This window comes from Actinomycetospora sp. TBRC 11914 (assembly GCF_012933465.1).
Classification (GTDB): domain Bacteria; phylum Actinomycetota; class Actinomycetes; order Mycobacteriales; family Pseudonocardiaceae; genus Actinomycetospora.
Map to the genome: position 1 here is coordinate 971,970 of NZ_JABBND010000001.1, position 227,463 is coordinate 1,199,432.

220 protein-coding genes, 1 tRNA gene and 1 pseudogene (3 of these 222 only partly in view) are annotated in these 227,463 nt (G+C 75.1%); 79 read left to right on the top strand and 143 right to left on the bottom strand.

All coding sequences use genetic code 11. The annotated features are described in order from the left end of the window. Positions 1–303 carry the final stretch of a glycosyltransferase family 4 protein gene (locus tag HH311_RS04605; protein WP_169182319.1) on the top strand. The gene continues 945 nt to the left of window position 1, outside the view, so only the last 303 of its 1,248 coding nucleotides appear in the window; its start codon lies beyond the left edge, outside the window; its stop codon occupies positions 301–303. On the opposite strand, the gene HH311_RS04610 is transcribed toward HH311_RS04605, so the two are convergent. The 6 genes from HH311_RS04610 to HH311_RS04635 form a co-directional block, all read right to left on the bottom strand. Beyond that, positions 248–799: a DUF4334 domain-containing protein gene (locus tag HH311_RS04610; protein WP_169182320.1), complete on the bottom strand. Its 552-nt coding sequence runs from the start codon at positions 797–799 to the stop codon at positions 248–250. The genes HH311_RS04605 and HH311_RS04610 overlap by 56 nt on opposite strands. 89 nt (positions 800–888) lie before the next feature. Further along, entirely contained in the window at positions 889–1,158 is a 270-nt protein-coding gene (locus tag HH311_RS04615; protein ID WP_169182321.1) for a hypothetical protein, read from the bottom strand. An 86-nt stretch (positions 1,159–1,244) separates the two neighbouring features. Beyond that, positions 1,245–1,973, bottom strand: coding sequence for an alpha/beta fold hydrolase (locus HH311_RS04620; RefSeq protein WP_169182322.1), 729 nt, complete (start codon positions 1,971–1,973; stop codon positions 1,245–1,247). A gap of 29 nt (positions 1,974–2,002) precedes the next feature. Next, the gene (locus HH311_RS04625; protein WP_169182323.1) at positions 2,003–2,539 is read right to left on the bottom strand and encodes a hypothetical protein; all 537 of its coding nucleotides are present in this window, start codon (positions 2,537–2,539) and stop codon (positions 2,003–2,005) included. A gap of 66 nt (positions 2,540–2,605) precedes the next feature. Further along, the gene (locus HH311_RS04630) at positions 2,606–2,905 is read right to left on the bottom strand and encodes a hypothetical protein (RefSeq protein ID WP_169182324.1); all 300 of its coding nucleotides are present in this window, start codon (positions 2,903–2,905) and stop codon (positions 2,606–2,608) included. Between the two features lie 102 nt (positions 2,906–3,007). Further along, the gene (locus HH311_RS04635) at positions 3,008–3,253 is read right to left on the bottom strand and encodes a hypothetical protein (protein ID WP_169182325.1); all 246 of its coding nucleotides are present in this window, start codon (positions 3,251–3,253) and stop codon (positions 3,008–3,010) included. 102 nt (positions 3,254–3,355) lie between these two features. Here HH311_RS04635 and HH311_RS04640 point away from each other — a divergent pair, with 102 nt between their 5' ends. Further along, complete coding sequence (locus HH311_RS04640; RefSeq protein WP_312029944.1) at positions 3,356–5,440, top strand: fatty acid desaturase; 2,085 nt, start codon at positions 3,356–3,358, stop codon at positions 5,438–5,440. Positions 5,441–5,543: 103 nt separating this feature from the next. Here HH311_RS04640 and HH311_RS04645 read toward each other — a convergent pair whose 3' ends face one another. Beyond that, the gene (locus HH311_RS04645; protein WP_169182326.1) at positions 5,544–5,888 is read right to left on the bottom strand and encodes an antibiotic biosynthesis monooxygenase; all 345 of its coding nucleotides are present in this window, start codon (positions 5,886–5,888) and stop codon (positions 5,544–5,546) included. 203 nt (positions 5,889–6,091) lie between these two features. Here HH311_RS04645 and HH311_RS04650 point away from each other — a divergent pair, with 203 nt between their 5' ends. Further along, the gene (locus tag HH311_RS04650) at positions 6,092–7,219 is read left to right on the top strand and encodes an AI-2E family transporter (RefSeq protein WP_169182327.1); all 1,128 of its coding nucleotides are present in this window, start codon (positions 6,092–6,094) and stop codon (positions 7,217–7,219) included. A gap of 97 nt (positions 7,220–7,316) precedes the next feature. Here HH311_RS04650 and HH311_RS04655 read toward each other — a convergent pair. After that, positions 7,317–7,389: transfer RNA gene (locus HH311_RS04655), tRNA-Thr, on the bottom strand. Positions 7,390–7,713: 324 nt separating this feature from the next. On the opposite strand from HH311_RS04655, the gene HH311_RS04660 reads away from it, so the two are divergent. Further along, positions 7,714–9,066: a threonine/serine exporter ThrE family protein gene (locus HH311_RS04660; protein ID WP_169182328.1), complete on the top strand. Its 1,353-nt coding sequence runs from the start codon at positions 7,714–7,716 to the stop codon at positions 9,064–9,066. A gap of 70 nt (positions 9,067–9,136) precedes the next feature. Here HH311_RS04660 and HH311_RS04665 read toward each other — a convergent pair whose 3' ends face one another. Continuing rightward, positions 9,137–10,225 (bottom strand): LacI family DNA-binding transcriptional regulator, encoded by a 1,089-nt coding sequence (locus HH311_RS04665; RefSeq protein ID WP_169182329.1) that lies wholly within the window; start codon positions 10,223–10,225, stop codon positions 9,137–9,139. 206 nt (positions 10,226–10,431) lie between these two features. Between HH311_RS04665 and HH311_RS04670 the strand changes: the two genes are divergently transcribed. Genes HH311_RS04670 through HH311_RS31385 form a run of 3 tightly spaced genes read left to right on the top strand, consistent with a single transcriptional unit; the run spans position 10,432 to position 13,069 of the window. After that, entirely contained in the window at positions 10,432–11,352 is a 921-nt protein-coding gene (locus HH311_RS04670) for a metal ABC transporter solute-binding protein, Zn/Mn family (protein ID WP_169182330.1), read from the top strand. Positions 11,353–11,363: 11 nt separating this feature from the next. Then, entirely contained in the window at positions 11,364–12,161 is a 798-nt protein-coding gene (locus HH311_RS04675) for an ATP-binding cassette domain-containing protein (protein WP_312029945.1), read from the top strand. Next, the gene (locus tag HH311_RS31385; protein ID WP_312029946.1) at positions 12,158–13,069 is read left to right on the top strand and encodes a metal ABC transporter permease; all 912 of its coding nucleotides are present in this window, start codon (positions 12,158–12,160) and stop codon (positions 13,067–13,069) included. Before HH311_RS04675 ends, HH311_RS31385 begins: the two co-directional genes overlap by 4 nt. Here HH311_RS31385 and HH311_RS04680 read toward each other — a convergent pair. Further along, positions 13,039–13,929, bottom strand: a pseudogene (locus HH311_RS04680) (ATP-binding protein); the annotation flags it as partial. The gene HH311_RS31385 and the pseudogene HH311_RS04680 overlap by 31 nt on opposite strands. A gap of 77 nt (positions 13,930–14,006) precedes the next feature. On the opposite strand from HH311_RS04680, the gene HH311_RS04685 reads away from it, so the two are divergent. Then, positions 14,007–15,647, top strand: coding sequence for an adenylate/guanylate cyclase domain-containing protein (locus HH311_RS04685; protein ID WP_169182333.1), 1,641 nt, complete (start codon positions 14,007–14,009; stop codon positions 15,645–15,647). Positions 15,648–15,788: 141 nt separating this feature from the next. Then, positions 15,789–16,673 (top strand): alpha/beta hydrolase, encoded by an 885-nt coding sequence (locus HH311_RS04690; protein WP_312029947.1) that lies wholly within the window; start codon positions 15,789–15,791, stop codon positions 16,671–16,673. Between the two features lie 154 nt (positions 16,674–16,827). Here the strand turns inward: HH311_RS04690 and rlmB are convergent, their stop codons facing one another. Further along, positions 16,828–17,883, bottom strand: coding sequence for a 23S rRNA (guanosine(2251)-2'-O)-methyltransferase RlmB (rlmB, locus tag HH311_RS04695; RefSeq protein ID WP_169182334.1), 1,056 nt, complete (start codon positions 17,881–17,883; stop codon positions 16,828–16,830). Continuing rightward, the gene (gene cysS / locus HH311_RS04700) at positions 17,883–19,307 is read right to left on the bottom strand and encodes a cysteine--tRNA ligase (RefSeq protein ID WP_169182335.1); all 1,425 of its coding nucleotides are present in this window, start codon (positions 19,305–19,307) and stop codon (positions 17,883–17,885) included. Before cysS ends, rlmB begins: the two co-directional genes overlap by 1 nt. 141 nt (positions 19,308–19,448) lie before the next feature. Here cysS and HH311_RS04705 point away from each other — a divergent pair, with 141 nt between their 5' ends. The 4 genes from HH311_RS04705 (at position 19,449) to HH311_RS04720 (ending at position 23,517) form a co-directional block, all read left to right on the top strand. Further along, positions 19,449–20,573, top strand: coding sequence for an NDMA-dependent alcohol dehydrogenase (locus HH311_RS04705; protein WP_211189499.1), 1,125 nt, complete (start codon positions 19,449–19,451; stop codon positions 20,571–20,573). 50 nt (positions 20,574–20,623) lie between these two features. Then, entirely contained in the window at positions 20,624–21,565 is a 942-nt protein-coding gene (locus HH311_RS04710) for a MoxR family ATPase (RefSeq protein ID WP_312029948.1), read from the top strand. Between the two features lie 32 nt (positions 21,566–21,597). Next, positions 21,598–22,524: a vWA domain-containing protein gene (locus tag HH311_RS33105; protein WP_211189500.1), complete on the top strand. Its 927-nt coding sequence runs from the start codon at positions 21,598–21,600 to the stop codon at positions 22,522–22,524. A gap of 84 nt (positions 22,525–22,608) precedes the next feature. Then, entirely contained in the window at positions 22,609–23,517 is a 909-nt protein-coding gene (locus HH311_RS04720) for a TIGR03619 family F420-dependent LLM class oxidoreductase (RefSeq protein ID WP_169182336.1), read from the top strand. Between the two features lie 2 nt (positions 23,518–23,519). Here HH311_RS04720 and HH311_RS04725 read toward each other — a convergent pair whose 3' ends face one another. The 5 genes from HH311_RS04725 to HH311_RS04745 form a co-directional block, all read right to left on the bottom strand. Next, entirely contained in the window at positions 23,520–24,302 is a 783-nt protein-coding gene (locus HH311_RS04725; RefSeq protein ID WP_169182337.1) for an ESX secretion-associated protein EspG, read from the bottom strand. After that, entirely contained in the window at positions 24,299–25,798 is a 1,500-nt protein-coding gene (locus HH311_RS04730; protein WP_169182338.1) for a PPE domain-containing protein, read from the bottom strand. The genes HH311_RS04725 and HH311_RS04730 overlap by 4 nt, the downstream gene beginning before the upstream one ends. Before the next feature lie 66 nt (positions 25,799–25,864). Further along, complete coding sequence (ispF, locus tag HH311_RS04735) at positions 25,865–26,329, bottom strand: 2-C-methyl-D-erythritol 2,4-cyclodiphosphate synthase (RefSeq protein WP_169182339.1); 465 nt, start codon at positions 26,327–26,329, stop codon at positions 25,865–25,867. A 175-nt stretch (positions 26,330–26,504) separates the two neighbouring features. Continuing rightward, complete coding sequence (ispD, locus tag HH311_RS04740) at positions 26,505–27,197, bottom strand: 2-C-methyl-D-erythritol 4-phosphate cytidylyltransferase (RefSeq protein WP_169182340.1); 693 nt, start codon at positions 27,195–27,197, stop codon at positions 26,505–26,507. 14 nt (positions 27,198–27,211) lie between these two features. Next, the gene (locus tag HH311_RS04745; protein WP_116707106.1) at positions 27,212–27,694 is read right to left on the bottom strand and encodes a CarD family transcriptional regulator; all 483 of its coding nucleotides are present in this window, start codon (positions 27,692–27,694) and stop codon (positions 27,212–27,214) included. 331 nt (positions 27,695–28,025) lie between these two features. Here HH311_RS04745 and HH311_RS04750 point away from each other — a divergent pair, with 331 nt between their 5' ends. Together HH311_RS04750 and radA are read left to right on the top strand one after the other, a co-directional pair. Continuing rightward, positions 28,026–28,592, top strand: coding sequence for a copper chaperone PCu(A)C (locus HH311_RS04750; RefSeq protein ID WP_169182341.1), 567 nt, complete (start codon positions 28,026–28,028; stop codon positions 28,590–28,592). A 49-nt stretch (positions 28,593–28,641) separates the two neighbouring features. Further along, positions 28,642–30,057, top strand: a complete 1,416-nt coding sequence (radA, locus tag HH311_RS04755) for a DNA repair protein RadA (protein ID WP_169182342.1) — start codon at positions 28,642–28,644, stop codon at positions 30,055–30,057. On the opposite strand, the gene HH311_RS04760 is transcribed toward radA, so the two are convergent. Next, positions 30,054–30,965 carry a hypothetical protein gene (locus HH311_RS04760; RefSeq protein WP_169182343.1) on the bottom strand — a complete coding sequence of 304 codons (912 nt, stop codon included), beginning with the start codon at positions 30,963–30,965 and terminating at the stop codon, positions 30,054–30,056. The two genes, radA and HH311_RS04760, sit on opposite strands and share 4 nt — an antisense overlap. 112 nt (positions 30,966–31,077) lie before the next feature. Between HH311_RS04760 and HH311_RS04765 the strand changes: the two genes are divergently transcribed. The 3 genes from HH311_RS04765 to HH311_RS04775 all read left to right on the top strand — a co-directional run bounded on the left by HH311_RS04765 (position 31,078) and on the right by HH311_RS04775 (position 33,192). Next, positions 31,078–32,019 carry an A/G-specific adenine glycosylase gene (locus tag HH311_RS04765; RefSeq protein WP_169182344.1) on the top strand — a complete coding sequence of 314 codons (942 nt, stop codon included), beginning with the start codon at positions 31,078–31,080 and terminating at the stop codon, positions 32,017–32,019. A 10-nt stretch (positions 32,020–32,029) separates the two neighbouring features. After that, on the top strand, positions 32,030–32,350 hold the full coding sequence (locus tag HH311_RS04770; RefSeq protein ID WP_169182345.1) for an antibiotic biosynthesis monooxygenase: 321 nt from the start codon (positions 32,030–32,032) through the stop codon (positions 32,348–32,350). Between the two features lie 83 nt (positions 32,351–32,433). Continuing rightward, positions 32,434–33,192, top strand: coding sequence for a Sir2 family NAD-dependent protein deacetylase (locus HH311_RS04775; RefSeq protein ID WP_169182346.1), 759 nt, complete (start codon positions 32,434–32,436; stop codon positions 33,190–33,192). A 33-nt stretch (positions 33,193–33,225) separates the two neighbouring features. Here HH311_RS04775 and HH311_RS04780 read toward each other — a convergent pair whose 3' ends face one another. Then, a complete protein-coding gene (locus HH311_RS04780; RefSeq protein ID WP_169182347.1) occupies positions 33,226–33,687 on the bottom strand; it encodes a hypothetical protein in 462 nt (153 codons plus the stop codon). 61 nt (positions 33,688–33,748) lie between these two features. On the opposite strand from HH311_RS04780, the gene HH311_RS04785 reads away from it, so the two are divergent. The 4 genes from HH311_RS04785 to HH311_RS04800 all read left to right on the top strand — a co-directional run bounded on the left by HH311_RS04785 (position 33,749) and on the right by HH311_RS04800 (position 37,843). Then, positions 33,749–34,786, top strand: a complete 1,038-nt coding sequence (locus HH311_RS04785) for a YihY/virulence factor BrkB family protein (protein WP_169182348.1) — start codon at positions 33,749–33,751, stop codon at positions 34,784–34,786. A 36-nt stretch (positions 34,787–34,822) separates the two neighbouring features. Then, positions 34,823–35,803, top strand: a complete 981-nt coding sequence (locus HH311_RS04790) for a YafY family protein (RefSeq protein ID WP_169182349.1) — start codon at positions 34,823–34,825, stop codon at positions 35,801–35,803. Positions 35,804–35,971: 168 nt separating this feature from the next. Further along, a complete protein-coding gene (locus tag HH311_RS04795) occupies positions 35,972–36,943 on the top strand; it encodes an endonuclease domain-containing protein (RefSeq protein WP_248292007.1) in 972 nt (323 codons plus the stop codon). 99 nt (positions 36,944–37,042) lie between these two features. Beyond that, complete coding sequence (locus HH311_RS04800) at positions 37,043–37,843, top strand: DedA family protein (RefSeq protein ID WP_211189501.1); 801 nt, start codon at positions 37,043–37,045, stop codon at positions 37,841–37,843. A gap of 141 nt (positions 37,844–37,984) precedes the next feature. Here HH311_RS04800 and HH311_RS04805 read toward each other — a convergent pair whose 3' ends face one another. Both HH311_RS04805 and HH311_RS04810 read right to left on the bottom strand, forming a co-directional pair. Continuing rightward, on the bottom strand, positions 37,985–40,543 hold the full coding sequence (locus HH311_RS04805; RefSeq protein WP_169182350.1) for an ATP-dependent Clp protease ATP-binding subunit: 2,559 nt from the start codon (positions 40,541–40,543) through the stop codon (positions 37,985–37,987). A gap of 451 nt (positions 40,544–40,994) precedes the next feature. Next, on the bottom strand, positions 40,995–41,696 hold the full coding sequence (locus tag HH311_RS04810; RefSeq protein WP_169182351.1) for a DUF4386 domain-containing protein: 702 nt from the start codon (positions 41,694–41,696) through the stop codon (positions 40,995–40,997). Between the two features lie 83 nt (positions 41,697–41,779). Between HH311_RS04810 and HH311_RS04815 the strand changes: the two genes are divergently transcribed. Together HH311_RS04815 and HH311_RS04820 are read left to right on the top strand one after the other, a co-directional pair. Then, the gene (locus tag HH311_RS04815) at positions 41,780–42,280 is read left to right on the top strand and encodes a MarR family transcriptional regulator (protein WP_169182352.1); all 501 of its coding nucleotides are present in this window, start codon (positions 41,780–41,782) and stop codon (positions 42,278–42,280) included. Next, complete coding sequence (locus tag HH311_RS04820) at positions 42,277–43,245, top strand: ribose-phosphate pyrophosphokinase (protein WP_211189706.1); 969 nt, start codon at positions 42,277–42,279, stop codon at positions 43,243–43,245. The genes HH311_RS04815 and HH311_RS04820 overlap by 4 nt, the downstream gene beginning before the upstream one ends. Positions 43,246–43,299: 54 nt before the next feature. Here the strand turns inward: HH311_RS04820 and HH311_RS04825 are convergent, their stop codons facing one another. From HH311_RS04825 to HH311_RS04845, 5 genes are all read right to left on the bottom strand, one after another. Next, positions 43,300–43,905 carry a TetR family transcriptional regulator gene (locus HH311_RS04825; RefSeq protein ID WP_169182354.1) on the bottom strand — a complete coding sequence of 202 codons (606 nt, stop codon included), beginning with the start codon at positions 43,903–43,905 and terminating at the stop codon, positions 43,300–43,302. Positions 43,906–43,994: 89 nt separating this feature from the next. After that, on the bottom strand, positions 43,995–44,363 hold the full coding sequence (locus HH311_RS04830) for an Lsr2 family protein (protein ID WP_169182355.1): 369 nt from the start codon (positions 44,361–44,363) through the stop codon (positions 43,995–43,997). Between the two features lie 174 nt (positions 44,364–44,537). Next, a complete protein-coding gene (locus HH311_RS04835) occupies positions 44,538–45,137 on the bottom strand; it encodes a cysteine hydrolase family protein (protein ID WP_169182356.1) in 600 nt (199 codons plus the stop codon). Between the two features lie 109 nt (positions 45,138–45,246). Beyond that, the gene (locus HH311_RS04840; RefSeq protein WP_248292008.1) at positions 45,247–45,705 is read right to left on the bottom strand and encodes a DUF779 domain-containing protein; all 459 of its coding nucleotides are present in this window, start codon (positions 45,703–45,705) and stop codon (positions 45,247–45,249) included. A 40-nt stretch (positions 45,706–45,745) separates the two neighbouring features. Beyond that, a complete protein-coding gene (locus tag HH311_RS04845) occupies positions 45,746–47,269 on the bottom strand; it encodes an aldehyde dehydrogenase family protein (RefSeq protein WP_169182357.1) in 1,524 nt (507 codons plus the stop codon). A gap of 246 nt (positions 47,270–47,515) precedes the next feature. On the opposite strand from HH311_RS04845, the gene HH311_RS04850 reads away from it, so the two are divergent. Next, positions 47,516–49,015, top strand: a complete 1,500-nt coding sequence (locus HH311_RS04850; protein ID WP_169182358.1) for a helix-turn-helix domain-containing protein — start codon at positions 47,516–47,518, stop codon at positions 49,013–49,015. Positions 49,016–49,046: 31 nt separating this feature from the next. Here HH311_RS04850 and HH311_RS04855 read toward each other — a convergent pair whose 3' ends face one another. From HH311_RS04855 to dacB, 21 genes are all read right to left on the bottom strand, one after another. After that, the gene (locus HH311_RS04855; RefSeq protein ID WP_169182359.1) at positions 49,047–49,898 is read right to left on the bottom strand and encodes a type III pantothenate kinase; all 852 of its coding nucleotides are present in this window, start codon (positions 49,896–49,898) and stop codon (positions 49,047–49,049) included. A 12-nt stretch (positions 49,899–49,910) separates the two neighbouring features. After that, positions 49,911–50,348 carry an aspartate 1-decarboxylase gene (gene panD, locus HH311_RS04860; RefSeq protein ID WP_169182360.1) on the bottom strand — a complete coding sequence of 146 codons (438 nt, stop codon included), beginning with the start codon at positions 50,346–50,348 and terminating at the stop codon, positions 49,911–49,913. Further along, a complete protein-coding gene (gene panC / locus HH311_RS04865) occupies positions 50,348–51,262 on the bottom strand; it encodes a pantoate--beta-alanine ligase (RefSeq protein ID WP_312029949.1) in 915 nt (304 codons plus the stop codon). The genes panD and panC overlap by 1 nt, the downstream gene beginning before the upstream one ends. Continuing rightward, positions 51,259–52,200 (bottom strand): Rossmann-like and DUF2520 domain-containing protein, encoded by a 942-nt coding sequence (locus HH311_RS04870; protein ID WP_396027417.1) that lies wholly within the window; start codon positions 52,198–52,200, stop codon positions 51,259–51,261. The genes panC and HH311_RS04870 overlap by 4 nt, the downstream gene beginning before the upstream one ends. A gap of 215 nt (positions 52,201–52,415) precedes the next feature. Further along, positions 52,416–53,807 (bottom strand): PrsW family intramembrane metalloprotease, encoded by a 1,392-nt coding sequence (locus tag HH311_RS04875; RefSeq protein WP_169182362.1) that lies wholly within the window; start codon positions 53,805–53,807, stop codon positions 52,416–52,418. A 48-nt stretch (positions 53,808–53,855) separates the two neighbouring features. Continuing rightward, positions 53,856–54,446, bottom strand: coding sequence for a DUF6779 domain-containing protein (locus HH311_RS04880; protein WP_169182363.1), 591 nt, complete (start codon positions 54,444–54,446; stop codon positions 53,856–53,858). Positions 54,447–54,495: 49 nt separating this feature from the next. Continuing rightward, positions 54,496–54,963: a DUF3180 domain-containing protein gene (locus HH311_RS04885; protein ID WP_169182364.1), complete on the bottom strand. Its 468-nt coding sequence runs from the start codon at positions 54,961–54,963 to the stop codon at positions 54,496–54,498. Next, positions 54,960–55,469 (bottom strand): 2-amino-4-hydroxy-6-hydroxymethyldihydropteridine diphosphokinase, encoded by a 510-nt coding sequence (gene folK, locus HH311_RS04890; protein ID WP_169182365.1) that lies wholly within the window; start codon positions 55,467–55,469, stop codon positions 54,960–54,962. The genes HH311_RS04885 and folK overlap by 4 nt, the downstream gene beginning before the upstream one ends. Then, the gene (gene folB / locus HH311_RS04895; protein ID WP_169182366.1) at positions 55,466–55,855 is read right to left on the bottom strand and encodes a dihydroneopterin aldolase; all 390 of its coding nucleotides are present in this window, start codon (positions 55,853–55,855) and stop codon (positions 55,466–55,468) included. Before folB ends, folK begins: the two co-directional genes overlap by 4 nt. After that, positions 55,852–56,670 (bottom strand): dihydropteroate synthase, encoded by an 819-nt coding sequence (gene folP / locus HH311_RS04900; RefSeq protein ID WP_169182689.1) that lies wholly within the window; start codon positions 56,668–56,670, stop codon positions 55,852–55,854. Before folP ends, folB begins: the two co-directional genes overlap by 4 nt. Positions 56,671–56,765: 95 nt before the next feature. After that, entirely contained in the window at positions 56,766–57,389 is a 624-nt protein-coding gene (folE, locus tag HH311_RS04905) for a GTP cyclohydrolase I FolE (protein ID WP_169182690.1), read from the bottom strand. 103 nt (positions 57,390–57,492) lie between these two features. Next, entirely contained in the window at positions 57,493–60,078 is a 2,586-nt protein-coding gene (ftsH, locus tag HH311_RS04910; protein WP_169182367.1) for an ATP-dependent zinc metalloprotease FtsH, read from the bottom strand. A 274-nt stretch (positions 60,079–60,352) separates the two neighbouring features. Further along, entirely contained in the window at positions 60,353–61,918 is a 1,566-nt protein-coding gene (locus tag HH311_RS04915; RefSeq protein ID WP_169182368.1) for a helicase HerA-like domain-containing protein, read from the bottom strand. A gap of 365 nt (positions 61,919–62,283) precedes the next feature. Continuing rightward, positions 62,284–62,931: a hypothetical protein gene (locus HH311_RS04920; RefSeq protein ID WP_169182369.1), complete on the bottom strand. Its 648-nt coding sequence runs from the start codon at positions 62,929–62,931 to the stop codon at positions 62,284–62,286. 30 nt (positions 62,932–62,961) lie between these two features. After that, the gene (locus HH311_RS04925) at positions 62,962–64,185 is read right to left on the bottom strand and encodes an ABC transporter permease (protein ID WP_169182370.1); all 1,224 of its coding nucleotides are present in this window, start codon (positions 64,183–64,185) and stop codon (positions 62,962–62,964) included. Next, positions 64,182–64,907 carry an ABC transporter ATP-binding protein gene (locus HH311_RS04930; protein WP_169182371.1) on the bottom strand — a complete coding sequence of 242 codons (726 nt, stop codon included), beginning with the start codon at positions 64,905–64,907 and terminating at the stop codon, positions 64,182–64,184. The genes HH311_RS04925 and HH311_RS04930 overlap by 4 nt, the downstream gene beginning before the upstream one ends. A gap of 16 nt (positions 64,908–64,923) precedes the next feature. Continuing rightward, a complete protein-coding gene (locus HH311_RS04935; RefSeq protein ID WP_169182372.1) occupies positions 64,924–66,618 on the bottom strand; it encodes an efflux RND transporter periplasmic adaptor subunit in 1,695 nt (564 codons plus the stop codon). A gap of 92 nt (positions 66,619–66,710) precedes the next feature. Then, a complete protein-coding gene (hpt, locus tag HH311_RS04940; RefSeq protein WP_169182373.1) occupies positions 66,711–67,265 on the bottom strand; it encodes a hypoxanthine phosphoribosyltransferase in 555 nt (184 codons plus the stop codon). A gap of 30 nt (positions 67,266–67,295) precedes the next feature. Continuing rightward, complete coding sequence (gene tilS, locus HH311_RS04945; protein WP_169182374.1) at positions 67,296–68,273, bottom strand: tRNA lysidine(34) synthetase TilS; 978 nt, start codon at positions 68,271–68,273, stop codon at positions 67,296–67,298. Then, the gene (locus tag HH311_RS04950; RefSeq protein WP_169182691.1) at positions 68,273–69,310 is read right to left on the bottom strand and encodes a zinc-dependent metalloprotease; all 1,038 of its coding nucleotides are present in this window, start codon (positions 69,308–69,310) and stop codon (positions 68,273–68,275) included. The genes tilS and HH311_RS04950 overlap by 1 nt, the downstream gene beginning before the upstream one ends. Positions 69,311–69,391: 81 nt before the next feature. Beyond that, positions 69,392–70,909 carry a D-alanyl-D-alanine carboxypeptidase/D-alanyl-D-alanine-endopeptidase gene (gene dacB / locus HH311_RS04955; protein WP_169182375.1) on the bottom strand — a complete coding sequence of 506 codons (1,518 nt, stop codon included), beginning with the start codon at positions 70,907–70,909 and terminating at the stop codon, positions 69,392–69,394. Between the two features lie 228 nt (positions 70,910–71,137). Between dacB and HH311_RS04960 the strand changes: the two genes are divergently transcribed. Then, the gene (locus HH311_RS04960) at positions 71,138–71,620 is read left to right on the top strand and encodes an inorganic diphosphatase (protein WP_169182376.1); all 483 of its coding nucleotides are present in this window, start codon (positions 71,138–71,140) and stop codon (positions 71,618–71,620) included. Between the two features lie 82 nt (positions 71,621–71,702). Here HH311_RS04960 and HH311_RS04965 read toward each other — a convergent pair whose 3' ends face one another. Both HH311_RS04965 and HH311_RS04970 read right to left on the bottom strand, forming a co-directional pair. Further along, positions 71,703–74,498, bottom strand: a complete 2,796-nt coding sequence (locus tag HH311_RS04965; protein WP_169182377.1) for an MFS transporter — start codon at positions 74,496–74,498, stop codon at positions 71,703–71,705. Further along, the gene (locus tag HH311_RS04970) at positions 74,495–75,040 is read right to left on the bottom strand and encodes a MarR family winged helix-turn-helix transcriptional regulator (protein WP_169182378.1); all 546 of its coding nucleotides are present in this window, start codon (positions 75,038–75,040) and stop codon (positions 74,495–74,497) included. The genes HH311_RS04965 and HH311_RS04970 overlap by 4 nt, the downstream gene beginning before the upstream one ends. Before the next feature lie 205 nt (positions 75,041–75,245). Between HH311_RS04970 and HH311_RS04975 the strand changes: the two genes are divergently transcribed. After that, the gene (locus HH311_RS04975) at positions 75,246–76,055 is read left to right on the top strand and encodes an enoyl-CoA hydratase/isomerase family protein (protein WP_169182379.1); all 810 of its coding nucleotides are present in this window, start codon (positions 75,246–75,248) and stop codon (positions 76,053–76,055) included. 121 nt (positions 76,056–76,176) lie between these two features. Here the strand turns inward: HH311_RS04975 and HH311_RS04980 are convergent, their stop codons facing one another. Genes HH311_RS04980 through HH311_RS04990 form a run of 3 tightly spaced genes read right to left on the bottom strand, consistent with a single transcriptional unit; the run spans position 76,177 to position 78,966 of the window. Continuing rightward, positions 76,177–77,388 carry an acetyl-CoA C-acetyltransferase gene (locus HH311_RS04980; RefSeq protein WP_169182380.1) on the bottom strand — a complete coding sequence of 404 codons (1,212 nt, stop codon included), beginning with the start codon at positions 77,386–77,388 and terminating at the stop codon, positions 76,177–76,179. Between the two features lie 15 nt (positions 77,389–77,403). After that, the gene (locus HH311_RS04985) at positions 77,404–77,856 is read right to left on the bottom strand and encodes a MaoC family dehydratase (protein ID WP_169182381.1); all 453 of its coding nucleotides are present in this window, start codon (positions 77,854–77,856) and stop codon (positions 77,404–77,406) included. Positions 77,857–77,910: 54 nt separating this feature from the next. Next, positions 77,911–78,966 (bottom strand): LLM class F420-dependent oxidoreductase, encoded by a 1,056-nt coding sequence (locus tag HH311_RS04990; RefSeq protein WP_169182692.1) that lies wholly within the window; start codon positions 78,964–78,966, stop codon positions 77,911–77,913. 29 nt (positions 78,967–78,995) lie between these two features. On the opposite strand from HH311_RS04990, the gene HH311_RS04995 reads away from it, so the two are divergent. Beyond that, complete coding sequence (locus HH311_RS04995) at positions 78,996–79,460, top strand: thioesterase family protein (RefSeq protein WP_169182382.1); 465 nt, start codon at positions 78,996–78,998, stop codon at positions 79,458–79,460. Here HH311_RS04995 and HH311_RS05000 read toward each other — a convergent pair. From HH311_RS05000 to HH311_RS05010, 3 genes are all read right to left on the bottom strand, one after another. Further along, positions 79,439–80,062, bottom strand: a complete 624-nt coding sequence (locus HH311_RS05000) for a flavin reductase family protein (protein WP_169182383.1) — start codon at positions 80,060–80,062, stop codon at positions 79,439–79,441. The genes HH311_RS04995 and HH311_RS05000 overlap by 22 nt on opposite strands. 25 nt (positions 80,063–80,087) lie before the next feature. Beyond that, the gene (locus HH311_RS05005; protein ID WP_169182384.1) at positions 80,088–80,837 is read right to left on the bottom strand and encodes a hypothetical protein; all 750 of its coding nucleotides are present in this window, start codon (positions 80,835–80,837) and stop codon (positions 80,088–80,090) included. A gap of 723 nt (positions 80,838–81,560) precedes the next feature. After that, the gene (locus HH311_RS05010; protein ID WP_169182385.1) at positions 81,561–82,460 is read right to left on the bottom strand and encodes a DMT family transporter; all 900 of its coding nucleotides are present in this window, start codon (positions 82,458–82,460) and stop codon (positions 81,561–81,563) included. Between HH311_RS05010 and HH311_RS32520 the strand changes: the two genes are divergently transcribed. The 3 genes from HH311_RS32520 to HH311_RS05020 all read left to right on the top strand — a co-directional run bounded on the left by HH311_RS32520 (position 82,461) and on the right by HH311_RS05020 (position 83,366). Beyond that, complete coding sequence (locus HH311_RS32520; RefSeq protein WP_282439455.1) at positions 82,461–82,595, top strand: hypothetical protein; 135 nt, start codon at positions 82,461–82,463, stop codon at positions 82,593–82,595. 61 nt (positions 82,596–82,656) lie between these two features. Further along, positions 82,657–83,046, top strand: coding sequence for a YidH family protein (locus tag HH311_RS05015; RefSeq protein ID WP_169182386.1), 390 nt, complete (start codon positions 82,657–82,659; stop codon positions 83,044–83,046). Further along, positions 83,043–83,366 carry a DUF202 domain-containing protein gene (locus HH311_RS05020; RefSeq protein ID WP_169182387.1) on the top strand — a complete coding sequence of 108 codons (324 nt, stop codon included), beginning with the start codon at positions 83,043–83,045 and terminating at the stop codon, positions 83,364–83,366. The genes HH311_RS05015 and HH311_RS05020 overlap by 4 nt, the downstream gene beginning before the upstream one ends. A 36-nt stretch (positions 83,367–83,402) precedes the next feature. Here HH311_RS05020 and HH311_RS05025 read toward each other — a convergent pair whose 3' ends face one another. Continuing rightward, positions 83,403–84,803 (bottom strand): FAD-dependent oxidoreductase, encoded by a 1,401-nt coding sequence (locus HH311_RS05025; protein WP_169182388.1) that lies wholly within the window; start codon positions 84,801–84,803, stop codon positions 83,403–83,405. A gap of 27 nt (positions 84,804–84,830) precedes the next feature. After that, positions 84,831–86,162 (bottom strand): acyl-CoA dehydrogenase family protein, encoded by a 1,332-nt coding sequence (locus tag HH311_RS05030; RefSeq protein WP_169182389.1) that lies wholly within the window; start codon positions 86,160–86,162, stop codon positions 84,831–84,833. A 383-nt stretch (positions 86,163–86,545) separates the two neighbouring features. On the opposite strand from HH311_RS05030, the gene HH311_RS05035 reads away from it, so the two are divergent. Together HH311_RS05035 and HH311_RS05040 are read left to right on the top strand one after the other, a co-directional pair. Next, positions 86,546–87,535 (top strand): collagen binding domain-containing protein, encoded by a 990-nt coding sequence (locus HH311_RS05035; protein WP_169182390.1) that lies wholly within the window; start codon positions 86,546–86,548, stop codon positions 87,533–87,535. Further along, positions 87,532–88,353: a YceI family protein gene (locus HH311_RS05040; protein ID WP_169182391.1), complete on the top strand. Its 822-nt coding sequence runs from the start codon at positions 87,532–87,534 to the stop codon at positions 88,351–88,353. The genes HH311_RS05035 and HH311_RS05040 overlap by 4 nt, the downstream gene beginning before the upstream one ends. Before the next feature lie 556 nt (positions 88,354–88,909). On the opposite strand, the gene HH311_RS05045 is transcribed toward HH311_RS05040, so the two are convergent. The 7 genes from HH311_RS05045 to HH311_RS05075 all read right to left on the bottom strand — a co-directional run bounded on the left by HH311_RS05045 (position 88,910) and on the right by HH311_RS05075 (position 95,893). Then, positions 88,910–90,919 carry an MFS transporter gene (locus tag HH311_RS05045; protein WP_396027424.1) on the bottom strand — a complete coding sequence of 670 codons (2,010 nt, stop codon included), beginning with the start codon at positions 90,917–90,919 and terminating at the stop codon, positions 88,910–88,912. 219 nt (positions 90,920–91,138) lie between these two features. Further along, positions 91,139–91,798, bottom strand: coding sequence for a hypothetical protein (locus HH311_RS05050; RefSeq protein WP_169182393.1), 660 nt, complete (start codon positions 91,796–91,798; stop codon positions 91,139–91,141). Positions 91,799–91,889: 91 nt separating this feature from the next. Further along, the gene (gene pcaC / locus HH311_RS05055; protein ID WP_169182394.1) at positions 91,890–92,276 is read right to left on the bottom strand and encodes a 4-carboxymuconolactone decarboxylase; all 387 of its coding nucleotides are present in this window, start codon (positions 92,274–92,276) and stop codon (positions 91,890–91,892) included. Between the two features lie 11 nt (positions 92,277–92,287). Next, positions 92,288–93,652, bottom strand: coding sequence for a lyase family protein (locus tag HH311_RS05060; RefSeq protein WP_169182395.1), 1,365 nt, complete (start codon positions 93,650–93,652; stop codon positions 92,288–92,290). Between the two features lie 49 nt (positions 93,653–93,701). After that, on the bottom strand, positions 93,702–94,241 hold the full coding sequence (locus HH311_RS05065) for a type 1 glutamine amidotransferase domain-containing protein (RefSeq protein ID WP_169182396.1): 540 nt from the start codon (positions 94,239–94,241) through the stop codon (positions 93,702–93,704). 139 nt (positions 94,242–94,380) lie between these two features. Continuing rightward, positions 94,381–94,893, bottom strand: coding sequence for a DUF309 domain-containing protein (locus HH311_RS05070; protein WP_169182397.1), 513 nt, complete (start codon positions 94,891–94,893; stop codon positions 94,381–94,383). Continuing rightward, positions 94,859–95,893: a TerC/Alx family metal homeostasis membrane protein gene (locus tag HH311_RS05075; protein ID WP_169182398.1), complete on the bottom strand. Its 1,035-nt coding sequence runs from the start codon at positions 95,891–95,893 to the stop codon at positions 94,859–94,861. Before HH311_RS05075 ends, HH311_RS05070 begins: the two co-directional genes overlap by 35 nt. Before the next feature lie 184 nt (positions 95,894–96,077). Between HH311_RS05075 and HH311_RS33110 the strand changes: the two genes are divergently transcribed. Beyond that, positions 96,078–97,307: a phosphodiester glycosidase family protein gene (locus HH311_RS33110; RefSeq protein ID WP_169182399.1), complete on the top strand. Its 1,230-nt coding sequence runs from the start codon at positions 96,078–96,080 to the stop codon at positions 97,305–97,307. 254 nt (positions 97,308–97,561) lie between these two features. On the opposite strand, the gene HH311_RS05085 is transcribed toward HH311_RS33110, so the two are convergent. From HH311_RS05085 to HH311_RS05095, 3 genes are all read right to left on the bottom strand, one after another. Beyond that, on the bottom strand, positions 97,562–98,056 hold the full coding sequence (locus HH311_RS05085) for a hypothetical protein (protein ID WP_169182400.1): 495 nt from the start codon (positions 98,054–98,056) through the stop codon (positions 97,562–97,564). Between the two features lie 98 nt (positions 98,057–98,154). Next, positions 98,155–100,191 carry an acyl-CoA dehydrogenase gene (locus HH311_RS05090; protein ID WP_169182401.1) on the bottom strand — a complete coding sequence of 679 codons (2,037 nt, stop codon included), beginning with the start codon at positions 100,189–100,191 and terminating at the stop codon, positions 98,155–98,157. Positions 100,192–100,323: 132 nt separating this feature from the next. Further along, a complete protein-coding gene (locus tag HH311_RS05095; RefSeq protein ID WP_169182402.1) occupies positions 100,324–101,121 on the bottom strand; it encodes a TetR/AcrR family transcriptional regulator in 798 nt (265 codons plus the stop codon). A 74-nt stretch (positions 101,122–101,195) separates the two neighbouring features. Between HH311_RS05095 and HH311_RS05100 the strand changes: the two genes are divergently transcribed. From HH311_RS05100 to HH311_RS05125, 6 genes are all read left to right on the top strand, one after another. Then, positions 101,196–102,485: an acetyl-CoA C-acetyltransferase gene (locus tag HH311_RS05100; RefSeq protein ID WP_169182403.1), complete on the top strand. Its 1,290-nt coding sequence runs from the start codon at positions 101,196–101,198 to the stop codon at positions 102,483–102,485. A 14-nt stretch (positions 102,486–102,499) separates the two neighbouring features. Then, on the top strand, positions 102,500–103,882 hold the full coding sequence (locus HH311_RS05105) for a 3-oxoacyl-ACP reductase (protein ID WP_169182404.1): 1,383 nt from the start codon (positions 102,500–102,502) through the stop codon (positions 103,880–103,882). A 3-nt stretch (positions 103,883–103,885) separates the two neighbouring features. Next, complete coding sequence (locus HH311_RS05110; RefSeq protein ID WP_169182405.1) at positions 103,886–104,743, top strand: MaoC/PaaZ C-terminal domain-containing protein; 858 nt, start codon at positions 103,886–103,888, stop codon at positions 104,741–104,743. A gap of 291 nt (positions 104,744–105,034) precedes the next feature. Beyond that, positions 105,035–106,681 (top strand): hypothetical protein, encoded by a 1,647-nt coding sequence (locus HH311_RS05115; RefSeq protein ID WP_169182406.1) that lies wholly within the window; start codon positions 105,035–105,037, stop codon positions 106,679–106,681. Positions 106,682–106,745: 64 nt separating this feature from the next. Further along, the gene (locus HH311_RS05120; protein ID WP_169182407.1) at positions 106,746–107,435 is read left to right on the top strand and encodes a FadR/GntR family transcriptional regulator; all 690 of its coding nucleotides are present in this window, start codon (positions 106,746–106,748) and stop codon (positions 107,433–107,435) included. Next, the gene (locus HH311_RS05125; RefSeq protein WP_169182408.1) at positions 107,432–109,054 is read left to right on the top strand and encodes an MFS transporter; all 1,623 of its coding nucleotides are present in this window, start codon (positions 107,432–107,434) and stop codon (positions 109,052–109,054) included. The genes HH311_RS05120 and HH311_RS05125 overlap by 4 nt, the downstream gene beginning before the upstream one ends. 2 nt (positions 109,055–109,056) lie before the next feature. Here HH311_RS05125 and HH311_RS05130 read toward each other — a convergent pair whose 3' ends face one another. Beyond that, positions 109,057–110,073, bottom strand: coding sequence for an NADP-dependent oxidoreductase (locus tag HH311_RS05130; protein WP_169182409.1), 1,017 nt, complete (start codon positions 110,071–110,073; stop codon positions 109,057–109,059). A gap of 200 nt (positions 110,074–110,273) precedes the next feature. Between HH311_RS05130 and HH311_RS05135 the strand changes: the two genes are divergently transcribed. Next, positions 110,274–112,823 (top strand): ATP-dependent Clp protease ATP-binding subunit, encoded by a 2,550-nt coding sequence (locus HH311_RS05135; protein WP_169182410.1) that lies wholly within the window; start codon positions 110,274–110,276, stop codon positions 112,821–112,823. A gap of 154 nt (positions 112,824–112,977) precedes the next feature. Beyond that, positions 112,978–113,313 (top strand): DUF1918 domain-containing protein, encoded by a 336-nt coding sequence (locus HH311_RS05140; protein ID WP_169182411.1) that lies wholly within the window; start codon positions 112,978–112,980, stop codon positions 113,311–113,313. Between the two features lie 5 nt (positions 113,314–113,318). Here the strand turns inward: HH311_RS05140 and HH311_RS05145 are convergent, their stop codons facing one another. From HH311_RS05145 to HH311_RS05155, 3 genes are all read right to left on the bottom strand, one after another. Beyond that, on the bottom strand, positions 113,319–114,842 hold the full coding sequence (locus HH311_RS05145) for a cell wall metabolism sensor histidine kinase WalK (RefSeq protein WP_211189504.1): 1,524 nt from the start codon (positions 114,840–114,842) through the stop codon (positions 113,319–113,321). A gap of 19 nt (positions 114,843–114,861) precedes the next feature. Next, positions 114,862–115,590, bottom strand: coding sequence for a response regulator transcription factor (locus tag HH311_RS05150; RefSeq protein WP_169182413.1), 729 nt, complete (start codon positions 115,588–115,590; stop codon positions 114,862–114,864). A gap of 78 nt (positions 115,591–115,668) precedes the next feature. Then, complete coding sequence (locus HH311_RS05155) at positions 115,669–117,045, bottom strand: cytochrome P450 (RefSeq protein WP_169182414.1); 1,377 nt, start codon at positions 117,043–117,045, stop codon at positions 115,669–115,671. A 75-nt stretch (positions 117,046–117,120) separates the two neighbouring features. On the opposite strand from HH311_RS05155, the gene HH311_RS05160 reads away from it, so the two are divergent. Beyond that, positions 117,121–117,735 (top strand): TetR/AcrR family transcriptional regulator, encoded by a 615-nt coding sequence (locus HH311_RS05160; RefSeq protein WP_211189505.1) that lies wholly within the window; start codon positions 117,121–117,123, stop codon positions 117,733–117,735. 25 nt (positions 117,736–117,760) lie between these two features. Here HH311_RS05160 and HH311_RS05165 read toward each other — a convergent pair whose 3' ends face one another. Beyond that, positions 117,761–117,982: a hypothetical protein gene (locus tag HH311_RS05165; protein ID WP_169182416.1), complete on the bottom strand. Its 222-nt coding sequence runs from the start codon at positions 117,980–117,982 to the stop codon at positions 117,761–117,763. Positions 117,983–118,054: 72 nt separating this feature from the next. Here HH311_RS05165 and HH311_RS05170 point away from each other — a divergent pair, with 72 nt between their 5' ends. Beyond that, a complete protein-coding gene (locus HH311_RS05170) occupies positions 118,055–118,960 on the top strand; it encodes a LysR family transcriptional regulator (protein ID WP_169182417.1) in 906 nt (301 codons plus the stop codon). Positions 118,961–118,970: 10 nt separating this feature from the next. On the opposite strand, the gene meaB is transcribed toward HH311_RS05170, so the two are convergent. The 3 genes from meaB to HH311_RS05185 are packed head-to-tail and all read right to left on the bottom strand — an operon-like array spanning position 118,971 to position 120,614. Further along, positions 118,971–119,942 (bottom strand): methylmalonyl Co-A mutase-associated GTPase MeaB, encoded by a 972-nt coding sequence (meaB, locus tag HH311_RS05175; RefSeq protein ID WP_169182418.1) that lies wholly within the window; start codon positions 119,940–119,942, stop codon positions 118,971–118,973. A 10-nt stretch (positions 119,943–119,952) separates the two neighbouring features. Then, a complete protein-coding gene (locus HH311_RS05180; protein ID WP_169182419.1) occupies positions 119,953–120,357 on the bottom strand; it encodes a type II toxin-antitoxin system VapC family toxin in 405 nt (134 codons plus the stop codon). Then, positions 120,354–120,614: a type II toxin-antitoxin system Phd/YefM family antitoxin gene (locus tag HH311_RS05185; RefSeq protein WP_169182420.1), complete on the bottom strand. Its 261-nt coding sequence runs from the start codon at positions 120,612–120,614 to the stop codon at positions 120,354–120,356. The genes HH311_RS05180 and HH311_RS05185 overlap by 4 nt, the downstream gene beginning before the upstream one ends. A 125-nt stretch (positions 120,615–120,739) precedes the next feature. Between HH311_RS05185 and HH311_RS05190 the strand changes: the two genes are divergently transcribed. Continuing rightward, on the top strand, positions 120,740–124,015 hold the full coding sequence (locus HH311_RS05190; protein ID WP_211189506.1) for a DEAD/DEAH box helicase: 3,276 nt from the start codon (positions 120,740–120,742) through the stop codon (positions 124,013–124,015). A gap of 23 nt (positions 124,016–124,038) precedes the next feature. Here the strand turns inward: HH311_RS05190 and scpA are convergent, their stop codons facing one another. The 3 genes from scpA to HH311_RS05205 all read right to left on the bottom strand — a co-directional run bounded on the left by scpA (position 124,039) and on the right by HH311_RS05205 (position 129,567). Then, a complete protein-coding gene (gene scpA, locus HH311_RS05195; protein WP_169182421.1) occupies positions 124,039–126,246 on the bottom strand; it encodes a methylmalonyl-CoA mutase in 2,208 nt (735 codons plus the stop codon). Next, positions 126,246–128,180 carry a methylmalonyl-CoA mutase family protein gene (locus tag HH311_RS05200; protein WP_169182422.1) on the bottom strand — a complete coding sequence of 645 codons (1,935 nt, stop codon included), beginning with the start codon at positions 128,178–128,180 and terminating at the stop codon, positions 126,246–126,248. The genes scpA and HH311_RS05200 overlap by 1 nt, the downstream gene beginning before the upstream one ends. Positions 128,181–128,478: 298 nt before the next feature. Beyond that, positions 128,479–129,567, bottom strand: coding sequence for a 3-deoxy-7-phosphoheptulonate synthase (locus tag HH311_RS05205; RefSeq protein ID WP_169182423.1), 1,089 nt, complete (start codon positions 129,565–129,567; stop codon positions 128,479–128,481). A gap of 372 nt (positions 129,568–129,939) precedes the next feature. Here HH311_RS05205 and HH311_RS05210 point away from each other — a divergent pair, with 372 nt between their 5' ends. Further along, a complete protein-coding gene (locus tag HH311_RS05210; RefSeq protein ID WP_169182694.1) occupies positions 129,940–130,887 on the top strand; it encodes an acyl-CoA desaturase in 948 nt (315 codons plus the stop codon). 10 nt (positions 130,888–130,897) lie between these two features. Here the strand turns inward: HH311_RS05210 and HH311_RS05215 are convergent, their stop codons facing one another. Then, the gene (locus tag HH311_RS05215) at positions 130,898–132,352 is read right to left on the bottom strand and encodes an acyl-CoA synthetase (protein ID WP_312029951.1); all 1,455 of its coding nucleotides are present in this window, start codon (positions 132,350–132,352) and stop codon (positions 130,898–130,900) included. A 139-nt stretch (positions 132,353–132,491) separates the two neighbouring features. Here HH311_RS05215 and HH311_RS05220 point away from each other — a divergent pair, with 139 nt between their 5' ends. Then, positions 132,492–132,944 (top strand): MarR family transcriptional regulator, encoded by a 453-nt coding sequence (locus HH311_RS05220; protein ID WP_312029952.1) that lies wholly within the window; start codon positions 132,492–132,494, stop codon positions 132,942–132,944. Here the strand turns inward: HH311_RS05220 and HH311_RS05225 are convergent. From HH311_RS05225 to HH311_RS05235, 3 genes are all read right to left on the bottom strand, one after another. Then, positions 132,913–134,418, bottom strand: a complete 1,506-nt coding sequence (locus tag HH311_RS05225) for a long-chain fatty acid--CoA ligase (protein ID WP_169182425.1) — start codon at positions 134,416–134,418, stop codon at positions 132,913–132,915. The genes HH311_RS05220 and HH311_RS05225 overlap by 32 nt on opposite strands. Before the next feature lie 3 nt (positions 134,419–134,421). Further along, on the bottom strand, positions 134,422–135,291 hold the full coding sequence (locus HH311_RS05230; RefSeq protein ID WP_169182426.1) for a p-hydroxycinnamoyl CoA hydratase/lyase: 870 nt from the start codon (positions 135,289–135,291) through the stop codon (positions 134,422–134,424). A 161-nt stretch (positions 135,292–135,452) separates the two neighbouring features. Then, entirely contained in the window at positions 135,453–136,394 is a 942-nt protein-coding gene (locus HH311_RS05235) for a DMT family transporter (protein ID WP_169182427.1), read from the bottom strand. A gap of 80 nt (positions 136,395–136,474) precedes the next feature. Here HH311_RS05235 and HH311_RS05240 point away from each other — a divergent pair, with 80 nt between their 5' ends. Further along, positions 136,475–136,957 carry an Lrp/AsnC family transcriptional regulator gene (locus HH311_RS05240; RefSeq protein ID WP_169182428.1) on the top strand — a complete coding sequence of 161 codons (483 nt, stop codon included), beginning with the start codon at positions 136,475–136,477 and terminating at the stop codon, positions 136,955–136,957. Here HH311_RS05240 and HH311_RS05245 read toward each other — a convergent pair whose 3' ends face one another. From HH311_RS05245 to pcaH, 3 genes are read right to left on the bottom strand one after another with little or no spacing between them, the layout of a single operon-like run. Next, the gene (locus HH311_RS05245; RefSeq protein WP_169182429.1) at positions 136,958–138,148 is read right to left on the bottom strand and encodes a 4-hydroxybenzoate 3-monooxygenase; all 1,191 of its coding nucleotides are present in this window, start codon (positions 138,146–138,148) and stop codon (positions 136,958–136,960) included. After that, on the bottom strand, positions 138,145–138,765 hold the full coding sequence (gene pcaG, locus HH311_RS05250) for a protocatechuate 3,4-dioxygenase subunit alpha (protein ID WP_169182430.1): 621 nt from the start codon (positions 138,763–138,765) through the stop codon (positions 138,145–138,147). The genes HH311_RS05245 and pcaG overlap by 4 nt, the downstream gene beginning before the upstream one ends. Positions 138,766–138,769: 4 nt before the next feature. Next, the gene (gene pcaH, locus HH311_RS05255) at positions 138,770–139,480 is read right to left on the bottom strand and encodes a protocatechuate 3,4-dioxygenase subunit beta (protein ID WP_396027425.1); all 711 of its coding nucleotides are present in this window, start codon (positions 139,478–139,480) and stop codon (positions 138,770–138,772) included. Between the two features lie 154 nt (positions 139,481–139,634). Here pcaH and HH311_RS05260 point away from each other — a divergent pair, with 154 nt between their 5' ends. Together HH311_RS05260 and HH311_RS05265 are read left to right on the top strand one after the other, a co-directional pair. Beyond that, complete coding sequence (locus HH311_RS05260) at positions 139,635–140,552, top strand: IclR family transcriptional regulator (protein ID WP_396027418.1); 918 nt, start codon at positions 139,635–139,637, stop codon at positions 140,550–140,552. Positions 140,553–140,669: 117 nt separating this feature from the next. Then, the gene (locus HH311_RS05265) at positions 140,670–141,707 is read left to right on the top strand and encodes a lipase (protein WP_312029953.1); all 1,038 of its coding nucleotides are present in this window, start codon (positions 140,670–140,672) and stop codon (positions 141,705–141,707) included. Between the two features lie 73 nt (positions 141,708–141,780). On the opposite strand, the gene HH311_RS05270 is transcribed toward HH311_RS05265, so the two are convergent. The 7 genes from HH311_RS05270 to HH311_RS05300 all read right to left on the bottom strand — a co-directional run bounded on the left by HH311_RS05270 (position 141,781) and on the right by HH311_RS05300 (position 150,590). Further along, a complete protein-coding gene (locus tag HH311_RS05270) occupies positions 141,781–142,749 on the bottom strand; it encodes a hypothetical protein (RefSeq protein ID WP_169182433.1) in 969 nt (322 codons plus the stop codon). 27 nt (positions 142,750–142,776) lie between these two features. Next, a complete protein-coding gene (locus HH311_RS05275) occupies positions 142,777–143,898 on the bottom strand; it encodes an FUSC family protein (RefSeq protein WP_169182434.1) in 1,122 nt (373 codons plus the stop codon). Positions 143,899–143,939: 41 nt separating this feature from the next. Then, the gene (locus tag HH311_RS05280) at positions 143,940–145,589 is read right to left on the bottom strand and encodes an APC family permease (protein ID WP_248292009.1); all 1,650 of its coding nucleotides are present in this window, start codon (positions 145,587–145,589) and stop codon (positions 143,940–143,942) included. A gap of 271 nt (positions 145,590–145,860) precedes the next feature. After that, positions 145,861–146,790, bottom strand: a complete 930-nt coding sequence (locus tag HH311_RS05285) for a SigB/SigF/SigG family RNA polymerase sigma factor (RefSeq protein WP_169182435.1) — start codon at positions 146,788–146,790, stop codon at positions 145,861–145,863. 138 nt (positions 146,791–146,928) lie between these two features. Continuing rightward, a complete protein-coding gene (locus HH311_RS05290; RefSeq protein WP_169182436.1) occupies positions 146,929–147,873 on the bottom strand; it encodes an alpha/beta fold hydrolase in 945 nt (314 codons plus the stop codon). Positions 147,874–148,196: 323 nt separating this feature from the next. Continuing rightward, positions 148,197–149,849 carry a CocE/NonD family hydrolase gene (locus tag HH311_RS05295; protein WP_169182437.1) on the bottom strand — a complete coding sequence of 551 codons (1,653 nt, stop codon included), beginning with the start codon at positions 149,847–149,849 and terminating at the stop codon, positions 148,197–148,199. Between the two features lie 594 nt (positions 149,850–150,443). Next, positions 150,444–150,590 (bottom strand): hypothetical protein, encoded by a 147-nt coding sequence (locus tag HH311_RS05300; protein WP_169182438.1) that lies wholly within the window; start codon positions 150,588–150,590, stop codon positions 150,444–150,446. 536 nt (positions 150,591–151,126) lie between these two features. On the opposite strand from HH311_RS05300, the gene HH311_RS05305 reads away from it, so the two are divergent. Next, a complete protein-coding gene (locus tag HH311_RS05305; protein ID WP_169182439.1) occupies positions 151,127–151,666 on the top strand; it encodes a hypothetical protein in 540 nt (179 codons plus the stop codon). A gap of 458 nt (positions 151,667–152,124) precedes the next feature. Then, positions 152,125–153,093: a patatin-like phospholipase family protein gene (locus HH311_RS05310; RefSeq protein ID WP_211189507.1), complete on the top strand. Its 969-nt coding sequence runs from the start codon at positions 152,125–152,127 to the stop codon at positions 153,091–153,093. A gap of 43 nt (positions 153,094–153,136) precedes the next feature. Here the strand turns inward: HH311_RS05310 and HH311_RS05315 are convergent, their stop codons facing one another. From HH311_RS05315 to HH311_RS05350, 8 genes are all read right to left on the bottom strand, one after another. Continuing rightward, a complete protein-coding gene (locus tag HH311_RS05315) occupies positions 153,137–153,547 on the bottom strand; it encodes a glycerol dehydratase reactivase beta/small subunit family protein (RefSeq protein ID WP_169182440.1) in 411 nt (136 codons plus the stop codon). Continuing rightward, the gene (locus tag HH311_RS05320) at positions 153,544–155,403 is read right to left on the bottom strand and encodes a diol dehydratase reactivase subunit alpha (protein WP_169182441.1); all 1,860 of its coding nucleotides are present in this window, start codon (positions 155,401–155,403) and stop codon (positions 153,544–153,546) included. Before HH311_RS05320 ends, HH311_RS05315 begins: the two co-directional genes overlap by 4 nt. A gap of 93 nt (positions 155,404–155,496) precedes the next feature. Then, a complete protein-coding gene (locus HH311_RS05325; protein ID WP_169182442.1) occupies positions 155,497–156,078 on the bottom strand; it encodes a propanediol/glycerol family dehydratase medium subunit in 582 nt (193 codons plus the stop codon). Continuing rightward, the gene (locus HH311_RS05330) at positions 156,075–157,787 is read right to left on the bottom strand and encodes a propanediol/glycerol family dehydratase large subunit (RefSeq protein ID WP_169182443.1); all 1,713 of its coding nucleotides are present in this window, start codon (positions 157,785–157,787) and stop codon (positions 156,075–156,077) included. The genes HH311_RS05325 and HH311_RS05330 overlap by 4 nt, the downstream gene beginning before the upstream one ends. After that, the gene (locus HH311_RS05335; RefSeq protein ID WP_169182444.1) at positions 157,784–158,218 is read right to left on the bottom strand and encodes a diol dehydratase small subunit; all 435 of its coding nucleotides are present in this window, start codon (positions 158,216–158,218) and stop codon (positions 157,784–157,786) included. Before HH311_RS05335 ends, HH311_RS05330 begins: the two co-directional genes overlap by 4 nt. Then, entirely contained in the window at positions 158,215–159,096 is an 882-nt protein-coding gene (locus HH311_RS05340; RefSeq protein ID WP_169182445.1) for an MIP/aquaporin family protein, read from the bottom strand. Before HH311_RS05340 ends, HH311_RS05335 begins: the two co-directional genes overlap by 4 nt. A gap of 32 nt (positions 159,097–159,128) precedes the next feature. Continuing rightward, positions 159,129–159,545 (bottom strand): heme-binding protein, encoded by a 417-nt coding sequence (locus tag HH311_RS05345; RefSeq protein WP_169182446.1) that lies wholly within the window; start codon positions 159,543–159,545, stop codon positions 159,129–159,131. Between the two features lie 205 nt (positions 159,546–159,750). Beyond that, the gene (locus HH311_RS05350; RefSeq protein ID WP_169182447.1) at positions 159,751–160,401 is read right to left on the bottom strand and encodes a GntR family transcriptional regulator; all 651 of its coding nucleotides are present in this window, start codon (positions 160,399–160,401) and stop codon (positions 159,751–159,753) included. 97 nt (positions 160,402–160,498) lie between these two features. Here HH311_RS05350 and HH311_RS05355 point away from each other — a divergent pair, with 97 nt between their 5' ends. Further along, positions 160,499–162,013 carry a response regulator transcription factor family protein gene (locus HH311_RS05355; RefSeq protein ID WP_169182448.1) on the top strand — a complete coding sequence of 505 codons (1,515 nt, stop codon included), beginning with the start codon at positions 160,499–160,501 and terminating at the stop codon, positions 162,011–162,013. A gap of 54 nt (positions 162,014–162,067) precedes the next feature. Here the strand turns inward: HH311_RS05355 and HH311_RS05360 are convergent, their stop codons facing one another. The 3 genes from HH311_RS05360 to HH311_RS05370 are packed head-to-tail and all read right to left on the bottom strand — an operon-like array spanning position 162,068 to position 165,195. Further along, a complete protein-coding gene (locus HH311_RS05360) occupies positions 162,068–163,057 on the bottom strand; it encodes an aldo/keto reductase (protein ID WP_169182449.1) in 990 nt (329 codons plus the stop codon). 9 nt (positions 163,058–163,066) lie between these two features. After that, positions 163,067–164,047, bottom strand: coding sequence for a glycosyltransferase family 9 protein (locus HH311_RS05365; RefSeq protein WP_211189508.1), 981 nt, complete (start codon positions 164,045–164,047; stop codon positions 163,067–163,069). Next, positions 164,044–165,195 carry a glycosyltransferase gene (locus HH311_RS05370; protein ID WP_169182450.1) on the bottom strand — a complete coding sequence of 384 codons (1,152 nt, stop codon included), beginning with the start codon at positions 165,193–165,195 and terminating at the stop codon, positions 164,044–164,046. Before HH311_RS05370 ends, HH311_RS05365 begins: the two co-directional genes overlap by 4 nt. 317 nt (positions 165,196–165,512) lie before the next feature. On the opposite strand from HH311_RS05370, the gene HH311_RS05375 reads away from it, so the two are divergent. The 3 genes from HH311_RS05375 to HH311_RS05385 are packed head-to-tail and all read left to right on the top strand — an operon-like array spanning position 165,513 to position 167,428. Beyond that, positions 165,513–166,619 carry a glycosyltransferase family 9 protein gene (locus HH311_RS05375; protein ID WP_211189509.1) on the top strand — a complete coding sequence of 369 codons (1,107 nt, stop codon included), beginning with the start codon at positions 165,513–165,515 and terminating at the stop codon, positions 166,617–166,619. Between the two features lie 20 nt (positions 166,620–166,639). After that, on the top strand, positions 166,640–166,945 hold the full coding sequence (locus HH311_RS05380; RefSeq protein WP_312029954.1) for a hypothetical protein: 306 nt from the start codon (positions 166,640–166,642) through the stop codon (positions 166,943–166,945). Between the two features lie 42 nt (positions 166,946–166,987). Continuing rightward, positions 166,988–167,428 carry a DUF2267 domain-containing protein gene (locus HH311_RS05385; RefSeq protein WP_169182451.1) on the top strand — a complete coding sequence of 147 codons (441 nt, stop codon included), beginning with the start codon at positions 166,988–166,990 and terminating at the stop codon, positions 167,426–167,428. A gap of 60 nt (positions 167,429–167,488) precedes the next feature. Here HH311_RS05385 and HH311_RS05390 read toward each other — a convergent pair whose 3' ends face one another. From HH311_RS05390 to HH311_RS05415, 6 genes are all read right to left on the bottom strand, one after another. Beyond that, positions 167,489–168,088: a hypothetical protein gene (locus HH311_RS05390; RefSeq protein ID WP_169182452.1), complete on the bottom strand. Its 600-nt coding sequence runs from the start codon at positions 168,086–168,088 to the stop codon at positions 167,489–167,491. A 131-nt stretch (positions 168,089–168,219) separates the two neighbouring features. Then, on the bottom strand, positions 168,220–169,614 hold the full coding sequence (locus HH311_RS05395; RefSeq protein ID WP_169182453.1) for an aldehyde dehydrogenase: 1,395 nt from the start codon (positions 169,612–169,614) through the stop codon (positions 168,220–168,222). A 98-nt stretch (positions 169,615–169,712) separates the two neighbouring features. Further along, a complete protein-coding gene (locus HH311_RS33115) occupies positions 169,713–170,432 on the bottom strand; it encodes a CPBP family intramembrane glutamic endopeptidase (protein WP_169182454.1) in 720 nt (239 codons plus the stop codon). Between the two features lie 74 nt (positions 170,433–170,506). After that, complete coding sequence (locus HH311_RS05405; protein WP_169182455.1) at positions 170,507–170,914, bottom strand: ChaB family protein; 408 nt, start codon at positions 170,912–170,914, stop codon at positions 170,507–170,509. Positions 170,915–170,931: 17 nt separating this feature from the next. After that, entirely contained in the window at positions 170,932–171,726 is a 795-nt protein-coding gene (locus HH311_RS05410) for an HAD-IIA family hydrolase (RefSeq protein ID WP_169182456.1), read from the bottom strand. Next, positions 171,723–172,430: a dienelactone hydrolase family protein gene (locus HH311_RS05415; protein ID WP_169182457.1), complete on the bottom strand. Its 708-nt coding sequence runs from the start codon at positions 172,428–172,430 to the stop codon at positions 171,723–171,725. Before HH311_RS05415 ends, HH311_RS05410 begins: the two co-directional genes overlap by 4 nt. Before the next feature lie 101 nt (positions 172,431–172,531). Between HH311_RS05415 and HH311_RS05420 the strand changes: the two genes are divergently transcribed. Beyond that, positions 172,532–173,332: an enoyl-CoA hydratase/isomerase family protein gene (locus HH311_RS05420; protein WP_169182458.1), complete on the top strand. Its 801-nt coding sequence runs from the start codon at positions 172,532–172,534 to the stop codon at positions 173,330–173,332. A 52-nt stretch (positions 173,333–173,384) separates the two neighbouring features. Next, positions 173,385–174,422, top strand: a complete 1,038-nt coding sequence (locus HH311_RS05425; RefSeq protein ID WP_169182459.1) for an alpha/beta hydrolase — start codon at positions 173,385–173,387, stop codon at positions 174,420–174,422. On the opposite strand, the gene HH311_RS05430 is transcribed toward HH311_RS05425, so the two are convergent. After that, a complete protein-coding gene (locus HH311_RS05430) occupies positions 174,388–174,846 on the bottom strand; it encodes a L,D-transpeptidase (protein ID WP_312029955.1) in 459 nt (152 codons plus the stop codon). The two genes, HH311_RS05425 and HH311_RS05430, sit on opposite strands and share 35 nt — an antisense overlap. A gap of 299 nt (positions 174,847–175,145) precedes the next feature. Beyond that, positions 175,146–175,667, bottom strand: a complete 522-nt coding sequence (locus tag HH311_RS05435; RefSeq protein ID WP_169182461.1) for an O-acetyl-ADP-ribose deacetylase — start codon at positions 175,665–175,667, stop codon at positions 175,146–175,148. Between the two features lie 66 nt (positions 175,668–175,733). Between HH311_RS05435 and HH311_RS05440 the strand changes: the two genes are divergently transcribed. Continuing rightward, positions 175,734–176,198 (top strand): SRPBCC family protein, encoded by a 465-nt coding sequence (locus HH311_RS05440; protein WP_169182462.1) that lies wholly within the window; start codon positions 175,734–175,736, stop codon positions 176,196–176,198. Positions 176,199–176,230: 32 nt separating this feature from the next. Here the strand turns inward: HH311_RS05440 and HH311_RS05445 are convergent, their stop codons facing one another. Both HH311_RS05445 and HH311_RS05450 read right to left on the bottom strand, forming a co-directional pair. After that, positions 176,231–176,971: an RluA family pseudouridine synthase gene (locus tag HH311_RS05445; RefSeq protein ID WP_312029956.1), complete on the bottom strand. Its 741-nt coding sequence runs from the start codon at positions 176,969–176,971 to the stop codon at positions 176,231–176,233. A 19-nt stretch (positions 176,972–176,990) separates the two neighbouring features. Beyond that, positions 176,991–178,169, bottom strand: coding sequence for an isochorismate synthase (locus HH311_RS05450; RefSeq protein ID WP_312029957.1), 1,179 nt, complete (start codon positions 178,167–178,169; stop codon positions 176,991–176,993). Between the two features lie 119 nt (positions 178,170–178,288). Here HH311_RS05450 and HH311_RS05455 point away from each other — a divergent pair, with 119 nt between their 5' ends. Continuing rightward, positions 178,289–179,569: a cytochrome P450 gene (locus HH311_RS05455; RefSeq protein ID WP_169182464.1), complete on the top strand. Its 1,281-nt coding sequence runs from the start codon at positions 178,289–178,291 to the stop codon at positions 179,567–179,569. Between the two features lie 131 nt (positions 179,570–179,700). Continuing rightward, positions 179,701–180,096, top strand: a complete 396-nt coding sequence (locus tag HH311_RS05460) for a VOC family protein (RefSeq protein WP_169182465.1) — start codon at positions 179,701–179,703, stop codon at positions 180,094–180,096. Here the strand turns inward: HH311_RS05460 and HH311_RS05465 are convergent. Continuing rightward, on the bottom strand, positions 180,080–181,426 hold the full coding sequence (locus HH311_RS05465; RefSeq protein WP_169182466.1) for an FAD-dependent oxidoreductase: 1,347 nt from the start codon (positions 181,424–181,426) through the stop codon (positions 180,080–180,082). The genes HH311_RS05460 and HH311_RS05465 overlap by 17 nt on opposite strands. Before the next feature lie 99 nt (positions 181,427–181,525). Here HH311_RS05465 and HH311_RS05470 point away from each other — a divergent pair, with 99 nt between their 5' ends. The 3 genes from HH311_RS05470 (at position 181,526) to HH311_RS05480 (ending at position 183,334) form a co-directional block, all read left to right on the top strand. Next, positions 181,526–182,164 (top strand): TetR/AcrR family transcriptional regulator, encoded by a 639-nt coding sequence (locus HH311_RS05470; protein WP_169182467.1) that lies wholly within the window; start codon positions 181,526–181,528, stop codon positions 182,162–182,164. A gap of 28 nt (positions 182,165–182,192) precedes the next feature. Beyond that, positions 182,193–182,987, top strand: coding sequence for a tyrosine-protein phosphatase (locus HH311_RS05475; RefSeq protein WP_169182468.1), 795 nt, complete (start codon positions 182,193–182,195; stop codon positions 182,985–182,987). A 149-nt stretch (positions 182,988–183,136) separates the two neighbouring features. Beyond that, positions 183,137–183,334, top strand: coding sequence for a hypothetical protein (locus HH311_RS05480; RefSeq protein WP_169182469.1), 198 nt, complete (start codon positions 183,137–183,139; stop codon positions 183,332–183,334). 3 nt (positions 183,335–183,337) lie between these two features. Here the strand turns inward: HH311_RS05480 and HH311_RS05485 are convergent, their stop codons facing one another. Beyond that, a complete protein-coding gene (locus HH311_RS05485; protein ID WP_169182470.1) occupies positions 183,338–185,272 on the bottom strand; it encodes a homocysteine S-methyltransferase family protein in 1,935 nt (644 codons plus the stop codon). Next, the gene (locus HH311_RS33120; RefSeq protein WP_169182471.1) at positions 185,260–186,639 is read right to left on the bottom strand and encodes a helix-turn-helix domain-containing protein; all 1,380 of its coding nucleotides are present in this window, start codon (positions 186,637–186,639) and stop codon (positions 185,260–185,262) included. Before HH311_RS33120 ends, HH311_RS05485 begins: the two co-directional genes overlap by 13 nt. 101 nt (positions 186,640–186,740) lie before the next feature. Here HH311_RS33120 and wrbA point away from each other — a divergent pair, with 101 nt between their 5' ends. Continuing rightward, entirely contained in the window at positions 186,741–187,337 is a 597-nt protein-coding gene (gene wrbA, locus HH311_RS05495; protein WP_169182472.1) for an NAD(P)H:quinone oxidoreductase, read from the top strand. Between the two features lie 24 nt (positions 187,338–187,361). Here wrbA and HH311_RS05500 read toward each other — a convergent pair whose 3' ends face one another. The 6 genes from HH311_RS05500 to HH311_RS05525 all read right to left on the bottom strand — a co-directional run bounded on the left by HH311_RS05500 (position 187,362) and on the right by HH311_RS05525 (position 192,846). Further along, on the bottom strand, positions 187,362–188,168 hold the full coding sequence (locus HH311_RS05500) for an ABC transporter permease (protein ID WP_169182473.1): 807 nt from the start codon (positions 188,166–188,168) through the stop codon (positions 187,362–187,364). Beyond that, on the bottom strand, positions 188,165–189,172 hold the full coding sequence (locus HH311_RS05505) for an ABC transporter ATP-binding protein (RefSeq protein WP_312029972.1): 1,008 nt from the start codon (positions 189,170–189,172) through the stop codon (positions 188,165–188,167). Before HH311_RS05505 ends, HH311_RS05500 begins: the two co-directional genes overlap by 4 nt. Before the next feature lie 248 nt (positions 189,173–189,420). Next, positions 189,421–189,819 carry an SCO5389 family protein gene (locus HH311_RS05510; RefSeq protein WP_169182475.1) on the bottom strand — a complete coding sequence of 133 codons (399 nt, stop codon included), beginning with the start codon at positions 189,817–189,819 and terminating at the stop codon, positions 189,421–189,423. Positions 189,820–189,834: 15 nt separating this feature from the next. Further along, entirely contained in the window at positions 189,835–190,779 is a 945-nt protein-coding gene (locus HH311_RS05515; RefSeq protein ID WP_169182476.1) for an ATP-binding protein, read from the bottom strand. Between the two features lie 116 nt (positions 190,780–190,895). Next, positions 190,896–192,533, bottom strand: a complete 1,638-nt coding sequence (gene mdlC / locus HH311_RS05520; RefSeq protein ID WP_312029958.1) for a benzoylformate decarboxylase — start codon at positions 192,531–192,533, stop codon at positions 190,896–190,898. Between the two features lie 40 nt (positions 192,534–192,573). Continuing rightward, positions 192,574–192,846 (bottom strand): hypothetical protein, encoded by a 273-nt coding sequence (locus HH311_RS05525; protein ID WP_169182477.1) that lies wholly within the window; start codon positions 192,844–192,846, stop codon positions 192,574–192,576. A 142-nt stretch (positions 192,847–192,988) separates the two neighbouring features. Here HH311_RS05525 and HH311_RS05530 point away from each other — a divergent pair, with 142 nt between their 5' ends. Then, positions 192,989–194,176: an epoxide hydrolase family protein gene (locus tag HH311_RS05530; RefSeq protein ID WP_169182478.1), complete on the top strand. Its 1,188-nt coding sequence runs from the start codon at positions 192,989–192,991 to the stop codon at positions 194,174–194,176. Positions 194,177–194,227: 51 nt separating this feature from the next. Here HH311_RS05530 and HH311_RS05535 read toward each other — a convergent pair whose 3' ends face one another. Genes HH311_RS05535 through HH311_RS05545 form a run of 3 tightly spaced genes read right to left on the bottom strand, consistent with a single transcriptional unit; the run spans position 194,228 to position 197,132 of the window. Beyond that, on the bottom strand, positions 194,228–195,274 hold the full coding sequence (locus tag HH311_RS05535) for a nitronate monooxygenase family protein (RefSeq protein WP_169182479.1): 1,047 nt from the start codon (positions 195,272–195,274) through the stop codon (positions 194,228–194,230). A 26-nt stretch (positions 195,275–195,300) separates the two neighbouring features. Then, on the bottom strand, positions 195,301–196,677 hold the full coding sequence (locus HH311_RS05540) for a DNA polymerase IV (RefSeq protein ID WP_312029959.1): 1,377 nt from the start codon (positions 196,675–196,677) through the stop codon (positions 195,301–195,303). Beyond that, positions 196,674–197,132: an HAD family hydrolase gene (locus HH311_RS05545; protein WP_169182480.1), complete on the bottom strand. Its 459-nt coding sequence runs from the start codon at positions 197,130–197,132 to the stop codon at positions 196,674–196,676. Before HH311_RS05545 ends, HH311_RS05540 begins: the two co-directional genes overlap by 4 nt. Before the next feature lie 69 nt (positions 197,133–197,201). Here HH311_RS05545 and HH311_RS05550 point away from each other — a divergent pair, with 69 nt between their 5' ends. Next, positions 197,202–197,408, top strand: coding sequence for a DUF2795 domain-containing protein (locus HH311_RS05550; protein WP_169182481.1), 207 nt, complete (start codon positions 197,202–197,204; stop codon positions 197,406–197,408). A 50-nt stretch (positions 197,409–197,458) separates the two neighbouring features. Here the strand turns inward: HH311_RS05550 and HH311_RS05555 are convergent, their stop codons facing one another. Continuing rightward, on the bottom strand, positions 197,459–197,725 hold the full coding sequence (locus HH311_RS05555) for a hypothetical protein (RefSeq protein WP_169182482.1): 267 nt from the start codon (positions 197,723–197,725) through the stop codon (positions 197,459–197,461). A 112-nt stretch (positions 197,726–197,837) separates the two neighbouring features. After that, a complete protein-coding gene (locus HH311_RS05560; protein WP_169182483.1) occupies positions 197,838–198,137 on the bottom strand; it encodes a hypothetical protein in 300 nt (99 codons plus the stop codon). A 265-nt stretch (positions 198,138–198,402) separates the two neighbouring features. Between HH311_RS05560 and HH311_RS05565 the strand changes: the two genes are divergently transcribed. Continuing rightward, a complete protein-coding gene (locus HH311_RS05565) occupies positions 198,403–199,125 on the top strand; it encodes a hypothetical protein (protein ID WP_169182484.1) in 723 nt (240 codons plus the stop codon). Positions 199,126–199,143: 18 nt separating this feature from the next. Here HH311_RS05565 and HH311_RS05570 read toward each other — a convergent pair whose 3' ends face one another. Then, positions 199,144–199,449 carry a hypothetical protein gene (locus HH311_RS05570; RefSeq protein WP_169182485.1) on the bottom strand — a complete coding sequence of 102 codons (306 nt, stop codon included), beginning with the start codon at positions 199,447–199,449 and terminating at the stop codon, positions 199,144–199,146. 177 nt (positions 199,450–199,626) lie between these two features. Here HH311_RS05570 and HH311_RS05575 point away from each other — a divergent pair, with 177 nt between their 5' ends. Further along, positions 199,627–200,985, top strand: a complete 1,359-nt coding sequence (locus HH311_RS05575; protein ID WP_169182486.1) for an FAD-dependent oxidoreductase — start codon at positions 199,627–199,629, stop codon at positions 200,983–200,985. Positions 200,986–201,017: 32 nt separating this feature from the next. On the opposite strand, the gene HH311_RS05580 is transcribed toward HH311_RS05575, so the two are convergent. The 3 genes from HH311_RS05580 to HH311_RS05590 are packed head-to-tail and all read right to left on the bottom strand — an operon-like array spanning position 201,018 to position 202,698. Beyond that, complete coding sequence (locus HH311_RS05580; RefSeq protein ID WP_169182487.1) at positions 201,018–201,542, bottom strand: hypothetical protein; 525 nt, start codon at positions 201,540–201,542, stop codon at positions 201,018–201,020. After that, the gene (locus HH311_RS05585; protein WP_169182488.1) at positions 201,539–201,916 is read right to left on the bottom strand and encodes a DUF4873 domain-containing protein; all 378 of its coding nucleotides are present in this window, start codon (positions 201,914–201,916) and stop codon (positions 201,539–201,541) included. Before HH311_RS05585 ends, HH311_RS05580 begins: the two co-directional genes overlap by 4 nt. Continuing rightward, the gene (locus HH311_RS05590) at positions 201,913–202,698 is read right to left on the bottom strand and encodes a TetR/AcrR family transcriptional regulator (RefSeq protein ID WP_169182489.1); all 786 of its coding nucleotides are present in this window, start codon (positions 202,696–202,698) and stop codon (positions 201,913–201,915) included. Before HH311_RS05590 ends, HH311_RS05585 begins: the two co-directional genes overlap by 4 nt. A 123-nt stretch (positions 202,699–202,821) precedes the next feature. Here HH311_RS05590 and HH311_RS05595 point away from each other — a divergent pair, with 123 nt between their 5' ends. The 3 genes from HH311_RS05595 to HH311_RS05605 are packed head-to-tail and all read left to right on the top strand — an operon-like array spanning position 202,822 to position 206,280. After that, complete coding sequence (locus HH311_RS05595; RefSeq protein WP_169182490.1) at positions 202,822–203,739, top strand: diiron oxygenase; 918 nt, start codon at positions 202,822–202,824, stop codon at positions 203,737–203,739. Further along, complete coding sequence (locus HH311_RS05600; RefSeq protein ID WP_169182491.1) at positions 203,739–204,710, top strand: alpha/beta fold hydrolase; 972 nt, start codon at positions 203,739–203,741, stop codon at positions 204,708–204,710. The genes HH311_RS05595 and HH311_RS05600 overlap by 1 nt, the downstream gene beginning before the upstream one ends. Next, positions 204,703–206,280, top strand: coding sequence for an NAD(P)/FAD-dependent oxidoreductase (locus tag HH311_RS05605; protein WP_169182492.1), 1,578 nt, complete (start codon positions 204,703–204,705; stop codon positions 206,278–206,280). The genes HH311_RS05600 and HH311_RS05605 overlap by 8 nt, the downstream gene beginning before the upstream one ends. Positions 206,281–206,304: 24 nt before the next feature. Here the strand turns inward: HH311_RS05605 and HH311_RS05610 are convergent, their stop codons facing one another. Beyond that, the gene (locus HH311_RS05610; protein ID WP_169182493.1) at positions 206,305–207,303 is read right to left on the bottom strand and encodes an aldo/keto reductase; all 999 of its coding nucleotides are present in this window, start codon (positions 207,301–207,303) and stop codon (positions 206,305–206,307) included. 62 nt (positions 207,304–207,365) lie between these two features. On the opposite strand from HH311_RS05610, the gene HH311_RS05615 reads away from it, so the two are divergent. Continuing rightward, positions 207,366–208,244, top strand: a complete 879-nt coding sequence (locus HH311_RS05615; protein WP_169182494.1) for a LysR family transcriptional regulator — start codon at positions 207,366–207,368, stop codon at positions 208,242–208,244. Between the two features lie 64 nt (positions 208,245–208,308). Here the strand turns inward: HH311_RS05615 and HH311_RS05620 are convergent, their stop codons facing one another. Beyond that, a complete protein-coding gene (locus HH311_RS05620; RefSeq protein ID WP_169182495.1) occupies positions 208,309–209,193 on the bottom strand; it encodes an acyl-CoA thioesterase II in 885 nt (294 codons plus the stop codon). A gap of 62 nt (positions 209,194–209,255) precedes the next feature. Next, complete coding sequence (locus tag HH311_RS05625; protein ID WP_169182496.1) at positions 209,256–209,888, bottom strand: hypothetical protein; 633 nt, start codon at positions 209,886–209,888, stop codon at positions 209,256–209,258. A gap of 298 nt (positions 209,889–210,186) precedes the next feature. Between HH311_RS05625 and HH311_RS05630 the strand changes: the two genes are divergently transcribed. Both HH311_RS05630 and HH311_RS31410 read left to right on the top strand, forming a co-directional pair. Beyond that, positions 210,187–211,671, top strand: coding sequence for a wax ester/triacylglycerol synthase family O-acyltransferase (locus tag HH311_RS05630; RefSeq protein ID WP_169182497.1), 1,485 nt, complete (start codon positions 210,187–210,189; stop codon positions 211,669–211,671). Then, entirely contained in the window at positions 211,668–212,411 is a 744-nt protein-coding gene (locus HH311_RS31410; RefSeq protein ID WP_169182498.1) for a methyltransferase domain-containing protein, read from the top strand. Before HH311_RS05630 ends, HH311_RS31410 begins: the two co-directional genes overlap by 4 nt. A 63-nt stretch (positions 212,412–212,474) precedes the next feature. Here the strand turns inward: HH311_RS31410 and HH311_RS05640 are convergent, their stop codons facing one another. The 6 genes from HH311_RS05640 to HH311_RS05665 form a co-directional block, all read right to left on the bottom strand. Beyond that, complete coding sequence (locus HH311_RS05640; protein WP_169182499.1) at positions 212,475–213,158, bottom strand: phosphatase PAP2 family protein; 684 nt, start codon at positions 213,156–213,158, stop codon at positions 212,475–212,477. Between the two features lie 60 nt (positions 213,159–213,218). Then, on the bottom strand, positions 213,219–213,887 hold the full coding sequence (locus HH311_RS05645; protein WP_169182500.1) for a class F sortase: 669 nt from the start codon (positions 213,885–213,887) through the stop codon (positions 213,219–213,221). A gap of 2 nt (positions 213,888–213,889) precedes the next feature. Beyond that, a complete protein-coding gene (locus tag HH311_RS30875; RefSeq protein ID WP_248292013.1) occupies positions 213,890–215,086 on the bottom strand; it encodes an excalibur calcium-binding domain-containing protein in 1,197 nt (398 codons plus the stop codon). Positions 215,087–215,189: 103 nt separating this feature from the next. After that, entirely contained in the window at positions 215,190–215,762 is a 573-nt protein-coding gene (locus HH311_RS05655; protein ID WP_169182501.1) for a hypothetical protein, read from the bottom strand. A 127-nt stretch (positions 215,763–215,889) separates the two neighbouring features. Beyond that, positions 215,890–218,064: a glycosyltransferase family 39 protein gene (locus HH311_RS05660; protein WP_169182502.1), complete on the bottom strand. Its 2,175-nt coding sequence runs from the start codon at positions 218,062–218,064 to the stop codon at positions 215,890–215,892. Positions 218,065–218,156: 92 nt separating this feature from the next. Further along, positions 218,157–219,455 (bottom strand): bifunctional glycosyltransferase family 2/GtrA family protein, encoded by a 1,299-nt coding sequence (locus HH311_RS05665; protein ID WP_169182503.1) that lies wholly within the window; start codon positions 219,453–219,455, stop codon positions 218,157–218,159. A 313-nt stretch (positions 219,456–219,768) separates the two neighbouring features. On the opposite strand from HH311_RS05665, the gene HH311_RS05670 reads away from it, so the two are divergent. Next, positions 219,769–221,316: a S1C family serine protease gene (locus HH311_RS05670; protein WP_169182504.1), complete on the top strand. Its 1,548-nt coding sequence runs from the start codon at positions 219,769–219,771 to the stop codon at positions 221,314–221,316. Positions 221,317–221,386: 70 nt separating this feature from the next. Here HH311_RS05670 and HH311_RS05675 read toward each other — a convergent pair whose 3' ends face one another. Beyond that, positions 221,387–222,136: an SDR family oxidoreductase gene (locus tag HH311_RS05675; RefSeq protein WP_169182505.1), complete on the bottom strand. Its 750-nt coding sequence runs from the start codon at positions 222,134–222,136 to the stop codon at positions 221,387–221,389. Between the two features lie 56 nt (positions 222,137–222,192). Here HH311_RS05675 and HH311_RS05680 point away from each other — a divergent pair, with 56 nt between their 5' ends. Continuing rightward, entirely contained in the window at positions 222,193–222,540 is a 348-nt protein-coding gene (locus HH311_RS05680) for a helix-turn-helix domain-containing protein (protein ID WP_169182506.1), read from the top strand. Positions 222,541–222,603: 63 nt separating this feature from the next. Here the strand turns inward: HH311_RS05680 and HH311_RS05685 are convergent, their stop codons facing one another. Beyond that, positions 222,604–223,845 (bottom strand): LCP family protein, encoded by a 1,242-nt coding sequence (locus HH311_RS05685; RefSeq protein WP_312029960.1) that lies wholly within the window; start codon positions 223,843–223,845, stop codon positions 222,604–222,606. A 282-nt stretch (positions 223,846–224,127) separates the two neighbouring features. Here HH311_RS05685 and HH311_RS05690 point away from each other — a divergent pair, with 282 nt between their 5' ends. Next, entirely contained in the window at positions 224,128–226,176 is a 2,049-nt protein-coding gene (locus HH311_RS05690; RefSeq protein WP_169182508.1) for a glycosyltransferase family 39 protein, read from the top strand. Here HH311_RS05690 and HH311_RS05695 read toward each other — a convergent pair. Further along, positions 226,149–227,463, bottom strand: partial view of an MFS transporter gene (locus HH311_RS05695; RefSeq protein ID WP_312029961.1) — the 3' portion only. The gene runs 32 nt beyond the window's last position; 1,315 of the gene's 1,347 nt are visible here — the last part of the coding sequence; the start codon falls outside the window, past its right edge; the stop codon is at positions 226,149–226,151. The two genes, HH311_RS05690 and HH311_RS05695, sit on opposite strands and share 28 nt — an antisense overlap. After that, positions 227,430–227,463 carry the start of a methyltransferase domain-containing protein gene (locus tag HH311_RS33125; protein WP_312029962.1) on the top strand. Its footprint extends 956 nt past the window's final position, so the window shows 34 of its 990 coding nt (coding positions 1–34); the start codon lies at positions 227,430–227,432; its stop codon lies beyond the right edge, outside the window. The two genes, HH311_RS05695 and HH311_RS33125, sit on opposite strands and share 66 nt — an antisense overlap.

Consider the following 227,463-nt stretch of genomic DNA (forward strand, 5'->3'; position numbering starts at 1 on the left):
CAGGACGGCGTCAACGGCGCGGTGGTCCCGGTCGGCGACCCGGCGGCGCTCGCGCGGACCCTCGAGGACCTCGTCGCCGACGACGAGGCCCGCCGCACCCTGGCACGCCGCGCCCGGGCCGACGCGCAGGCCTACTCGGCCCCGCGCTGGGCCGCCCGGCTCGCGGCCGTCTGGGCCGACGCCGTCCGGATCGACGCCGACCGGATCGACGCCGACCGCCGCCCGCCGGGTCGGGGACGGCCCGCCGTCAGGCGCGGTGGAGCACGAAGAAGTACGGCGCCGCGTCGCCGCGGTGGTCCATGAGCCCGAGCAGCGTGGTGTCCGAGACCCGGCGGAAGACGTCGTTGATGGGCCGCGCGTCGTAGATCATCGTGGCGGTGGAGACGTCGCGGTACTCGGTGGCGCGCAGCCGCGCCGTGTACCGCGACGTCGCGAGCAGGGGCCGGGTGCCGGTGATGACGCGGTGCAGCCAGGGGCGGCGCACCGCCCGCGGGAGCGGGAGCCCCATCGGCACGCGGATCGGGTCGACGGCGAAGGTGCCGGTCCGGTCGGCGTTCCAGAACAGCAGCGGGTGGACGCGGTCGGCGTCGTCGAACCGCTTGCCCGCCCACCCGGTCGCCGCGAGCAGGCCGTCCATCGGGTGGCCGGTCGGGAACTCCTCCCCGCGCCACTCGCCGAGCATCTCCTCGGGGCGGACCGCCGGCAGCGTGTCGAACAGCGCCAGCGCCTCCCCGGTGTCGACGTCACCGCGGTTCGCGCGGGAGAGAAGGACGTCGAAGGACGGGTCCACGGTCGTCATGGCGGGCAGTGTGCCCCAGGTGCGCTGCGCGCCTGTGAGCACAAAGTGTCGGTATACCGACACTTTCTGCTCACGAGCGCGGAGCGCACCTAGTGGCGGGCGATGAGGTCGTCCAGCGTCAGGACCAGCCGCTGCGCCGTCCGGCCCGTCGTCACCGCCAGGACGTCGCGCAGCCCGCACAGGTGGGCCAGCGGGTCGCGCTGTCCCCGCGCGAACGGCGCGGCGGCGAGCGCCTCGGCGTGGCCGATGAGGGCGTCGACGCCCGGACCGAAGAGGCCGTCGTCGACGAGCGCGTCCAGCTCGACGATCGCGGTGCGCGCGACCATCCGGATCCGCGTCGCGTCCGACATGACACTCACGTCGAGTGACTCTAGGGACACCCAGCGTGGATGAAGCCCGCGTTCACCGAGGACGGTGACGGCCGTCCGGTGAGCGGACGCCGCGATCAGCCCAGCGGCGTGTGCACCGAGAGGAAGCTCGCGATGCTCTCGCGGGCCGCGTCGTGGTACTCCTCGGCCTTCCACCGCTCCACCAGGGTGGCCTGCGGCGCCACGTCGGCGAGCATCGCGGACGCCGACGCCGGATGCGGCTCGTCGCCGCCGGCGAAGACCAGCAGCGGTGCACCGAACCCGGCGACGGCGGTGTCGGGCACGCTCCAGAGGGTGTGGTCGGAGCCGTAGAGGTTCTGCCGGAACCCCTGCCAGTCGGCCTCCGAGGCCTCCGGGTGGTTCGGCGCCTCCTCGGCGGCGAACTCGTCGAACCGGCCGAGGAAGGCGTCGCGGTTGCCGTCGAGCCCGATCGGCTGCAGGCACACCGCCGAGGCGACGCGGTCGGGCGCCGTCGCGAGCAGGTTCGCGATGAACGAGCCGCCGATGCACATGCCGAGCAGGTGGCAGCGCTCGATCCCGAGGTGGTCGAGCAGGGCGAGGTGGTCGGCGGTGTAGGAGTCCCAGCCGTCCGCGGCACGGACCGGTGCGGAGGACTGCCCCGCGTGGCGCTGGTCCATGAGGACGACGCGGTGGTCCACCGAGACCGCCCCGGGCACGTCCCAGGGCGCGTACGACCACGCCTCGATCGTCGAGCGCAGCCCGCCGGGCGCGAACGCGAGGACCGGGAAGCCCTCGCCGATCTCCTCGAAGTGGATGCGGACGTCGCCGTGCTCCATGACCGACATGGCGCGTGGCTTCCCCTGCCTTCCCCGCCCTACGCGGTGAGCCCGGCCGCCGCGAGCGCCGCCGCGATCCGGCCCGCGTCGGCGCCGGCCAGGGCCGCGCAGACCAGGCGCGGGTCGCCGGTGATCTCCCGGGTGACCGCGTCGGGCGGCGGCGTGAATGCGTCCCGCGCCGCCTCGTCGTCGAACTCGACCTCGCCGATGACGAGGCCGCGCAGCGGCCCGGCGAACAGGTCGACGCCGAACGGCGGCACGCTCAGCCGGACCTTGCGCAGGACGTCGGCCGGGAGCTCCGCCAGCGCGGCGTACTCGGCCTCGTCGAGGTACATCGTCGTGATCAGTCCCGGGCGGCCGTCGGGCCGCGGGACCTTCTGGCTGAGCTTGAGGAACACCGACCCGTCGTCCCCCTGTTGACGGCGCAGCCGCAGCCGGGTCCCGCGGATGTAGCGGTCGAGCAGCCCGACGCGGCCGACGCTCTCCCCCGGCACGCGGGACATCAGGAAGCGCCGCTCGAGCTCGACCTTCGCGTACTGCCGCTCCTTGTGCGCGGGGGCGGACGGGTTGAGCACGGGGGGAGACTCGCAGGCGACGCGGGCGCCCGCCAGCACCCGCCCCCCCGACGTCAGGACCGGTCGTCAGCCCGGCGGCTCGAGCTGCCAGGTCTCGCGCAGTCGCCGGCTCTCGCGTCGCTCCTCCTCGGCGAAGGCCCGGGCGCGCCGGGCGGTGCGCCGGAGCTCGTCGCCGTCGGTGCGCCGGGGATCCCGGGCGAGCTTGTCGCGGGTGGCCGCCACGTGGTCGAGGGTCGTGACGAGCTCGTCGATCACCCCGGCCAGGTGCTCGGCGATCGCCCGACCGGACCGCCGGGCGTCGGTGAACCGCGCCAGCGCGAGGGCGTGGGCCTCCGACACGGGGTCCGCCACCGCCTCGTCGGCCATCGGCGCACCTCGGCGTCCGGGTCGCGCGCCCGCCGCACACGGCCACGCGGGCACCGTGGCCGGACGGCTGCCGGGGACTCTCCGCCGGCGTCGCGGCGTCCACTACCCCAGATCGGGTGCCGGTGCGCAAGAGCCGGAGGTCTCCGTCCCCGCGACCGTGCCCGGCGCGGGGCCCCGGCGCCGCCGCGCCCGGGCCGCCTGCCGCTCGGTCACCGCCAGCCCGCGCGCGGCCGCCGCCGCGCGACGGCGGGCGCGGGCCTCCTCGATGACCCGCTCGAACTCGTTCCGCGCGTCGGCCACCCGCTCGAAGGCCGCCGCGGGGGAGGTGACGGGGGCGTTCTCGGCCACGACCGTGCAGTCCGTTTCCTGAGACAAAAATTCACTCTTGTTTCCGACGACCGGGTCTCCCTACTGTCGGGTCATCCGTCGACGACGACCACGGGAGGACCCGTGACCGCCACCGAGCCGTCCGCCGCCCCGCCACGCCGGGTCCTGTCCGAGGACGAGGCCGCGGCGGTGCGCCGTGGAGTGCCCGATCCGGGCATCCCGCTACCCGCCGTCGCCTGGCCGACGGTCGCGCTGTGGGCCGGGTCTTTCGCGGCCTGGGTGGGCGCGACGCTGCTCGCGCTGGCCGCGCTCGACGGGTCCGTCAGCCGCTGGTGGCTCCTCGCGACGGTACCGGTGCACGCGCTGGTCACCTTCACGATGTTCACGGTGCTGCACGAGGCCACCCACCACGCCGCCGGTCGGCTGCGCTGGGTCAACGAGGTGCTCGGGCGCGTGTCGATGCCGTTCGTCGTGGCGTGGGCGACCTTCCCGCTCGTGCGGTTCATCCACATCGAGCACCACCGGCACACCAACGAGGACGTCCTGCTCGATCCCGACGCCTGGGTCGAGGGCGGCCCGACCTGGCAGCGCCCGCTGCGCTGGCTGGCGATCGACCTCTGGTACTTCCGCTTCTACGCGCCGCGGATGCGGCAGCGCCCGCGGGGCGAGGTGGCGGGCGAACTGCTCACCCTCGCCGTCGTGGTCGGGCTGGCCGCGGCCCTCGTCGTCACCGGCCACGGCCTCGCACTGGTGATGGTCTACCTGCTGCCGCAGCGGCTCGGGGTCGGCGTGCTCGCGTGGTGGTTCGACTGGCTGCCCCACCACGACCTCGGCGTCACCGCCCGGACGGACCGCTTCCGCGCGACCCGCGTCCGTGTGGGCCGGGAGTGGCTGATGACGCCGGTCATGCTCTACCAGAACTACCACCTGGTCCATCACATCCACCCGACGATCCCCTTCTACCGCTACGTCCGGGCCTGGGAGAACACGCGCGACGACTATCTCTCCCGCGACATCCCGATCGCCACCGCCTGGGGCACCGAGCTCACGCCCGCCGAGTACCGGGCCTGGCGCGGTATCACCGACGGCATGGAGCTGCCCGCGGGTGAGGTCCGCCCCGGCTTCCACCGGTTGCGGGTCGCCGACGTCCGCCGGCTGACCCCGGAGGCCGTGGCGGTGACCTTCGACGTCCCCGACGAGCTCGCGGCCACGTTCGCGCACCGTCCCGGGCAGCACGTGACGGTCCGGGCGTGGCTGGACCGGCCCGACGGGTCGGGCCGCGCGGAGGTGCGGCGGAGCTACTCGGTCTGCTCGACGGCCGGGTCGGGGGTGCTGCGGATCGGGGTGCGGACCGTCGACGGCGGGCGCTTCTCGGGGTGGGCGGCCCGGTCGCTGGCGGCCGGGGACTCGCTCGAGGTGGCGGCGCCGGCGGGCCGGTTCACCCCGTCGCCCGACGCCGGCTCGTCCTCGGGCCGGCGTCTCGTCGCGGTGGCCGCGGGCAGCGGGATCACGCCGGTGCTCTCGATCGTCGCGAGCGTGCTCGAGGCCGAGCCGTCGACGCGGGTGACGCTGCTGCTGGGTAACCGGGACGCGGCCTCGACGATGTTCGCCGACGAGCTGTCGATGATGGTGTCGCGGTTCGAGGGGCGGTTGCGGTTGGTGCACCTGCACTCGCGGTCGGCCGGACCCGGCGGGGGTCCGGAGGACGCCGCGCGGTGGGAGACCGTCGAGGCCGGTCGGCTCTCCGTCGAGCGGGTGCTGGCGCACGTGCCGCGTCCCGACGACGTCGAGGGCTGGTTCCTCTGCGGACCGTCGCCCCTGACCGACGCGCTGGTCGCCGGGCTGACGGCCCAGGGGGTGCCGGAGGACCGGGTGCACCGCGAGGTGTTCACGTCGGCGGCACCGGACGCGCCGGTCGAGGGGACGACGGCGGCCGCCGTCACGGTGACGTTGGAGGGCGGGTCGGCGGAGATCGACTGCGGGCCGGACGAGGCGGTGCTCGACGCGGCCCTCCGGGCCGGGCTCGACGCCCCGTACTCCTGCGCCGGCGGGGCATGCGGCACGTGCGCGGCGACGCTGCGCTCGGGCACCGTCCACATGGTCGTCTGCCACGCCCTGACCGAGGCCGAGGTCGCCGACGGCCGCATCCTGACCTGCCAGGCCCGGCCCACCAGCGGGTCGCTGGCCGTCGACTACGACGACGACTGACCGCAGTTCGCGAAACTCCACCGGGTGACCGCGGCGCCCGTCACGAGCGGGACGTGGCGGTCGCCGGTGGCCGTCGTCGGCCGCGAAGAGGCCCCGGTGATCATCAGGAGGTGGGCCCCACCCTCGCCGCGACCCGGTAGAAGCCCGGGTTGGGGGTGGCCCGTTGGCGCTGGTCCCCGCGGGCCTCGGCCACGGAGGCCCGCAGCTGCGGGGTGCGCGTGGCCGCCTCCTGCGCCTCGCGGCTGTCCCACTGCGTGACGTTGACCAGCTGGAACCGCTCGTCGTCGGAGACCGCCTCGAGCAGCTGGGCGCCGCGGAAGCCCGGTGCGTCCTCGACGAGCCGGATGCGTTCCCTCCACCCCGCCCGGAACGTGGCGACGTCCTCGCGCGGGATCTCGAAGATGTTGAGGAAGGTGACCGGTCCGCCGACCGGGTCGGGTGTCGTCATGCACGAAGCGTCCGACCTCGACAGCGCTCGAGGTCAAGGAGGCTCTCACGGACGGGTCGATCGGGGACGATGCTGGTTTCGCCCGGAGAGCGCGGGGGTCATCCCGAGCGATGACTCGGCTCGGGACTGCGGGTGCCCCGCGCGGCGCCACCTCGGACGACGGCGCCTCGGTGACGGGCGCCGAGCGTGGGCACCACTCCTCGGTGGCCCAGCCACACCTCGACGCGGAGGGGCCGATCGCCGAGGCCGAGGCGCACGCCGCGCACTCGAGCACGACGCAGCAGCCCCTCGGCCCGCTCGGTTCGCCCCTGGACCGACGCTCGCCGTTCCTGATCGGGCTCAGCGCGGCGCTCGGCGTGGCGGTCGTCGTCGCCCTGGTGGGCCTGGCCGCCGTCGCGGCCCACGTCCTGATCCTGATCGGGGTCGCACTGTTCGTCGCGCTCGGGCTCGAACCGGCCGTCTCCTGGCTGGCCCGCCGCGGGCTGCGGCGCGGGCTCGCGGTCACCCTCGTGTGCATCGGGTTCGTGGCGATCGTGGGCGGCTTCCTGGCCCTGGCCGTCCCCCCGCTGGTCGAACAGGCGGTCGGTCTGCTCGAGCAGTCTCCGCGCTACCTGCAGATGCTGCAGGACCGCAGCTCGACGATCGGGCAGCTCGACGCCCGGTTCGGACTGCAGCAGCACCTCCAGCAGACACTCGCCGGCAACGGCTCGACGCTGATCGACGGCGTGCTCGGAGCGGGGTTGGCGGTCCTGAACGGGCTGAGCGACACCCTGGTGGTCGTCGTGCTCACGGTGTACTTCCTGGCCACGCTGCCCGCGATGCGCCGCGCCGCCTACCGGTTGGCGCCGGCCTCGCGGCGGCCCCGCGCCGTCCTGATCGGCGACGCCATCTGCGTCCGCTTCGGGGGCTACGTGCTGGGCAACGTGGTGATGTCGGTGATCGCCGGGGCGGCCACGTTCGTCTGGTTGCTGATCTTCGGGGTGCCCTTCGCGCTGCCGTTAGCGGTGCTGGTCGCCCTCCTGGACCTGGTCCCCGTCGTCGGGGCCGTGATCGGCGGCGTCCTGACCACCCTGGTGGCGCTGACCGTGTCCTGGCCGGTCGCGCTGGCCACGGCCGGGTTCTTCGTGGCCTACAAGCTCGTCGAGGACTACGTGCTGATGCCGAAGATCATGGGGCGGACGGTCGAGATCCCGGCCGTGCTGACCGTGGTCGCGGTGCTGATCGGCGGTGCGCTGCTGGGGGTCATCGGGGCCGTCGTGGCGATCCCGGTCGCCGCGGCCGTGCAGCTGGTCGTCCAGGAGATCGTCTTCCCGCGGCTCGACCGCACCTGAGCCGGCGGGCCCGGCCGACGGACGCCGAGGCCGTCGTTCGTGCCGTGACCGTGCCCCGTCAGCTGCGCCGAGGGACATCGCCGCAGGTGGGAGGCCGAGCCGGCGCGGGGAATCGAACCCCGGACCTTTCGCTTACAAGGCGAGTGCTCTGCCGATTGAGCTACGCCGGCACTGGGGCACCATCGTAGGGGTCCGCGCCCGGGCCTCGACCGCCGCCGTCGGGTGTGCGTCACACCCCCGTCGCCCGGATGCCCGACAACTCCCCACGCCGCGGGGCGTCCCCCAGGATGTTGCCCATGAGGATTCCCGGGCTGCGGCGGTTCGTACGCGACCGCCCGACCACGGAGCCCGAAGAACCCCGAGAGGAGGCGCCGCCCGTGGGGGTGGCCCAGCGAGCCCGATCCTTCCGCCGACACGTCCCGCTCCCGTCCGCCGAGGACCTCCGGCGCGCGGCGATCGACGCCCCGACCGTCCGCGAGAACTTGCTCCCCGCAATGCCGGGGCCGCAGGTCGCCGACGAGACCCTGGTCCTGCGGGTGCTCGACCTCGCGCTGCGCATCGGCGAGGTCCAGCTCGCGACGGGCGCCGGGGCGGCCGTCGCCCACGACACCATGCTCGCCGTCGCGGGCGCCTACGGCCTGCCGACGTGCGACGTCGACATCGCGTTCTCGACGATCACGATGTGCTGCCACCGCGGCGTCGAGGCCGGCCCGGTCACGACGATGCGCAACGTCCGGTACCGCACCCAGGACTACACCCGGCTCGCGACGGTCGACGCGCTGATCAAGGACATCGTCGACCAGGACACCCCGCTCACGTCCTCCGAGGCCTTCGAGCGGCTCGCCGCGGCCGTCGACGCCAACCACCCGTACCCCCGCTACGTCGCGGGGCTCGCGCGGTCGGCCTTCGCCTCGGCCGTCGCCGTGCTCATCGGGGGCGGCCTCGGCGTCGGGCTGGTGACGTTCGTGCTGACCGCGGTCATCTGGGGCATCGCCCGGTGGCTCGGCCGCCGCAACGTGCCGCTGTTCTTCCAGCAGGTGTTCGGCGCGATGGTCGTCACGACGACGGCGATTGCGCTCGCCTTCTCGGGGGCCCTGCTCGACTCCCCGGCCTTCGTCATCGCCGCCGGGATCATCGTGCTGCTGACCGGGCTCTCGCTCGTCGGCCTCGTCCAGGACGCCATCACCGGCTTTCCCCTGACGGCGGCCGGGCGCGCGGTGGAGGTCGTGCTCTCGACGGCGGGTCTGCTGGTCGGCGTCGTCGTCTCCATCAAGGTGACGGCCGCCGTGGGCGGGCCGTCGGCGTTGTCGTACGCGCTCGTCGTCCCGAACGACCTGACGCCGCAGCCGGACCTCAAGTCGCTGATCGCGGCCGCGGCCGCCGGGCTCTTCTTCGCCCTGTCCGCCTACGCGCCGTGGGCCTCGCTCCCGGTCGCCGGGATCGGGGGCGCGGCCGCGTGGGCGATCTACGCGATCGGGTTCGACAACGGCCTGGGGCAGGTCGTGGCGTCCGCCCTCGCCGCCGGCGTCCTCGGTCTCATCGCGATGGTGCTACCGCAGCGGCTCGGGCTGCCGCCGCTGGTGCTCGTCGTCGCCGGCATCTCGCCGCTCCTGCCGGGCCTGCTGCTCTACACGGGCTTCTCGCAGCTCGCGACGGACGGGACCGGTGCCACCGGGACCGGCAACGCCGTCGGGACGGGCAGCGTGACGATCCTGCTCGCCCTCACGGTCAGCCTCGGGCTCGCCGCGGGGGTGTCCTTCGGCGAGCAGGTCGGGTGGCCGCTGGCGAAGGCGCAGCGCCGCCGGCTCCCTCCGGCCGCCCGGTCGCGGCGGCCGCGGATCTTCTAGGTGGGCAGAGCCCTTGTGAGCACTAAGTGTCGCTATACCCACACTTAGTGCTCACGAGCGCGAAGCGCACCTACCCTGGTGGACCGCTCGTCGCCCGCACCATCAGCTCGGTCGGCAGCAGCAGCGTCCGGGAGCGCTGCCGGTCGCCGCGGTCGAGCAGCAGCTCCCCCGCGGCGCGGCCCTTGTCCAGCGAGGGCTGGCGGACCGTCGTGAGCCCGGCCCGCTCGGCGGCGGGGACGCCGTCGAAGCCGGTCACCGTGACCTCGCCGGGCACCTCGCGCCCGGCGGCCCGCACCCCGCGCAACGCGCCCAGCGCCAGGATGTCCGAGGTGCAGACGACCGCGGTGATCTCGGAGTTGCGCTCCAGGAGCTGCTCGACGGCGGTGGCCCCGGCGGCCTCGGTGTGGTCGAAGCGCTCGACCACGGGCACCGTCGACCAGTCCACGCCGAACTCGGTGAACCCGTCGCGCAGCCCGGCGAGGCGCCGGCGCTGGACCTCGTAGCGGGCGGAGTCCTGGCGCTCGACCGAGGCGAAGCCGTCGTTGCGGTCGGTGGACAGCCGCATGCACAGCACGCCGACCCGACGGTGCCCGAGCTGGCCGAGGTGCCGGGCGAGCTCGACCATCGCGGCCTGGTCGTCGATGCCGACGCGGTCGACGTCGGGCACGTCGGTCGGCTGGTCACAGACCACCACTGGGACCGGACGCTCGAGGACCGCGGCGAAGTGCTCGTCGTCGTCGGGCATGGAGTAGACGACGAAGCCGTCGACCCCGGCGCGGGCGACTGCGCCGACGTCCTCGGCCTCCGGGCTCACCGGGACGAGCAGCAGCCCGGAGCCGTTGTCCTCGCACGCGAGGGCGAGGCCCTCGAGGAACTGGATGGCCACCGGGTCGCGGAAGGCGTAGGAGAGCGCCTCGGTGAGCAGCAGTCCGACGGCGCCCGCCTTGCGGGTGCGCAGGGACCGCGCCACGGGGTCGGGCCCCGGGTAGCCGAGCCGTCGCGCCGTGTCGAGCACGCGGCGGCGCAGGGCCGGGGAGAGCTGATCGGGCCGGTTGTAGGCGTTCGAGACCGTCGTCCGGGACACCCCGAGCTCAGCGGCCAGTGAGGCCAGCGTCGCCGTACGGCGCGTGGACCTCCGCCCCTCGAGTGCCTCTGCCACCTGCGCAACGTAGCGACTGTTTCGATCTAGGGCCACCGGTCGTCGCCGTTCTGCGCCCCCCTCGTGTCACGGAAGCCACTCTCGCGAGCGATAACGACAACGGTTATCGTTTGCTCTCGCCGCATCGGCGTCCCCCGACGGTGTGGCTTTCCTGACGTCGAGCGTCTGCGGTGCCACACCGCTGACATCCCCTCCGGAGCCGCCCCGTGACCGCCCCCCACCGCGTCGTCCTCACCGCCGCCGGCGCGCTCGCCGCCCTGGCCCTCGTCGCGGGCTGCGGGAGCTCCACGACCGCCGCCCCCGCGCCCACCGCCGACGGGACGCTGACGGTCGTCGCCACCACGAACGTCTGGGGCTCCGTCGCGAGCGCCGTCGCCGGCCCGGACGCCCACGTCACGTCGATCATCAACGACCCGGCCGCCGACCCCCACTCCTACGAGAGCACCCCCGCCGACGCCGCCGCGATCAGCCGCGCGGACCTCGTCGTCGCGAACGGCGGTGGGTACGACACCTTCGTCGACAAGGTCACCGGCGCCGACCCGGCCGCGAAGGCGAAGACGATCGAGGCGTTCGACCTGCGGCCCGACCAGGCCGACGACAACGAGCACGCCTGGTTCGACCCGACGACGGTGAAGGCGGTCGCCGCGCAGGTCGCGCAGCGGCTCTCCCGGGCCGAGCCCGCCGAGGCCGCGGGCCTCCAGCAGCGCGCCCAGGCCTTCACGGCGCGCGTCGACCGGATCGCCCAGCAGACCGCGGCGATCGGCGCCGCCCGCCCCGGCACGAAGGTCATCTCCACCGAGCCGATCGCGCACTACCTGCTGCGGACCGCGAACATCCAGGACGTCACGCCCCAGGACTTCGTCGACGCCGTCGAGAACGACAGCGACCCCTCCGCCGCCTCGCTGCAGGAGGTCCGCACCGCGCTGACCGCCCGCCAGGTCACCGCACTGGTGTTCAACCCGCAGACCGAGACCCCCGTCGTCGAGGGCCTGCGCGGCACCGCCACCGCCGCCGGCGTCCCGGTCGTCGAGGTCACCGAGACGCTGCCGGCCGGCGTCCCCGACTACCTGACCTGGGTGGACGGGACCCGTCAGGCGCTCGCGAAGGCCGTCGGGGCGCCGGCGTGACGGGCCCGGCGGTGTCCCTGACCGGTGCCGAGCTCCGGCGCGGCCCCCGCACGCTCTGGTCGGGCCTCGAGCTCGACGTGGCCCCGGGCGAGTTCGTCGCCGTCCTCGGCCCCAACGGCTCGGGCAAGACGACGCTGCTGCAGGTCCTGCTCGGGCTGCTGCCGCTGTCGAGTGGCCAGGTCCGCGTCCACGGCGCCCCGCCCGCCCGGGGCAGCGCCGCGGTCGGCTACGTCCCCCAGCAGCGCGCCCTCGACCCGCTCACCCCGCTGCGCGGACGCGACCTCGTCGGCCTCGGGCTCGACGGCCACCGCTTCGGCCCCGGCCTGCGCGGCCGCGCCCGGCGCCGGGAGCAGGTCCACCGGGCCCTCGCGCAGGTCGACGCCCTCGACTACGCCGACGCCCCGGTCGGGTCGCTCTCCGGCGGGGAGCAGCAGCGCCTGCGGGTCGCCCAGGCCCTCGTCGGGGACCCGTCACTGCTGCTCGCCGACGAGCCGCTGCTCTCCCTCGACCTCGCCCGCCAGCGAGAGGTCGTCGAGCTGGTCGACCGCCGGCGCCGGGAGCACGACACCGCCGTCGTCTTCGTCACCCACGAGCTCAACCCGGTGCTGCCCGTCGTCGACCGCGTCCTCTACCTCGTCGACGGCCGGTTCCGGATCGGGACGCCCGAGGAGGTCATGACCTCGGCGAACCTGTCCCAGCTCTACCGCACCGACGTCGAGGTGGTCCGGGTGCGCGGCCGGATCCTCGTGGTCGGCGCCGAGGACGCCCCGGTGCACCACGACGTGCCCGAGGAGGTCGGCGTCCGGTGAGCACCCTCGACCTGCTCCAGCTCGGGTTCGTCCGCCAGGCCCTCCTCGCCGGCGCCGTCCTCGCCCTGCTCGCCGGCCTGCTCGGGCCCCTCGTCGTCGGGCGCGGCATGGCGTTCGCGGTCCACGGGACCTCGGAGCTCTCCTTCGCCGGGGGCGCGGGCGCCCTGCTGCTGTTCGGGGCGGGCGCGGTCGGGTGGGGGGCGCTGGTCGGCGCGGTCGTCGTCGCGCTGGTCTTCGGCGCCCTCGGGCTCGCCGCGCACGAGCGCGACTCCGTGATCGGTGTGCTGCTCTCGTTCGGGCTCGGGCTCGGCGTCCTCTTCCAGTCCCTCTACACCGGCCGGTCGGCGAACAAGTTCGGGCTGCTGGTCGGCCAGATCGTCGGGGTCGACACCGGCGACCTGGTCTCGCTCGCGGTGACCGGCGTCGTCGTCGTGGGGGTGCTCGGCCTCGCCTACCGGCCGCTGCTGTTCGCGAGCCTCGACCCGACGATGGCCGCCGCCCGCGGCGTCCCGGTGCGGGCGCTCTCGGTGGCGTTCGCGGTGCTGCTGGGGGCGACGACGGCGCTCGGCGTCCAGATCGTCGGGGCGCTGCTCGTGCTCTCCCTGCTCATCACCCCGGCCGCCGCGGCGGCCCGGCTCACCGCGAGCCCGCTGCGGGCGACGGTGCTCGCGGTGGTGTTCGCCGAGGTCGCGGTGCTGGGCGGGATCGTGCTGTCCCTGGCGCCCGGGCTGCCCATCAGCCCGTTCGTGGCCGGGATCGCGTTCGCGACCTACGTGATCTGCCGCGTCGCGGGCTCGCTGCGCACGAGGCGGCGCGCGAGCCGCACCCGCGTCCCGGCGTCGTCGACCGCCACGTCCACGTCGTCGCAGAGCGCCCTGGCGAGCCAGAGCCCGCGGCCGCGGTCCTGATCGAGCGGCGGCGGCACCACGCCCGGGAAGGCCTCGTGGATGCGGCCGGCGTCGGCGACGAGGCAGACCGCCTCGCCGTCGGCGACCCACGCCCACAGCAGCCCGTGCCCGCCGCCGTGCTCCACCGCGTTCGTCGCGACCTCGCTGGCCGCGTACACGAGGTCCTCCCCCGCCTCGGCCTCCAGGCCGGTCGCGGCGACGGCGACGGTGAGCTCGTGTCGCAGCGCTCCGAGGTCCTCGGCCGCGAACGCCCAGCGGCGCGCGCCCGGCGGGGCCGGGGGGACGGTCGCCGACGGCAGCCCGCGCACGACGTCGACCGGGTCGCGGTGCGCGGGGTTCGGCGACGGCCGCTCCAGCTCGGGGACCACCGCCAGCTCGGGGTGGGTGGCGAGCAGCGCCGGCGGGACCTCCGGGACGGGCCCGTCGCCGTTCGTCACCGCCGCGCGCAGCACCGCCCGGTAGGCGCACAGCAGCGTCACCGGCAGGCCGCGCAGCGCCTCGTCGAGCGCGGCCTCCAGCCGCAACCAGTAGGCGTCGGGCAGCCCGAGCTGCGGCTGGTACTGGGTCACGATGAACGAACGGGTCCCGACGCGGGCCGCGGCGGCCGCCGCGGTCGCCCGGCGGGCGGCGAGCTGGAAGGCGTCGGAGCGGGCCGGCCGGGCGTGGTCGAGGAACTCCGTCCCCGCGAGGGCCTCCTCTCCGAGACCGTCCCGCACGACGGCGGCGGTGCGCGGGTCGAGCGCCACGGTCACGGCGTCCCCGGAGCGCGCGGCCCTGGTCAGTTCCGGCACCAGAGCCGCGCCGAGCACCTCGGGGTCGTCGTACGAGACCCCGCGATGCACCAGACCGGGCGCCGCCATGCTCGCATGGTAGCGATCACGCCCCCGGACCCGGTGACGCTCGGTCCCCGCAGCTCGCCCGCCGTTAGGGTCCGCCCATGACGGGCCGCGGGCAGGACGCCTCGCAGGTGCCGCGTCGGGACCGGGACGTCGCCGGGCTCGGCGTGGTCACGAAGCTGTTCCTGGTGCTCGTGGTCGTGCTGCCCAACCTGATCGGGGCCGGCGTCGTCCTGGTCCTCGCCGCGTTCGTGCTGCCCACCGAGACCCTCGACGCCGACCCCGGGGCGCTGAACCGCAACCTGATGGTCTTCGGCCCCTACCTGGCGATCGCGGTGGTCGTCGGCGCGTGGTGGGGGCACCGTCGGATGCGCGTGCCGGCACTGCCGGCGGGCGCCGACGACGCGACCCGCGAGAAGGTCTTCCGGCGGCTGCGCCGCGTGGTGCTGCGCGGCCCGCTGCGGCTCGCGCTGGTGCAGACCGTGCTGTGGGCGATCGCCGCCGCACTGTTCGTGCTGCTCAACGTGTTCGCATCCGGCCGGCTGGGCTTCCAGGTCGGGGCGACGGTGGTGCTGGGCGGCGTCGTCACCGTCTCGATCACCTACCGCCTGGTCGAGGTCGTGCTCCGCCCGGCGGTGCGCCGGGTGCTCGCCGTGCGGCCGCCGTCGGGCAACGTCCTGCCCGGCGTGCTCATGCGCACCGTCGGCGGCTGGTTGCTCGGCACCGCGGCGCCCCTGGCCGGCGTGCTCCTGGCGGCGGGCGCGGCGCTCGCGTTCGGCGGCTACACCGTCGAGCGGCTGGCGGTCGTGGTGCTCGTGCTCGGCGCGGTGGCGCTGGTCTTCGGCGGTGCCGTGATCACGCTCACCGCGATGTCGACGGCCGCCCCGGTCCTCGCGGTGCGCCGGGCGCTGCGGCGGGTGGAGTCGGGCGACTACGACGTCGACGTCCCCGTCTTCGACACCACCGAGCTCGGCCTCCTGCAGGCCGGCTTCAACACGATGGTCGAGGGGCTGCGCGAGCGGGAGCGGGTGCGTGACCTGTTCGGCCGCCAGGTGGGCGAGGACGTCGCCCGCAACGCCCTGGAGAACGAGCTCGAGCTCGGCGGCGAGGTCCGCGAGGTCGCGGTGCTCTTCGTCGACCTGGTGGGCTCGACGAGACTCGCCGCGACCCGCCCCCCGACCGAGGTCGTCGAGCTGCTCAACGAGTTCTTCGCGGTGGTGATCGACGTCGTGGAGAACCACGGCGGCTGGATCAACAAGTTCGAGGGGGACGCGGCGCTGGCGGTGTTCGGGGTCCCGACGGCGCTGTCCGACCCGGCGGGCTCGGCGCTGGCGGCCGGGCGGGTGCTGGCCGGGCGGCTCACCGCGGAGGTGTTCGACGTGTCCGGGCTCCAGGTGCGGGCCGGCATCGGGATCTCGGCGGGCGAGGCGGTCGCGGGCAACATCGGCGACGCCCGCCGCTACGAGTACACCGTGATCGGCGACCCGGTGAACGAGGCCGCCCGGCTCTGCGACGTCGCCAAGGAGACCGAGGGCGGGGTGGCCGCGTCGGGGGCGGCGCTGTCGCGAGCCTCGCCGGATGAAGCGGCGCGGTGGACGACGACGGGCTCGCGTCAGCTGCGGGGGCGCACGGCGGAGACGGACGTGGCGGTGCCCCGGGAGACGTCGGACGCGGCACCGCGCGACTCGGCCGAGCCCAGCGGTGCGGCCGATGCGAGCGAAGGCGCCCTCCAGTCGAACTAGCCGGCGGTGGGTGCCCCTCGCCGGAACACTCCGGCACGGCCGTGGATCGAGCGAAGGTGCCCCTCGCTCAATAGATTCGGCGGCGGGCGCCCATCGCCGGACCGGGGCCCGCGCCGACGCCGCCGCACGCCAGGGAGCACCGTGATCCAGCTGCCCGAGCCCTTCGAGTACCGGCGCATCGACGCGGACGGCACGACGATCCACACCGCCGTCGGCGGCTCCGGTGACCCGGTGCTCCTCCTGCACGGCTACCCGCAGACCCACCTCATGTGGCGCCACGTCGCGCCGGCCCTCGCGCGCGACCACACCGTCGTCGTCCCGGACCTGCGCGGCTACGGCGCGAGCGACAAGCCCACACCGGACCCGGAGGACCGGGCGTACGCCAAGCGCGCGATGGCCGCCGACCAGCTCGCCGTCATGCGCTCCCTCGGGTTCGACCGGTTCGCTCTCGTCGGCCACGACCGTGGGGCCCGCGTCTCCCACCGGCTGACCCTCGACCACCCCGACGCCGTCTCCCGGCTCGCCGTCCTCGACATCGTCCCGACGCGGCACGTGCTCACCCACGTCGACCTGCAGCTCGCCCGCGGCTACTTCCACTGGTTCCTGCTCTCCACCGGCGGGGACGTCCCGGAGACGCTGCTCGCGGGCGCGCCGGAGTTCTGGATCCGGACGATGGTCGAGCGCCTCCTCGCGCCCGGGTCGACGATCGAGCCCGAGGTGATGGACCACTACGTCGCGGCGTTCTCCGATCCGGCGGCGATCGCGGGCACCACCGCCGACTACCGCGCCGGCGCCACGACCGACCTCGCCGACGACGAGGCCTCCTACGACGCCGGCGCGCGCGTGGACTGCCCGGTGCTGGTGCTGTGGGGCGAGCGCTCGTTCGTCGGGAAGGCCTACGAGCCCCTCGAGGTGTGGCGGGAGTACGCGGCCGACGTCCGCGGCACGGGCCTGCCGGTCGGCCACTTCCTGCCCGAGGAGGCCCCGGACCAGGTGCTCGCGGAGCTGCGGTCGTTCCTGGGCTGACCCGAGCCGGCGAGGGGCACACCACGCAGCCCGGACCGCCCGCGAACCTGCGCCACGTGCCCGTGATCGTCGGCCCAGCACCCCGATCCGCGAGGGGAACATCCGGCCGCTCTATCCGCCCGAGGGTTCCCCTCGCGCGGCGGAGAGGACGGGATCAGCCCGACCGGCGACGACGCGCGACCTCGGCCAGCGCGACCCCGGCGGCCACCGACGCGTTGAGCGACTCCACGTCGCCGGCCATCGGGATCGCCACCGTCGCGGTGCACGTCTCGCGGACCAGCCGGGAGAGCCCCTTGCCCTCGGACCCGACGACGAGCACCAACGGCCCGGTCGCGGCCTCCGGCCCGGCCACGGCGTCGAGGTCGTCGATCGTCGTCGGCACCTCGCCGTCGAGGCCGACCGTCACGAACCCGTCGTCGTTCCAGGCGCCGAGCGTGCGCGAGAGGTTGGTCGCCCGCCCGATCGGCATCCGCGCCGCCGCGCCCGCCGAGGTCCGCCACGCCACCGGCGTCATCCCCACCGAGCGGCGCAGCGGCAGCAGCACGCCGTGCGCCCCGAACGCCGCCGCGGAGCGCACCACGGCGCCGAGGTTGCGGGGGTCGGTCACGCCGTCGAGCGCGACCAGCAGCGGCTCCACCTTCGCCAGGTGGGCCGCCTGCCGGGCCTCCTCGAGCAGGTCGTCCGGGTGCCGGTACTCGAACGCGGGCACGGAGAGCGCGAGGCCCTGGTGCACCGCGCCGTCGGCGAGCCGGTCGACGTCGGCCCGGGGCACCTCGAGCACGCTGATCCGCTGGTCGCCGGCCGCCCGCAGCGCCTCGCGGACGCGGTCGTCGACGTCGATGCCCTGCGCGACGTGCAGCGCCGTCGCCGGGATGTGCGAGCGCAGGCTCTCCACGACGGGGTTGCGCCCGACGACGACCTGGGGCCCGTCGGGTGCTTCGCGCCCGGAGGTGCGGGCGCGGGAGCGCCCACCGCCCCGGTCGGCGCGCTGCCCCCCGCCGTCGGGAGCCGGCTTCCGGGGCGCCCCGTGGCCGCTCTTCCCGGTCGAGCCGCCCCCGCGGTAGGCCTTGTGGTTGGGCCGATTCTCGGCGGGCGGGGTCGGGCCCTTGCCCTCGAGGCCCTTGGCGCGGTTGCCGCCCGAGCCCTTGGTGGGCCCCTTCTTGGTGCCGGGCTTGCGTCGTGCTCCGGGGCGGCGGGAATTGCCGGCCATCAGCTCTCGTCGTCCTTCAGGGTCCAGATCGGGCCGTCGGGGGTGTCCTCGATGCCGACGCCGGCCGCGGTCAGCTGGTCACGGATGGCGTCGGCCCGGGCGAAGTCCTTCTCGCGGCGGGCGGCGGTGCGCTGGCCGAGCAGGTCCCCGACGAGGGCGCCGAGCGCGGAGCGCGCGTGGTCGCCGCCCGCGGAGCCGTCGGCCCCCGCCGCCCAGTGCGGGTCGAGCGGGTCGAGGCCGAGCACGCCCGTCATCTCCCGCACCGCGCCGGCCGCGGCGAGCGCGCCCTCGCGGTCGCCGTCGTCGAGGGCGGTGTTGCCCGCGCGCACCTGCTCGTGCACGACGGCGAGGGCGGCCGGGGTGCCGAGGTCGTCGTCCATCGCGGCCGCGAAGGCGCCCATCGCCTCGGAGCCCGCGATCGGCTCGACCTTCCCGACCCGCTCGGCCACGCGGCGCACGAACGTCTCGATCCGCCGGTAGGCCGCCGACGCCTCCGCGAGCGCGCCCTCGGAGTACTCGACGGTGGAGCGGTAGTGCGGCGCGACGAGGTAGTAGCGCAGCTCCACCGCGCGGACCCGCTCGAGCACCGCGGGGATCGTCAGGGTGTTGCCCAGCGACTTCGACATCTTCGCCCCGGACATCGTCACCCAGGCGTTGTGCATCCAGTACCGGGCGAAGCCGTCGCCCGCGGCGTGCGACTGGGCCTGCTCGTTCTCGTGGTGCGGGAACACCAGGTCCAGCCCGCCGCCGTGGATGTCGAAGGTCGGCCCCAGGTAGTGCGTGGCCATCGCCGAGCACTCCAGGTGCCAGCCCGGGCGGCCGCGGCCCCACGGCGTCGGCCAGCTCGGCTCGCCGGGCTTGGCGGCCTTCCACAGCGTGAAGTCGCGGGGGTCGTGCTTGCCGCGCGACGGGGCCTCGCCCTGCTCCACCTCGTCGGGCCGCTGCCCGGAGAGCGAGCCGTAGTCCGGCCAGGTCCCGACGGCGAAGTAGACGTCGCCGGAGCCGTTGTCGCACGGGTAGGCGTGCCCGGCGTCGATCAGCCGCGAGATCAGCTCGACCATCTCGGTGATGTGGCCGGTCGCCCGCGGCTCCACCGAGGGCGGGAGGCAGCCGAGCGCGTCGAAGGCGGCGGTGAAGGCCCGCTCGTGGGTGGCGGCCCACTCCCACCACGGCCGGCCGGCCTCGGCGGCCTTCGAGAGGATCTTGTCGTCGATGTCGGTGACGTTGCGGACGAGGGTGACGTCGAGACCGCCGTGGGCCAGCCAGCGGCGGAGCACGTCGAAGTCGACGCTCGAGCGGACGTGGCCCACGTGCGGCACGCCCTGCACCGTGGCCCCACACACGTACAGCGACGCCCGGCCCTCGTGCTGCGGGTGGAATTCCCGCAGCGCGCGTGCAGCGGTGTCGTACAGGTGCAGGCTCACCACGCGGATCCTACGGACGGGCGCCGACACCCACCGAAACCGGCCCTGTCCCCCGGTCACCCCTGGCCCACACGTGATCGACACCATAGGGTGCTGGACCAAGAACGTTCTACAGCGCCGTTGCGTGAGGAGTGGTCCGCGTTGTCAATCACCTGCCGTACGTCCCTGGTCCGTTCGGCTCCGGGCACGTACGAGACGGCGACCGTCCAGGTCGACGACCCGCAGCAGGACGAGATCCGCGTCAAGATGGTGGCGTCGGGCCTCTGCCACTCCGACGACCACATCGCCACCGGTGACATCCCGGTCGGCGTCTACCCCTTCGCCGGCGGCCACGAGGGCGGCGGCATCGTCGAGTCGGTCGGCCCGAACACCAAGGGCTTCGAGGTCGGCGACAAGGTCGTGTTCTCCTTCCTCCCCGCCTGCGGCAAGTGCAAGTGGTGCTCGACCGGCCACTCGAACCTGTGCGACCTCGGCGCGGGCCTGCTCGCCGGCACCCGCTGGGACGACCCGTCGACCCGCCTCCAGCTCGAGGACGGCTCGCCGGTCGGCCAGATGTGCGGCATCTCGACCTTCACCGAGTACACGACGGTGGCCGTCGACTCCGCGATCAAGGTCGCCCAGGAGACCAACCTCGAGGTCGCCTGCCTGCTCGGCTGCTCGGTCGGCACCGGCTGGGGCTCGGCGGTGAACACCGGCGACGTCCAGCCCGGCGACACCGTGATCATCCAGGGCATCGGCGGCATCGGCGCCAACGCCGTCCAGGGCGCGGCGCACGCCGGCGCGGCCAACATCATCGCCGTCGACCCGGTCGCGTTCAAGCGCGAGAAGGCCCAGGAGCTCGGCGCCACCCACGCCGTCGAGTCGATCGAGGAGGCCACCGAGATCGCCAAGGGCTTCACCAACGGCCAGGGCGCCGACGTCTCCATCGTCACCATCGGCATCACCAAGCCCGAGCACGTCGGCAACGCCTTCGCCTCGATCCGCAAGCAGGGCACCGTCATCGTCACCGGCCTCGGCGACATCACCGAGGTCGGCGTGCCGATCCCGATCGGCGAGCTCACCCTGTTCGAGAAGAAGCTCAAGGGGTCGCTGTTCGGCTCGTCGAACCCGCGCGCCGACATCCCCAAGATGCTCGACCTCTACAACAACGGGAAGCTCAAGCTCGACGAGCTCGTCACCAAGCAGTACAAGCTCGACGAGGTCGCGCAGGGCTACGAGGACATGCACGCCGGCAAGAACATCCGCGGCGTCCTCATCTTCGACTGAGTCCTCGACCGATCCTCCGGAGAACCACGATCAGCACCACCACGAACGGCGTGCTGCCCCGGGCCGGCGTCCTGCCGGCCCGGGGCATGCTCGACTCGGCCCGCGCGGCCGTCGTCGGGCGCCACACCGAGTCCGAGGTCCTCGCCGCCGCGCTCGCCTCCGGGCGCAGCATCCTGCTCGAGGGACCGCCGGGCACCGGCAAGACGACCCTGCTGCGCGCGCTCGCGGAGGGCGCGGGCGTGGGCTTCGAACTGGTGGAGGGGAACGCCGAGCTCTCCCCCACCCGCCTCGTCGGCCACCACGATCCCTCGCGGGTGCTCACCGAGGACTACCGCCCCGAGAACTTCGTCCCGGGACCCCTGGTGCGCGCCCTGCAGAGCGGGTCGCTGCTCTACGTCGAGGAGCTCAACCGGGTCCCCGAGGAGACGCTCAACGTCCTGCTCGGGGTGCTCTCGGAGCGGCGGCTGCACGTGCCGCGGCTGGGCGTCGTCGACGCGGTGTCGACGTTCCGGCTCGTCGCGGCCATGAACCCCTCCGACGGCGTCGGCACCGGGCGCATCACGCCCGCGCTCTACGACCGCTCCTGCCGGGTCGCCTTCGACCACCAGAGCGCGGACGAGGAGCTCGCGATCGTCGAGCGGGGCTCCGCCGACGAGCACGCCGAGGCCTTCGCGCGGCGGGCCGTCGAGGCGGTGCGGGCGACCCGCTCGCACCCCGACCTGCGGCTCGGGTCGTCGGTGCGCGGCGCGCTCGACCTGGTCGCGCTGGCCTCCTCGCTGGCCGCGCTGCGGGGCGAGGCGCAGCCGTCGGAGGACACCGGCGCGGACGCGGCCCGCGCGGCGCTCACCGGCCGGGTCGTGCTGGTGGAGGGCTCGCCGCGCACCGTCGAGGAGGTCGTCACCGCGATCTGGGCGGCGACGGCGCCCCGTCCCGACGACGCCGGGTCCGGCTCGTCCGGCGCGCCCGAGGGGGACGGCGCGGGAAAAGCCTGACCCCGGGCCGTTCGCCCGGGGCGCCACCCCGGGTGGTCTCGGACCCGCGCGAGGTCGAGGAGCTGCTGCGCGATCACTCGCGGCGCACCACGACCCGAGCGGAGCTCGAGCGCAAGCACGGCGACGGCCTCGGCGAGGTCAGCCCGACCGTCGGGGTCCTCGACGAGGCGGCGGTGGCCTCGCAGGCCGCCACCGACCCCGACGCGGCCGTCGACCTGCTCGCCGACCTCGCCCGCGCCACCGACCCCGGCCTGCGCGCCGCGGCCCGCCGGCTGGCGGCCCGGCTCGTGGTGCGCCCGCCGCGGGTCGGCCGCGAGGAGCGCCGGGGCACCACGCGCCTCGCGACGGTCGACCGGGAGGGCCCGGACCTCGACCTCGACGCGACCCTCGAGCAGTCCCCCCGCCCGTCGGAGGGCGACCTGCGCTGGCGCGGGTGGCGTTCCTCGGCCCGGGCGACGGTGCTGCTGGTCGACGCGTCCGGGTCGGTGGCGGGCGCACCGCTGACGACGGCGGTGACGACGGCGGGCGCACTCGCGGCCGGGCTGCGGCCCGACGACGAGCTCGGCGTCGTCGCGTTCTGGTCGCGGGCGGTCGTGCTGCGCGACCGGGCCTCGGTGCGGCCGGCGTCGTCGGTGCTGGACGCGCTGTTCGACCTGCGCGGCGGGTCCACCACCGACCTCGGCCTGGGCCTGCGCACCGCCCTGGCCCAGCTGCGCGACGCCCGCGCCGCGCACCGCGAGGTCGTCGTGCTCACCGACGGCGCGTGGAACGAGGGCGAGGACCCGGTCCCGGTCGCGGCGCGGAGCGGGGCGACGGTGTCGGTGCTGCGCACGGTCGACTCGGCCGAGGCGGTCGCGGCGTGCTCCCGGCTGGCCGGTGCCGGGGGCGGGCGGCACGCGCCGCTGCTGCGGGCCTCGGACGCCCCGGCCGCGGTGGCGTCGGTGCTGCGGCTCCGCTGAGCTCCTGGACGGGACGAACGACGCGTTCGTGCACATAGACGCCACGAACGAGTCGTTCGTCCCCGCTGGTGGGAGGGTCCTGGGGTGCCCGTCGAGCTCGGTCTGAGCCTGCCCCAGTTCGGTCCCTTCGCGGGCGACGCCGCGCGGATCGGGCGGTTCGCCGCCGACGCCGAGGCGGCCGGCGCGGCCTCGCTGTGGGTCGGCGACCGGCTGCTGGCCGCGCGGCGACCCACGGTCGGCTACCTGGGCCGCGACACGATCCCCGAGACGTTCCGCCGGGCCCTCGACCCGTTCGCCGTCCTCGCGGCCGCGGCCGTCACGACGACGACCGCCACGCTCGGCACGAGTGTGCTCGTCGCGCCGCTCTACGCGCCCGCGGTGCTGGCGCGGTCGCTGGCGACGATCGCCGGCCTGGCCGACGGCCGGCTGGTCGCCGGGCTCGGCATCGGCTGGTCGCCCGAGGAGTACGCGGCCGCCGGCGTCGGGTTCGACCACCGCGGCGCCCGGCTCGACGAGCTCCTCGACCACCTCGAGGTGCTGTGGTCCGGCCGCGACGAGACCCCCGAGGGCCGGTTCTGGGCGACGCCCGCCGCGTACGTCGAGACGCCCTCGCCGCGGGTGCCGCTCTGGGCGTCGGCGTTCTCCGACGCGGCGCTGCGCCGGGTCGGGCGGCGCTGCGACGGCTGGTTGCCGTCCGCGTGGATCCGCGACCCGGCCGTCGAGACCGCCCGCGCCGTCGCCGAGCGGCTCGCGGGGCTGCGCCCGGTGATCGACGCCGCTGCGCTCGAGGCCGGCCGCGACCCCGCCGCGATCCCGACGGTGCTCCGCGTCAACTTCGCGGCCGGGGTCGGGCGCGACGAGCTCGCCGAGGCGGTCACGCTGCTCGTCGAGCAGACCGGCTTCCGGCGGGTGTTCCTCGACCCGGTGTACCGCGACGCGACCCTCGAGGACTGGCTGGGGAGCTTCACGCACCTCCGCGACGCCCTGGCCTGAGATCAGCCCGCGCGGCGCGCGAGCTCGCGGGCCAGCCCGGCCCGGTCGGTGGGCACCACCCGCGCCCGGGGGCCCGTGACCTCCACCACCATCCGCCCGGCCGCGGCGTCGACGACCGTCAGCGGGCCCACCCGCCGGCGGCCCGTCGCGTCCTGGACCGCGGCCCCGAGCTGGACCTGACGGCGCGGCGGCTCGGCCCGCAGCGCGGCGAGCCGGTGGGCGATCGCGGGCGGGAGGTCGTGCAGCGGGCGGTCGCCGAACAGTGCCGCGGCGGGCACCGTCATCGGGATCCCGGGAAGCGGGGGCTCGTCGGGGAGCCCGGCGAGGGCCGCGGTGGCCAGGAACCCGACGAGCGCCGCGACCGGGCCGGCGCCGCGCGACGCCAGGTCGAGCACGACGCCGCGCCGGTCCGGGTCCGGCTCGGCGACCACGGCGAGCTGCCCGGACACCGCGGCGTGGCGGTGCCGCGCCACGGCGGAGGGGCCCTCCCAGCACCGGAGGTCGACCTCGACCTCCGGGCGGGCGAGGACCGCGAGCGCGTCCGCGAGGTCGCCGACCGGGACCGGCGGGGTGCCGGGCGGCCCGGTGCGCGCGAGGCCCCGGGTGTGCAGCGCCGCCAGCGCGGCCCGGTCGGCGGCGTCGCGGGCGGAGAGGGTGGCGCCGTGGTCGGGCATCTCCAGCAGCGGCAGGCGGTCGCCCAGGCGCAGGTGGCGCCACGCGGCGAGGAAGGCGTCCCCGTCGAGGCGCAGCCGCCGGGCGGGCGCCTCGGGCACGGAGGCGGTCATTCGCCGATGACGGGCGGGGCGACGCGGGGGAGCTCGCCCGCGATGGCGTCGGGATCGTCCTCGTGCAGGTAGGCGGCCCGGGGAAGGCGCTGGTCGCCCGCCCCGGCGCCCCCGTAGCCGCCGAGCGGCGCGAACGGGAGCGCGCCCTCGGTGGCGGGTGCGGGGCCGGCGCGCCCGCCGAGCGCGGACTCGAGGATCGGGCGGCCCGTGCCCGTGCGGGCACCGGGTTCGAGGACGGGACGGCCGCCGGCACCGTCAGGTGCGGGGGAACCGGGTCGCGGCGACTCGGTCCCGGCGGGACTGCCCGGGCTCCCGACGACGGGTCCGGCCCGTCCGGCACCGACCGGGGCACCAGGACCGCCGCCGCCCCCACCGGTTCGGCCAGCGCCGGTGTCGCCCACCCCACCGGGACCGCCGCCTCGACCCCCCGGGCCCACGCCGCCCACCAGGCCGCCCTCGGCACCCGCGCCACCGGCACCCGTGCCCGCGGCGCCGGCTCCCGTGCCGCCCGGACCTGTCCCGCCCGCCCCGGCGGCGCCGGCTCCCGTGCCGCCTGCCCGGCCGGCTCCCGGGAGCACCGCCCCGCCCCCGACCCCACCGCCACCGACCCCACCGCCTCCGGTCCCGGCGCCTCCGGTCCCGCCGCTCCCGGGGGCTCCGCCAACCCCGGCCCCCGGGACTCCCGCAGCCCCGCCGGCCCCCGCCCCGCCGGCTCCCGGGAGCTCCCCGCCCGCACCCGGCGTCCCGGGAGCCCCGGCCCCCGCCGCGCCACCGCCCGGGACCGCACCGCCCTGGCCGGCGGTCGGGGCGCCACCCGTTCCGGGCGCGCCGGGAAGGCCGGGCGCCCCGGCACCCCCCGCTCCCCCGCCCGGCGCGCCCGTCCGCGGCACGCCGTTGGAGCCCACCGCTGCGCCGCCCGCACCCGTCGTCGTCGGGACGGATCCCGAAACCGGCGGGACGACGCTGATCTTCGGAGCGCCGCCCGGCGGCGCGTCGAACCGGGGCAGCGCCGACGAGCGCAGGGCGCTGTCGTCCTGGTAGCGCACCATCGCCGAGCGGGCCTGGCGCTCGGCGTCGAGCGAGGCCCGCTCCGCGAGGTCGGCGTCGACCGCGGCGAGCCCGCCGGCCTGCTCCCACGTCATCCGGGTGACCGGGGCCCGCGCGGACGCCGGGGCCGGCGGCGGCACCGCGGCGCGGGTGCTGGTCAGCGCCCGGGACTGCTCGTGCGAGACCGACCCGACCGCGTCGCTGAACGCCCGCGCCTGGTCGGCCCACGTGCCCATCGGGCCGACCGCGCCCCGTGCCGCGTCGGCCGCCGCCCCGGTCCGGGTGGCCGTGATGCCCTGCGTGGCCTGCTCCACCGAGCCCGCGACCTGCCGCAGCCGGGACGCGAGCTGGTTCCACGCGCCGCCGGCCTCGGAGAACCCGGAACCGCCGCCCTGCAACTGCGCATAGATCTCGGCGTGCGACCGCGCCTCCCAGTTCACGTCGAACACGCCGACCTCCCCTTCCCCGGGCAGGCAAGCACACCGCCCCGGCGCGCGGGGGCGGTTCGGGAGAACTCAGGCGGGCAGGAGCAGCGCCGTCGCGACGGCGGCCAGGCCCTCGCCGCGGCCGGTGAGCCCGAGGCCGTCGGACGTCGTCCCGGACACCGCGACCGGTCCGCCGAGCGCGTCGGACAGGACCTGCTGGGCCTCGCCGCGCCGGGTGCCGATCTTCGGCCGGTTCCCGATCACCTGGACGGCGGCGTTGCCGAGGACCCACCCGTCGTCGGCGACCAGCCGGCGCACCTCGCCGAGCAGCCGCACCCCGGACGCGCCGGCCCACTCCGGTCGTCCGGTGCCGAACACCGCCCCGACGTCGCCGAGCCCGGCCGCGGAGAGGACGGCGTCGCAGAGCGCGTGCGCGGCGACGTCGCCGTCGGAGTGCCCGGCGCAGCCCGGCACGCCCTCCCAGAGCAGCCCGGCGACCCAGCAGGGGACGCCGTCGGTCAGCGGGTGCACGTCGGTGCCGATGCCGACCCTCATCGGCGGACCCGGCTCGCGGCGTCGAGGGGCACGGCAGGCAGCCTCGAGGTCCCGACGACGGGCGTGGTGTGCCCCTCACGACGACGCCACCGGTCACCCGTCCCTCGAGGGGCACAGCAGGCAGGACGGTGCAACCCGCCGCGTGCGTGTGGTGCCCCTCGCGGCCGCCGTGAGATCACCGGCGGACCTCCGCCCCGACGAGCGCCTCGGCCATCGCGAGGTCGAGCGGCGTCGTGATCTTGAACGCACGCGGATCCCCCGGAACGGTGACGACCTCGCCACCGACCGCCTCGACGAGCCCGGCGTCGTCCGTGGCGCGGGACGCCGTCGGGGAGGTGGCCGCGGCCTCGTGGGCGCGGCGCAGGACGTCGGGCGCGAAGCCCTGGGGGGTCTGGACGGCGAGCAGCCCGGTCCGGTCGACGGGGCCGACGACGCGGCCCGCGGTGTCGACCCGCCGGACGGTGTCGGCCACCGGGAGGGCCGGGATCACGGCCCCGTGCCCGGCCCGCACCGCGTCGACGACCGCCGCCGTCACCGCCGCGGGGCACAGGCACCGGGCGGCGTCGTGGACGAGCACCACCCCGGCGTCGCCGACCGCGTCGAGCCCGAGCGCGACCGAAGCGACCCGGTCCGCGCCCCCGGGGACGACGTCGACGCCCGCCGGGAGCACCGCCCGCATCTCGGCGAGGTTCGCAGCGGGCGCGACGACGACGACCGCGTCGACCGACCCGGAGGCGAGCAGACCGTCGACCGCCCGCGCGACCATGGCCTCACCCGCGACGGGGACCAGGGCCTTGGGGCGGCCGGCACCGAGCCGTTCTCCGGACCCGGCCGCGGGCACGACCGCGACGACGGGCCGCGAGGACACCGGGTGCGGTGGGGTCAGGAGGCGAGGACCTGGTCGAGGAGCGACTCGGCCGCCACCTCGTCGGTGCCCTCGGCGAGGGCCAGCTCGCTCACGAGGATCTGCCGGGCCTTGGCGAGCATGCGCTTCTCACCCGCCGACAGGCCGCGGTCCTTCTCCCGGCGCCAGAGGTCGCGGACGACCTCGGCCACCTTGTTCACGTCACCCGACGCCAGCTTCTCGAGGTTCGCCTTGTACCGGCGCGACCAGTTGGTCGGCTCCTCGGTGTGCGGGGCGCGAAGCACCTCGAACACCCGGTCCAGGCCCTCCTGGCCGACCACGTCGCGAACACCGACGATCTCCGCGTTGTCCGCGGGGACCCGGACCGTCAGGTCGCCCTGGGCAACCTTGAGGACGAGGTACTTCTTCTCCTCGCCCTTGATCGTCCGGGTCTCGATCGCCTCGATGAGAGCGGCACCGTGGTGCGGGTAGACGACGGTCTCGCCGACCTTGAAAACCATGTGTCCCCTAGCCCCTTTCGCTGCTTCCAGGTTAACACGTCCGCGACACGACCACGGAGGGGGATCGGACCGTCTTCGCAGGTCAGGGGGTTGACAATCGGGCGATCGCCGTGCTCCCCGAGGTCGGGAGGGCCGTGGGCGACCGCGGGCGCCCGCCGCGGCGCACTCCGCTGCGCCACCCGGACGGGCGCGCGGCACCGGCAGCGGACACGCCCGTCGGGCGCCCGGGGGCTAGGGTGTCGCCGATCCGACGGGACGGGCCACCGCGAGCGCGCCGACCCCGCCCCACCACCGGAGAGACCGCGCCGCCGCCCCAGGAGGACACCGCGCCATGACCCGCCGATCGACGGGACGCCAGGCACCGACGTCGCGGGGCCGCACGGCGCTGCTCGTCGCGACCCTCCTCGGCGCAGCCGCCCTCGTCCTCTCCGGCTGCAGCGCCGGGGCGGTGACCCAGACCGACACCACCGTCTCGTCGGTGCCCGGGTCCGAGGGCCAGGTCGGCCAGGTCCTGCTCCGCGACATCACGCTGGACCCGGGCACGGCCGTCGTCGTGCCGGCCGGCTCCACGATCACCCTGGCGGGGACCTTCGTGAACCAGGGCCTCGGCGACGACCAGCTGGTCTCGGTGACGAGCCCCTACGCCTCGCAGGTCCGCAGCGAGGGCGTCACGACGATCCCCGGCAACTCGGCGCTGTCGATGGTCGGCTCGCGGCCCGGCCCGGTCGGCCCGCCGTCGCCGACGCAGCCCAACGGCACCGTGCGCATCACGCTCGCGGGCGTCACCCAGGTCCTCCACGCGGGCCCGACGTACCCGGTGACCTTCACCTTCGCCAAGGCCGGCTCGATCACGCTGCCAGTGTCGGTCCAGCCGACGGGCGAGGTCCCGGCCTCCTGACGCGGTGCGCTCCGCGTGACTGTCGGGGGGACGACCTAACCTCCGGCGCGTGACCACCAAGGGGAGCGCGAAGGCCCGGGGCGGCCGGACCTTCGAGTGCACGGCGTGCGGGCAGCCCGCCGCGAAGTGGGTCGGGCGCTGCCCGGGCTGCGGCGGCTGGGGCACCGTCGAGGAGGGCCTGCCGCCGGCGGCCGCGGTCGGCGCACCGGGCGGGGCGCCCCGGGCCACGCCGCGGCCCGCGAGCCCGGTCCGGCCGATCGGCGAGGTCGGGCTGGAAACGGTGGTCTCGCGGCCGACCGGGGTCGGGGAGCTCGACCGGGTGCTCGGCGGGGGGCTCGTCCCGGGCGTCGTGGTGCTCCTCGCGGGGGAGCCCGGGGTGGGCAAGTCGACGCTGCTGCTCGAGGTCGCCGCGCAGCGCGCCCGGGGCGGCGGCACCGTCCTCTACGTCACCGGCGAGGAGTCGGCCGGCCAGGTGCGGTTGCGGGCCGAGCGCACCGGCGCCGTCACGCCGCACCTGTTCCTCTCGGCCACGGCCGACCTCGAGGAGGTCGCCGCGCACGTCGAGGCGGTCGACCCGGGGCTGCTGGTGGTCGACTCGGTGCAGACCGTCGGGTCGGCCGACGTCGAGGGCACCCCCGGCGGCGTCTCCCAGGTCCGGGCGGTGACGAGCGCGCTGGTGGCGCTGGCCAAGCAGCGTGGCCTGCCGGTGGTGCTCATCGGGCACGTCACCAAGGACGGCGCGGTCGCCGGTCCGCGCACGCTCGAGCACCTCGTCGACGTGGTGCTCTCCTTCGAGGGCGACCGCCACTCCACGCTGCGGATGGTGCGCGGGCTGAAGAACCGCTTCGGCCCGTCCGACGAGGTCGGCTGCTTCGAGATGTTCGACGGCGGCATCCAGGAGGTCACCGACCCGTCCGGGCTGTTCGTCGGGACGATGACAGGGACGGTGCCCGGCCAGGCCGTCACCGTCGCGATGGAGGGCAAGCGGCCGCTCATGGCCGAGGTGCAGGGGCTGGTGACGAAGGTCGGGGCCGACGCCCCGGCGCGCCGCACGGTCTCCGACCTCGACACCAACCGCGTCCTGAAGATCCTCGCGGTGCTGCAGCAGCGCTGCGGCGGGTTCTCGTTCGCGCAGCAGGACGTGTTCGCGGCGACCGTGGGCGGCATGAAGCTGCGCGAGCCCGCGGCCGACCTCGCGGTCGCGCTGGCGATCGCGTCGTCCTACCGCGACGCCCCGCTGCCCTACGGGCTGGTCGTGCTCGGCGAGGTCGGCCTCACCGGGGAGCTGCGCCGGGTCCCGGCGACGGACCGGCGGCTCGCCGAGGCCGCCCGGCTCGGCGTCCCGAAGGCGATCGTCCCGTTCGGACCCGGCACCACGGCCCCGAAGGGGCTCGAGCTCGTCCAGGTCGACCGCCTCGACGGGGCCCTGGAGGCCGCGGGGCTGGGAGGTCGGGCGAAGCGCTAGGAGAGCGTGAACCGGGCCGGGTCGCTGATGGTGCCGTCGAGGCGGGTGAGCAGCTCGTAGGTGCCGGGCCCGACGACGCTGCGGTCGCCCGTGCACCCGGGCATGGAGGTGCGGCCGGCCCACCGGACGCTGAACACCGCCTCCTGCTGCGGGGCGAGCGTGCGGACGTCGTCCGTGTGGGCCGGGGAGCAGTCGTTGCTGCCCCAGAGCCCGTCGCCGGGCCTGCGCACGACGGCCATCGCCTGACGGGCCGCGTCGAGGTCGCGGCTGCACGGCGCGGAGCCGGTGTTGGTGACGACGAGGCTGAACAGCGGGTGCTCGCCCGGGCCGTACTCGGGCTTGTCGGTGCGGGCGGTGATGCGCAGGTCGCCGTCGGCGCAGCGGGGCGGGGCGGCGGGTGCGGCTGCCGGGGGTGCGGCTGCCGGCGTGGGGCCGGCCGGGGAGGGGGCCGGGGCCGGCGTCGACGAGGCCGGCGGGCTCGGGGTCATGCTCCCGGGGGCCGGCACGCCGCCGGGCTGGGAGTCGGCGCCGGGCAGCGCACCGCCACCGGGCAGCGCGCCGCCGCTCGGCGGGGCACCGGTCTGCGGCCGGGTCCCCGGCAGCCCGGGGGCGCCGAGCAGGCCGCCCGCGGCCGGCGAGCGCAGCGTCGAGGCGAGTGCGGCCACGGCCGGGCCGCGTCCGTCGGGGTCGTCGGGCAGCGCGCCCCGCGAGGCCACCGGCGACGCGGGCGCCGCGGAGGAGTTCGCCGATGCCGGGGCGGCCGCGGGCGCGGCGGGGCCGCCGTCGGCGGAGGCGGCGGCCGCGATCGCCCAGACGAGCAGCGCGAGGACGAGGACGGCGACCGCCGCGGCGACGCCCCGGCGCCGCCAGTACACCGACGGCGGGAGCGGTCCCACCGGCTGGAGCATGTCGCGCACCGTAGGAGCGCCGTCGCGCACCGCGACCCACCCGCGCCGGGGCGTCGGCGTAACTCACCCGTGCGTGGAACCGCGGCCGGCCCCGGGGGAGGATCGCTCCACGATGACGTCCACGCCCACCCGCACGCCCACCACGCCGCCCACCACCGTGCCCACCACCGCGCTCGCCGACCGGCTGGTGCCCTGGTTCGCCGCGCACGCCCGCGACCTGCCGTGGCGCGACCCCGAGGTCACCGGGTGGGGCGTACTGGTCAGCGAGATCATGCTCCAGCAGACGCCGGTCGCCCGGGTGGAACCGATCTGGCACGACTGGATGGCCCGCTGGCCGCGTCCCTCCGACCTCGCCGCGGCGCCGACCGCGGAGGTCCTGCGGGCCTGGGGCAAGCTCGGCTACCCGCGCCGAGCCCTGCGGCTGCAGGCCGCCGCCGCCGTCGTCGCGGCCGAGCACGACGACGTCGTCCCGGCCGACGTCGAGACGCTGCTCGCCCTGCCGGGGATCGGCGCCTACACCGCGCGGGCGGTCGCCGCGTTCGCCTACGGGCGGCGCTGCCCCGTCGTCGACACCAACGTGCGGCGGGTGGTGGCGCGGGCGGTGCACGGCCGCGCCGAGGCCGGGGACGCCGCCGCCCGCGACCTCCCCGACACCGAGGCGCTGCTGCCCCTCCACGAGGCCACCGCCGCCCGCACCTCGGCCGCGCTCATGGAGCTCGGCGCGACGGTCTGCGTGGCGCGGGGCCCGCGGTGCGCCGACTGCCCGGTGCTCGACCTGTGCGCCTGGCAGCACGCCGGCCGGCCCGCCCACGACGGCCCGGTCCGCCGCGCGCAGCGCTGGGCCGGGACCGACCGCCAGGTCCGGGGCCGGCTCCTCGACGTGCTCCGCGGCGCCCCGGGGCCCGTCCCGGCGGCCGCCCTCGACGCGGCGTGGCTCACCGACCCCGCCCAGCGCGCCCGGTGCCTGGACTCGCTGCTCGTCGACGGGCTCGTCGAGCAGCTGGCCGACGGCCGCTTCGCGCTGCCGGGTGAGACCCACGACCCGTCGTCGTAGGGTCGGTGGCATGGCCGTCGTGAAGATCAATGCCATCAAGGTCCCCGAGGGCAACGGGGAGGAGCTCGAGCGCCGCTTCGCCGCTCGCGGCGAGTCGATCAAGGAGACGCCGGGCTTCCTCGGCTACGAGCTGCTGCGGCCCACCGCCGGGGACGACCGCTACTTCGTCTACACCCGCTGGGAGTCCGAGGAGGCCTTCGCCGCCTGGCGTGACGGCGGCGCGGCGGCCGCGGCACACGCGGGCGAGCGCAAGCAGCCGGTCTCGTCGGGGGCGGACCTGTTCGAGTTCGAGGTGGTGCTCTCGGTCGGGAAGGGGGGCGGGGAGTCCTGAGCGACCCCGATCCGGACGACGTCGCGCGGGCGGCCGAGCTGCTCGTCGGCGCGACGTCGCTGGTCGTCGCGGCCGGGGCCGGGATGGGGGTGGACTCCGGGCTGCCCGACTTCCGCGGCCCCGAGGGGTTCTGGCGCGCCTACCCGCCCTACCGCCGGCTCGGGCTGCGCTTCGAGGAGCTGGCCGACCCGGAGCACTTCGACGACGACCCCGAGCTCGCCTGGGGCTTCTACGGCCACCGCCTGGCGCTCTACCGCGCGACGGTGCCGCACGCCGGCTTCGCGGTGCTGCGCCGGTGGGCGGAGCGGCTGCCGACGCGGGTCTTCACCTCGAACGTGGACGGCGCGTTCCAGAAGGCCGGGTTCGACGACGACGTCGTGACCGAGTGCCACGGCGCCATCGGCACCCTGCAGTGCTCCCGGCCCTGCCACGACGGCACGTGGCCCGCGGACGACGTCGTCGTGGAGGTCGACGAGACGACGATGCGCGGGGTGCCGCCGCTGCCGACGTGCCCGCGGTGCGGCGCCGTGGCGCGGCCGAACATCCTGATGTTCGGCGACGGGTCGTGGGTGCCGGGCGCCCACTCGCAGCGGCTGGCCGAGCACCGTGCCTGGCTGCGGTCCCGGGACGCCGCCGGGGTCGCCGTGGTGGAGCTGGGCGCTGGGACCGCGGTGCCGACGGTGCGCCGCCACGCCGAGCTGGCCTCGGCGTCGTCGGGCCGGCTCGTGCGGATCAACGTGCGCGAGCCGGAGGTGCGCCACGGGCACGGCGTCGGGCTCGCGGCCGGAGCGCGGGCGACGTTGGAGGCGCTGGACGAGCGGCTGGGCGCGTCAGCGGTGTGACACCGCAGACACTCAACGTCCGGGAAGCCACACTCACGCCACCGCGACCCCGGCCAGCCGCAGCCCGCGGGCGGCCGCCACCCGCCGGGCCTCGTCGTCGAGATCCGGCCACGCCCCGCCGTCGAAACGCCTCCACCGCGAGCGTGAGCTCGCCGCCAGCGGCGCGATGTCGATCCGGTCGACGTCGGGACCCGACCACCCCAGCCGTGCCGCCGCGTCGTCGTCGCCCAGCGGGCGCAGCGCCGCGGCCCACCCGGGCCGGGACCCGGGCAGGTGCCAGTGGGGGGCGCCGCGGTGGGTCCAGGCGAGCTCGAGGCCGCGGTCGTCCGGTCCCACCGGCTCCCCCGGCACGCGGGCCGCGAGCGCGCCCGCGGCGGTCGGCCCGAGGTGCTGGAGGCCGAGCGCGAGCACCGCCGCGGCCCCGTCGTCGTCGGCCCGTCCCAGCCCCTGCGCGGCGATCCGGAACGCGACCGCCTGCTCCCTGGTGACCTCCACTCCGCCGAGCCTGCCGTGCCGCTCCTGACACCTGCTGTCAGGTCGGGCGATGATGGCCCGTGTGAGCTCCGTGCGCGCCGTGCCCGAGACCACGGACATGCACGGCGAGGACCTCTCCGCCGACGACGCCTGGCACACCGCCCGCCGCGCCGGGCTCCGGGAGCTGGGGCGGACGGCGTTCCTGCGGTTCCGCTACGGCGACGGCTTCAGCCACGCCCGGGCGTTCGCGTTCCAGCTCGCGCTCGCGACGGTGCCGTTGATCATCGCCGGGAGCGGGCTCGCGTCCGCGGTGGGGGCGGAGTCGGTCGCGCAGGTCGTGGCGCGCACCGTCGTCGCCGTCTCCCCCGGCACCGGCGACCAGCTGCTCGCCGCGGTGGTGGACCGGGGCTCGGCGCCCGCCCCGGCGCCCGGCGAGGACCCCGAGCGGCCCGGCGAGGACCTCGGGGAGCTCGCGGTCGTCCTGGGCCTCGTCACGGCCTTCGTCGCGATGACGAGCGCGTTCGCCCAGCTGGAGCGCGGCGCGAACCGCGTCTACGGCGTGGAGCGCGACCGGCCGGCGCTGCGCAAGTACGGGCGGGCGGCGGTGCTGACGGCGACGGCGGGCACCGCGCTCGGCGTCGGGCTCGTCCTCATCGTGGCCGGCGGCGCGTTCGGGGACGCGCTCGAGGAGGTGTACCGGTGGGGCGACGCCGCGGAGACGGTGTGGGACGTCGTGCGCTGGCCGGTGGGCCTGGCGGCCCTCGTGGTCGCCGTCACGACGCTGTTCCGCTTCGCGCCGCGGCGGCGCCAGCCGGGCCTGTCCTGGCTGGGGCTCGGCGCCGCGCTGACGGTGGCGGCGTGGCTGGCGGCGTCCGGGGCGATCGCGGCGTACGTGTCGGTCTCCGGGGAGTTCTCGGCGATCTACGGGCCGCTCGCCGGGATCATGGTGCTGCTGCTGTGGGCGCTCGCGACGGGCGTGGCGCTCGTGGCGGGGTTCGCGGTGTCGGCGCAGCTCGAGGCGGTGCGCGCTGGAGTGGTCGAACCGCTGCTCACCGACCGTGACGACGACGGGGTACCGGACCACCTCCAGCCCACCGAGCAGCACTCCGCGGGAGGGTGACAACCCGTGTCAGGTGATGCGGTAGGACTGTGACCCGTGCGCGCGAGCCGGCTGCTCTCCCTGCTGCTGATGCTGCAGTCGCGCGGGCGCATGACCGCGCGGGAGCTGGCCGACGAGCTCGAGGTCTCGATCCGCACGATCTACCGCGACATGGATGCACTCTCCGCGTCCGGTGTCCCGGTGTACGCCGACCGCGGGCCCGACGGCGGGTACTCGCTCCTCGAGGGCTACCGCACCCAGCTGACCGGGATGTCCGCCGAGGAGGCCGACTCGCTGGCGCTGGCCGGGATGCCGGGTCCGGCGGCCGAGCTCGGGCTCGGGCGGGTGCTCGCGGCCGCCCAGCTGAAGGTGCAGGCCGCGCTGCCAACCGAGCTCGCGGAGCGCTCGCGCCGCATCGCCGAGCGCTTCCACCTCGACGCGCCCGGGTGGTTCCGGGAGGCCGACCACGTCCCGACGCTGACCGGGATCGCCGACGCGGTGTGGAACCAGCGGGTGGTGCGGATCCGGTACCGGCGCTGGGGCGACGAGGAGGTCGAGCGGGAGCTGGAGCCGCTCGGCGTCGTGCTCAAGGGCGGGGTCTGGTACCTGGTCGCGGCGCCCGGGGGTGGCGGGTCGGCGCGGACGTACCGGGTGGCGCGGGTCCTGTCGCTGGAGACGCTGGACGCGCGGTTCGACCGGCCCGAGGGCTTCGACCTCTGGCGGTACTGGAACGAGCGCTCCTCGGAGCTCACCGCCGCCCTGTACCAGGCCGAGGCGGCGGTCCGACTCTCGCCGTCCGGGATGGAGCTCGCCCCGGTGGCGCTGCGCCCGCACACGGCGCGGGCGCTCGCGGAGCGGGAGTGGCCGGTCGACGACGACGGGTGGACGTGCGCGGTGATCCCGATCGAGTCGATCGCGGGGGCCCGCTCGGAGCTGCTGGCGCTGGGCGGCGAGGTGGAGGTGGTGTCGCCGGCGGCGTTGCGGGAGCAGATGCGGGAGGCGGCGTCGGCGTTGGGGGCGTTGTACGGGCCGGGGTGAGGGTGGGGTGGCCGTCAGCGGTGTCGCATCGCAGACACTGAACGTCCGGAAATCCACACTGTCGTTCGGGTGATCGGGCTGTCCACAGCGGCACCGCGCACCTGGGCTGTCCACAGCCTGGTCGCCGGTCCTCCCGGTCCCCGCGACGACGACCGCACCCTCTCGTGCATGCGACGCGGACATTGGGCCGACGACCTGCAGCGGCTGGTCGAGGCGAGCTGGGATCGTGTGATCAGCGTGCACGAGCTCGTCAGGCTCGACGTCCCGGAGAGGACCGCCTACCGGAGAACGGCGGAGGACGGGCCCTGGCAGCTCCTGCTCCCCGCGACGATCCTCCTGAGCAACGGGGAGCCGACGTTCCGCCAGTGGCAGATCGCGGCCCTGCTCCACGCCGGCCCGGACGCGGTGCTCACCGGATTGGGCGGCGCGCAGTTGCACGGGCTCCGGCGCGGCGGTGAGCCGGAGAAGCACCACGTCCTCATCCCCGCGACGCGGAACGTGAAGAGCTGCGGGCCCGTCATCGTCGAGAGGACCAGGCGGCCCGTGAAGCGCCTGGAACGGGACGGTCTCCCGGTGGCCCCGATCTCGCGGTGCCTGCTCGACCACGTCCGCCGCACGAAGGACGAGGAGCAGATCGCCGCGCTGCTCACCGAGCCCGTACAGCGCCGGATGGTCCCCAAGGAGATGCTGGTCGCCGAGCTGGAGACGGGGACACGCAAGGGTTCGGCAGCCCCTCGACGAGTCCTGCGCGCCGTGTCCGCGGGGGTGGAGTCCCCGACGGAGTTCCAGTACTACCGGTTCTGGAACTCCCTCTCCGGCCTGCCCACCATCCGCTGCAACGTCCCGGTCTACGACCTCGACGGGACCCGGTTGGGGATCGTCGACTTCCTCGCCGACGAGCTCGGCTTCGCGTGGGAGTCCGATTCGGTGGAGGAGCACTTCGCGACGCCGGAGCAGGTCCAGCGAACGGCCGAGCGCGCCCGCCGCCTTCGCGGGGCGGGCCTCTACGTCCTGAGCACCCGGCCCCACCAACTGCGCGACGACCCGCGAGGTGTCGAGACCGACATCCGCCAGGGGCTCGAGATCGCCGCGGCGATGCCGCCGCCGCGGGTGACCTACGGCCCGCCCCATGCGGCCTGACGCGGACCGCAGGGCGCCGGAGCCGTCGTCGAGGAACCGCCTCCGCTAGCGTCGGTCGGGGACGGCGGGCGGGCCGCCGGAGCACCCCGGGGGCGCGGCGTGGCGGAGTCGGGCGGGACGTCGGGTGAGGCCGACCTCGAGGGCGCGGCCACGACGGACCCCACCGACCCCGGGACGTCCCGACGGCGACCGTGGTCCCGTCGGCCCCGGAGCCCCGAGGAGATCGAGGCCGCGAAGCAGCAGTGGCGCGACATGCGGCCCTGGGACAGCCCGATGGCCGGGGCCGACAAGGCCCTGATCGGCTCCCTCGTCGCGGTCGTCGCGCTGATGCTGCTGACCCTGCCCGTCCGGCCGTTCCTCATCGCCACGCACCCGGTAGCGCTGAGCGCGGTCACGGGAAGCCTCTCGGCGGTCGGGTCGGCGGCCGCGTTCGCACGGGTCGGCGGCACCGACCTCTGGGTGGTGGTGGCCACGGGCGTGCTCGGCATGATCAAGTTCGACTGGCTGTTCTGGTGGGCCGGACGACGGTGGGGCGCGAAGGGCGTGCGCTTCTTCACCCCGCCGGGTCGTGCCGGACGGTTCGTCGCCCGCGTCCGATCGTGGCCGCCGTGGACGACGGCGCTGCTCGTGGTCGCGGCGGCGTTCCCCGGGATCCCGTCGGCGCCGCTGTTCCTGCTCGCCGGGCTGGCCGGGATGCCCCTCGTGGCCTTCCTGGTGCTCGACGCGATCGGGTCGGGCCTCGTCGTGGGCCTCGTGGCCGGGTTGGGTTACGGGCTGGGTCAGACGGCCGTCGACGTCGTGCTGACGATCAACCAGTACGCCCTCTGGGTCAGCATCGCGCTCATCGTCGTCGTCTCCGTCCAGGCAGGGCGCCGTGGTCCGCCCGGCTCCGCTCCCTGATCCGTCCAAGATCAGTGTGCATTTTCGGACACTCAACGTCTGCGATGCGACACCGCTGACAACACACCCGGCCCCACACACGACGGCGCCCCGGCCACCACGAGGGTGACCGGGGCGCCGGGTCGTGCGGGCGTCAGGCGCTCAGCCGTCGGCCTGGTCGGTCGTACCGGCGGTCGCGACCTCCGGGGTGTCCGGCACCGGGGTCGGCTTGGCCTCCCCGCGGAACGTGAACGTCGCCGACTCGGGAGCCGGCCGCGTCACGCCCTTGTCGTCGACCTCGGGGGTCCAGCCCTCGACGTCGACCAGCACGATCTGCCCGGGCTCGATCTCCCCGAACAGGATCTTCTCGGACAGCTGGTCCTCGATCTCGCGCTGGATCGTGCGACGCAGCGGCCGGGCGCCGAGCACCGGGTCGAAGCCGCGCTGGGCGAGCAGCTTCTTCGCGGCGTCGGTGAGCTCGATCGACATGTCCTTGTTCTGCAGCTGCTTCTCGGTGCGCCCGATCAGCAGGTCGACCATCTGCACGATCTCGTCCTCGCGCAGCTGGTGGAACACGACGATGTCGTCGATGCGGTTGAGGAACTCGGGACGGAAGTGCTTCTTGAGCTCATCCGTGACCTTGTTCTTCATCCGCTCGTAGTTCGAGCCGGTGTCCTGGCCCGACTGGAAGCCGAGCCCGACCGCCTTCGAGATGTCCTGCGTGCCGAGGTTCGACGTGAACACGATGACCGTGTTCTTGAAGTCCACGACACGACCCTGGCCATCCGTCAGCCGGCCGTCCTCGAGCACCTGCAGCAGGGTGTTGTAGACCTCGGAGTGGGCCTTCTCGATCTCGTCGAAGAGGACCACCGAGAACGGCTTGCGCCGCACCTTCTCGGTGAGCTGGCCGCCCTCCTCGTAGCCGACGTACCCGGGAGGGGCACCGAAGAGCCGCGAGGCGGTGTAGCGGTCGTGGAACTCGCCCATGTCGATCTGGACGAGCGCGTCGTCGTCACCGAACAGGAACTCGGCGAGCGCCTTGGTCAGCTCGGTCTTCCCGACGCCCGAGGGCCCCGCGAAGATGAACGACCCCGACGGGCGCTTCGGGTCCTTGAGGCCGGCCCGCGTGCGGCGCATCGACTGCGAGACGGCCTTGACGGCCTCCTCCTGGCCGATGATCCGCTTGTGGAGCTCGTCCTCCATGCGGAGCAGACGGGTCGTCTCCTCCTCGGTGAGCTTGAAGACGGGGATGCCGGTCCAGTTGGCCAGCACCTCGGCGATCAGCTCGTCGTCCACCTCGGCGACGACGTCGAGGTCGCCGGACTTCCACTGCTTCTCACGCTCGGACTTCTGGCCGAGGAGCTGCTTCTCCTCGTCCCGCAGGCGCGCGGCCTTCTCGAAGTCCTGCGCGTCGATCGCCGACTCCTTCTCACGACGCACGTCGGAGATCTTCTCGTCGAACTCGCGCAGGTCCGGCGGCGCGGTCATGCGACGGATGCGCATGCGGGCGCCGGCCTCGTCGATCAGGTCGATCGCCTTGTCCGGCAGGAACCGGTCGTTGATGTACCGGTCGGCCAGGGTGGCCGCTGCGACCAGCGCCGGATCGGTGATCGAGACGCGGTGGTGCGCCTCGTACCGGTCGCGCAGCCCCTTGAGGATCTCGATGGAGTGCGCCACCGAGGGCTCCCCCACCTGGATCGGCTGGAAGCGGCGCTCGAGCGCGGCGTCCTTCTCGACGTGCTTGCGGTACTCGTCGAGGGTCGTCGCACCGATGGTCTGCAGCTCGCCGCGGGCCAGCATCGGCTTGAGGATCGACGCGGCGTCGATCGCGCCCTCGGCGGCACCCGCGCCGACGAGCGTGTGCAGCTCGTCGATGAACAGGATGATGTCGCCGCGGGTGCGGATCTCCTTGAGGACCTTCTTGAGGCGCTCCTCGAAGTCACCGCGGTAGCGCGAGCCCGCCACCAGCGACCCGAGGTCGAGGGTGTAGAGCTGCTTGTCCTTCAGCGTCTCGGGGACCTCGCCCTTGACGATGGCCTGGCCGAGGCCCTCGACGACGGCGGTCTTGCCGACGCCGGGCTCGCCGATGAGGACCGGGTTGTTCTTGGTCCTCCGGGAGAGGACCTGCATGACCCGCTCGATCTCCTTCTCCCGGCCGATGACCGGGTCCAGCTTGCCCTCGCGGGCGGACTGGGTGAGGTTGCGACCGAACTGGTCGAGCACGAGGGACGACGACGGCGTGCCCTCGCCGCGCTGGCCGCCGGACTCCGCGGGCTCCTTGCCCTGGTAGCCCGAGAGCAGCTGCAGCACCTGCTGGCGCACGCGGTTGAGGTCCGCGCCGAGCTTGACGAGGACCTGGGCGGCGACGCCCTCGCCCTCACGGATCAGCCCGAGCAGGATGTGCTCGGTGCCGATGTAGTTGTGGCCGAGCTGCAGCGCCTCGCGCAGCGACAGCTCCAGCACCTTCTTGGCACGCGGGGTGAACGGGATGTGCCCGCTGGGGGCCTGCTGACCCTGGCCGATGATCTCCTCGACCTGCTGGCGCACGCCCTCGAGGGCGATGCCCAGCGACTCGAGGGCCTTGGCGGCGACGCCTTCGCCCTCGTGGATCAGCCCGAGCAGGATGTGCTCGGTCCCGATGTAGTTGTGGTTGAGCATCCTGGCCTCTTCCTGGGCCAGGACGACCACCCGCCTCGCGCGGTCGGTGAACCTCTCGAACATGCGTCACTCCTGACTGCTGCGCCGGCGGACTCCCGCGCATCTCCCCCACCGGTGACCCGGCGTGGTCCTCCGCGGACCCTGGCTGGTGCCCACACGCCCCGGGGGACGAGATGACTCCCCGTTCACCGGGTCGTCATGGAGAGCACCGTACGACCATCGTAGTCGTCGCGGGCACCGTGACCGGCCCTCGCCGGTTGCGGCGCCGTGACGACGACCACGGCGATCACCGATGACCGCTCACCTCGGAATGCGCCGCTGCGCACCCCGCACGGCCACCGTCCGGTCACCGTGCTGTCGCCAACGATGCCGGGTTTTCCGGTGTTCCGTGAAGGTGTTCGCCGACGGAGAACTCCCGGATCGGGCGACACGCCGGAGTTCCCGGGCGTGGCGGGCAGATGCTGCACGCCGGGCGAGCACGGTCACGCTCCGGACGCCGGCGGCCACGAGGGCGTCACCGGACCGGCTCGGCCTCCCGGGTGGTCTCCACCCGGCGCCGGCTCGTCGGCAGCACCGCGCTCACCCACACCAGCCAGACCAGCCCGCCGAAGCGCACCACCGGGAGCAGGTACTGCAGGGGTGCCAGTACCAGTGAGAGGACCGCCAGCGCCGCGATCCCGGCGAGCGCGAGCCCGACGACGGCGAGGGGGCGCGGCAGGAGCCGCCCGAGCAGCGTCGGGACGGCGACGCCCGCGATCAGCAGGCCGAACGCCACGACGAACCCGGGGCCGCCGGCGGCGAACGAGAGCTCCTCGAGCGCGACCACCGCCCCGGTCGCCTCGGCGCCGGGGACGAGCGCGGCGGTCGCGGCCGCGGCCCACCCCGCGACCCCGGAGAGCGCGAGCAGCGCGGCGGCGAGCAGGCCGCCCGCCCGGCCGAGGGTCGGTCCGGCCACGCGCAGCCCGAGCCGGTGCAGCCGGTGGTGGACGGTCGCGACCCAGACCGCGAACGGCACCGCCGAGGCGAGCAGGAGGCTGGCTGCGAGCTCGGCCGTGGCGGCGTGGTCGCGGACGAGCGCGAGCGTGGTCGCCGGGCCGGCTCCGGGGCGGCCCCCGGTCCAGAGCACCGGAGTGGCGAGGGTCAGGGCGGCCCAGGCGAGCCCGGGCGCGAGGAGGGGCGGCCCGCCGCGGCGGGCGTGGGTGCCGGGATCGGCCATCGGAGGTCCTTCGTCGCGAGAATCATTACAAGCGAGAATGATTGACGCACGAGCATTGTCCGTCAAGGAGTACCGTCCTCGTCGTGGACGATCGACCGACCGGGGCCGCCTTCCTGCTCACCCAGCTCGGCACCCACGCCGCCCGCCGCTTCGGCGAGCGGGTGGCCGCCGTGGACCTCACGCCGCCGCAGGCCGGTCTGGTCCGCGCGGTCGCCCGGGAGCCGGGGCGCAGCCAGCAGGCCCTCGCGGAGCGGCTGGGCACCCCGGCGACCCGGCTGGTCGCCCTGGTGGACGCGCTGGAGGAGCGCGGTGTGCTGGAGCGGCGCCGCAACCCCGACGACCGCCGGCTCTACGCGGTGCACCTGACGCCCGACGGCGAGGCGCTGCGCGACGACCTCGGGCGCCTCGCCGCGGCCCACGAGGACGCGCTGCTCGCGGCGCTCGACCCCGCGGAGCGGCGCACGCTCGCCGACCTGCTGGGCCGCGTCGCCGCCGCCGAGGGCCTCACCCCCGGCGTGCACCCGGGCTACCGTGACCTCCCGGCCGACCGTGGATCCCAGGGAGCTCCGCCGTGCGGGACATGACGATCTTCTCCGGCTCGGCCCACCCGGAGCTCGCGGCCGCGATCTGCCGACAGCTCGAGGTGCCGTTGTCGCCCTCGCGGCTGACCCGCTTCACCAACGACTGCCTCGAGGTGCAGCTGCAGGCGAACTGCCGCGAGCGGGACGTGTTCCTCGTCCAGCCCCTGGTACCGCCCGTGCAGGAGCACCTCGTCGAGCTGCTCCTCATGGTCGATGCAGCGCGAGGCGCCTCGGCGGCGCGGATCACCGTCGTCATGCCGCACTACGCCTACGCGCGCTCCGACAAGAAGGACGCCCCGAGGATCTCGATCGGCGGCCGGCTGGTCGCGGACCAGATCGTCGCAGCCGGGGCGGACCGCGTCCTGGCGATGACGCTGCACTCCCCGCAGGTCCACGGCTTCTTCTCGGTGCCGGCCGACCACCTGCACGCCCTCTACGAGCTCGCGGGCCACCTGCGCGCGATCGACCTCTCCAACGCGGTGGTCATGTCGCCCGACCTCGGCAACGCCAAGGAGGCGAGCTCGTTCGCCCGCATCCTCGGGCGCCCCGGGCGGCCGCTGCCGGTGGCGGCGGCGGCCAAGCAGCGGATGCCCGACGACAAGGTGGAGATCTCCTCGATCATCGGCGACGTCGAGGGCAAGGACGTGATCGTGCTCGACGACGAGATCGCCCGCGGGTCGACGATCATCGAGCTGCTCGACCGGCTGCGCGACCGCGACGTCGCCTCGGTGCGGGTCGCCTGCACCCACGGACTGTTCACCGAGGGTGCCCTCGACCGGATCGCCGAGCGCGACGACGTCACCGCGATCTTCTGCACCGACACGGTGCCGCTGCCCAGCGCGTACACCACCGACAAGCTGACGATCGTGTCGGTCGCGCCCGCGCTGGCCGAGGCGATGCGGCGGATCCACAACGGCGAGTCGGTGAGCGTCCTGTTCGACCCCATAGGTGCGCCGGCCAGCTCGTGAGCACAAAGTGTCGCTATAGCGACCTTCAGTGCTCACGAGGCCGGAGGCCACCTGTCAGGCGAGCAGCGCCCGCGTCCCGACGCGCGTGACCTCCTCGACCAGCTCCCGCCGCCCGAGGGGCACGCCGCCCGCGAGCCAGCGGGTCACCAGGTGGGTCGTGCCGGCCACCACGAGGACCGCGGCGGTGCGCAGCCGCTCGCGGTCGCGCGGGTCCACCCGCAGCACCTCGTCGAGCACCAGGTCGGCGAAGACGTCGACCGCGGCGTCGCGCCGGGCGGCCAGCCGCCGGTTGCCCGGCGACTCGGCGTAGAGGCGGGCGATCCGCGGGTCGGCGTCGAGGGTCGCGACGAAGACCTCGACCGCCGTGGCCGCGCGCGTCCGCTCGTCACCGCCGTGGCCGCGCAGCGCGGCCACCATCGCGGCGTGCAGCCGGCCGTAGACGGCGTCGGCGACGGCGTCGAGGGCCGCGTCGCGGTCGGCGAACGTCTCGTAGAAGTACCGCTTGGTCAGCCCGGCCCGCGCGCACACCGCGTCGACGGTGACGCCCACGACGCCGACCTCACCGACCACGTCGAGCCCGGCCTCGAGCAGCCGGGCGCGGCGGACCGCACGGCGCTCCTCGGCGCTCGCCCCGCGGTAGGTCCGGACGGCGGGTGGCACCTCTCCATGGTGGCACGGATCTCGGGCGCCACCAGCGGATCACCGCCGCGCCCCCGGGTGTGCCCCGCGAGCGCGTTTCGCGGAGAGGATCAGGAATGCGCCTTGTGATAGGCCTCGCTGACCTCGGAGGGGATGCGGCCGCGCTCCGAGACCGTCATCCCCTGCTTGCGTGCCCATTCCCGGATCGCCTGGTTCTGCTCGCGGTCGACCGACGCCCGCCCGCCGCCGCGGCGGGGCGTGGGCCCGGGCGCGGCGGCCGCGCGCGACGACGAGCGCCGCCGGCCGGAGAGCCGGCGGGCGTTCGCGATGTAGTCGGCGAGGGAGTCACGCAGCTTTCCGGCGTTCGCGTCCGAGAGGTCGATCTCGTAGGTCGCTCCGTCGATGCCGAACTCGACCGTCTCGTCGGCCTCGGACTCGTCCAGGTCGTCCACGAGGGACACGACGACTTTCTGCGCCACGCAGCGATTCCTTCCACGACCCCCGTGTGCTCCGGGATCACGACCGCACCCGTCGTCGTCCCCGGAAATGGTTCGCGGCGGAGCGTAATTGCGCGTCCCGCGCCGTGTCGACCCGGGTGGGGTCACCCGCCGGAATCGTGCGTCACACCCGACCCCGACGGGTCCCGCGTGCCGTCAGTCCGGTACCGACGAGGCGTCCGGCACGACGACGGCGAACATGTCCTGCAGGGCCGCGAGGCTCGCGGACTGCAGGGACGCCGCCGGCACGGGCCCGTCCGGGCTCGGCAGCGAACGGGTGGCGGTGGCGCCCGCGACGACCGTGGGCGCGAAACCCAGGTTGAAGGCGCTGCGGGCCGTGGAGTTCACGCACATGTGCGTCATGAATCCCGCGAGGACGAGATTCGTGACCCCGGCCGCGCGCAGCTGGTCCTCGAGGTCGGTCTGCACGAACGAGCTGGGGAAGTTCTTGACGATCCGGAGCTCGCCCGGCTTCGGGGCGACCGCGTCGACGATCTCGCCGATCTCGGCGTGCGTGTCGTAGGGCGTCCCCGGCCCGGCCTCGTGCTGGACGTGCACGATCGTGCTGCCGGCGGCACGGGCGCGCTCGAGCAGCTGGGCGGCCTGCTCGATCGCGGGCTCGACGTTCTCCAGCGCCATGACGCCCTGGGTGTAGGTGTTCTGCAGGTCGATCATCACCAGCGCGGAACCGGTCAGGGGAGCGGGCTCGCCGGGCATGCCGGTCAGTTCGCGCAGGGTCGGGCTCGGGGTGGTCATGCGTTCTCCTCGTCGAGATCGGTGGACGTCGGACCGTGACACACCGAAGGGCACCCCCGGACCGTCGAGACGGTCGGGGATGCCCTTCGGTGCGGGAGCTGCCGGAGGCTCACCGCTCCTCGAGGGCCCGCCATTCGTCGTCGGTGAACAGCCGCGAGCGGATGATGAACCGGACGCCCTCGGGCGCCTCGACCGAGAACCCGCTGCCGCGTCCCTTGACGACGTCGACGGTGAGGTGGGTGTGCTTCCAGTACTCGAACTGCGAGGCCGACATGTAGAAGCCGATCGGCTTCTCCAGCCCCTCGACCCTCAGGTCACCGAGGTGCACGTCCTGCCCGCCGATCTTGAAGTCCCCGTCCGGGTAGCACATCGGGGCGCTGCCGTCGCAGCACCCACCGGACTGGTGGAACATCAGCGGGCCGTGGACGTCGGTGAGCGAGACCAGGAGCTCGGCGGCCTGCGGGGACAGGGCGACCCGTTCGGTCGTGCCGGAGCCCGGCACCTCGGGCACTTCGTCGGTGACAGCCGTCGAGGTGGATATCGGAGTACTGGTGCTGATCTCGGTCATCCTGTCCCCTCCTGCCGAGCCTCTCTTCCGACCGCGTCGATCAGAAGAAGCCGAGCGCGTTCTGCGAGTAGCTGACCAGCAGGTTCTTGGTCTGCTGGTAGTGGTCGAGCATCATCTTGTGGTTCTCGCGACCGATGCCCGACTGCTTGTACCCGCCGAACGCGGCGTGCGCCGGGTACGCGTGGTAGTTGTTGACCCACACGCGACCGGCCTGGATGTCGCGGCCGGCGCGGTAGGCGGTGTTCGTGTCGCGCGACCACACGCCGGCACCCAGCCCGTAGAGGGTGTCGTTCGCGATGCCGATGGCGTCGTCGTAGTCGTCGAACCTCGTCACCGACACGACCGGGCCGAAGATCTCCTCCTGGAAGATCCGCATCTTGTTGTTGCCCTCGAACACGGTCGGCCGGACGTAGTAGCCGCCCGAGAGGTCGCCGCCGAGGTCGGCCTTCTCGCCACCGGTGAGGATCTTCGCGCCCTCCTGGCGACCGATGTCGATGTAGGACAGGATCTTCTCGAACTGGTCGTTCGAGGCCTGCGCGCCGACCTGGGTGTCGGTGTCCAGCGGGTTGCCCTGCTTGATCTGGTCGACCCGCTTGACGCCCTGCTCGAGGAAGTCCTGGTAGATGCCGCCCTGGATGAGCGCCCGCGACGGGCAGGTGCAGACCTCGCCCTGGTTGAGCGCGAACATCGCGAAGCCCTCGAGGGCCTTGTCGTAGAACGCGTCCTGCTGCGCCGAGACGTCGTCGAAGAAGACGTTCGGGCTCTTGCCGCCCAGCTCGAGGGTGACCGGGATGAGGTTCTCCGAGGCGTACTGGGAGATCAGGCGCCCGGTCGTGGTCTCACCGGTGAAGGCGATCTTGCGGATGCGCGGCGAGGACGCGAGCGGCTTGCCCGCCTCGACACCGAAGCCGTTGACCACGTTGAGCACGCCGGCCGGGATCAGGTCCGCGACCAGGTCGAGCAGCACGTGGATCGAGGCCGGGGTCTGCTCGGCCGGCTTGAGGACCACCGCGTTGCCCGCGGCGAGCGCCGGGGCCAGCTTCCAGATCGCCATGAGGATCGGGAAGTTCCACGGGATGATCTGGCCGACCACGCCCAGCGGCTCGTGGAAGTGGTACGCGACCGTGTCCTCGTCGATCTGCGAGAGCGCGCCCTCCTGGGCGCGGATGCCGCTCGCGAAGTAGCGCAGGTGGTCCACGGCCAAGGGGATGTCGGCGGCCAGCGTCTCGCGGACGGCCTTGCCGTTCTCCCAGCTCTCCGCCACCGCGATCTGCTCGAGGTTCGCCTCGATGCGGTCGGCCATCTTGTTCAGCATCCCGGCGCGCTCGGCGACGGAGGTCTTGCCCCACGCCTTGGCGGCACCCTCGGCCGCGTCGAGCGCCCGCTCGACGTCGTCGGCGGTGCCCCGGGCGACCTCGGTGAAGGTCTGGCCGGTGATCGGCGTCGGGTTCTCGAAGTACTGCCCCTTGGCCGGGGCGACGTACTCGCCGCCGATGAAGTGGTCGTACCGGCTCTTGAAGCTGACGACGGAGCCATCGGTCCCCGGGGGCGCGTAGACGGCCATCCTCGGTCCTCCCCACTCGTGAGGGCGACGCGGGGATCCGCGCCGCCGATGTGACGCACGCCGTGCGCCCACCTGTGACGCAGGACGCTACGAATGCGGGGGTTGCACCGACGTTGCAACGCGTGCGCGGAGCCGGAGCCGGGTCCACTGCCGTAGATGCGGGCCGGGGACCGACCGACTGGAGGGTTGCCCACCGTCGAAGAAGCGGGTCACGATGGGGTTCGGCACGACTCCACGGGGTGGTGGATGACGAGAAGTCCCGCCGGTACCGGAGCCGACGCGCTGATCTGGGGAGATCCGCTCGAGCGCGCGGCCGTGCTCGCGCGTGTGCGCGACGCGGTGCTCGCCGGCGGACACGGCGAGGTCGAGCTGCGCGAGGTGGTGTCCGATTCGTGGCGGCGCTCGCTCGCCGCGCACGTCGACCCCGACCACGGCGCCCCCGCCCACGTCTTCGACGACCGCGAGCTCGACGAGCTGCGCGAGTCCCACCCGCTGGCACCCGTGCTGCCGATGCTGCGCACCACGCTGCTCGAGATCGCCGACGAGGCGATGCACGTCATGATCGTCACCGACGCGTCGGGGCACATCCTCTGGCGGGAGGGCGCCGCGGGGATGCTGCACATCGCCGACGACCTCGAGCTCGCCGAGGGCTACCGCTGGAGCGAGGACTCCGCGGGCACCAACGCCATGGGCACCACCCTCGCGTCGGGCTCCCCCGTGCAGATCCACTCGTCGGAGCACCTCGTCGCGCAGTACCACCGCTTCACCTGCGCGGCGGCCCCGATCCGCGACCCCGACTCCGGCGAGGCGGTCGGCGCCGTCGACCTCACCGGCCCCGTCCGGACCTTCCACCCGAGCACCCTCGCGCTGGTGTCGGCGGCCGCGAAGCTGGCCGAGAACCACCTCGCCACCCGCCAGGCGATCCGCGACGAGCGGCTCCGGACGAAGAACCTGCCGCACCTGACCGGGCTCGGCGAGGCGCCCGGGGCGCTGCTCAGCCCGGCCGGCCGGGTGCTCGCCGCGACCCCCCACGGCTGGATCGACGACCGGGTGGAGCTGCCCGGCGCCGGCGACCGGATCGTGCTCGGCGAGCACGGCGAGGGCGTCCTCGAGCCGCTGGCCGAGGGCTGGCTGCTGCGGCTCGAGCGGACCTCGTCGGTGCGCCACCGCGCGACGCTGGCGCTGCCCTTCCTCGGCGCCCCCCGGCCCGTCGCCCGCCTCGACGGGCGCCCGCTGCGGCTCGGCGCGCGCCACGCCGAGCTGCTGGCACTGCTCGCGATGCACCCGGAGGGGCTGACCGCCGACGCGCTCGCCCAGGAGCTCTACGGCGACCGCGGCAACCCCGTCACCGTCCGCGCCGAGATGCACCGGCTGCGCGGGCTGCTCGAGAGCGCGCCGAACGGCGCCGGGGTCGTGCGCACCGGCCCCTACCGGCTCGGGGCGCGGGTGGACGCGGACTTCCTCGCGCTGCGCGACGCGGTGCGCGCCGGCCGGATGCCCGACACCGAGCTGATCGGCCGCGGCGCGCTGCTGCCCACCTCGGACGCCCCGGGGATCCGCGCCCTGCGCGACGAGCTCGACGTCGGCGTCCGGTCCGCGGTGCTGCGTCGCGGCGACACCGCCGCGCTGTGGGCGCTCGCGCGGACGCCGTCGGGACGCCAGGACGCCGAGGTGGTCGAGCGGCTGCGCCACGTCCTGCCGGTCAGCGACCCGCGGCACGCGGAGTTGGGTGCCGATGGCTCGTGAGCACGAAGTGTCGCATACCGGCACTTTCTGCTCACGAGCGCTTGCGCACCTGGCGGCGATCCTCCCGCGCCCGCGCCGCCGCCCGGACCCGCAGGAACACCGTGCGCAGGCCCTGGAGCGCGAGGTCGGGGACCTGGTGCGTCACCGTCGCGCACTCCGGCGCCACGACCGGCGCGAGGCCCCCGGACGCCACGACGGCGACCGGCGCCCGGCCGCCCGCGTCCTTCGCGGCGATCTCCGCGGACAGCCGGGTGACGAGGCCGTCGACCATCGCCGCCGCGCCGAGCACCAGCCCCGCCTGCATGCTCTCCACCGTCGAGCGGCCCAGCGCCGACCGCGGCGCCACGAGCTCGACCGGCCGCAGCCCGGCGGCCCGCAGCGCGAGCGCCTCGGCCGAGACCGCCACGCCCGCGGCGATCGCGCCGCCGAGGAACTCCCCGGACGCCGAGACCGCGTCCACCGTCGTCGAGGTCCCGAACACCACGACGACGCACGGCCCGCCGACCTGCTCGTGGGCCGCGAGGGCCTGCACGACGCGGTCGGCGCCGACCTCCTTGGGGTTGTCCACCAGCAGCGGCACCCCGGTGCGCACCCCCGGTTCGACGAGCACGTGCTCCACGCCCGCGAAGTGCTTGTCGAGCATCCCCCGCAGCTCCCGCAGCAGCGCGGGCACCGTCGAGAGCGCCGCCACCCCGTCGACCTCGGCGAGCAGCGGGCCGAGCATGCCCCGCACCGTCAGGGCGAGCTCGTCGGCGGTGGCGCGCCGCTCGGTGCGCACGCGGGCGGTCCAGCGCGCCTGCGGCCGGTCGGCCGCCTCGCCGTCGGGGTTCGGGTAGAGCGCGAGCGCGGTCTGGGTGTTGCCGACGTCGATGCAGAGCAGCACCCGGCCCGGTCCCTAGTTCAGCGCGGCCCGCGCCCGGGTCCCGGGCACCAGCAGCGAGGACGCCGGCGCGTCGTCGGGGACGCGGGCGGGGTCGGCGGACTCGTCGAGCACCTGGTTGCGCTCGTCGACGAACACGACCCGCGGCCGGTACTCGCGCGCCTCGGCGTCCTCCATCTGCCCGTAGGCGATGAGGATGACGAGGTCGCCGGGGTGCACCAGGTGCGCGGCCGCACCGTTGATGCCGATGACACCCGACCCGGCGTCGCCCTCGATCACGTAGGTCTCGAGGCGGGCGCCGTTGGTGACGTCGACGATCGTCACCTGCTCGCCGGGCAGCAGGTCGGCCGCGGCCATGAGGTCCGTGTCCACCGTGACCGAGCCGACGTAGTGCAGGTCGGCGTCCGTCACCGTCGCCCGGTGGATCTTCGACTTCAGCATCGTGCGCAGCATCAGGAGCTCCTCACCACGGTGACGTCGGCGTTGTCGATCAGGTGGGTCGAGCCGGCCCGGGCAGCGATCAGCAGCCGCGCGGGGCCGGCGTCGGGCGCGGGACCGAGGTCACGGTCGCGCAGCTCGACGTAGTCGACGTCGAGGGCGGGCTCGGCGTCGAGGACCGCGCGGGCGGCCGGCACGACGGCGGCCGCGCCCTGCTCGCCCGCGTACCGGCCCGCCGCGAGGGCGGCGGAGATCGCGACGGCGGCGCGGCGGGCGTCGGCGTCGAGGTAGGCGTTGCGGGAGGAGAGGGCGAGGCCGTCCTGCTCGCGGACGGTGGGGACGCCGACCACGTGCACGTCGATGTCGAGGTCGCGCACCATCCGGCGGATCAGCGTGAGCTGCTGGTAGTCCTTCTCGCCGAAGAACGCGACGTCGGGGGCGACGATCGCGAACAGCTTGTTGACCACCGTGAGCATCCCGGCGAAGTGCCCGGGCCGGACCGCGCCCTCGAGCTCGGCGCCCAGCGGGCCGGGGTCGATCGTGGTGCTGAAGCCCGGCGGGTACATGGCCTCGACGTCGGGGGCGAACACCAGCTCGACGCCCTCCTCGCGGCACATCTCGAGGTCGGCCTCGAAGGCGCGCGGGTAGCGGTCGAAGTCCTCGTGCGGACCGAACTGGCGCGGGTTCACGAAGATCGACACGACGGTCGTCGACCCCGGGATCGCGCGGGCGCGGCGCATCAGCTCGCGGTGCCCGTCGTGCAGGGCGCCCATGGTCGGCACGAGCGTGACCCGGCGGCCGCCGCCCCGGAGCGCCTTGGTCACCCGGCGCAGCGAGTTCGGGTCGGAGTGGACGGTCAGGTCGTCGCGGGTGAAGCGGGGCCTGCGCCCCAGCACGTCGTGGGTGCGCAGGCTGGACGGGCGGGTCACGGGGTGTGCCTCTCGAGGGCGTGGGCGATGTTCTGCGAGTCCTCGGGCCCGATGAGCCCGCCGTCGAGGGCGCGCTCGGCGGTGCGGCGGGCGAGGGCCCGGTAGAGCTCGGCCGACGCGGGAGCACGCCGGTCGAGGTGCCGCAGATGGGTCTCGACGGTGCCCGCGTCGCCCCGCACGACCGGTCCGGTCAGGGCGCGGTCGCCGTGGCGCAGGGCGTTGTCGAGGGCCGCGGACAGCAGTGGGGCGAGCACCCGCTCGGCCGGCTCGATGCCCGCGCCGGTGAGGAGGTCCGCGGCCTCGCGGACCAGCGTGACCAGGTGGTTCGCGCCGTGGGCGAGCGCCGCGTGGTAGAGCGGGCGCAGCTCCTCGGGGATGCGCACCGGCTCCGCGCCGATCTCGACGACGAGCGCCTCGCCCACCAGCCACGCCGCCTCGGCGTCCTCGGTGCCGGCCTCCCCGGCCGTCACCCCCACGCACGCGCCGGCGAGCCGGGTGACGTCCTCGGCGCGGCCGGTGACGGTCATGGCGGGGTGCAGGGCGATCGGGAGGACGTCGTGCTCCGCGGCGGGGGCGAGCACGCCGACGCCGTGGGCGCCGCAGGTGTGGACGAGGATCTGGCCCGGCCGCAGGCAGCCCGACGCCGCCAGCCCACGGACCAGCCCGGGCAGGACGTCGTCGGGCACGGCGAGCAGCGCGAGGTCGGCGCGGCGCACCACCTCGTCGGGCGGGAGGATCTCCGCGCCCGGCAGGAGCGACTCGGCGCGCTGCCGGGAGGCGCGGGAGACGGCGGAGGCGGCGACGACCGTGTGCCCGGCGCCGGCGAGCGCGGCACCCATGACGGCGCCGACCCGACCTGCCGAGACCACCCCGACGTCGAGGCGGGCGGGCCGGGGCGCGGCCGGTACCGGCCCGGCGTCCTTGCCGGAGGCGCTCACGCGGACACCCCTCATCACGGTCGTCGTTCCCGTCCCGCGGTCGCGCGGGTACCGGACGATGCGACCGCGAGGGTAGACGCGCGGTGACCCGGACACGGCGTCCGGGTGATCGGCTTCACGCGGCGCGCCCAAGGCGCGCCCGGCGAGGGGTACGGCACGCATCCCGGGCGGGCGTCCGCCCTGCCCAGCGTGCCCGTGATCACGGGCGGGCGGCCCTACCGGCCGTCGGGCCGGCCGTGGCGCGGGCCGCCGGGGGGCTGCTGTCCCGGGTAGGGCTGCGGTGGGGCACCGAACGGGGGTCCCGACGGCGGGTGGGGCCCACCGGGCACCGGCCCCGACGGCGGCCCCGGGGCGTAGCCGGGCCGGGGCGGCACGGGTCCGGAGGGCATGGGGCCGGAAGGCATGGGGCCGGAGGGCATGGGACCGGCATGCATGGGTCCCGACGGCGGGCCCGGCGGCGGGCCTCCGTGCTGGGGCACCCCGGGCGCGGTGACCGCGGCGAGCCGGGTCCGGCGGACGTTGTCGAGCAGCTCGTCGTGCCACTCGGGCTTCGGGGGGATCGCCCCGCGGTCGGCGCGGGCCCGCAGGAAGGCGAGCTCGGACACGGCGTGCTGGTAGTGCACGACGGCCTCGGCGGCCGGCTTGCCCGCGGTGCGTCGGACGGCGGTGCGCCAGCGTCGTCGGCCGGCCATGCTCCCGAGCAGCGGCACCTCGCTCTCGGCGATCCAGCCGGCCGCGGCGAAGCCCGGCATCTGGGCGGCGAGGACGTCGCGCTCCCGGCGTCGCTGCCAGAGCACCAGCCCGAGGATCGCGACGAACAACGGCAGCATGATCAGGATGTAGACGCCGAAGAACCCGGGGCCGAGCTGGGTCGCCGAGTTCCACAGCGCGTGCAGGATCACCGCGAGGACATAGCCGAGGAGGATCGCCACGGCGCCGACCGCGCGGGAGCGCACGGTGGCCGCGATCCCGACCCCGATCCCCGTCATCGACGTGAACAGCGGGTGCGCGAACGGCGAGAGCAGGCCGCGCAGGATGAAGGTGGCGACGATCCCCGCCGTCGGGGTCGCGCCCGCCTCGGTGAAGGCCCGCCCGAAGTAGATGATGTTCTCGGTGAAGGCGAACCCGGCGCCGACGAAGCCCGCGTAGACGATGCCGTCGACGATCCCGTCGAACTCGCGGCGCCGCAGGAGCAGCAGGCCCACGAGGAACGCGCCCTTGACGAACTCCTCGACCAGCGGCGCGGAGACGACGGCGCCGACCAGGTCACCCTGCCCCTGACCGAGCAGCAGCTCGGCCGCGATCACCGCGCTCGAGTTGATCACGAGCGCGACGAGGGCCGCCAGGCCCGCGCCCCAGAGGAACGCGGTGAGCAGCAGCCGCGGCGGCTCCGGCTCCCACCGGTCGATCCAGGCGAAGGCGAGGAGCACCGGACCGACGGGCAGCATCGCGCAGAGCGCCCCGACGATCACGCCGCCCGCGCCGATCTCGGTGCTCGCGAGCCCGATCGCCGCGAGCGCGCACACCCCCAGGACGATGAGCCCGAGGACGGGCCAGACGAGCGTGCGCCGCTGGTGGGGCGCCAGCCGTACCGGGGTGGCGATCACCCTGCCGCAGGGTAGTGCCGGACACCTCGCACGGCCGGACGGGGGACGTCAGCGGGGCCGGGGCCGCTCCCCGGTGACGTGTCCCGGGCCGTGTCGATGCCACGACGGCGGAGGGGTCGGCGGCGCCACCGGCGCCCACCGCTCGGACCCGGCGACCGCCCGCAGCCGCGGCGGTGCGGACGCGGCCTCGGCCCGCTCGAGGTGAGACCGGAGCCGTTCCAGCTCGCCGCGCAGTCCGGCGATCTCCTCCGCCGTCTCCGCGGCGACCTCGCGGCGCACCGCCCGCTCGACGGTGAGCTCGTGCTCGCGCCGCGCGTCCACCTCGGCGGCGAGCTCGAGCTCGTAGGTGCGCCGCAGCGCCTCCTCGCGCTCGGCCGAGCCACCCGCACGGGCACCGCGCCGCACGAGCGCGGCCACCGCCAGCAACGCCGCCCACAGGGCCGCGACGACGCCCAGGCGCAGCAGCCGGCCGTCCTCGCCCACCACGACGACGACCGCCGCGATCACCCCGAGCAGGCCGGTGAGCGTCAGGAGCAGCCGGACGACCGGGTCGACGCGGCGCGCCACCTGCGACGACGGGCGGGGCCCTCGGCGTCCGGACCGTCCGTCCGGAGCGGCGACCCCGTCGGCGGCTGCCATGCACGCAGCGTACCGACGGCGATCATCCGGTCACCGCCCGGTGGTCTCCTCAGCGGTCCGGGTCGGGCGTGGTGTCCTGGTCGTCGGGGGTGCGGCAGCACCACTCGAGGGCCAGCGCGGCCCCGACGAGCACCGCCGACCCGAGGATCCCGACGACCGACGCCACCGTGTCGGACGCCGCCGCGGCCACCTGAGCGCGCCGCGGCAGCACGTAGGCGAGCACTCCGCACCACGCCCCGCCGACCAGCGCCCCGGCCAGGGCCGAGGCCTTCGCGAGCGCGACGGCCCGCGCGGTGGCCAGGGCGTCGACCGGGCGCGCCCCGGGACGGCGGCGGATGCGGCGGTACAGGACCACCGCGATCCCCGCCTCCACGACCCCGAGGACCAGGAAGGTGACCCCGGCGGGGGTGGGCAGCGGCGGGAGCGCGCCGTAGAAGGCGCCGAGCAGGAGGTTGACGACGAGGCCCGCCGCGACCGCGAGCACGAGCAGCACCGACGGGCTGGTCCGCGTCGTCACGTCGCGGGCCCCGTCGCCACCACGCCGTCCCGCTCCGCCGCCGGCAGCGCGGCGAGCAGCTCGGCGACCGTCCCGCGGCCCGGGACCTCGGTGTCCGGCTCGATCTCCGCCCACGGCACGAGGACGAAGGCGCGCTCCGCCAGCCGGGGGTGCGGCAGCAGCAGGTCGGGATCGTCGCTGGTCAGCGGCGTGCCGGCGTCCTCGACGGTGAGCACGTCGACGTCGAGGGTGCGCGGCCCCCAGCGCACCGCCGCGCCCGAGCGGTCCCGCCCCCGGGCCTGCTCGGCCTGCTGCGCCCGGTCGAGCCAGTCACGGGGGCCGGCCGCCGGGTCGTCGACGGCGACGACGAGGTTGAGGAACTCGTCCTGCGCGACCCCGCCCCACGGCGCGGTGGCGTAGGTCCCGGACACGGTCGTGGTCCAGGGGGCGAGGACGTCGAGCGCGTGGCGCAGGTGGGCCTCGCGGTCCCCGACGTTGGAGCCCAGCGAGAGCACGGCCCGGGTCACGCGCGGGTCCGCGTGAGGTGCACCGCCACGTCGTCGAACGGCCGGGCGATCGGGGCCTGCGGCTTGTGCAGGACCACCTCGACGCCGGCCACCCGCGGGTCGTCGAGCACGACCGCGGCGACGTCGGCGGCCACGGCCTCGATGAGCGAGCGCGGCGGCCCGGCGACGACGGCGGCCGCGGCCTCGGCGAGCGCGCCGTAGTCGACGGTGTCGGCGAGGTCGTCGCTGACGCCCGCCGCGGCGAGGTCGGTCCAGACGACGAGGTCGAGCACGAAGTCCTGGCCGTCGCGACGCTCGTGCTCGAACACCCCGTGGTGCCCGCGCACCCGCAGGCCCCGCAGCTCGATGCGGTCGCCCGGGTCCGCGGGGAGGTCCGGACCACTCACGGGTCGGTCCTCGCCCGGGAGGTCCCCCAGTGCCAGGCGGCGGCGACGGCGACGGCGTCGAGCGACGCCGCGACCTCGTGCACCCGGACGCCCCAGGCCCCGGAGTTCGCCGCGAGCGCCGTGACCGCCGCGGTGGCGTGCTCACGGCCGTCGGGACGGCGCGGCGTCCCCTCGTCGTCGGCGAGCAGCGCCCCCAGGAACCGCTTGCGGGACGCGCCGATGAGCACCGGGAAGCCGAGCGAGGCGAAGACGTCGATCTTGCGGAGCAGCTGCCAGTTGTGGGCGGCGGTCTTGGCGAACCCCAGCCCCGGGTCGAGCACGAGCAGCCCCGGGTCGACCCCGGCGAGCACCGCCCGGTCGACCTGCTCGACGAGCTCGGCCCGCACCTCCCCGACGACGTCCTCGTAGCTCGCCAGCTGCGCCATGTGCCGGGACGGACCCCGCCAGTGCATCAGCACCCAGCCGACCCCGGCCTCCGCGACCACCCGCGCCATGAGCGGGTCGGCGAGGCCGCCGGACACGTCGTTGACCAGCTCCGCGCCCGCCTCGATCGCGGACGCCGCGACCTCCGCGCGGGTGGTGTCGACGCTGACCCGGACCCCGGCGGAGACCAGGTCGGACACCACCGGGACCACCCGCGCCGCCTCGGTCGCGGCGTCGACCCGCCCGGCTCCGGGACGGGTGGACTCGCCGCCGACGTCGACGTAGGTGGCTCCGCGCACCGACATCGCCACGCCGTGGGCGACGGCGTCGTCGCGGTCGAGCCAGCGGCCGCCGTCGGAGAACGAGTCCGGGGTGACGTTGAGGACGCCCATCACCAGGCAGTGGTCGGGGCGCGGCAGCCGCCGGCGGGCGGCCGGTCCCGGCCCGGGGGACCCGGAGGCGGGCGGCTCGGGGGCGGACACCACGCTCAGCCGCCCCGGATGAGCCCGAGGGCCTCGGCGCGGGTGCTCGCCGACGACTTGAGGATGCCGCGCACCGCCGACGTCGTCGTCCGCGAGCCGGGCTTGCGCACGCCGCGGGCCGACATGCACTGGTGCTCGGCGTCGATCACGACGATCACGCCGCGGGCGTCGAGCGCCCGGTCGAGCGCGTCGGCGACCTGGGTGGTCAGACGCTCCTGCACCTGCGGGCGCCGGGCGTACAGGTCGACGAGCCGGGCGAGCTTCGACAGCCCCGTCACCCGACCGTCCGGCCCGGGGAGGTACGCCACGTGCGCCACCCCGTGGAAGGGCAGCAGGTGGTGCTCGCACATCGAGAACATCGGGATGTCCCGGACGAGCACGAGCTCGTCGTGATTCTCCGAGAACGTGCGCTGGAGCACCTCGTCCGGGTCGGCGCCCAGGCCCGCGAACAGCTCGCGGTAGGCCCGGGCGACGCGGGCCGGCGTGTCGTGCAACCCCTCGCGGTCCGGGTCCTCCCCGATGCCGATGAGAATCTCGCGCACGGCGGCCTCGATGCGCGGGGCATCGAAGTTCGGCACGGTGCCCGCATCGGGTTCGTGCCCGTTGTGCCGGTCCGCGGGCACGACCATGTCCTCGCTGGTCGTCACGTCTGGATCACCCCGGTGCTCTGCTGCGGGAACGGGGCTGGACCGCCGGCGGCCACGGGCCTCCGGGGAGGGTGGCCGCCGTTGGTCAGCTCTCCGATCGGCCGTCGGGGCGACGACCGTCCGGGTCACCGTACGGGTTCGGCGCGCCGTCGCCAGGTGACGTGAACGACCCACCGCTGGGCTGCTCGCCGTCGGGAGCGCTGCGCCGTCCGGAGGGCTGGCCGTCCTCCGGAGCCGCGTGCTGCCCGCCCGAGGAGCCCCAGGGAGCCGGCCCGGAGCCGTACTGCCCGGACTGACCCGACCCGCCCGAGCCGTACTGCCCCGACTGGCCCGAGCCGTGCTGGCCGTAGGGCCGCGAGCCCGACTCCCACGAGGTGCCCCGCGGCGTCGTCGCCGGGGTCCACCCGGGGGGCGCGCCGTAGTTCGGCGGGACCGACGACGGCGGCTGCGAGGAGTTCCCCGTCCGGTACACGTCGGGGATGCCCCAGCCGCCCGCGCCGCGGCCCGACTGGTCGCCGCCCTGGCGTGACTGGTCCGACCCCCCGGCGGCGGGCGTCCCGACCGGGGGCGTGTTCGGCGCACCCCAGCCCGACGGAGCGCCGTTCTGCGTCGAGCCGTTCTGCGCCGGGCCGGCCTGCGTGCTGCCGTTCTGTCCGGCGTGCCCATTGCTGGCACCGACGCGGGCCGGCTGGCGCTCGTCCTCCGGCGGCCACGGCTCGCCGCGCTCCGTCGCGATCTCCCGGCGCGTCTTGATCGGCGGCCGGTCGGACGGCGTGCGCTCCCCGAAGTCGTTGAACGCGGTGATGCGCGGGCGCTTGGTGACCGACGCGAACAGCCGCTCGAGGTCCTTGCGCTGCAGCGTCTCGTGCTCGATGAGCTCCGCGGTCAGCGAGTCGAGCGCGTCGCGGTGGGTGTTGAGGATCTCCCACGCCTCGGTGTGCGCCGCCTCGATGAGCTTGCGCACCTCCTCGTCGATCTCGTGGGCGACCTCGAGCGAGTAGTCCGACTGCTTGCCCGCGGTGCGGCCGAGGAAGGGCTCGCCCTGCTCCTGGCCGTACTTCACCGCGCCGAGCTTCGCGCTCATCCCGTACTCGGTGACCATCGCCCGGGCGATCTTGGTGGCCTGCTCGATGTCGGAGGAGGCACCCGTGGTCGGCTCGTGGAACACCAGCTCCTCGGCCGAGCGCCCACCCATCGCGAACACCAGGCGCGCGATCATCTCGGAGCGGGTCATCAGCTCCTTGTCGTCCTCGGGGACGACGAGGGCGTGCCCGCCGGTGCGACCGCGCGGCAGGATCGTCACCTTGTAGACCGGCTCGATGTCGGGCATCGCCCAGGCGGCCAGCGCGTGGCCGGCCTCGTGGTAGGCGGCGACCTTCTTCTCCTGCTCGGAGATGATCCGGCTCTTGCGCGCCGGACCGCCGATCACGCGGTCGACCGACTCCTCGAGCGCGGCCCCGGTGATCTGCTGCTGGTTGAGCCGCGCGGTGAGCAGCGCGGCCTCGTTGATGACGTTCGCGAGGTCGGCGCCGGAGAAGCCGACGGTGCGCTTGGCCAGGCCGTCGAGGTCGACGTCGGGCGCGAACGGCTTGCCCTTGGCGTGCACCTCGAGGATGGCGCGCCGGCCGGCGAGGTCGGGCGCCGCGACCGGGATCTGCCGGTCGAAGCGGCCGGGCCGCAGCAGCGCCGGGTCGAGGATGTCGGGGCGGTTCGTCGCGGCGATGAGGATGATCCCGCCGCGGGCGTCGAACCCGTCCATCTCGACGAGCAGCTGGTTCAGCGTCTGCTCGCGCTCGTCGTGCCCGCCGCCCATGCCGGCGCCGCGGTGGCGACCGACGGCGTCGATCTCGTCGACGAACACGATGCAGGGCGAGTTCTGCTTTGCCTGCTCGAACAGGTCACGGACGCGGGAGGCGCCGACGCCGACGAACATCTCGACGAAGTCCGACCCGGAGATCGTGTAGAAGGGCACCCCGGCCTCTCCGGCGACGGCGCGGGCCAGCAGCGTCTTGCCGGTGCCGGGCGGGCCGTAGAGCAGCACGCCCTTGGGGATCTTCGCGCCGAGCGCCTGGTAGCGCGTCGGGTTCTGGAGGAAGTCCTTGATCTCGTAGAGCTCCTCGACGGCCTCGTTCGCGCCCGCGACGTCGGCGAAGGTCGTCTTCGGCATGTCCTTGTTGAGCTGCTTGGCCTTGGACTTGCCGAACGAGAGCACGCGGTTGCCGCCGCCCTGGGCGTTCATCAGCCAGAACAGCATCACCAGCACGAGGGCCAGCGGGATCAGGTAGATCAGCATCTGGCCGAGCAGGGACTCCTGGGTCACCTGCGTGTCGAACCCGTCGCGCGCGGGGTTCTGCCTGAGCTCGGAGAAGATCTGGCCGCCGGCCGCGGCCGGGTACTGCGCATAGATCTGGTTGGTGCGGACGGGCGCACCACTGGTGCCGTCCGCGGGCGGCACGTCCACGGGGTTGACCAGCGTCATCCGCAGACGCTGCTCCTTGTCCTCCACCGTGACGTCGGCGACGTTGCGCGCGTCGACCTGTTGGAGGGCCAGGGACGTGGACGCCTGCGTGTAACCGCGCGTGTCGCTGAACAGCGACGACACGGCCAGGTAGACGACGAAGAGCACCACGATCCAGATCAGCGGATTGCGGAGCAGGCGCTTGCGGTCCATGCGGTGGCGGCCGGTCCGGCCTCGACCCTCCCCGGGTTTGCTGCTGCCGTCTCAACTCCCGGACCGGGGCCCGCCACGCCGGCGCCGTCGACGACGACGTCCGCGCGGTGCCTGCCCGCCCGGGCTGCTTTCCAGGGAAGCCCTGATCTGCTCAATGTACCCCGCAGGTCCGACACCCGGCCGCCCGCGGCGGGCGCGCCGGGCCCGCCGCGCCGTCCGCCCGCGGCGAACGGGCGCGGGCCGGCGCGGACCGGCACCACCGTTCGCCGACGGCTCAGCGGCGACGGCGGGCGGTGCCGAACATCCCGCGGGTGATCTCCTGCGTCGCCTCGCGGGCCACCGTCCGGACGATCTGCTTGAACAGCGAGCTCTGCATCGCCTTCTCGAACATGCCCGGGCCCTCGTCCTGCTCCGGCGGCGGGGCCTGGGGCGGGGCGGGCTGGGGCGGCTGGTCGGCGGGCACCGGCTCGGCGGGGGTCTCCGGCGCCTGGTTCGCGCCGGTGCGCGCAGCGAGCCGTTCGTAGGCCGACTCGCGGTCGATCGTCTCGCCGTACCGGGCCCACAGCGGCGAGGCCTTCGCCGACTCCGTCACCGCCTGCTCGCCGATCGCGCCCATGAGCGAGCGGGGCGCCCGCAGCCGGGTCCAGGCGACCGGGGTCGGCGCGCCGCGCTCGGAGAGCACGGTGACGATCGCCTCGCCGATGCCGAGCGACGTCAGCGCCGTCTCGATGTCGTAGACCTTCGACTTCGGGTAGGTCCGCGCGGTCCGCGTCAGGGCCTTCTGGTCGTCGGGGGTGAAGGCGCGCAGCGCGTGCTGCACCCGGGCGCCGAGCTGGGAGAGCACGTCGTTGGGGATGTCGGTCGGCAGCTGCGTGCAGAAGAAGACGCCGACGCCCTTGGAGCGGATGAGCTTCACCGTCTGCTCGATGCGCTCCAGGAACGCCTTGGACGCGTCGGCGAAGAGCAGGTGCGCCTCGTCGAAGAAGAAGACGAGCTTGGGCTTGTCGATGTCGCCGGCCTCGGGGAGGTCCTCGAAGAGCTCGGCGAGCAGCCACATGAGGAACGTCGAGAACAGCGTCGGGTCGGCCTGCTGGTCGGCGAGCTCCAGGAGCGTGACGACGCCCTTGCCCTCCTCGACGGTGAGCAGGTCGGCCGGGTCGAACTCCGGCTCGCCGAAGAACTCGTCGCCGCCGCGCGCCTCGAGGTTCACCAGTGCGCGCAGGATGACGCCCGCCGTCGCCGTCGAGACCCCGCCGATCCCCTTGAGCTCCGCCTTGCCCTCGTCGGAGAGCAGGTGCTGGATCACCGAGCGGAGGTCCTTGGTGTCCAGGAGGGCGAGGCCCTGCTGGTCGGCCCAGTGGAAGATCAGTCCGAGGGTGGACTCCTGGGTGGCGTTGAGGCCCAGGACCTTCGACAGCAGGATCGGACCGAACGCGGTGATCGTCGCCCGCACCGGGACGCCGATCCCCTTCGCCCCGAGGGAGAGGAAGCGGACCGGGAACGCCGTCGGCGCCCAGTCGTCACCGGTCTCCTGGGCGCGCTTCGTGGTCCGGTCGCTCGTCTCCCCGGGCCGGGCGAGCCCGGACAGGTCGCCCTTGACGTCGGCCAGCAGCACCGGGACGCCCGCCGCCGAGCACTGCTCGGCCAGGTTCTGCAGCGTCTTGGTCTTGCCGGTGCCGGTGGCGCCCGCGACGAGGCCGTGGCGGTTCAGGGTCGCGAAGGGGATCCGGACGCGGGCCGACGCGTCGGCCGCGTCGTCGACGACGACCGCGCCGAGCTCGAGCGCGGCCCCCTCGGTGGCGTACCCGGCGGCGATCTCGGCGGCAGCGTTCTCGCTCACGGGGCGGGAGACTAGCGGGTCGGGCGCGACCGGTCTGCGGTGTCGCGGGGCCGGGGTGTCGGCGCCCTCCGGCGTCGTCGACGAGGGGGACACGGCGCATCCCGGACCGGCCCCGCGGCTGCCCCCCGTGCCCCTCGCCCGGGCGGCCCTCCCGACGCCCGAGCCGTCCGCGGGATCAGGAGCACACCACGCATCCCGGGCCGCCCCCGCGGCTGCCCCACCTGCCCCTCGACGGGGCGCCCACAAGATCAGGGAGTCACGGCACGGCGGACGGAGATCCGTTCGGCGCGCACCGGCTCCCTCGCCGTCGTCGACCCGGCCCCGGATGTCAGCGGTGGCCCACCGCTGACATTCCGCGCCCGGACCTACCGCGCCGGCAGGTCCACCCGCGTCGCGAGCGTCTCGCCGCGCTGGTCCCGCTCGCCGGTGATGGTCACCTGGGTCCCGACGACGAGTGCCGCGTTCCCGTTCGCGGCCGGCGTGGCCACCACCGTGCCCGGGGTCGTCTGCAGAGCGGTCTGCGTGCCGTCCGCTGCCCGCACGGTGACCACGGGCGAGCCGCCGGGCGGGGTGTCGACGGACTGGATGACGCCGATGGTGGGCGGCACGGAGCCGGGACCGGTCGCCGGGGCGGTCGCACGCCCGATCAGCAGACCGGCACCCAGGAACACGATCGCGCCGAGCACGAACAGCAGGATCCGGGTGGACCGGGCCATGCCGGGCCGGTTCAGGCGCTCGCGGACGTCCGTGTCGTCCATGGGGCGGTCGAGCACCTCGGCGGAGGTGGGCGGCGGGCCCGACGCCCGAGTGGGGTCCTCGTCCCACCCCCGGGCGGGGCCGCCGCCGCTGCCGACGGTGTCAGGGCCGAACGCGGGCTGCGGGCTGGGCCGCCGGATCGGGCCGGTGTCGGAGGAGTCCTCCCGCCCGGAGCCCGCGTGCCCGTCCGACCACGACGTCCGTGTGGTCTCGGCGGTGGACGTCGATTCGGTCCGGGCCTCGTCCTCGTCCGCCATCACGATTCCTCCTGGTGTGGGGCTGCGGGGCTATTCACGGCGCAGTGCCTCGATGGGGCGGAGCCGCGACGCGCGGCGCGCGGGATATCCGCCGAAGAACACGCCGATGCCGATCGAGACGACGACGGCGATGACGACGGCCGTGGGCACGATGATCGCGCGGAAACCGCCGGGCAACGGAATCCACGTGAGCGCGATCCCGATGCCGACCCCGATCAGCCCGGCGAGCGCGGACAGGATGACCGACTCGATCAGGAACTGCGCCAGGATCGCCGACGGGGGCGCGCCGAGGGCCTTGCGGATCCCGATCTCGCGGGTCCGCTCGGTGACCGAGACCAGCATGATGTTGGTGATCCCGATGCCGCCGACCAGCAGCGAGATCCCGGCGATCCCGGCCAGCAGGAGCGACAGCGTCGACAGGGTCGAGTTCAGGACCTGGGCGATCTGCGCCGAGCTGATCAGCTGGTAGTCGCGGTCGTTGGGGTCGGTGATGTTGTGGCGCCGGTCGAGGATCGAGTAGATCTCGGATTCGGCAGCGGTCTGCACCGCCGAGGAGCGGGCGCCCACGTCGATCTGGTTGAGGTTGCCGTAGCCGGTCAATGTGCTCTGCACCGTCGAGATCGGGGCGAGCACGTTGGAATCGGCGTTGGAGAACCCGCCGCCCTGCCCCTTGCTCTGGAGCACCCCGACGACCTGGAACGGGGAGTCGTTGATCAGCACCGTCCGCCCGACCGGATCGACCCCCGCGCCGAAGACGTCACTGGCGACGGTGCTGCCCAGCACCGCCACCGGACGCCCGTCGTCGACCTCGGCCTGGGTGTATGCCCGGCCGGACGCCACCGTGCTGTTGGAGCTGGGGAAGTACTCCGGGGTGCTGCCGATGACGGTGTCGGTCTCGGAGTTCGCCCCCGAGGTCACCGTCGCCGACGACTGCACCACGGGGGCGACGTAGGCCACGTCCGGCGCGCCCTGCGGGTCGGCCAGCGCCGTCGCGTCCGCGGAGGTCAGCGGCCGCGACGAGGCGCCCGCAGCGGCTCCCGCCGTCCCCGAGGGGGCGCGGGCGGCCACGGTCACGCTGCTCGCGCCGAGGCCGGTGATCTGGTTGGAGATGTACTGCGAGGCACCGTTGCCCAGGGCGGTCAGGATGATCACCGCGGTGATGCCGATGATGATCCCCAGCATCGTCAGCAACGAGCGCAGCCGGTTGGCCAGCAGCGCGCGCACCGCGAAGCGCAGGATCTCCAGGCTGCTCACGAACGCACCCCATTGCGTTCCGAGAGCCGGCCGTCGGAGACGACGACCACGCGGTCGGCGCGCTCGGCGACCTCGTCGTCGTGCGTGATGAGCACGATCGTGCGGCCGGTGGAGTGCAGCCCGTCGAACAGGTTCAGCACGTCCGCGGTGGACTCGGTGTCGAGGTTGCCGGTCGGCTCGTCGGCCAGCAGCAGCGCCGGGCTCGTCACCAGGGCCCGGGCCACCGCGACGCGCTGCTGTTGACCACCGGAGAGCTGGTTGGGTCGGTGATCGGACCGCCCCGCCAGCCCGACGAGATCCAGCGCGGCCTCGGTGCGCTGGCGACGGTCGCGACGGGAGACGCCCGCGTAGACCATCGGCAGCTCGACGTTCGCGAACGCCGTCGTCCGCGGGATCAGGTTGAAGGACTGGAAGATGAAGCCGATCTGCCGGTTGCGCAGCACTGACTGCTGCTGTTCGTCGAGGTCGGCGACGTCGAGCCCGTCGAGCAGGTAGCGGCCCGAGGTCGGCGCGTCGAGGCAGCCCAGGATGTTGAGCAGCGTCGACTTCCCCGACCCCGACTGCCCGACGACCGCGACGTACTCGCCACGCCGCACGACCAGGTTGACCTCGCGCAGCGCGTGCACCGCGGTGTCGCCCTCGCCGTAGACCTTCGACATCGCGCGGACGTCGAGGACCGGGACGTCGGCCTCGTCGGGCCGTCTCGGGATGGTGCGGGTCATCGCCGGATGCTCGTCGTCACCGGGCGCCGCCGCCGGGACCACCGCCGCCGCCGGGAGCACCGCCGCCGGGACCACCGCGGGGCGTGCTGGTCGCGGCCGCCTCGGGCAGCGCCACGAGGTCACCGACCTGGAGCCCGGAGGTCACCTGGGTGACGGTGTCCGACGCCAGCCCGGTCCCGATCGTGCGCTGCACCGTGGATCCGTCGGGCTGCAGCACCTGCACCGTGGCCTGCCCCGAGTCCGCCCCGCCGATCGGCGTCACCGCCGCCGAGGGCAGGAACGTCACATTGGTGGCCTGCCGGGTGGTGATCGAGACGCTCGCCGACATCCCCGGCCGCATCCCCGCCGGCGGCGTCGGCATCAGCACCGTCGTCCCGTACTGCACCGTCGACTGCGAGCCGGGCAGCAGGTTGATCGCGGTCACCGAGCCGGGGATCTTCTGGCCGGCGAGCGCGTTGACCGAGACCGCCACCGGCTGCCCGTTCGCGACCTTCCCGACGTCGAGCTCGGGGACCTGGGCGAGCACCTGCATCGCCTGCAGGTTCGCGATCGTCATGACGGCCGGCGCCGTCTGCTGGGTCGTGCTGCTGGAGCTGCTCGTGGTGCTCGAGGACGAGCTGCTCGACCCGCTGCTCGACGACGTCGAGCTGCCCGTCGTGGTCGACTGACCGGAACTGGCCCCGCTCGAGATCGAGGAGCCGTCGGGCAGGCGCCCGCCGGCCGGGTTCCCGGTCGCCGTCGAGCTCACGACGACGCCGTTCGAGCTGACGAGCTGCCCGACCACGCCGTCCAGGCTCACCACCGTGCCGTCCTCGGGCGCGACGAGGTCGAGGTTCTGCAGGTTCTGCTCGGCGTTGATCACGTTCGCCTTGGCCGTGTCCAGGTTCGCCAGCGCGGTCCGGATGTTCGCCTCACCCGGGTCCGACGACGTCTGCTGTGTCGTGCTCGACGTCGACGTCCCGGACGTACCCGTGGTGCTCGTGGCGGTGGACGTGCCCGTGCTCGTGGTGCTGGAGGTGCCTCCGCTGGTCTGCTCGGAGTCCGGCCGGACATCCTCCACGCCCGAGCCCGGCCTCGTGAAGTAGCCGCCGAGAACCAGACCGTGCCCAGGCGGCTGTACCCCCGCGTTGGTGCTCGTACCCGAGGTCGACGTGCCGGTCGTGCTCGTACCGGTCGTGCTCGTACCGGTCGTGCTCGTACCGGTCGTGCTCGTACCGGCTGTCGCCGCGGTGCTCATACCGGCCGTAGCGGCGGTGCTCATACCTGCCGTAGCAGCCGTACTCGTACCGGCCGTCGTCGTACCGCTGGTCGTCGACTGCGGGTGGTCCCGCTGGTAGTACGCGTCCTTCAGGGCCTGCTCATCGGCCCGGACCTGGGACCGGAGGGCCTTGAGGTTCGCCTGGGCGTAGGCCCCGTCGAGCGTGGCCACCGTCTGGCCCTGGGTGACGTGGTCGCCCAGCTTCACCCGGACCTCGGCGATGCGCCCGGTCGTGGAGAAGTTCAGCGTGGCGCTGGTCCCGGTGGTCACCGTGCCGGCCGCGGTCACCGTCTCCGCGACAGTTCCCCGACCGACGGTCGTGGTCCGCAGGGACGAGTTCGCGTTCGACGCGTGGCGCGTCAGGGCGTACGTCGTTCCGCCGGCCACGAGCAGCAGGACGAGGACGATCGCACCGTTCACGAAGAGGAGTCGTCTCGACCCACCAGCCGGCATGCGCGGAGAATATTGCTTCTTATGTCTGTGAATGAGGCGGGGTGCTCTTCAAGCGGTAGCCGACTCCCGCGTCTGTTTCGCCCAGATGACGGTCAGGCGTACACCGATGGGTCCAGCGTCCCGATGTAGGGCAGATCCCGGTAGCGCTCGGCGTAGTCGAGCCCGAACCCGACGACGAACTCGTTCGGGATGTCGAATCCCACGTACGCGACGTCGACGTCGAGCTTGGCCGCCTCGGGCTTGCGCAGCAGCGTGACCACCTGCAGCGACGCCGGCCCGCGCGACTCCAGGTTCTTCCGCAGCCAGGACAGCGTCAGCCCGGAGTCGATGATGTCCTCGACGATCAGGACGTGCCGGTTCGAGATGTCCCGGTCGAGGTCCTTGAGGATCCGCACGACCCCCGAGGAGGACGTGGCCGACCCGTACGAGCTGATCGCCATGAACTCGAGCTGCGTCGGCAGCGGCAGCCGGCGCGCGAGGTCGGTCATGAACATGACCGCGCCCTTGAGCACGCCGACCAGGAGCAGGTCCGGCTCGCCCGGCCCCGGCTCGCCGTAGTCGGCGGCGATGCCGTCCGCCAGCTCCGCGATCTTGTCCTGGATCTCGTCGGAGGTGATCAGCACGGACGCGATGTCGCCGTCGTACACCTTGCGCGGACTCCTTCGTCGGCTCGGCGGTCAGCCGCCCGGGCCGTGGGGAGCCCGGCGCACGTTCAGCCTCCCACGCACGCGGATGACCTCCAAGCCGCCCGGGAGTGACGGTGGCCCCTGTCCGCGCCACCGGCCCACGAGCGCGTCGACGGCGCGCAGCTGGGCGTCGTCGAACCCGTGCACCCCGCACCCGGCGAGCCACGCCCGCAGCACCCGCCGTCGCACCGCCGCGGGCAGCGGCGCCAGGTGGGCCGCGTCGAGGGCGCCGTCGGTGTCCCGGGCCCCGGGGAGGACCTCGGCGGCCGCGGCGTCGAGCGCGGCGTCGTCGTCAGCGAGCTGGGCGGCGGTGCGGGCCAGCGCCTCCGCGACGCCCCCGGCCAGGACGTCCTCGAGCAGCGGCAGCACCTCGTGGCGCAGGCGCACCCGGGTGTAGCGGGGGTCGTCGTTGTGCGGGTCCTCCCACGGCTCGAGCCCGGCCTCGGCGCAGGCCGCGCGCGTCGTCGCCCGCCGCACGCCGAGCAGGGGCCGGCACCAGGGCGGGTCCCAGATCCGCATGCCCGCCAGCGAGCGCGCCCCCGACCCGCGCCCGAGCCCGAGCAGCACCGTCTCGGCCTGGTCGTCGAGGGTGTGCCCCAGCAGCACCGGCGCGTGCCCGCGGGCGGCCGACTCGCCCACGAGCGCCGCGTACCGCGCCCGGCGCGCGGCCCCCTCCGGACCGTCGCCCGCCGTCGCGACCTCGACGGTCGCGACCCGGGCGTCCACCCCCAGGTCCCGCAGCACCCCGCACGCCGTGCGCGCGACCTCGTCCGACCCCGGCTGCAGGCCGTGGTCGACGACGACCCCGTGGACGGGTACCGCCGCCACGTGCGCCGTCGCGGCGGCGAGGGCCAGCGAGTCGGCGCCGCCGGAGCAGGCGACGACGACGGCGGGCGCGGCCGGCAGGGAGCCCAGCGCGGTCCGGACCGCGCGGCGCACCTCCGCCGTCGCGGGCCCGACGCGGGTCATCAGCCGTGGACGCGCCGGACCCAGGCCGCCGGGTCGGTGATCTCGGCGCGGCGCGGCAGCGTCTCGGGCGAGGTCCACACGGCGTTGAACCCCTCCATGCCGACGGTGCCGACGACCTGGTCGACGAAGACCCGGCCCTGCTCGTACTGCTGGATCTTCGCCTGCACGCCCAGGAGCACCCGCAGCAGCCGGTCGACCGGGCCACCCCCGCGCCGCCGTGCCGAGAACCGGCGGCGGATCACCTCGACGGTCGGGACCACCGCCGGCCCGACCTCGTCCATGACGTGCTCGGCGTGCCCCTCGAGCAGCGTGGTCAGCGCGAGCAGCCGGTCGAGGATCGCGCCCTGCTCCGGGCCCTGGATCAGCTCGAGCAGCGAGACGTCGGCGCGGGAGCGGAGGGCCTTCACGACGTCGGGCAGCCGCTCCATGGCCGCGCTGACCCCGCTCTCCATCCCGGAGGCGAACGTCGTGACCTCGTCGCGGAAGTGGTCGCGCAGCCAGGGCACCGCGGTGAACTGCAGCCGGTGGGTGGCCTCGTGGACGCAGACCCACAGCGCGAAGTCCTCGGCGTCGACGTCGAGCGCCTCGCGGGCCGCGGTGACGTTGGGGGCGACGAGCAGGAGCTGCCCGGCGCGGGCCGGTCCGGCGAACGGGTCGTACTGGCCGAGCACCTTGGTCGAGAGGAAGGCGAGCAGGCCGCCCATCTGTGCGGCGGCGACCGAGGAGGTCACCTCCCCGGCGACCCGCCCGAGCGTCGACGGCTTGCCGCCGCGCGCGGTCGGCAGCACGACGCCGGACGTGAGCTCGGCGATGCCCTCGGTGGCCGACGTGATCCAGCCGGGGCGGTCGACGACGGCGGCGGCGGGCACCGGCAGGCCGACGCCGAGCCCGGTCAGGTCCCGGACGTGGCCCTCGCCCCGGCGGGCGCCCTCGGCGAGCCGGGCGACCTCGGCCGCCGCCTCGTCGGCGGAGACGGCGGGCCCGGGCGGCACCAGGGCCGTGCCGGTGGAGGCGGCGAGCCCCCAGCGCACGGGCAGGCCGGTGGGTCGGCCCGCGGCCCGGTCGGTCGGGGCGGGGGTGTCCTGGACGGTCACTCCTCCACCGTACGGCGGCCGCGCTCAGCGGCAGCCGCACCCGCGCAGCGCCGCGGCCAGCGCGTCCAGTCGCGGGCGGGCCCCGACCGGGTCGGGGCCGTTGGACATGAACGCGAAGACGAGCAGGCGCCCGTCGTCGTCGGGGACCACCCCGGCGAGCGCGTTGGTGCCGGTGAGGGTCCCGGTCTTGGCCCGGACGTACCCGCGGGCGTCGCCGTTGGGCGTGTCCGGGGTGAAGCGGTCGACGAGCGTGCCGGTGCCGGCCGCGATCGGGAGCCCGTCGAGGACCGGGCGCAGGGCCGGGGTCCGCGGGTCGGCGCCGAGGGGCGCCGCGGCCGGGGTGAGCACCGACGCGAGGACCGAGGCCGGGATGCGGTCGTTCGTCGAGAGCCCCGAGGTGTCCGAGAGGGTCACCGACGACACGTCGACCCCGTGCGCGGCGAGGGTCTTCGTCACCGACGACGCGGCGCCGTCGAACGAGGCCGGGGCGCCGGCCTTCCGGGCGACCTCCCGACCGATCGCCTCGGCGAGGACGTTGTCGGAGTTGGTCAGCGCGGTGTGGATCAGCTCGGTCAGCGGCGGCGACTGGACGGTGCCGAGCACCCGCGCGTTCGCGGGCCCGGACCCCTGCTCGACCTGCACGGCGGCGCCGAGCCGCTGACCCAGCGCGTGCCCGACGTCCTCGGTGGGGGTGGCAGTGCGGGCGCCGTCGAGGGCGGTCGGGTCGAGCCGGCCGCCGTCGAGCATCGCCGGGACCATCGGGGTGAGGTTGCCGCCAGCGATGTCGGCCGGATCCCAGCCGGCGGCGAGCAGGGGGCCGCTGTAGCGGGAGTCGTCGACGTAGACGGTGGACAACGGCGCGGTCCCGCGGGCGGCCCGGACCTGGGCGACGAGGTCGTCGAGGTGGGCGGCGCCCGGGTAGACCGAGTCGCGGCCGTCGGGCAGCGAGGACAGCGTGGGGTCGCCGCCGCCGACGAGCACCACCGAGTCGGGGGTCGGGCCGGCGACGACGGTCGTCGTGAACCGGGTCTCGGGGTCGAGCGAGAGCAGCGCGGCCGACGTCGTCAGGAGCTTCGTCGACGACGCGGGCACCTGCGGCTCGGCCGGGTTGCGCTGCCACAGCGGCTGCTGGGGGTGCGCGGGGTCGACGACGACGCCCGTCAGGTCACCCAGGCCGGCGACGCGGCCGTCGAGCACGCCCGCCACCCCGGCCGCCGTCGGCGTGGGCGCCCCGGCGGGGAGCGGGCCGAGCTGCGGGACGAAGGCCACGGGCGCCGGCGGGTCCACCGCCGCGGACACGGGGAGGCCGAGCCGGCGGGCCAGGCCCGGCGCGGTCAGGACGGCCGCGGTCCCTGCCCCGACCACCAGCAGGAGCACGACCAGCCCGACGAGCAGCCGTTGGGCGATCCGCCGCGAGCGGGGGACCTCGGCGCGGTGACCGCCGCCGCGACGCCTCGTCGGGGGTTCGTCGGGTGTGCCTGGCGTGCCGTCGTCACCCGCCGGGGTGGACCCCGCACGGTGACCGACACCACTCGCCGTCACACAGCTCCTTCCCGTCGCTGCGCTCGACCCCGGGCCACCTCACCCTTGCGACCAGACCCACTCCCCGCCGTCACCGCGGAGCCGTCGCGATGCGACACACTAGACGCGACCGACGACGGTTCCCGGGTCCGGTCGGGTGACGAGGCCCGGACACGGACGGGAACGATCCCCGAGCGGGGACACAGCAGCCGCGGCCCGGGCCGCGGCGTGGAGCAGTGAGGACGCGCCGTGGAGTTCGACGTTCTGATCGAGATCCCCAAGGGTCAGCGGAACAAGTACGAGATGGACCACGAGTCCAACCGCCTGCGTCTGGACCGCACCCTCTTCACCGCCACGCAGTACCCGGCCGACTACGGCTACATCGAGAACACCCTCGGCCTCGACGGCGACCCGCTGGACGCGCTGGTGCTCGTCCAGGAGCCGACCTTCCCCGGCTGCCTGATCCTCTCCCGCGCCATCGGCATGTTCCGCATGACCGACGAGAAGGGCGGCGACGACAAGGTGCTCTGCGTCCCCTCGGGCGACCCGCGCCAGGAGCACCTGCGCGACATCCACCACCTCTCGGAGTACGACCGCCTCGAGATCCAGCACTTCTTCGAGGTCTACAAGGACCTCGAGCCCGGCAAGAGCGTCGAGGGCGCGTCCTGGGTCGGGCGTTCGGACGCCGAGCAGGAGATCCGCGAGTCGCTCAAGCGCGCCGAGAACCACTGAGGCGCCGACGTACGAACGGCCGGTTCGTGACCTTCTTCGGTCACGAACCGGCCGTTCGTGCTGACGCGGGTGGGCCCCGCGGCTACCGCGTGACCGGCAGCGGCGTCGTGCCGGCGTCGAGGTCGGTCTCGGTCGGGCCGTCGAGCGCCGACGGGGTGGCCGGACGCGGGGGCTCGACGACCAGCTCGACGGGCTCCCCGCCGTCGCGCTCCACGGTCACCTGGGCCGTCACGGGGGCATAGCCGCTCGCGGTGAGCAGGTAGCGGCCCTCGGTCAGGTCCTCGATCGCGAAGCGCCCGGTGCCGTCGGTGACGGTCGAGGCGACGACGCGGCCGTCGGCGCCCATGAGCACCACGAGCGACTCGGGCACCGACCGGCCCGAGCTCGACGTGACCCGGCCGCGCACCGCGTGGCGCACGACCGGCACCCGCACGTCGTGCCGCGTGCCCCGCCGGCCCGCGGGCGACGGCGCGGCCACGACGAGCCGGTCGGCCACCGGCTCCCGCCCGGGCGCCAGCACCGCGACGGTGTAGGTGCCGGGCTCGAGCTCCGGGCACTCCCACGTGCCGTCCGTGCCGGTCCGCCGGACCGCGCGCACCCCGCCGGAGGCGTCGGTGACGGTCACGGTCGCGCCGACCACCGGGAGGTCGGCGACGTCACGCACCGAGCCGCTGACCGGGGTGGCCCGGCGCAGCACGAACCGGCGGTGCACCGGCGCCCCCTCGAGGGCGACCAGCTCGGCGTGCGGGCGGAAGACCTGCGGGTTGGCGACGACGACGTAGCTGCCGGCGCCCGGCGCGTGCAGGCGGAACGAGCCGTCGGCCGCGGAGAACGTGCGGTCGACGACGGTGCCGTCCAGGGCGTGCAGGGCCATCGGGACCCCGACGAGGCCGTCGTCGACGCCGTGGCCGAAGCGGTCCGCGTCGGAGCGCTCCGCGGTGTCGGCGAGGGTGCCGAGGACGACGGAGTCACCGTGGTGGGCCGGGGCGACCTCGGGGGCCTCGTGCCGGCCGTGCGTCGAGCGCGGCACCGGCGAGGGCCGGGCACCGTCGACGAGCCGGGCCGTGCGGTCGCTGCCCGCGGCCCCCGCCGCGCCCACCGGGGGTGAGGACACCGGGACGTCGAGACCGCCGCGCGCCGGGCCGGTGACCTCGGCCGCGGAGTCGACCGAGCCCGGCCCGCGACCCGGACCGGCCTCCTCGGCCTGCCGGGCCTGGATGCCCGACGTCGTGCGCAGCGGGACCTCCTTGAGGAACCAGATCAGCACGAACCCGACGGCGATGACGATGGCCGCGACCAGGAAGACGAGGTCCATGGACTGGGCGAAGCCGGCGAAGTAGGGCTCGGCGATCCGCGGGTCCATCCGCTGCAGGATCGAGGAGTCCTGCACGACCTGTGCCACGCCGACGGCCGGGTTCGCGCCCGCCGCGTTGGCCGGGTTCGCCGCGACGGACGGGTCGGCCAGGGCGGCCTGGAAGGACGGCGAGGCGGCGGCGCCCCGGAAGGCCGAGACGATGTTGCCGCCGACCGTCGAGAACAGGATCGACAGGAACACCGAGACGCCGAGCGTCCCGCCCATCTGGCGGAAGAACGTGGCCGACGCGGTAGCGACACCCATGTCCGAGGCCGGCACCGCGTTCTGCACCGCGAGCACCAGGGTCTGCATGCAGTTCCCGAGCCCCAGGCCGAACACGACCATGAGGACCGCGATCTCCCAGTACGGCGTGTCGGCGTGCAGCAGGAAGTGGAAGAGGAGCATCCCCACGGTCATCAGGCCGAGGCCGATCACCGGGAACACCTTGTAGCGCCCGGTGCGGCTGGTGAGCTGACCGGAGACGATCGACGCGAGCATCAGCCCGCCGACCAGCGGGATCATCTGCAGGCCCGCCTGCGTCGGGGTCGACCCGTTCACGATCTGGAGGTACTGCGGGACGATCGCGATGCCGCCGAACATGCCGATGCCGGTGATGATCGCGATGACCGTGGTGAGCGAGAAGACGCCGTTGCGGAACAGCCGTAGCGGCAGCAGGGCGTCGTCGCCGTAGGCCCGCTCCGCGACCACGAACGCGATCAGCCCGACGACACCGATGCCGTAGCAGAGCAGCGCGCTGCCCGAGCCCCAGCCCCAGCTCTGGCCCTGCTCGGCGACGATCAGCAGCGGGACGAGCGCCACGGCCAGCGAGACCGCGCCCGGCCAGTCGATGCGCCGCTCGCGCCGGGTGTGCGGGAGGTTCAGCACCCGCCACACGACGGCGAACGCGGCGATCCCGATCGGGACGTTGACGAGGAAGACCCACCGCCAGCCGTCGATGCCGATGATGGAGTCGGTCCCGGCGAAGAACCCGCCGACGACCGGCCCGATGACGCTGGACGTCCCGAACACCGCGAGGAAGTAGCCCTGGTACCGGGCGCGCTCCCGCGGCGGCACGATGTCGCCGATGATCGTGAGCGCGAGGCTCATGAGCCCGCCGGCGCCGATGCCCTGGAGGGCGCGGAACCCCGCGAGCTCGTACATCGACGTCGAGATCGTGCAGAGGACCGAGCCGATGACGAAGACGCCGATCGCGAACAGGAAGAACGGCTTGCGGCCGTAGAGGTCGGAGAGCTTGCCGTACAGCGGCGTCGAGATCGTGGCGGTGATCAGGTAGGCCGTCGTCGCCCAGGCCTGCAGGTTCAGACCGTTCAGGTCGTCGGCGATGGTGCGGATCGACGTGGAGACGATGTTCTGGTCGAGCGCGGCCAGGAACATGCCGAGCAGGAGCCCGGACAGGATCGTCAGCACCTGGCGGTGGGTGAAGCCGCCCGTCGCGTTGCCCGCCGGCGCGGGTCTCGCGCCGGTGGTGCCGACCGCCGGGGACGACGCGGTCGTGGTGGTCATCGGTCCTCCTCCGCGCCCTGGGGGGCGGGGACGTCGTGGGCTTCGGGGTGGTGCGCCTCGAGCGCGGTGGTGAAGCGGTCCATGAGCTCGACGAGCCGCTCGCGGTCGGTCTCGTCCCAGTCGCTCGTGATGCGGCTGATCTCGCGGTTGCGGAGGTCGCGGTTGGCCTCGAACACCCGGTGGCCCTCGTCGGTGGCGGCCAGCAGGCACGCGCGGCCGTCCGCGGGGTCGGGACGTCGCTCGACGTACCCGATCCGTACGAGCGCGGCGATCTGCCTGCTGACGGTCGAGGGGTCGGAGTGCACGGCCTCGGCGAGCGCGTTCGACCGGTGCGGCCCGTCGATGACGAGCCGGGCCAGCAGGACGTACGCGGCGCGCTCGACGCCGTCGTCACCCACCCGCCCCTTGGACACCCGCTTGCGCTCCATGAGCCGGATGAGCCGGATGAGCTGGAGGCCGATCCGGTCCGAGGTGGCCCAGCGCTCGTCGGCCCCCTCGGGGATCGGGGGCGGTCCGGGCGGGGCGCCGATCGCTGCGTTCATTGCGTGCTCCGTACAATCGCTTGGTCTCTACAACTATGCACCTCGACCGGGGCCCGGGCCACTCGGGTACCCGGTCGGGGCGGTGTGATCCGCGAGTCAGCCGGGCGGGTGGGCTGTCAGCGGTGTCGCATCGCAGACGTTGAGCGTCCGGAAAGCCACACTCACGACGACCGGTGCTCCCGCCGGATCGCTAGCGTGCCCGCCCATGAGCGACGAGGCCCCCGACGTGTCCGAACGCTTCGCCGACCGCGTCCGCTACGAGCGCACCGGCCACGTCGCCACCCTCACCTACGACCGGCCGGACAAGCTCAACGCGATCGACGGCGCGATGCGCGACGGCCTCAACGCGGCGTTCGCCCGCTTCACCGCCGACGACGAGGCCTGGGTCGGCATCGTCACCGGCGCCGGCCGGGCGTTCTGCGCCGGCGCCGACTTCGGCTCGGAGCGCAACCCGGCCGGCGAGTTCCCCGGGTCGTTCTGGGAGCGCCCGACGGTGAACTCGTTCGAGTCGGGCTGGGAGCTCCACAAGCCGGTGATCGCCGCGGTGAACGGGCTCTGCCTCGGCTACGGGCTGACGCTCGTGACGTGGTGCGACTTCGTCGTCGCCTCCGAGCGCGCCACGTTCGGCTACCCGGAGGTGAAGCTCGGGGTCCCGACGATCGTGGGGGCCCTGCGGTTGCCGCAGCGCCTCGGCTGGCAGCCCGCGATGGAGCTCCTGCTGACCGGGGAGACGATCTCGGCGGCGCGCGCGAAGGAGATCGGGCTCGCGCTGCAGGTGGTGGAGCACGACGACGTCCTCCCCGCGGCCGGGCGCCTCGCCGACCGGCTGCTCGCCGGGGCGCCCCTGGCCCAGCGCGCGATCAAGGAGGTCGCGCGCCGGGGCCCGGAGATGTCGCAGACGGACGCGATCCGGTTCGGCGAGACGATGCGCCGGGTCGCGGGGGCGACGGAGGACGCGAAGGAGGGCGGCGCGGCGGCCCGGGAGAAGCGCCCGCCGCGGTGGCAGGGACGCTGATCGTCCGGCCGTCCGGCGACGGGCACACCAGACCTGTGCCGGGGCCGCCGCGCCTGCTCCACGTGCTCCTGATCGAGCACGGGAGCCCGGCGACGGCCGATACGGGACCACCGCTGGCGCGTCAGGCGACCCGCTCGAACACCGCGGCGAGGCCCTGACCGCCGCCGATGCACATCGTCTCCAGCCCGTAGCGGGCCTGCCGGCGGTCCATCTCGCGCAGCATCGTCGCCAGGATCCGCACCCCGGTCGCCCCGACCGGGTGCCCCAGCGAGATCCCCGAACCGTTCGGGTTGACCCGCTCGTCGGAGACCAGGTCGATCCCCCACTCCCGGCCCACCCCCAACGCCTGCGCCGCGAACGCCTCGTTCAGCTCGATCACGTCCATGTCCGCCAACGACAGCCCCGCCTGGCCCAGCGCCTTCTCCGTCGCCGGCACCGGCCCGATCCCCATCACCTCCGGACCGACCCCGGCCACCCCCCACGACACCAACCGCGCCAACGGCCGCAGCCCCAGCGCCGCCGCCTTCTCCGGCGTCGTCACCAGACACACCGCCGCGCCGTCGTTCTGCCCCGAGGCGTTGCCCGCGGTCACCGTCGCCTCCGGGTCCTGCCGACCCATGATCGGGCGCAACTTCGCCAACGACTCCAACGAGGCGTCCGGGCGGATGTGCTCGTCCTGATCGACCACGGTGTCGCCCTTGCGGCCGTGGATCGTCACCGGCACCAGCTCGTCGGCGTAGCGGCCCTCCTTGACCGCCGCGGTCGCCTTCTCGTGGCTGCGCACCGCCAACCGGTCCTGCTCCTCGCGCGGAATCGAGTACCGCTTCCGTACGTTCTCCGCGGTCTCGATCATGCCGCCGGGCACCGGGTGGTTCACCCCGCCGGCCCACACCCGCCCCTGGGCCAGCGAGTCCTTCATCTCGAACCCGCCCGCCTTGGTGCCCCACCGCACCGCGTCGGTGAAGTACGACGCCCCCGACATCGACTCCGCCCCACCGGCGAGCACCACCTCGGCGCCCCCCGAGGCCACCGACATCGCCGCGTAGAGCACCGCCTGCAGCCCCGACCCGCAGCGCCGGTCGATCTGCAGGCCTGGCACCGACACCTCCAGCCCCGCGTCCAGCGCCGCCACCCGCCCGATTGCCGGGGCGTCCATCGTCGGATAGCAGTGCCCGAACACCACGTCGTCGATCACCTCGGCGGTGACCCCGGTGCGGCGCACCAGCTCCCGGATCACCGTCGCACCCAGCTCCTGCACCGCCACGTCACGCAACGACCCCCCGAACCCCCCGACAGGGGTCCGGATCGGCTCACAGACGACGGCTTCGCTCACGGCTCTCTCCTGCGGTCAGAGGATGTAGCGCAGGATGACCTCGGCGACGCACGCCGGCTTCGGCCATCCCTCGATCTCGACGGTCCCCCCGATGGTGGCCTGCACACCGTTCGCCACGTCGGTGACTTCCACCAGACGGCAGTGACCCCGTACACGGCTGCCCACCGGCACGGGCGCCGGGAACCGCACCTTGTTCAGCCCGTAGTTCACGGTCATCGAGACGCCGCTGACCTCGAAGGTGTCCCAGCCGAACTTCGGCATGAGGGCCACGGTCAGGAAGCCGTGCGCCACGGTCTTCCCGAAGGGGCCCTGCGCAGCCCGCTCGGGGTCGACGTGGATCCACTGGTGGTCGTCGGTGGCGTCGGCGAAGACGTCGATGCGCTGCTGGTCGACCGTGACCCACTCGCTGGTGCCGAGGTCCTCCCCCACGGCGGCGCGCAGTTCCTCGACGTCGGCGAACTTCCGCATGCCTGCTCCTCCTCGATCGAACCGGACCGGCACCGGCACCGGCCCGGAGCCGGACTAGAGCTCGGCCGCGATCTCCTTCGCCGCCCCGGTCAGGGCCACCCGCTCGGCGGGGGTGCCGCCCAACGGCGTGAGGTTGAGCGTGGTCACGCCGGCCTCGGCGAAGGCGGCCATCCGCTCGGCGACATAGGAGCGCGGGCCGATCAGCGAGATGGCGCGCAGCAGCTCCTCGGGGACGGCCGCCGCCGCCTCCTCCTTCTTGCCGTCGAGGTAGAGGTCCTGGATGGTCTCGGCCTCGTCCTCGTAGCCGTAGCGGCGGGCCACGTCGTTGTAGAAGTTCTTCCCCTTGGCGCCCATGCCGCCGACGTAGAGCGCGACGAAGCCGCGCATCCCGTCGAGCATCTGCGTCGCGACGGCCTCGTCCTCGGTGATGCAGAACGAGCACTGCAGGTAGACCTCGAGCGGCCCGAGATCGGCCTCGCGCTTCGCGGTGCCCGCGGCGAGGGAGTCGCCCCACACCTCCTGCGCCTTCTCCGGGACGAAGAAGATCGGCTGCCAGCCCTCCGCCTTCTCGGCCACCAGCTCGACGTTCTTCGGGCCCAGCGCCGCGACGAGGATCGGGATGCGCTCACGCACCGGGTGGTTGATCAGCTTGAGCGGCTTGCCCAGACCGGTGCCCTGCTCGGGCGGCAGCGGGATCGTGTAGTGCTTGCCGGAGTACTGCACCTTCTCGCGCCGCCACACCTGGCGGCAGATGTCGATGATCTCGCGGGTCCGGCCGATCGGGGCGTCGTAGCGCACCCCGTGGAAGCCCTCGATCACCTGCGGGCCCGAGGCGCCGAGCCCGAGGGTGAACCGGCCGCCGGAGACGTAGTCCAGCCCGGCCGCGGTCATCGCGGTCAGCGACGGCGTCCGCGTGTAGATCTGCAGGATGCCCGAGGCGATGCCCACGCGTTCGGTCCGCGCGGCGATGAAGCCCAGCTGGCTGACCGCGTCGTAGCTGTACGCCTCGGGGACGAAGACGATGTCGAGGCCGGCCTTCTCGTGCTCGGCCAGCTCGGCCACGCTCTCCTCGAACCCGCCGCTGTAGTTCAGACCCATCCCGATGCGCACGACCCGCACCCTGCCACGATCCTGCGTCCGTGAGCACCACGACCGCCGAGCACTCCGTCACGGTCGTCGTCCGCGGCTACGAGACCGACGCGAACGGCCACCTCAACCACGCCGTCTACCACCAGTACGGCGAGCACGGCCGGACCGAGACGCTCCGGGCGGCCGGGGTCGGGATCGCCCCGCTCGCCGCCGCGGGCCTGGGCCCGGTGATCCTCGAGACCACCGTCCGCTTCCTCGCCGAGCTGCGGGTCGGCGAGGAGGTCGAGGTGGTGACGGAGGTGCGGTTCGGCGCCGGGAAGTCGTTCCGGATGAACGCCGAGATCCGGCGTGGCGACACGGTGGCCGCGACGCTCACCGGGGTCATGGGGATGCTCGACCACGCGACCCGCCGGCTCGTCGCCGACCCGCGGGGCCGCCTGCGCGAGCACTCCGCCGACCCCGCGGCCTTCGACCGGATCTGCGGGGCCCCCCTTCAGGAGCCCGCCGGCTCGTAGCCCTCCGGCCAGTCGGAGAACCGGATGCGGGACTTGTCGAGGACCTGCCCGATGGTCGACCACTCGTTGCGCCCCAGGCGCGCGAGCGGCTTGAGGCGGTCGATCGCGGGGTGACCGTCGACGAGGACGTCGTCGGACACCGCCGCGTGGACCACCCGCCCGAAGACCACGGTCGAGTCGCCGAGCCGGACCGTCGAGTGCAGCGTGCACTCGAGCGCGACCGGCGACTGGGCGACGCGCGGCGGCCGCACCCGCGCCGAGGGCTCCTTGGCCAGCCCGACCTCGGCGAACTCGCCGCGCTCGCGGGGGAAGTCCGTCGCGGTCGCGTTGGCCTCCTCGAAGAGCCACTCCGGGACCAGCGACACCGTGAGCTCGCCCGTGTCCTCGGCGTTGGTCAGCGAGTCCTTCCGCCCGACCGAGGTGAACTGCACGACCGGCGGGTCGACGCAGGCGACAGTGAAGAACGAGTGGGGGGCGAGGTTGTCGACGCCGTCCGCCGACGTCGTCGACACCCACGCGATGGGCCGCGGCACGACGACGGCGTTGAGGAGCTTGTAGAAGGCGCGGGCGCCGAGCTCGGTGGGGTCGAAGTCGGTGCGCACGGCGGGCGGGCCTCCAGGGGTGGTTCTACGGGGTGGGGGTCTCCAGCGTGGTCTCCGCGGCGCCGCCCCGCGACCGGGTGGTCGTCACGGTGGTAGGCGTCGCGGTGGTAGCGCGGGTGGACGTGGCCTCCCCGGACTCGGTGGCGCGGGCCGACGTCGTCTCGTCGTCGTCGCCGGATCCGCTGGTCGTCGTGGTGGACGGCGCGGTGCCGAACACCTCGCCGATGCTCGTGCCCTGGCCGCCGGAGAGCGGCGAGCCCTTCACGCGCTCGATGCCGGTGACGACGACCATGGCGATGAGGAAGATCAGGATGCCGGTGGCGGCGAGCACCGCGACGCGCTTGCCGTTGCCCGAGCGCGCGGGCCGCGCGGTGAGCGCGACCGTCGGGTTCTCGTCGGGCGCCGGCTCGTCGGGCTCCCCGGCCGGCAGGACGCGGGTCCCGACGGGGGCCGGGGCCACCCGGGTGGCGTCGGCGGCGCCGCTGCCCATGACCGCGGTGGCCCCGTCGGCGGGACGGCCGGCGCGCGTGCGGTGGGCATCGATGCGGTTGCGGACGCGGTCGCGGGTGCGTTCGAGGGAGCGCTGGTAGATCGCCTCGCCGACGGTCGTCACGACCGAGGCGACGGCGGCCCCGGCGACGGTGCCGCCCGCGCCGCCGAGGAAGCCCCCCGCGGCGGCGGTGGTGACGGCCGCGAGGGCCTGGCCGGTGACGCGGACGCCGGAGAGACCGCCACCCCCGCCGGCGGGTGGGGTGGTGCCGTCGGCCGGAGGCACGGCCTGCGTCGGTTCCTCCGAAGGGGCCGGCGGCGGGCGACGCGGGGGTCCACCGGGCACGGGCCGACCGCCCTCGGGCGGGCGGGTCGCTCCGGGCGCCGGCGGACCTGCCCGGCCGGGAGGAGGAGCTGGGCGCCCGGGGTCGGGCCGTCCCGCACCCGGCCGTCCTGCACCGGGCGGTCCTGCACCGGGCGGTCCTGCCCCCGAGGGGCCGGTGCCGGGTGGACCGGCAGCGGGCGGACCCGGGCGGGCCGCCGGACGGTGCGCGCCCGAGCCGGAGGGGTCCGGCCGGGCTCCGCCCTCAGTCCCCCGAGCGTCGATGACGCCCACCCGAGCCGCGGAGCATGATCGGCCGGGACGCCCGCTCGGACGCCGCGGCGTCGTCGCCGCGGAAGGAACGCCGCTCGAGGCTCCGGTCGGCGCGACCGAAGCTACGCCGGACTTCGTCGTAAATCGGCGTCTGGGTCATGGCCCGACCCTACGACGGTCACCCATCGCGACCCGGCCCGCCCTGACCACTCCGACGGGGGGTTTGGCGAGGCCGTGACCAGGGACAACGACCCCGTCCGAGGGCGGAGGACCCACGCCGCGGCGCCGGAGTGGAACAGGAGGAACATCCGTTCCACGCCATCGGACGAACGATGTGACCCAACCGACACTCTGCGTCACACTCGGTCGCGTTCTCCGGTCGGCAGATGGGCACGGCGGTTCCCGGGGTGACGCTCAGACACCCGGGTGCGCAGGAGTGGGCCCGGCGCGGATGAGCGCGACGAGCCCGATGACGGTGACCGCCGCGCACAGCACCGCGAAGCCGGCCCCGGTCGCGCCGCCCTCGAAGCGCTCGTCGAGCACCACGATGCCGATGGTCCCGGCGACCACCGGGTCGATGGTCGTCTGGGTCGCGAGTGCCGCGTCGAGGCCGCCGTCGCGGTAGGCGGTCTGGAGCAGCAGCACGCCGATCACGGGCAGGACGACCACGGCGATCCCGGCGACGACGACGCCGGCCTCGAGCGGGCCGCGGTGCAACCCGTGCAGCACGGGACGCACCAGCCCGGAGGTCACCCCGGCGCACAGTCCGGCGCCCGCCGCGCGGGACACCGCCCGCCCGCGCCAGCCCAGCCGGTTGCCGACCAGGGCGATGAGCGCGAGCGCCACCGCCGCCACGACCGCCGTCACGACGAGCCCGCCCGACCCGGCCGGGCGGGTCTCGGCGTGGTGCGGGGCCAGGGTGAGCAGCCCGGCGAGCCCGGCCACCAGCACCGCGGCCGAGGCCCACTCCGCGCGGCGCACGGTGCGGTGCTCGAGCCGGGCGTCCAACGGCAGCGCGAGCACGAGCGCCAGCACCCCCACCGGCTGCACGAGGGTCACCGACCCCAGCCCGAGGGCCACGACGTGCACCGCGGCGCCGCACGCCATCGACCCGATCCCGGCCCACCACAGGGGCATCCGGACGAGGGCGGCGAAGAACTCCCGGCCGTCGCGGGGGTGGGTGCCCTCGTGGGCGGCCCGCGCGGCGGCCAGGCGCTGCAGCGCGGCGGCCAGCGCGTAGAGGAACGCCGAGCACAGTGCCAGCAGGACCGCGGCGACGGGGTGGGCCTCCAGCGGGGGCGCGGGGGGTCTCACGTGCCCGACCGCCCCACCGTGCCGCCTCCCGCGAACCGCGCCGACCGACCCGTCGTCGTCACCGACGACCGTACGGCGGGCGCGGCCGACGGGCGCATCCCCCCGCCCCCGCGCGCGGCCGACCCCGGCGGGTGACGTGGACGACACCGGCCGGCGTAGTCTAATGTACGGACATTCAACGAGCGGGAGGCGGGGGATGAGCGAGGGCGTGGACGCCCGCGAGGAGCAGCGCACGGCCGGGCCCGACGACGAGCACGAGCCCGACTACCGGTTCACGCTGGCCAACGAGCGGACCTTCCTCGCCTGGCTGCGCACCTCGCTCTCGCTGCTCGCGGCGGGGGTGGCCGTCGTCCAGCTGGTCCCCGCGTTCCCGCTGCCGGGCGCCCGGGCCCTCGCCGGGGCCCTGCTGGCCGTCCTCGCCGTGGTGGCGGCGGCCGCCGGGGTGCTGCGCTGGCGCTCGGTGGAGACCGCGATCCGCCGGGACCGCCCGCTGCCGCGCCAGCGCGTCCCGTGGGCCCTCGGGTCCGGCCTCGTCGTGCTCGCCCTCTTCGGGCTCGCGCTGATCGCGCTGCGGGGCGGGACGTGACCAGCCCGTCCGACGCGGGCCTGCAGGCCGAGCGCAGCGGGCTGGCGTGGAGCCGGACCTCGCTCGCCGTCGCCGCGAACGCGGTCCTGCTCGCCGCCCGCCAGCTCACCCACGCGCAGGTCTCGGTGGCCCTGGTCCCCGCGTCGATGGCGCTCCTGGTGGCGCTGGCCACCGCGGCGTACGGGGCGCACCGCACGCGGGTCCTGCGCCACGCCCCCCTGCCGCGTCCACTGGCGGCGCGGGGCGCTGTCCTGGCGCTGGGCTGGTCGGTGGTGGTCCTCGCGGTGGTGTCCGGCGTCGTCCTGGCCGTGGAGAGGTGAGCGAGGGCCCGCGCACCAGCCCGACCTCGGGTCAGGTCACCGCGCCCGCCCCGCCGGGCCCGGCGTCGGGACCCCGGCCGTCGCCCCGGGCACCGGGTCGCCGCCCTGTTCCACCGCCCGGCGGGCCTGCTCCGGGGTCAGGTAGTCGTCGGTGTGCTCGAACTCGGCCAGCCGCCCCGACGAGCGCGTGAGGAAGCCCAGCCGCACCGACGAGTTCCCCGTCGCGGCGTGCAGCGCCCAGTTGCCGGCCACCCGGGCCATCGCGACCGGCGCGCCCATCGCGGCGAGGTGGTAGCCGCGGGTCACGACCTGGGCGGGCCGCCCCGAGAGGTCCACGTGCAGTGGCTTGGCCACCGCGTCGGGACCGCCGAGGTCCACGACGAGGCCGAGGTCGCGGTGCCGGTAGCGGCGCAGCGGCCGGCCCCGCAGGCTCGCCACGACGTTGTCCGCCGCGACCGGGGCCTGCCGGGTCGCGTGCTGCGCGGTGGGTGGGCAGACCGCCCCGTCCCCGGCGGCGAGGTCGGGGACCGCGGCGCAGTCGCCGAGCGCGAACACCTCCGGGTGGCCGGGCACGGCGAGGTCGGCACCGACCACCAGCCGGCCCTTCTCGGTGTCCGCGCCGAGCCGGGAGACGAGCGGGTTCGGCGCCACCCCGGCCGTCCAGACGAGCGTGTTCGTCTCCAGGCGCCGGCCGTCGGAGAGCGTGACCGAGCAGTCGTCGGCGGAGGTCAGGCTGGTGCGCAGGTCGACGTGGACGCCGCGGTGGCGCAGCACCCGCAGCGTGTCCTCGCCCAGCCGCGGCCCGAGCTCGGGCATCAGCTGGGCGCCGTGCTGCACGAGGTGCCACTGCACCTGCGCGGGGTCGAGCCGGCGGAAGTGCCGCGTGAGGCCCGACGTCATCAGCTGCAGGTTGGCGGTGGTCTCGACCCCGGCGTAGCCCCCGCCGACGACGACGAACCGCAGCCGCCGCGCGCGCTCCTCGGGGTCGTCGCTCACGTTGGCCACCTCGAGCTCGCCCAGGACGTGGTCGCGCAGGAACTGGGCCTCGGCCAGCGTCTTCATCCCGCGCCCGTAGTCACGCAGGCCGGGGATGTCCATCGTCCTCGTGATGCTGCCGGGGGCGAGCACGAGGCGGTCGTAGCCGAGGATCTCGCGGCGGCCGGTGATGCTGGTCGACACGACGCAACGCCGGTCGAGGTCCACGCCGACGACGCGGCCGGGCACGAACGTGGTGCGGCGCAGGCGCCGGGCCAGCGACGCGGTCACCGCGGCCGGCGGGAGCACCCCGGCGGCGACCTGCGGGAGCAGCGGCAGGTAGAGCATGTAGTCCTCGGGGCAGACGAGGCGCACGTCGGCGTCCGGCATCCGGCGCTCGAGCCGGCGCGCCACGCCCAGCCCCGCGAACCCGCCCCCGACGACGACCACCCGGTCCGGCACGGCGTCCTCCTCCTCGGTGCTCCGGGGTCAGCGGACGAACGCGCTGTGCCCCGTCACGGCCTTCCCCACGATGAGAGTGTTCATCTCGCGGGTCCCCTCGTAGGAGTACAGCGCCTCGGCGTCGGCGAAGTACCGCGCGATGCCGTTGCCAACGATGATGCCGTTGCCGCCGACCACCTGGCGGCCGAGCGCGACCGTCTCGCGCATCCGGTCGGCGCAGAACTGCTTGGCCAGCGCCGAGTGCGCGTCCGACCCGCCGCCACCGTCGATCAGCTGCGCGTTGCGGGCCGCCATGCCCAGCGACGCGGTGGTGTTGCCGAGCATCTGGACCAGCGCGTCCTGGATCATCTGGAACCCCGCGATCGGGCGCCCGAACTGCTCGCGCTCCTGCGCGTAGGACAGCGCCAGCTCGTAGGCGGCCATCTGTACCCCGGTGCAGGCCCAGGAGGCGTTGCCGCGGGTGCGACGCAGCACCGCCCCGGCGTCGGCGAACGTGCCCTTGCCGCCGGAGAGCCGGTTCTCCTCGGGGACCCGGACGCCGTCGAGGGTGATGTCGGCGTTCTGGGTGATGCGCAGCGAGGTCTTGCCCTCGATCTTGGTGGTGGTCAGGCCCGCGGTCTCGCGGGGGACGACGAAGCCGCGCACGGCCCGGCCCTCCTCGCCGTCGGACACGTCACGCGCCCAGATCACGATGACGTCGGCGAAGGTGCCGTTGCCGATCCAGCGCTTGTGCCCGTCGATGACCCACGCGTCTCCCTCGCGCCGGGCCGTCGTCTCCATGCCGCCCGCGACGTCGGACCCGCCGTGCGGCTCGGTCAGCCCGAACGCGCCGAGCGTCTCCATCCGCGCCATCGGCGGCAGCCAGCGCTGCTTCTGCTCGGGGGTGCCGCAGGCGTCGATCGAGCCCATCGCGAGCCCGCAGTGCACCCCGAAGAAGCTGTTGGTCGAGGCGTCCACCCGCGCGATCTCGGCGTGCACGAACCCCATGAACACCCGCCGCGCCGGCTCGTCGGACCAGCCGGAGAGCCCGTAGGGCAGCCCGGCGAGGTCGAGGCCCGCGAAGCCGTCGACCAGCTGGTCCGGGAACGAGTCGCTGGCCCAGGCCTCGTCGACCACCGGCGCGACGTCGCTCGCCAGGTAGGCGCGCAGCCGGCGCAGGTGCTCGCGCTCGGCGTCGGTGAGCAGGTCCGCGTAGGCGTAGAAGTCCGCGAGGTGCGGCCCGTCGGGCTCGAGCGCCAGGTGCGGGCGCGGCAGCTCGTCGAACGGGTTCCGGACGGCCCCGGACTCCCCCGCCTCCTCGGGCGCGGGGGCGGAACGGTCGTCCTCGCTCGGGGGGCGGGAGTCGGTCGGCGCGGCCATGACCCGAGCCTCCCCCCGCCGTCGGGAGCCCGCCACGCGACCGCGGCGGTGATCGTGGTCCGAACCACCCGTGCGGGCGGCCCGGAGGAATTGCTTGTACTATTCAAGTGAAATCAGGGTGGTCCGGCGCGTACCGGGTGGCTGCCGTCCGTGCGGGCGAGCACAGTGGGCCCGGGCGGGATGCGAGCAGCCGGGAGACGTGTTGTCCCGACCGGGGCATCATCGGTGCGACCGGGTCATCAGCGGGGCGCGCGCCCGTCGTAGGCGATGGAGCGGCGGCTCGCGGGTGCACGGGCGACGGGACCGCCGCGCGCGCACCGGGTCAGGTCGGCGGCGCCGGACACGGAGCCGGCGGCCCCGAGGCACAGCGGAGGAGTGCGACGGTGGACGGACAGCAGCCGATCATGATCTTCGGTCGGGTGACGAGGGGGGACGGTGCGCCCCTCCCCGGGGCTGCGCTGACCCTCTGCGACCTCGCCGGTGACCAGCTCGACCGCACGGTGGCCGACGACGGCGGGCACTACCAGCTCGCGCCGTCCACCGGCGGCACCTTCCTGGTGATCTGCTCCTCGTCGACGCACCAGCCGAAGGCCTCCCTCGTCGCGGTGTCCGACCGCCCGCTGCGCCACGACGTGGCGCTCTCCGGCGGCGGCGCGGTCCTCGAGGGCACCGTCGGGACCGGGCGCGAGCAGGGTGTCGTCGGGACGGCGGGCGTGGTCCTCACGCTCACCGACGTCCGCGGCACCGTCGTCGCCGTCGCCCGCTCGAACGCCGACGGCACGTACCGCTTCGCCGACGTCGACGAGGGCTCTTACACGCTCACCGCCGCCGCGCCGGACACCACGCCGGTCGCCGAGACGGTGCAGATCCCGGCCGAGGGCCGTGTCACCCGCGACATCGCCCTCGCCACGCAGCTGCGCCTGACCGGCGTCGTGCGCTCGGCCTCGGGCGGCCGCCCGGTCGGTGAGGCGCTGGCCACGCTCGTGGGCTCCGACGGCAACGTCGTCGGAGCGGCCGTGACCGGCGACGACGGCACGTTCACCTTCCCCGAGGTCGCGCCCGGCACCTACACGATCACCGCCAGCGGGTACGCCCCCGTGGCCAGCGAGATCGAGGTCGGGACCGGCCGTCCCTCCGAGGTCACCCTCACCCTGACCCCGCCCGCCCTCGGCCCGGCCGACGGCCCCGCCTCCGACGGCTGGTCCGACGGCCACGACTGGTCCCAGGGCTTCGGCTCCGAGGACTTCGGCAGCGACGCGGTCCCGGCCGGCGCCTCCACCAACGGGCACAACGGCCGCCACGCCTCGGGCCCCGCCGGCGAGCACCCGGGCGCGGACGACCTCGGCTTCGACGCCGACGGCGGGCGCCGATGACGGCGACGCAGAACGGGGTCCAGCGGGTCAGCGGCCGGGCCGTCACGAGCGACGGCTGGCCGGTGCCGTTCGCGGTCGTCACGATCATCGACGCGGCCGGGCAGCAGATCGGCGGCACGCCGGTCGGCGACGACGGGTCGTTCGTGGTCGACGACCTCCCCGCCGGCCCGTGCACCGTCATCACCTCCGCGGTCGGTCACACCCCGGCGGCGCGCCCGGTCGGGGGTGCCGGCTTCGGCGAGCTCGGGCGGGTCGTGCTGACCCGCACCGGCGCCCTCGAGCTGCCCGCCCCGGGCCGCTGGGAGATCGACCCGGTGCACTCCCGGATCTCCGCCTCGGCGTTCCACCTCGGGATCACGAAGGTGCACGGCCGGTTGCGCACCTTCACCGGGCACATCGACATGGGGCCGGACCTGGCCGCGACGCGGGTCTCGGCGGCGATCGAGGCCGCGAGCGTCGACACCGACGACGAGCGCCGCGACGAGCACCTGCGCGCCCCGGACTTCCTCGACGTGCTCCGGTTCACCGAGATCCGGTTCGACTCCACCGAGATCGCGCAGCACACCGCCGACCACTGGACGATGTTCGGCGACCTGCGCCTCAAGGGCATGGCCAACCGGGTGGCCCTCGACGTCGTCTACCACGGCGCGGGCCCCGATCTCTGGGGTGGCGAGCGGGCCGGCTTCTCGGCCACCACGCAGCTCTCCCGCGACGACTTCGACATCTCGTGGAACCAGTCGGTCATCGCCGGCATCTTCGCGATCGGCCGCACGCTGCGGATCGAGATCGACATCGAGGCGGTGCGGCTCCCCGGCTGAGCCGGGCTCGGTGCTGCGCCGCGCGAGCGGCTGACGGTGTGCGCCGCGCACCCAACCCGCGTCCGCCGGCATCCGGGTTCCGACCGCACCGACGGAGCGGCCGGCTGAGGCGAGAGCCGCGGCGGCGGAGGCGCCAAGGGCCTCGGCGCCGCCGCGAGGGAGTCACCATGCGTCGATCGGATCTCCACCGACCGCGCAGCGACTCCCTGATCATCGATCCACGCCGAGTGGGTGTTCGGCGCCCAACCGACGTTCGGTTCCGCCCGCACCGACGCGCGGCGCACACAACCGTGTCGGCTCTCGAAGAAGGAGTCACCACACGGCATCCGGATCTCCACCGACCGGCCAGCGACTCCCTGATCTTCGGCCCGGCCGGCTGAGATGTGTGCGCGGCGCGTCGGTTCTCCCAGACCCGATCGACGCGCGACCCGCGGTGTGTGTGCGGCGCGTCGGTCACCGAGGGCACCACCGACACCCGAGCGACCGGCCCGGAACGCGGACGCGCCCCGAGCCCCGGTCGGCGCCGAGGGAGGGGGAAGCGCAGACCGGGACGACCTCAGGACCGCCCGGCCGCCCGCCGGTCCAGCACGAGGTCGAGATCGACCGGCACCGTGCTCACCGACACCTGCGTCGCCCGCGGAGCCACGGAACCGTCGGAACCCTGGGGCGTGGCGATGACGAGGAAGTCGCCCGGGGTCGGGGGCTCGAGCCGGAAGTGGCCGTCGTCGTCGGAGAGGGCCCGGCCGGCCTGGCGGCCCGCGCGGTCGACCAGGGTGAGGACGGCCGGCGTCGGGGTCGCGTCCGGTCCGAGCACGCGGCCCTGCAGCACGCGACCCGACACCGCCGTGCCGTTCCCCGCGCCGTTCCCGTACCCGTCCGACGACGCGCCGACCGCGGCGGGCGTGCGCTCGGGAGCGGTCACCGCGGCCTGGGCGACCGGGGCGCCGTCGACGACGTCGCCGGTCGCGCCGACCGCCGCCGGCTCCTGGTAGGCGTACTTGCCGCCGCGCAGCAGCGAGGCGAACGCGGCGACCACGCAGCAGGCGGCCGCGAAGACGAGCGCGAACGTCAGGCCGTCACCGAACGGCCCGGAGATCAGCGACGGGAAGAACGAGCGGCCCGTGAGGTACTGGGCCTGCGCCGGGCCGACCTGCGCGAGGATCTGCGGGCCGAGCAGCGTCTGCATCGGGTTGTAGCCGAGCAGGGAGGCGAAGAGCGTGCTGACCGGTGGCAGCTCGGAGATGCGCTGGGCGGCGTCGGCCGGGACCCCGTGGGCGAGCAGGCCGCCGCGCAGCGCCTGGGGCAGCGAGCTCGACAGCCCGAGGATCAGCATCGAGAAGAAGATGCCGATCGAGAGCACCGTCGCGGCGTTCTGGAACGTCGAGGTCATGCCGGCCGCGGCACCGCGCTGGCGGGGCGGCACCGAGTTCATGATCGCGGCCCGGTTGGGCGAGGAGAACAGGCCCATCGACAGGCCGTTGACCGCGAGGATGATCGCGAAGCCCCAGTAGGCGAAGTCGACCGGCAGGAACTTCAGGAGCAGGAAGCTCACGGCCGCGCCGACCATGCCGATCGTGGCGTAGGCGCGGGCACCGTGGCGGTCGGAGAGGACGCCCGAGATCGGTCCGGCCACGAGGAAGCCGATGGTCAGCGGCACCATGTAGATGCCGGCCCACAGCGGCGTCGACTCGTAGTCGTAGCCGTGCTGGGGCAACCAGATGCCCTGCAGCCAGATGATCAGGATGAACTGCAGACCGCCGCGTCCGAGCGCGGCGAGCAGGCTCGCGATGTTGCCGGCCGTGAACGCGCGGATCCGGAACAGCGACAGGTGGAACATCGGCTCCGCGACCTTCGTCTCGATCACCGCGAAGATCCCGAGCACGACGATGCCGCCGATGAGCAGACCGAGCACCATCGGGCTCGTCCAGCCCATGACGTGGCCGCCGTAGGGCTGGATGCCGTAGGTGATGCCCATGAGCACCGCGACGAGGCCGACGGCGAAGGTGATGTTGCCCCACCAGTCGATGCGCGCCGCGTGCCGCTCGCCGGCCTCCTTGAGCTTGAAGTAGGCCCACACGGTGCCGAAGACGCCGATCGGGACGCTGACGACGAACACGAGGTGCCAGCTGATCGGGGCGAGCACGCCGCCGATGACCAGGCCGATGAACGAGCCGGCGATGGCCGCGATCGAGTTGATGCCGAGGGCGAGGCCGCGCTGGTGGGTCGGGAAGGCGTCGGTGAGGATCGCCGTCGAGTTCGCGAGCAGCAGCGCGCCGCCGATCCCCTGCAGGACGCGCATGATGATCAGCCACAGCGCGCCCGCGTCGCCCTGCAGCCAGGTGACGGCCAGCAGGATCGAGAAGAACGTGAAGACCGCGAACCCGAGGTTGTACATCCGGGTGCGGCCGTACATGTCGCCGATGCGCCCGAAGCTCACGACGAGGACCGCCGTGACCACGAGGTACCCCATGATCAGCCACAGCAGGTAGCTGATGTTCGACGCCGCCAGCGGGTCGATGTCGATGCCGCGGAAGATGTCCGGCAGCGCGATCAGCAGGATCGACATGTTGATCGTCACGATCAGCACGCCGAGCGTCGTGTTCGACAGCGCCACCCACTTGTAGCGGTCGGACCGCTGCCGCCCGGCGCCCGGTGCGGTCGGTGCCGTCGTCGTCACGCGACCCCTCCCCCTCGTTGTTAGCCTACGCAAGTACATCCTACGCCGAGCGGGTCACCGCGGCGTCGTGAGAGGCCGCGGCGTGCGCCGAGCGGGGCCGTACCGGGCTCAGGAGCCCGCGGGGACCAGCACCGGGAGTACCCGCTGGGCGAGGTCGACGAGCACCGACCGCGCCTGGTCGGCCGAGAGCGACCCGCGGTTGAGCGCGAGGCTCACGGTCACCCGCCGGTAGGCCACCACGAGGATCGGCCCGTCGGGGTCGGAGAAGAAGGTGCCCGCGGCGGCGCCGATCGGGGTGTCGACGCCGTTCACGCCCGAGCGCTGCTCGACCTGGTTGTTGACCGCCACCTGGGCCTGCGCGGCCTCCGGGGTGGTGTAGCCGCTGGCGAGCATCTTGAGGACCTGCGAGCCCTGCGACGGGGCGCCCGCCCCGCCGGTGGAGGTGTAGGTGCAGGTGACCCGCTCGAGGCGCCCGACCGACGGCGCCGGGACGTCACGCAGCGCCCGGACGTCGATCGACCCGATCGGCAGCCCGAGCAGGTTCGGCAGCTCGTCCTTGGAGAGGATCTGGTTGCAGTCGGTCGGGATGAGCGTCGAGCGCGGCGCGGGGGTCGACGTCGGGGCGGCGGCACCCGGACCCGGGAAGGTCGGGATGGGCGGCGTCGTCAGCTCCGGGGTGGACGAGCACCCCGCGAGCAGCGCGGACAGCGCCAGCACCGCCACGACCGACCCCGTCGCCGCCCGCCGTCGTCCCGCTCGTCCCCGCACCCTCGTCCCCTCGGCCGCCCCGCCCTGTGGGCGCCCACGGTAGTGGGCGCGGGTGGGCGGGTCCGCGCGCCGCCACGGCGTGCGTCGCGCGTCAGTCGTCGGGGATCTCCGCCAGCACCCGCTGCGCCACCCCGAACGCCCGGTTGGCCGCCGGGACCCCGGCGTACACCCCGACCTGCAGGAGGACCTCGCGGATCTCCTCGCGGGTGAGCCCGTTGCGCAGCGCGGCCCGCACGTGCATGGCGAGCTCGCCGTCGTGGTGCAGCGCCGCGAGCACCGAGAGGGTGACGATGCTGCGCTGCCGCCGGTCGAGGCCCGGCCGGTTCCAGATGCCGTCCCAGGCGTAGCGGGTGATGAAGGCCTGGAAGTCGGCGGTGGTGTCGTCGACGGCCGCCAGCGCGCGGTCGACGTGCTCGTCGCCGAGGACCTCGCGGCGGGTCGCGAGGCCTGCGGGGTCGAGGTCGGGGGTCTCGGTCACGAGGGTGCTCCTCACCGGTGGCGGGCGTCCAGGAAGGCGTCGACGAGCTCGACGGCCTCGCCGACGTGCGACGACGGGTCCAGCGCGGCGTCGATCTCGGCGCGGGTGACGTCGGTGCCGGCGAGGGCGTCGGCCAGGACGTCGGCGAACGGCCGGTCCTCGTCGAGGCTCCGCGCCGCGGCCGCCGTGACCAGGCCCTTCGGGTCCCCGACGCGACCGCGCAGCGTCGTCGTGACGTTCTCGGCCAGGAGCAGGCCCCCGGTGACGTCGAGGGAGGCGGCGACGTGGGCCGGGTCCAGCGCGAGGTGGCCCAGGGAGTCCGCGAGCCAGGCGGCCCCGGACCCGACCGTGCGCAGCAGCTCCGCCGTCGGGCGCCACTCGGCGTGCCAGGGCCCGGCGGCGCGCTCGTACTCGTGGCCCGAGGCGGCCGTGAGCAGGGCGGCGACGAGCCCGGGCACGGCGATCGCCGCCGCGCGGGCGGAGATCGCGGCGACGGGGTTGCGCTTGTGGGGCAGCGTCGACGAGCCGCCCCTCCCGGGGACGTCCTCGCGGACCTCTCCGACCTCGGTCTGGGCCAGCAGCACCAGGTCCGTCGCGACCGACCCGACGGCGGCGCCCGCCCGGCCGAGGAGCCCGGCCAGTTCGGCGACCCGGCCGCGCTCGGCGTGCCACGCCAGGGCCGGCTCGGCGAGGTCGAGCCGCCGGGCGAGAGCCGCGCGCACCGCGCGGCCGCGGCCGGCGAACGCGGCGAGCGTCCCGACCGCCCCGCCGAGCTGGACCGCCGGGCGCCACGCCCGGAGGGCCCGCACGGCGTCGTCGAGGCCGCTCGCCCACCCTGCCGCGCGCAGCCCGACGGTGACCGGGGCGGCCTGCTGGAGCAGGGTGCGGCCGGCGGCGGCGCGGTCGCGGTGGATCCGGGCGAGGTCGGCCGCGGCGTCGGCCGCGGTCGTGAGGTCGGCGGTGACGACGGCGAGGGCCCGCCGGGTGACGAGGACGCTCGCGGTGTCCACGACGTCCTGGCTGGTGGCGCCGCGGTGGACCGCCGCCGCGGCCTCGTCGCCGGCCTCGGCGCGGACGGCCTCGCGCAGGGCTGCGACCAGCGGGACGACGGGGTTGCCGGCGGCCGCGGCGTCGACGGCGACCTCGGCCACGTCGAACCGCTCGGGCCGGCACGCCGCCGCGACCGCCTCGGCCGCGGCGGCGTCGAGCCCGCCCGCCTCGGCGGTCGCGTGGGCGAGGGCGGCCTCGACGTCGAGCATCGCGGCGACCCAGGCGGCGTCCGCGACGGCGTCCCGGACGCCGCCGCGGGCGAGGATCTCGTCGAACAGGCCGACGGAGCCGGAGCGCAGCGGGGCTCGACCATCGACGGGGCTCATCGGCGCATCATCGCGCGCCGGGTGCCCGGGCCGCCCAGAGCGCTTCCGCTCAGGCGAACTCCTTGAGCAGCGTCGAACAGAACGCGTCGAGGTCGTGCGGGTTCCGGCTGGTGATCAGGCCCTGGTCGACGACGACCTCCTCGTCGACGACGGTGCCGCCGGCGTTGCGGATGTCGGTGCGCAGGCTCGGGAACGACGTGAGGCGCTTCCCGCGCACGAGGTCGGCCTCCACCAGCGTCCACGGCGCGTGGCAGATCGCGGCGATCGGCTTGCCGGCCGCCGCGACCGCCTGGACGAACGCGATGACGTCGCCGTTCTGGCGCAGCGTGTCCGGGTTGCAGGTGCCGCCGGTCAGGATCAGCGCGTCGAAGTCGTCGGCCGAGACGTCGGCGATCGCGGCGTCCACCGGGAACGTGTCGGCCGGGTTGATGTCGCCGTTCATCGCCTGGATCTCGCCGGTGTCAATCGAGATCAGCGTGGTCGTGGCGCCCGCGTCGTCGGCGGTCTGACGCGGCTGGGTCAGCTCGACCTGCTCGACGCCGCTCGCCGCGAGGATCGCGACGCGCTTGCCCGAGAGTTCGTTCGCCATGACGGGTGTCTCCTCACCGGGGGTGGCTGCGATGGCTCGGGCGGGTGCCCGGGTCCCGGCCGGCCCGAAACGGCGCCGGCGCACGTCAGCGAGGGTCCACCCCGACATCGGGTGTCAGCGGGGGACCACCGCCCCGGCCTCACCCGAGCAGTCGCGGCGCACCCCCCGCCCCCAGCTCCCCGCCGCCCTCGAGCGCGTCCGCCCGGTCCCGCGCCCAGCCGGTCAGCCGGGTCGCGTCCACCCCGTGCCGCGACGCCGTGCCCGCCCCGTCGCCGACGTTGTCCGCGCCCCGCCGGAGCAGCGACACCGCCCCCCGACGGTTCCCGCGCTGCTCGTGCGTGAGCCCGACGGCGAGCTGGGCGAGGCCCTGCCAGAAGGGGCGCTCGTCGTCGGGACCCGACTTCCACGCGCCCTCGAGGACCTCGTGGGCGTGGAAGGGCCAGCCGCCGTCGAGCAGCCGCTGGGCCTCGGCGAGCGCCTCGTCGGGCGGGAGCACGACGTCCTCGTCGACCCGCTCGACCCCCGCCTCCCCCGGCGCGAGGGGCCGCCCCGACGCGTCCCGCGGGCGGGCGTTGCGCGCCCGGCCCGCGGGGTCGCGGTCACGGGCTCGGTCGCGGTCAGGGCTGGCGCGTCGGGCTCCCGGTGCCGTCATGCTCCGAGCCTGACACGCGCGGCGCCGGCTCGTCGTCCGCCGCTCCACCGCCCCGGGTGGACACCAGGCTCGTGACCGTGACGACGGCGAGCGTGGCCACGATGACGGTCAGCGAGAGCCAGGTCGGCACCGCGGGGACCGCGGCCGACACGTCCTCGTGCAGGTAGAGCATGATCAGCTTGACGCCGATGAAGGCGAGGATGAACGCGAGCCCGTAGCTCAGGTGCACCAGCCGGTCGAGCAGCCCGACGAGCAGGAAGTACAGGGCGCGCAGACCGAGCAGCGCGAGCGCGTTCGCGGTGAACACGAGGTACGCGTTCTGCGTGATCCCGAAGATCGCGGGGATCGAGTCGAGCGCGAAGACCAGGTCCACCGAGAGGATCACCGCGACGGCGATGAACAGCGGCGTGACGCCGAACCGGCCGTCGACGCGGCGGGTCAGCCGGCCGTCGTGCGGGTCGCCGTCCGCAGTCTCCTCCTCATGGACGGGGACGAGTCGGCGGGTGAGCCGGACGGCGACGTTGTCGCTCATGTCCTTCGGCTCCGAGCCGTGCGAGCGGACGAGCCCGACGGCGGTCCAGAGCAGGAACAGCCCGAAGACCACGAAGACGAACGCGAACGCCGAGATGACCGCGGCGCCGACGACGATGAACACCGCGCGCATCACCAGGGCCCCGACGACGCCCCAGAGCAGCACCTTCTGCTGGTGGCGCTTCGGGACGGCGAACTGGCCGAGGATCACCGCGAAGATGAAGAGGTTGTCGACCGACAGGCTCTTCTCGACCAGCCAGCCCGAGAAGTACTCGATGCCGGACTGCGCCCCCATGAACCACCACACGCCCACGCCGAACGCCAGCGCGACGACGACGTAGATCACCGACCACAGCGTCGCCTCGCGGAAGCTCACCTCGTGCGGCGAGCGCGCGTGCCAGATGTCGACGGCGACCAGCACGGCGATCCCACCGATCGTCGCCGCCCACACCCAGAACGGGACCGTCACCCTGCCTCCTCGTGGCTCGTCTCCCCCTGATGACGAATGGGGAACTCTTGGGGTTCCCTTTACGTCATGAGGTCGCCCACGTCACCCGACGAGGGGGACTCGCCCGCCCCCGCGCGCCGCGCGCATACCCCGGACCCGGTGATCGGGAACCGTGCGCCGCGGCGGCGAGCGGGGGGAGGGGCGGGTGGCGATCCGGGTGGTGCGGCCGCTCGCGGGCGGGGTCGCCGCGCTGGCGGTCCTGCTGGCCGTCGCACCGAGTGCGCTCGCCGGCCCCACTCCCCCGCCGCCACCGCCCGCAGGGGCGGTCCTGGACCAGGTCCTCGCCGCGCGCGGCGGCGACGTGCCGGGCACCGAGTACCGCGAGTTCACGACGACGGTGGCCGCGGGCCGGGTACGCGGGCACGTGGTGCGGGTCGACCTGCGGAACCCGGGCCTCGCCGTGGTGCTGCTGCGCTCCCCCGTCGTCACCGCGACCGCGACGGTGCCCGACCTCGCCGGGCGGGTGGGCGCGATCGCCGGCGTGAACGGCGACTTCTTCGACGAGGGCGGCAGCGGCGCCCCGGTCGGGGCCGAGCTCTCCGGCGGCGTCCCGCTCACGTCCGCCGTCGTCCCCGGCCGCCGCCCGGCACCGCCCGGACCGCCGGGCTCCGACCCCGACACCGTGCTGGGGATCGACGCGTCCGGCGCCGCCCGCATCGACACCGTGCGGTTCGCGGGCACCGTCACCACCGCGGGCGCCCCGCTCGCGCTCTCCGGCCTCAACACCTACGCGGTCCCGGTCGGCGGCATCGCGGCCTTCACGCCGGGATGGGGTGCGGCGCCGCGCACCCGCACCGTCTGCGGGTCGGACACCGACCCCCACGCGCCCTGCAGTCCCGACACCGTCGAGGTCGTCGTCCGAGACGGCCGGGTGGCGGCGTCGGGGCCCGTCGGGACGGCGGCGGTGCCCACCGGGGCCGTCGCGCTGGTCGGGCGCGACCGGGGTGCGGACGCGCTGCGCGGGCTGCGGGTCGGGGACCGGGCGGTGCCGCACTGGGAGCTGCGCGCGAGCGGTACCCCGGCGCTGCGGACGGCGCTGGGCGTGCTCCCGCTCGCCCGTGGCGGGGCACCGTGGCCCGGCCTGCAGGACACCGAGCGGGCGCCGCGCACCGCGGTGGGCCTGTCCGCCGACGGCCGCACGCTCGCCCTCGTCGCGGTCGACGGCCGCCAGCAGGCGAGCGTGGGGCTGACCCTCGCCCAGCTCGGCCGCCTCGTCGTCGAGCTGGGCTGGCCGCAGGCCGTGGCGCTCGACGGCGGCGGGTCGACCCAGATGGTCCGCCGGCCCGCCGGAGGCACGCTCGGCGTGGTCAACACCCCGTCCGACATGCCCCTGCGCCGGGTCCGCGACGGCGTCGGGGTGGTCCCCGCGCGGTGACTCCGGCCACGGACGGAATTCGCGGCCCGGTGGAACACCGACCCGGGGATCGTGGTTGTATCGGGTGTCCGGGCCGGGCGCCATGTGCCCCCGGGTCTCAATGATAAGAGCCGCCAGGGACGATCGTTCGGCTGAAGCCCTGGTGTGCCACGCGCCGCGAGGCGGCTCATCGCCCGGTTCGGACACCCTGCGCACGACGACGGGCCCCTCACCTTCCCGCAGGTGAGGGGCCCGTCGTCGTCGTGCGGGGTGGGTCAGCCGCCGCCGACCTGCTTCTGGACCTGCTGCTGGGCCTGCTGCGCGCAGATCTGCTGGGCCTGGGCGGCGGGCGTTCCCTGCGCCACCTGCTGGCGGACACACTGCTGGACCTGCTGCACGGTCTGGCCCAGACCGCCGGGGACGACCACGAGGAACACCGCCGAGACGATCGTGATGACGACGGCGGCGAGCAGCGCGACGATCCCGACGACCAACCCGCCGATGGCGACCCCACGACGGGACGCCCCCTGGCGGGACGCGCGCCGCATCCCGGCGATCGCGAGCACGATCGCGATCACGGCGAGCACGATCGGGACGAGACCGAACCCGATGACCCCGCCACCGCCGATGAAGACCCCGAGGGTGGACAACCAGCACAGGAGCAGGGCGAGGATCGCGAGCACCAGCGACCAGGTGGCCGCGCCGTTCTTCGGCGGCGGCGGCATCACCTGGGCGTCACTGTTCCACTGCCCGGCGGGATCGGTGGTCACGTCGTGGTCCTTCCTCGTGCGGCGCACCGGGGGCGGCCGGACCGGTGCCGTGCCCACCCTGTACCCGGACGACCCCCGTTCACACGGGTCGTACCCGATCAGACCTGGTGCTCCCCGGCATCCGCGTGAGCGTGCGCGTCCGCTTCGCGCTGCCGGCGCTCCTCGTCGCCGGTGGCGATCGGGGCGCCGATCCAGGACTCCGGGATCCCGAACGCGTCGACGAGCGCGCGGGCGTGGGGCCGCAGGGACAGGCAGAGCCGGTTCACCTCGGCGGTCACGGCCTTGGACCGTGCGGCGGAGAGGCGGCCGTGCTCGAGGAACCAGCCCTTGTCGGCCTCGATCACCGAGAGCGCGTACAGGTCGCACACCTGGCGCATCAGCTGCCGGGCCGCCGGGTCCTGCTGGGCCTCGCAGGCCCGGTTGAACGCGTCGAGGACGAGCCCGTCGAGGTGGCTGCGCGCGGCCTTCAGCAGGTGGTCCTGGGCCCGGTTGAAGATCTCGAACGCCCGGGCGGCGGACACCCCCTTGCCGCGGGCCGGCCGCAGCCGGCGGACGAGGGAGTCGAGCGTGTGCTCCTCGCGGTCGTCGAGCAGCTTGATCTGGGCGGAGGCGTCGAGGAGCTGGTCGTCGTCGCCCGCCGTCGCACCGCGCAGGCGCTCGGCGAGGGAGTGCAGCGAGGTGCGCTCCGCGACGGTGTCGAGGACCTGGTCGGCGACGAAGCGGATCGTGCCGAGCGTGTCGAGGTTGCCGAAGTCGTCGGCGTAGTCCGAGATGAGGCCCTTGGCCACCAGCTGGAGCAGGACGGTGTTGTCGCCCTCGAACGTCGTGAACACGTCGGTGTCGGTGCGCAGCGTCCCGAGGCGGTTCTCGGAGAGGAAGCCCTGCCCGCCGCAGGCCTCGCGGCAGACCTGGATGACCTCGGTGGCATTCCAGGTCGACAGGGCCTTGATGCCCGCGGCCCGTGACTCCAGCTCCCGCTGCCGCTTCTCGTCGACGTCGCCGCCCGCCTCCCGGGTGGTCTGGACGTCGTGGAGCATCTCCACGAGCTCGTCCTGGGCGAGGCGCAGCGCGTAGGTCCGGGCGAGCAGCGGCAGCAGCTTCCGCTGGTGGGCGAGGTAGTCGAGGATCGTGATCTCGCCGTCCCCGCCCGGCGCCGCGAACTGTCGCCGGGCCTCGGCGTAGCGGATCGCGATCGTCAGCGCGAGCTGCGCCGCGCCGACCGCCGAGCCCGAGACGCTGACCCGGCCGCGCACGAGCGCGCCGAGCATCGTGAAGAAGCGGCGGTTCTCGCTCTCGATCGAGCTCGAGTAGGTGCCGTCGGCGGCGACGCTGCCGTAGCGGTCGAGGAGGTTCTCGCGCGGCACGCGCACCCCGTGGAAGGCCAGTCGCCCGTTGTCGACGCCGTTGAGGCCCTCCTTGTGCCCGTCGTCGGTGATCTCGACGCCGGGCAGGACGGTGCCGTCCTCGTCGCGCAGCGGCACGAGCACCGCGTGCACCCCGTGGCGCTCCGGCTGCTCGCCCTCGGGCGCGGTGTAGAGCTGCACGAACACCACGGCCATCCGGCCGTCCCGCGCGGCGTTGCCGATGTAGTCCTTGCGCGCCGACTCGGTCGGGGTGTCGATGACGAACTCGCCCGTGCGCGGGTCGTAGGTCGCGGCGGTGTGCACCGACTGGACGTCCGAGCCGTGGCCGGTCTCGGTCATGCCGAAGCAGCCCGGCAGGCTCAGGTCCATGACGCCGGGGAGGTAGCGGGCGTGCTGCTCGGCGTTGCCCAGCGCCTGGATCGCGCCGCCGAAGAGGCCCCACTGCACGCCGCTCTTGACCTGCAGGGACAGGTCGGCGAACGCGAGCATCTCGAACGAGGCGACGGAGCCCCCGATGTCGCCGTGGCCGCCGACCGAGGTGGGGAAGCCGTGCAGCGCGTGCCCGTCCGCCGCGAGCTGGGCGAGCATCTCCCACACGCGGTCGCGGTAGGTCTCGGTGTCGGTGCCCGGCGGGACGCGGAGCTGCGCGAAGTCGTCGCGCGCCCGGATCTCGTCGCGCAGGCTCGCCCACCGGCCGTCCAGCGACCGGCGCACGGCGACGACAGTCGCGGGGGTGACCGACCCGGGGTCGAGGGGGGTACTGGCGGTCACGGTGTCCTCCCGGTGTGGAAGGGGCGGCGGCGGCGGCCGGCCGCCCTCGCCCTCAGGTTACCCGTGAGTAGCTTCGCTACGTCGCTGGTCACCGCCCCGTTGAGGTGGTCACGGTCACGTGCCCGTCGGGCGTCAGGCCGACGCGGCCGCCTCGTTCACGGTGCGCAGGAGCCCGAACCAGGCGAGGTCGGCGATCTCGGACGCGATCGTCTCCCGGGGCACATCGGGACGGACGGTCAGCCAGTGGTCGCCGACCGAGCGCACCATGCCGACCAGCGCGTGCCCCCACGTCGTCGCGGGGGTCGCGTCGCGGTTCTGGCGGTGCAGCTCGGTGGAGATGATCTCGCCGACGAAGTCGCCGATGAACGACGTGAGGTCGCCGACGAAGTCGTTCGGGCCACCCGCCGACGACGACCGCTCCGAGGTGGGCGGGCGCATGACGTAGCGGTAGATGTCCGGGTCGGCCTCGATGAGGGTGAGGTACGCGTCGACGCCCGAGAGCAGCGTCCGCTCCGGCGGGCCGGCCTCGCGCATCGCCTGCTGCACCTTGCCGACGATGACGGCGCCGACGCGCTCGCAGACCGCCTGGTAGAGGTCGAACTTGTCGGCGAAGTGCCGGTACACGACGGTCTTCGAGGTGCGCGCCTGCGCCGCGACCTGGCTCATGCCCACGTCCGCGCCGTGGGCGCGGATCGCGACGATGGTGGCGAGGGTCAGCTCCTGGCGGCGGGCCTTGCGGTGCTCGTCCCAGCGGCTGGAACGTTTGTCCCGGCGAGGGGGCGGGGCACTGTCCCGGCCAGCTGTCCCTGCGCCGTCGTCCGGCGGGTCGGCGGACGCGGCGTCGCCCGACGAGGAGCCCGGCCGGCCACGGCGGGATGCGTCGCGGCCGTTCCGCCCCTCGTCCTCGTGACGTTGCGAACGACGACTCACGGCACCCACGGTACCTGCTACTTTCGAGTAACACAGTTTCGCGTACGACACAGCCAGCACCCCTGGAGGACCCAGTGGCCAGCCCCCGTCGCGCGGCGGTCGTCGGTGCCAACCGCATCCCGTTCGCCCGCTCCAACGGCGCGTACGCGCGCGCCTCGAACTCCGACATGCTCACCGCGGCGCTCGACGGACTCGTCGCCCGCTTCGGGCTCGCCGACGAACGGGTCGGCGAGGTGGTCGCCGGCGCCGTGCTCAAGCACAGCCGCGACTTCAACCTCACCCGCGAGGCGGTGCTCGCGAGCCGGCTCTCGCCCTGGACGCCCACCTACGACGTCCAGCAGGCCTGCGGCACCGGACTCGAGGCCGCCGTCCTGATCGCCAACAAGATCGCGCTCGGCCAGGTCGAGTCCGGGATCGCCGGCGGCGTCGACACCACCAGCGACGCGCCGATCGCGGTCAACGAGGACCTCCGCGAGGTCCTGCTCGCCGCGAACCGCGCGAAGTCCACGGCCGGCGTCGTCAAGGCCCTCGCCGGGCTGCGCCCGGGCCAGATCGTCCCCGAGATCCCGGCCAACCGGGAGCCCGGCACCGGGATGAGCATGGGCGAGCACACGGCGATCACGGCCGCGCACTGGGCGATCTCGCGCACCGCGCAGGACGAGCTCACCGCGCTCTCGCACCAGAACCTGGCCAAGGCCTACGACGCCGGGTTCTTCGACGACCTCATGACGCCCTACCTCGGGCTCACCAAGGACAACAACCTGCGGGCCGACTCGTCCGTCGAGAAGCTCGGCAAGCTCAAGCCGGTCTTCTTCCCCGCCGGGGCCGACAAGGCCGAGGCGACGATGACCGCGGGCAACTCGACGCCGCTCACCGACGGCGCCGCCACCGTGCTGCTCGCCAGCGACGAGTGGGCCGCCGAGCGCGGCCTGCCGGTGCTCGCGCACGTCGTCGACGCCGAGACCGCCGCGGTGGACTACGTGCACGGCGACGAGGGCCTGCTCATGGCCCCGGCCTACGCCGTGCCGCGGATGCTCGAGCGCAACGGCCTCACGCTGCAGGACTTCGACTTCTACGAGATCCACGAGGCGTTCGCCTCCACGGTCCTCGCGACGCTCGCCGCGTGGGAGAGCCCGCAGTTCTGCAAGGAGCGCCTGGGGCTCGACGCGCCGCTCGGCTCGATCGACCGCGGCAAGCTCAACGTCCACGGTTCGTCGCTCGCGGCCGGCCACCCGTTCGCCGCGACCGGCGCCCGGATCGTCCCGACCCTCGCGAAGATCCTCCACGAGAACGGTGGGGGTCGCGGGCTCATCTCCATCTGCGCGGCCGGCGGCCAGGGCGTCGTCGCCATCCTCGAGGCCTGACAGGAGCTCCTACGATGTCCCACGACTGGTACTCCGACTTCGTCAACTCCGGCATCGGCAAGACGATCGCCGGCAACCTGGGCCTCCCGCCCGTCCCGGTGCTGCGGCGCTGGGAGCCCGGCCAGCCGCTGCTGTCCGGGGCCGCCCTGCTCGGGACCGCGACCGCGAACGGCCGCGTGGCCAAGGTGGTGCGGGCCGTGCTGTCCGACGCGGGCGTGGAGGTCCACGAGGACCCGCAGGCCCCGATCGGCGGCGGGTCGTCGACGTCGAAGGTCGCCGCGGCGGTCGTCGACGCCACCGGCCTCTCGAGCCCGTCGGACCTGGCCGCGATCCAGGGGTTCCTCACCCCGGTGATGCGCCGGGTCGGGAGCTCGGGCCGCATCCTCGTGATCGGCGACGTCCCGGCCGAGGCCGACCGCCCCGCGGTCCGCGCCGCCCGCCGCGCGCTCGAGGGCCTCGTGCGCTCGGCGGCGAAGGAGGCCCGCTACGGCGCGACGGTCAACCTGGTCCACGTCGCCGACGGCGCCGAGAACGACCTCGAGTCGACGCTGCGGTTCTTCCTCTCGTCGCGCTCGGCCTTCGTCGACGGCCAGCGGCTCGACGTGGGGACGGTGCCGGGCTACGCGGGCTCGTCCGCCGGTACCGACTGGGACCGGCCGATCGCCGGGAAGGTCGCCGTCGTCACCGGCGCGGCCCGCGGCATCGGCCGCACGGTCGCGACGACCCTGGCGCGCGACGGCGCCACCGTGGTCTGCGTCGACGTCCCGTCCGCGGGCGACGCCCTGGCGCGCACGGCCAACGACGTCGGCGGCACCGCGCTGCAGCTCGACATCACCGGCGAGGGCGCGGGCGAGGCGATCCTGTCGCACGCGCAGCGCCACGGCGGCATCGACATCGTCGTGCACAACGCCGGCATCACCCGCGACAAGCTGCTGGCCAACCAGGACACCGACCGCTGGAACTCGGTGATCGACGTCAACCTGAACTCCCAGCTGGCGATCAACGACATCCTCATCGGCTCCCCCGACGACACCGGCTTCCACCGCGGCGGCCGCATCGTCACCGTGTCGTCGATGGCCGGGATCGCCGGCAACCGCGGGCAGACGTCCTACGCCGCCTCGAAGGCCGGCGTCATCGGGCTCGTCGACGCCACGGCCCCGCTGCTCGCCCCCAAGGACGCGACGATCAACGCCGTCGCGCCCGGGTTCATCGAGACGGCGATGACGGCGGCGATGCCGGTCGGGACCCGCGAGGCCGGGCGCCGGCTCTCGTCGCTGACCCAGGGCGGGCTGCCGGTCGACGTCGCCGAGACGATCGCCTACTTCGCGCAGGGTGCGTCGTACGCGGTCAACGGCCAGGTGCTGCGCGTCGACGGCCAGAACCTGCTGGGGGCCTGAGGCATGGCGACCGAGACGCTGGACGCACCCCCCACGCTGGGAGCGCTCTACGGGCGGGCGCTGCTCACCGCGCGCTCGGGCGGCGACACGCTCCCCGACCGGACGCTCGAGCTCGCCGGGACCACCATCGACGCGGACGCGGTGGCGGACTACGCCCACGTGTGCGGGTTCCGGGTCGGCGGCGACGTGCCGCTGACCTACCCGCACATGCTGGCGTTCCCGCTGCAGATGCGGCTGATGACCGACCGGGAGTTCCCGCTGCCGGCGCCGGGCATGGTGCACCTGCGCAACGTCATCAGCCAGCGCCGCGCCCTCGAGGTCGGCGAGCCGCTGACGCTGCGGGTCCACGCCGAGCGGCTGGTCTCGCACCCCAAGGGCGCGCAGGTCGACCTCGTCGCGAACGTCAGCACCCCCGACGGCGAGGACACCTGGCACTCGCGGTCGACGTACTTCGTGCGCGGGGCACAGGCCGACGACGCCGCCGAGCCGGCCCCGCCCGAGCCCGCCCCCGTCGTCGGGGACCGGCCGCACGCGGTGTGGAAGGTGCCGGGCGACATCGGCCGGCGCTACGCGGCGGTGTCGGGCGACGTCAACCCGATCCACATCAACTCCCTCGCCGCGAAGGCGTTCGGGATGCCGGGCACGATCGCGCACGGCATGTGGTCGAAGGCGCGGGTGCTCGCCGCGCTGTCCGGGCGCTACGGCCCGGCCTCGACGGTCGACGCCGTGTTCCGGGCGCCGCTGCGGACGCCGTCGACGGCGCTGCTCTACACGGCCGCGGCGAAGGACGGGTGGGACGCCGCGCTGCGCTCCAGCAAGGGCAAGGACCACCTGCTGCTGACGATCCGGCCGTCGTCGTAGGGCTGCTCTGAGCGAGGGGCCCCTTCGGTCGATCTTCTCGACGAAAGGGGCCCTTCGCTCGTTCCGGGGGCGGCGCGGTCCGACATTCCTCGCCGAGTGGGCCGTGGTGGTCGCGGTCGCCGCCGTGGGAGTCCACTCGGTGCTCCGTGCCCCTGGTGACCCGTCACTCACACCGCGCTCCGCGTCGGGGCGGGACCTTCGAGCACACCGCGGGACGAACCGGGCCGGGCCGCGGCTCACCAGATGGGGGCTTCACCGTTACGCCGCAGGTCATGTGCACGATGACCTGTCGTGGCCCCTCATCCCTCGTCCGCCCTGGCGGCCCCGGACACCGGACCGACCGGCCGGGTCGACGTGCCCGACGACGACCGTGCGGCCGAGGAGCAGGCGACGTGGGAGGGCCTCGACGGGCCCACGGTGACCACGTCCGCCGTCGGGACGCCGCAGGACGAGGACGACGAGCACGCCGAGCCCGACGACGGCACGACGGACACCGACGAGGCGGACCCCGCCCCCGAGCCCGACGACGAGGCCGACGACGACGCCCACACGGAGTCCGTCCCGGCCACCGGGCCCGAGGACGACGAGGCGGACGACCACGCCGACCCGGTCGGCGCGAGCACCGTGCCGGTGGCACCCGTCGAGCCGCCCGAGGGCGGCGATCCGGCGGAGGCAGACACCACGACCTTCCCGGCCGCTGGGCGGCGGCGCCGGTTCCGGGTTCTCCCCCGGTCCCGGTGGCTCCGCCGCTCGCTCGCCGCGCTGGCCGCCGTCGTGCTGGTGCTCGCCGCCGTCGCCACGCCCTCGCTGGTCCACGCGCTGACCCGGCGGGGCTCGGACACGGTCCCGGCCCGGCTGGCCGAGTGGGGCCGCGACCACGGGCTCGGACCGCTCGTGACCTGGGCCGAGGCCCGCCAGTACGACCTGGACCAGCCGGCCACCGGGGGCACACCCGCCGGGGGCATCCCGCACGCCACCGGCGCGGTGGTCGACCACCCCGGCGGCAGCCCCGCCCCGCCGCCCCTGCCGGCGCCAGCCGGCCTCGCACCGCTGCCCGGCGAGGGCCAGTGGCAGACCGTGGTGGCCACCCCCCACGGCGACGCGGTCCGCCTGACGACGGTCCGCCCCGACGCGGCGCACACCTCGTTCCTGGTCGGCGTGCTGTGGCTGAACCCGACGCTGGTGCGCGGTGTGCTGCACCCCGGCACGGAGGACCCGGGCGGCGACTTCCCGGTGCCGCCCTCGGTCGACAGCACCGAGCAGCGCACCGTCGTCAGTGCCTTCTCCGCGGGCTTCCGCCTTCAGGGCGACAGCCACGGCGGCTGGTACCTCGACGGCAAGGAGGCCCGGCCGCTCGTGCCGGGCGCCGCGAGCCTGGTCATCCACCGCGACGGCAACGCCGACGTCGGCGCCTGGGGCAGCGAGGTGCGGATGACCCCTGACGTGGTCGCGGTCCGGCAGAACCTGGTCCCGCTCGTCGACCACGGTGTCGTCAACCCGACGTGCGCGACCGGCGGGACCGCGGAGTGGGGCTCGACCGTCGGGCAGGCCGCCTACATCAACCGCTCCGCGTTCGGGGTCACCGCGACCGGCGCGGAGATCTACGTCGGCGGCCCGGCGCTGTCGGTGTGCACCCTCGGCGAGATCCTGCGGTCCGCGGGCGCGGTGCGCGGGATGGAACTGGACATCAACCCGGCCTGGGTGTCGGGCGCGTACTTCCACCCGACCGGGCAGCCGCGCCCGGACGCGTTCCAGCTCTTCCCCGACGAGCAGGTCGGCGCCCAGCACTACCTGCAGACCTCGAGCCGGGACTTCGTCTCGTTCGACCTGCGCTCGCTCGCCGACGCGACCGGGGCCGGGACCGTCGCGCCGTCGTCGCAGCACCACGGGACGCGGCACGGCGGGTCGAACCCCTCGGGCGACAAGCACCACCCCTGACGCGTGACCACGCGCACGGGTCGTCCGGTTCCGCCGCCAGACATGGGATGTCAGGATGTCTGGCGTGCCCCTGCAGAGCCCGCGGCGCGGCAGCGTCATCGGTGACGTGATTGCCCAGATGGAGACGATGGTCGTCTCCGGGGAGTGGCCGGTCGGGACGCGGATCCCGCCGGAACCGGAGCTGGTGGCGGCCCTCGGCGTCGGGCGGAACTCCGTGCGCGAGGCCGTCCGGGCGCTGGCGCACACCGGGATGCTCGAGGTCCGCCAGGGCGACGGCACCTGGGTGCGGGCCGCGAGCGGCCTGGGCACGGTCCTCGACCGCTACGTCCGGCGTGCCGACGCCCGCCACGTCCTCGAGGTCCGGCGTGGCCTGGAGCGGGAGGCCGCGCGGCTCGCCGCCCGCCGCCGGACCGACGACGACCTCGAGCGGCTCACCGCGGCGCTGGCCCGCCAGCACGAGCTGGCCGCGGCCGACGACCCGGCCGGCTTCGTGCGCGGCGACCTCGAGTTCCACCGGCTGGTCGCGGCGGCCGCCCACAACCCCGTGCTCACCGACCTGCTCGACCACCTCGGCGAGGCGCTCACCGACACGATCGCCGTCACCGTCGACGCGCAGCGCGCCGTCGGCTCGCCCCGGTTCCACGTGCACACCGACCTGCTCGACGCCGTCCGCGCCGGCGACGCGGACGCCGCGGGCCGCGCCTCGGACGCCCTGCTCGACGAGCTCCTCGCCCTCCTCGGGGATCCGGCGTGAGCCGGGCCCGCACGGCGGCGCTGGTGGTCGCGGTCCTACTGATCGCGCTGAACCTGCGCCCGGCCGTCGTCGCCGTCTCCCCGCTGCTGTCGCAGATCCGGACCGACCTCGGCATCGGCGGCGCCGTCGGCGGCCTGCTCACGACCCTGCCGGTGCTCTGCTTCGGCCTCCTCGCGCCGTTCGCGGGACGGTTCGCCCGCCGGATCGGGCTCGAGACGACCCTGTTCGTCGCGCTGCTCGTGCTCGGGGCGGGCATCCTCGTGCGGCTCGTGCCGGCGCTCGGCGCGGTGCTCGCCGGCAGCGTGCTCGCCGGGATCGCGATCGCCATCGGCAACACGCTGATGCCGGTGGTCGTCAAGCGCGACTTCCCGCACCGCACCGGCGTGATGACCGGCGCGTACTCGACGATGATCTCCGGCGGCGGCGCGCTGGCCGCGGCGGTGATGGTGCCCGTCGAGCACGCGACGGGACTCGGGTGGCGCCCGTCGCTGGCGCTGTGGGCCGTGCTCGTGGCGCTCGCGCTGGTGCTCTGGCTCCCCTGGGTGGTCCGCGCCCGCCGTCGGGCGGCCGCCGCGCCGCCCGCCGCCCCGGCGGCCCCGGTGCGCGGACTGTGGGGCAGCGCGCTCGCGTGGCAGGTCACGCTGTTCATGGGGCTGCAGTCGCTGCAGTTCTACGCGCTCACCGCCTGGGCCCCGACGATCTTCGTCGACGGCGGCCGCTCCGCGACCGCGGCCGGGCTGCTGCTCTCCCTCGCCGGGGTCTCCTCGCTGGTGACCTCCGCGATCACCCCGGTGCTGGCCGCCCGCGCCCGCCGTCAGCACCACCTCGTCGTGCTGCTGCTCGCGCTCTGGGTGGTCGGCTACCTCGGGCTACTGCTCGCGCCGGGTGCCCTCGCGCCGCTGTGGATGGTGCTCATCGGGCTCGGGCAGGGCGTGGGCATCAGCCTCGGCCTGACCCTGATCACGCTGCGCTCCCCCGACGCGGCCCACACCTCGGAGCTCTCGGGGATGGCCCAGGGCGTGGGCTACGTGCTCGCCGCGGCCGGCCCGCTCGCGCTCGGCGCGATCCACGACGCCACCGGCGGCTGGACCGTCCCGATCGCCACGCTGCTCGTGCTGCTGGTCCCGCTCGCGGTGGCCGGAGCCGGGGCGGCGCGGAACCGGCACGTCTCGGGAACGGGGCACCCCACCGCCGATCCCGCCCCCGACGGAAGCAATGGCGCATTCCTCCCACCCGGCGACAGGACGGCGCCACTCGCTCACGACGACGGCCCGGCCCCGGCCCCGGCCCCGTCCGGAAGCAATGGCGCATTCCTCCCGCCCGGCGACAGGACGGCGCCACTCCCTCACGACGGGGTGCGCCCCACCCTGCGCGGCACCGTGCGTACGGCGGGCGGAGCCCCGCTCCCCGGCGCGACCGTCACCCTCGTCGACGACCACGGCCACCAGCTCGGGGCGATGCGTACCGACGAGGCCGGCGACTACGAGGTACCCGTGCCGCCGACCCCGTGCATGCTGGTGTGCGCCGCGCCCGAGCACTCTCCCGTCGCCCGGCGGGCCGCCCCCGGCCGGGTCGACGTCGTGCTCGAGCCGCGCCCGGCCCCCGTCGTCGGGACCTGAGATCAGACCGCCACCAGCATCTTCCCGGTGTTCTCGCCGCGCAGCAGGCCCTGGAACGCCTCGACCGCGTGGTCCACGCCCTCGACGACGGTCTCGGCGAACCGCACCCGGCCCTGCGCCACCCACGGCGTGACCTCCTCGAGGAACGCCGGGAAGCGGTCCAGCGAGTCGGTGACGATGAAGCCCTGGATCGACAGCCGCTTCTTCACGATCTTGAACAGGTTGCGCGGGCCGGGCGTGGGGTCGTCCTCGGTGTCGTTGTAGTGCGCGATCGCCCCGCAGGCGGCGACGCGGGCGTGGTCGTTCGCGACGTCGATGGCGGCCTCGAGGTGCTCCGCCCCGACGTTGTCGAAGTAGACGTCCAGGCCGTCGGGCATCGCCTTCGCGAGCTGCTCGGCCACCGGCCCGTCCTTGTAGTTGAACGCCGCGTCGTAGCCCAGCTCGTCGGTCAGCCAGGCGACCTTCTCGGCGCTGCCGGCGCTGCCGACCACCCGTGACGCGCCCTTGGCCTCCGCGATCTGCCCGACGAGGCTGCCGACGGCGCCCGCGGCGCCGGACACGAAGACGGCGTCCCCCGGCCGGAACGACGCCTTGTCCAGCAGGCCCACCCACGCGGTCAGCCCGGGGGCGCCGAGCACGCCGAGGTAGGCCTTCGGGTCGACGCCCTCGACGTCGGGGACCTTCTGCAGGTGCCGCGCCTTCGAGATGCCGTGGTCGCGCCAGGCGAGATTGGCCAGGACGAGGTCGCCGACCGCGACGTCGGTCACGCCGTCGCCCACCGCGGTCACCTCGCCGACCGAGCGGCCGTCCATGGCCTCGTCCAGCCGGAAGGGCGCCACGTAGCTGGGGACGTCGTTCATCCGCCCGCGCATGTACGGGTCGACGGAGAAGGCGCGGTTGCCGACGACGACCTCGTCGGACGCCGGCGCGGGGAGCTCGCGCTCGACGAGGGAGAAGTCGTCGGCGTTCGGGAAGCCGTGGGGACGGCGGACCAGGTGGACCTCGTGAGCGGTCGTCATGTCGGCAGGACTACCCGCGATGACGGGGGTGTGTCGCGCGGTCGCGATCGGGAACACCTGAGCCGGGTCGGCGCATCCCCACCGGGCAGACATGAGTCACACCGACTCAGGAATGAAACCGGGAGCCGGGTTGCTGATCTCCCTGACAGCCGCCGCAGGCACCACGCCACAGGCGGCAGGACCCCCGCAGAGAGGTACGCATGACCAGCGCATTCGGTCCCGGCGGCCCCGGGTCCGGCCCGTTCGACGACTTCCTGGCGCGCTTCCTCGGCGGAGCGTCGCCCCGTGGTGCCCAGCGCATCGACATCACCGCGCTCATGACCGAGCAGGCCCGTGGACTGGTCGGCGCGGCGGCCCAGCAGGCCGCCGAGCGGGGCAACACCGATCTCGACGCCTGGCACCTCCTCCTGGCCGGCCTGGCGGTGCCGCCGCTGCGCGCCCTGATCGCGGGGACGGGCGCGGACGTCGAGGAGCTGGCCCGGCACGCCGACGCGCAGCTCCCGCGCGGCGAGGCGACGGGCGAGGCCCCGACGTTGACCCCCACCGCGAAGCGGACGCTGCTCGACGCCCACCAGATCTCCCGTGCCCTCGGTGCCAGCTACATCGGCCCCGAGCACATCGTGCTGGCGCTCGCCGCCAACCCGGACTCCCCGACCGGCAAGGCCCTGCAGGGCCACGGGGTGGACCCGCAGTCGCTGCAGCGCTCCGCGTCCGGCGCGGGCCGCCCGAGCGGCGGCCGTCCCGGCAGCCAGCCCGGTCAGGGTGGCGAGTCCGACACCCCGACCGTCGACCAGTTCGGCGTCGACCTGACCGGCAAGGCGCGGGCGGGCGAGCTCGACCCGGTGATCGGCCGCGAGGACGAGGTCGACCAGACCCTCGAGGTGCTCTCCCGGCGCACCAAGAACAACCCGGTGCTGATCGGTGAGGCCGGCGTCGGCAAGACCGCCGTCGTCGAGGGCATCGCCCAGCGCATCGTCTCCGGCGACGTGCCCGACCAGCTCACCGGCAAGCGGATCGTCCAGCTCGACCTCACCGGCATGGTGGCGGGCACCCGCTACCGCGGTGACTTCGAGGAGCGCATGACGAAGCTCGTCGACGAGATCCGGCAGCACTCCGAGGAGCTCATCGTCTTCATCGACGAGCTCCACACCATGGTCGGTGCCGGTGGCGGCGGCGAGGGTGGCGGCATGGACGCCGGCAACATCCTCAAGCCGGCCCTGGCCCGCGGCGAGCTGCACATCGTCGGCGCGACGACGCTCGACGAGTACCGGCAGTCCATCGAGAAGGACGCGGCGCTCGAGCGGCGCTTCCAGCCGGTCATGGTCCCCGAGCCCAGCGTCTCCGACACGATCGCGATCCTGCACGGGCTGCGCGACCGCTACGAGGCGCACCACCAGGTGCGCTTCACCGACGAGGCCCTGACGGCCGCGGCCGAGCTCTCCGAGCGCTACGTGACCGACCGCTTCCTGCCCGACAAGGCCATCGACCTCGTCGACCAGGCGGGGGCGCGGAAGCGGCTGGGCTCGCGGGCGCCGCACACCGACACCCGGGAGCTCGAGCGCAAGGTCGAGTCGCTGCAGCGCGACAAGGACCAGGCTGTCGCCGACGAGGACTACGAGCGCGCCGGCGCCCTGCGTGACGAGGTCGCGCAGGCCCAGCAGGCCCTGTCCGAGGCCCGGCACGAGCGGTCGACCGGCCACGGCGGCGTGCTCGAGGTGACCGTCGAGGACATCGCCGAGGTCGTCTCGCGCTCGACCGGCATCCCGGTCGCGCAGCTCACCGAGACCGAGCGGTCGCGGCTGCTCGGCCTGGAGGCCCAGCTCCACGAGCGGGTCGTCGGCCAGGACGACGCCGTGCGCGCGGTCGCCGAGGCGGTCCGCCGCTCGCGGGCCGGCCTGGGCGACCCGGACCGCCCGATCGGCAGCTTCCTGTTCCTCGGCCCCACCGGCGTCGGGAAGACCGAGCTCGCCAAGGCCCTGGCCGCGGTGATGTTCGGCGACGAGGACCGCATGGTCCGCGTCGACATGAGCGAGTACTCCGAGCGGCACACCGTGTCGCGGCTGGTGGGCTCGCCCCCCGGGTACGTCGGCTACGGCGAGGCCGGGCAGCTGACCGAGGAGATCCGGCGCCGGCCGTACTCCGTGGTCCTGCTCGACGAGATGGAGAAGGCCCACCCGGACGTCTTCAACACCCTGCTGCAGGTGCTCGACGACGGGCGGCTGACCGACTCCCAGGGCCGGACGGTCGACTTCCGGAACACGGTGCTGATCATGACCAGCAACGTGGGCTCGGAGCTGATCACGACGAACACCCAGGCGCTCGGCTTCGCGCCCTCGTACGTGAGCAGTGACCAATCGCTGCAGGAGCGGCTCATGCCGCGGCTGCGCGAGTCGTTCCGGCCGGAGTTCCTCAACCGGATCGACGAGGTGATCGTCTTCAAGCGGCTCGACGCCGAGCAGCTGCGGACCATCACCGACCTGCTGCTCAGCGAGACGCGGGAGCGGCTGGAGTCGCTGCACATCGGGATCGAGTTCTCGACGGCGGCCGTCGACTGGCTCGCCGAGCACGGGTACCAGCCCGAGTTCGGAGCCCGGCCGCTGCGGCGCACGATCCAGCGGCAGGTCGGCAACCGGCTCTCGGAGATGCTGCTCGGCGACGAGATCGCGGCCGGGCAGACGGTCCGCGTGGACGTCGGACCCGACGGCGAGGAGCTGGTCTTCTCGGTGGATGAGCCCGCCCTGGCGAGCTGATCCCGCTGCCGCTCCGGCAGGAGCAGTACGCATCGGAGGGCCCCTCCGGTCGATCTCGATCGACCGGAGGGGCCCTTCCTGTGTGTCGCCGGTGATCTCCGCGGCGCTCCGGGGTACCTGTCGGGGACGAGCCCGTCCGCGAGGGGAGCCAGCCGTGAGCGCGAACGTCGGGGACCGCATCCGCCTGCACGCCAACACCGTCGACGCACCGGACCGCACCGGCACGATCGTCGGGGTCCTCGGGGCCGACGGGCCGCCCTACCGGGTGCGCTTCGACAACGGCGACGAGACGATCCTGACGCCGGGCCCCGACGCCACCATCGACGCCCCGAGCGTGGGTGAGCGCCTCGAGCAGGTGGCGGAGAAGGCCGGCGAGGTCGCGGGCGAGGCCGCCGACAGGGCGCGGGAGGCCGCCGAGGACGTCACCGGGCGCGCGGCGCGCGCGGTGTCGGACGTGGCGGCGACGGTCGCGGACCGCCTGCAGCGCTGAGGGCCTCAGCCTCGACCGGCCACCGGCGCGCGCGCCGACGGCCGCACCGGGCCCTGCCGGTCGGCGGCCGGGAGCTCGACGGTGAACCGGGTGTCGCCGGGCACGCTGGTGACCCCGAGCCGTCCCCCGTGCTCGGTGACGACGGCGGACACGATCGAGAGCCCGAGGCCGGTGCTGCCGGTGCTGCGGGCCCGGCCGGTCTCACCGCGGGCGAAGCGCTCGAAGACGTGGTCGAGCAGCTCCGGCGCGATGCCGGGCCCGTCGTCGGCGACCTCGAGCCGCACCACGTCCGCGCCCCGGGAGAGCCCGGCGACCACCCGCGTGCCGGGTCTGGTGTGGGTGCGGGCGTTGGCCAGGAGGTTCGCGACGACCTGGTGGAGGCGCTCGGGGTCCCCGACGACGTCGAACCCGGTCTCCGCGGGGTCCTCGGGCAGCCGCAGCGACCACCGGTGCCCGGGCGCGGTCGCGTGGGCGTCGGCGACGGCGTCGGCCACGAGCCGCGCGAGGTCGACGCGCTCCCGGGCCAGCGGCCGGCCGGCGTCCAGGCGCGCGAGCAGCAGCAGGTCCTCGACCAGCAGCGTCATGCGCTCGGTCTGGGAGCCGACGCGCTCCAGCATCGCCGCGACCTCCGGGGGCAGGTCGTCGGTCCGGCGGCGGGCGAGCTCGGAGTAGCCGCGGATCGCGGCGAGCGGGGTGCGCAGCTCGTGGGAGGCGTCCGCGACGAAGCGGCGGACCCGGGTCTCGGACTCCTGGCGGACCTCGAGCGCGCCGGCGACGTGGCCGAGCATGCGGTTGAAGGCGACCCCCACCTGCCCCACCTCGGTGCGCGGGTCGGCGTCGGCCTCGGGCACGCGGTCGTCGAGCTCCACCTCGCCGCGCTCGAGCGGCAGTTCCGAGACCCGGCGGGCGATCGCGGAGACCCGGTGGAGGGGACGCAGCGTCGCGCGCGTCGCGAAGGCGGCGGCCACCCCGGCCACGGCCACCCCGATCGCGAAGATGACGATCTCGATGAGGGCGAGCCGCCCGACGGTGGCGTCCATCCGGCTCGTCGAGATGCCGACCGCCACCACGGAGCCGTCCGAGGTGTAGCGGGCCTGGACGAGGTAGGTGCCGAGGCCGGGCAGCGACACCGGCTGGGTGGTGTTCGGGTCGATCCCGGGGCCGCGCTGCAGCGGGGTCACCGCCAGCACGGGCGCGACCTGGCTGTCGTCGAGGGGCTGGTCGCCGGAGCGGAAGTTCCCCAGCGTCGAGGCGGACACCACCTGGCCGTCGACGCTGCGCACCTGGATCCGGCTCGTGCCGTCCCCACCCCCGAAGCCGCTGCCGGCGTCGGGCGGCGGCGGCCGGTTCCCGGAGTCGTCGCCGCCGGGCGGGCCGGCCGCGAAGCCCACGGTGCGCGACACCTCCTGGGCGAGCTGCTCGCCCAGGTAGTGCCGCAGCGACACCGCCGCGCCCACGCCCACGACCGCGCACACCACGGCCAACAGGACCACCGTCGTGAGGACGATCCGGGCCTGCAGTGAGCGCATCCAGGTCATGATGCTCCCCTCACCCCGCGGGCTTGAGGACGTACCCCGCCCCGCGCACGGTGTGGATCATCGGGGCACGCCCGGCGTCGATCTTCTTGCGCAGGTAGGAGATGTAGAGCTCGACGATGTTCGACTGGCCGCCGAAGTCGTAGTTCCACACCCGGTCGAGGATCTGGGCCTTCGAGAGCACCCGGCGCGGGTTGCGCATGAGGAAGCGCAGCAGCTCGAACTCGGTGGCGGTCAGCTCGACCTGGGAGCCGCCGCGGAACACCTCGTGGGAGTCCTCGTCGAGGGTCAGGTCGCCGACGACGAGGCCGGCGTCACCGCGGACCACGGTGGCCACCGCGGCGCGGCGCAGCAGGCCCCGCAGCCGGGCGACGACCTCCTCGAGGCTGAACGGCTTGGTGACGTAGTCGTCGCCGCCGGCCGTGATGCCCGCGACCCGGTCCTCCACGGCGTCGCGCGCGGTGAGGAAGAGCACCGGCACGTCGGGGATGTCGGCGCGGAGCCGGCGGAGCACCTCGAACCCGTCGATGTCGGGGAGCATGACGTCGAGCACGACGACGTCGGGGCGGAACTCGCGGCCCTGGGTGACCGCGCCGAGGCCGTCCCCGGCGCTGCGGACGTCCCACCCCTCGTAGCGCAGCGCCATGGACAGGAGGTCGGCCAGCGTCGGCTCGTCGTCGACGACGAGGGCGCGGACGGGGCTGCCGTCGGGCCGGCGCAGCTCGGCACGGGTCGCGGTCATGGTTACCACGATGGCACCGACCGATTCGCCCGTGCTGGGCGAATCCTGTGATCCCGCTGTGTGGGCGAGCGGGACGGCTCACGCCCGGACGGGCACCGTCTCCCAGCCCCGCAGGATGATCGTCGGGCGCCGGACGGCCGACCCGGCCGGAGCGAGGTCGGGGAAGCGGGTGAACAGCGCCCGCAGCGCGACCTCGCCCTCCATGCGCGCGAGCGCCGCGCCGAGGCAGTAGTGGATGCCGCTGGAGAACGCGACGTGCTCCTTGGCGTTGCGGCGGGCGACGTCGAAGCGGTCGGGGTCGGTGAACACCGCCGGGTCGCGGTTGGCCGCGCCGAGCACCGTCACGACGATCTCGCCCTCCGCCACCGGCACGCCCTCCACCTCGGTGTCGCGGCGCGCCATGCGGGCGGTCCGCTGGACCGGGGAGTCGTGGCGCAGCACCTCGTCGACGGCGTTCGACCACAGCGACGGATCCTCGGCGAGCACGGCGCGCTGGTCGGGGTGCTCGAAGAGCCGGACCGTGCCGTTGGAGATGAGGTTGACCGTCGTCTCGAACCCGGCCGCGAGGATCAGCATCGAGGTCGCGACGAGCTCCTGCTCGGTGAGCCCGGACCCGTCGTCGTCGGCGACCTGCACCAGCTTCGAGAGCAGGTCCTCGCCGGGGTCGGCGCGCAACGAGCGCAGGTGCCCGCGCAGCCAGGAGTCGAACGCGGCGAGCGAGCGCTCCGCGCGGGCGTAGCGCTGCCACGGCAGGCCCATGTCCAGGCTCGCCGCCGCGCCGTCGCCCCAGGTCAGCAGGGTCCCGCGCATCTCCGGCGGGACCCCGAGCATCTCGGCGATCACGGTGACCGGCACCTGCGCGGCGTAGCGGCGGACCAGGTCCACGGAACCGTCGCGCGCGAAGCCCGCGGCCAGGTCGTCGAGCAGCTCGGCGGTGATCTCCTCGGTGCGGGTCCGCAGGGCCGCGACGGCCTTGGCGGTGAACGCGCGGGAGACCAGCCGGCGGTAGCGGGTGTGATCCGGCGGGTCGACGACGAGCATCGAGGGCGGGGTGTCGACGCCGGCGTAGCGGCGGTGCCCGACGAGCCCGAGCCCGGCCCGCACCGGCGCGGGGAGCACCCGGTCGCGGTCGGCGACCCCGAAGTCGTCGCTGCGCAGGAGCGCGGTGGCGACGTCGTGGTGGGCGGTGACATTGCCGAGCGGGCCCTGCGCGAACGGCCGGTGCGCGCGCAGGTCGCGGTAGTGGTCCCAGGGCTCGGCCTGCAGCTCGGGGGTGCGCAGGAGGGTCGCGTCGGCGCTGCCACGGCGCGCCCGCGACGCCAGCACGGTCCGCAGGAGCCCGTGCGAGAGGCCCCACCGGGCGGCGAGGAGCGGGGTCGACGGGGCGGCGTGGAGTCCGGGGGCGCCGTCGGCGAGCGCCGGGCGCAGCAGGGAGGACGCAGGAGCCGTTGCCATGGGGATCACCTCTCGCGGACCGTCCGTCGGTCACATACTCCGGGTATGTAGCTGACGGCGACTATGCTCGCGGCCGTGGCCGAGGTCAAGAGCCGTCGCGGGGAGTACACCGAGGCCACCCGGCGCGCCCTGCTCGACGCCGCGGCGGACCTCTTCACCGAGCGCGGCTTCGCGCACACCTCGCTCGACGACGTGGCCGCCGTCGCGCGGGTGACCAAGGGCGCGATCTACCACCACTTCGCGAGCAAGCCCGGGCTGTTCGAGGCGGTCTTCGAGGAGCTGGAGCGCAGCGAGAACGGCGCGGCGCGCGCGGCGTTCGACGCGGAGACGGACCCGACGGCGGGAGCGCTGGCCGCACTCGACCAGTTCCTGCTCGCCTGCTCCGAGCCGGTCTACGGCGCGCTGGTGTTCCGCGAGGCCCCGATCGCGATGGGGTGGGAGGCCTGGCGGCGCTGCGAGGAGAAGTACTCCTACGCGCTGCTGGACGACATGCTCGGCGCGCTCGCCGCCGCCGGCCGCATCCCGGAGCACCACGGGGAGGCGCTGCCGAGCATCGCCTTCGGCATGCTCGGCGCGGCGGGCCAGCTGCTCGCGCGCACCCCGGCCGAGGACCGCGCGCGGGTGCGCGCCGAATGCCGGGCGCCGTTCGTGGCGCTCCTGGCCGGCCTGGGTGCGCTACCGCGCTCGTGAGCAGAAAGTGTCGGTATAGCGACAGTTAGTGCTCACGGGCCCGGAGGGCACCTCGGCACCAGCCGCCGCGGGTGGTCGACATCCGGCGCCGCGTCGACGGCAGGAGCTCGCCGTGCAGGACGAGATCGCCGTCCTCCCACGCCCAGTGGAGGTACCGCTCCTCCCACGGGCGCTCCAGCAGGCTCAGCCGCTCGCCGATCTCCTTCTGCTCCGTCCAGAACCGGGCCAACGCCTCCCACGTCTTCACGTCCTCGATGGTCGGCCGACCCGAGCCGCGCGACCAGCGAATATCCCGCGGGCCCGCGTTAAGCTGGGCTTCATGCTCGACGCCCGGCGGCTCCTCGTCCTGCGGTCCGTGGTCCGCTCCGGGTCGATGACGGCGGCCGCGACCGAGCTGGGCTACACGCCGTCGGCGGTGTCGCAGCAGGTCGCGGCGCTCGAACGCGAGGTCGCGACACCGCTCCTGGTCCGCCACGCCCGCGGCGTGCTGCCGACCGAGGCCGGCACGCTGCTGGTGGAGCACGCCGACGTCGTCGCGGGCCGCCTGGAGCGGGCGCAGGAGGAGGTGGCCGACCTCACGGCCCTGCGCGCGGGCCGGCTGCGCCTCGCGGCCTTCGCGAGCGCGGGGGCCCGGCTGCTCCCGGGAGCCATCGGGGTGTTCCGCCGCCGCCACCCGGACGTACGGCTCTCCCTCGCGCTGCACGAGCCCGAGGACTGCCCCGACCTGGTGCGCGAGGGCGAGCTCGACCTCGCCATCAGCTTCGGCTACGTCCCCGGCGACGAGCCCGACACCGAGGGCCTGACGAGCACCTGGCTGCTCGACGACGTCGTCAACGTCGCCCTCCCGGCCGGGCACCCGGCCCTGGAGGACGCCGGGTTCTCCGCCACCGACGCGATCGAGGTCTCGACGCTGCGCGACGCGGCCTGGATCCGCGACTCCGGCCAGGTGTGCCGCACCCAGCTGGTCGAGATGTGCGCGGCCGCCGGGTTCACCCCGAACGTCGCCTTCGACTCCGATGACTTCCCGATGGTGAGCGGGCTCGTCGAGTCCGGGGTCGGCGTCGCGCTCGTCCCCGACCTCGCGGTGCACCAGATGGGCCGGCGCGTCGTGCTGCGCCGGCTGCGCCCGGGCGTCGTGCGGCGCATCCACGCGCTCACCCCGCTGCACCCCTCCCCGGCCGCCGCCGCGATGCTCGAGGTGCTCACGTCGCGCCGGGCCGCGTGACCCGCCGTCGTCAGGACCCGAAGGCGTCGAGGATCCGGTCGGCCGCGAGCGCGGGCGTGAGCTCGCCGTCGAGGACCTCGCGCTCGGTCTCGGCGCGGATGTCCTTGACCGCCGGGTGATCGCGCAGCCGACCCAGCAGCCGCTCGCGCACCATCTGCCACGTCCAGTCCACCTGCTGGCGGGCGCGCTTCGCGGCGAGCTCGTCGCGGGAGTCGAGGAACTCCTGGTGGCGGACCAGCGCCGACCAGACGTCGTCGAGACCCGTGCGCTCCTGGGCCGAGCAGGTGAGCACCGGCACCTGCCACGGGTCGCGCTCCCCGCGCAGCATCTTCAGCGCGGACTCCAGCTCCCGGGCCGCGCGCTGGGCGTCGCGGGCGTGCGGACCGTCGGCCTTGTTGACCGCGATGACGTCGGCGATCTCGAGGATGCCGCGCTTGATGCCCTGCAGGGAGTCGCCGGTGCGCGCCAGGGTGAGGAAGAGGAACGAGTCGACCATCTCGGCGACCGCCGTCTCGGACTGCCCGACGCCCACGGTCTCGACGATGACGACGTCGTAGCCCGCCGCCTCCATCACCACCATCGTCTCGCGGGTGGCCTTGGCGACCCCGCCGAGCGTGCCCGCCGTCGGGCTCGGCCGGATGAAGGCGTCGTCGTCGGTGGCCAGGGCGTCCATGCGGGTCTTGTCGCCGAGGATGGAGCCGCCGGAGCGCGTCGAGCTGGGGTCGACGGCGAGGACCGCCACCTTGCTGCCGCCCGCGGTCAGCTGTGAGCCGAGCGCCCCGATGAAGGTCGACTTCCCGACGCCGGGCACCCCCGAGATCCCGATGCGCCGCGCGCCCCCGGCCTGCGGCAGCAGCTCGACGAGGAGCTCCTGGGCGGCGTCGCGGTGGTCGGCGCGCGTCGACTCGACGAGCGTGATCGCCCGGCCGATCCAGAGCCGCGAGCCCGAGCGGACGCCCTCGACGTACTTCTCCAGGTCCATCGCGGCCTCCCTACACCTTCACCACGACGAGCCCGCGCACGCCGTCGAGGGGGTCGAAGTCGTCGTCCTGGGTCACGATCGGCAGCCGGTGCGCGACGGCGCTGGCAGCGATCCAGAGATCGTTCACGTTCACTCGGCGACCTCGCTCGGCGAGATGGACCCGCAGGCGCGCCCACTCCGCGGCGGTCTCCTCCCCGATGCCGAACACCTTCATCCAGGCGATTCGATCGAGGGTGGCCATCCGCCGTCCGCGTGCCTCGGAGTCCCGTGCAGCGAGGACGCCCGCCTGCAACTCCGCGAGGGTCACCACCGAGACCGCTGCCTTCTCGGGAAGCGCCGAGTCGTCCACCGGGCGCCCGACCTCCGTCGCGATGAGAACGCTCGTGTCGAGGAGCGCCCGCTCGGGTCCGGTCACCGAATGGGACCGAGGTCGTCGGTCGTCTCCCCGGCCAGCTCACGGAGGTCGTCCCGCAGCCCGGGATCGGCCTGCGCCTCATGGAGGACCCTGACGAGCTCCTCACGCGTCATCCAGCGACGCTCCGCGCGGGGGACGGGCACGAGCTGGGCCACCGGACGCCCGTTCGAGGTGACCGTCAGGGTCTCGCCGGCCTCGACGCGGCGGAGCACGCCCGCCGTGTCGTTCCGCAGTTCGCGGGACGCGATCTCGGTCATGGCGGCCTCCTGGTGTCGCAGCCCGTAGTGAAGTGTAGCCCTCGGCCTGGCGGGAGTGCCCGGACGAGACTGTCGGACCCCGTCGCTACCTTCCGCCCCATCAGCAGGTGAGCAGGGGGTCGGACATGGCAGGACACGTGACCGTCGAGGGTCTCCGGGCCGACGACGTGGCCGAGGCGCTCGGCCCGACCGTGACGGAGCGGGGGCGCCGCTACGCCCGGGACGGCGCCGTCCTGTACTCGGAGTGGCACCGGGGCGCCCTCCAGCTGCGCGCCGTGGTCCGGGGCGGCGAGGGGCAGGTCTACTCGACCATCGTGCACTTCGACGCCGACCCCGGCGGCGGGCTCGAGCTCGTCGACGGGGAGTGCTCGTGCCCGGTCGGCGCGATGTGCAAGCACGTCGCGGCGGCCGCGCTGAGCGCGGTGCCGACCGCGGGCTCCGCCGCCGCCCCGGCCTGGGAGTCCCGGCTCGACGCGCTCCTCGGAGCGTCCGCGAGCGGCCCTCCCCGGGGCACCGGCACCCTGGGGATCGAGCTCACGCCCGACGGCGCGGGTGGGCTGATGGCCCGCCTGGTGCGCCCCGGGGGCTCGAAGGGCTGGGTGTACGGCGGGCTGCTGTGGAACCGGATGCTGCAGCCCGCGGCGCAGGCCGAGCACCACCCGGACCACCTGGCCGTCGTGCGGGAGCTGTACCTGCTCCACCACGCCGCGCAGGCCGCCTCCCCCGGCTTCTCCCCGTACCGGTACTACGGCTACGGCGCGTCCGAGAAGTCGATCGACCTCGCGGAGATCGCGAGCCCGCGGCTGTGGACGCTGCTCGACGCCGCCGCCGAGGTCGGCCTCCCCCTCCTGCCCTCCCGCCACCGGCTCGGGCCCGTCGACCACCGCGGCCGTGCCTCCCTCTCCCTCGACGTCGCGGCCGGTGCCGACGCCGGGTCGCTCGCGATCCGCCCCGTCCTGCGCTTCGAGGGCGCCGACGCGCCGGACCCCGACGCCCGGGCCGTCGCGTTCCTGGGTGGCGACACCGCGCACGGCGTCGCGATCGTCTCGCGCGCGGAGGGCCTGGCCCCGGTCTCGTGCCGCCTGACGATGGCCCGGCTCGACCCGCCGGTGGCCCGCGCGGTCTGGCAGGTGGCCCTCGACGACGCCGACATCGCGGTGCCGGCCGACCAGCTCCCCCGGTTCCGCGAACGGTTCGCGCCGCGCCTGGCCGAGCTCCGCTCCGTGGTCTCCTCCGACGGCTCGTTCACCCCGCCACGGATCGGCCCACCGGTCCTGGTCCTGCGGGCCGCGTTCGGCGACGAGCACGTCCTCGGCCTCTCCTGGCACTGGTCCTACGACGTCGACGGCACCGACGTCCGGGTCCCGGTCGACCGCCCGTCCGATCACCGGTTCCGGGACGACCTGGCCGAGGAGGCGGTGCTCGACGTCCTCGACGCCCTCCCGGTCGACTGGGAGCGGTTCCGCATCCACCCGACCGAGCACCCCGGCCCGCACCGGCTCGCCGGCCTGCACACGGCCGCGTTCGTCACCGAGGCGCTCCCGGTGCTCGCCGACGCCGAGGGCGTCCGGGTCGAGCACGACGGCGAGGCCGCCGACTACCGCGAGGTGGGCGACGCGCTGGCCATCGGCGTGTCGACCACCGAGTCCGACGCCGGCACCGACTGGTTCGACCTCGGGATCACCATCACCCTCGAGGGCCGGGCGCTGCCGTTCGCGGAGGTGTTCGCCGCGCTCACCCGCGGCGAGACCCACCTGCTGCTCCCCGACGGCGCCTACTTCTCGCTCGAGAAGCCCGAGCTCGTCGCGCTGCGCGCCCTGATCGAGGAGGCCCGGGCGCTGCAGGAGACGCCGTCCGACACGATCCGGCTCACGCGCTACCAGGCCGGGTGGTGGGAGGAGCTCGCCGAGCTCGGGATCGTCGACGCCCAGGCCGAGGCCTGGCAGCAGCAGGTCGGGGGGCTCCTCCGCGCCGGCGCGGTCGACGCGGCCGCGGTGCCCGAGGGGCTGCGGGCCGACCTGCGGCCCTACCAGCGCGAGGGCTTCGAGTGGCTCGCGTTCCTCTGGCGTCACGGCCTCGGCGGCGTGCTCGCCGACGACATGGGACTCGGCAAGACCGTCCAGGCCCTCGCGGTGATCCTCCACGCGCGGGAGCGCGACCCGGACGCCGGCCCGGTGCTGATCGTCGCGCCGACGAGCGTGGTGCCGAACTGGACGCTCGAGGCCGCCCGGTTCACTCCGGGCCTGCGGGTGGTCGCCCTGACCGACACGCTGCGGCGGCGCGGGGAGGAGCTCGAGGCCGTGGTCGGCGACGCCGACGTCGTCGTCACCTCGTACACGCTGTTCCGGCTCGACGCCGCGGCGCACGAGCGGATCAGCTGGTCCGGCGTGCTCTTCGACGAGGCGCAGTTCCTCAAGAACCGGCAGTCGAAGGTCCACCAGTGCGCCCGGCGGGTCCCGGCGCCGGTCAAGGTCGCCGTCACCGGCACCCCGATGGAGAACGACCTCATGGAGCTGTGGGCGCTCCTCTCGATCACCTCGCCCGGTCTCTTCCCGAGCCCGGACCGGTTCCGTGAGAGCTTCGCGCGGCCCATCGAGAAGGGAGACGCCGAGACCCTCGGCCGGCTCCGCCGCCGGGTGCGGCCGCTGGTGCTGCGCCGCACGAAGGAGCAGGTCTCCCCCGAGCTGCCGGCCAAGCAGCAGCAGGTGCTGCCCGTGGATCTGGCGCCCGCGCACCGCCGGCTCTACGACCGCACCCTCCAGCGGGAGCGCCAGAAGATCCTCGCGCTGCTCGACGACGTCGACGGGAACCGGTTCACGATCCTGGCGTCGATCACGCGGATGCGGCAGCTCGCCCTGCACCCGGCCCTCGGCGGCGGTGACGGCGCGGGTGGCGGGAGCGCGAAGATCGACCTGCTCGTCGAGCAGCTCCGCGACGTCATCGCGTCGGGTCACCGCGCCCTGGTGTTCAGCCAGTTCACCGGCTTCCTCGCGCACGTCCGGGACGCGCTCGAGGCGGCGGGCATCGCCCACGCCTACCTCGACGGCACCACCCGCGACCGGGCGGCCGCGATCGCCGGCTTCACCGACGGCGGGGCGCCGGTCTTCCTCATCAGCCTCAAGGCGGGCGGGTTCGGCCTCAACCTCACCGAGGCCGACTACTGCTTCCTGCTCGACCCGTGGTGGAACCCCGCCACCGAGGCCCAGGCGATCGACCGGGCCCACCGGATCGGCCAGGACCGCACGGTGATGGTCTACCGGCTGATCGCCCGCGACACCATCGAGGAGAAGGTCCGGGCCCTCGCCGCGCGCAAGGAGGGCCTCGTCGCCGGGGTCATGGACGACGGCGCGGAGTTCGCCGGCGGGCTGTCCGCCGACGACATCCGCGCCCTCGTCTCGTGACCACCGGCCGCCCCGCGGGCGGGTCAGGAGGCGGCGTGCCCCAGCTTCTCCGACAGGCTCCCGAGCAGCTGGGTCGCCGCGTCCGCGATCACGGTGCCCGGCCCGAAGATGGCCGACGCCCCGTTCGCGAGGAGTTCCTCGTGGTCGCCCGGCGGGATGACGCCGCCGGCGACGATGAGGATCTCCTCCGCGCCGAGCTCGGCGAGCGCGTCGCGCAGCGCCGGGACCAGGCTCAGGTGGCCCGCCGCGAGCGAGGACACCCCGACGACGTGCACGTCGGACTCGACGGCCTGCCGCGCGACCTCCTCGGGGGTCTGGAACAGCGGGCCCACGTCGACGTCGAAGCCGAGGTCGGCGAACGCGGTCGCGATGACCTTCTGCCCGCGGTCGTGCCCGTCCTGGCCCATCTTCGCGACGAGGATGCGGGGCCGGCGGCCCTCGGCCTCCTCGAACTCCGCCGCCGCGGCCCGCGCCTGCTCCACCGCGGAGTTCTCGCCCACCTCGTCACGGTAGACCCCGGAGATCGTCCGGACGTCCGAGCGGTGCCGGCCGTAGACCTTCTCGAGGGCGTCGGAGATCTCGCCGACGCTCGCGTGCGCCCGGGCGGCGTCGATCGCCAGCTTGAGCAGGTTGCCGTCGAGGCCCCGCTCCCGCGTACCGTCCTGCGCCGCCTGCGCGGCGTTGGTCAGGGCGTCGAGCGCCGACTCCACCGCCTGGCCGTCGCGGTCGCGACGCAGCTCGGCGAGCCGCGCGACCTGCTGGCGCAGCACGTCGGCGTTGTCGACCTTGAGCACCTCGACGTCCTCGCCGCCGAGCAGCGGGTACTTGTTGACGCCGATGAGCGCCTGGCGGCCGGAGTCGATGCGCGCCTGGGTGCGGGCGGCCGCCTCCTCGATGCGCATCTTCGGCAGGCCCTCGTCGATGGCCTTGGCCATGCCGCCGGTCTTCTCGACCTCCTCGATGTGCGCCCAGGCGCGCCCCGCGAGCTCGCGGGTCAGACGCTCGACGTAGGCCGAGCCGCCCCACGGGTCGACGGTCCGCGTCGTGCCCGACTCCTGCTGGAGCAGCAGCTGGGTGTTGCGCGCGATCCGGGCGGAGAAGTCGGTGGGCAGCGCGAGCGCCTCGTCGAGGGCGTTGGTGTGCAGCGACTGGGTGTGGCCCTGGGTCGCGGCCATCGCCTCGACGGCGGTGCGGACGACGTTGTTGTAGACGTCCTGCGCGGTGAGCGACCACCCCGAGGTCTGGGAGTGGGTGCGCAGCGAGAGCGACTTGTCGTTCGTCGCGCCGAAGTCCTTGACGAGCTTCGCCCACAGCAGCCGCGCCGCCCGCAGCTTCGCGATCTCCATGAAGTAGTTCATGCCGATGCCCCAGAAGAACGACAGGCGCGGCGCGAACCTGTCGACGTCCAGCCCGGCGTCCCGCCCGGCCCGCAGGTACTCCACGCCGTCGGCGAGGGTGTAGGCGAGCTCCAGGTCGGCCGAGGCCCCGGCCTCCTGGATGTGGTAGCCCGAGATGGAGATCGAGTTGAACTTGGGCATCTTCTCGGACGTGTAGCTGAAGATGTCCGAGATGATCTGCATCGAGGGTTGCGGCGGGTAGATGTAGGTGTTGCGGACCATGAACTCCTTGAGGATGTCGTTCTGGATGGTCCCGGCGAGCTGTTCGGGCTCGACGCCCTGCTCGGAGGCCGCGGCCACGTAGAGCGCCATCACGGGGAGCACCGCCCCGTTCATGGTCATGGACACCGACATCCGGTCCAGCGGGATGCCGTCGAAGAGCTGCCGCATGTCGAGGATCGAGTCGATCGACACCCCGGCCATGCCGACGTCCCCGGCCACCCGGGGGTTGTCGGAGTCGTATCCGCGGTGGGTGGGCAGGTCGAACGCGACCGAGAGGCCCTTCTGCCCGGCCGCGAGGTTGCGGCGGTAGAAGGCGTTCGACTCCTTGGCCGTGGAGAACCCGGCGTACTGGCGCACGGTCCAGGGCTGGGTGACGTACATCGTCGGGTACGGGCCGCGCAGGAACGGCGGCAGGCCCGGCAGGGTCTCGAGGAAGTCCAGCCCCTCGGTGTCGGCCGCGGTGTACAGCGGCTTGACCCCGATCCCCTCCGGGGTCTCCCAGAGCAGGTCGTCGGGCCCCTTGCCGGTGGCGTGCTCGAGCGCCTCGTCCCAGGTGCCGCGCGGGTCGGCCGGTTCCCCCAGCTCGACGTCCGCGAACGATTCGATCCCCATCAGGCGGGCTCCCCTTCTGTCGTGCTCGAGCCGAGCAGGAGGTCGAGCAGGTCGGTGAGCAGGCCCGCGGCGTCGCACCCCGTGTACAGGTACCCGGTGAGCGCGGTGTCGTCGTCGGGCCCGAGGCCCGACGTCCTCGGCGACCCGGCCAGGACCACCCGCTGCGCGCCGGCGTCGGCCAGCGCCCGCGCGAGGGGGGCGGCGTGCTCGGCGTAGACCTTGTCGCCGGAGGCGATCACCGCGACCGGTGTCCCGGCCTCGCGGAACGCGGCGACGATCTCGTCGACGTCGGTGCCGCCCGGGCCCTCGACGACGTCGATCCCGCCGGCGTGCAGCAGGTTGGTCGTGAACGACAGGCGGGCGGTGTACTGCGCGAGGCTGCCGAGGGTCGCCAGGAACGCGGTGGGCCGCTGCGCGGCCGCGTCGGCCCGGTCCCGGAGCTCCTCGAAGACCTGGGCGTACCGGCGACGGGGCAGGCCGCCGGAGTGCTCGTCGGCCGGGGCCGGCTCGCGCTCGGGGAGCAACTCCGCGAGGTTCGGGAACTCGCTGACCCCGGTGATCGGGTCCCGGCGGTGCGCGATCCGCTCGGCCCGCCGCGACCAGGTCTCCTCGAGCGCCGCGGCCACGGACCCGTCGTCGAGGGCCGCGGCCGCGCCCCCCGCGCCCTCGATCGTCGTGAAGACGTCCCAGGCGGCGTGGGCGAGCGAGTCGGTCAGCGACTCGACGTACCAGGAGCCGCCCGCGGGGTCGATGACGTGCGCGAGGTGGGACTCCTCGAGCAGCAGCGCCTGGGTGTTGCGGGCGACGCGGCGGGAGAAGTCGTCGGGGAGGCCGAGGGCGGCGTCGAACGGCAGGACCGTCACCGCGTCGGCGCCGCCCAGGCCCGCGGCCACGCAGGCGACGGTGGTGCGGAGGATGTTCACCCACGGGTCGCGGGCGGTCATCATCGCCGGGGACGTCACGGCGTGGGTGCGCAGCGCCCGTGCCTGCTCCGCGGCGCCCGCGACCGCGCCGATGCGGTCCCAGCACCGGCGGGCGGCGCGGAGCTTGGCGAGCGTCGCGAACTGGTCGGCCGTGGCGGCCAGGCGGAACTCGACGCGGGCGAACGCGTCGTCCACCCCGAGCCCGGCGTCGGTGAGCAGGCGTACCGCGTGGAGCCCGGCCGCCAGCGCCGCCCCGAGCTCCTGGCCGTCCGAGCCGCCGGCCTCGTGGTACGGGAGCCCGTCGGCGACGACCGTGGCGAGCGCCGGGTGGTCGGCGGCGGCGGTGCGGGAGTGCTCGACCATCGCGTCGAGGTAGCCGTCGGACAGCGCCGGACCGCCCCGGGTCCGGGCCAGCAGCGGGTCGTAGCCCAGCGAGCCGCCGAGCGCCGACGTCACGCCGTGCTCGCCGGCCAGGCGCAGCAGCGCCGCGGCGGCGTCGGGGGTGTCGCGGCCCGCGGAGAGCGCGATCGGGGCGAGGTCGAGGAGGACACCCTCGAGCAGCGTCGGGAGGGACCCGACCGCCGGGCCGCCCGCTTCGCCGAGCACCAGCCACAGCGACGAGACCCCGCCCTCGAGGTCGGCCATGAGGACGTCGTGGGCGCCGGCGAGGTCGGCTTCCGCGGGGAAGGCGTGCCGCTGGCGCACCCCCCAGCCCTCGGCGACGTGCCCCTCGGGCCGCGAGGCCCGCGTGAACGGCGGCAGGCCCGGCACCCCGGTGGCGACGCCGGGCGCGTCCTGCGCGGTGTAGAGGGCCTCGATCCCGAACCCGTCGTCGGTCAGGGTCGCGATCGCGGCCTCGGCGTCCTCGGGACGGACCTCGCGGCCGGTCTTCGAGAGCGCCCCCGCCACGAGCTCGCGCCAGCGGGCGCGGTCCGGGGTCTCGAACTCCCCCGCGAGCACGAGCTCCTCGGGCGCCTGCGGGGACCCCGACGTCGATGGTCCGGCTGTCATGCGCGGGATCGTAGAACGGTCAGCCCGGACCGGTTCGGCGTGATGGCCCACGCCACCGGGGCGAGCGGGCCGGATCGGTTCAGGTCGGGGCCACCGGGACCGCCGCCCGACGACCGTTCGGTGACCACGAGCACACGGCGCAGCCGCGGAGCGCGGCGCGGATGCGCCCCGTGCCCCTCGCCGCAGCGGAGCGGACCCCCCGGGCCGGCCGCCGACCACCAGGGGCGCACCACGCACCCGCGGAGCCCCGCGGACCTGCGCCCCGTGCCCCTCGCCGCCTGCCCCCGCCGACCACCCCTCACCGGCGGCGCCGGGCCCGGACCGCGCCCGCCAGCTCGTCAAGGAGGGCGACGGTGGTGTCCCAGCCGACGCAGGAGTCGGTGACGCTGCACCCGCGCACCATCTCGGGGCCGATCTCCTGGCGTCCCTCGACCAGGAAGCTCTCGACCATCACCCCGGCCACCGGACCGCCCGCGGCCACCTGGGCGGCGAGGTCGGCGACGACGCCGGGCTGGCGGCGGTGGTCCTTGCCGGAGTTGCCGTGGCTCGCGTCGACCACCACGCGGCCGTCGCGGCCCGCCGCGCGCAGCCGGTCGACCGCCGCCCCGACGGAGGCGGCGTCGAAGTTCGGGCCGGACGACCCGCCGCGCAGGATGAGGTGGGCGTCGGCGTTGCCGGTGGTGGTGATGAGCCCGGCGAGGCCCTCCGTCGTCACGCCCATGAACGCGTGGGGGGCGGCGGCGGCCCCGATCGCGTCGATCGCGACGCCCACGTCGCCGTCGGTCCCGTTCTTGATCCCCACCGGCATCGACAGGCCGCTGGCGAGCTGACGGTGCACCTGGCTGGCGGCGGTTCGCGCGCCGATGGAGCCCCAGGCGACGAGGTCGGCCAGGTACTGCGGCGTGATCGGGTCGAGGAACTCGCAGCCCAGCGGCAGGCCGAGCTCCGCCAGGTCGAGCATCAGCGCCCGGGCGGTCCGCAGCCCGCGGGCGACGTCGAACCCGCCGTCGAGCCCGGGGTCGTTGATCAGGCCCTTCCAGCCGACCGTGGAGCGCGGCTTCTCGAAGTACGTGCGCATCACCACGTGGAGGTCCTCGGCGTGGGCGGCGGCCCGCTCGGCGAGGCGGGCGCCGTACTCGCGCGCGGCGTCGTCGTCGTGGATCGAGCAGGGCCCGACGACGACGAGCAGGCGGTCGTCGCCGTGGCTCGAGCCGTGCAGCACGTCGACGGCGGCGGCGCGGCCGCGGCGCACGGCGTCGGCCGCGGCGGGACCCGCCGGCAGCTCGTGGCGCAGCAGCGCCGGCGAGGGCAACGGGGTGACGGCGGCCGTGCGGGCGCCGTCGAGGGGAGCGGCGTCGACGGTCCGTTCGAGGGCCGGGGCGGTCATCGGGTTCCTCCGGGTGGTCATCACGACCCGGGCCCCGGCCCGCCACGATCCCGCCGAGCCGGTCCGGGTCCGGCTCGCGGGTGGGGGGTCAGCGCAGCGGTCTACCCGCCGACCCCTCCCGGGCCGGGCACGTAAACCGGTACCAGCGCTGCACGGCGATCACCCTACAGGTCGCCTGGTGCTCATGCGCCCGATGTGAGCCGGATGGCGGTGCGCGGTCGCCCGGACACCGAGAGCGAGGATCGTCGGGACCCGGCAGACTCGTCGTGACGGTCCACGACGTGCCGTCGTACACGGCGCCGACTCCCAGGGAGTGACCGCTTCGTGCCTTCCGCGCCCGCCATCCTTCCCCGCCCCCTCGCCCCCCACGTCATGACCTACCTCGCGGTGCTGGTGCCGTTCGCGGCGCTGCTCGCGGCGATCCCGCTGGCCTGGGGGTGGGGCCTGTCGTGGCTCGACGCCGGGCTCGCCGTCGGCTTCTACGTGGTCTCGATGCTCGGCGTCACCGTCGGGTTCCACCGCTACTTCACCCACGGCGCGTTCCGCTGCGGGCGGGCGCTGAAGATCGCGCTGGCCGTCGCGGGGAGCCTCGCCGTGCAGGGTCCGGTGACGCACTGGGTCGCCGACCACCGCCGTCACCACGCCTTCGCCGACAAGGAGGGCGACCCGCACTCGCCGTGGCGCTACGGCACCTCGCCCGCGGCCCTGGTCCGCGGCTTCTGGCACGCCCACCTCGGCTGGATCCTCGAGCGCACCCTGTCCGACCAGCGCCGTTACTGCCCCGACCTGCTCGACGACCCCGACGTCGTCCGGGCCAGCCGGTGGTTCGGGTGGATCACGTTCGCGTCGTTCGCGGGGCCGGCCCTCATCGGCGGGCTCGTCACCTGGTCGTTGTGGGGCGCGGTCACCGCCTTCTTCTGGGCGGGGCTCGTCCGCATCGCGCTCTCCCACCACGTGGCCTGGTCGACGAACTCGATCTGCCACATGGTCGGCGAGCGGCCCTGGCGGGTGCGCGACCGGTCGACGAACGTGTGGCCGCTGGCGCTGCTGTCGATGGGCGAGTCGTGGCACAACCTGCACCACGCCGACCCGACGTCGGCCCGTCACGGGGTCGGGCGCTTCGAGATCGATCTGTCGGCCGAGACCATCGCGGCGTTCGAGAAGCTCGGCTGGGCCTGGAACGTCCGCTGGCCGCGGGAGGAGCGCCTCGAGCGGCTCCGCGTGATCCGGCCCGGGGCCGAGACCGAGACCGGGACCGAGACCGGGACCGAGACCGAGACGCCGACCGGGCCCCGGGCCGAGCCGCAGGCCCAGGCGTAGGGCCCCGGGCTCAGTCCCGGCGCAGCCGCGCCTTCTGCACCTTGCCCATCGCGTTCCGCGGCAGCTCGTCGACGACGACGACCTCCCGCGGGCGCTTGTGCTTCGAGAGCCGCTCGCCGACGAAGTCCATGACCTCCTGGGCGTCCACCGGGCCGTCGGGACAGACGACGTGGGCGACGATGCGCTGCCCGAGGTCGTCGTCGGGCTCCCCCACCACCGCCGCCTCGCTGATCCCGGCGTGGGCGAGCAGCGCGGTCTCCACCTCGCCGGCGCCGATGCGGTAGCCGCCGGACTTGATGAGGTCGACCGAGCGGCGCCCGACGATGCGGTGGTAGCCGGCCCCGTCGACCACGGCCGCGTCGCCGGTGCGGAACCACCCGTCGTCGGTCCAGGTCTCGGCGGTGGCCTCGGGCCGGTTGAGGTAGCCGTCGAAGAGCGACGGGCCCCGGACCTGCAGCTCGCCGATCGACTCGCCGTCGGCGGGGACGTCGTCGTCGGTCGTGCGCGGCTCGCCGTCGGGACCGTCCACCACGGCCCGCAGCCGGGTCTCGACCCCGGCCACCGGCACCCCGACCCAACCGGGCCGGCGCTCGCCGTCGGCCCGCACCGCCAGCGTGATCATCGTCTCGCTCATCCCATAGCGCTCCAGCGGCGCCTGGCCGGTGTGCTCCCGGACGCGCTCGAACACCGGGACGGGGAGCGGCGCGGACCCGCTGACGAGCAGCCGGGCGTCGGTGAGGGCGGCGGCCGACGCCGGGTCGTCCCCGATGCGCGACCACACCGTCGGCACCCCGAAGAAGAGCGAACCGCCGTGCTCGCGGGCCGCCCGCGCGTAGTTCTCGGGCGTCGGACGACCGGTGTGCACCAGCCGCGACCCGGTCCGCAGCGCCCCGAACACCCCGAGCACCAGCCCGTGGACGTGGAAGAGCGGCAGCCCGTGGGCGAGGGTGTCGGCCGCGGTCCAGGCCCAGGCGTCGGCGAGCCCGTCGAGGCCCGCGGCCATCGCGTCGGCCGAGAGCAGCACGCCCTTGGGCGAGCCGGTGGTGCCCGAGGTGTAGAGGATCAGGGCGGGCCCGTCGCCGGTGGGCTCGCGGACCTCGTGGCCGGCGCGCCGGGAGAGGTCCACGCGGCGGCACGGCAGCGTCACGTCGCGCGGCTTGTCGCCGAACCAGGTGGTGGCGCCGGAGTCGGAGAGCAGGTGCCCGCGCTCGGCCAGGCCGCTGTCGGGCGGGACCGGCACGACGGGCGCCCCGGCGAGCAGCGCCCCGACCACCGCGACGACGGTCTCCGCGCTCGCCGTCGCCGACACCGCGACCGGCGAGGTGGGGGCGGACCGCTCGCCGATCTCGTCGGCGACGACGGCCGCGGCGCCCAGGAGCTCCGGCCCGGAGAACGCGGTGTCGCCGATCCGGACGGCCTCCGGGTCGTCGAGGCCGCCGTCGAGCAGCGCGCGCAGCAGGGGCACCGTCGCACCTCCGGGGGACGCCGGGTGGAGCGCCGGCCGCGGGGACGGCACGACGCCGGGGAGCGCGCCCATTGTCGCCCCCGCGGCCACCGGCGCGCGCGTCCGATGGCGCGGCGCCGGGCGTGGGAGGATCCACCGGGTGAGCCAGGGGTCCCCCGCCACCGCGCGGCAGCGCCCGCGTCCGTCCCTGCTCTACGCGGTCAAGCAGGTCGAGCTGATCGTGCGGGCGCACCTCGACGACCTGCTGCGCGACTCCGGGGTGACCGCGCTGCAGTACACCGCGCTGACCGTCCTGGCCCGCCGCGACGGGCTGACCTCCGCCGAGCTCGCCCGCAACTCGTTCGTGACGCCGCAGGCGATGGCCGACCTGGTGAACTCCCTGGAGCGCGGCGGTTTCATCGTGCGCCGCCGCAACCCCGAGAACCGCCGCCAACTGCTGATCAGCCTCACGGCCGACGGCGACGCGCTCCTGGCACGGTTCGACGACCCGGTGGCGCGGATCGAGACCCGGATGCTCGACGGGTTCGACGACGCCGACCGGGAGCGGTTCCGCGACTACCTCAACCGGGCGCGGTCGTCGTTGGAGGGTTAGGACCCCGCCGGGCGCGCAGCGCGACCTTGTCGAGCTTCCCGGTCGGGTTGCGGGGCAGGGCGTCGACGACCTCGACGGTGCGCGGGTGCTTGAACCGCGCGAGCCGGCCGTCGAGGAACGCGACGACGTCGGCCGGGGTCGCGGTGGCGCCCTCGGCGAGCACCACCCACGCGTGCCCGGTCTCGCCCCACCGCTCGTCCGGCACCCCGACCACCGCCGCGTCGACGACGTCCGGGTGCCCGACGAGCACCCCCTCCACCTCCGCGGGCGAGACGTTCTCGCCGCCGGAGATGTAGAGGTCCTTGACCCGGTCGACGATGCGGTGGAAGCCCTCGTCGTCGACGGTCGCGACGTCGCCCGAGCGGAACCAGCCCTCGTCGTCGAACGCCGCCCCGGTCTCGGCGGTGCGCCGCCAGTACCCGTCGACGACGTTCGGGCCGCGGACGAGGATCTCGCCCGCGTCGGAGAGCCGGACGTCGGAGAAGAAGTGCGGCCGGCCCGCGGTGCCGGTCTTCTCGCGGGCGTGCTCGCGGTCGAGCAGCAGGACGCCGGGCGCGGCCTCGGTCATGCCGTAGCCCTGCAGGAACACGAGCCCCCGCGCGGCGTAGGTCTCGAGCAGCGACGGCGGCACCGGCGCGCCGCCGCAGAGCAGGTAGCGCACGCTGGAGAGGTCGGTGCCGGCGAAGCGCGGTGAGCGGGCGAGCGCCGCGAACATCGTCGGGACCCCGAACATGACCGTCACGCCCTCGGCCGGCACCAGGTCCAGGGTGCGCTCGACGTCGAACGCCTCCTCGAGCACCAGCGTGCCGCCCTTGAGCAGCACCGGCAGGCACGTCATCCCGAGCGCCGCGGCGTGGAAGAGCGGCGCGGAGAGCAGGCAGACCTCATCGCGCGCGAGGTCGACGTCGACGAGGACGTTGAGGGCGTTCCAGGTCAGGTTCGCGTGGGAGAGCCGCGCCGCCTTGGGCCGGCCGGTGGTGCCGGAGGTGTAGAGGAGGACGGCGGTGTGGTCGGGGTCGACGTCGACCGGGTCCCGACGATCCGTGGTGGCGGCGATCAGCTCGTCGTAGGTTCCGCCGACCTCCAGTGTCAGGAACGTGGCGTTGCTGTCACTCGGTGTCCGCAACGACTCTTTCCTGACATCGGCCGCGTGGACGAGGACGCGCGCCTCGGTGTCGGCCAGCGCGAACACGTGCTCGTCGGGCGCGAGCCGGACGTTGAGCGGGACGAACACCGCGCCGAGGGCCGTCGTCGCGAACAGGGTCTCGACGAAGGCCGGGTGGTTCGGCCCCAGGTGGGCCACGCGGTCGCCCCGCGCGACGCCGAGACCGGCGAGCCCGGCCGCCAGCGCCCGCGCGCGGTCGTCGAGCTCCGCGTAGGTGACCCGACGGGCGCCGTGGACCAGCGCCGTGCGCTCCGGCGTCGCGCGGGCCCGCCGGGCGGTCCAGGAGCCGAGGCCGGGCGGCGGGGTCATCGCTCAGCCGCGCTCAGCCGCGGCGGAGCCGAACCTGTCGTAGGCGCCGAGGCCGGGGCGGTAGGTCTTGTCGTCGAGGAACTGCTGCAGGCCCCGCTGCTTGCCCTGCTCCGGGTCGTGGCCGGTCGCGGCGTCGAGCTTGGCGTACAGGTAGTCCTCGGCGGTGTCCCACGACATCTGGCGGACCTTCTTCACGCCGACCTTCGCGGCCCGCAGCACGTGGGTGTTCATCCCGGCCAGCTTGCCCGCCACCTCGACGGTCCGCTCGCGCAGCCGCTCGCCGGGCACGGCCTCGTTGACCAGCCGCATCGCCGAGGCCTCCCGGCCGTCGAAGCGCTCCCCGGTCATGACGTACCACTGGGCGTCGCGGGCGGACATCGTCTCGGCGAGCGCCCGGCTGACCAGGCCGCCCGGCGGGATGCCCCAGTTGACCTCGGAGAGGCCGAAGGAGGCGTCCTCCGCCGCGATCGCGAGGTCGCAGCACACCAGCGGGGTGAACGCGCCGCCGAAGCACCAGCCGTTGACCATGGCGATCGTCGGCTTCGGGAAGTGGATGAGCCGGCGCCACTGCCACTCGGCGGAGTCGCGCCGGGCGCGGACTTCGACGTGCGGGGGCGCCGCGTCCACCTCGCGGAAGTACTCCTGGAGGTCCATCCCGGCCGACCAGGCGTCGCCGCGGCCGGTGAGGACGACGACCCGGACGTCGTCCGCGGCCTCCAGCCAGTCGAGCGCGGCGATCATCTCCCGGTTCAGGGTCGGGTTCATCGCGTTGCGCTTGTCCGGCCGGTCGAAGAACAGCCAGCCGATCCCGGCCTCGTCGGGCGCCCGCCCGACCTCGATCCCGACGGTCTCGAACGTGGGCGGCTCGGACATGGGCGTGCTCCCGGGTGGGCGACGGTGCCCGGCGAGAGTATCAGGATTCCTGATGATTGCGCGGTGGTGCGGGCGGGGTCACGCCGGTCGTGATCACGAGGACGTCGGGCAGGCCGAACGACCCGCGGACCTGCCCCACGTACCCCTCGACCCGTCAGGGGTCAGACGTGCTCCGGCTCCCGCGGCTCCGAGCGCGTCGGCACCGACCCCACATCGACCGACCGCGCCGCCACCCGGCTCCGGCGGGCGTCGGCGAGCACCGCGAGGGTCACGCCGCCGAGGATCGCCACCTCGCCGGCGAGCGCGAGCGGACCGGGCAGACCGCCCTCGGCGACCGCCGAGAACACGAACCCCCACGCGGTCTCCAGCGCCATGAGCTGGCTGACCAGCACCGGCGAGAGGTACCCCGCCGCGGCGTGCCAGAGCCGGACCGCCAGCCACGAGGACACCAGACCCAGGAACAGCACGACGGCGAGCGCGCGCAGTGGCTGCGCGGGCACCCCCTCGAGGAGCACCAGCGTGACGGCGGCCGGGACGGCCAGCGCGCCGGCGGCCAGGCCCTGGGCGCCGGCGAGCACGGGCGCGAGGTCGGGCCGGTCGTGGAGGAGCTTGTGCGAGTCCAGCCCATACCAGGACCAGGACGCGAGCGCGAGCACCGCGAGCCCCAGCCCGACCAGGGCGGAGAGCGACCAGTCCTGTCCGGGGCCGACGTGGAGCAGCACCTGGCCGACGCCGACGAGCGCGAGCGCCGGGACGAGGCCGGCCACGCGGCCGGTCCCCCGGGCCGAGACCAGCGCCATCACGACCGGGACGAGGCCGATGGTCGCGACGGCGACCGTGGGCCCGGCGAGGCGGACCGACACGGCGACGAGGGCGTAGTAGAGCACCGAGCCGGTCAGCGCGTGCGCGATCACGCGGCCCCACGGGACGTCCGCCCGCAGGACCCGCCTGACCTGGGGCAACGACACCGCCCCGAACGCCACGAACCGTCCCGTCGCCAGCAGCAGCGCGGGCGCGAGCGGCGCCAGTCCGGGCGCCACGAACACCGCTCCCCATGCCGCCCCGGCGATCACCATCGCCAGCAGGGCCACCTTCCTCGTCATGCTTCCAGCGTGCGCCCGCGGAGGTGGGCGATGCCGGGCGATCTCGGACGCCGCGGACCCCGATGGTGCACGATCCACCCATGACGAGCTCGACGACTGAACGTTCCGCCCACCTCGACCGGATCGACCGCGCGATCCTCGCCCACCTCGTCGACCACGGGCGCTCCAGCCTGGCCGACCTCGCCGAGTCCGTGTCGATCTCGGCGTCCTCGGCGCAGCGGCGGATGCGGCGGCTGGAGACCGAGCACGTGATCCGCGGCTACCGGGCCGTCCTCGATCCGGAGGCGATCGGCCGCTCCCTCGTCGTCCACCTCTCGGTGGTGCTCGTCGACCACGGCTCGGAGACCGTGAGCCGCTTCGAGCGCTGGATCGTCGACCTCGACGGGCTGGTGAGCTGCCACCACGTGACCGGCGACGTGGACTACCTGCTGCGCGTCGACGTCGCCGACGTGCACGCCCTCGACGTCCTGCTGCGTCGGACCCTCGCCCAGGTGCCGGGGGTCGCGCGGTTCACGACGATGGTCGCGACGTCGGCCCTGGTGGACCGCTTCTCGCGCCTGTGACTACGCGCCGCCCAGCGCGAGCCCCCGGTAGTTCTCGGCGATCGTGCGGCGCTCGCTGTCCGAGGACTCGATGAGCCGCAGGTGCGAGAGCGCCAGCTGCTCGTCGAACGGGTCGGCACCGGGGTCGCGGTGCAGCATCGTCGTCATCGTCCAGGAGAAGTGCGAGGCCCTCCAGACGCGGCGCAGCGCGGTCCCGGAGTAGGCGTCGAGCAGCGCCTCGTCCTTGGACGCGTACCACTCCCCCAGCGCCTCGGCGAGGAGCCGGACGTCGGCGACGGCGAGGTTGAGCCCCTTCGCGCCGGTCGGCGGGACGATGTGGGCGGCGTCGCCGGCCAGGAAGAGCCGCCCGTGGCGCATCGGCGCGCCGACGAAGCTGCGCATCGCGGTGACCGACTTGTCGGTGATCGGGCCCCGCGCCAGCGTGAACGACCCATCGTCGAGCGCGAACCGGTCCGCGAGCTCGTCCCAGATCGCGTCGTCCGACCACGACGACGCGTCGGTGCCGTTGGGCACCTGGATGTAGGCCCGGGTCACCGTCGGCGAGCGCATCGAGGCCAGCGCGAACCCGCGGGCGCCGCGGGCGTAGATCAGCTCGTGCGACGACGGCGCGACGTCGGCGAGGATCCCGAGCCACGAGTACGGGTAGACCCGCTCGTAGGTCGTCACCCGCGACGCCGGGATCGCCGCGCGGGCGACGCCGTGGAACCCGTCCGCGCCCACGACGACGTCGGCGCGCAGCTCGCGCTCGACGCCCTCGTACCGGTAGCGCACCCGCGGCGCGTCGGTGCCCACGTCCTCGACGGCGAGCACCTCGGCGGAGAACAGCAGGGGCTCGCCCTGCTCGAGGCGCAGCGCGATGAGGTCCTTGGTGATCTCGGTCTGGGCCCAGATCATGACGTTGCGGCCGGTCAGCTCCTGCATGTCCACCCGCACGCCGCGCCCGTCGAACCGCAGCTCGAACCCGTCGTGCGGCAGGCCGAGCCGGTCCATGCGCCCGGCGGCGCCGATCTCGCGGAGCACGTCGACGGTGCCGTGCTCGAGGATGCCCGCGCGCTGCCGGGTCTCCACGCGCTCGCGGGGCCGCGCCTCGAGGACCACCGAGTCGATCCCGCGGGCCCGCAGCAGGTGCGAGAGCAACAGGCCCGCCGGGCCGCCGCCGACGATCGCGACCTGGGTGCGCTCGGCGCTCACGCCCCCTCGCCCCGACCTGCGCTGGTCGAGCTCCGCTCCGCTCCGTCCCCGAGGAAGTCCAGGAACACCGTCTCCCCGGGGCCCTGGAGCCGGACGTCGAAGCGGTAGCCCGGGCCGCCGAACCAGCCGTCGGGCACGGCCAGCAGCGTCGCCGCGCGCTCCGGGGGCAGCGAGGCGAGCAGCGGGTCGGCCGCGTTCGCCTCGGTGTGGTTCGGGAAGTAGACGCGGGTGAAGAGGTGGTGCAGCAACCCGCGCGCGAACACCGTCACCGCCAGGTGCGGGGCTTCGGAGGTCCCGACGACGGCGGCCGGGCGCAGCGTGCGCACGGCGTAGTCCCCGGCGCGGTCGGTCGGCACCCGGGCGAACCCGGTGAAGGTGCGGCCGTCGCGGGCCATCGACCCGCCGCGGGTGGGCAGCTGCCCGTCGGGGCCGGCCTGCCAGAACTCCAGCAGGGCGTCCGGCACCGGCACGCCCGCGCCGTCGCGGACCGTGCCGTGCAGCGAGATCGCGCCCGCGGTGCCGGGCGCGACGACGTCGCCGCCCCCGGAGAAGGGCAGCCCGAACGCGAAGAACGGGCCGACCGTCTGCGAGGGGGTCGGTTCGGAGGTGGCCGTCATCGCCTCACACCTCGTCCGGGTCGGGCGGGGTGGCGCCGGGACCGTCGAGCACGATGTCCCACTGGTAGCCCAGCGCCCACTCCGCGACGGTCGTGTCGTGGTCGTAGCGCGCGATCATCCGCTGCTGCGCCTTCTCGTCGGTGACCGACGAGAAGATCGGGTCCAGCGCGAAGAGCTGGTCGCCCGGGAAGTACATCTGCGTGACGAGGCGCTGCGTGAACGCCGTCCCGAACAGCGAGAAGTGGATGTGCGCCGGCCGCCACGCGTTGTGGTGGTTCCGCCACGGGTAGGCGCCGGGCTTGATCGTCACGAAGCGGTAGCGGCCGTCGTCGTCGGTCAGACAGCGGCCGCCGCCGAAGAAGTGCGGGTCGAGCGGCGCCGGGTGCAGGTCGCCGTCGTGGCGGTAGCGCCCGGCGGCGTTGGCCTGCCAGACCTCGACGAGCTGGCCCCGCACCGGCCGGCCGGACGCGTCGAGCACCCGCCCGGTGACGACGATCCGCTCGCCGAGGGGCTCCCCGGTCGAGCGGATCGTGAGGTCGGCGTCGATCGGGGCGACGTCCTGGGGACCGAACACCGGCGCGGTCCGCTCGACGGCACTCGGCGACGCGACCACCAGCGGCTGGGTGGGCGCCCGCAGGGCCGTCGACCGGTAGGGCCCGTAGGCGCGGTCGGGGTGGCCGCCGCGCAGGGGCGGCGCGCTCGTGGCGGCGAGGATCTCGGCGGTGACGCGGTCCTGCTCGGTGGCTTCTCGCGCGGGACTCCCCGCGGACGGGTCGGCGGGTGGCGTGCTCACGACGCCCAGAGTGGCGGGGATCGCGGGCATGCGAGAGGCTGCCTTCCGTTCACCGGAAGCAAAGGAGCCGCCGGGCGTGTCGTCGACGACCGATGCCGAACCGAGCCCCGAAGCCCGCGCTCCGCGACCCCGGGGACGTGCCCGCCGCGGGCTGCCCGAGGGCAGCGGGCTGAGCTCCTCGAGTGGCCGCCGCGCCCCCAGCGTCACCGGCCGCGTCTTCTCGATCCTCGAGGCGTTCGACGGCGACCACCGGGCGCTCACCCTCACCGAGATCGCCCGGGCCGCCGCGCTGCCGGTCTCCACGGCGCACCGCCTGGTGGGCGAGCTGGCCGCCTGGGGCGCGCTCGAGCGGGGCCCCGACGGCGCCTACCGGATCGGGCTGCGGCTCTGGGAGGTCGGCTCGCTGGCCCCGCGCAGCGTCGGCCTCCGCGAGCGGGCCATGCCGATCCTCGAGGACCTCTACGAGGCGGTCCGCCAGAACGTCCAGCTGGCGGTCCGCGACGGCCACGAGATCGTCTACGTCGAACGGCTGGCGCACCCGGAGGCGGTGCGGGTGTTCTCGCGCGTCGGTGGCCGGTGGCCGCTGCACCCGACCGCCGTCGGTCAGGTGCTGCTCGCGTACGCCCCGCCGGTGGTGCAGGAGTCGGTGCTCGCCGAACGGCTGGCCGCCTACACGTCGCGGACCATCACCGACCCGGCCGTGCTGCGGCGGGTGCTCGCCGCGGTGCGCCGCGACGGGGTGGCGGTGTGCGACGGCATGATCGACCTCGCCGCGCTCTCGGTCGCGGCCCCCGTCCGCGGGGAGGACGACACCGTCGTCGCCGCCCTGTCGGTGGTCGTCCCGTCGCCGAGCGAGGGCGGCGGGATCGAGCCCCGGACGCTGGTGCCGGCGGTGCGGGCCGCCGCGCGCGGCATCTCGCGGGCGCTCGGCGCCCCGACCGCGCTGCGCTCCGACGCCGTGCCCCGCGCGGAGGGGCGGCGCGCCGAGTCGTGACGGCGCCCCTCGCCCCCGTGCCAGCAATGGCACATTCCTCCCGTCCAGCGCCAGAACGGCGCCGCTCACCCACCGACGGGTAGCGCACCCGTTGGTCCGAACGGTCGTTCGAGGTGCGTGCGATGGATCACGGGCAGGGCGCGGGCCGGCCGGGCGGTACGCGCCGCGGTCGTGGTGCTGGCGGCGGCGACCGCCCTCGTCGTCGGGAGCAGCACCGCGTCGGCGGGGGTGCCGGCCTGGGGCTCCGGTGGCTCGGGGCCCGCCTTCGACGTCCCGCAGAGCGCCCTCGACGCGGCCCTGACCTGCGGCCCCGGCACGACCGACGCGTCGCGCCCGGTGGCGCTGTTCATCGCCGGGACGACGCTGACCCCGCAGGAGAACTTCTCCTGGAACTACTTCCGGGCCTTCACCGCCGCGGGCCGGCCGTTCTGCTCGGTCGAGCTGCCGAACCACGCGATGAGCGACATCCAGGTCTCCGCCGAGTACGTCGTCAACGCGATCCGCGCGGTGTCGCAGCGCAGCGGCCGCAAGGTCGCGATCGTCGGCTTCTCGCAGGGCGGCATGATCGGGCGCTGGGCGCTGAAGTACTGGCCCGACACCCGCGGCGACGTCGGGGACTACGTCGGGATCGACCCGTCGAACCACGGCACCCTCGACGCCTACCCCGCCTGCGCCGCCGCGGGCTGCGCGCCCGCGTTCTTCCAGCAGCAGTCGTACTCGCACTTCACGACGGCGCTGAACTCCGGTCCCGAGACCTTCGCCGGGATCGACTACACGACGGTGTACACCCCCACCGACGAGGTCGTCGTCCCCAACCTGCCGCCGGCCCCGAGCTCGGCGCTGACCACCGGAGCCGGGCGCCGCGAGAACATCTCGACCTTCGACGTGTGCCCCGGCCACGTCGCCGACCACCTCTCGATGGGCTCGTTCGACGCGCTGGCCTACGCGGTCGTGATCGACGCGCTCGACCACGACGGGCCGGCCGCCCCGGCCCGCATCGACCGCGGGGTGTGCCTGCAGCCGCTGCAGCCCGGCGTCGACCCCGCGACGTTCCCGGCGAACCTGGCCGGCTACCTCGCGGGCGTCGGGTTCCAGGTGGCGACCTACCCGCACGTGCTCGCCGAGCCGCCGCTGAAGCCGTACGCGCGGGGCTGAGCCTCGGCGGGATGCCAGCGGAGCGTCGTTGCTTGCATCCAGTGGCAGGAAAGCCGCGTCGTCGAACGGCCGCTCACTCCAGGTCGGCCCGCTCCGCCTCGGCCTGGTCGAGGGCGCGGCGGGCCTCGTCGGCGGCGGTCTCGGCGTCCTCGCGGGCCTGGCTCGCCTCGTCCCGCTGCTCGCGGGCCCGCTCCTGCGCCGCCTCGGCCCGCTCCAGGCGCTCGCGCAGCCCGCGGACGGTCTCCTCGGCATCGTCGAGGTCCGACCCGGCCTGCTCGGCCCGCGCCCGGGTGCGCTCGAGGGCCCGGTCGGCGTCGTCGCGCTCCTCCCGGGCCCGTTCCACCGCGCGGTCGGCCGCCTCCCGGGCCCGGCGCCGCTCCTCCTCCTGCTCCTCCCGCTGCTCCTGCTCCCGACGGTCCTCGACATCGCCGCCACCCGCGGAGCCGGTCTCCACGCCGCCCGACGACGGACGACGCGGCGGCGGCCGCCGGGTCGTGGTCGCCGAGCCCCGCCGTCCGCCCCCCGCCGGCTGCGAACCCCCCGAGAACCCCACCCCGGGCTCGAGGCCGGTCGTGAGCCGCCCCTCGGCGAAGGCGCGCGCGGCGTCCCCGTCGGCGAGCGCCGCGGCGATCGTGTTCTCGAGGTCCCGCGCCACCGAGTCGCCGACCCCGACACCGTCCTGGCGCGCCAGCCGCCGCGCCCGCGCGACGAGCGCGCCCACCAGCTCCCGACGTTGCCGGGTCAGGGTCCGCAGCGCGTCCCCGGAGAGCTCCTCCTGGGCCGAGCGCAGCGAGCCGCCGAGCTCCTCGAGCGCCGCCACCTCGTCGGGCGACTCCCGGGCGAGCACGTTGGCCAGCCACGCGCCGAGCGAGGGCTTGCGGAGGGCCCCGATGGCGGTGGCGGCCTCCCGGTCCTTCGCGGCGCGGGCGGCCTTGACGAGCTCGGTACGCCGCGGGACGAACTGGTCGGGGTGCAGGCCGTAGAGCTCGTCGGCGGCGTCGTCGACATCCGGGGCCCCGCCTGCGTCGTCGTCCTGCGCCACGGCGGCATCCTGCCGTGCCGGGAGCCCTCAGCCCACCGTCTGGCTGCGCGGCGGGTCGGTGAGCGCGTCGACGTCCTCGGCGAGCAGGTGGAGCTGGGTCGCGAGCCGGGCCGGGCCGCCCGGCCAGGCGTCGGGATCGGTCCGTGCCAGCGACTCGGCGACCCCGTGGGCGTCGCGGGAGCGGCCGGACCCGGCCACGGGGTCGGCCTCGCGGGGGTGCTCGGCCAGCGACCGGACGACGCCGGCGAGGTCGGCGACGCCGTCCACCAGCTCCGTCGGTACGGTGTCGCCCCGCTCGGCGACGTCGGCCGCGGTCCGCGCGAGGAGCACCGCCCCGGCGTGCACGTACTCCAGTCCCGCTAGACGGCCCGTGACCGCCGCCAGCGTCGAGCGCTCCCGACGGCCCCGCACCGTGGACCGGGCGAGGTGCTGCGAGGTGTCGCGGGTGTCGAGCACCGCGGCCACGTCGGCGTGACCGCTCCGCAGCCGCTCGGCCGCCCGGCGGGCCGCGTCCGCCGCGTCGGGATCTCCGCCGGACGCCGCCCGCAGCGCCCCGGCCACGTCGTCGAGACCGTCGGCGATGCCCCGCAGCGCCGTCGAGGCCGCGTCGGTGAACCGCCGGACGGGGCTCGGCGTGACGAGCACCTGGCTCACCACCAGCGCGATCACCCCACCGATGATCGCGCTCGCGAGGCGTGACCAGCCGGCCTGCGAGGACCCGATCCCGACGACGAGCAGCGCTGCGATCCCGGACTGCAGCAGCGCGAGCGGGTTGATGCTGCCCAGCGAGACCACGAGCATCCCGACGACGACGGCCGCACCCACCTGCAGCCACCCGCTGCCGATCACGAGCCTGGCGAGCTCCCCGACCGCCACCCCGGCCACGACGCCGAGCAGCAGCCGCGCCGCCCGCAGGCCCCGCTTCTCGGCGCTGTCGGTCAGGCACACCACGGCGGCGATCGGGGCGAAGATCGGGGTCGCCTGCCGGAGGAGCAGCTGCGCGACGAGGAAGGCGACGACGGCGACGACGCCGTCGAGGGCGATCCGGACCCAGGCCTGCCGCAGCCGGTCGGCGGCGCGGCCGGGCAGACCCGCCAGCACCTCCCGGGCGCGGGCGGCCGGGGACGACGACGGGCGGGCGGTGGTCACCGGGACCACCTACCCGCCCGTCGTGGACGCCGAACGAAGGGCTACTGGTGCAGCGTCTCCTCGTCCGCGGCCGCGTCGGCGGCCTCCTCCTCGACCTGGGCGGCCACCGCCTCGCGCGGCATCACCATGCGCTCCGCCAGGTAGTAGATGACCAGCGACCACACCGCGACGAGGGCCAGGTCCCACCACTCGGGGATGACCGTGACCCACGCGTCGTACTGCCCGAGCGCCGAGATGACCCCGATCCCGACCAGCCACGGAAGGATCCAGGCGAGACTGCGGACCTGCAGGTCCTTGGCGGCCGCGGGGATGCTGTGCCGGGAGGCCTGCACCGCGCGGTAGACGGCGAAGAGCACGAAGCCGATGACGATCGCGACGTAGAGCTTCCAGAGGGTCGTCCAGCCCGACCAGTAGATGATCTCGTTCGCGGCGATGAACGACAGCGGGGCGATGACGCCGGCCGCGGGCATCTTGTAGGGCCGGGTCCGGTCCGGGTCGGCCCGGCGCAGCGCCGCGAGCGTGAGCGGCGCGAACCCGTACATGATCACCGTCGCGGACGTGACGAGCGAGACCAGCGACTGCCAGCTCGGGAACGGCAGGAACGCGATGATCCCGACGACGAACGCCACCGCGGTCGAGACCCACGGGATACCACGCTTCGAGATCTTCGACAGCCCCTTGGGCGCGAACCCGGACTGGCTGAGCGCGTACGACAGGCGCGCCGAGGTCGCGACGTAGACCAGGCCGGTACCGGCCGGCGAGATGAACGCGTCGACGTAGAGCAGGATCGACAGCCAGGTCAGACCGAGGGCGCCGGCGATCGTCACGTAGGGCCCGAAGTCGCCCTTGCCGATCGGGTCGGCCCAGCCGCCCGCCAGGTTGGCCGGGTCGAGGGCACCGATGAACGCGACCTCGAGGGCCAGGTAGATCACGACACCGACCGCGACGGCCCCGATCAGGGCCCGCGGCATGTCCCGCTGCGGGTTGCGCGCCTCGCCACCCATCTGGGCAGCCTGCTCGAAGCCCTGCAGGGCGAACACCACCCCCAGCGGCAGGGCGGCGAACACCCCGTGCGCACCGAACGGGGCGAAGCCGCCGCCCGCGGTGAAGTTCGACCCGTGGAAGGAGACGAAGACCAGCACGATCACCGTGAGCACCGGGATCGCGATCTTCCACAGCACCGTGATCCGGTTGGTCTCGGCGAGGAAGGCCACCCCGAGCAGGTTGATGCCGGTGAACAGCACCATCAGCGCCGCGGCGAGCAGGAAGCCGACGCCGGTGAGGTTGCCGTTGTCGTCGACCAGCCCGTGGACGAGGTGGTCGAGGTAGGACAGCGCCGCCTCCACCTCGATCGGGGCGATCGCCACCGCCTGGATCCAGCCGACCCACCCGGCCGCGAACCCGGCGATCGAGCCGAACGCCAGCCGGGGGTAGCGGGCCGTGCCGCCGGCCACCGGGTAGGTCGAGCCGAGCTCGGCGTGGACCAGGGCCAGCAGGATGACGATGACCCCGGCGAGCACCCAGGACAGGATGGACGCCCCGCCGGCCGACTTCGCGGCCGTGAGCGCGCCGAGCAGCCAGCCCGACCCGATGATCGAGCCGAGCGAGATGAACATCAGGGCGCTGAACCCGACGGTGCGGCGCAGGCCGGTGCCCGTGGTGACCACGGGTCCTTCGGCGGTGGTGGACATGGGTCTCCCGGGATCACGAGGTGGCCAGTCGGTGGGCGTGCTCGGTGGGCCGGGCACACCCGGTTGCGCGGAATGGTGCGCACCAGTGGGCCGCCGCGCGACTCGGACAAAGCACGCGAAAACATGATCATCTTCGCGTAACGGTCGACAAACCCCCCGAAAACCGACACGTCGTAATCAGACCGTCACGTCCGGACGCGATTTCAGCGGTTGAGCCGCCCATCCGAGTGGGCACGCGCGCGCGTTGGGATACGAAGCGTCAGCCCGTGTCTCAGACGGCGAGCGGTGGTCCGTCCCCCTCGTCGGCCCGCACCTGGGCCTCCACCTGGGCGCGCAGCTGCGCCAGCGTCCGGGTCAGCAGCCGCGAGACGTGCATCTGCGAGATGCACAGCACCGCCGCGATCTCGGCCTGGGTCTGCTCGTGCACGAACCGCAGGGCCAGCATCGTGCGCTCGCGCGGCGGCAGGCTCGCCACGAGCGACCGGACCAGCGACCGGACCTCGACGCGGTCGAACTCGGGGTCGACCGAGCCGAGGATGTTCGCGAGCGAGGAGTCCTCGCCCTCGCCGAGGGTCTCGTCGAGCGAGGCCGGGTGGTAGGACCCGTGCGCGGCCACCGCCTCGGCCACCTCCTCGCGGGTGAGCCCGAGGTGGGTCGCGATCTCCGGCACCGTCGGCGCCCGGCCGAGCCGCTGCGACAGCGCCGACGTCGCCGTGCCGACGGCGAGGTAGCGGTCCTTGACGCTGCGCGGGGTGCGCACCGACCAGGCGGAGTCCCGGAAGTAGCGCCGGACCTCACCCATGATCGTCGGGACCGCGTAGGACAGGAAGTCGCGCTCGCGTCCCGGGTCGAACCGGTCCACGGCGTGCATCAGGCCCACGGTGGCGACCTGCTCGAGGTCCTCGGTGGGCTCGCCGCGCCGCGCGAAGCGCCGGGCGATGTTGCGCGCGACCGGCAGGTAGGAGACGACGAGCCGGTCGCGCAGCGCGGCGCGGCGCGGGTCGTCGGCGTCGCACGCGGCGTGCTCGACGAAGAGCGGGACGAGCGCGGCGAAGTCCTCGCCGCGGGGCTCGTCGTCCTTCGTGGTGGAGGCCCTCGTGGTGGAGCCCGTCGTGGTGGAGGCCGTCGGGGCGGCGGCCGGGGCCGCCCTGCCCTCGGTCGCGTCCCTGCCGTCCGGGGGGCGCGTTGCGGTGTGCGTCATGAGCCGTACCCCAGACACCGCGCCGGGGAGATCCGGAACGGTATATGCGAGCCGTGTCGTCGCGGCTGGGGGCTCAACCGGAGAACAAGAGTGTCCCGGAGATTGTCAGCCGGGCCGTCGCGGGCGCAACTCCCGCGATCAGGCGCCGTGTCCGACGGCACTGCGGGGCCGCACGCCGCGGACCAGGTCGAGCAGGGCCTCGTCGACGACCTCGTGGTGGGTGACGCTCACCGCGTGGGCGGCGTCGGGGACCTCGACGAGGCGCGCGGTGGGCCCGATCGCGTCGAGGATGCGGCGCCCGTGCGCGGCGGGGGTGAGGCGGTCGCGGGTGGCGACCACCACGACGACCGGGATGCGCGCCAGGACGTGCACCGCCGCGGACTCGTCGTGGTCGAGCAGCGCGGCGCCGAAGGCCTGCCCCACGGGCAGGGGGAGCCGCTCGCTGACCGCCTGGGCGCCGCGGACGTCCTCGTCGGTCGCCTCGGCGGTGAACAGCAGCCGGCGGATCGTCCAGCGCCCCACCCAGGAGTCCCGCCACGGCAGCAGGTCGGCCAGCGGCGCGGCCGCCCTCGCCCCGGCCATGACGGCCGGGAGGACGCCGAGCCGGCGCGCCAGCCCGTGCGCGAGCCCGACCGGCCCCTGCCGGACCAGGTCACCCGCGGACGTCGCGACCAGGAACGCGCCGATGACCCGGGTGCCGAACCACTCCGGCCGCTGCCGGGCCAGCGCGAGGATGGTCATGCCGCCCATCGAGTGCCCGACGAGCACGACGGGCGAGGACGGGGCGACGGCGTCGACGACGGCCGCGAGGTCGCGTCCGGTCTGGTCGACGGTGGCGTGGGAGGCCTCGCCCCACCCGGAGCGCCCGTGGCCGCGCTGGTCCCACGTCACCACGCGGGCGTGGCCGTCGAGGGCGGCGATCTGGGGTTCCCAGAACCCCGAGTCGACGGTGAAGCCGTGACAGAACACGACCGTCGGGCCGTGGCTGCCACGGATCGAGACGTCGAGCGGGACGCCGTCGTCGCCGACGACGCCGGGGACCGGGCGTTCTCGCCGTCCGGGCCGGCGCAGGGCGGTGTCCATCACGAACCTCCGGATGCCCGTCGGGAGAGGGCGGCTCACCCGGTGCCGGGACGAGCGGCCGGTCGGGGACGTCACAGGGTGACGGCGCTCCCCCTCGTCGGGGAGCGCGGGCGGGGAGCCGCACGCGGATCGCGTGCTCGGGGGGAGCGGACCGGTCGGGGGGACGACCGGTCCGCTCGACGCTCCGGGCACCCGGGGGGATGGGGCCCGGGAGCGCCCCGCCGACCGAGCCGGCGGCGCGCAGGACTGTACCCGGGAGGGTTGTGTGAGCCGCGTCCCGTGGTGCGGATCGTGACGGCCTCGCCGCCGGCCGGGCGGGCCGGTCAGGGCTCGAGCGGGAGCACCACGTGGGACGGGTGGGCGGCGTCGTGGAGGATCTCCCGCTCCCGCGGCACGAGGACGTCGGCCTCGCCGAGCGCGGCCCCGGTACCGGGGTGGCGCGCGAAGCGCGGGTGCGCGCCGCCCGAGATCTGGACCCGCAGCCGGTGGCCCGCGGCGAACCGGTGCCCGACCGGCCAGAGCGCGACCTCGACGGCGACGGTGCCGTCGGCGGACGGGCCGGGGTCGGTCGGGGTGATCCGCCGGATCCCGTCGGTCACGTTCACCGAGCGCCCGGTCTCGTCGACGTCGCAGACCCGGACGAAGACGTCGAGGTGCTCGACCTCGGCGCGCACGTGCACCGTCGCCCGCACCGGCCCCAGGGCGACCACGTCGCGCGGGAGCACCGGACCGGTGAAGACCACGACGTCGGGGCGGGCCTCGAGGGCGGACTGGTCGCGCGGCCCCGACCGCCCGGAGAGGATGGCGCCGCCGACGGCGGGCGTCGGGTCGTGCGGGTCGTAGCGCTGCCGCGTGCCCGCCCAGTGCGCGCCGCCGCGCTCGGGCACCGTCGGGATCTCCTCGCCGAGCCCGTGGTCGGTGTGGAGGTAGAGGGTCCGCTCGGTCACGTGCGCGGGCGGCCAGTCCTCCAGGCGGCGCTCGCCGCCGCCGCCGGAGAGCTCGAGGTGGACCGGGCGCTCCCCGTCGGGACCGGTGACGTCACCGAGCGCGCGGTCGAACAGTGCCAGCGCGTCGCGCAGGCCCGCGGCCATCCCCGCCGGGGTGGTGTGCACCCACGGGCCGATGCGCAGCACCGGACGGGCGCCGGCGGCGCGCAGCGCGGCGTAGTCCTCGAGCTGCCACGGCAGGAAGATGTCCTGCCAGCCCCCGGTCATGGACACGGCCACCCCGTGCCGGGCCACCTCGCTGACCCGGCCGGCGTAGGAGCGCTTGGCCCAGTACGCGGAATCGGGTGCCTGCTCGGAGAGCCAGTCCTGGAAGAAGTCGATCGGTGCGCCCGCGGCCACCGTGTCCGCCGTCGAGAGCGGCACCGCCCCGAACCCCGCCTGCACCCGGTGCTGCACGGCCTCCGCGAGCCGCTGCCGGATGCGGGGGCGGCGCATCATCGACGCCCAGGACAGCCCGTTGTCGAGGGAGAACGAGCCACCCGGGTAGGTCTGGTCCCGGAACTGCGAGGCCGTGACCATCGTCCCCATCGCGCGCAGCGCGTCGCCCGCGTCCGCGGCCAGCGCCCACTGCGTGATCCCGAGGTAGCTCGGGCCGAGGGTGACCACCCGCCCGTCGCACCACGGCTGGGCGGTGACCCAGCGGACGGTGGCGACCCCGTCGTCCGCCTCGTCGAACGGCGAGAGCTCGCCCTCGGAGTCCCGCGTGCCGCGCACCGACTGGACGACGACCTGGCGGCCCCGCTCGGCGACGACCCGCCCGAACAGCGCCCCGATCCAGCCGGCCCGGCCGTAGGGGCTGCGCACGAGCACCACCGGGCCCCGCGTGACGCCCGCCGGGACGTACCGGTCGTGGCGCAGCACCAGACCGTCGGGCATCGGCACGGCCACGTCCCGCACGACGCGGACGCGCGGCGTGCGCGGGGCGGGCAGGCCGGTGGCCCGGCGCAGCAGGCGGGTGACCGGGCTCATGGCCCCATCATGACGTGACCCCCCGACAGCACCGCCCGGCCCGGCTGTTCATGTCGTGTTCAACGACCCACGGTCGCAGCCCGATCACCGACGGGTGACGCTGCGGCGCGTGACGCGTACCCCCCGTGGCGAGGCCCCCGACGTCGGCGTGCCCGCCGACCTCGCCGAGCACCTGACCATCGCGGAACAGCACGACTGGCTCTCGGGCTTCCTGCGGCGCCACCCGGTGAGCCGGCGCTCCGCCCTCAAGCAGGGCACGGGCGTCGTCGCCGCCCTGGGGCTCGCCGCCGCGCCGTGGACGCCGGCCGCGTGCGCGTCGGCCGCCGCCGCACCGGTCACCGTCGTCGGGCGCCACCTCGCGTTCGGCGACGACCCGATGAGCTCGATGTCGATCGCCGGGGAGCTCACCGCGCCCCCGCCGGCCGGCGCGATGGTGGTCGACCTCGGCCGGGACGGGGACTTCGGCGCCCGCCTCCCGGTCGAGGTGCGCCACCTGGTCTCCCAGGTCCCGCAGGCAGACGGGTCGATCCGTGCCAGTGACCAGTACTTCGTGCACGCGCTCGCCACCGGGCTGCAGCCCGGCCAGAGCTACACCTACCGCTTCCGCATGCCCGACGGCACGACCACCGAGCCCGCGAGCTTCCGGACGGCGCCGCGCACCGCTTCCGGGCCGTGGAGCTTCACCGCGTTCGCCGACCAGGGCGTGGACCTGGTGCCGCCGAGCGGGCTGGCCGGGTTCACCAACGGCTACTACAAGCCCGACGACACCCGCCGGACGCCGACCCCGTCCACCACGATGGTCGACCGGGTCGCCGCGACCCGCGCGGCCTTCCACCTGCTCGCCGGCGACATCTGCTACGCCGACCCCTCCGGCAACGGGCAGGTCGTGAAGAGCACCGGGACCTCGACGACGGCGGCGGGGTTCGACAGCTTCGACCCGACGGTGTGGACGACCTACTTCGGGCTGATCGAGCGCAGCGCCGCCACGACACCGTGGATGTTCGCGACCGGCAACCACGACATGGAGGCGCTCTACGACGACAACACCGCCCGCGGCGCGAGCCACGGCTACGGCGGGCACGCGGCGCGGCTGGACCTCCCCCGCACCGGGCCGAGCGCCTGCCCGAGCGTCTACGCGATGCGCTACGGCAACGTCGGGATCGTCAGCGTCGACGCCAACGACCTCTCCACGGAGATCCCGACGAACGCCGGGTACTCGGGCGGCTCCCAGCTGGCGTGGCTGCGGCAGACGCTCACGCAGTGGCGCCGGGCCCGGCGTGGACTTCGTCGTCGCGTTCTTCCACCACTGCGCCTTCGCGACGTCGTCCACCCACGGCTCCGACGCCGGGGTGCGGGCCGCGGTGGCGCCGCTGTTCGACGAGTTCTCCGTCGACCTCGCGCTGCAGGGCCACAACCACCAGTACGAGCGGTCCAATCCGATCCGCTTCGGTCGCTCCAGCGTGCAGGCCCCCGACGGGGCGACGGTGCGTCCGGAGACCGACGGCACGACCTACGTGTGCGTGGGGTCGGGCGGGCGCCCCCGCTACGGCTGGCAGCCGAACGAGACCGACCGCTACCGCGGCAGCACCGGGCCGGACAGCGGGGTGGAGGTGGTGAGCTTCCAGGCGACCGGGGCGACGACGAAGATTCCCGACGCCGTCGACTGGTCCCAGGCGCGCTACCTCGACTACGCCTACGTGACCGTGGACGTCGCGCCGCCGCCGGGGCCGGGGCAGACCACGACGATGACGCTGCGGACGATCACCGACACCGGCCGGGAGATCGACCGGGTCGTCCTGGAGCGCCGCGCCCGCTGAGCCGGGCCGTCGTCGTCGGGACCCGGGACGACCGGAGGGCACCGTCCCCACGCGAGGTGGGGACGGTGCCCTCCGACCGGTTCACCGGCCGGTGGGCGGCGTCCGTGAAACGCCTCCGACGCATTTCCGGATCTCCCGACGACGGAGTGCTCGCGCGTCGACGGAATCGCCGCACCACCGACCTCCGCACCACGACAGCCATGGCGCGGGATCTCTCGGACCGGGGTCCTCGGCGCGGAGACCTCCCTGCTCCATCGCCGTGGCGCCGGAATTCCGGCGCGACACCCGTCCGGGGGTGCAGGTGCGCGCGGCGGACACCGCGAGATGCCCGACGAATGCGTGACGGGAAACCGATCGTTCGTCCGCGGATTCACCCGGAACCGCGCGAGAGGACGTGTGAGCAGGGTGGGACGACCTCCGTGTCGCCCGGGAGCGTGTCGCCCGGAAGGATGCTCGCCGTGCCCCGGCTCCACCGCGTCCTCGAGGTGCTCGCCGCCCGCCGGGCGGAGGGCTCCGGTCCGCACGACCGCTCCGACGGCCACCGCGTCGTCCTCGCGATCGAGGGCGGCGGCAGCCGGGCGACCTACTCGTCGGGGATGGTGCTCGGGCTCGAGCGGCTCGGGCTGGCCGGGTGCTTCGACGCCGTGTACGGCGCCTCGGCGGGGGCGCTCGCCGGCAGCTGGCTGATCGCGAAGCAGGCCGAGGAGTGCTGCGCGGGGTGGTGGCGCCCCGGGCTCATGGAGCGGGTCACCAAGCCGACGCGCGGGCTGCGGGGGCGCCCGGTGGTCGACGTCGAGTACCTGATCCACACCGTCGGGGAGAAGGTCATCCCGGTCCGCTGGTCGGACATCGTCAGCTCCGAGGTGCCGCTGCACCCGGTCGCCACCGACGTCGACACCGGCGAGGCGGTGGACCTGCACGACACCATCCACGACGACGAGTCGCTCAAGCGGGCGCTGCAGGCCTCGGCGAACGTCCCGCTGCTCGCGGGCCTGCCGATCGAGATCGAGGGGCGGCGCCTCGTCGACGCCGCGGTGGCCGAGCCGCTGCCCTTCCACACCGCGCTCGACCAGGGCGCGACGCACGTGCTGATGCTGCGCACCCGCCGCGCCGACCAGGAGGCCATCGACGCGACGCGGCTGGAGAAGGCGCTCGTCGCGCGGCTGGGCGAGGCGCGGGTGCCGGGGCTCGTGCACGTCCTCGGGCGCCGCCTCGAGAACCGGCGCGCCGACGACGAGTGGCTGGCGAAGGCGAGCGCGATCACCGGCGACGAGGGTGTCGACGAGCCCCCGCACCTGCTCGAGGTCCGGCCCCCGGAGGGCGCGGACACGATCAACCCGCTGGAGACCGACCCCGACACCCTGCGCCGCGGCGTCGAGACCGGCTGCGACGCGCTGCGGGCCCTGGTGGAGCCGGCCCTGGGCTGACGCCCATGTGCACGGATGTGGTCGCCAGGACGACCACATTCGTTCACGTGGCGCGCAGCGCCAGCCCCGCGACGATCCGGGCCGCGTCCGCCCCCGCCCGCCGCGCCTGCGCCGCCGACGGCCCGCCGGCCAGCGCCAGCACGGCCTCGGGAACCAGTGCGTGCCGGACGACGACGGCGCCGTCGGCCCCGATGCCCACCCCGACCTCGAGCCGGGACTCCGTGGCCGCGTGCCGCCCGGCGTCGTCGGGACCCGCCACCGTCGAGCCCAGGATCGCCGTCGGGATGCCCTGCTCCTCGGCGCCCGCGCAGACCTCGCGCAGCACGGCGGGCGGGGCGTCGTCGTGGACCGCGACGAGCACGGCGGGAGGCAGCGCGGGGTCGTCGGCGCGGTCGATGCGCCCGTGACAGCCCGGTCCTCCCGACGCGGAGACCCCCGACAGCGGGCTGGTCACGAGGCGACCTGCCGCTGGAGACGCTCCGGTGCCGGACCGGCGGCGGTCCCCGCGTGGGCGTCCACCAGCCCGGCCGCGACCGCGTTGCGCGGGCCCTCGGTGCCGTGGACGTTCCCGATCCCGCAGACCACGCCGTGCGGCGCCAGCGCGTCCGCCACCATCGCCGGGATCTCGAAGTCCAGCGCCGACCCGCCGAGCAGCACCACCGACCCGAGCAGGCGCAGCGACCCCTGCGGCGCGACCTGGGCGAGCGCCCGCAGCGCGTTCACGACGAACACCCGCCGCTTGGCCTCGCGGCGCACCCGCCGGACCTCCTCGAGCGAGGAGCGCACCGGCACCGCCGCGAGCCCCTCGGGCGTCACGGTCACCACGCGCGCGAAGACGTGCGGCGGCAGCGGCGTGGTGAAGAACTGGACGGTGCCGTCCTCGTGGCGGACGTGGAAGAAGCTCTCCACCTTGGCCAGCGGGTGGCGCTTGACCGACTCGGCGGCCTCGCGGTCCTCCAGGCCCAGCTCGGAGTCGATGAGCTTGGTGACGAGCTCCCCGGCGCCGGCGACGTGCACGGCGGACACGCTGCCGTCCCGGTCGAGCAGCGCCGCGTCGGTCGAGCCGCCGCCCATGTCGATGATCGCGATCGGCACCGCCGAGCCCGGCGTCGTCAGCGCCCCCCGCACCGCCACCTCGCCCTCGACCCCGCCGATCACCGTCTCGCACCCGAGCTCGGCCGAGATCGCCCCGGCGACGGCCTGCATCCGGCTGCGGCTGGTGCGGACCATGGCCGCCAGCGCGACGGCGTTCTCCCGCGAGACCTCCCCCGCCAGCCCGCCGCGCACCGCGGCGGGCACGAGGGTGTCGACGGCGAGGACGTCCCGGATCCGGATCTCCGACGCGGGCTGCCCGGTCACGTCGGTCATCGTGTCGCGGACGGTCGCGAGCATGCCGCCGACGTGGGTGCCGGCCTCGCCGTGGACGTCGTCGAGCGGGGCCACCCGCCCGATCGCCTCCATGATCGCCTCGGCCCCGCCGTCGACCCCGACGTCCAGCGATCGTCCGGAGCCGGACAGGGTCAGCGTGCCGACCGGGATGCGCCGGTCGGTGACGTCGCCGGCGGGGGTCCGCACGACGACGGCCGACCGGTTGCCCGAGAGCGCCCGCGCCACCGGTGACACCTGCCGGGTCTGCTCCGCGTCGAGGTCGAACGTCGAGGCCAGCCCGTAGGAGTCCGACAGCGTCCGGATCGTGCGTCCCGGCGGGGCGACCTCCACCGCCGCGAGCATCCCCAGCGGCACCCGGTCGACGGCCGCCACCTCGTCGACCACCGGCACCCGACGCCGCAGCCGGTTCACGACGAGCACCGCGTCGTCGCCGTGCATCACCGCGGCGACGACGTCGACGCCGCGGTCGACCGCGCGGTTGAGCGCCTCGGCGACGTCGTCGAAGTCGGCGCCCGCGCCCACCACGACGACGACCGGCACGCCCGCCTCGACGTCGCCGACCTCGCCCAGCGCGACCGTCGTCCCGACGCCGAGGCCCTCGCCGCCGGGGGTGTCGGGGTTGTGGCCGATCATCGTGGACTCGGTGATGATCGTCTCGGTGATCGTCTCCATCGCGAGGCCGCTGATCACCGGCGTCGCCTCGTTGAGGAGCACGGTCGCGAGGGCGTCAGAGGGCCGTCCGGCGGCGTCGAGGGCACGCCGGACGGCCGTGACGGCCCCGGCGGTGTTCGCCGGGGTGCCCTTCACCCCCGTCGTCGGGGTGAGCGAGGAGGCCAGCCGGTGCACGGCGCCCTGGGCGACCTCGGCGAGGCACGCCTCGGTGGTGGAGTTGCCGATGTCGACGCCGATGACCAGGGCCACTGCCGACCTTCCTGTTCCCCGAGGTGGCCTCCGGCCTCGTGAGCACTCAGTGCCGGTATAGCGACACTTGGTGCTCACGAGCGCGGAGCGCACCTAATCGACCCGCGTGATGACCGGCTCGACCTCGACCGCGGCGCGGGCGTGGTCGATGCACTCGAACTCCTTGAGGTGCAGCAGCGCCGCCTTGGCCTGCCAGCGCGGGCGGGCCATCTGGTCGTTGCGCGTCGGCACCGGCCGGGGGGACTGCCCCTGCGCGTACTGCGCCGCGTTCGCGCCGATCATGCGGAAGACCTCGGCGTCGAGCAGCGGGGCCTGCGGGAAGAGCTCGAGGTTGGACAGCCGCGCCAGGTCGCGCTGGTGGAGCACCGTGGTGCCCCGCGACAGCACGCCCACCGCGATGCCCGACCCCGAGAGCTTCGCCCCGAAGTGCGCGATCGCCGCGAGGTCCGCGGTCCGGTAGACCTTGATGATCCGCGCCGACCCCCCGCGCTCCTCGATGCCCGCCAGCAGCTGACGGATCACCTCGGCGTGCGGCACGTCGACGATCGTCTTCGTGAACGGCTCCCCGAAGGCCGGCGAGAGCGCGATGACGACCTCGTCGGGCCGGGTGCCGCGCTCGGCGGGCCCCACCTCGCGCAGGGTCAGCGTGCGGACCGACTCCACTGCCGCGGTCATACGACCTCCTCCTCGGGGTTCTCGGCGGAGGTGACGTGGCGGAGCTTCTTGAGCTCCTCCCACCGTTCGCCGGACAGGCGGTAGCCGGTGCCGGGACCGGCGTAGTCGTTGGCGTCGTTGATGGCCGCCAGCGGGACGAAGTCGCCGGTGAAGATCGCGGCGGTCTGGAGCAGGTCGCCCGACACGCGCTGGCGCAGCACCTGGAGGTAGTTCTCGGCGACGTCGCCGAAGCCGGTCCGCTCGAGGACCTTCACCAGGTCCAGGCCGGTGATCCCGCGGTCCATGACGCTCTTGGCACCCTCGAGGTCGGCGAGCACGTCGCGGTCGGGGTAGTCGTCGCTGGAGTCGGCGTAGGTCGCCGCCTCCACCTCCTCGTCGGTGATCGCCGGGAGGTCGAGCTCGGCGAACACCGCCTGCATGGCCCGCGCGGCCTTGTTGCGGACCTGCAGGATCACGTCCTCGCGGACGTGGCGCAGGCCGCCGTCGACCTGCATGTCGCGCTGGATGACGTTCCAGTCGTCGTAGTCCTCGGTGTCGAGGTTCGACCCGGCGAACATGTTGTCCTTGTTGGGCACCCCGGAGTACCCGGAGCAGACGAAGTCCGTGCCGGGCAGCATCTGGGGCAGGAGCCGGCTGGTGCGTCGCATCGGCGAGTGCGAGAACGACTGGTCGTTCCCGGACGCGCACTCCAGGTCCATCCAGCTCGCGACGAGGTTCTCCGCCGCGACCGCCCGGATCCCGCCGGGCACCGCGCCGGGCACGCCGATGCAGGAGATCGAGCCGTTCTGCAGGCCCTGCACCCCGGCGCCCTTGGCCATGAGGATGCACCGGATCTCCAGGTACAGCATGGAGCGGCCCTCGGCGTTGCCCATCTGCACCTCGGAGCCGGTGCCCGAGGTGAACCGCATCTTGATGCCGCGGGAGGCGTACGCCGACGCGAGGAACGCCTTCGACCAGGGCGTGTCGTCGCCGTCGACGAACACCGACTCGGTGCCGTAGATCGAGATCGTCTCGGCGTAGGCGGTGATGCCGCGCATGCCGAGGTCGAGCTCGGTGGCCTCCTCGAGCGCGCACTGGGTGAGCACCCCGCCACGGCCGGTCTGCCCGCCGACCTGCAGCCCGATCGCCACCAGCGGGGCGTAGCGCAGCACGCCGAGGGTGGTCTCCAGCTCGGCGAACCCGCGCACCGCGGCCTCGGCGGCGTCCGCCGCGACCTGGATCGGGTTGTCCTTCGCGCTGGTGGAGTGAGCCTGGTTGGCGGGCGTCCGCCGGGAGCGGGTCTTCTGGATCCCCATCATGATCTCGACGACGTTCATCAGCTTGACGACGTCGAGGATCTTGGCGGGGGTCAGGCCACGGCCGAGGGCGACGATCTCGTCGCGGGAGGTCCGCGGGTCGACCAGCATCCGCGCGATCTCCACCGACGGCGTCGCGACGGCGGCCTCGCAGGTCTCGACGTCGATCGCGTGGTCGGCGATGTAGGTGTCCATGAAGTCGAACGCGTCGCGCGTGCGGCCGTCGAGCTCGACGATCCGGCCGTCCTCGACGCGGACGCTCGGCTGCGGGTCGTAGTCCGACTCCATCGCGACGAGGCCCTTCTCGGGCCACTCCTCGACGAAGCCGTCCAGGTTGACGGGGCGGTCCTCGAGGATCGCGGTGCGCTTGGAGGTGTGCACCGCCGACTCCGAGCGGGGGGCCACTGCGGTCATGAGTCCTCCTCGGCGAGCAGCGTGCGGGCGGCGTAGACCTGTGCGGCCTCGCGGACGAGCGCGGCGCACGTCGAGGCCGAGTAGGTGCCCTCCAGCCGGGAGGCGATCTCCTCGAGCTGCGCCGCGGTCGAGGCGTTGGGGCGCAGCGCGTTGTACATCGCGAGCACCTCCTCGTCGGGGATCGCGGTCATCTCGGCCGCGCGGCGGCAGTTCTCGCCGAGCTGGCGGCGACCCACCGACTCGGCGATCTGCCCCTGCATGACGAGGGTGTCGGGGGTGACGCGCAGGTCCTCGTTCGTCACCTCGCCGGACACGACGCCGGCCATGGTGATGTCGCCGAGGGCCTTGCCGGTCGGGGTGCGGAGCAGGTCGGGGCGGTTGATCGAGAGCGGGTAGTCCGCGGGGGTCAGCTCCGAGACGTCGCTGGTCATCGGGAGGCCTCCTTCGACTGGTCGGGCACCACCACGTCGGCGGCGTTCACGGGATGGCGCGGGTCGGCGTTGGCCCCCGCCTCGGCGGACTCCGGCGTCGGGGCCGGCACGGGCTCGTCCTGCGCGGCCGGGACCTCGAAGCGCTCGATGACGAGGACGTAGAGGCCGCCGCCGATCAGGGCACCGATCGCGGGGGCGACGATCGGCAGCCACCAGTAGGGCGTGCCGTCCGGGGTCACCCACGCCGAGTGGTAGCCGGTGATCCACTCCGCGAGCCGGGGCCCGAAGTCACGGGCGGGGTTGATCGCGTAGCCGGCGTTGGTGCCCCACGCGAAGCCGATGCCGAGCAGCAGCAGGCCGACCATGAACGGCAGGAGCATCGAGGCGGCGCCCTGCAGCGTCGCGAGCAGCGCGAACAGCACGAAGACCAGCAGCGCGGTGCCGACGACCTGGTCGAAGAACGCCGTCGTGACGCCGTGGTTGGGCAGCGTCGAGAAGATCGTCTGGGACTTCGACGTGAGCCCGGGGTCGACGGCGACGATGCCCGCGTTGTAGACCCCCCGCGTCACCAGGGCGGCGACGAAGGCGCCGAGGGTCTGGGCGGCGGTGTAGGGCAGGACGTTGCGCCACGGCAGCTTGCGGTAGACCGCCATGGCGAGGGTGACGACGGGGTTGAGGTGGCCGGCGCCGAGCCGGCCGGCCACGTAGATGCCCATGATCAGGCCGGCGACCCAGCCCCAGGTCAGGGTGGCCCAGTCGCCGGCGTCGCCGCCGGAGACCACCATCTGCGCGACCGCGGCGGTACCGAAGATGATCAGGATGAACGTGCCGGCGAACTCGCCGATCAGTTCCCTGGTGAGGGGGGAGGTGCGGGACACGGGGGCTCCTCGGGCGACGGTGCCGGTGGCGCTCAGGCGGGGACGGGGGTGCTGATCGCGGCGACGGCGGCCGTGGCCACCTCGACGTCCTGCTCGGCGGAGCCCGCGCTCACGCCGACCGCGCCCACGAGCACGCCGTCGCGGTACACGGGGATGCCGCCGCCGAAGACGACGAGCCCGCCCGCGGTCTGCTCCAGGCCGTAGAGCTCGGCGCCCGGCTGCACCAGCGGCATGAGCGCCGCCGTGGGCGCCTCCATGAGGATCGAGGTCCTCGCCTTGCGCTGGGCGATGTCGATGCTCGCGCGGATGGCGCCCTCCTGGCGGGCGAACGCGAGCAGGTGGCCGCCGTCGTCGACGACCGCGACGTTCATCGGCTGGCCGATCGCGTCGGCCTTCGCGAGCCCGGCGTCGAGCGCGGCACGGGCGTCGGCCAGGGTCAGGCCCGGCATGGGGTACCTCCACGGGTGCGGGGACGCCACGCCGGAGACCTCGGGTGGCCCGTCGGACGAGGGCCCGACGGATCACGACGCTAGGAGCGCACGACGCCCTCCGACCACGGGGAGTGTTCCTCCTCTGTCCCGTGGGGGATCTCCCGTAGCCCGGCCGGCGGCGGGGTCCGGCACCCGGACGGAGCCGGCCGCCGACCGTGGCCGGCTAGCGCCCCAGGACCGCCGTGCGGGTCGCGGTGAGGTGCTCGACGAGCCGGGCCTGGGCCTCGGTCGCGGCGTCGGGGCCGAGCGCATCGAGGATCGCCTCGTGCTGGGCGAGGATCGCCTCGGCGCGGGCCGGTCCGTGGCCGAGCAGGGAGCCGAGGTTCATCCGCAGCTGGCGGTCGCGCAGCGAGCCGTAGAGCTCGACGAGGATGGGGTTGCGGGCGCTCTCGACGAGGACGGTGTGGAACCGGCGGTCGCCCTCGGCGAAGCCGGTCTCGTCGCCCGCCGCGAAGGCGGCGCGCTGCACCGCGAGCTCCTCGCGCAGGCGGCCCACCACCGCCTCGCGGTCGGCGGCGCCGGCGGCACACAGCTTGGCGACCGCGTGCCCCTCCACCAGCTCGCGCGCCTCGAGCACCGCCTCCACCTCGACCGGCGAGACGGCGACGACGAGGGCGCCGCGCTTCGGGAAGAGCCGGAGCAGCCCCTCGGCCTCCAGGCGCAGGAACGCCTCGCGCACCGGCGTACGGCTCATCGCCAGCGCCTCGGCGACCTGGCCCTCACTGATGAGGTCGCCGCCCGGGAGGCTGCCGTCGAGGATGCCGGCCTTGGTGTGCCGGTACGCCCGTTCCTTCGCCGACAGTCCTCCGCCCACCGTGTCCTCACTCTTGCCGAGCCCGTCGGGGTGACCCTACTCTCACCGCATTGATGCATCTTGTATGCATGCGCCGTCGGGGGCGAGGAGGCCGTTCGTGAGCTCGACGATGCCGTCACGCCCCGAGCCGGACACCGACCCGGAGCCCGACGAGCATCCGCGCTCCGCCACCCGGCACTCCGCGGACCACCACACCGGCGCGCTGCTCGGCTCGGATCCGCTGCTCGGACGGGTCGTCGCCCGGCTCCGCGCCCTCACCGGCGCCGACGCCGGCTGGGTGGTCCGGGTCGACGAGGCCGCGGGCAGCTGGGCGGTCGAGGCCGGCGACGGGCCGGGGCTGCCGCCCGCCGACGTCGTCGCCGAGGTGGTCGCGACCCGGCAGTCCGCGGTGGTCCCGGCCGGGCCCGGCGGTCGCTCGGTCCTTGCGGTCCCGGTGCGCCGCGGGCCGCGCCTGGTCGGGGTGTGCGTGGTCGCCGCCGCGGCCCCGCGCCGGACGTACACCGCCGCCGACCGGGGACTGGCCGAACTGGTCGCCGACTACGCCGCGCTCGCGCTCGCCGACCACGGCGCGCTCGCCGGGCGTGGGCTGATGGAGGGCCTGCGCCAGGAGCTGGCCTGGACCGAGGGCACCGGCGTCCGGGCCGACCTCGTCGCCGTCGGCCAGCCCGCGCTCGACGGCCGGGTGGCCGACGAGGTGTTCCGGGTCGTGCAGGAGGCGCTCGCCAACGTGGTCGCGCACGCCCGGGCCCGTCGGGTCCAGGTGGGCGTCGTCCCCGGGCCGGGGACGCTGACGGTGCTGGTCGAGGACGACGGCCGCGGCTTCGACGTCGCCGCGCACGGCGGGCTCCACGAGGCCGCGTCCGGGACCCGCCGGGGGCTGGCCGCGATGACCGCCCGCGCCCGGCGTCTCGACGGCGAGCTGGAGATCGAGAGCGCGCCCGGCGACGGCACCGTGCTGCGGCTGACCGTCCCGTGCGGAGCGGAGCCGGCGTCCCCCGGCCGGACCCGGCCGTCGGTGCTGGTGGCCGCCGCGCGCCCCGTCGTGCGGGCCGGCGTCGTCCGCCTCCTGCAGCTCGGCGCCCCGGACCTCGGGATGGTCTCGGAGGTCGACGGGTCGGAGGACCTCGCCGCGACCTGCCGGCTCCTCGACCCGGACGTGCTCGTCGTGGAGCCCGACGTGCTCTCCCCCGACGGCGACCTCGCCGTCGCCCTCGGCCGGGTCGCGGACCTGCCCGCACCGCCCGCCGTCGTGCTGCTCGCGTCGTCGTGCCCCGACCACCGCCTGCGCACCGCCGTGGCCGCCGGGGTCAAGGGGTGCGTGGGTCCTGACGACGGCGGCCGGCTCGCCGCCGTGGTCACCGCGGCCGGGCGCGGGGAGACGTCGTTCGCGCCGGACCAGCTCGGGGTGCTCGCCGCCGCGCCCGAGCGCCACCGTGGCGTGACCGCCCGGGAGCAGGAGGTCCGGGGCCTCGTCGCGCAGGGCTTCACCGACCGGCAGATCGCCTCCGCGCTGTCGATCTCGGCGAAGACCGTCGAGAAGCACGTCGGCTCGTTGCTGCGCAAGACCGGCGCCCGCAACCGCACGATGCTGGTCCACCTCGGCGGCCGCTGACGCCGTGTGTGCGTGCGTTCCCGTGTCCTGACACGGGAACGCACGCACGAGGCGTCAGCCGAACGGCAGCAGCTCCCGCGCCACCCCGACCGTCGCCGACAGCCCGCTCACCGGGGTGAAGCGGTCCGAGGCGTCGTTCAGCGCCCGCCACTCGTCGGGCGTCAGCACGATCTCCGCGGCCGCGCAGTTGCTCTCCAGCTGCGCGACGCTCGACGCGCCGGGGATGGCCACGACCTCCGGCCGGTGGATCGTCCAGGCCAGCGCGACCTGCGAGGGCGTCGCGTCGTGGGCGTCGGCGACCTCGCGCAGCGTCGAGATCAGCGGCCGGGCGCGGCGCAGCGACTCGGGGAGGAAGAGCGGGTTGAGCTGGCGGACCCGGTTGGACGGGCGGTGCTCGGCGTCGAACTTGCCCGAGAGGAGGCCCTGCGCGAGCGGGCTGTACGCGATGACCGCCCGGCCCGCCTCGGCCGCGTACGGGAGGAGCTCGCGTTCGGTGTCGCGCGCGACGAGGCTGTACTGGACCTGGTTGGAGATCACCCGGGAGCCCAGGGCGGTCTCGGCCTCCTGCCAGCGGTCGAGCGAGTAGTTGGAGACGCCGACCTCGTCGACGACCCCCGCGGCCTGCAGCGTCCGCATCCCCGGCATCGTGCGCCGGTCGCCGACGACGGGGTTGGGCTGGTGGACCTGGTAGAGGTCCAGCGGGCGGCGCAGCCGGGCGGCGCTCGCGACCCCGCGCTGCTCCACGACCGGACCCACCGGGAGCAGCGGGAAGATCTTCGACGCGACGACGGTGGTCGACGGGTCGGCGTCGGCCTGGTCCAGGGCCTCGCCGAGGATGCGCTCGCTGCGCCCGAAGCCGTAGGCCTCGGCGGTGTCGAACACCGTGATGCCCAGCTCGAGCGCCCGTGTCACGATCCGCGCGGCCTCCGAGTCCGGGCCGGAGGCGTAGTCGCCGCCGTAGCCCCACTCGGACGACCCGAACTGCCAGGTCCCCAGTCCGATCGCCGACCAGCGCTTCGCGGTCGGCAGCTCGAGATAGCGCATGTCTCCTTGCTACCCGATCACGGCGCCGGCCGTCGCGGCCGCGGCCCGGACCGCGGTGAGCACCTCGGCCACCGGGAGGTCCTCGAGGCAGGCGGGCCCGGCGTCCGAGAGCGGGCACCCGGCGTCCCACCAGCACACCTGCTCGGTGATCGCGGTCGGGCGGCGGTGCGGGCAGCCCGGGAAGCCCTGCAGGTCGCGTCCCTCCTCGAGCCCGTAGCGGGTGGCGAGCGTCGGGCCGAAGAGCGCGACGGTGGGGGCACCCACGGCCGCGGCGACGCGGACCGGGCCGGTGTCCCCGCCGACGACGACCCCGCCGCGCTCGCCGACCGCGGCGACGCGGGCCGCGAGACCGCGCAGGTCGGTGGGCGGCAGCGTCGGGACGCCGTCGACGTCCTCCCCCACGGCGGCGACCCCGCGCCCCGCGTCGCGCAGCGCCCGGGCCAGCGCCACCCACCGCGGGGCCGGCCAGCGCTTGACCGCCATGCCCGCCGCGGGCACGAGGAGCACGGTGCCGTCGGGCAGCGCGGCGGTGGCCTGCCGGCCGGCGGCGCGTTCGTCGTCGCCGAGGACGACCCGCGGCGGGCGGACCCGGTCGGCGATGACGCCCTCGGCGGCGAGGATCCGCTGGTAGCGCTCGCCGACGAGCTCGTCGGGCGGCGGGGACCGCCACAGGTTGGACACCGCGCGGGTGCCGCGGGCGGCCGCGTCGTCGTCGACGAGGTCGCCGATGCCGTCGAAGCGGGTGGTGGTGACGACGAGGTCCGGCGCGAGGTCGGCGAGCGCGCTCCCGACGGCGGCCCGCTCGGCGTGCGGCGCGGAGACCCGCACCGCGGACACCGCCGGGTCGCGCTCCAGCAGCACGGCGCCGGGGGCGTGGGTGAGCACGACGAGCTCGCCGCCGGGGTCGGCGTCGCGCAGGGCGTGCACCGAGGGCAGCACCATGACGAGGTCCCCGAGGCCCCCGAGCAGGTCGACGACGAGCGTCCTCACCGGCCGACCTCCGCGTAGACGTCGCGGTGGCGGGCGGCGAGCGTGTCCCAGTCGCGTCCGGCGAGCAGCTCGCGGCCGCCCGCGGCCACGGCGGCGGCGAGCTCCCGGTCGTCGAGGAGCCGGCGCAGCGCGGTGACGAGGACCCCCGCGTCGCGGACCGCGGGCGCCACCACGACCGTCTTCCCGTCCACGAGCTCGCCGTCGGGCTCCTGGTCGGGGCGGCGGGTCACGATCGTGGGCAGGCCGTGGTCGAGCGTGGCGAGCAGGGCGCCGGACTTGGTGGTGGCCCCGGCGGTGAACGGGAGCGCGGCGAGGTCGGCCGCCGACAGCGCGGCGGACACCTCCTCGGCCGGGACGTGGCCGGTGATGACGACGCGGTCGGTCATCCCCGCGGCCTCGACGTGCGCGGTGAGCTCGTCGCGGAACGCGGCCGCCTCGTCGGCGGGCAGCGCCAGCGAGGTGAACCCGCCGAGGACCAGCAGCCGCAGCCGCGGGTGGTCGGCGGCGAGCTCGGCGAGCGCGTCGACGAGGTAGCGCACGCCCTTGACCGGGTGCACGAACCCGAAGAAGGCGACCACCTCGGCGTCGTCGGGCAGCGACCACCGGGCGCGGGTGGCCGCCCGGTCGGTCCCGGGCACGACGGTGACGTTGGGCGGGATCGGCAGGCGGTGCCGCCGCGCCGCGGGGAAGCGGTCGCGCAGCGCGGCCTCGTGCTCCGCGTTGGTGGTGACCACGGCGGCGCTGCGCGGCACGAGGCGCCCGGTCTCGCGGTCGAGCAGCCGGCGACGCTCGAGCGGCGCCCAGATCGTGCCCGGCAACCGCGGCGCCCAGGACCACCAGCCGTACTCGTGCACGGTGGTCACGAGCGGAAGCGACCCGACCCCGTCGGCGACGAGCAGGCCCGGCCAGCCGGAGAAGCCGAACGCCGAGGGCGCGAACTGCAGGTGGACGACGTCGACGTCCGCGCCCCGCACCTCCCGGACGGCGCGCCACGCCCCACGCGGCCCGGGGTCGACGGGCACGTCGAGGACCTCGGTGCCCGCGTCGCGCAGCGCCTCGACCAGCCGGCGGGTGTAGTCGGCCACGCCGTCCTGGGCGGGGTCGGCGCGGCCGTGCAGCATCGCGACACGGGCGGCGGGTACGGGCACGACAGCGGCGCTACCCCGCCCGGGCCCCTCGCCACACCTGCTCCGGCGGGACGGTGCGCGGGTCACTCGTTCCGCTGAACGGGCGACATGATCCGTGACGGTGGAGGGGACCGGGCAGTTTGTCCCCATGTCGCCCGGCTGCACCGCCCGGTGATCCACGAGCCAGCAGCCGATCGAGCTCGTCGCCCCGCGGGGCGGCGGTCCGGGTCCGAGGGCCCGGTCACCGGTGCTCCCAGGTCACCGGTGGCCGGGCCTTCGGCGTGCGGGTCCCCGGCCCGGTCCGGTGCGATCCCGCGGCCGGCGGGTACCTGCTCGCCGTGACCGCCCCCGCCGCCACCGACCTGCCCGGCCTCCCCGTCCACCCCGCGGCCCACCGGCCCGGCGTCGGGGACCCGGACTGGGCGGCGATGGCCCGCATCCTCGTCGTGCGCCCGGACAACGTCGGCGACGTGATCATGACGGTGCCCGCGCTGCGCGCCCTGCGGGCCGCGGCGCCCGCCGCGCGCATCGACCTGCTCGCCTCGCCCGCCGGCGCGGCCGTCGCCCCGCTGATCGACGAGATCGACGGGGTCGTCACCGCCTCGGTGTCCTGGCAGCGGCTCCCCGGCGCCCCGGAGCCCGGGGCCGACGGCGACCCCGACGGTGCCCTGGTCACCGAGCTCGCCGCCCGCGGCTACGACGCGGCCGTCGTCCTCACCTCGTTCTCCCAGTCACCATGGCCCGCGGCCGCGATCTGCCGGCGCGCCGGGATCGGCGTCCGCGTCGGGACCAGCAAGGAGTTCGGCGGCGACGCGCTCACGCACTGGGTGCCCGCGCCGCCCGACCACGGGCACCAGGTCGACCGGGCCCTCGAGGTCCTCGGCGCGGTCGGGGTCCCGGCGCGCGGGACGGGGCTCGCCGTCCGGGTGCCCGCCGACGCCGACGTGCCGGCGCCCGCCGGGCGCTACGTCGTCGTCGCCCCGGGCGCCAGCTGCCCGTCCCGGCGCTGGCCGCCCGAGCGGTTCGCCGAGGTCGGGCGGGCGCTCGCCGAGCGGGGCTGGACGGTGGTGGTAACCGGCACGGCGAAGGAGGCCGAGCTCGTCGACCGGGCCGCGGCGGGCGTGCCCGGAGCGCACCGCCTCGTCGGCACCCTCGACCTCGGGGGGCTGGCGGCGCTCGTCGCCGGCGCGGACGCCGTCGTCGTGAACAACTCCGGCGGGGCTCACCTCGCCGACGCGCTGGGCACCCCGATCGTCGAGCTGTTCGCCGGGACCGAGGAGGTCGGGCAGTACGCGCCGCGCACCGCGCCGGCGCGGGTCCTGACGCGGCCGGTGTCCTGCGCCCCCTGCCGCCAGCTGGTGTGCCCGTTCGGGCAGGAGTGCCTCGACGTCGCGCCCGCGGAGGTCGTGGCGGCCGTCGACGCCCTCACACACATACCGGACTGATCAGCTGGGCACCCCCGCCCGTGCCTGAGACCACCGCCGACGGTCACTGGATCGTCGTCGACGGCCGACGGTGGCGCGCGACCGATCCGGCGATCCCGGAGAGCGACGCGTCCCGGTTGCGGCGCTGGCTGATGGCCGCCCGGCGGGACGTCGGGACGGCCACCCGGGCCGGCGACCAGGACGCCGAGCGGTCGGCGCGCCGCCGCGTCCACGCGGCGAAGACCGCGCTGGGCGAACGCGGCCCGCGGTGGTGGGAGCAGTCCGACGACGAGCGCCGCGCGCGCTGGTCGGACGGGCTGGAGCAGGCCGGGACCGAGGGCTACTGAGCCCCGGGGCCCGTGGACATCCCCGAACAGCAGGAGAGCACCGTGACCACCCCGAACACCGAGCGCGACCACAACGACCCGGACCCGGCCCGCTCCAGCGCGACGCTGTCCGCCTTCACCGGCCAGGTGCAGCGCCGGCTCGGCCTGGAGACCGAGAGCGAGGCCGAGCTCCTCACGCGGGCGACGCTGAACGAGTTCGGCAAGGCGGTCAGCTCCGGCATCGCGCAGGACCTCACCGTGACCCTGCCGCCCGAGCTGTCCGCCGAACTGCGCGCCCAGCACCAGTCCGACGACCAGGCCCGCGCGGTCGACAAGGCGGCGTTCGTCGACGCCGTCAGCGGCGCGGTGCACTCGGTCGACGCCGACGAGGTGGAGCGCCAGGTCGAGCAGGTGCTCCGGCTGCTGCGCGAGTGGCTGCCCGAGGACCAGGTCGACCGCACCCTCGAGCAGCTGCCCGGCGGGCTCGCCGAGCTGATGCGCTGACCCGACCGCCGGGCACCGTCGGCCACCCCCGATGGCCGACGGTGCCCGTGGTCGCCGCGGTCAGCGCCGCGGGTTCGTGGCGCCCGGGTCGGTGATCGGGGCCGGGTCGCCGGCCGGCGGGGTCGGCTCCTTCGTCCTCGTGGGCCGGGTGGGCCTGGTCGGCTCCGCCGGGTCCGAGGGCTCGGCCGGCTTCGTGGGCTGCGTGGCCGGCGGGTCCTGCGTGGCCGGCGGTGCCGCGGGGGGCGCGGCGACCGGCGGGGCGGCCGGGGCCGCCGCGACCGGCGCGGGCACGACCGGGGCGGCGGTCCGCACGACGCGCGCCGCGGTCCGGGTCGCGGTGTCGGTGGGGGCGTCGGACGTGGTCGGATCGGTGGTCGGCGCCGGGTCGCCGGTGGCCTCGTCGGTGCTCGGGGCGGGCCCGAGCGCCGGCAGCACGGGCGCGGCCGGCACCGAGGCGGCGGCGCCGGTCGGGACCGTCGCCACCCCCGCCATGGCCGCGAGGCTCGTCACCGGGGCCACGCCGGTGGCCACGACCAGGCCCAGGGCGGCGGTCGCGGCGACGACGAAGCCCAGCAGGGAGTGCGCGGCCCCCGGCACGCCCGGCCGTCGGCCCGGGGAGCGGACCTCGGCCTCGATCAGCGAGGTCTCCGGCTCGGGCACCTGCGGCTCCGGAGGCGGCGGCGGGGGTGTCACGCGAGGATCAACGACGTCACCCGTTCAGGGGTGACGCTTCTGAGTGGACCGACCACGGCGGGTGAGCATCGTCCCCGCCGTGGTCGCCCACAGTGATCTCAGCGGCGCGGCGGGGCCGCCTCCAGGTGGACCACCTTCGTCGTCGTCATCTCGTCGAGCAGCTCCGGCCCGTACCCGAAGCCCGAGCCCGAGAGCCCCCGGGGCTGTGCCGCGCCGCCCGGCGCGCCCCCGAACACCGCGTTGACCTTGACGGTGCCGACGGGCAGCGCCCGCCAGGCCTCCTGCGCGTGCGCCATGTCCGGGGTGAGGACGGTGGCGGCGAGGCCGTGCGGGTCGTCGACAGACTCGGCGAGTCCCTGCTCGAAGGACTCCACCACCCGCACCGGTGCCACCGGCCCGAACGTCTCCTCGCGCAGGATGCGCATCTCCGGGGTGCACCCGGACAGCACCGTCGCGGGGTAGAACGCGCCGGGGCCGGTCGGCAGCTCGCCGCCCGCGTGGGCCACCGCGCCGCCCGCCAGGGCCTCGGCGACGTGGGAGTGCACGTGCTCGCGCTGCCGCCGGTCGACCAGCGGGCCGAGCGCCTTCTGCCCCGGGGTCGAGGGCCGGTACACCCACCGCCCGGCCTCCTCGGCGAGCGCGGCGAGGAACTCGTCGGCCACCCCGCGGTGGCAGTAGATCCGCTCCACCGACACGCACACCTGGCCGCCGTTCGCGTACGACCCGAGCGCCGCCTGCTCGGCCGCCCACCGCGGGTCCACCCCGTCGTCGACGATCAGCGGGTCGTTGCCGCCGTTCTCCAGCAGCACCTTCGCCCCGGTGCCGACCGCGGCTTCGGCGATCGCGCGGCCCGCCGCGACCGAGCCGACGTGGGCGATGAGGTCGACGGCCTCGTGGGCGCACAGCAGTGCGCCGGTGGGCCCGGCGCCGTCGACGACGGTGAGCACGCCCTCGGGGAGGAAGGAGGCGAGCAGGTCGGCGACCCGGCGGCCCAGGTGGGGGCAGCGCTCGCTCGGCTTGTGCACGACGGTGTTGCCGGTGACCAGCGCCGCCCCGATCAGCCCGGCGGCGACGGCGACCGGGTCGTTCCACGGCGTGATCGCCGCGACCACCCCGCGGGGGCCCGGGACCATGAGGTCGGTGGCCGACCAGGAGCCCTGCAGCGACCGCCCGCGGTGCACCGGGCCGAGCTCGGCGTACTGCTCGAGGGTCCCGGCGGCGGCCAGCACCCCGCCCAGGCCGTCGTCGTACGGCCGGCCGGTCTCGGTCTCGTTGAGCCGGGCCAGGTCCTCGGCCTCGGCCCGCAGCGCGGACGCCGCCTCGCGCACCCGCCCGGCGCGCTCGGCGGGGTCGGTGCGGGCCCAGTCCGGTGCCGCGCCGGCCGCGCGGCCGACGGCGTCGTCGACCTCGTCCGGCCCGGCGGGCGCCACCCGTCCGACGACCTCGTCGGTCGCCGGGTCGCGGATCTCGATGTCGGCGGCCGCTGTGGTCACCTGCTCCTCCTCGCACGAAGACGTGTGTCCTCGAGGAGGTGCCCTCCACCACGGGCGATCACGCGTGCCGTCGGTCGCGGGCGGTGTCGGGGCGTCGATCAGGTCAGCGCGAGCAGGACGACGAACGAGCACAGGTTGAACGAGGCGTGCGTGACGAAGCACGGCCAGATCGACCGGGTGCGCTCGTAGAGCACGGCGTTGAGCACCGCGAGCACCAGCACCGCCAGGAACACGACGTTGAGCCCGTGGGCGATCGCGAAGACGAGGCTCGACACGATCGTCGCCACGACCGGCCCGTAGCGGCGCATCGCGCCGTAGCCGACGCCGCGGAACAGCAGTTCCTCCCCCAGCGGGACCACCAGCCCGCCGAGCAGCACCACCCAGAACGCGGCGGCGACGCCGGAGAACTGGGTGAGGTCCTGCTGGGGATCGCTGTGGTCGCCGGTGAGCGAGACGTAGACGATGATGATCACCCGGGACAGCAACCAGACCCCGATGCCGAGGCCGACCGCGAGGGCGATCATCCGCGGCGGGACCGCCCGGATCCCGACGGCGGCCGGCCGTCTGACGCGCAGCGCGACCGCCACGGCCACCGCGGCGAACGCCGACACGGCGGACACGGCGAGCAGCAGCGCCGACGAGGGCAGGCGCCCGTAGGCCGTGATGACCACGACGCCGAGGCCGAGCTGGACCGCGACGTAGACGACCGCGCCGGTGAGGAACTCGATCCATCCCAGGCGGCGTCCGTCCCGACCGACGCCGATGGGGGGTCGCTCGGGCAGCGCGGCGCCGCCGAGGCCGGCGGGTGCGTCGGTCACCCCGGCAGTATCCGTCCCGACGACGGCGGGCTCCGCGTCCGCGGGCTCGGGCTCCTCGCCGTCACCGGGCCGGGTCACGAGCCGTCCCGGGCCTTCCGGGTGGCGCGGTCGTTGGCCTTCTCGAGGGCGTCGACGAGCTCGTCCTTGTCCATCGTGGAGCGCCCCTCGACGCCGAGCTGCTGGGCCCGCTCGTAGAGGTGTTCCTTGCTGGCGTTGGCGTCGACGCCGCCCGCGGGCTTCCCGTCCGGGTCGCGGCCGCCGCTCTCGGCACGCGAGTCCGAGGGCCCCTTCTCCTCCTTGGGCTCCCAGTGGTCGCCGACCTTCTCGTAGCTGTGCTTCAGCGCCGAGTACGCCGTGCGGCTCGCCCGCTCGCCCTTGCCGTACGTCTCCTCCGCCGACTCCTTCGCCTTCGCGTAGGTGTCCCGCGCGCCCTTCTCGGAGCGCTGCAGCGTCGACGGCAGGTCGTCGAAGTCCTCAGGCATGACGGCGGGTTACCCGCTCACCCCCGGGAGCCCACCGACAGGTGCGCCACGCTCTCCACCACCTGGTTGGGGCGGTAGGGGTAGCGGTCGAGCTCCGCGACGCCGGTCACCCCCGAGAGCACGAGGATCGTGTGCAGGCCCGCCTCCATGCCCGCGACCATGTCGGTGTCCATGCGGTCGCCGATCATCGCGGTCGTCTCGGAGTGCGCGCCGATGGTGTTCAGCCCGGCCCTGATCATCAGCGGGTTCGGCTTGCCGACGAAGTAGGGCTGCTTGCGGGTCGCGTGGGTGATGAGCGCGGCCACCGAGCCGGTGGCGGGCAGCGTGCCCTCGGCCGACGGGCCGGTCGCGTCGGGGTTGGTGCAGATGTAGCGCGCGCCGGCCTCGATGAGCCGGATCGCCCGGGTGATCGCCTCGAAGGAGTAGGTCCGGGTCTCGCCGATGATCACGTAGTCCGGCTCGCGCTCGGTGAGCACGTACCCGGCCTCGTGCAGCGCCGTCGTCAGGCCCGCCTCCCCGACGACGAAGGCGGTGCCGCCGGGTCGCTGGTCGGTGAGGAACTGCGCGGTCGCGAGCGCCGAGGTCCAGAGGTTCTCCACCGGGATGTCGATGCCGCTCGCGCGGAGCCGGGCCTGGAGGTCGCGCGGGGTGTAGATGGAGTTGTTGGTGAGGACGAGGAAGTGCTTGCCGGCCTCGCCGAGACGGCGGATGAACTCGTCGGCCCCCGGGAGCGCGTTCTCCTCGTGGACGAGCACGCCGTCCATGTCGATGAGGTAGTGCTCCAGGTCGGGGAGATCCTCGGGCGTCGTCATGCGGCCCTCAGGTGGGTCTCGAAGAACCGCAGGATGCGGCCCCAGGCGTCCTCGGCGGCGTCGTGGTCGTGGTGCAGGCCGAGCCGGCGCACGACGGTCTGCGCGGGGAAGCGCTCCAGGAACGAGTGGCCCGCCGTCGGGTAGGTCGTCACGTCCTTCTCCACGCCCAGCGCGTCCAGCGCCGCCTCCAGCCGCTCGGGGTGCCCCTTGAGGGACACGTCGCGCGCGCCGAAGCTCGCCACCACCGGGCAGATGCCCTCGAGCTCGCGCTCGGCGTCGGTGGGGACGTGGCCGTAGTTGGGCGCCGCGGCGGCGAAGTCCTGCCGGGCGGCCGCGAGGAGCGCGAACCCCCCGCCCTGGCAGAAGCCGATGACCCCGAGCCGCCCGGTGCAGTCGTCGCGACCGGCGAGCCAACCGCGCGCGGCGTCGATGTCGTCGAACACCGGGCCGGTGCCGCTGGTCATCGAGCGGAACACCGCCGCGACGCAGCGCGGCCCGCCGCCGCGCGGCGAGTAGAGCCGGGGCGCGACCGCGACGTAGCCCGCCGTCGCCAGCCGGTCGGTGTGCTCGCGGAGGTCGTCGGTCATGCCCAGGGCGTCCTGGAGGACGACGACGCCGGGCCAGGGCCCGTCGCCGACCGGGGGCGTCGCGAGGTAGGCCTCCTGGTGCGAACCGGCGCCGGCGGGGATGTGCAGATCGGGCACCTCGGGGTCCTTCCTGCGACGGGGCGGTGCTGCGCGGGGCGGGTGACAGCGTGGCAGGCTCGCGGCGCCCCGCGCAGCGTGACCACCGGCCGGGGTGGGTGATGAGGGACGGGAGGGCCGTGGTGGCCGAGGAACGGGTGCGGGTGTCCGAGGAGACGCCGGGCGTGGTGCGCGTCGCGCTCACCAACGGACCGGGCAACAACGTCGTCGACTTCGAGCTCGGCCGCCAGCTCCGCGAGGCCCTCGCCGGGCCCGCCCGGTCCGCGCGGGTGGTCGAGATCGTCGCCGAGGGACCCAACTTCTGCGTCGGCGGCGACGTGCGCGGCTTCGCGGCGGACCCGGACGCCAGCCTCACCGCGCTCGCCGACGACTTCCACTCCTGCCAGCGGCTCGTCTGGGGCCTCGCGCAGCCCGTCGTCGTCGGCGTCCAGGGGTGGGCCGCGGGCATCGGCCTGTCGTTCGCGCTGACCGGGGACGTCATCGTGCTCGCCGCCGGCGCGAAGCTGCGCCCGGCCTACACCGCGATCGGGCTGACCCCCGACGGCGGCATGACCGCGACGCTGCCCGCGGCGGTCGGGCGCGCGAAGGCGCTGGACATGTTCCTGACCAACCGGCCCATGGGTGCCGAGGAGGCGCTCGCGTCCGGGCTGGCGAGCCGCGTCGTGCCCGACGCCGACCTGCACTCCGAGACCGCCGCGATCGCGGCGACCATCGCGGCCGGGCCCGCGCAGGCCCTGGCGGCGACGAAGAAGCTGGTGCGCACCGCCGACGGCGTGCTCACCGACGCCCACCTCGAGGTGGAGGCGAAGTCGATCGGCGACCGCGGGCTCTCGGCCGAGGGGCGGGAGGGCGTGGCGTCGTTCGTGGAGAAGCGGTCGCCGAGGTGGCCTTCGGCCATGTGAACGAATGTGGTCGCCGGGGCGACCACATCCGTTCACGTGCGAAGCTCGACCCGTGCGTCTCCCCCTGCGCGCCCGGGTCGTCGGCGCCCTCCGCACTCGCCTCAGCGGCTCCGTCGCCCACCTGCCGCCCGAGGAGGTCCCGGCCGCGCGCGAGCGGTCGGGGCGCGTCCAGGCCGGGCCCGCGGGCCGGTTCATCGTCGGCAGCCACGACCGCGGCGTGGTCACCCAGGACACGGTGGTCACGACGCCGGACGTGGTCCTGCCGGTGCGCGTCTACCGGCCCCCGGAGACCGCGACGGTGCCCGCGCCGCTCGTCGTGAACTTCCACGGCGGCGGCTACGTCCAGGGCGACCTCGACCAGTCCGACTGGTTCTGCGGGCAGGTCGCGCTGCTCTCCGGGGCGGTCGTCGTGTCGGTCGACTACCGGCTGGCGCCCGAGCACCCCTTCCCGGTCCCCGCGCAGGACGCCTACGCCGCCACCTCGGCCCTCGCGGCCGAGCCGGGCCGCTGGGGCATCGACGCCGGCCGGATCGGCGTCATGGGCGACAGCGCCGGCGGCAACCTCGCGACCGTCGTGTGCCTCATGGCCCGGGACGCGCGCCGCCGCGGCGAGGACGCCCCGGCGATCGGGGTCCAGGGCCTCGTCTATCCGGGCACCGAGATGGTCGAGGTGCTGCCGTCCGAGCGGGCCATCCCGCACGCGCCGATCCTCGACGCCGCCGACATCCGCGGGTTCGCCTCGCTCTACCTGGCCGGCGCCGACGGGACGGTGCCCTACGCGTCCCCGCTGCGCGCGGACCTCACCGACCTCCCGCCCGCCGTCGTGCAGACCGCGGAGCACGACCCGCTGCGCGACCACGGCCGGTTCTACGTCGACGCACTGCGCCGGGCCGGCGTGGCCGTGCGGCACACCGAGTACCAGGGCGCGCCGCACGGCTACATCTCGATGCCGCGCCTGCTGCCCACCGTCGCGCACCAGTCGGCGTGGGAGATCGCCGACGCGGTGCGCCGCGAGCTGGTGGACGCCCCTGACGGCGGGCCCGCCGCGTCCGCCGTCAGGGAACGATCTGCACCCGGTCGTTCGGGTTGAGGTGCTCGAAGAACCGCTTCGCGTCGGCCTCCTCGAGGCGCACGCACCCGGCGGACTGCCGGTCGAGGGTCCCCTGGTGGAAGGCCCGGCCGTTGCCGTCGAAGAACACCGCGTAGGGCATCTTCGCGCCCTCGAACTCCTGGCTGACGTGGTAGCGGTCCTTGCGCTGGACGACGAAGTCGCCGACGGGCGTCTCGTGCCCCTTGCCGCCGTGGGAGTTGGCCACCGGTCCGTGCACGACGCGGCCCTGCCCGTCGAGCAGCCACGCCCGGTTCTCCGACAGGTCGACGCACGCCTTGATCGTCGGCGTCGTGCACGGGGTCCCGCCGACCCCCGGCGCGGTGGCCGGGGCCGCGGCCGCGACCCCGGAGCACTGCACCACGCCCATCCCCACCGCCGCCACCGACAGCGCGGCGCGCCCCACGCGCCCGTCCCGCTGCCTGCGGTGCCTGCCCTGCGCCACTGAAGACCTCGCTCGAGAAGTTCCGCCCCGCCGCACGCTGTCCCGCGCCGGCATGCGCGCACAGCTGCCCGCGAGCGCGCACGAACCGGACAACGACGCGGAATCGGGACGGTGACGACCGGGATGAGCGAGGCGAGATCGGTCGTCGTGGGGCAACCCGGACAGGGGTCGCGCGTCGTGGGCCGAGCGAGGGGCACACCGGGCAGGTCACGGGCGGCCGGGGCCTGCGTCACGTGCCCCTGATCAGCGGGTTCGGCGGCTCAGTCCAGGGCGTCGACCGCGCGGCGGAACGCGTCGTAGGCCTCGTCGCCGAACAGCACGAAGCGGGCCTCCTCGACGTCGGTCGGCGTGGCGGCGACCGTCCCGACCGCGATCCGCGCCGCGTCGTCCATCGGCCAGCCGTAGATCCCGGCCGACACCGCGGGGAACGCCACGGTCCGGGCGCCGATCTCGTCGGCGACCCGCAGCGACTCCCGGTAGGCCGAGGCCAGCAGCTCGGAGCGGTCCTCGCGCTTCGCGTGGACCGGCCCGACGGTGTGGATGACGTGGGCCGCGGGGAGGTTCCCGCCGGTCGTCGCGACCGCCTGCCCCGTCGGGAGCCCGTCGGGCAGCGTCGTCGCCCGCAGCTCCCGGCAGGCCGCGAGGATCGCCGGGCCGCCCGCGCGGTGGATGGCGCCGTCGACCCCGCCGCCGCCCAGCAGGCCGGAGTTCGCGGCGTTGACGACCGCGTCCACGTCCTGGGTGGTGATGTCGCCCCGGGCGAGCGTGATGCGTGCTCCCACGGCGGCACGTCTACCCCTCGGCGCCGGGTGGCATGCGCCGGGCCGGGGCGTGCCACGATGCGCGCCATGACGTCCGTGGAGACGACCGACCGCAGCATCCAGGTGTCCCGGACGATCGACGCGCCGCCCGAGCGCACGTTCGCGCTGATCGCCGACCCGGACCGCCACCCCGACCTCGACGCCTCCGGGATGATCCGGGCCTCGCGCACCCACCTCGCGATCGAGGAGCTCGGGGACGTGTTCGTGATGGACATGCACAGCGAGCTGTTCGGCGACTACACGACCGAGAACCACGTGATCGTCTACGAGCCCGACACCGCCCTCGGCTGGGCGCCCGCCGCTCCGGGCGAGGAGCCCGCCGGGCACACGTGGATCTACCGGCTCGACCCGGTGGGCGACGACGGCACGCGGGTGACGCTGACCTACGACTGGTCCGGCATCACCGACACGGAGATGCTCCGGTACTTCCCGGTGGTCGACGCGGACGGGGTCGCGGCGTCGCTGGACCTGCTGGCGGAGGCGCTCGCGTAGGTGGCCGGCCGCCCTGCCCGCCGAGTGGACCCTCAGGGCTCCGCCGCCGACCATGGGCGCCCACTCGGTGCCGAGAAGCCACCGAGGGCCGCGAACTCCTCGTCCGGCTCGGCCGTGACCGTCAGCCGGCGGCCGTCGGGCGCGTCGAAGGTCAACGAGTAGGCGTGCAGCCCGGTCCGGCTCGTCGCGTGCTTGTCGAACAGCGGGTCGCCGACCAGCGCGTGCCCGATCCACGCCAGGTGCACCCGGATCTGGTGGCGCCGGCCGGTGAGCGGGTGGACGGCGAGGAGCGTGCCGCCGGGGGATTCCTCGAGACGCTCGAACGTCGTCGTGCTCGGGTAGGTGCTGACGCCGTCGAGGACCGCGTCGTCGGGCACCGACCAGACGTCGTCGTGCCGCTCGATCGCCTCGCGCGGCGCCGCGATCCGCACCCGGTTCTTCCGCCCGACCGACAGCGGCAGCTCGATGCGCCCCCGCGCGGGCAGCCCGGACGTCGCGGTGATCGCCAGGTAGGTCTTCTCGACGGTGCGCTGGTTGAACTGGCGGGTGAGGTCGCCGTGGGACACGAGGTCCTTGGCGAAGAGCACGACGCCGCTGGTCACCTTGTCGATGCGGTGCGCCGGCCAGAGCTTCTCCCCGCCGTCGGCGGCGAGCCGGACCAGGTCGGTGTCGTGCCGCTCCCCCATCACCGACCAGCCCGCGGGCTTGTCGAGCACGAGGAGCGCGTCGTCCTCGTACAATGTCCGGCCCGCCCGCAGCTGCGCCCACTCCACGGTCACCAGTGTGACCGCGTCACATCGACGCGAGCATCGTCTCCAGCTTCGCCGTCGTCTCCGCCAGCTCGGCCGCGGGCACCGACGCCGGCACCAGCCCGGCTCCCGCGTAGAGCCGCGCCGACCGGCCGCAGACCTCGCCGCAGCGCAGGGCGACGACCCACTCGCCGTCCCCGGACGCGTCGGTCCACCCGACCATCCCGGTGTAGAAGCCGCGGTCGAACGGCTCGAGCTCGGTGATCGCGCGCGCCGCGGCCTCCCGCGGCACCCCGCCGACGGCGGGCGTCGGGTGCAGGGCCCGCGCGAGGTCCAGGGCCGAGCGCGGCGACCGGCCCCGGATCGTCGTCGACAGGTGCCACATCGCGTCGGTGCGGATCAGGGTCGGCTCGTCCGGGACGTCGAGGTCGTCGCACACCCCGCCCAGCGCGGCGGCGACGTCGGTGACGACCAGCGCGTGCTCGTGCCGGTCCTTGGCCGAGGCGAGCAGGGCCGCGCCGGTGGCCTCGTCGTCGGCGGGGTCGCTGCGGCGCGGGGCCGAGCCCGCGAGCGGGTTGGCCACCACCTCGCCGTCGCGGCGGGAGATCAGCAGCTCGGGGCTCGCGCCGAGCAGCGTGCGGGGCGGGCCACCGACGGCCGGCGGGAGGTCGACGGCGAACACGTAGCCGGCCGGGTCGCGCGCGGCGAGCCCGGTGAGCATCGAGCCCTGGTCGATCGGGGCGTCCGCGTCGAGGTCGAGCACGCGGGCGAGCACGACCTTCTGCAGCTCACCGGCCCCCATGCGCCGGAGCGCCTCGGCGACCATCGCCTCGTACCCGGCCGGCTCCGGTACGGACCGCGACCCCCACCGCGGGCCGGGCCCGCCGGCCGCGGGCACCGGGACCGACCGGCCGAGCGCGGGGCACCAGGTCGCCTGCCGGGGCACGACGAGCGCGGCCTTGCCGGCGGGGTCGAAGGGCAGGGTCCCGACGACGAGGGCCGGTCCCCGGCCGGCGGCCGCGGCCTCGGCCAGCGCGTCGCCGACGCCGTCGGGATCGTCGAGACGCCGCGCCGCGCCGCGCGCCAGCAGACCGCCCCGCGGACCGGAGAACCAGGTCCCGCGGCCGGCCCGCCAGCGGGCGAGCAGCGCCGCGGGGTCACCGGACGGTGCGCCCCCCGAGGCAGGCCCGCCCAGCAGATCGACCGCGCCCTCGCTGGTCACCTGGCGACTCCCTCCCGGTCCCACTGGCATCGTGGACCACGACTCCATGCCCACTGTCGCCCGGTCTGCCCGGACCGGCCACGTGAGCCGTACCGCACCCCCGAGAGGTGTCGCCCTCCATGGCCCTGCGCTCCGCGAGCTCCCTGCGTGCCGACCTCGCGCTCGGCGGGCGCATCACCGCGATGCGGCTCGGGGGCCTGGCGCTGGCCCTGCGGGGCGACCCCGTCGCCCGGCTGATGCACAAGCCGTGGCGCCTCGACCCGTACCCGACCTACGCCGCCGTCCGGGGCGAGGGGCTGGCGCGCAGCCGGGTCGGGCTCTCCGCCGTCGGGACGCACGCGCTGTGCGAGCAGGTCCTGCGCGACCGCCGGTTCGGGGTGCGGCTCGCGGACGGTCGGCCACCGTTCGCGCCCGAGGACGCCGAGACCTCGCTGCTGGAACCGGTCGACCTCTCGCTGCTCGGGCTCGACCCGCCCGACCACACCCGGCTGCGCCGCCTCGCGCAGCCCACGTTCGCGCCCCGTCGTCTCCAGCAGTACCGCGCCGTGGCGGAGGAGGTGACGGCCGGGCTGCTCGACGACGCCGTCGCCCGCGGCCGGTTCGACCTGGTCTCCGACCTCGCCGCGCCGCTGCCGATCACCGTGATCGCGCGGCTGCTCGCCATCCCCTCCGTCGACGCCGACCGGTTCGCGCGCTGGGGACGCGCGCTGGGCACCGCGCTCGACGGGGTCCGCTCCGTGTCGCACGCCCACGAGCTCGCGCGCACCACCGCCGAGGCCCGCGACCTGTTCACCGACCTCGTCGACCGGCGGCGCGCGGAGCCCGGCGACGACGTGGTGTCCGGCCTGGTCGGCGCCCTCGACGCGGGCCAGATGTCGCTGGACGAGCTGGTGTCGCTGGCCCAGCTGCTGCTCGTCGCGGGCTTCGAGACCACGACCAACCTCATCGGCAACGCCGTGCGCGCGATGCACACCACCCCCGGGCAGTGGGAGGCGCTGGTCGCCGACCCGTCCCTCGCCCCGGGCGCGGTGGAGGAGACACTGCGCTACGACCCGCCGGTGCAGCTGACGGCGCGGATCGCCCACGAGGACCTCGACCTCGCCGGGGTGCGGTTCCGCAGGAACTGGGGCGTGCTGGTCCTGATCGCCGCCGCCGGCCGTGACCCGGAGGCCCACCCCGACCCCGACCGCTTCGACCTGCGCCGCGAGCAGACGACCCCGCACCTGGCGTTCTCGGGCGGGGCGCACTACTGCCTCGGCGCGGCGCTCGCCCGGCTGGAGGGCGAGGTGGCGCTGCGGATGCTCGCCGAGCGGCTGCCGCGGCTGCGGCCGGCCGGGCGGCTGGTGCCGAAGACGGCGACGATCCTGCGGGGGCCGCGGACGTTCCCGGTGGCGGTCTGAGGAGGTGTCAGGAACGACTCGTTCCAGACGCTGGACGTCAGGAAACCGGCGTTCACGAGCGCGCCCGGCGACCTGGTCGAACGGACGGGCCGCCGGTGTCGGCACCCCCGCCGCGGGGCAGGAGGACCGGCATGCCCGCCATCCCCGCCATCCACCACGTCGCCATGTCGGTGAGCGACCTCGCCGTCAGCGAGCCCTTCTACGCGAAGCTCTTCGGCGCCGAGCCCGCCATGACGCTCGCCGACGGCCCGTTCCGCCGCCGCGTCTTCGCGCTCGCCGACGGCCAGCTCTTCGGCCTCACCCAGCACGAGGCCGCGTCGGGTGACGACCGCTTCGACCCGGTGCGGGTCGGGCTCGACCACGTCGGGTTCGGCTGCGCCGACGCCGACGCGGTGGCCGCCTGGCGCGACCACCTCGACAGCGTCGGCATCGCCCACAGCGGGATCGTCGAGGCCGACTACGGGCTCGCGCTGTCGGTCAAGGACCCCGACGGCAACGCGCTCGAGTTCTTCATGCTCGCGGGCTGACCGGGCCCGACGACGGGGCTTTCCTGCCACTGGATGCCAGCGACGACGCTCCGCTTGCGTCCACCACCGGCATCGGCGCCCGCCGTGCCCACGCCGGAGCGTGCTCGGGCAGCGCCCCGACCCCGACGAGCCGCGCCGGCAGCCACTGCAGCACCGGGAAGCGCTCGATCATCCGGATCGGCCACGGCACCCGGGTGTCCACCTGGTCGGTCGCCTCCGCCGAGAGCAGCGGCGCGACGACGCGGCGGTGGGCCAGGTCCTGCAGCGTCTGCGTCAGCACCGTCGGGACGGTCCGCCGGCGCTGCACCGACGCGGCCGCCCGGTCGGTCGCGGCGTCGTCCCCGGCGCGCAGCGGCCCGGCGAGCACCCGCCCGGCCGCGACCGCGTCCTGGATGGCGAGGTTGATGCCCACCCCGCCGACCGGCGACATGGCGTGCGCGGCGTCGCCGAGGCACAGCAGGCCGGGCACCGACCAGCGCTTGAGCCGGTCGAGCGTGACCTCGAGCAGCTTCACCTCGTCCCACGAGCCGATCGCGTCGAGGCGGTCCGCCATCCACGGGTTCATCCCGGCGACGAGGTCGCGCAGGCCCTGCACGTCGCCGGAGCGCAGCCGCGCGTCCGTGCCCTTCCCGATGATCAGCGCGCACTGGTAGTAGTCGCCGCGGTCGAGGAACACCAGGAACCGGCCGCGCCCGACGCGACCCAGCCCGCCCTCCGGGTCGCCCTCGCGCCGCGGGACCCGGAACCACTCGACGTCGAGGGGCACGTGGTAGCGGTAGAGCGGCAGCCCGGAGTCGGCGCTCAGCCGGGAGTCGCGGCCGTCGCACGCGACGACGAGGTCGGCGGCGAGCTCCGACTCCGGGCCGAGCGACCCGTCCTCGGCGCGGTCGGCCAGCCGGACCCCGGCCACCCGGTCCCCGTCGCGCACCAGGCCGGTCACCTCGGTGCTCATCCGCAGCGTGAACGTGGGCTCCTCGGCGGCCGCCGTCGCGAGCATGTCCAGCAGGTGCCACTGCGGGACCATGGCGACCATCGGGTGCGGCTGGCGGAGCCGCGTCATGTCGGCGAAGTCGACGTCGCCGCTGTCGAGCCGGATCCGCGCCTTGGTCAGCGCCCGGTAGGGCAGCTGTTCGAACCGCGGCCACAGCCCGAGCTCGTCGAGCAGCGTCAACGTCGACGTGTGGACGGTGTCGCCGCGGAAGTCCCGGAGGAAGTCCGCGTGCTTCTCCAGCACCGTGACCTCGACGCCGCCCCGCGCCAGCAGCAGGCCGAGGATCATCCCGGCGGGTCCGCCCCCGACGACGCAGCAGGTGGTCCGCTCCTGTGCCATCCCGACCATCTCCTCGTTCCGTGAACGCTCTTTCACTATGATGGGTCCCGTGCCCGCCGCCCGTCAAGGCGAATGCACGTTCACGGAAGAGAGGTGGCCGTGCCCCGCATCACCGAGGAGCGTCGCGAGGCCCGCCGGCGCGAGATCGTCGCCGCCGCGCGGCGCTGCTTCGCCCGGGACGGCTTCCACCAGACCTCGATGCCGGACATCGCCCGGGAGGCAGGGATGTCCGCGGGGGCCTTCTACCGGTACTTCCCGAGCAAGGAGGACGTGATCCTCGAGATCGCGGGCCAGGCGTTCGGGGTGATGGCGGGCCGCATCGAGGCCAGCGGCGACGGGCGCCCACCCAGCGTGGGCGACATCGTGGCCGCCGTCGTCGGGCCGATGGGCGGCGAGACGATCACGCTGCCGTCCGGCGAGGTGGTGCCCACCGACGAGCTGGCGCGCTGCGGGGTGCAGGCCTGGAGCGAGCTGCTGCGCCACGAGTCGCTGCGCGAGCGGGCGACGGCCGGGTTCGACGCCGTCCGGGTCCGCATGGCCGACGTGCTCCGGCGCGGGCGCGAGGGCGGGGCCGTGCCCGCCGACCTCGATCCCGACGACGGCGCGCGGGTCGTGATGGCCCTCCTGCCGGGCTTCATCCTGCAGCGCCAGGCGTTCGGGCTCGACGACGTCCCGGGCTTCGTGCGGGCCGTCCACACGCTGCTGAGCCGGACGCCACTCGCCGAGGCGCCGGCGTGACCCGGCCGCGGTGCCAGGATCGGGACCCGTGAAGAACCCGCTGCGGCGCCTGCGACGGCTGCGCCGTGAGGCCCACCTGGTCCGCGACCTCGCCGCCCACGTCCCCCCGGGCCCGCCCTGGACCAACATCCGGGACGTCGCGGGCCTCCCGACCATCGATGGGCGCCGCACCCGGCCCGGCGTCCTGCTGCGCGGCGACGCGCCCTTCGCCGACGACGGCCCGGGCTCGCCGGGCTGGCCCGAGGGGCTCGCCTGGCCGCCGGCGATCGCGATCGACCTGCGCAGCGACCGCGAGCTCGACCACCCCTATCCGCTGCCCGCCACCTCGACGAACTGGATCCACCTCCCCCTCGTCGACGCGCTGGCCCCCGACCTGCTCGCCCGCGGGCGCGACGACCGCCTCGCCCCCGGCGAGCTCTACCTCGGGCTGCTCGACGCGGCCCACGCCTGGCTCCCGACGATGCTCGACGCCGTCGTCGACGGGCCCCACCCGGTGCTCGTGCACTGCGCCGCCGGCAAGGACCGCACCGGCGTCGCGATCGCGCTCCTGCTCCGCCTCGCCGGCGTGACCCGCGCCGCCGTCGACGCCGACTTCTCCCGCACCAACGCCCGCCGCGTCGGGCTGCAGCGCCGCCTCGAGCGGCGCGGGGCGCTGCGCCCCGGGGTCGTCCCGGCCGGCGACGTCGGCGTGCGCCGGGAGCAGATCGTCGGGGTCCTCGACCGGCTCGACGGGGACGGCCCGGAGCGCGTCGCGGCGGCCGCGGGGGTCGCGGACGAGCGGGTGGAGCAGTGGCGGAAGGTCCTCGTGACCCAACCGGACTAGCGGGCCCGGGCGGCTGTGCCGGACCACAACGCGGAGGTCACGAACGCTGTCGCGCGGGACAGTGCCGGGCCCGGGGCACGTCGGGAAACTGGAGATCGGGCGGACCGCATCCGCTCGACCCCCGAGGACGACCGGAGAAGGTGGACCCGATGACGACGCCCGCGACCTGCCCCTGCTGTGGGGTCGTGGTCATGCCCGAGGAGCTGTCCTACGACTTCGCGGGCGAGACGGTCGCGTCGCTGACCCGCGAGGTCACCTACCTGCGCGAGACGGTCGCCCACCTCCGGGCCGCGGTGCGCGCCACCGCCGCCTCCCGCCCGGCGTCGAACGCGCCCGTCGCCGTCTGACCCTCAGGTCCCCAGCGCGGCGCCGAGCCGCGCCACCGCCTCCGCGAGCCGCTCGGGGCTCCCGGCCCGGCGCACGACGACGCCGTCGACGAGCCCCTCGCCGACCGCCTCGGCCACCAGGTCGGCGGCGAGGTCGAGCCCGACCGCGGGGTCCTCGCCCGCGTCCCGGGCCCGGGCCAGGACCGGCTCGGGCAGCACGACGTCGGGCACCTCGTGGCGCAGCTGCTCGGCCTCCGCGAAGCCCGACAGCGGAGCCACCGTCATCAGCACCGGCGTCCGCCGGTCGTCCAGCCCGGCCCGGATGCGGCGCAGCCGGTCGAGCTCGTAGACCGGGCGGGTCACGAGGTACTCCGCCCCGGCCCGGATCTTCGCGCGGGTGCGGGCGAGCTCGCGGTCGAGGTCGTCGGCGCCGGGCGTCACGCGCACCCCGACGCGGAACGGGCACGCCAGCGGCAGCGTCGACCCGTCGGGGTCGACACCGCGCGCGAGCGACGCCGCGAGCTCCACCAGGCCGAGGGCGTCGACCTCCCACACCCCGTCGCGCACCGGCCGGTCGGCGTGCACGGGCGGGTTGCCGGTCTCGCACACCAGCGCGTGGATGCCGAGCGCGTCGAGCCCGAGCAGGTCGGCCTGCAACGCCATCCGGCTGGTGTTCCAGCTGGTCACGGTGAGCATGACGTCGGCCGCCGCGGCCTCGTGCAGCCCGGCGGCGACGGCGGCCGCGGTGGTCCGGGGCCGCCGGGAGCGCTCGCGGCCCGACCACAGCACCCGGGCACCCGCCTCGAGCGCCGCCCGGCCCCGGGCGAGGCCCGCCCCGAGGTCGTCCGTGCCGTTCCCGCCCGCCTCGGCGACGAGCAGCGGCGTCCGGTGGTCCGCGTCCAGCCAGCGACCCAGCGCGCCGCGCCCCGGGCCGGGGACGGTGCCGGGCTCCCCGTCGGGCGCCGCCGGGTCGGGGAGGGCGGCGGTGCCGAGCCCGACGGTGACGACGGGCCGCGCCGGCGCCGCCGCCGGTTCGCGGGTGAGCGGCTCCGGGGCGCCCGCGAGCGCGGCCGCGGCGGCGGCCACGTGGGCGGGCGTCGTGCCGCAGCACCCGCCGACCAGGCGGGCCCCCGCGGCGACGTAGTGCGCGACGTAGCGCCCGAAGTGCGCGGTGTCCGAGGCGAAGCGCACCGAGCGGTCGGAGACCACGTGCGGCAGGCCGGCGTTGGGGAGCCCGCTGACCAGCACCCCCTCGGGCACCGACGCGGCCATCCGGCGCACCACCGCGAGCAGGCCCTGCGGGCCGAGGGTGCAGTTCGAGCCGACCGCGAGGGGCCGCAGCGCCCCGACCACGTGGGCCACCTGCTCCGGCGTCTCCCCGTGGGTGGTCACCGGCGCGCCGTCCTCGTCGACGAACGTGGCCTGGGCGACCACGGGCAGGTCGCTGGCCTCCCGGGCCACCTCGACCGCCTCGGCCAGCTCCTCGGCGTGCGCGAACGTCTCGAGCACGAGCAGGTCGACCCCGCCCTCGTCGAGCGCGGCGACCTGCTCGCGCAGGGCGGCCCGGACCGCGGCGGGGTCGACGGGGCCCGGCGCGCGGGGGGAGGTCGCGGGGGACACCGACCCGGCGACGAACACCGCCCGGCCCGGGGCCGCGTCGTCGACGACCTCGCGGGCCAGCCGGGCGGCGGCGAGGTTGATGTCCCGCACCCGCGGGCCGAGACCGTGGCGGGCCAGCCGCAACCGGCTCGCGCCGTAGGTGTGGGTCTGCAGCACCTCGGCGCCGGCGTCGAGGTAGCGGCGGTGCAGCGCGGTGACCAGCTCGGGGGCGACCAGGGCGAGCTCGCTGCCCGCGCCCTCCAGGCGGGCCCCGGTGGCCTGGGCGAGCGTGCCCATGGCGCCGTCGCCGAGCAGTGGGCGGGCGGCGAGCGCCTCGGCGACCGCGGTCACTCCATCCACCCGAGGATCTCCAGGGCGACCTGCGCGGCCAGCCGGTCCTGGTAGTGGTCGAGGCTCAGCCCGGAGAGCTCCTCGGCGCGCCGCAGCCGGTACCCGACGGTGTTGGGGTGCACCGAGAGCGCCTTGGCGGTGCGCTGCGGGCTGCCGTCCTCCCGGAAGTAGCGGGCCAGGGTGCGGACGAGCTCGACGGTGCGCTCCGAGGAGTCGTCGGCGAGCCGCCCGAGCACCTCGCGGGCGAACGCGCGGGCGTCCTCGGGGTCGGGCACCTGGAGGAGCAGGCGGTGCACCCCGAGATCGTCGAAGCGCAGCAGCCGACCCTCGCGCCCCAGGCGGCGGGCGGCCTCCAGGGTGCGGCGGGCCTGCTCGTAGGAGCGGGTGAGCCCGGCGACGTCGTCGACCTCGCGACCCAGCGCCACCGTCACCGGCCAGTCCGCGCCACGCCCGCGGGCGAGCGCGGCGGCGGTGGCGGTCCCGACGGCGACCGGGTCGGCGGAGGCCGGGACCAGCGCGACGACCTCGCGGTCGCGGACCACGGCGAGGACGCCGGGCACGAGCCGGGCCAGCCGGTCGCGGGCCTCGGCCGGCAGCGGCGGCCGGGTCCCCGCCGGGTCGGCGACCTCCGGCTCGCCCGTGCGGGGCACGACGACGAGCACGCGGTGCGGCACCCCGGCGGCGAACCCGACGTGCTCGGCCCACTGCGCCGCCTCGGCGGCCGAGCGTGCCCGGCCGAGGAGCAGCCCGGAGAGCAGGTCGTCGCGGATGGTCCCGGCGGCGACCGCGAGCACCCGCTCCCGCCCCAGGAGCACCCCGACGATCGTGGCCGCGTGCTCGGCGGCGAGCAGCAGGACGTCGTCGCCGTCGAGGGCGGCGGGCCGCTCGCGGCGCGCCGGGTCCTCCTCGGCGAGCAGGAACCCGGCGGTCTCCCCGCCGACCACGACCGGCACCACCACGCGCACCCACGTGCCGGTGCCCGGCACCCGCAGCGCCCGGCCGCCCCGGTCGGCCGCGGCGAGGACCCGCGCGCCGCGCGCGCCGGCCACCTCGGCGCGCAGCACGGCCGCCGCCCGGCCCTCGTCGATCCCCGGCGCGCCCGCGGCGAGCACCGCGTGCTCCGGCCCCGGACCGACCACGCCGGCGACGGCACCGAGCTCGTCGGTGAGCAGCCGGACGACCGCGGCGGGCCCGGCGTCGTGCGCGGTCGCGAGCGCGGAGAGCCGCCGGTGGAGGACGACGAGGCCGCGCAGCGCCTCCGTGCCCCCGGACCCGCCCGGGGGCCGGACCTCGGCGGCGCCGGCGTCGGTCGACGGGGGGACGGCCCGGACGCGACCCGCCGGGCGTCCCGAGGGGAACCGACCCGCCGTCGCCACCCGTCCAGTGTGCCCAACCGCACCCGCCGGGTCCTGCGCACGCGCACCGTCGGTCGCGAGAGGGTGGGCGGGACACACCCCCGCTCCCCGGAGGATCCCCCGTGGCCCGCATCGCCGTCGTCTTCTACTCCGCCACCGGCAACGTCGCCGCGCTCGCCGAGGCGCTCGCCGACGGGGCCCGCGGGGCGGGCGCCGAGGTCCGGGTGCGCCCGGTCGCCGAGCGCGCGCCGAAGGAGGCCATCGAGGGCAACCGGCGCTGGAAGGAGTGGGTGGAGAACAACCCCTACGACACCGTCGCCTCCCTCGACGACCTGGAGTGGGCGGACGGGATCGCGCTCGGCAGCCCGACCCGCTTCGGCGCCGCCGCCGAGCAGCTCAAGGCGTTCCTCGACACCACCGGCGGGCTCTGGGCGCAGGGCAAGCTCGCTTCGAAGGTCGGGACGTCGTTCACGTCGGCCTCGACCGGGCACGGCGGGCTGGAGGCGACGATCGTCGCGATGAACATGGTCTTCTACCACTGGGGGACGATCATCATGCCGCTCGGCTACGCCGCCGACCCGTCGCTGATGGAGTCCGGCAACCCCTACGGCGCGTCGTGGGTGTCGCGGAAGTCGGCGGCGCCGGGCGACGAGGCGCTGGGCGCGGCGCGGGTGCAGGGGACGCGGCTGGCGGAGGTGGCCGCGAAGCTCGCGGCCTGAGCGCCGCGGGCGTCGCGGTCCGGGTCAGTCCAGCGCCCGCCGGACGAACCCCTGGATCCCGATCGCCCCGAACAGCAGGCACGCCAGCACCAGCGCCCCGAAGCACACCCACCCCGGGAGGTGGGGGATCTGCGGGGTGAGCGCCCCGCGCAGGCCCTCGGCGACGTAGGTGATCGGGTTGAGCGCGCAGATCACCTGGAACCACCGCAACGAGGAGATCTGCAGGAACGGGAACTGCGTCGAGCCGGTGAACAGCAGCGGCGTGATGACCACCGCGAACACGATGTTGATCCGCCGCGGCGAGACGGCCGTACCGATCACCAGGCCGGCGGCGCCGCCGGCGAGCGCCCCGAGCACCAGCAGCAGCGCGGACTCCGGTAGCCCGCCGAGGTGCCAGGTGACCTGGTCGAGCACGAGGTAGCCGACCGGGATCATCACCAGCGAGCCGATCATGCCCCGCACCGCCCCGAACACGATCTTCTCGACCGCCACCATGCGCGTCGACAGCGGCGCGAGCAGGCGGTCCTCGATCTCCTTCGTGTAGCTGAAGTCGATCACCAGGGGCAGCGCGACGGCCTGCACCGCGACGAGGAACGCGTTGAGGGCGAGCAGGCCGGGCAGGAGCAGCTGCGCGTAACCGGGCGCGATGTAGCCGAGCTGGCTCAGCACCTTGCCGAACACGAACAGCAGGAAGAACGGCTGGACGAGCACCTGGGAAAGGAAGCTGCCGAACTCGCGGCCGGTCACCGCGACGTCGCGGCCGAGGACGCCGAGGAACGCCCGCGTGGTGGAGACGCGCCGGTCGGCCGCCGTCGTCGGGAGCGTGGTCATCGCAGCCCCCGCCCGGTCAGGTCGATGAAGACGTCCTCGAGGGTCGGCTCGCCGAGCGCGACGTCGAGGACCCGGCCGCCCGCGGCGGCGACCTCGTCGAGCAGGCCCGGCAGGGCCGCGCCCGCCTCGCCGTCCACCCGGGCGCGCAGCCGCGCCGTGCCCGCGCCGTCCTCGAGCACCTCGGCGCCCGCGGTGCCGCGCACGGCCGCGAGCCGGTCGCGCAGGACGGTGGCGTCGGCGCCGGTCACGGCGAGGTCCACCGTCGCGGACCCGGACAGCCCCGCGACCAGCGCGGCCGGCGTGTCGAGCGCGAGCAGCCGGCCGTGGTCGACGATCCCGACCCGGTCGGCGAGCTTCGCGGCCTCGTCCATGTCGTGGGTGGTGAGCACGATCGTCACCCCGCCCGCGGCCAGCTCGGCGACGCGGTCGTGGACGAACAGCCGGGCCTGCGGGTCGAGGCCGGTGGAGGGCTCGTCGAGGAAGAGCACGCGCGGGTCGTGCATGAGGCCGCGGGCGATGATCAGCCGCTGCGCCTGGCCGCCGGAGAGCTCGTCGGGGTTCGTCCCCGCCTTGTCCGCCAGGCCCATCCGCTCGAGGAGCTCGTCGGCCAGCGGACCGCGCCGGGCCCGCGGCACCCCGTGGTAGGCGGCGTGCCAGACGAGGTTGGCGCGGGCGTCGAGGGAGCGGTCGAGGTTGGGGCGCTGGGGGACGACGCCGAGCACCGCGCGGGCGCCCACCGGGTCGGCGGCGACGTCGATGCCCGCGACCGTCGCCCGCCCCGCGGTCTTGCGGACACGGGTGGTGAGGACGCCGATCGTCGTGGTCTTCCCGGCGCCGTTGGGCCCGAGGAGCCCGAACACCTCACCGGGCGCGACGGCGAACGAGATGCCGTCGACGGCGTTGCCCTTCGCCTTGGGGTAGCGCTTGACGAGGTCGGCCACCTCGACGGCCGGCGGCGCGGCCTGGGGAGCGGAACGGTCCGGGCGCGCCGCCCGGGTCTCGATGGACACGTGCCGCGACGCTACCGGCGGGTCCGGTGGCAGGGCACGTCGATTGCTGACGGGGGCGGCCATGCGGACCAGCGTCGGACCTGAAGCGTCGTCGAGGTCAAGCCCCCGTCCCCGCGCGAGGGGAACCCTCGGCCTACTAGAGCGGCCGGATGTTCCCCTCGCGTCCGGGAGCGGGCGCCGCGAGGGGAGGATCGAGTCGCTCTAGCCGGCCGAGGGTTCCCCTCGCGCAGAACGGTGGGAGGTCAGCAGTCGCGGAGCTCCGGACTCTGGTTGAGCAGCTGTCCCCGCGGCGAGACGAACGCGTCGAAGGTGTCGGCGTCGGCACCCTCGATCCCGGCGGGCGAGAAGGCCGCCACCCGGTGGCAGTTCTGGAAGGCGAGCACCACGCCGAAGTGGCGCTCCAGCCCGCCGCGGATCGCGTCCGAGGCCAGCGCGCGCAGCAGCTCGCCGCGCGCGGCCTCCGAGGGCGGCGGGACCTCGTGGACGGTGGGCGAGCCGGGTACCGGGGCCGCCCCGGCGACCGAGGACACCACGTCCCAGGCGTAGGGCAGGGACTCGCGGACGCAGGCGACGAACGCGTCGTCGTCGACCTCGCCGCGCTGGGCGGCGGCGAGCAGGTCGGGAGAGACGTCGAGGGACACGGGGACCTCCAGCAGTCAGGGAACGGGGACGAACTCGGGGTCGATCTGGTCGAGCAGGTGCGCGCCGGCCCAGGCCTGCGCGTTGCGGCGGTGCAGGGCGACGGTGTCGGCCTGGAAGCGCACCCAGTCCTGCGGGACGGCGTCGAGCGCGTCGCGGACGGCGTCGACGGCGGCGGCGTTCTCCGGCTCCAGGCCGTCGACCGCCCGGTCGGCGCCCCGGTCGCCGGCGCGCACGTGGCGTGACGAGCCGACGCAGGCGAGCAGCTCCACGCCGGCGTCGGCGAGCCCGGCGCGCAGGAAGGCCTCGTCGTCGGGGTCGGCGACCTTGTTCCCGACGACGCCGAGGCGCACCCCGAACTCCCGCGCGTAGCCCGCGTACTGGCGCACGACGCCGAGGGCGCGCTCGGTGGGCTCGCACACGAGGACGGTGAGGTCGAAGCGGGTGAACAGGCCGGAGGCGAACGCGTCGGCGCCGGCGGTCATGTCGACGACGACGTACTCGTCGGGGCCGTCCACGAGGTGCCCGAGCAGCAGCTCCACGGCGCCGGTCTTGGCGTGGAAGCACGCGACGCCGAGGTCGGCGTCGTCGAACGCGCCCGCGAGGCCCAGCCGCAGACCCGGGACGACCTCGCGCACGGCCGCGTCGTAGACCGGGTTGTCCTCGACGACGCGCAGCAACCGCGACCCGCGCCCGGGCGGCGTCGTCTTGATCATCTGTTCGGCCGCGGGCAGCCGGGGGTTGTCCCCGCGCAGCCACTCCTTGAGGACGTCGACGTGGCCGGAGAGCGTGGGCAGGGTCGCCGTGACGGCAGGTGGAGCACCGAGGGCGACCGCGAGGTCCTGGTTGATGTCGGCGTCGAGCGCGAGCACCGGTGCCCCGGTCCCGGCCGCGCGCAGGGCGAACAGCGAGGCGAGGGTGGTCTTGCCGCTGCCGCCCTTGCCGACGAAGGCGATCTTCACGAGCACGGACCCTAACCGACAACGGTTGTCGTTATCGATCGGGCGACATCAGTGCGCGCACGAACGGCCGGCTCGTCACCGAAGAAGGTGACGAACCGGCCGTTCGTCCCGGCGGATCAGCTCCCGGACCGCCCGATCGGCACCGACACCAGCAGCGGGCCGTCGCCGTCGCGTCCCCGCTCGAGCGCGGCCCGCAGCTCGTCGGCCGTCGTCGCGACCTCGGCCGGTACGCCGTAGCCCGCCGCCAGCGCGGTGAAGTCGACGGTCGGCAGGTCGAGCCCGGGAGCTTTCGGGGTGTTCTCCCGGGCGGCGAACCACTTGAGGATCGCGTACTCGCGGTTCTCCAGGACCAGCACCGTGACCGGGACGCCGAGCGCCGACGCCGTCGCCAGCGCCTGGATCGAGTACTGCATCGAGCCGTCCCCGATCGCGGCCAGCACCGGCCGCGACCGGTCGGCCAGCGCCACCCCCACCGCCGCCGGCAGCCCGAAGCCGAGGCCACCCGACGTCGTGAAGAACGAGCTCCCAGGGCGGCGCACCGGACGGCGGGCGTGCAGCGCGGCCCGGTTGGACGGCGACTCGTCGACCACCACCCCGTCGACCGGCCACACCACGTCGACGGTGTCGAAGACCTCCTCGGGGCTCAGGGTCCCCGGCGTCGCCGAGGGCTGGGCCTTCCCGACGGCGGGCGCCTCGCCCGGCACCGCCCGCGACGACGCGGCGACCCGCTCGCGCAGCGCCCGCACCACCGCCGTCGGGTCGGCGACGAGCGCGTCGCCCATCGGGGCGCGGGCGGCCTGGTCGGGGTCGGCGGTGACGTGGTGCAGCGTCGTCCCCTCGGGCAGGAACCGGCCCGGCACGTAGGGGTAGTAGCGGAAGACCGCCGTGCCGAGCACGACGACGACGTCGTGCGGCTCGAGGGTGTCCGCGAGCGGCGCGATCGCCATCGGCAGGCTGCCGCGGAAGAGCGGGTGGTCCTCCGGGAAGCCGACGCGCCCGTCGGCGGGCGGCCCGTAGACCGCGGCCGAGCAGCGCTCGGCGAGGGCAACGGCGTCGTCGAACCCGCCGCCGGCGTCGACGTCGCCGCCGAAGACGAGGGCCGGCGCCGCGGCACCGTCGAGGGCGGCGGCCAGCCGGTCGACGTCGGCCGGGTCGGGCCGCAGCGGCGCGCGCACGGTGCGCTCCACGGCGCGCCGCGCGACCTCGAGGTCGCCGCCGCTGAGCTCGACGCCCCAGTCGTCCATCGGGATCGAGACGAACACCGGGCCGGTCGGCGGGGTCAGCGCCACGTGGATCGCCCGCGCCAGCGTCGCCGGGACGTCCTCCGGCCGGGGCGGCTCGGCGGCGAACTTCACCGTCGGGGCCGGGAGCTCGGTGGCGCGCGGGTTGGTCAGCAGCGCCTCGAGCGTCATCATCGGACGGACCTGCTGGCCGGCGGTGACCACCAACGGGGTCTTGTTGGCAGCCGCGTTGACCAGCGCCCCGACCGCGTTCCCGACGCCGGGTGCGGTGTGGAGGTTGACCAGCGTCGCGCGGCCGGTGGCCTGGGCGTACCCGTCGGCCATCCCGACGACCGCCGCCTCCTGCAGCCCGAGGACGTAGGTGAAGTCGTCGGGGAACTGCTGGAGCATCGGGAGCTCCGTGGAGCCCGGGTTCCCGAAGACCGTCGTCATGCCGTGCGCCCGGAACAGCTCGAGCGCCATCTCCCGCACGGTGGTGGAGCCGGCTCCGCTGCGCTGCGCGTCCGTCGTCACGCCCGAGGTCTACCCCCTCGGGCCGGCGCTCACCAGGTGATCACCAGGCCTGCTGGGGCACCGCGGCCGGCAGGTGCAGCCGGCTGACGCGCACGACCACGTCGGGCAGCTCGTCGCGGTCGAAGGTCCGGCGCAGCTCCTCCGCCCGGAGCGTGGCGGCGACCCCCTCGTAGGGGCCGTGGGCGTCCATCTCGCCGGTCTCCGGGTCGAAGACCAGGACCACGTAGCCGTCGCACTCGTCGAGATCCGCCGCTGCCGCCAGCAACGCCGCGGGTCGTTCGTTCAGCACGATGATCACCTCCGCTCCGTTCATCGCCACGATGACGGCCCGTGTGACCTCGCGGGCGGAAGTTGCCACCTTCGGGGTACCGGGTTCCGACGACGGCGGGTGGGGGTGACACCCCATCCGGTGGCCGGTACGGCAGCGTGACCGGCGCCCGTCTAGCGTTCCGGCCATGTCCCGCGACGCCGCCGTGGACCGTGACGCCTCCGCCGCCGCCGCACCCCTCGGCGCGACGCGCGACGTGGTGCCCTTCGAGCTCGACATCCCCGACGCCCAGGTCGCTGACCTGCACGAACGGCTTCGCCGGGTGCGGCTGCCGGAGCCGGAGCCGGTCGACGACTGGTCCCAGGGCATCCCGGCCGCCGTCGTCGCGGAACTGTGTCGCGCCTGGCTCGAGGAGCACGACGTGCACGCCCTGGCCGCCGAGCTCAACGGCCGGGGCCAGTACCGCACCGTCATCGACGGGCTCGGCATCCACTTCCTGCACGTAGAGTCACCGCGGCACGACGCACAGCCATTGCTCATCACCCACGGGTGGCCGGGCTCGGTGGTCGAGTTCCTGGACGTCCTGGACGCCCTGACCACGCCGTCGGACCCGTCGGCCCCGGCATTCCACGTGGTCGCGCCGTCGTTGCCGGGCTTCGGGTTCTCCGACAAGCCGACCACGACCGGCTGGGGCGTCGACCACATCGCCGACGCGTGGGTCGAGCTGATGGACCGTCTGGGCTACGACCGCTTCCTCGCCCAGGGCGGCGACTGGGGTGCGATGGTGACGACGGCGCTCGGGGCGCGCCACCCCGACCGCGTCGCCGGCCTCCACACGACGATGCCGCTGGCGGCGCGCCCGGAGGGCGCGCGGACCGAGGACCTCCCCGAGCTCGAGCAGCGGTGGCTGGCGCAGGCGCGGGAGTTCCGCGAGGTCGGCAGCGGCTACTCCGGCCAGCAGCGGACGCGCCCGCAGACCCTCGGTTACGCGCTGGTCGACTCGCCGGCCGGCCAGCTCGCGTGGATCGCCGAGAAGTTCGCGGTGTGGACCGACGGCGGGGCGACGCTCGAACCGTCGGTGCCGCGGAAGCGCCTGCTGGACAACGTGGCCGTCTACTGGTTCGGCGCGTCGGGGGCGTCCTCGGCGCGGCTGTACTGGGAGAGCTTCGGCGGGGTCGACCGGTCGGCCCCGGTGACCGTCCCCTCGGCCGTGTCGATCTTCCCCGCCGAGATGGCGAAGATGCCGCGCTCGTGGGTCGAGGCGCGCTACACCGACCTCCGGTACTGGAACGTCCTCGACCGCGGCGGGCACTTCGCCTCGCTGGAGGTGCCGGAGCTGTTCGTGGCCGAGCTGCGAGGTGCCTTCGGCTCGTGAGCACTTTCTGGTGCTATGGCACCAGAAAGTGCTCACGGGCGCGAAGCGCACCTACCGGAGCGCCTGCGCCGACTCCCACAACGATCGCGTGATCACCGACGCCGGCTCCGCGGTGGCCAGCCGGGCGGCCTGGCCGGCCCACTGGTTGACCCGGTCGACGTCGGCCTCCCCGCGGCGCCACTGCCCGATCAGCGCCCGCTGGACCGGGTAGCGCGCCGCCGGGGGCGCGTCGTCGGCCGCCCACGCCCGCACGAAGTCCGTCGGGAGGGCCCGCCCCGGACGGCCCGAGTACGCCCGGGTGAGGACCGAGGTCTCCGGGGCGGCCGCCGCGAGCTCCTCCGACCAGGCCGCCGCGATCCCGGCCTCCGGGGAGCGCAGGAAGGCCGTCCCGACCTGCACGGCGGACGCGCCCAGCGTCAGCGCCGCCGCCACCCCGCGCCCGTCGGCGATCCCGCCGGTGGCCACCACCGGCACGGACAGCGCGTCCGCGAGCTGGGGCACCAGCGCGAGCAGCCCGACCCCGGTCCGCCCGGCCGCGTCGGGATCGAAGGTGCCGCGGTGCCCGCCGGCCTCGATGCCCTGGGCGACCACGGCGTCGGCCCCGGCCCGCTCGGCGGCGAGGGCCTCCTCGAGCGTCGTCGCGCAGGCGAACCACGCGATCCCGGCGGCGTGAATGCGCTCGACCATCGCCGGCTCGAAGAGCCCCATGATCGACGAGATCACCGTCGGGCGGGCCGCCAGGAGCGCGTCGCACTGCTCGGCGAACACCGGCGCCGCTCCCCCGGCGTCGCCCGGGCCGCCGAAGCGCGCGAGGAACCGTCGGGCGGGCTCCTCGCCGGAGTCCGCGGCCGTCGGCTCGTCGGGGATCCAGAGGTTCATCTGGAACGCCCCCGACGACCCCTCCCGGAACCGCCGCGCCCAGTCCTCGATCTGCGCCGGGCCGTCGAGGACGGCGCCGTCGGCCCCCATCCCGCCCGCCTCGGCGACCGCCACGGCCAGCGCCGGTGGGCATGCGCCCGCCATGGGCGCCTGCACGATCGGCACCTCGAGCCCGTAGCGCTCGCAGAACGCCGCGACCCGTCGCGACACCGTCGTCATCTCCGGTCCTCCTCCGTGTGGTCGTGCTACGCCAGCGAACCCAGCGGGTCGGCCCGGGACAGGGTCGGGTCGTCGCTCGCGACCGTCACCGCCCGCCCCGGCCCCGTCGAGCGGGTCTCGAACCGCACCGTGACCCGCCCGTGCCCGGCGCCCTGGACCCACCCGTGCCCGTGCTCGGGATGGGTCACGTCGTCGCCGGTGCGCCACTCCCGGGCCGGGTCGGGGGCGGGCTCCTCGTCGGCCAGGCGGTCGTCGTCGGGCAGGCTCGCGACGGTGCCGGGGCGCAGCGTGCCCGTGTCCGGGTCCTCGACGACGGCGTCCTCGGCCGCGGCGGCCAGGGCCTCCTCGCCGTCGAACAGCGAGCCCTGCACCGCCGTCGTGAGCCCCGCGTAGGACACGCCGACGAGGCGCACCCCCGCGTCCGGCAGCGCGGCCACCGCGAGCCGCTGGGCGGTCTCGGTGAGCCCGGGCAGGTCGGTGCTCGCCACCGCCGTCGTCTCCGAGCGGGTGTGCGTGGCGAAGTCCCCGCCGCGGACCTTCACCGTCACCGTCCGCGCGGCGCGGCCGGAGGCCACCAGGCGCCGGTGGGCCGACCCGGCGAGCTCGGCGACCGCCCGCCGGACCGCGACGACGTCGGAGAGGTCGGTGTCGAAGGTGGTCTCCGCGCTGACCTGCTTGGCCTCGCCCCGCTCGGTGACCGCCCGGTCGTCGATCCCCCGCGCCAGCCGGTGCAGCCCCGTCCCGACCGCCGAGCCGAGCAGCGCGGTCACCTCGCCGAGCTCGAGCGCGGCCAGCGCGGCGACGGAGGTCACCCCGGCCCGGGCCAGCGTCGTCTCGGCGACCGGCCCGATCCCCCACAGGGCGCGGACCGGCAGCGGGTCGAGCAGGGCGCGCTCGCCGCCGTGGGGGACGACGTGCACCCCGTCCGGCTTCGCGAGCCCGGACGCGATCTTCGCGACCTGCTTGCCCGACCCCGCCCCCACCGACACCGCCAGCCCGGTCGCCGCGCGGACGTCGGCCCGCACCGACTCGGCCCACGCGCGCACTCCGTCCTCGGTGACGCCCGCGAGCGCGGCCGGCTCGGCGAAGGTCTCGTCGTACGCGATCTGCTCCAGCACCGGGGCCGCCGAGCGGACCACGCCGAAGAACGCCTCCGACAGCGTCCGGTACACCGCCGTGCGGGGCGGCAGGGCGACCGCCTGCGGGCACCGTCGCCGGGCCTGGGCCATCGGCATCGCCGACCGCGCGCCGAACGCCTTGGCCTCCCCCGACGCCCCGGCGACGATCCCCCGCGGACCCAGGCCGCCGACGAGGACCGGCCGCCCCCGCAGCGTCGGACGGGTCAGCTGCTCGGCGGAGGCGAAGAACGAGTCGAGGTCGAGGTGGACCACCCACCGGCTCACGACGGCGGGTGCCAGGGAGCGTCGGGCGCGGACCAGAGCAGGTCGGCGTCGGCCAGGACGGCGGCGGGGGTGCCGCTCCAGGTGACCCCGACCGCGGTGAGCCCGGCCGCGTGGGCCGCCCACACGTCGGTCGCCGAGTCGCCCACCATCGCCGCGTCGCGCCCGCCCTCGGGCAGCACCCGGCCGAGCCCCAGCAGCGCCTCGACGAGGACCGCGTCCTTGCCGTGCACCCCCGGCCCGGTCCCGGCGACGTGCCCGAAGTACCCCGACCACCCGAGCCGCTCGACGGCCCGGCGTGCCTGCGGGGTCGCGGCCGAGGTCGCGACGGCCATCTCGACGCCGGCCCGGGACCAGCGGGCGAGGACGGCGTCGATCCCGTCCACCGGACACAGACCGCCCCGCCGCACCAGCGTGCCGTCGAGGTCCCACACGACACAGGGCCACGGCGCGTCCACGTCGCGAGGATCCCACTCCTTCCCCGGGCCGGGGCGGTTGCGCACCGCCGACGATGGCAACCCGCGCCCATGGGTTACGACGTCACGCAGGTCCAGAAGTCGCTCGGGGGATTCCAGTACCCGGGCAGCCCCGAGCAGCTCGCCGACCACGCCAAGGAGAAGGGCGCCGACGACCAGCTCGTCGACACCCTCCGCGGTCTCGACAAGGACCAGTTCGACGGCCCGAACGCCGTCATGGAGAAGCTGAGCAAGGCCGGCGTCCTCGGGGGTTCCTGAGCCGGACCCGCGGCCCGGGTCGTGCACCCGGGCCGCGGCCCCTCCGTCGCTCAGCGGGGCATCGACGGCATCCGGCGCTCCACGACCTCGCGGGCCCCTTCGAGGGTGCCGTCGTTCGTCCACACCGACGGGTCGAGCGTGCTGACGCTCCAGCCTCCGGGCCGCACCCGGCTGCCGTAGAGGAAGATGTCCTTCTCCTCGACCCACTCGATCTCGTACTCGATGGGCTGCTCGCTGTCGGACTGCCACGTCCAGACCGCGCCCGACCGGCGGCTCACCTCACGGACCTGCCGACCGTCGACGTCCCACGTCCCCACGACGAATCCTCTCCGCCGGTCGGTGCGTCGGCACCACCGGACCGCGTCCGACCCTGCGCCGATCGGCGCATGATCCTAACGGGATTCGTCTCAGGGCGAGGCAATCCGCGGGTCAGGCCACCTGCCCGGGGTCGGCCTCCGACCGCGGCGACCAGCCCTCACGGCACAGGGCCCCGACGATGCGGCGGGCGTCGGCACGGTGCGCGTCCGGCTGGTGGGACGTCCAGCTCCACTCCGCGCAGTCGCGGTGGAGCAGGTGCGCGACGACCGCCGCGGCGTGCTCCCGCTCCTCGGTCGAGACGTGGGCGGCGCGCGGCGAGGCGCCGGGTCGCAGCAGGGCCGCGACCGCGTCGCTGGGGCGGCGGGACCGGACGGGAGCCTCGGTGGTCTCACCGGGGGACGGAGCACTCACGAGCGCCTCCTGGGAGTCGGGACCGCCCGCGTGCCTTCGGGGTGTGGCACGCGACCGGCCGGACCGGCGTGCGCGGCGGCCTCGGCGACGCTCGACGCACTCCACCGAGGGTGACCGGCCGAGCTCGACGAGGAAACGAGCGCGGGAGCAACGACACATCACCTGTCCGATGGGAGGTTGCGCCCGCGACGATGGCCACCGCCCCGGAGGTGACGGCAGTCTCCGGCCGGGCCACGTCCGCCGACCCCGCTCGCCGAGGAGCCCGATGACCGCCCCGTTCACCGTGGAGCTCGACCCCACCCCCGGTCGCCGCCAGGGCGAGGAACGCTTCGTCCTGCACCGCGACGGCGGGAGCCGCGAGGTCGTCCTGCACGACTACGCCACCGTGTACTCGGTCCCCGGGCTCTACGAGGAGGTGGTGCAGCAGCGGCTGCAGTGCGCCTCGCCCGCCACCGTCGCCGACGCCGCGGTCGAGGCGGGCGCGACGATCGGGGTGACGCCGGCCGACCTGCGGGCCTTCGACCTCGGGGCCGGCAACGGCGTCGTCGGGGAGGAGCTGACCGCCCGGGGCGTGACCGTGGTGGTCGGTGCGGACGGCATCCCGGAGGCCCGCGACGCCGCCCACCGCGACCGCCCGGGGATGTACGCGCACTACCTCGTCGGCGAGCGCCTCGAGGGGGAGGAGGTCGCGCGGCTGGTGCGCGAGGAGCGGCTGAACGCGCTCGTCGCGGCCGGCGCGGTCGGCGAGGGCCACGTGCCGGTGGACGCGCTGGCCGAGCTGTGGTCGGCCTTCCCGCCGGGCTCGGTGATCGCGCTGACGCTCAAGGACGGCGGGCCCGGGACCGGCGACCACGACGTCCCCGACGTCGAGGGCATGCTCGCGGGGTTCGACGACACCTCCGTCGTGGTCCGGCGCCGCTTCCGGCACCGGCTCTCGATGGCCGGCACCGAGCTGTTCTACGTCGTGCTGGCGGCCGTGAAGCGCTGAGGGGCTAGCAGGAAGGACTCACCCCTCCCGGCCGCCCGGCACGAGGGAGAGGTGCGGCCGGCGCCGGCGCCGCCCCCGGCCCTCGACGCCGGAGCCGGCGAGCATCCCGGGCCGCCAGGGCCGGTCGGCGTCGGCGCGGCGGCGCGAGCCGAGGGCCCGGCCGGCGAGCTCGTTGACGAGATCGTCGGCGAGCTCCTCGGACAGCACGCGGTCGTCGTCGTAGGCGTCGAGGACATCCCGTCCCCGGCGCCAGGCGTCGACGTGCCACGGCTCCGTGTCCCAGCACTCGTCGCCGTCGTGGGCGAGGCGTCCCGTCTCGATCATCACGGTCATCGTCGGCGCAGGTCGGGGGCCTCCACAGCCCGGATGCCGCATGGAGTGATGACTCGATCGAGGGCCCTTTTCCGACGCGCCGTCCCCGGGGGTCCCCCCGATCGTCGGCGTGGCGCGCCGCGGGACGGGCGGGGTGCGGCGGATCCCCCCGTCCGACAGGATCGGGTCATGCGCACGCACGCGGTGGCGATCGTCGGTTCCGGGCCCTCCGGCTTCTACGCCGCCGGGGCGCTGCTCGACTCGACCGACCCGCCGGTGCGCGTGGACATGTACGACCGGCTCGCGACGCCGTGGGGTCTCGTCCGCGCCGGCGTCGCCCCCGACCACCCGAAGATCAAGTCGGTGAGCGGGCAGTACGAGAAGATCGCGGCCCAGCCCGGGTTCCGGTTCTTCGGCCACGTCTGCCTGGGCGAGGACGTGACCACCGAGGAGCTGCTCGAGCGCTACGACGCGGTGGTCTACGCCGTCGGCTCGCAGACCGAGCGCCGCCTCGGGATCGAGGGCGAGGACCGCGCGGGCAGCCACGCCTCGGTGGACTTCGTCGGCTGGTACAACGGCCACCCCGACTACGTCGGCCTCGCGCCCGACCTCGGCGCCGAGCGCGCGGTGGTGATCGGGGCGGGGAACGTGGCGCTCGACGTCGCGCGCATGCTCCTGCTGCCCGAGGACGACCTGCGCCCCACCGACACCGCCGACCACGCCATCGAGGCCCTCGCGGGCTCGAGCGTGCGGGAGGTCGTGGTGTGCGGGCGCCGCGGGCCGGTGCAGGCCGCGTTCACCACCACCGAGCTCCGCGAGCTCGACGACATCGACGGCCTGGGGATCGTGGTCGATCCGGCGCAGTTCCCGGACGCGGCCGGCGACGAGGACCTCCCCAAGGCGACCCGCCGCAACGTCGAGAGCTTCCGCCGCTGGGCCGAGGCGGGGCCCGCGGAGGGCGCCGAGCGGCGGCTGGAGTTCCGGTTCCTGCGCTCGCCGGTGCAGATCCTCGGCGAGGACGCCGACGGGCCGGTGACCGGCGTCGAGCTCGCGGTCAACCGGCTCGAGACCGACGACGACGGCCGGGTCCGCCCGGTGGACACCGGCGAGCGCGAGACCGTGGAGTGCGGGCTGGTGCTGCGCGCCGTGGGCTACCGCGGGGTGGCCCTGCCCGGCGTGCCCTTCGACGAGGGCTCGGGGACGATCCCGCACACCGAGGGGCGCATCGAGGGCCGCGAGCGGGAGTACGTCGTCGGGTGGATCAAGCGGGGCCCCACCGGGATCATCGGGACCAACCGCAAGGACGCCAACGAGACGGTGCGCGCCCTGCTGGCCGACCTCACGTCGGGGCAGCGCGAGGACGCCGTGATCGCCTCCGCCGAGGAGGTCGAGGAGTGGCTCTCGGAGCGGGTCCCCGACCTCGTGGACCTCGACGGCTGGGAGGCGATCGACGCCCACGAGCGCGCCGCCGGAGAGGGCGGCGGGCGCCCGCGGGTCAAGGTCGTCGACCGGGGCGACTTCATGTCCCTGGTGCGCGAGCGCATGTGAACGCTTGTGGTCGCGTGGACGACCACAAGCGTTCACATGGCGTCAGCCTCCTCGTCCAGGGCGATGTGGCGCAGGTCCCGGGCCTCGGGGGTCTCGAGGAGGTCGGTGACGTAGGCGATCACGTGGTGGCGGATCTCGGCGTCGAGGTTGCCGAGACGCCGGACGAACACGCCGCCGATGCCCCGCGTCCTCGTCTCCAGGGCGATGTCGGCGGGCCCGAGCTCGTCGACCTCGACGACCACGTGGTCGGCCCCGGGCGCGAAGCAGGCCTCGAGCCCGATCCGCACGGTCATCGTCGCCTCGACCGGCACCGTCTGCGCGCCGATCTGCACGGTGACGTCGAGGTCCACCGGCACGTGGACCTCGGTCCGCCCGACCCGCGAGCCGCGTCGCCCGCGCAGCCGCCCGACGATCCCGGTCGCGTGGGCGGTCGCCATCCCGCCCGGCCCGGCGGCGACCGGCCCGAAGGCCACCCGGTCCCCGATGAGCGCCCCGATGTCCCGCACGGCCCGCTCCGGCGTCGCGATCGCCGACACCACCGCGTCGTGGTCGCTCACCGGGACGACTCCTCGGCGAGCAGGTCACCGGCGCCGACCGCGAACGGCGGGGTGCTGGTCCCGACGATGCGGTAGCGGCCCCAGGGATCGACGTCGGAGAGCTCCCCGACGGCCTCCCCGTGCGGCGTCGTCAGCAGCCCGGTGCCCTTCCGGCCCCCGAGCGCGGCCTCCAGTCCGGGGTGGACCGCGACGCGGCCGTACCAGTGGTAGCGGCCGTCGAGCGGCTCGAAGTGCCCGCGCAGCGTCACCTCGACCTCGAGGGGCTCCGCGTCCGCGCTCTCCAGCCGCAACGAGGCCGGGCCGCGGTAGCCGTCCTCGTCGTCGTGGTCGTCGTGGGCGTCGTGGTCGTGGGCGTCGGTCGGTGGCGTCGTCACTGGGCGCTCCCTGGCTCGGCGTCGGTCCCCGTCGGGTCCTCGGTGTCGGACTGCTCGGATCGTGCGCCGGAGACCGGGCCGGGCGACATCTGGATCACCCGGTTGATCTCGAGCGGCACGTTCGGGTCGATGACGACGTCGCGCTGGCGGGCGAAGCCGTCGATGGCCGCCCACACCAGCGTCGTGAGGTACTCGGTGACGGAGTCCCGGCTCATCGACCGGCGCTCGAGCCACCACTCCGCGGTGTTCTGGACCAGGCCGACCACGCCGTAGGCCCAGGGCTCGGCCGCGCCGGAGTCCAGCCCGAAGGCGCGCAGGTAGTCGCCGAGCAGCGCCGAGAGCGCCGTCGCGATGATCTCCTTGTCGGCCCGGACGACGGCGTCGCCGCCGTGGCCGTGCCGGGCGAGGACCCAGTAGAGGTTCGGGTACTCCTCGAGCGTCCCGAGCACCGCGTCGATCGACTTGCGGATCCGCGGGACCGGCGCCTCCTCGGAGTTCAGCGCCGGGATCAGCCGGTCGAGCAGAATCTGCGTCGCCCGCTCGCCCATGGCCTCCACGAGGTCGGCCTTGTCGGAGAAGTGGCGGTAGAGCACCGGCTTGGTGACGCCCGCCTCGACCGCGACCTGCTCGATCCCGAACTCGGGCCCCACCTCCGCGAGCACGCGCATCGCCGCCTCGACGAACTCCGCGCGGCGCTCCTCGCGGTGCTTCGTCCAGCGGGTGCGACGTCCGTCACGCGACGGGGGCTTACCCCCCGAGTTCGGCTTGACACCCTCCGCCATGACGCTGACGCTACCACTGGTTACAGTTACCAGCGGTAAGACGTACACCTCGTTTTGGGTACGAGATGTACGACGAACACGCTGTCACCCGTCGTCGTCGCAGGAACGGGAAGGACGATCGCCATGTCGGCGCCTGCCGCGAGCCCCACCAGGACCTCCCCGGACCCGGACGCGACCGCCGCGCGGCTGCTCCGTTCCGCGGCGAAGAAGTCCTACGACCCGGACGTCGACATCGACTGGGACGCCCCGCTGGTCGACGGGGCGCTGTGGATGCCCGAGCACCGGGTGTCGCTCTACGGCACCGCGCTGTGGGAGCGGATGACCCCGGAGCAGCGCGTCGAGCTCGGCAAGCACGAGGCGTGCAGCGTCGCGAGCGTCGGGCTCTGGTTCGAGACGCTGCTCATGCAGCGCCTGCTCAAGGACTTCTACGCCGACGACCCGACCACCGAGCGCGCGCAGTGGGCGCTCACCGAGGTCGCCGACGAGTGCCGGCACTCGCAGATGTTCGCCCGGATGGTCACCCGCGCGGGCGTGCAGCCCTACGGGGCGGTGCCGGCCGTCCACCAGCTCGGGAAGCTCTTCTCGGTCCTCAACTGGGGCCCGGCGGCCTACGCGTCGATCCTGGTGGCCGAGGAGGTGCTCGACCGCCTCCAGCGGGAGCAGGCGAACGACGACGCGATCCAGCCGCTCATGCGCCAGGTGAACCGCATCCACATCGTGGAGGAGGCCCGCCACGTCGCGTTCGCCCGCGACGAGGTGACCCGGGGCCTGGCGGACCTGTCCCGCGCCGAGCTCGCCTACCAGCGGTTCACCTGCGCGCTGACGTCCTTCTTCGTGGTGCGCAGCCTCATCAACCCGAAGGTGTACGCCGCCGTCGGGATCGACCCGCGTGAGGGACACCGCACCGCGCTCGCGAACCCCCACCACCGCGAGATGATCCGGTACGGCGGCGAGAAGATCATGGGCTTCCTCGACGAGGCCGGGATGGTGGCGGGCCCCGGCCGGGCGCTGTGGAAGAAGTCGTTCCTGCTGGAGAAGTGATGACGACGAACGAGACCGTCGGCCCGCTGGGGCTGTCGACGGGGATCAGCCTCCGGGTCGCCCGCTCGGGCACCGCCCGGCCGGGCGAGCCGACCCTCGTCCTCGCGCACGGCTGGTCGCAGGACCTCCGGACGTGGGACCGGGTCCTCGGCGACCTGCGCCGGGCCGGGGTGACCGCCCCGGTGCTGCGCTACGACCACCGCGGCCACGGCGGCTCGGAGTCCCCGGGCCGCGGCGGCGCCACCATCGGGCGCGCCGCCGACGACCTCGCGGCGATGCTCACCGATCACGTCGAGGGCCCGGTCGTGCTGGCCGGGCACTCGATGGGCGGCATGACCCTCATGGCCCTCGCCGAGCGCCACCCCGACCTCGTGCGCGCACGCGTCCGCGGCGCGGGCTTCGTCGCGACGGCGAGCGACGACATGGCCGAGATGCGGCTCGGGATCCCCGGCCGCCGCGGCGCCTTCGTCGCCCGCGGGGAGCGGGTGATCATGCCGTTCCTGGCCTCGGTCGGCGACCGGGCGCCGGTCCACCGGGCCGATCCCGAGGGCAGCGGCCTGCACTCCCGCGCCGTCGCCCTCGCCCCGCTGGTCCGCGGCCTCGTCTTCGGCCGGCACCCGCGGCGCGCGGACGTCCTCTCGGTCGCCGAGCAGACCTTCGCCGCCGACCCGGTCGCCGTCGCGGCCTTCCGCGCGTCGATCGGCGAGCACCAGCGGACGTCGTCGTTGGCGGCGCTGCGCGGGCTCCCGACGGTCGTGCTGGTCGGCACCCGCGACCGCCTCTGCCCGCCCGACCACGCCCGCACGATCGCGGCGTCCCTGCCCGACGCCGAGATCGTCGTGCTCCCCGGCGCCGGCCACATGATCACCTTCGAGCGCTCGCAGGAGGTGGCCGCGCACCTGCAGGGACTGCTCGAGGCGGCCACCGCCCCCGAGCTCGTCCCGACGTCGAGAGAGGTCAGCGGTGTCTGAGCCCGCGCCGGAGTTCCACGAGGTCGTCGTCGTCGGGACCGGGTTCGCCGGGCTCGGCCAGGCCCTGGCGCTCGAGCGCTCCGGCGTCCGGGACGTCGTGCTGCTCGAGAAGGCCCCGGCGTCGGCCGGCGTCGGCGGCACCTGGCGCGACAACACCTACCCCGGCTGCGCCTGCGACATCCCGTCGCACATGTACTCCCTGTCGACCGACCTCAACCCGGACTGGTCGCGCTCCTACTCGCCGCAGCCGGAGATCCGCGCCTACCTCGAGCGGGTCGCGGACGCACACGACCTGCGCCGCCGCGTCCGGTTCGCCACCGAGATGACCGGCGCGACCTGGGACGAGGAGACCCGGACGTGGACGGTGCACACCACCCGGGGCGACTACCGGTGCCGGTTCCTCGTCTCCGGGGTGGGCGCCCTGCACCTGCCCTCGACCCCGGCGCTGCCGGGCGCCGAGCGCTTCCGCGGCGAGGCGTTCCACTCCGCGCAGTGGCGTCACGACGTCGACCTGCGCGGCAAGCGGGTCGCGGTGGTCGGCACCGGGGCGAGCGCGATCCAGTTCGTGCCGCAGATCGCGCCGGTCGCGGCCGGGGTGACGCTCTTCCAGCGCACGCCCGCCTGGGTGCTGCCCAAGGGCGACCACCCCATCGGCCCGCTGCGCCGGAAGGTCTTCGGGACGGTGCCCGCCCTCCAGCGGGCCTACCGGGCCGCGCTCTACGCCGGCCTCGAGTCGCGCGCCCTCGGGTTCATGAGCCGCCCGGAGCTGCTGCGCCCGGCGGAGTGGCTCGCCCGCAAGCACATCGAACACGCCATCTCCGACCCCGAGCTCGTCGAGAAGCTCACCCCGCGCTACTCGCTCGGCTGCAAGCGCGTGCTGGTGTCCAACGACTACTACCCCGCGCTCGCACGGCCGACGGTCGACGTCGTGACCTCCGGCATCGCCGAGGTGACCGAGACCGGCGTCGTCGACCGCGACGGCGTCGAGCACCCGGCCGACGTCATCGTCTACGGCACCGGGTTCCACGTCACCGACGCCTTCGACGGCATCGCGATCACCGGCCGCGACGGGCGCACCCTCCGGGAGACGTGGGCGGAGCACGGCATGCAGACCCACTACGGCATCACCGTGACCGACTTCCCCAACCTGTTCTTCCTGCTCGGGCCGAACACCGGGCTGGGGCACAACTCGGTCGTGTTCATGATCGAGTGCCAGACCCGGTACGTCGCCCAGGCGATCGCGGCGGTCCACGACGCCGGCTGCAGCGGCCTCGACGTCCGCTCCGAGGCCCAGACCCGCTCGAACGCGGCGGTCCAGCACCGGCTGCGCAAAGGCATCTGGACCCGTGGCGGGTGCACCAGCTGGTACCTCGACGCCGCCGGGGTGAACCGGACCATCTGGCCCGGCTTCACCGTCCGGTACTGGGCCGAGACCCGGCGGTTCCGGGCCGAGGACTACGAGTTCTTCGGCCGCGCGTCGGACTTCGGGGTCCCGGGGATGGAGCACGGCACACCGGCGGGGGGCGCGGTCACCTCGTCCCCGGAGCGCGCGGCACTCTCGAGCGCCTAGCCGCCGGACGGGCGGCTCGACCGGTCAGGACGCACTCCCGAAGACGTCCACCACACCCTCGGGTCGGAAGGCCGCGAGCGCGGCGTCGACCCGGGCGAGCTCGTCGTCGCCGAGGCGCACCCGGGCGGCGTCGAGGTTCTCGACGATGTGGGCGGGGGTGCGGCTGCCGGGGATCGGGACGACGTGCGGGTGCTGGTGGAGCAGCCAGGCCAGCGCGAGCTGGGCGGGGGTCAGGCCCAGCTCGTCTGCGATCGAGCGCACCGGGGCGTAGCGGTCGTTGTTGGCGGCGAGGTGGGCGAACCGGTCGATGTTGCGGCGGAAGTCGCCCTCGCCCAGGTCGGCCACCTGCCCCGTCAGGAACCCGCTGCCCAGCGGGCTCCAGGCGACGAGCCCGACGCCGAGCTCGTCGGCGGCCTCGAGCAGGTCATGGTCGGGCCGGTGCCACATCGCCCACTGGGCCTGCACCGCGCTGACCGGGTACACCGCGTGGGCGCGGCGCAGGGTGGCGGCGTCGACGTTGGAGAGCCCGAGGTGGCGCACCGTGCCCGCCGCGACGAGCTCGGCGACGGCGCCGACGGTGTCCTCGATCGGCACCTCGGGGTCGGGGAAGTGCGGGTAGTACAGGTCGATGCGGTCGGTGCCGAGCTCGCGCAGCGACCGCTCGGCGTAGCCGCGGACGAGGCGCGGGTCGGCGTTGACGGCGAGCTCGCCGAACTCGAGGCCGACCTCGAAGCGGTGGCCGGGCTCGCCGTCGGGAATCCGCATCCCGAACTTGGTGGCGATCGCGACCTCGTCCCGCACGGGTGCGAGGGCCCGGCCGACCAGGCGTTCGTTGTGGCCGTCGGCGCCGTAGCCGTCGGAGGTGTCGACGAGGGTCGCGCCGGCGTCGACGGCGGCGCGCAGGGCGGCCTCGCCGGTCGCGTCGTCGATCTCGCCGTACATGCCGGGCGAGAGCACCATCGCGCCGACACCGAGGGCGGACACGGTGAGGTCGCCGAGGGTGCGGGTGGGCAGGCCGGTCATGACGTCCAGCGTCGACCGCTCGGCGGGGGCGCGTCCAAGACCTGCCGTGATAACCATCGGTCATGAGCTCTCCGGCCGGTGATGTCCACCTCCGCGACCTGCGCTACTTCGTCGCGGTCGCCGACGCGGGGAGCTTCACCCGCGCCGCCGAGGCGCTCTTCGTCTCGCAGCCGGCGCTCTCCAAGCAGGTGCGGGCGCTGGAGACCCGGCTCGGGGCCCGGCTGCTCGACCGCGGGCCCGCGGGCCTCGCGCTGACCCCGGAGGGCGAGGCGCTGCTGCCGCACGCGCGGCGGCTGGTCGACGACTGGACGGCCGCCCGGGCCGACGTGCGCCGGGCCGGGTCGGCGCCGACCCTGCTCGTCGGGCTGCAGACGGCCGTCGGCCGCGACCTCACCCGCCGGCTGCTGGAGGCGACCCGCGAGCGCGGCGCCCGCATGCAGGTGCGGTTGATCAGCTGGTCGGACGCGAGCACGGGGCTCGCCGACGGCACCGTCGACGTCGCCTTCGTGTGGCTGCCGCTGGTCGCGCCCGACGTCGAGGCCCGGGTGCTGCTGCGCGAGCCGCGGTGGGTGGCGCTGGCCGCGGACCACCCGTTGGCGGCGCGGGCGGCGGTGACGCTGGCCGACCTGGCCGACGAGCCGTTCGTGGCCCTGCCCCGCGCCGCGGGCGCGCTGCGGGAGTTCTGGTTGGCGTCGGCGCAGCGGTCCGCGCCGGCCACGGTGGCGGTGGAGGCCGACACAGCGGAGGGCGCGATCGAGGCGGTGGCCTCGGGGGTCGGGGTGGCGCTGCTCGCCGAGGGGAACGCGCGGCTGCTGGCCCGGCCGGACGTGGTGTGCCGGCCGGTGCCGGAGCTGCCGCCGTGCGAGCTCGCCGTCGCCCGGCGCCGCGGGGACGACCGCGAGCTGGTGACGGCGGCCGTGGCGGCGCTGGCCGGCCGGTGAGCGAACGGCGCCGTCCCTGCGTCCGGTGCCGGGAACGTGCCGTTGCCGGCATCCCGGGGCCGGGTCAGGACCGGTGGCGACGACGCCGGATGAGTCCCTCCTGCACCACCGACGCGACCAGCGTGCCGTCGGCGGCGTAGAGCCGGCCGGTCGCGAGGCCGCGGCCGCCGCCCGCGTTCGGCGAGTCCTGCACGTAGAGCAGCCAGTGGTCGGCGCGGAAGGGGCGGTGGAACCACACCGCGTGGTCGAGGCTCGCCACGTCGACCTGTCGCGAGGCCACCCCGCCCTCGACGTGCGGGAGCACCGCCGCCTCGAGCAGCGTGAGGTCGCTGGCGTAGGTGAGCACGCAGGCGTGCAGCAGGCGTCCCCGCGGATCCGACGGCGGCGGCAGCTCGCCGTCGGCGCGCAGCCAGACGCGGTTGCGGGCCGCCGGGGCGGTCGCGCGGTCCCACGGGGCGTGGTCGACGTAGCGCACGTCCAGCGGCCAGGTGAGCGCCCGGCCCGTCGTCGTGTTGGCCGGCTCGGGCGCGGGCACCGGCGGGCGGTCGCGCCGGGCGAGCCCGTCCGGACCGGGGGTCCCGGGCATCTCGGCCTGGTGGGTGACGCCCTCCTCGACCACCTGGAACGACGCGGACATCGTGAAGATCGCCTCGCCGCGCTGCACGGCGGTGACGCGCCGGGTGGTGAAGGAGCGGCCGTCGCGGGTGCGGTCGACCTCGTAGACGATCGGCCGGAACGGGTCACCGGGGCGCAGGAAGTAGCCGTGCAGGGAGTGCACCACGCGGTCGTCGCCGACCGTCCGCCCCGCCGCGACCATGGCCTGGGCCGCCACCTGGCCGCCGAAGACCCGCAGCAGCGACTCCTGGGGGCTGCGCCCCCGGAAGATGTCGCGCTCGATGTCCTCGAGGTCCAGCACGTCGTCGACGAGCTCGTCGAGCGCCTTGCTCATGGCGCGGCATCTTCTCGTCCGGCGCCCCCGCTGTCGATCAGGGAGCGGTCACGACCCGGCGGTCACGACCCGAAGGAGAGCACCGACACGCTGGTCCCGCCGAGCCGGACCCCGAGCAGCGAGCCGCCCGACGAGCCGTCGTCGGCGGACCCGTCGTCATGCGAGGCGGCGGCCGGAGCCGACGTGGCCGCCGGGGCCGCTGCCGCCGGTGCCGAGGGCCGCGCGACCGCCTCGTGGGCCGCGGGCGCCGCGGCGGCCGGGGCGGCCGCGGCGGGGGTGAACGTCATGATCGACGGTGCCGGGGCCGCCGGCTTCGCGATCGGCACGATCTGGGGGGCCGCGGCGGCGCGGTGGGCGACCGCCGGCGCCGAGGGCGACGAGGTGGCCGAGGTCCCCGAGGTCGCTGAGGTCCCCGAGCCCGACCCGTGCCCGGCGGCGGGCGCGGACAGCAGCCCGAGCGTGGTCGGCGGCGGGGTCGTCGGGGCGAGCCCGTAGGTCTGGACCGGCGCGCCCGCCGAGGAGGTGCCCGCCGGGGTCGCGCTCGCCGTCGCCGGCGTGTCGTGCTGGTCGGAGACCGGGGCGATGCCCAGGACCGTGTGCGCCCCGAACGCGACCGCCGCTGCGACCGGGACCCCGACGACGACGCCCTTGCTGCGCAACGGGTGCACGTACATGGCGTGCCGGGCGCGGGCCATGGACTTCTCTCCTCGTGTTCCGGGGGGAGGTGCCGCCGTCTCCCGATCGACGCCGGGCGTCATGCGCACACGAGCGCATGACCACTCACCGCACCCAACGCGCCCACCGCGTTCCCGTTACGGGTGACCTGAGCCTTTTCTGCAGCGTCCGACGAGGTGACCTTCGTTGTCGCTTTCCGTGACTGTTGATCACCTGGAGTCGTCGGGTGGCCGTGATCCTCCGGACCGACCAGACTCGGCGCGCGACGGCGCGGACGCGGCCGATCGCCATCGACACCGCGGTCGCGAGGAGGAACGGGTGCAGCAGCTCTCCGGCCTGGACGCGGCGTTCCTCGCCGCCGAGGACGACCACCAGGCCCTGCACGTCAGCCAGCTCGTCGTCCTCGACCGGCCCGACCCGGACTTCGAGCCGTACACGGCCTGGCGACAGCAGCTGGCCGACCGGCTGCACCTGCTCGAGCCGCTGCGCCGGCGCCTGGTCGAGGTCCCGCTCGGGCTCGACCACCCCTACTGGATCTCCGATCCGGACTTCGACCTCGACTTCCACGTGCGGCACTCGGCGGTCCCGCCGCCCGGCACCGACGAGCAGCTCGACACCCTCGTCGGCCGCCTGATCGCCGGGCCGATGGACCGGGACCACCCGCTGTGGGTCTCGCACGTCATCGAGGGCCTCGCGCCGACCGAGGAGTCCCCGCACGGCCGGTTCGCGCTGCTCACGATGGTCCACCACTCCGCGATCGACGGCGCCTCCGGCGCGGAGCTGCTCACGCTGATGCTCGACGACTCCCCCGACGCCGAGGAGCCGGCCGACGCCGGCGCGTGGCGCCCGGAGGACCCGCCCTCGACGCTGGACCTGCTCGGCCGCGCCGCCTGGCACGGCGTGACCCGCCCCGGCCGCGCGCTGCTGCTCGCGGCCCGCGCCGGGCAGCACCTCGCGGCGGCGACCCGCCAGCCCGCCGTGGTCGACCTCGCCGACCGGGCGCGCCGGACGCTGCGCGGGCCGCTCGGCGACGTGCTCAACCTCGGGCGCGAGCGCGACCCGGACGTCGACCCGCCGCGCCTCCCCACGACGCCCGCCCCGTCGACCCCGTTCAACGCCGCGATCAGCCGCTACCGCCGCTTCACCCGTCGCTCGGTGCCGCTGCAGGACGTGAAGGCCGCCGGCAAGGCCCTCGAGGCGACCGTCAACGACGTCGTCGTCGCCGCCTGCGCGGGCGCGCTGCGCACCTACCTCCTCGAGCACGGCGCGCTGCCCGACGAGCCGCTCACCGCGCTCATCCCGGTCTCGCTGCGCACCGGCGAGGAGCCCGACATGTGGACCAACCGGGTGTCGGGCACCGTCGCCTCGCTGCCGACGGACCTGGCCGATCCCCGCGAGCGCCTCGCCGCCGCCCACCGGTCGCTGCACACCGCGAAGGCGGTGTTCGCGGCGACGCCTGCCGCCCTCGCGCCGGACGGGGTCGAGCTCGGCACCCCGGCGATCACCGCGCTGATCAGCCGCACGACCACCCGTTGGGCCACCAACGGCGTCCTGCCGTTCAACGTCATCGTCTCCAACGTCCCCGGGCCGCAGGAGCCGCTGTACATGGCCGGCGCGCGGGCGCGGCACTACTACCCCGTGTCCGCGGTGGCCGACGGCCAGGGCCTGAACATGACGGTGCAGAGCTACGCGGGGTCGGTCGACGTCGGGCTGGTGTCCGACGCGGCGCTGGTCCCGGACCTGCCCCGGCTGGCCGACCTCGTGGTGGAGGAGCTCGAGACGCTCGCGCGGGCCGCGTCGTGAGCGCCCGGCAACGGCTCCTCGGGCTGCTCGCCCACCCGCCGAGGGACACGACGGGGCCGTGGCTCGACCTGGTCGCCGGCCGGCCGGGATCGCGCGGACGGCTCCAGGACGCGTGGCAGAGCGAGGGCGGCGCCGGCGGGTACGACGGGCTGCTCGCCGTGGGCGACCAGATCGAGGGCCTGGTCCCCGACCTGCTGGGCGGGCGGAACCTGCGCGCCTTCTACCGGGTCGACGAGCGGCTCGGGCTGATCGGCGGCGAGACGGTGCTCGACCTCGCCTGCGGACCGGGGACGCTGACCCGCCGGCTCGCGCGGGCGGTCGGGCGGGACGGCCTGGTGATCGCGGCCGACCTCTCGGTGCCCATGCTCACCCGCGCCGCCCGGTCCACCCCGTTCGCGTGCGTCGACTTCGCGCGGGTCGACGCCATGGACCTGCCGCTGCGGGACGGATCCGTCGACGCGGTGTCGTGCTCGCTGTGCCTGCATCTGGTGCCCGACCTCGGCACGACGCTCGAGGAGATGGCCCGGGTGCTGCGGCCGGGCGGGCCGGTCGCGATCGCGGTGCCGTCGCACGCCCCGGGCCCGTTCCGGGCGGTCACCGAGACGCTGGCCCGGTTCGGGCAGGCCCGCGTCTTCGGGCCGGGCGAACTCTCCCGGGAGATGCGCTCGCGAGGCTGGGACGGGGTGCAGGAGCGGTCGCTGGGCGGGATCCGCATCGTGGACGCGACCGCGCCGTTCTGAGCCCCCGTCGTGCCAGGGAAGCGTCGTTGCTGGCATCCAGTGGCAGGAAAGCCCCGTCGTCGATCAGCGCAGTCGGCCCGTCGCAGCGCGCCGCACCCCGTCGACGAGCAGCAGCGCACCCCCGACCGCCGCGACCACGCCGAACGCCGCGATCACGTCCCCCGGCCGGTGCCAGCCCACGGCCATCACCGACACCGACGCGCCCGCGACGAGCACCACCCCGACGAGCCCGGCCACCCACCGCAGCGCCACGGGCAGCGCCAGCAGGGCCGCCACGACGAGCGCCGTGATGACGGTGACGTGCCCGCTGGGCAGCGAGTTCTCCGCCGCCCCCTCCCGCGGGAGGGCCGACTTGAGGACCTGGGTCAGCGCCTGCGTCGCGAGCACCAGGACGACGCCGGCCGCCGCCGCCCACGGCCGTCGCCGCAGCAGCGCGATCGCGGCGATCACCACCAGCACCAGCCCGACCGAGGCCACGTCGACCAGCCGAAGCAGGCCGAGCAGCTCGTCCTGCACCGACGAGAAGCGGTCCTCGACGGCGAGCATGAGCGCGTGGTCGAGCCGGCGCCCGCCGGCGTCCGCGACCAGGAGCAGCCAGCTCGCCGCGGTCACCACCACGCCCGCCGCCGCGAGCAGCACCCCACCCACGACGCGGACGGCCCACCCTCCCGGCTGCGGCGCCCTCCCTGGGGAGAGCGGACGCAGGGGGACGGTGGGCCGTTCGGCGAGGGTTCCGGCGGTGGCCATGTCCCCAGGGTCCCCGCCGGACCTGATGATTCCGTGAGAACGCCCCCGGTGGGCCCGGGATCACCCCTGATGGGCGCGGGTGGCGTGCCCGAAGACGATGACGTTGTCCTCGTAGTTGCGGGTCGACGCGTCGAAGGCCCCGCCGCAGGTGATCAGCCGGATCTCCGGCCGGGTCGTCGGGCCGTACACGGCCGCCGTCGGGAAGGCCTGCTTCGAGGCCCGCTCGACGCGGTCGACGACGAACACCACCGAGGTGCCGTCGGCGCGGTGCACCATCACCTCGTCGCCGGTCGCGAGCGCGGAGAGGTCGGCGAACCCGCCCTTCTTGCCGGCGTAGTTGATGTGCGAGGCGAACACGGCGGGCCCGTCGGTGCCCGGGGCCGCGCCGCGGGAGAACCAGCCGACGGTGGCCGCGTCCGGCGGGACCTGCAGGGACAGGTCCTCGTTGAACCCGAGCTTCATGATCGAGTCCCGGGTCACGCCGATCGCCGGGATCTCGATCCCGGTGGGCGCCGACGCCGCGAGCGGCAGGGCCAGCGACGGCGCCCCGGCGGGCACCGTCACCGTCGACCGGTCGGTCCGGGCCGAGCCGTGGCCCGTGGTCACGACGGCGAACAGCGCGACGGCGGCGAGCGCCACGACGATCAGGGTGGTGAGCACCGAGGCGACGCGCGAGGTGCGCGACGCGGCGCGGGACGTGGGCCGCTCGCGGGTCTCCGTGTCGGGCATCGTCAGCGCTCCCCGGCGGTCAGCAGGTCGGACCCGTCGGACTCGTCGGCCGCTTCGGACTCGTCGGCCGTGCCCTCGGTGTCCTCGCGGCGGCCCACCGTCGCTCCCGCGACGGTGGCGAGCGCGAGGCCCGCCAGGGCCGCGGCGAGACCGGGTGCGACGACGGGTGCCGAGTCGCCGGTCGCGACCCCGCCCACCGGGTAGCCGACGTAGTCGTCGCAGACCGTCGCGTAGTCCTTCGCGTTGCGCTCGCAGGCGACGCCGTCGTGGTCGCCGTCGAGGTGGTTCGGGTCGGACGGGTCGGCGTGCAGGACCGCCTGGGCCTCGTCGTAGGACAGCTGGGCGCAGTCGAGGTCGCGGAACCGCCAGGGCAGATCCCCCCACGCGGTGTGGACCGGCTCGGTGCTCGTGCTCCCGGGGTGGGTCGGGGTGGCCCGCAGGCCCGCGAGCAGGTCGGTCAGCTTCGAGATCAGCGCCGTGAGGTCGAGACCGCCGAAGCTCGGCGGGAGGGACCCGCAGAAGGACGCGAACTGCTCGCCGAGGGTCGCCTCCTGCCCGGCCGGCGCGTTCACCTTGCTCGCCAGGTAGACGCAGGCGTCCCGGGGGTCGGTGAAGGTCCCGTCGGCGGGGAGGGTCGGGACGGTCGGCAGCCCGGTGAGGTTTCCGGACGGCAGGCTCCCGAGGACGTCCCCGACGGTCGTCCCGGTGCCGGTGAGGCCCGTGAGGCCGGTCAGCGCCGTCGAGACGGTGGCGGGCGTGTCGGTCGTCGCCCGCGGGGCGGCACCCCCGACGACGGCGGGCGCGGAGCCCGCGCCGGCCGTCCCGCCCGTGGCCGTGCCCTGACCCGACGACGGGGCCCCTCCGGTGCCGGACGACCCCGCGGTCCCGCCCGACGTGGCCGGCACCTCGTCGGTGGTCGTCGGAGCGGTCGTCGTCGGGTCGGTCGTCGAGCCGGAATCCGAACCCGAACCCGAGCCGGTCGTCGAGCCCGAGCCCGAGCCCGTCGTCGTGCCCGAGCCGCCCGACCCCTGGTCGGCCGGCACGCAGCTCGTCCCCGACGCGTCGAGGACCTGCCCGCTCGTGCAGTCCGGCACGCTCGGCGTCGTCTCCGCCGACGCGATCCCCGGTGCCATGACCGCGAACCCCACCAGACCCGCGGTCAGCAGCGCCGCTGCGCGGATCCCCGTCCCAGCCGTCATCGGCCCCGTGCTCCTCGGTCTCCGTCCCGCCACCCCGCGGGACCGTCGACCTCGCATCGCACGGATTCCGGTCAAGCGTTACACCGAGCAGCCCAACCCTTTGCTATCTCTCGACCCGCGTCCGGCGCCGGGGCCCGCCGCGGCGCCGCCGGGCCAGCATGTGTCCGGCCACGAGGCGGGCGGGGCTCTCGCGCAGACAGATGGAGACACCGGCGTCGAGCATCGCCACCAGCTGCTCGGTCGGGGCGGTGCGCGGGAGGAGCACCACGACCTCCGTCCCGGGCCGGCGCTCGACGAGGTCGGCGACGAGCGCCGGGTCGGGCTCGAGGAGCACGACGAAGTCGACGCCCGGGTGGTAGGAGGGCCGTTCCGTGGCCACCACCCGCCACACGTCCGGCGCGACCGCCTCGAGCAGCCGGGCCGTGGAGCGCGATCCGACGACCTCCACCGTCGCGGGGGCGTCGTCGTCGAGCCGGTCCTGCGCCTCCGGCGGCGACGGCACCGGCAGCGGCCCGCTGGGGTGGTCCACCGGGACGTGCTGGACGGGGACCTGCTGGGCCGGGACGTGCTGGGGCGGGACCGGGGCGCTCGGCTGCTCCCGCCCCCCGCTGCGGGGCGCGCCCGGACGGGAGACCGGCGGGACGGCGTGCCGCCCCGAGTGCAACGAGAACCTCATGTCCCCGATGGTGACGCGAGATCCTGGACGCTCCCTGAGTGCCGTCTGTGGATCCTCGCTCGGGGGCGGACACGCCGACGCGGCGGCGTCCGGGGGATGGACACCGCCGCGTCGGCAGGCACCGCCGTCAGGACAGCGGACGGCTCAGGTCGTAGACGGTGCGGCCGCCGACCTCGATCTTGGTGAAGTGGCTGGTCACCCAGGACGTGATCTCACCGGTGGTGCCGCGGTCCATCGGGCCGCCCGTGGCCCCCCGGTCCTGGGCGCCCGCGCCCGGCGCCCCACCGGGTCCGCCCGGGCCCATGCCGCCCCCGGGGCCCCCGCCCACGACGTAGTACCGGATCTGGCCGGTGGCGACGTACTCCTGGAACTGGGCCAGCGTCGGGGCCGGGTCGCTGCCCATGAAACCGCCCATCGCCATGACCGGGACCCCGGAGGAGAGCTGCAGGCCGGCCTGGTTCATCGCCCCGGTCGTGGCGGCCGCCCATCGGGTGCCCGCGCTCCGCAGGAGGGCGACGAGCTCCGGCGAGGTCTGCTCGCCCATCCCCGGACCGCCGCCCATCCCGCGCATCCGGTCGGCCTGGGCGCCGCCCTCACGCCCGGCGCCTCCGGGTCCTCCGGGGCCGCCCATCATGACGTTGCCGGTGTCCGGGCCGGCCGAGACGACCGAGCCCTGGTGCGGCGTCGCGGCCGTCACCGCGGCGAAGGCGGTGGAGGCCCCGACGGTGCCGACGAGCGCCAGCACGGCGACGACGACGGCCACCGCCCGGCGGACGAGCAGACGCGGCAGGAGGAGCCCGATCGCGCCGAGCACGCCCGCGGCGACGACGACCCAGCGCAGCCAGAGACCCCAGTCGGCCTGGGTGAGCACGACGGCGCTCCACGCGGCGGTGCCGGCGACGGTCACCGCGAGCACGATCCGGGCCGCGAGCCGGGCCCGTTCGCGCCACAGGATCGAGGCGCCGGCGGCGGCCGTGACCGCGACGCCGGGCACCATCGCCACCGTGTAATAGGGGTGGATGATCCCGCTCATCTCGGAGAAGACCAGGGCGTGGACGACGAGCCAGCCCCCGCCGAGCAGCAGCAGCGCCCGGGTGCGGTCGGTGCGGGGCGCGCGCCGGGTGAACCACAGGCCCGCCAGGAGCAGCACGATCGCACCCGGGAGCAGCCAGGAGGCATTGCCGGAGAACTCCGAGGTGAACAGCCGGCCCAGGCTCGGGGAGCCGCCGAAACCGCCACCGGGCATCCCGCCGGGACCGCCCGGCCCGCCGCCGGGCATCCCGCCGGGTCCACCCGCGCCACCGGGCACACCGCCGCCCCCGGGCATCCCGCCCGGCATGCCGCCGGCGCCGCGGCGGCCCCCTCCGCCGCCGGGACCGCCCTCGCCGCCGAGGACGCGCTGGAGGCCGTTATAGCCCAGGGCGAGCTCGAGCAGCGAGTTGTCGGTCGAGCCGCCGATGTACGGCCGGGACGACGCGGGCCAGATCTGGACGAGCGCGACGTACCAGCCGGCCGAGACGACGATCGCGACCCCGGCGGCCACCAGGTCCCCGATGCGGCGGCGCAGCCGCGTCGGCGCCGCCACCAGGTAGACCAGGGCGAGGCCGGGGACCACCAGCATGACCTGGAGCTGCTTCGTGAGGAAGCCCAGCCCGACGAAGGCGCCGGCGGCGACCAGCCACCACGTGCCGGCCTTCGTCCCCGCGGCGTCGACGGCGCGCACCGTGGTCCACGCGGCGAGGACCATGCAGAGCACGAGCATGGCGTCGGGGTTGTTGAACTTGAACATCAGCGCGGCCGCCGGCATGAACGCGACCAGCGAGGCGGCGGCCAGCGCGGTGCGCGGGCCGGACCAGCGGCGGACCATCGCGTACACCAGGGCGACGCTCGCGACCCCCATCAGGGCCTCGGGGACGAGCATCGACCAGGTCGAGAACCCGAAGATCCGCCCGGAGAGCGCCATCACCCACATCGAGGCCGGGGGCTTGTCGACGGTGATCAGACCCGGCGCGTCGAGCGCGCCGAACAGCCACGCCTTCCACGACTGCGTGCCTGCCTGGACGGCAGCCGCGTAGAAGGAGTTCGACCAGCCGGCGGCGCCGAGGTCCCACAGGTAGGTGACGGCGGTGGCGACGAGGAGCAGCCAGAAGGTGGGGCGCACCCACGACGGGTCCTCGGGGCGGCCGCGCACCAGGCGACGGCCTCGGGAGCCGGTGGCGGCGGCCGGGACGGCGAACCGGTCGGTGGCGGGATCGCCGTCGGACGCGGATGCCGGGCTCTGGGCATCGGTGGTCGTGCTCATGGGGGTGCGGGGCTCCCGGAAGGCAGGCGGGTTCGACGGTGTCGGTTTCCGGACGTTCAGTGTCTGCGGTGCGACACCGCTGGCAGCAGGGACTAGGCGGACTGGCGGCGCGGGTGGAACACCCACGACCGGTAGGCGACGAAGCGCAGCAGGGTGGCGACGGCGTTGGCGATCACCAGGACGACCAGCTCGGTGACGTGGCTCGCGCCGGGGGAGAGGACGTCGAGCAGAGCCAGCGAGCCCGAGGTCAGCACCAGCCCGAGCCCGAAGACGACGAGGCCCTCCACCTGGGAGCGGCCCGCGTGGCGCTTGCCGCGGATGCCGAAGGTGAGCCGGCGGTTGGCCGCGGTGTTCGCGACGGCGGTGATCACCAGGGCGAGCAGGTTCGAGACCTGGGCCGGCATCGCGGTGCGGAACAGCGAGTAGAGCAGGAGGAACGCGACGGTGGAGATCACACCGATGACCGCGAACCGGACGATCTGCGCGGTCATGCCCGGGGCCACCCCGGCGGTCTCGTCCGCGCCGGCTCCGGTGATCTCCTCGCGGCCGAGCTCGCGGCGCAGCTGCGCGACCGGCAGGGCGCCCGTCGCGAGGGCCTTGCCGACGCGGGCGACGCCCTTGAGGTCGGCGACCGCGGTGGCGACGACGTCCACGCGCGAGTCCGGGTCGTCCACCCAGTCGACCGGGACCTCGTGGATCCGCAGCCCGGACCGCTCGGCGAGCACCAGCAGCTCGGTGTCGAAGAACCACGCGGTGTCCTGGACCAAGGGGAGCAGGCGCTCGGCGACGTCGGCGCGGATCGCCTTGAAGCCGCACTGCGCGTCGGAGAACCGGGCCCGCAGCGTGCCGCGCAGGATGACGTTGTAGCAGCGGGAGATGATCTCCCGCTTGGCGCCGCGGACGACCCGGGAGGTCCGCGAGAGCCGGGAGCCGATCGCCAGGTCGGAGTGGCCCGAGATCAGCGGCGCGACCAGCGGCAGCAGGGCGTTGAGGTCGGTCGAGAGGTCCACGTCCATGTAGGCCAGCACGGGCGCGTCCGACGCCGTCCACACGGTCCGCAGCGCCCGGCCGCGGCCCTTCTGGTCGAGGTGGACCACGGCGACCTCGTCGTACTGCGACTCGAGGGCCTTCGCGACCGCGAGGGTCTTGTCGGTCGAGGCGTTGTCGGCCACCGTGATCCGGAAGCGGTACGGGAACGCGTCGGTCAGGTGGGCGTGGAGTCGCTGGACGCACGGGCCCAGGTCGCGCTCCTCGTTGTAGACGGGGACGACGACGTCGAGGACCGGGGTGGAGTCATCGGGCTCGATGGCGGCCCGGGGAGCTGGACGGCCGCCGGTGAGCGGAGCACCACCGGACGGATCCGGGGTGTGGGGAGCGATCGCTGCGGTCATGGTTCCACCGTCGGGGTCGGACGTGGACGGACGGTGGGACCCGCCTGTGATCGTCCTGTGGGTGGCGCGGCGTCGGTCGGCGGTGACCGGATCGTCGGACGGGTAGGGGCCACATCGGGCCGGGGACGCCATGCACCCAGGGTCGGCAGGCACGATGTCCGGTGACTGGAGACGAGCTGTGGGTCACCTGTGTCCGCTCCGGACCCGATCGGGCATCGGCGTCCGGTTCACGGCCGGCGTGAGCGCGCTCATCTCAGGAACTTTGCAGACAAGCCGCAGGGCCCCCACAGCCGACAGGAGCACGCTCGCAGCCATGACCGACCAGGACCCGTTCGCCAGGGCAGGCCAGCCCGGCGAACCCGCCCACTCCGCCGGCCCCGCCCCGCGCGACGGGTCCGCGAGCGCGGGTGTGCGGTACGAGAGCCACCAGCACGACGCGACCGGCCAGGCGACGCCCTCGAACCCGTGGCGCGCCCCGACCGCGAACGACAACCCCGCCGGCACGGCCACGATGCCGCGCACCGAGCAGCCGACCGAGCAGACCGGGTCGCCGTGGGCGACGCCCACCGGTTGGGGCCAGCACGGCGCGGCCCAGCCGCCGTCGGGACCTCCCCCCACCTCGCACTGGCCCACCGGCGGGTCGGGCGGTGGCGGCGGGCGGCGTCGCCGCAGCCCGCTGGTGCTCGTCGCGGCGGGACTGGCGGCGCTGCTCGTGGCGGGCGGGGTCGGCGGCGTCGTCGGGTACGAGGCCGCGAGCGCCGGCTCCGGCGGGAACAGCTCCGTGCTCTCCGGGAGCTCGGACTCGTCGTCGTCCTCGTCGTCGCCCGCTCCCGCCGGCTCGGTCGAGGCGGTGGCCCAGAAGGTGCTGCCGAGCGTCGTGCAGCTCCGCGGCCCCTCCGGCGAGGGCTCGGGCATCGTCATCTCCGCCGACGGACTGATCCTCACCAACGCCCACGTGCTCGAGGCCGGTCAGCAGCAGACGCAGCAGCAGGGCGGCCTGGGCGGGCTCGGTGGCCTGCTCGGCGGCGGGCAGCAGCAACAGCAGCAGCCCTCGACGGCCGGCACCCAGCTCCAGGCGGTGTTCCAGAACGGCCAGACCGCCTCGGTGCAGGTCGTGGGCACCGACGCCACCGCCGACCTCGCCGTCGTGCGCGCCCAGGGCGTCTCGAACCTGACCCCGGTGGCGCTCGGCGACTCCGGCCAGCTCCAGGTCGGCCAGGAGGTCGTCGCCGTCGGGTCGCCGCTGGGCCTGTCCGGCACGGTGACCTCGGGCATCGTCTCCGCGCTGCAGCGCCCGGTGGCGACCGGCGGCGCGCAGAGCGGCCAGGCGACCGTCATCGACGCCGTCCAGACCGACGCCGCGATCAACCCCGGCAACTCCGGCGGCGCGCTGGTCGACATGAACGGTCGCGTCATCGGGATCACCTCGGCGATCGCGTCGCTGGGCTCGTCGTCCGGCGGCGAGGGCGGCGGGCAGCAGTCCGGCTCGATCGGGCTCGGGTTCGCGATCCCGATCAACCAGGCCAAGCGGATCGGCGACCAGCTCGCGCAGCAGGGCTTCGCGAACCAGGCCGTCCTCGGCGTCGGCGTCGCGCAGGACCAGCAGCAGGGGTCGACCACCGAGAACGGCGCCACGATCGGCTCCGTGAGCCCCGGCGGCGCCGCGGCGAACGCCGGCCTCAAGGCCGGCGACGTCGTGACGAAGGTCGACGACCGGTTGATCGACGACGGTGACTCGCTCATCGCCGCGGTCCGCGCCGAGAACCCCGGTGCGCAGGTGACCCTGACGGTGCAGTCGCAGGGGCAGCAGCCGCGCCAGGTTCCGGTCACCCTGGGCACCGAGCGGGCGCCGTCCAGCTAGGTGGCCTCCGGCCTCGTGAGCACTAAGTGCCGCTATAGCGGCATTTAGTGCTCACGTGCGCGGAGCGCACCTACGGCACGAACGGGACGTCCTCGGGCGCGGCGTGCCGGGCGGCGAGCAGCGCCTTGGCGGGCGCGCCGATCGGGATGCGCAGGGGCAGGTGCTCGGCCTCGACGGCGTCGACCGTCGCGGCCGCCACCTCCTCCGGGGTGATGAGCGTCCGGCGCTCGGTCGGGGCCGTCCCGAGGTGGGCGTACGGGTCGCCGGGCAGCCGGAACCAGTCGACGTCGTCGAGGGCGCCCGAGCTCACCGCGCCCGGCTCGAGCAGCGCGACGTCCAGGCCGAGCGGCGCGGTCTCGATCGCGAGCGCCTCGACGAGGCCCTCGAGGGCCCACTTGGTGGCCGCGTAGGCCGCGTTGGGCGGCAGGACGACCCGGCCCACCACGCTCGACATGAACAGCAGCCGGCCGCGGCCGCGCGCCCGCATCTGGGGCAGCACGGCCTGCGCCACCCGCAGCGCGCCGAGGGTGTTGCGGTCGAAGAGGGCCGCGAGCTCCTCCGGCGGGGTGGCCTCCACCGCCGCGTAGAAGATGACCCCCGCGTTGGACACCAACGTGTCCACCTCGCCCGCCGCCGCGATCGCCGCGGCGACGCTCTCCGGGTCGGAGACGTCGAGGGCGAGCCGGGCGTCGACGTCGAGCTCGGCCAGGGTGCGCGGGTCGCGGGCGGTGGCGACCACCCGGTGCCCCCGCGACGCCGCCTCGATCGCGATCGCCCGCCCGATCCCCTTCGACGCTCCCGTGATGAGCACCGATGCCATGACCGCCTCCTAGTGGGTTCAGTTCCTGAACTTGCTGCGGGCGGTAGGCTAGCACGGTGAGTTCAGAAGCTGCACCCACGAGACCCCGGGTCTGCGGCATCGCCGACGCGCTGGTGCTCGTCGGGGACCGCTGGGCCCTGCTGGCCCTGCGCGAGCTCGGGTTCGGGGTGGGGCGCTTCAACGACATCCAGGTCAACACGGGCGCCCCGCGCGCGAGCCTCTCGGCGCGGCTGCGCTCGCTCGAGGAGGGCGGGCTCGTCGAGCGGCGGCGCTACTCCGAGCACCCGCCCCGCGACGAGTACCTGCTCACCGAGGCCGGCCGCGAGCTCCTGCCGGTGCTCGCCGACCTGCGGGCCTGGGGCGAGAAGTACGCGTCGCCGATCGTCCGCGGGACGTCGCCGTGACCGGGGCGGACGACCTCGACGCCCACCGATCCGGAAGCTGCTGCGCGAGGCGGGCTGGACCAGCTAGTTGACGCACCCCGGCGCCGCGGCGGTGATCGGCGGCGTCACCGGGGCGGGCGGGGTGGTCGTCGTGCTCGCGCCCTGGGCGGAGGACGAGTCGTCGCTCTGCGTCCCGACCGGGGTCACCGCCGCGGGAGCGGTGGGCGGAGGGACGACGCCGCTGTCGACGTCGATGGCGTCGGTGACGAACGGCCGCACCTGGGACGGGTCGACCTGCACCGCCTGACCGTCCTCGGGGGTCTCGAGCTCGTCGGTGCCCGTCGGGATTGTGCGGAAGGTGACCGCGCCCGCGGAGAGGTCCTGCATCTGCGTCGCGAAGGACAGGGCGTTCCATCCTGAGTCCAGCGTCACCGACCGCGAGACGACGCCGGTGAGCCGGTCGACCGCGAAGGGGTTGGCGAGCGTGCCCGCCGAGAGCAGCCGCTTCGTGGCGCCGGCGAGGAACACCTGCTGGCGGGCGATGCGGTCGAGGTCGCCGCCGGGCAGCCCGTGGCGCTGCCGCACGAAGGCGAGAGCCTGGGTGCCGCTGACCAGCTGGGGACCGGCGGGGAGCCGGAGGCCGGAGTACGGGTCGTCGACGGGGGCGCGCAGGCAGACCGGCACCCCGCCGATCGCCGAGCTGACGTCGGCGAACCCCGCGAGGTTGACCGACGCGAAGTGGGTGATCTGCAGGCCGGTCAGGGACTGCACGGTGTCGATGGTCTCCTTCGCGCCGGCGGCCAGCGCGGCGCGGCGCACCGCCGGGTCGTCCGGGGACACCGACGGGCCGGCGTCGGGCGCGAACGGCGAGGTGGGGGCGCCCGAGGACCCGCTGCCGGCCGTCAGCGAGTCGGTCGTGTAGGCCACCGCGCGCGAGTAGGCCGAATTGATCTTGTGCTTGCCGTAGCCGTCGGCGAGCTGGACGTAGGAGTCGCGGGGGATCGAGATGGCCGTCGCCCGGCCGCCGCCCGCGGGCACGTGCACGACGATGATCGAGTCGGCGGTGTCCCCACCGTCGCTGCTGCCGCCGGCGTGCAGCGCGTCGAGCAGGGCGGGCGGGAGCGGGTTGCCCTGCGGGTCGGTCCGACTGTCCACGCCCAGCAGCAGGATGTTCTGCTCCGCGGCCGGCCCGCCGGACCCGCTCGCGATCACCGACGCCGAGGCGGTGGATCGATCCAGCACGCGGACCTGGGTCCAGGCGAACGCCGAGACCACGAGGACCGCCGCCGACGCCACGACGAGCAGGGAGCGAGCGAGCAAGCGCACACGCCGCCGCCCCGTCGTGGTTCCACTCACCTCACCATGGTTCCCGTTCGCCGACGGATCGTCACCGTGATCTGGCACGAAGCGGGTGTCGATCGGGTCCCGGGACCCACAGTCGCCTCACACCCGCCCCGGCGCGCACCCACGGCGACCACACCGGCCAACCCACGCGAGGCGACCCCTCGGCCGTTCCCCTCCTGCCGCCCCGGGGCGGGCCGAGCCCTCACAGCACGCCCACAACGACGCCCCAGGAACCGGACAGAGCGGCTCAGCAGAGTCGTGACCATGACGACCACGACCGATCTCCGCACCGTGCCCCGGCCCGGTCCGCGCCCGGCGCCCCGTCGGTCCGGTCGGACGGGGGCCCGGCACGCGCAGCCGTCGCGCCCGCTCTCCCGGCTCTGGCGCGGGTCGCTCGAGGCGCCGCGGTGGGAGCGCCCCGCCCTGCTCGCCCTGCTGGTGGGCACCGCCCTGCTCTACCTCGTCGACCTCGGCGCCACCGGGATGGGCAACACCTTCTACGCCGCGGCGGTCCAGGCCGGCACGCAGTCGTGGGAGGCGCTGCTGTTCGGGTCGCTGGACTCCTCGAACTTCATCACCGTCGACAAGCCGCCGGCCTCGCTCTGGGTCATGGCGCTCTCCGGGCGGATCTTCGGCTTCAACGCCTGGTCGATGCTGGTGCCCGAGGCGCTCATGGGCGTCGCCTCCGTCGCCCTGCTCCGGGCGGCCGTCCGGCGGTGGGCCGGCCCGGGCGCGGGGCTGATCGCCGGCACCGCGCTCGCCCTCACCCCGGTCGCCGTCCTGATGTTCCGGTTCAACAACCCGGACGCGATGCTCGTGCTGTGCATGACGGCGGCCGCCTACGCCGCCGTCCGCGCCATCGACGCGGCGGCCACGCGGGCCGGCGTGCGGTGGATCGTCCTCACCGGCGCGCTGCTCGGTCTCGGGTTCCTGACGAAGATGCTGCAGGCCTGGCTGGTCGTCCCCGCGTTCGTGCTGGTCATCGTGCTCGCGGCGGCGGTCACCTGGCGCCGGCGTCTGCTGCTCCTGGTCGCCGGCCTCGGGGCGATGCTCGCCTCCGTCGCCTGGTACGTGCTGCTCGTCGACCTGTGGCCCACCTCCTCCCGGCCCTACATCGGCGGCTCGACCGACAACTCCTTCCTCGACCTGGTCCTCGGCTACAACGGCCTCGGCCGCATCTTCGGTGGCGAGGGCAACGCCGGCGGGAACGCCGGTCCCGGCGGCGGTGGCAACACCGGCTTCGGCGGCTCCACCGGCATCACCCGGATGTTCAACGAGTCCTTCGGCAGCCAGATCTCGTGGCTGCTCCCGGCCGCGCTGATCGTGCTGGTCGCCGGGCTCTGGCTGACCCGCCGGGCCCCGCGCACCGACCGGACCCGCGCCGCCCTGGTGCTCTGGGGCGGCTGGCTGCTGGTCAACGGGCTGGTCTTCAGCTTCATGAACGGGACCGTGCACGCCTACTACTCGGTGGCGATGGCCCCGGGCCTGGCCGGCACGCTCGCCGTCGGGGGCGCCCTGCTCTGGCGCCGCCGCGAGGAGCTCCTCCCCCGCCTCGCCCTGGCCGCCGCGCTCGGCGCGACCACGGCCTGGAGCGTCGTGCTGCTCCGCCGCACCCCGGACTTCCTGCCCTGGCTGCGCTGGGTCGTGGCGATCGCCGGCGCGGTCGCCGTGCTGCTGGTCCTCGCCGGCCTCGTCACGCGCCGCACCTGGACCCGTCGGGCCCTCCCGGTCGTCCTGCTCGCGGCGCTGCTCGCCGGGGCGGGCGGCACCGTGGCCTACGCCGCGGACACCGCGACCACCGCTCACTCCGGGCCCGTCCCCTCCGCCGGCCCCTCGACCGGGAACGGCATGGGCGGCTTCGGTGGCGGCACCCCGCCTGCGGGCCAGCGCCCGGCCGGCGCACCCCAGGGCGGCGCGGGCGGCATGGGCGGGCTCGGTCTCGGCAGCACGACGTCGGCCGCGGTCACCTCGCTGCTGCAGAGCTCGGACACCCGCTGGTCCGCGGCCGTGATCGGTTCGCAGAGCGCGGCCACGCTCGAACTCTCCTCGGGCACGGCGGTCATGGCGATCGGCGGCTTCAGCGGCACCGACACCGCCCCGACCCTGGCGCAGTTCCAGGCCCTGGTCGCGGCCGGCGACGTGCACTACTTCATCAGCTCCGGGGACGGCGGGGGCATGGGCGGCGGTGGGATGGGCGGCCAGGGCGGCTCGGACTCGGTCGGCTCCCAGATCACCACGTGGGTGAAGGCCCACTACACGGCCACGACCATCGGCGGCACGACCGTCTACGACCTCACGCAGCCGACCAGCTGATCCGGGTTGGACCCGGGCGGGACACCGCCCGGGTCCTCCTCGTGCAGCGGGTGGGCGAGCTCGTCGGGCCCCAGCCGGCCCGCGGCCAGCGCCACCGCCCCGATCACGACGGGCACCACGGCGGCGACCACGAAGACCGGGGTGAGCCCCACGAGGGCACTCGCCGGTCCGGCCAGCGCCATCGAGACCGGCATCAGGCCCAGCGACACGAAGAAGTCCAGGCTCGACACCCGACCCAGCAGCCGCGGGGGCACCCGGCGCTGGAGCAGCGTCTCCCAGATGACCTGGGGCGCCGAGAACACGGCGCCGACGACGAACGCGGCGAGCACCATCGGCCAGAGCGCCGTCGCCAGCCCGAACACCGCGAGCGGCAGCGCCGCCAGCGACCACATCACGATCATCGTGGTGAGGTAGCGCCGCGGGGTCGGCAGCGAGCCGGCCGCGAAGGACCCCGCGGCCCCGCCGAGCCCGTAGACGGCGAGCACCAGCGCGTGCTCGCCCGGTCCGCCACCGGCGCGGTCCTTCACCGCGAAGGGCACGAGGACCTCGAGCGGGCCCAGCACGACGAGGACCATGAAGCACGCGAAGACGATGGTCACCAGCAGCCACCGCGTCCGGGTCACGTACCGGACGCCCTCGCGCAGGTCCGCCAGCATCCCGCGGGGCTCGGCGTCGTCCGCCGCCGTCGCGGCTCCACTGGCGTCCGCAGGCAGCGCGCACGCGCAGGCCAGCGAGACGCCGGACGCCGCGGCCACCGCGAGCAGCGCGACGCCCGGCCCGGCGGCCGCGACGAGGACGCCGGCGACGGCCGGACCACCCGCGTAGAGCAGGAGGGGGCGCAGCACCCCCTCCAGACCGTTGACCGCCTGCAGCTCCCCGGCGGGCACCAGCCGCGGCAGCAGCGCGGCGTACGCGGGGAAGGCGAGGCCACCGGCCATCCCGATCACCGCCGCCACGACGACGAGGGCGGCCGGCCGCAGCGCGCCGCCCAGTGAGAGCGCCGCGACCAGCCCCGCGCCCGTGAGCTGGACCGCCGCCACCACCTGCAGGATCCGGCGCTGCGAGAGCCGGTCGGCCAGCACCCCGCCCAGCAGGGCGGTGCCCACCAGCCCGCCGGCGAGCGCGCCGCTCACCGCCGAGAAGGTCGACGCACCCCCGCCGAGGGCGATGACCTGCCACACGACCGCGACCACCCACAGGCCCTCGGCCAGCTCGGAGCCGACCACGGTGCCGACCAGCCGCCGGTACGCCGGGTGCCGCAGCGGGCGCACGGCCCGCGGCAGCCGG

Coding starts and splice junctions, on each gene's coding strand:
- HH311_RS04610 (WP_169182320.1), bottom strand. CDS start 799: ATGACGACCGTGGACCCGTCCTTCGACGTCCTTCTCTCCCGCGCGAAC.
- HH311_RS04620 (WP_169182322.1), bottom strand. CDS start 1,973: ATGTCGGTCATGGAGCACGGCGACGTCCGCATCCACTTCGAGGAGATC.
- HH311_RS04630 (WP_169182324.1), bottom strand. CDS start 2,905: ATGGCCGACGAGGCGGTGGCGGACCCCGTGTCGGAGGCCCACGCCCTC.
- HH311_RS04645 (WP_169182326.1), bottom strand. CDS start 5,888: ATGACGACACCCGACCCGGTCGGCGGACCGGTCACCTTCCTCAACATC.
- HH311_RS04660 (WP_169182328.1), top strand. CDS start 7,714: ATGCCGGGGCCGCAGGTCGCCGACGAGACCCTGGTCCTGCGGGTGCTC.
- HH311_RS04685 (WP_169182333.1), top strand. CDS start 14,007: ATGACGGGCCGCGGGCAGGACGCCTCGCAGGTGCCGCGTCGGGACCGG.
- rlmB (WP_169182334.1), bottom strand. CDS start 17,883: ATGGCCGGCAATTCCCGCCGCCCCGGAGCACGACGCAAGCCCGGCACC.
- HH311_RS04725 (WP_169182337.1), bottom strand. CDS start 24,302: ATGACCGCCTCCGTGCCCGAGGCGCCCGCCCGGCGGCTGCGCCTCGAC.
- ispF (WP_169182339.1), bottom strand. CDS start 26,329: ATGAGGGTCGGCATCGGCACCGACGTGCACCCGCTGACCGACGGCGTC.
- HH311_RS04745 (WP_116707106.1), bottom strand. CDS start 27,694: ATGGTTTTCAAGGTCGGCGAGACCGTCGTCTACCCGCACCACGGTGCC.
- HH311_RS04750 (WP_169182341.1), top strand. CDS start 28,026: ATGACCCGCCGATCGACGGGACGCCAGGCACCGACGTCGCGGGGCCGC.
- HH311_RS04760 (WP_169182343.1), bottom strand. CDS start 30,965: ATGCTCCAGCCGGTGGGACCGCTCCCGCCGTCGGTGTACTGGCGGCGC.
- HH311_RS04765 (WP_169182344.1), top strand. CDS start 31,078: ATGACGTCCACGCCCACCCGCACGCCCACCACGCCGCCCACCACCGTG.
- HH311_RS04770 (WP_169182345.1), top strand. CDS start 32,030: ATGGCCGTCGTGAAGATCAATGCCATCAAGGTCCCCGAGGGCAACGGG.
- HH311_RS04775 (WP_169182346.1), top strand. CDS start 32,434: ATGGGGGTGGACTCCGGGCTGCCCGACTTCCGCGGCCCCGAGGGGTTC.
- HH311_RS04795 (WP_248292007.1), top strand. CDS start 35,972: ATGCGACGCGGACATTGGGCCGACGACCTGCAGCGGCTGGTCGAGGCG.
- HH311_RS04805 (WP_169182350.1), bottom strand. CDS start 40,543: ATGTTCGAGAGGTTCACCGACCGCGCGAGGCGGGTGGTCGTCCTGGCC.
- HH311_RS04810 (WP_169182351.1), bottom strand. CDS start 41,696: ATGGCCGATCCCGGCACCCACGCCCGCCGCGGCGGGCCGCCCCTCCTC.
- HH311_RS04820 (WP_211189706.1), top strand. CDS start 42,277: ATGACGATCTTCTCCGGCTCGGCCCACCCGGAGCTCGCGGCCGCGATC.
- HH311_RS04835 (WP_169182356.1), bottom strand. CDS start 45,137: ATGACCACCCCGAGCCCGACCCTGCGCGAACTGACCGGCATGCCCGGC.
- HH311_RS04840 (WP_248292008.1), bottom strand. CDS start 45,705: ATGACCGAGATCAGCACCAGTACTCCGATATCCACCTCGACGGCTGTC.
- HH311_RS04845 (WP_169182357.1), bottom strand. CDS start 47,269: ATGGCCGTCTACGCGCCCCCGGGGACCGATGGCTCCGTCGTCAGCTTC.
- HH311_RS04850 (WP_169182358.1), top strand. CDS start 47,516: ATGACGAGAAGTCCCGCCGGTACCGGAGCCGACGCGCTGATCTGGGGA.
- panD (WP_169182360.1), bottom strand. CDS start 50,348: ATGCTGCGCACGATGCTGAAGTCGAAGATCCACCGGGCGACGGTGACG.
- HH311_RS04880 (WP_169182363.1), bottom strand. CDS start 54,446: ATGGCAGCCGCCGACGGGGTCGCCGCTCCGGACGGACGGTCCGGACGC.
- folP (WP_169182689.1), bottom strand. CDS start 56,670: ATGGGCGTCCTCAACGTCACCCCGGACTCGTTCTCCGACGGCGGCCGC.
- folE (WP_169182690.1), bottom strand. CDS start 57,389: ATGGTCGTGCCCGCGGACCGGCACAACGGGCACGAACCCGATGCGGGC.
- ftsH (WP_169182367.1), bottom strand. CDS start 60,078: ATGGACCGCAAGCGCCTGCTCCGCAATCCGCTGATCTGGATCGTGGTG.
- HH311_RS04920 (WP_169182369.1), bottom strand. CDS start 62,931: ATGGCGGACGAGGACGAGGCCCGGACCGAATCGACGTCCACCGCCGAG.
- HH311_RS04930 (WP_169182371.1), bottom strand. CDS start 64,907: ATGACCCGCACCATCCCGAGACGGCCCGACGAGGCCGACGTCCCGGTC.
- HH311_RS04935 (WP_169182372.1), bottom strand. CDS start 66,618: ATGCCGGCTGGTGGGTCGAGACGACTCCTCTTCGTGAACGGTGCGATC.
- tilS (WP_169182374.1), bottom strand. CDS start 68,273: ATGACCCGCGTCGGGCCCGCGACGGCGGAGGTGCGCCGCGCGGTCCGG.
- HH311_RS04965 (WP_169182377.1), bottom strand. CDS start 74,498: ATGACCACCACGACCGCGTCGTCCCCGGCGGTCGGCACCACCGGCGCG.
- HH311_RS04970 (WP_169182378.1), bottom strand. CDS start 75,040: ATGAACGCAGCGATCGGCGCCCCGCCCGGACCGCCCCCGATCCCCGAG.
- HH311_RS04975 (WP_169182379.1), top strand. CDS start 75,246: ATGAGCGACGAGGCCCCCGACGTGTCCGAACGCTTCGCCGACCGCGTC.
- HH311_RS04985 (WP_169182381.1), bottom strand. CDS start 77,856: ATGCGGAAGTTCGCCGACGTCGAGGAACTGCGCGCCGCCGTGGGGGAG.
- HH311_RS05015 (WP_169182386.1), top strand. CDS start 82,657: ATGAGCGAGGGCGTGGACGCCCGCGAGGAGCAGCGCACGGCCGGGCCC.
- HH311_RS05030 (WP_169182389.1), bottom strand. CDS start 86,162: ATGGCCGCGCCGACCGACTCCCGCCCCCCGAGCGAGGACGACCGTTCC.
- HH311_RS05040 (WP_169182391.1), top strand. CDS start 87,532: ATGACGGCGACGCAGAACGGGGTCCAGCGGGTCAGCGGCCGGGCCGTC.
- HH311_RS05045 (WP_396027424.1), bottom strand. CDS start 90,919: ATGTCGATCCTGCTGATCGCGCTGCCGGACATCTTCCGCGGCATCGAC.
- HH311_RS05060 (WP_169182395.1), bottom strand. CDS start 93,652: ATGAGCCCCGTCGATGGTCGAGCCCCGCTGCGCTCCGGCTCCGTCGGC.
- HH311_RS05065 (WP_169182396.1), bottom strand. CDS start 94,241: ATGGCGAACGAACTCTCGGGCAAGCGCGTCGCGATCCTCGCGGCGAGC.
- HH311_RS05070 (WP_169182397.1), bottom strand. CDS start 94,893: ATGACGGCACCGGGAGCCCGACGCGCCAGCCCTGACCGCGACCGAGCC.
- HH311_RS05105 (WP_169182404.1), top strand. CDS start 102,500: ATGTCCCACGACTGGTACTCCGACTTCGTCAACTCCGGCATCGGCAAG.
- HH311_RS05110 (WP_169182405.1), top strand. CDS start 103,886: ATGGCGACCGAGACGCTGGACGCACCCCCCACGCTGGGAGCGCTCTAC.
- HH311_RS05130 (WP_169182409.1), bottom strand. CDS start 110,073: ATGACGACCGCTCACGAGGTCCACCTGGTCCGCCGTCCCCACGGCTTC.
- HH311_RS05135 (WP_169182410.1), top strand. CDS start 110,274: ATGACCAGCGCATTCGGTCCCGGCGGCCCCGGGTCCGGCCCGTTCGAC.
- HH311_RS05145 (WP_211189504.1), bottom strand. CDS start 114,842: ATGCGCTCACTGCAGGCCCGGATCGTCCTCACGACGGTGGTCCTGTTG.
- HH311_RS05150 (WP_169182413.1), bottom strand. CDS start 115,590: ATGACCGCGACCCGTGCCGAGCTGCGCCGGCCCGACGGCAGCCCCGTC.
- HH311_RS05155 (WP_169182414.1), bottom strand. CDS start 117,045: ATGGCAACGGCTCCTGCGTCCTCCCTGCTGCGCCCGGCGCTCGCCGAC.
- HH311_RS05170 (WP_169182417.1), top strand. CDS start 118,055: ATGCTCGACGCCCGGCGGCTCCTCGTCCTGCGGTCCGTGGTCCGCTCC.
- meaB (WP_169182418.1), bottom strand. CDS start 119,942: ATGGACCTGGAGAAGTACGTCGAGGGCGTCCGCTCGGGCTCGCGGCTC.
- HH311_RS05185 (WP_169182420.1), bottom strand. CDS start 120,614: ATGACCGAGATCGCGTCCCGCGAACTGCGGAACGACACGGCGGGCGTG.
- HH311_RS05190 (WP_211189506.1), top strand. CDS start 120,740: ATGGCAGGACACGTGACCGTCGAGGGTCTCCGGGCCGACGACGTGGCC.
- scpA (WP_169182421.1), bottom strand. CDS start 126,246: ATGGGGATCGAATCGTTCGCGGACGTCGAGCTGGGGGAACCGGCCGAC.
- HH311_RS05200 (WP_169182422.1), bottom strand. CDS start 128,180: ATGACAGCCGGACCATCGACGTCGGGGTCCCCGCAGGCGCCCGAGGAG.
- HH311_RS05205 (WP_169182423.1), bottom strand. CDS start 129,567: ATGACCGCCCCGGCCCTCGAACGGACCGTCGACGCCGCTCCCCTCGAC.
- HH311_RS05210 (WP_169182694.1), top strand. CDS start 129,940: ATGACCTACCTCGCGGTGCTGGTGCCGTTCGCGGCGCTGCTCGCGGCG.
- HH311_RS05225 (WP_169182425.1), bottom strand. CDS start 134,418: ATGACCCCGCCGCCCGGCCTCGGCTCCTGGACCGCCCGGCGGGCCCGC.
- HH311_RS05230 (WP_169182426.1), bottom strand. CDS start 135,291: ATGTCCGAGCCGCCCACGTTCGAGACCGTCGGGATCGAGGTCGGGCGG.
- HH311_RS05235 (WP_169182427.1), bottom strand. CDS start 136,394: ATGACGAGGAAGGTGGCCCTGCTGGCGATGGTGATCGCCGGGGCGGCA.
- HH311_RS05240 (WP_169182428.1), top strand. CDS start 136,475: ATGACGAGCTCGACGACTGAACGTTCCGCCCACCTCGACCGGATCGAC.
- pcaG (WP_169182430.1), bottom strand. CDS start 138,765: ATGACGGCCACCTCCGAACCGACCCCCTCGCAGACGGTCGGCCCGTTC.
- HH311_RS05280 (WP_248292009.1), bottom strand. CDS start 145,589: ATGTCCACCACCGCCGAAGGACCCGTGGTCACCACGGGCACCGGCCTG.
- HH311_RS05285 (WP_169182435.1), bottom strand. CDS start 146,790: ATGACGCACACCGCAACGCGCCCCCCGGACGGCAGGGACGCGACCGAG.
- HH311_RS05290 (WP_169182436.1), bottom strand. CDS start 147,873: ATGGACACCGCCCTGCGCCGGCCCGGACGGCGAGAACGCCCGGTCCCC.
- HH311_RS05295 (WP_169182437.1), bottom strand. CDS start 149,849: ATGAGCCCGGTCACCCGCCTGCTGCGCCGGGCCACCGGCCTGCCCGCC.
- HH311_RS05325 (WP_169182442.1), bottom strand. CDS start 156,078: ATGACCGCGGCAGTGGAGTCGGTCCGCACGCTGACCCTGCGCGAGGTG.
- HH311_RS05330 (WP_169182443.1), bottom strand. CDS start 157,787: ATGACCGCAGTGGCCCCCCGCTCGGAGTCGGCGGTGCACACCTCCAAG.
- HH311_RS05335 (WP_169182444.1), bottom strand. CDS start 158,218: ATGACCAGCGACGTCTCGGAGCTGACCCCCGCGGACTACCCGCTCTCG.
- HH311_RS05345 (WP_169182446.1), bottom strand. CDS start 159,545: ATGCCGGGCCTGACCCTGGCCGACGCCCGTGCCGCGCTCGACGCCGGG.
- HH311_RS05360 (WP_169182449.1), bottom strand. CDS start 163,057: ATGCGCTATCTCGAGCTGCCGACCGCGAAGCGCTGGTCGGCGATCGGA.
- HH311_RS05405 (WP_169182455.1), bottom strand. CDS start 170,914: ATGCCTGAGGACTTCGACGACCTGCCGTCGACGCTGCAGCGCTCCGAG.
- HH311_RS05410 (WP_169182456.1), bottom strand. CDS start 171,726: ATGACGACGCCCGAGGATCTCCCCGACCTGGAGCACTACCTCATCGAC.
- HH311_RS05420 (WP_169182458.1), top strand. CDS start 172,532: ATGAGGGACGGGAGGGCCGTGGTGGCCGAGGAACGGGTGCGGGTGTCC.
- HH311_RS05440 (WP_169182462.1), top strand. CDS start 175,734: ATGACGTCCGTGGAGACGACCGACCGCAGCATCCAGGTGTCCCGGACG.
- HH311_RS05455 (WP_169182464.1), top strand. CDS start 178,289: ATGGCCCTGCGCTCCGCGAGCTCCCTGCGTGCCGACCTCGCGCTCGGC.
- HH311_RS05460 (WP_169182465.1), top strand. CDS start 179,701: ATGCCCGCCATCCCCGCCATCCACCACGTCGCCATGTCGGTGAGCGAC.
- HH311_RS05465 (WP_169182466.1), bottom strand. CDS start 181,426: ATGGCACAGGAGCGGACCACCTGCTGCGTCGTCGGGGGCGGACCCGCC.
- HH311_RS05480 (WP_169182469.1), top strand. CDS start 183,137: ATGACGACGCCCGCGACCTGCCCCTGCTGTGGGGTCGTGGTCATGCCC.
- HH311_RS05500 (WP_169182473.1), bottom strand. CDS start 188,168: ATGACCACGCTCCCGACGACGGCGGCCGACCGGCGCGTCTCCACCACG.
- HH311_RS05525 (WP_169182477.1), bottom strand. CDS start 192,846: ATGAACGGAGCGGAGGTGATCATCGTGCTGAACGAACGACCCGCGGCG.
- HH311_RS05530 (WP_169182478.1), top strand. CDS start 192,989: ATGTCCCGCGACGCCGCCGTGGACCGTGACGCCTCCGCCGCCGCCGCA.
- HH311_RS05535 (WP_169182479.1), bottom strand. CDS start 195,274: ATGACGACGGTGTCGCGACGGGTCGCGGCGTTCTGCGAGCGCTACGGG.
- HH311_RS05550 (WP_169182481.1), top strand. CDS start 197,202: ATGGGTTACGACGTCACGCAGGTCCAGAAGTCGCTCGGGGGATTCCAG.
- HH311_RS05565 (WP_169182484.1), top strand. CDS start 198,403: ATGACCGCCCCGTTCACCGTGGAGCTCGACCCCACCCCCGGTCGCCGC.
- HH311_RS05570 (WP_169182485.1), bottom strand. CDS start 199,449: ATGATCGAGACGGGACGCCTCGCCCACGACGGCGACGAGTGCTGGGAC.
- HH311_RS05575 (WP_169182486.1), top strand. CDS start 199,627: ATGCGCACGCACGCGGTGGCGATCGTCGGTTCCGGGCCCTCCGGCTTC.
- HH311_RS05590 (WP_169182489.1), bottom strand. CDS start 202,698: ATGGCGGAGGGTGTCAAGCCGAACTCGGGGGGTAAGCCCCCGTCGCGT.
- HH311_RS05595 (WP_169182490.1), top strand. CDS start 202,822: ATGTCGGCGCCTGCCGCGAGCCCCACCAGGACCTCCCCGGACCCGGAC.
- HH311_RS05600 (WP_169182491.1), top strand. CDS start 203,739: ATGACGACGAACGAGACCGTCGGCCCGCTGGGGCTGTCGACGGGGATC.
- HH311_RS05610 (WP_169182493.1), bottom strand. CDS start 207,303: ATGACCGGCCTGCCCACCCGCACCCTCGGCGACCTCACCGTGTCCGCC.
- HH311_RS05615 (WP_169182494.1), top strand. CDS start 207,366: ATGAGCTCTCCGGCCGGTGATGTCCACCTCCGCGACCTGCGCTACTTC.
- HH311_RS05620 (WP_169182495.1), bottom strand. CDS start 209,193: ATGAGCAAGGCGCTCGACGAGCTCGTCGACGACGTGCTGGACCTCGAG.
- HH311_RS05625 (WP_169182496.1), bottom strand. CDS start 209,888: ATGGCCCGCGCCCGGCACGCCATGTACGTGCACCCGTTGCGCAGCAAG.
- HH311_RS05640 (WP_169182499.1), bottom strand. CDS start 213,158: ATGGCCACCGCCGGAACCCTCGCCGAACGGCCCACCGTCCCCCTGCGT.
- HH311_RS05645 (WP_169182500.1), bottom strand. CDS start 213,887: ATGCCCGACACGGAGACCCGCGAGCGGCCCACGTCCCGCGCCGCGTCG.
- HH311_RS30875 (WP_248292013.1), bottom strand. CDS start 215,086: ATGACGGCTGGGACGGGGATCCGCGCAGCGGCGCTGCTGACCGCGGGT.
- HH311_RS05655 (WP_169182501.1), bottom strand. CDS start 215,762: ATGAGGTTCTCGTTGCACTCGGGGCGGCACGCCGTCCCGCCGGTCTCC.
- HH311_RS05660 (WP_169182502.1), bottom strand. CDS start 218,064: ATGAGCACGACCACCGATGCCCAGAGCCCGGCATCCGCGTCCGACGGC.
- HH311_RS05665 (WP_169182503.1), bottom strand. CDS start 219,455: ATGACCGCAGCGATCGCTCCCCACACCCCGGATCCGTCCGGTGGTGCT.
- HH311_RS05670 (WP_169182504.1), top strand. CDS start 219,769: ATGACCGACCAGGACCCGTTCGCCAGGGCAGGCCAGCCCGGCGAACCC.
- HH311_RS05675 (WP_169182505.1), bottom strand. CDS start 222,136: ATGGCATCGGTGCTCATCACGGGAGCGTCGAAGGGGATCGGGCGGGCG.
- HH311_RS05690 (WP_169182508.1), top strand. CDS start 224,128: ATGACGACCACGACCGATCTCCGCACCGTGCCCCGGCCCGGTCCGCGC.